The sequence below is a fragment of the Micromonospora chokoriensis genome (assembly GCF_900091505.1).
GTDB lineage: Bacteria > Actinomycetota > Actinomycetes > Mycobacteriales > Micromonosporaceae > Micromonospora > Micromonospora chokoriensis.
The window spans coordinates 4,666,292-4,889,608 of sequence record NZ_LT607409.1; the positions used below are offsets into that span (position 1 = coordinate 4,666,292).

At 71.8% G+C, this 223,317-nt stretch carries 232 protein-coding genes and 2 pseudogenes (2 of these 234 only partly in view); 101 read left to right on the top strand and 133 right to left on the bottom strand.

Going from position 1 to position 223,317, the window contains the following annotated elements; translation table 11 throughout:
- Positions 1 to 1,704 carry the 3' portion of an aminomethyl-transferring glycine dehydrogenase gene (gene gcvP, locus GA0070612_RS21520; protein WP_088989560.1) on the top strand. 1,119 nt of this gene lie to the left of the window's left edge, so the window shows 1,704 of its 2,823 coding nt (coding positions 1,120-2,823); its start codon lies beyond the left edge, outside the window; its stop codon occupies positions 1,702 to 1,704.
- 133 nt (positions 1,705 to 1,837) lie between these two features.
- Here gcvP and GA0070612_RS21525 read toward each other — a convergent pair whose 3' ends face one another.
- Entirely contained in the window at positions 1,838 to 2,038 is a 201-nt protein-coding gene (locus tag GA0070612_RS21525) for a DUF5999 family protein (RefSeq protein ID WP_007460326.1), read from the bottom strand.
- Positions 2,039 to 2,161: 123 nt separating this feature from the next.
- Between GA0070612_RS21525 and GA0070612_RS21530 the strand changes: the two genes are divergently transcribed.
- The 5 genes from GA0070612_RS21530 (at position 2,162) to GA0070612_RS21550 (ending at position 6,453) form a co-directional block, all read left to right on the top strand.
- On the top strand, positions 2,162 to 3,469 hold the full coding sequence (locus tag GA0070612_RS21530; protein WP_408630509.1) for a chorismate-binding protein: 1,308 nt from the start codon (positions 2,162 to 2,164) through the stop codon (positions 3,467 to 3,469).
- 31 nt (positions 3,470 to 3,500) lie between these two features.
- Entirely contained in the window at positions 3,501 to 4,010 is a 510-nt protein-coding gene (locus GA0070612_RS21535; RefSeq protein ID WP_088989562.1) for a peptide deformylase, read from the top strand.
- A 201-nt stretch (positions 4,011 to 4,211) separates the two neighbouring features.
- A complete protein-coding gene (locus tag GA0070612_RS21540; protein ID WP_088989563.1) occupies positions 4,212 to 4,550 on the top strand; it encodes an ArsR/SmtB family transcription factor in 339 nt (112 codons plus the stop codon).
- A 3-nt stretch (positions 4,551 to 4,553) separates the two neighbouring features.
- Positions 4,554 to 4,829 (top strand): hypothetical protein, encoded by a 276-nt coding sequence (locus tag GA0070612_RS21545; protein ID WP_088989564.1) that lies wholly within the window; start codon positions 4,554 to 4,556, stop codon positions 4,827 to 4,829.
- 28 nt (positions 4,830 to 4,857) lie between these two features.
- Positions 4,858 to 6,453: a serine hydrolase domain-containing protein gene (locus tag GA0070612_RS21550; protein WP_088989565.1), complete on the top strand. Its 1,596-nt coding sequence runs from the start codon at positions 4,858 to 4,860 to the stop codon at positions 6,451 to 6,453.
- A 19-nt stretch (positions 6,454 to 6,472) separates the two neighbouring features.
- Here GA0070612_RS21550 and GA0070612_RS21555 read toward each other — a convergent pair whose 3' ends face one another.
- Positions 6,473 to 7,246, bottom strand: coding sequence for a sulfite exporter TauE/SafE family protein (locus GA0070612_RS21555; protein ID WP_088989566.1), 774 nt, complete (start codon positions 7,244 to 7,246; stop codon positions 6,473 to 6,475).
- 183 nt (positions 7,247 to 7,429) lie between these two features.
- On the opposite strand from GA0070612_RS21555, the gene GA0070612_RS21560 reads away from it, so the two are divergent.
- Positions 7,430 to 8,209 (top strand): endonuclease/exonuclease/phosphatase family protein, encoded by a 780-nt coding sequence (locus GA0070612_RS21560; RefSeq protein ID WP_088989567.1) that lies wholly within the window; start codon positions 7,430 to 7,432, stop codon positions 8,207 to 8,209.
- Positions 8,210 to 8,432: 223 nt separating this feature from the next.
- On the top strand, positions 8,433 to 8,693 hold the full coding sequence (locus GA0070612_RS21565; protein ID WP_088989568.1) for a fasciclin domain-containing protein: 261 nt from the start codon (positions 8,433 to 8,435) through the stop codon (positions 8,691 to 8,693).
- A gap of 7 nt (positions 8,694 to 8,700) precedes the next feature.
- On the opposite strand, the gene GA0070612_RS21570 is transcribed toward GA0070612_RS21565, so the two are convergent.
- Entirely contained in the window at positions 8,701 to 9,702 is a 1,002-nt protein-coding gene (locus tag GA0070612_RS21570) for a tyrosine-type recombinase/integrase (protein ID WP_088989569.1), read from the bottom strand.
- 153 nt (positions 9,703 to 9,855) lie between these two features.
- On the opposite strand from GA0070612_RS21570, the gene GA0070612_RS32155 reads away from it, so the two are divergent.
- The 4 genes from GA0070612_RS32155 (at position 9,856) to GA0070612_RS21590 (ending at position 13,679) form a co-directional block, all read left to right on the top strand.
- Complete coding sequence (locus tag GA0070612_RS32155; RefSeq protein ID WP_231924285.1) at positions 9,856 to 10,617, top strand: hypothetical protein; 762 nt, start codon at positions 9,856 to 9,858, stop codon at positions 10,615 to 10,617.
- 411 nt (positions 10,618 to 11,028) lie between these two features.
- On the top strand, positions 11,029 to 12,168 hold the full coding sequence (locus tag GA0070612_RS21580) for a hypothetical protein (RefSeq protein WP_157742561.1): 1,140 nt from the start codon (positions 11,029 to 11,031) through the stop codon (positions 12,166 to 12,168).
- Between the two features lie 199 nt (positions 12,169 to 12,367).
- Complete coding sequence (locus GA0070612_RS21585) at positions 12,368 to 12,973, top strand: response regulator transcription factor (protein ID WP_231924286.1); 606 nt, start codon at positions 12,368 to 12,370, stop codon at positions 12,971 to 12,973.
- A 121-nt stretch (positions 12,974 to 13,094) separates the two neighbouring features.
- Positions 13,095 to 13,679 (top strand): response regulator transcription factor, encoded by a 585-nt coding sequence (locus tag GA0070612_RS21590; protein WP_088991662.1) that lies wholly within the window; start codon positions 13,095 to 13,097, stop codon positions 13,677 to 13,679.
- Positions 13,680 to 13,697: 18 nt separating this feature from the next.
- Here the strand turns inward: GA0070612_RS21590 and GA0070612_RS21595 are convergent, their stop codons facing one another.
- The 4 genes from GA0070612_RS21595 to lanKC form a co-directional block, all read right to left on the bottom strand.
- Positions 13,698 to 15,452: an ATP-binding cassette domain-containing protein gene (locus tag GA0070612_RS21595; protein ID WP_088989572.1), complete on the bottom strand. Its 1,755-nt coding sequence runs from the start codon at positions 15,450 to 15,452 to the stop codon at positions 13,698 to 13,700.
- Positions 15,449 to 17,170, bottom strand: a complete 1,722-nt coding sequence (locus GA0070612_RS21600; RefSeq protein ID WP_088989573.1) for an ATP-binding cassette domain-containing protein — start codon at positions 17,168 to 17,170, stop codon at positions 15,449 to 15,451. Before GA0070612_RS21600 ends, GA0070612_RS21595 begins: the two co-directional genes overlap by 4 nt.
- Before the next feature lie 73 nt (positions 17,171 to 17,243).
- Positions 17,244 to 17,363: a SapB/AmfS family lanthipeptide gene (locus GA0070612_RS21605; RefSeq protein ID WP_013734295.1), complete on the bottom strand. Its 120-nt coding sequence runs from the start codon at positions 17,361 to 17,363 to the stop codon at positions 17,244 to 17,246.
- Positions 17,364 to 17,369: 6 nt separating this feature from the next.
- Positions 17,370 to 19,958 (bottom strand): class III lanthionine synthetase LanKC, encoded by a 2,589-nt coding sequence (lanKC, locus tag GA0070612_RS21610; RefSeq protein WP_088989574.1) that lies wholly within the window; start codon positions 19,956 to 19,958, stop codon positions 17,370 to 17,372.
- Positions 19,959 to 20,287: 329 nt separating this feature from the next.
- Here lanKC and zwf point away from each other — a divergent pair, with 329 nt between their 5' ends.
- From zwf to GA0070612_RS32845, 3 genes are all read left to right on the top strand, one after another.
- Complete coding sequence (zwf, locus tag GA0070612_RS21615) at positions 20,288 to 21,667, top strand: glucose-6-phosphate dehydrogenase (RefSeq protein WP_088989575.1); 1,380 nt, start codon at positions 20,288 to 20,290, stop codon at positions 21,665 to 21,667.
- 448 nt (positions 21,668 to 22,115) lie between these two features.
- Positions 22,116 to 23,522, top strand: a complete 1,407-nt coding sequence (locus GA0070612_RS21620; RefSeq protein WP_088989576.1) for an OFA family MFS transporter — start codon at positions 22,116 to 22,118, stop codon at positions 23,520 to 23,522.
- A complete protein-coding gene (locus GA0070612_RS32845; RefSeq protein WP_269458266.1) occupies positions 23,519 to 23,644 on the top strand; it encodes an MFS transporter small subunit in 126 nt (41 codons plus the stop codon). Before GA0070612_RS21620 ends, GA0070612_RS32845 begins: the two co-directional genes overlap by 4 nt.
- Before the next feature lie 32 nt (positions 23,645 to 23,676).
- Here GA0070612_RS32845 and GA0070612_RS21625 read toward each other — a convergent pair whose 3' ends face one another.
- The gene (locus GA0070612_RS21625) at positions 23,677 to 24,405 is read right to left on the bottom strand and encodes an SDR family NAD(P)-dependent oxidoreductase (RefSeq protein WP_088989577.1); all 729 of its coding nucleotides are present in this window, start codon (positions 24,403 to 24,405) and stop codon (positions 23,677 to 23,679) included.
- Between the two features lie 194 nt (positions 24,406 to 24,599).
- Here GA0070612_RS21625 and GA0070612_RS21630 point away from each other — a divergent pair, with 194 nt between their 5' ends.
- Positions 24,600 to 25,061, top strand: a complete 462-nt coding sequence (locus GA0070612_RS21630; RefSeq protein ID WP_269458267.1) for a peroxiredoxin — start codon at positions 24,600 to 24,602, stop codon at positions 25,059 to 25,061.
- A gap of 83 nt (positions 25,062 to 25,144) precedes the next feature.
- A complete protein-coding gene (locus GA0070612_RS21635) occupies positions 25,145 to 25,828 on the top strand; it encodes a hypothetical protein (RefSeq protein ID WP_088989579.1) in 684 nt (227 codons plus the stop codon).
- Positions 25,829 to 25,834: 6 nt separating this feature from the next.
- Here GA0070612_RS21635 and GA0070612_RS21640 read toward each other — a convergent pair whose 3' ends face one another.
- The gene (locus GA0070612_RS21640) at positions 25,835 to 26,287 is read right to left on the bottom strand and encodes a MarR family winged helix-turn-helix transcriptional regulator (RefSeq protein ID WP_088989580.1); all 453 of its coding nucleotides are present in this window, start codon (positions 26,285 to 26,287) and stop codon (positions 25,835 to 25,837) included.
- Between the two features lie 95 nt (positions 26,288 to 26,382).
- Between GA0070612_RS21640 and GA0070612_RS21645 the strand changes: the two genes are divergently transcribed.
- Positions 26,383 to 26,823 (top strand): helix-turn-helix domain-containing protein, encoded by a 441-nt coding sequence (locus GA0070612_RS21645; RefSeq protein ID WP_088989581.1) that lies wholly within the window; start codon positions 26,383 to 26,385, stop codon positions 26,821 to 26,823.
- Here GA0070612_RS21645 and GA0070612_RS21650 read toward each other — a convergent pair.
- The 3 genes from GA0070612_RS21650 to GA0070612_RS21660 all read right to left on the bottom strand — a co-directional run bounded on the left by GA0070612_RS21650 (position 26,814) and on the right by GA0070612_RS21660 (position 30,590).
- Entirely contained in the window at positions 26,814 to 27,992 is a 1,179-nt protein-coding gene (locus GA0070612_RS21650; RefSeq protein ID WP_088991663.1) for a GNAT family N-acetyltransferase, read from the bottom strand. The two genes, GA0070612_RS21645 and GA0070612_RS21650, sit on opposite strands and share 10 nt — an antisense overlap.
- A gap of 172 nt (positions 27,993 to 28,164) precedes the next feature.
- Positions 28,165 to 29,163, bottom strand: a complete 999-nt coding sequence (cydB, locus tag GA0070612_RS21655) for a cytochrome d ubiquinol oxidase subunit II (RefSeq protein WP_088989582.1) — start codon at positions 29,161 to 29,163, stop codon at positions 28,165 to 28,167.
- Between the two features lie 14 nt (positions 29,164 to 29,177).
- Complete coding sequence (locus GA0070612_RS21660; protein WP_088989583.1) at positions 29,178 to 30,590, bottom strand: cytochrome ubiquinol oxidase subunit I; 1,413 nt, start codon at positions 30,588 to 30,590, stop codon at positions 29,178 to 29,180.
- A 176-nt stretch (positions 30,591 to 30,766) separates the two neighbouring features.
- Here GA0070612_RS21660 and GA0070612_RS21665 point away from each other — a divergent pair, with 176 nt between their 5' ends.
- The 4 genes from GA0070612_RS21665 to GA0070612_RS21685 all read left to right on the top strand — a co-directional run bounded on the left by GA0070612_RS21665 (position 30,767) and on the right by GA0070612_RS21685 (position 35,417).
- Positions 30,767 to 31,540, top strand: coding sequence for a lysophospholipid acyltransferase family protein (locus GA0070612_RS21665; protein ID WP_088989584.1), 774 nt, complete (start codon positions 30,767 to 30,769; stop codon positions 31,538 to 31,540).
- 925 nt (positions 31,541 to 32,465) lie between these two features.
- Positions 32,466 to 33,233, top strand: a complete 768-nt coding sequence (locus tag GA0070612_RS21675) for a glycerophosphodiester phosphodiesterase (RefSeq protein WP_088989586.1) — start codon at positions 32,466 to 32,468, stop codon at positions 33,231 to 33,233.
- Positions 33,234 to 33,252: 19 nt separating this feature from the next.
- Positions 33,253 to 34,644, top strand: a complete 1,392-nt coding sequence (locus GA0070612_RS21680; RefSeq protein ID WP_088989587.1) for an MFS transporter — start codon at positions 33,253 to 33,255, stop codon at positions 34,642 to 34,644.
- 56 nt (positions 34,645 to 34,700) lie between these two features.
- Complete coding sequence (locus tag GA0070612_RS21685; protein WP_088989588.1) at positions 34,701 to 35,417, top strand: thymidine kinase; 717 nt, start codon at positions 34,701 to 34,703, stop codon at positions 35,415 to 35,417.
- On the opposite strand, the gene GA0070612_RS21690 is transcribed toward GA0070612_RS21685, so the two are convergent.
- Complete coding sequence (locus GA0070612_RS21690) at positions 35,384 to 36,616, bottom strand: low temperature requirement protein A (protein ID WP_157742562.1); 1,233 nt, start codon at positions 36,614 to 36,616, stop codon at positions 35,384 to 35,386. The genes GA0070612_RS21685 and GA0070612_RS21690 overlap by 34 nt on opposite strands.
- Entirely contained in the window at positions 36,603 to 37,061 is a 459-nt protein-coding gene (locus GA0070612_RS21695; protein WP_408630510.1) for an Rv0361 family membrane protein, read from the bottom strand. The genes GA0070612_RS21690 and GA0070612_RS21695 overlap by 14 nt, the downstream gene beginning before the upstream one ends.
- Before the next feature lie 137 nt (positions 37,062 to 37,198).
- Between GA0070612_RS21695 and GA0070612_RS21700 the strand changes: the two genes are divergently transcribed.
- Both GA0070612_RS21700 and GA0070612_RS21705 read left to right on the top strand, forming a co-directional pair.
- Entirely contained in the window at positions 37,199 to 38,902 is a 1,704-nt protein-coding gene (locus tag GA0070612_RS21700; RefSeq protein ID WP_167393661.1) for an acyl-CoA dehydrogenase family protein, read from the top strand.
- 31 nt (positions 38,903 to 38,933) lie between these two features.
- Positions 38,934 to 40,106, top strand: coding sequence for an outer membrane protein assembly factor BamB family protein (locus GA0070612_RS21705; RefSeq protein ID WP_088989591.1), 1,173 nt, complete (start codon positions 38,934 to 38,936; stop codon positions 40,104 to 40,106).
- Between the two features lie 125 nt (positions 40,107 to 40,231).
- Here the strand turns inward: GA0070612_RS21705 and GA0070612_RS21710 are convergent, their stop codons facing one another.
- From GA0070612_RS21710 to GA0070612_RS21740, 7 genes are all read right to left on the bottom strand, one after another.
- Positions 40,232 to 41,230 carry a tyrosine-type recombinase/integrase gene (locus GA0070612_RS21710; RefSeq protein WP_088989592.1) on the bottom strand — a complete coding sequence of 333 codons (999 nt, stop codon included), beginning with the start codon at positions 41,228 to 41,230 and terminating at the stop codon, positions 40,232 to 40,234.
- Between the two features lie 67 nt (positions 41,231 to 41,297).
- Entirely contained in the window at positions 41,298 to 41,723 is a 426-nt protein-coding gene (locus GA0070612_RS21715; protein ID WP_088991665.1) for an Hsp20/alpha crystallin family protein, read from the bottom strand.
- Between the two features lie 68 nt (positions 41,724 to 41,791).
- Positions 41,792 to 42,307 carry a GNAT family N-acetyltransferase gene (locus GA0070612_RS21720; RefSeq protein WP_231924287.1) on the bottom strand — a complete coding sequence of 172 codons (516 nt, stop codon included), beginning with the start codon at positions 42,305 to 42,307 and terminating at the stop codon, positions 41,792 to 41,794.
- Positions 42,308 to 42,477: 170 nt separating this feature from the next.
- A complete protein-coding gene (locus GA0070612_RS21725; RefSeq protein ID WP_088989593.1) occupies positions 42,478 to 42,891 on the bottom strand; it encodes a DUF6069 family protein in 414 nt (137 codons plus the stop codon).
- Positions 42,892 to 42,967: 76 nt separating this feature from the next.
- Positions 42,968 to 43,444, bottom strand: coding sequence for a MarR family winged helix-turn-helix transcriptional regulator (locus GA0070612_RS21730; protein WP_088989594.1), 477 nt, complete (start codon positions 43,442 to 43,444; stop codon positions 42,968 to 42,970).
- 52 nt (positions 43,445 to 43,496) lie between these two features.
- A complete protein-coding gene (locus tag GA0070612_RS21735) occupies positions 43,497 to 44,012 on the bottom strand; it encodes a DUF2087 domain-containing protein (RefSeq protein WP_088989595.1) in 516 nt (171 codons plus the stop codon).
- Positions 44,013 to 44,099: 87 nt separating this feature from the next.
- Positions 44,100 to 44,612: a MarR family winged helix-turn-helix transcriptional regulator gene (locus GA0070612_RS21740; RefSeq protein WP_197699210.1), complete on the bottom strand. Its 513-nt coding sequence runs from the start codon at positions 44,610 to 44,612 to the stop codon at positions 44,100 to 44,102.
- 68 nt (positions 44,613 to 44,680) lie between these two features.
- On the opposite strand from GA0070612_RS21740, the gene GA0070612_RS21745 reads away from it, so the two are divergent.
- Complete coding sequence (locus GA0070612_RS21745) at positions 44,681 to 45,913, top strand: MFS transporter (RefSeq protein ID WP_088989596.1); 1,233 nt, start codon at positions 44,681 to 44,683, stop codon at positions 45,911 to 45,913.
- A 5-nt stretch (positions 45,914 to 45,918) separates the two neighbouring features.
- On the opposite strand, the gene GA0070612_RS21750 is transcribed toward GA0070612_RS21745, so the two are convergent.
- Together GA0070612_RS21750 and GA0070612_RS21755 are read right to left on the bottom strand one after the other, a co-directional pair.
- Positions 45,919 to 46,110 carry a DUF397 domain-containing protein gene (locus tag GA0070612_RS21750; protein WP_088989597.1) on the bottom strand — a complete coding sequence of 64 codons (192 nt, stop codon included), beginning with the start codon at positions 46,108 to 46,110 and terminating at the stop codon, positions 45,919 to 45,921.
- Positions 46,101 to 46,871 carry a DUF5753 domain-containing protein gene (locus GA0070612_RS21755; protein WP_088989598.1) on the bottom strand — a complete coding sequence of 257 codons (771 nt, stop codon included), beginning with the start codon at positions 46,869 to 46,871 and terminating at the stop codon, positions 46,101 to 46,103. Before GA0070612_RS21755 ends, GA0070612_RS21750 begins: the two co-directional genes overlap by 10 nt.
- Before the next feature lie 205 nt (positions 46,872 to 47,076).
- Here GA0070612_RS21755 and GA0070612_RS21760 point away from each other — a divergent pair, with 205 nt between their 5' ends.
- Both GA0070612_RS21760 and GA0070612_RS21765 read left to right on the top strand, forming a co-directional pair.
- Positions 47,077 to 47,373 carry a hypothetical protein gene (locus GA0070612_RS21760; RefSeq protein WP_088989599.1) on the top strand — a complete coding sequence of 99 codons (297 nt, stop codon included), beginning with the start codon at positions 47,077 to 47,079 and terminating at the stop codon, positions 47,371 to 47,373.
- Positions 47,373 to 47,618 carry a flavin reductase gene (locus GA0070612_RS21765; RefSeq protein ID WP_088989600.1) on the top strand — a complete coding sequence of 82 codons (246 nt, stop codon included), beginning with the start codon at positions 47,373 to 47,375 and terminating at the stop codon, positions 47,616 to 47,618. The genes GA0070612_RS21760 and GA0070612_RS21765 overlap by 1 nt, the downstream gene beginning before the upstream one ends.
- Before the next feature lie 25 nt (positions 47,619 to 47,643).
- On the opposite strand, the gene GA0070612_RS21770 is transcribed toward GA0070612_RS21765, so the two are convergent.
- From GA0070612_RS21770 to GA0070612_RS21780, 3 genes are all read right to left on the bottom strand, one after another.
- Positions 47,644 to 48,231, bottom strand: a complete 588-nt coding sequence (locus GA0070612_RS21770) for a GNAT family N-acetyltransferase (protein ID WP_088989601.1) — start codon at positions 48,229 to 48,231, stop codon at positions 47,644 to 47,646.
- A gap of 221 nt (positions 48,232 to 48,452) precedes the next feature.
- Entirely contained in the window at positions 48,453 to 48,959 is a 507-nt protein-coding gene (locus GA0070612_RS21775) for a mycothiol transferase (protein ID WP_088989602.1), read from the bottom strand.
- Positions 48,956 to 49,987 (bottom strand): aldo/keto reductase, encoded by a 1,032-nt coding sequence (locus GA0070612_RS21780; protein WP_088989603.1) that lies wholly within the window; start codon positions 49,985 to 49,987, stop codon positions 48,956 to 48,958. Before GA0070612_RS21780 ends, GA0070612_RS21775 begins: the two co-directional genes overlap by 4 nt.
- 121 nt (positions 49,988 to 50,108) lie before the next feature.
- Between GA0070612_RS21780 and GA0070612_RS21785 the strand changes: the two genes are divergently transcribed.
- A complete protein-coding gene (locus GA0070612_RS21785; protein WP_197699211.1) occupies positions 50,109 to 51,662 on the top strand; it encodes an ArnT family glycosyltransferase in 1,554 nt (517 codons plus the stop codon).
- Between the two features lie 60 nt (positions 51,663 to 51,722).
- Here GA0070612_RS21785 and GA0070612_RS21790 read toward each other — a convergent pair whose 3' ends face one another.
- Entirely contained in the window at positions 51,723 to 52,205 is a 483-nt protein-coding gene (locus GA0070612_RS21790) for an RrF2 family transcriptional regulator (protein WP_197699212.1), read from the bottom strand.
- A gap of 123 nt (positions 52,206 to 52,328) precedes the next feature.
- Here GA0070612_RS21790 and GA0070612_RS21795 point away from each other — a divergent pair, with 123 nt between their 5' ends.
- Positions 52,329 to 53,072, top strand: a complete 744-nt coding sequence (locus GA0070612_RS21795; protein WP_231924288.1) for an SDR family oxidoreductase — start codon at positions 52,329 to 52,331, stop codon at positions 53,070 to 53,072.
- Positions 53,073 to 53,141: 69 nt separating this feature from the next.
- On the opposite strand, the gene GA0070612_RS21800 is transcribed toward GA0070612_RS21795, so the two are convergent.
- Positions 53,142 to 54,392: an MFS transporter gene (locus GA0070612_RS21800; protein ID WP_231924289.1), complete on the bottom strand. Its 1,251-nt coding sequence runs from the start codon at positions 54,390 to 54,392 to the stop codon at positions 53,142 to 53,144.
- 124 nt (positions 54,393 to 54,516) lie between these two features.
- Between GA0070612_RS21800 and GA0070612_RS21805 the strand changes: the two genes are divergently transcribed.
- Positions 54,517 to 55,500 (top strand): LysR family transcriptional regulator, encoded by a 984-nt coding sequence (locus GA0070612_RS21805; RefSeq protein ID WP_088989604.1) that lies wholly within the window; start codon positions 54,517 to 54,519, stop codon positions 55,498 to 55,500.
- Position 55,501: 1 nt separating this feature from the next.
- Here the strand turns inward: GA0070612_RS21805 and GA0070612_RS32605 are convergent, their stop codons facing one another.
- Positions 55,502 to 55,747, bottom strand: a complete 246-nt coding sequence (locus tag GA0070612_RS32605; protein ID WP_231924290.1) for a GNAT family N-acetyltransferase — start codon at positions 55,745 to 55,747, stop codon at positions 55,502 to 55,504.
- 378 nt (positions 55,748 to 56,125) lie between these two features.
- Between GA0070612_RS32605 and GA0070612_RS21815 the strand changes: the two genes are divergently transcribed.
- Positions 56,126 to 56,593 carry an HNH endonuclease gene (locus tag GA0070612_RS21815; RefSeq protein WP_088989606.1) on the top strand — a complete coding sequence of 156 codons (468 nt, stop codon included), beginning with the start codon at positions 56,126 to 56,128 and terminating at the stop codon, positions 56,591 to 56,593.
- Between the two features lie 219 nt (positions 56,594 to 56,812).
- Here the strand turns inward: GA0070612_RS21815 and GA0070612_RS21820 are convergent, their stop codons facing one another.
- The 5 genes from GA0070612_RS21820 to GA0070612_RS21840 form a co-directional block, all read right to left on the bottom strand.
- Complete coding sequence (locus tag GA0070612_RS21820; RefSeq protein WP_088989607.1) at positions 56,813 to 57,202, bottom strand: hypothetical protein; 390 nt, start codon at positions 57,200 to 57,202, stop codon at positions 56,813 to 56,815.
- A gap of 311 nt (positions 57,203 to 57,513) precedes the next feature.
- Positions 57,514 to 59,976, bottom strand: coding sequence for an FtsX-like permease family protein (locus tag GA0070612_RS21825; protein WP_231924291.1), 2,463 nt, complete (start codon positions 59,974 to 59,976; stop codon positions 57,514 to 57,516).
- A complete protein-coding gene (locus GA0070612_RS21830; RefSeq protein ID WP_088989608.1) occupies positions 59,973 to 60,695 on the bottom strand; it encodes an ABC transporter ATP-binding protein in 723 nt (240 codons plus the stop codon). The genes GA0070612_RS21825 and GA0070612_RS21830 overlap by 4 nt, the downstream gene beginning before the upstream one ends.
- Positions 60,692 to 61,285 carry a PadR family transcriptional regulator gene (locus GA0070612_RS21835; RefSeq protein WP_088989609.1) on the bottom strand — a complete coding sequence of 198 codons (594 nt, stop codon included), beginning with the start codon at positions 61,283 to 61,285 and terminating at the stop codon, positions 60,692 to 60,694. The genes GA0070612_RS21830 and GA0070612_RS21835 overlap by 4 nt, the downstream gene beginning before the upstream one ends.
- A gap of 61 nt (positions 61,286 to 61,346) precedes the next feature.
- On the bottom strand, positions 61,347 to 61,592 hold the full coding sequence (locus GA0070612_RS21840; protein ID WP_088989610.1) for a hypothetical protein: 246 nt from the start codon (positions 61,590 to 61,592) through the stop codon (positions 61,347 to 61,349).
- A 441-nt stretch (positions 61,593 to 62,033) separates the two neighbouring features.
- On the opposite strand from GA0070612_RS21840, the pseudogene GA0070612_RS21845 reads away from it, so the two are divergent.
- From GA0070612_RS21845 to GA0070612_RS21850, 3 genes and pseudogenes are all read left to right on the top strand, one after another.
- Positions 62,034 to 62,612, top strand: a pseudogene (locus GA0070612_RS21845) (family 43 glycosylhydrolase); the annotation flags it as partial.
- Between the two features lie 127 nt (positions 62,613 to 62,739).
- A complete protein-coding gene (locus GA0070612_RS32850) occupies positions 62,740 to 62,913 on the top strand; it encodes a hypothetical protein (protein WP_269458292.1) in 174 nt (57 codons plus the stop codon).
- 124 nt (positions 62,914 to 63,037) lie between these two features.
- Positions 63,038 to 63,241, top strand: coding sequence for a hypothetical protein (locus GA0070612_RS21850; RefSeq protein ID WP_088989611.1), 204 nt, complete (start codon positions 63,038 to 63,040; stop codon positions 63,239 to 63,241).
- A 159-nt stretch (positions 63,242 to 63,400) separates the two neighbouring features.
- Here GA0070612_RS21850 and GA0070612_RS31560 read toward each other — a convergent pair whose 3' ends face one another.
- Entirely contained in the window at positions 63,401 to 63,778 is a 378-nt protein-coding gene (locus GA0070612_RS31560; protein ID WP_157742563.1) for a hypothetical protein, read from the bottom strand.
- Between the two features lie 42 nt (positions 63,779 to 63,820).
- Here GA0070612_RS31560 and GA0070612_RS31565 point away from each other — a divergent pair, with 42 nt between their 5' ends.
- From GA0070612_RS31565 to GA0070612_RS21870, 4 genes are read left to right on the top strand one after another with little or no spacing between them, the layout of a single operon-like run.
- Positions 63,821 to 64,243, top strand: coding sequence for a hypothetical protein (locus tag GA0070612_RS31565; RefSeq protein ID WP_157742564.1), 423 nt, complete (start codon positions 63,821 to 63,823; stop codon positions 64,241 to 64,243).
- A 1-nt stretch (position 64,244) separates the two neighbouring features.
- The gene (locus GA0070612_RS21860; RefSeq protein WP_088989613.1) at positions 64,245 to 64,817 is read left to right on the top strand and encodes an RNA polymerase sigma factor; all 573 of its coding nucleotides are present in this window, start codon (positions 64,245 to 64,247) and stop codon (positions 64,815 to 64,817) included.
- Positions 64,814 to 65,746: a CU044_5270 family protein gene (locus tag GA0070612_RS21865; protein WP_088989614.1), complete on the top strand. Its 933-nt coding sequence runs from the start codon at positions 64,814 to 64,816 to the stop codon at positions 65,744 to 65,746. Before GA0070612_RS21860 ends, GA0070612_RS21865 begins: the two co-directional genes overlap by 4 nt.
- A gap of 54 nt (positions 65,747 to 65,800) precedes the next feature.
- A complete protein-coding gene (locus GA0070612_RS21870; protein WP_088989615.1) occupies positions 65,801 to 66,307 on the top strand; it encodes a hypothetical protein in 507 nt (168 codons plus the stop codon).
- Positions 66,308 to 66,316: 9 nt separating this feature from the next.
- Here GA0070612_RS21870 and GA0070612_RS21875 read toward each other — a convergent pair whose 3' ends face one another.
- Positions 66,317 to 67,267, bottom strand: coding sequence for a DMT family transporter (locus GA0070612_RS21875; RefSeq protein WP_088989616.1), 951 nt, complete (start codon positions 67,265 to 67,267; stop codon positions 66,317 to 66,319).
- Between the two features lie 72 nt (positions 67,268 to 67,339).
- Between GA0070612_RS21875 and GA0070612_RS21880 the strand changes: the two genes are divergently transcribed.
- A complete protein-coding gene (locus tag GA0070612_RS21880; protein WP_088989617.1) occupies positions 67,340 to 68,257 on the top strand; it encodes a LysR substrate-binding domain-containing protein in 918 nt (305 codons plus the stop codon).
- 131 nt (positions 68,258 to 68,388) lie between these two features.
- On the top strand, positions 68,389 to 68,964 hold the full coding sequence (locus GA0070612_RS21885) for a maleylpyruvate isomerase N-terminal domain-containing protein (protein ID WP_088989618.1): 576 nt from the start codon (positions 68,389 to 68,391) through the stop codon (positions 68,962 to 68,964).
- A 16-nt stretch (positions 68,965 to 68,980) separates the two neighbouring features.
- Here GA0070612_RS21885 and GA0070612_RS21890 read toward each other — a convergent pair whose 3' ends face one another.
- Both GA0070612_RS21890 and GA0070612_RS21895 read right to left on the bottom strand, forming a co-directional pair.
- Complete coding sequence (locus GA0070612_RS21890; protein ID WP_088991673.1) at positions 68,981 to 69,538, bottom strand: GNAT family N-acetyltransferase; 558 nt, start codon at positions 69,536 to 69,538, stop codon at positions 68,981 to 68,983.
- A 41-nt stretch (positions 69,539 to 69,579) separates the two neighbouring features.
- Positions 69,580 to 70,071 carry a DnaJ family domain-containing protein gene (locus GA0070612_RS21895; protein ID WP_088989619.1) on the bottom strand — a complete coding sequence of 164 codons (492 nt, stop codon included), beginning with the start codon at positions 70,069 to 70,071 and terminating at the stop codon, positions 69,580 to 69,582.
- Between the two features lie 197 nt (positions 70,072 to 70,268).
- Here GA0070612_RS21895 and GA0070612_RS21900 point away from each other — a divergent pair, with 197 nt between their 5' ends.
- Positions 70,269 to 70,919 (top strand): LysE family translocator, encoded by a 651-nt coding sequence (locus GA0070612_RS21900; protein WP_088989620.1) that lies wholly within the window; start codon positions 70,269 to 70,271, stop codon positions 70,917 to 70,919.
- A gap of 8 nt (positions 70,920 to 70,927) precedes the next feature.
- Here GA0070612_RS21900 and GA0070612_RS21905 read toward each other — a convergent pair whose 3' ends face one another.
- Genes GA0070612_RS21905 through GA0070612_RS21915 form a run of 3 tightly spaced genes read right to left on the bottom strand, consistent with a single transcriptional unit; the run spans position 70,928 to position 73,776 of the window.
- Positions 70,928 to 71,752 (bottom strand): SDR family NAD(P)-dependent oxidoreductase, encoded by an 825-nt coding sequence (locus tag GA0070612_RS21905; protein ID WP_088989621.1) that lies wholly within the window; start codon positions 71,750 to 71,752, stop codon positions 70,928 to 70,930.
- Entirely contained in the window at positions 71,749 to 73,071 is a 1,323-nt protein-coding gene (locus GA0070612_RS21910) for a flavin-containing monooxygenase (RefSeq protein ID WP_088991674.1), read from the bottom strand. The genes GA0070612_RS21905 and GA0070612_RS21910 overlap by 4 nt, the downstream gene beginning before the upstream one ends.
- 57 nt (positions 73,072 to 73,128) lie before the next feature.
- The gene (locus GA0070612_RS21915) at positions 73,129 to 73,776 is read right to left on the bottom strand and encodes a TetR/AcrR family transcriptional regulator (RefSeq protein ID WP_231924292.1); all 648 of its coding nucleotides are present in this window, start codon (positions 73,774 to 73,776) and stop codon (positions 73,129 to 73,131) included.
- A 57-nt stretch (positions 73,777 to 73,833) separates the two neighbouring features.
- Between GA0070612_RS21915 and GA0070612_RS21920 the strand changes: the two genes are divergently transcribed.
- From GA0070612_RS21920 to GA0070612_RS21930, 3 genes are all read left to right on the top strand, one after another.
- Positions 73,834 to 75,186, top strand: a complete 1,353-nt coding sequence (locus tag GA0070612_RS21920) for an MFS transporter (protein ID WP_088989622.1) — start codon at positions 73,834 to 73,836, stop codon at positions 75,184 to 75,186.
- 26 nt (positions 75,187 to 75,212) lie between these two features.
- The gene (locus GA0070612_RS21925; protein WP_088989623.1) at positions 75,213 to 76,370 is read left to right on the top strand and encodes a coiled-coil domain-containing protein; all 1,158 of its coding nucleotides are present in this window, start codon (positions 75,213 to 75,215) and stop codon (positions 76,368 to 76,370) included.
- 230 nt (positions 76,371 to 76,600) lie between these two features.
- Positions 76,601 to 76,942 carry an RNA polymerase-binding protein RbpA gene (locus tag GA0070612_RS21930; RefSeq protein ID WP_030327608.1) on the top strand — a complete coding sequence of 114 codons (342 nt, stop codon included), beginning with the start codon at positions 76,601 to 76,603 and terminating at the stop codon, positions 76,940 to 76,942.
- A 63-nt stretch (positions 76,943 to 77,005) separates the two neighbouring features.
- On the opposite strand, the gene GA0070612_RS21935 is transcribed toward GA0070612_RS21930, so the two are convergent.
- The 9 genes and pseudogenes from GA0070612_RS21935 to kdd form a co-directional block, all read right to left on the bottom strand.
- Positions 77,006 to 77,524: an FxsA family protein gene (locus GA0070612_RS21935; protein ID WP_088989624.1), complete on the bottom strand. Its 519-nt coding sequence runs from the start codon at positions 77,522 to 77,524 to the stop codon at positions 77,006 to 77,008.
- Between the two features lie 67 nt (positions 77,525 to 77,591).
- Positions 77,592 to 78,401, bottom strand: coding sequence for a polyprenol monophosphomannose synthase (locus GA0070612_RS21940; RefSeq protein ID WP_231924293.1), 810 nt, complete (start codon positions 78,399 to 78,401; stop codon positions 77,592 to 77,594).
- Positions 78,398 to 80,155: pseudogene (gene lnt, locus GA0070612_RS21945) on the bottom strand (apolipoprotein N-acyltransferase). Before lnt ends, GA0070612_RS21940 begins: the two are co-directional and overlap by 4 nt.
- 568 nt (positions 80,156 to 80,723) lie before the next feature.
- The gene (locus tag GA0070612_RS21950) at positions 80,724 to 82,061 is read right to left on the bottom strand and encodes a glutamate mutase L (RefSeq protein ID WP_088989625.1); all 1,338 of its coding nucleotides are present in this window, start codon (positions 82,059 to 82,061) and stop codon (positions 80,724 to 80,726) included.
- Positions 82,058 to 82,459, bottom strand: coding sequence for a 3-aminobutyryl-CoA ammonia lyase (gene kal / locus GA0070612_RS21955; protein ID WP_088989626.1), 402 nt, complete (start codon positions 82,457 to 82,459; stop codon positions 82,058 to 82,060). Before kal ends, GA0070612_RS21950 begins: the two co-directional genes overlap by 4 nt.
- A gap of 13 nt (positions 82,460 to 82,472) precedes the next feature.
- On the bottom strand, positions 82,473 to 83,222 hold the full coding sequence (kamE, locus tag GA0070612_RS21960) for a lysine 5,6-aminomutase subunit beta (protein ID WP_088989627.1): 750 nt from the start codon (positions 83,220 to 83,222) through the stop codon (positions 82,473 to 82,475).
- Positions 83,215 to 84,774, bottom strand: coding sequence for a lysine 5,6-aminomutase subunit alpha (kamD, locus tag GA0070612_RS21965; protein WP_088989628.1), 1,560 nt, complete (start codon positions 84,772 to 84,774; stop codon positions 83,215 to 83,217). Before kamD ends, kamE begins: the two co-directional genes overlap by 8 nt.
- Positions 84,775 to 84,822: 48 nt before the next feature.
- Entirely contained in the window at positions 84,823 to 86,388 is a 1,566-nt protein-coding gene (locus GA0070612_RS21970; RefSeq protein WP_088989629.1) for an amidohydrolase, read from the bottom strand.
- A gap of 4 nt (positions 86,389 to 86,392) precedes the next feature.
- Positions 86,393 to 87,454, bottom strand: coding sequence for an L-erythro-3,5-diaminohexanoate dehydrogenase (gene kdd, locus GA0070612_RS21975; RefSeq protein ID WP_088989630.1), 1,062 nt, complete (start codon positions 87,452 to 87,454; stop codon positions 86,393 to 86,395).
- Positions 87,455 to 87,594: 140 nt separating this feature from the next.
- Here kdd and GA0070612_RS21980 point away from each other — a divergent pair, with 140 nt between their 5' ends.
- On the top strand, positions 87,595 to 88,986 hold the full coding sequence (locus GA0070612_RS21980; RefSeq protein ID WP_088989631.1) for a KamA family radical SAM protein: 1,392 nt from the start codon (positions 87,595 to 87,597) through the stop codon (positions 88,984 to 88,986).
- Positions 88,987 to 89,044: 58 nt separating this feature from the next.
- Here the strand turns inward: GA0070612_RS21980 and GA0070612_RS21985 are convergent, their stop codons facing one another.
- The 3 genes from GA0070612_RS21985 to GA0070612_RS21995 are packed head-to-tail and all read right to left on the bottom strand — an operon-like array spanning position 89,045 to position 91,328.
- The gene (locus GA0070612_RS21985; RefSeq protein ID WP_088989632.1) at positions 89,045 to 90,103 is read right to left on the bottom strand and encodes a hypothetical protein; all 1,059 of its coding nucleotides are present in this window, start codon (positions 90,101 to 90,103) and stop codon (positions 89,045 to 89,047) included.
- The gene (locus tag GA0070612_RS21990) at positions 90,100 to 90,666 is read right to left on the bottom strand and encodes an RNA polymerase sigma factor (protein WP_088991677.1); all 567 of its coding nucleotides are present in this window, start codon (positions 90,664 to 90,666) and stop codon (positions 90,100 to 90,102) included. Before GA0070612_RS21990 ends, GA0070612_RS21985 begins: the two co-directional genes overlap by 4 nt.
- A 59-nt stretch (positions 90,667 to 90,725) precedes the next feature.
- Entirely contained in the window at positions 90,726 to 91,328 is a 603-nt protein-coding gene (locus GA0070612_RS21995) for a polysaccharide deacetylase family protein (protein WP_088991678.1), read from the bottom strand.
- Here GA0070612_RS21995 and GA0070612_RS31570 point away from each other — a divergent pair.
- Positions 91,327 to 91,788, top strand: coding sequence for a hypothetical protein (locus GA0070612_RS31570; RefSeq protein ID WP_157742565.1), 462 nt, complete (start codon positions 91,327 to 91,329; stop codon positions 91,786 to 91,788). The two genes, GA0070612_RS21995 and GA0070612_RS31570, sit on opposite strands and share 2 nt — an antisense overlap.
- A gap of 11 nt (positions 91,789 to 91,799) precedes the next feature.
- Here GA0070612_RS31570 and GA0070612_RS22000 read toward each other — a convergent pair whose 3' ends face one another.
- Positions 91,800 to 92,141 carry a YnfA family protein gene (locus GA0070612_RS22000; protein ID WP_088989633.1) on the bottom strand — a complete coding sequence of 114 codons (342 nt, stop codon included), beginning with the start codon at positions 92,139 to 92,141 and terminating at the stop codon, positions 91,800 to 91,802.
- Between the two features lie 74 nt (positions 92,142 to 92,215).
- Positions 92,216 to 92,410, bottom strand: coding sequence for a CsbD family protein (locus tag GA0070612_RS22005; RefSeq protein ID WP_088989634.1), 195 nt, complete (start codon positions 92,408 to 92,410; stop codon positions 92,216 to 92,218).
- A 156-nt stretch (positions 92,411 to 92,566) separates the two neighbouring features.
- On the opposite strand from GA0070612_RS22005, the gene GA0070612_RS22010 reads away from it, so the two are divergent.
- Positions 92,567 to 93,178, top strand: a complete 612-nt coding sequence (locus GA0070612_RS22010) for a histidine phosphatase family protein (RefSeq protein ID WP_088989635.1) — start codon at positions 92,567 to 92,569, stop codon at positions 93,176 to 93,178.
- Here the strand turns inward: GA0070612_RS22010 and GA0070612_RS22015 are convergent.
- The 3 genes from GA0070612_RS22015 to GA0070612_RS22025 form a co-directional block, all read right to left on the bottom strand.
- A complete protein-coding gene (locus GA0070612_RS22015) occupies positions 93,108 to 93,614 on the bottom strand; it encodes an Lrp/AsnC family transcriptional regulator (protein ID WP_088991679.1) in 507 nt (168 codons plus the stop codon). The two genes, GA0070612_RS22010 and GA0070612_RS22015, sit on opposite strands and share 71 nt — an antisense overlap.
- Before the next feature lie 84 nt (positions 93,615 to 93,698).
- Positions 93,699 to 94,841, bottom strand: a complete 1,143-nt coding sequence (locus tag GA0070612_RS22020; protein WP_088989636.1) for an acyl-CoA dehydrogenase family protein — start codon at positions 94,839 to 94,841, stop codon at positions 93,699 to 93,701.
- The gene (locus tag GA0070612_RS22025; RefSeq protein WP_088989637.1) at positions 94,838 to 95,953 is read right to left on the bottom strand and encodes a M24 family metallopeptidase; all 1,116 of its coding nucleotides are present in this window, start codon (positions 95,951 to 95,953) and stop codon (positions 94,838 to 94,840) included. The genes GA0070612_RS22020 and GA0070612_RS22025 overlap by 4 nt, the downstream gene beginning before the upstream one ends.
- A 204-nt stretch (positions 95,954 to 96,157) precedes the next feature.
- On the opposite strand from GA0070612_RS22025, the gene GA0070612_RS22030 reads away from it, so the two are divergent.
- On the top strand, positions 96,158 to 97,525 hold the full coding sequence (locus GA0070612_RS22030) for a glycosyl hydrolase family 18 protein (RefSeq protein WP_088989638.1): 1,368 nt from the start codon (positions 96,158 to 96,160) through the stop codon (positions 97,523 to 97,525).
- 32 nt (positions 97,526 to 97,557) lie between these two features.
- Here the strand turns inward: GA0070612_RS22030 and GA0070612_RS22035 are convergent, their stop codons facing one another.
- Entirely contained in the window at positions 97,558 to 98,445 is an 888-nt protein-coding gene (locus GA0070612_RS22035) for a winged helix-turn-helix transcriptional regulator (RefSeq protein WP_088989639.1), read from the bottom strand.
- A gap of 301 nt (positions 98,446 to 98,746) precedes the next feature.
- On the opposite strand from GA0070612_RS22035, the gene GA0070612_RS22040 reads away from it, so the two are divergent.
- Together GA0070612_RS22040 and GA0070612_RS22045 are read left to right on the top strand one after the other, a co-directional pair.
- Entirely contained in the window at positions 98,747 to 98,974 is a 228-nt protein-coding gene (locus GA0070612_RS22040) for a hypothetical protein (protein ID WP_088989640.1), read from the top strand.
- Between the two features lie 59 nt (positions 98,975 to 99,033).
- Positions 99,034 to 99,960, top strand: a complete 927-nt coding sequence (locus tag GA0070612_RS22045) for a 5'-3' exonuclease (protein WP_088989641.1) — start codon at positions 99,034 to 99,036, stop codon at positions 99,958 to 99,960.
- Between the two features lie 66 nt (positions 99,961 to 100,026).
- Here the strand turns inward: GA0070612_RS22045 and GA0070612_RS22050 are convergent, their stop codons facing one another.
- Both GA0070612_RS22050 and GA0070612_RS22055 read right to left on the bottom strand, forming a co-directional pair.
- Positions 100,027 to 100,743: an isocitrate lyase/PEP mutase family protein gene (locus GA0070612_RS22050; RefSeq protein ID WP_088989642.1), complete on the bottom strand. Its 717-nt coding sequence runs from the start codon at positions 100,741 to 100,743 to the stop codon at positions 100,027 to 100,029.
- Between the two features lie 48 nt (positions 100,744 to 100,791).
- Positions 100,792 to 101,094, bottom strand: coding sequence for a GNAT family N-acetyltransferase (locus GA0070612_RS22055; RefSeq protein WP_088989643.1), 303 nt, complete (start codon positions 101,092 to 101,094; stop codon positions 100,792 to 100,794).
- Between the two features lie 128 nt (positions 101,095 to 101,222).
- On the opposite strand from GA0070612_RS22055, the gene GA0070612_RS22060 reads away from it, so the two are divergent.
- The 3 genes from GA0070612_RS22060 to GA0070612_RS22070 all read left to right on the top strand — a co-directional run bounded on the left by GA0070612_RS22060 (position 101,223) and on the right by GA0070612_RS22070 (position 105,373).
- Positions 101,223 to 101,918, top strand: a complete 696-nt coding sequence (locus tag GA0070612_RS22060) for a DUF1223 domain-containing protein (RefSeq protein WP_088989644.1) — start codon at positions 101,223 to 101,225, stop codon at positions 101,916 to 101,918.
- A 40-nt stretch (positions 101,919 to 101,958) separates the two neighbouring features.
- A complete protein-coding gene (locus GA0070612_RS22065) occupies positions 101,959 to 102,333 on the top strand; it encodes an MmcQ/YjbR family DNA-binding protein (protein WP_088989645.1) in 375 nt (124 codons plus the stop codon).
- Positions 102,334 to 102,487: 154 nt separating this feature from the next.
- A complete protein-coding gene (locus GA0070612_RS22070) occupies positions 102,488 to 105,373 on the top strand; it encodes a glycosyl hydrolase (RefSeq protein WP_088989646.1) in 2,886 nt (961 codons plus the stop codon).
- Between the two features lie 69 nt (positions 105,374 to 105,442).
- Here GA0070612_RS22070 and GA0070612_RS22075 read toward each other — a convergent pair whose 3' ends face one another.
- Positions 105,443 to 106,813, bottom strand: a complete 1,371-nt coding sequence (locus GA0070612_RS22075; RefSeq protein WP_197699215.1) for an endo-1,4-beta-xylanase — start codon at positions 106,811 to 106,813, stop codon at positions 105,443 to 105,445.
- A 405-nt stretch (positions 106,814 to 107,218) separates the two neighbouring features.
- Positions 107,219 to 108,979, bottom strand: coding sequence for a family 43 glycosylhydrolase (locus GA0070612_RS22080; protein ID WP_197699466.1), 1,761 nt, complete (start codon positions 108,977 to 108,979; stop codon positions 107,219 to 107,221).
- Positions 108,980 to 109,730: 751 nt separating this feature from the next.
- Between GA0070612_RS22080 and GA0070612_RS22085 the strand changes: the two genes are divergently transcribed.
- The 3 genes from GA0070612_RS22085 (at position 109,731) to GA0070612_RS22095 (ending at position 114,135) form a co-directional block, all read left to right on the top strand.
- Positions 109,731 to 112,061 (top strand): beta-L-arabinofuranosidase domain-containing protein, encoded by a 2,331-nt coding sequence (locus GA0070612_RS22085; protein WP_088989647.1) that lies wholly within the window; start codon positions 109,731 to 109,733, stop codon positions 112,059 to 112,061.
- A gap of 163 nt (positions 112,062 to 112,224) precedes the next feature.
- Positions 112,225 to 113,163 carry an SMP-30/gluconolactonase/LRE family protein gene (locus GA0070612_RS22090; RefSeq protein WP_088989648.1) on the top strand — a complete coding sequence of 313 codons (939 nt, stop codon included), beginning with the start codon at positions 112,225 to 112,227 and terminating at the stop codon, positions 113,161 to 113,163.
- A 129-nt stretch (positions 113,164 to 113,292) separates the two neighbouring features.
- A complete protein-coding gene (locus GA0070612_RS22095) occupies positions 113,293 to 114,135 on the top strand; it encodes an endonuclease/exonuclease/phosphatase family protein (RefSeq protein ID WP_157742566.1) in 843 nt (280 codons plus the stop codon).
- 17 nt (positions 114,136 to 114,152) lie between these two features.
- On the opposite strand, the gene GA0070612_RS22100 is transcribed toward GA0070612_RS22095, so the two are convergent.
- Both GA0070612_RS22100 and GA0070612_RS22105 read right to left on the bottom strand, forming a co-directional pair.
- Entirely contained in the window at positions 114,153 to 115,034 is an 882-nt protein-coding gene (locus GA0070612_RS22100) for an MHYT domain-containing protein (RefSeq protein ID WP_088989650.1), read from the bottom strand.
- Positions 115,035 to 115,199: 165 nt separating this feature from the next.
- Positions 115,200 to 117,998: a DEAD/DEAH box helicase gene (locus tag GA0070612_RS22105; RefSeq protein ID WP_088989651.1), complete on the bottom strand. Its 2,799-nt coding sequence runs from the start codon at positions 117,996 to 117,998 to the stop codon at positions 115,200 to 115,202.
- 86 nt (positions 117,999 to 118,084) lie between these two features.
- Between GA0070612_RS22105 and GA0070612_RS22110 the strand changes: the two genes are divergently transcribed.
- Both GA0070612_RS22110 and GA0070612_RS22115 read left to right on the top strand, forming a co-directional pair.
- Positions 118,085 to 118,852 (top strand): HAD family hydrolase, encoded by a 768-nt coding sequence (locus GA0070612_RS22110; protein ID WP_088991682.1) that lies wholly within the window; start codon positions 118,085 to 118,087, stop codon positions 118,850 to 118,852.
- Positions 118,853 to 119,029: 177 nt separating this feature from the next.
- Positions 119,030 to 119,941: an EamA family transporter gene (locus GA0070612_RS22115; RefSeq protein ID WP_088989652.1), complete on the top strand. Its 912-nt coding sequence runs from the start codon at positions 119,030 to 119,032 to the stop codon at positions 119,939 to 119,941.
- On the opposite strand, the gene GA0070612_RS22120 is transcribed toward GA0070612_RS22115, so the two are convergent.
- The 6 genes from GA0070612_RS22120 to GA0070612_RS22145 form a co-directional block, all read right to left on the bottom strand.
- Positions 119,904 to 120,848, bottom strand: coding sequence for a diacylglycerol kinase (locus GA0070612_RS22120; protein WP_408630511.1), 945 nt, complete (start codon positions 120,846 to 120,848; stop codon positions 119,904 to 119,906). The genes GA0070612_RS22115 and GA0070612_RS22120 overlap by 38 nt on opposite strands.
- A 146-nt stretch (positions 120,849 to 120,994) precedes the next feature.
- Complete coding sequence (gene tatC / locus GA0070612_RS22125; protein WP_088989653.1) at positions 120,995 to 121,948, bottom strand: twin-arginine translocase subunit TatC; 954 nt, start codon at positions 121,946 to 121,948, stop codon at positions 120,995 to 120,997.
- 18 nt (positions 121,949 to 121,966) lie between these two features.
- Positions 121,967 to 122,281: a Sec-independent protein translocase subunit TatA gene (gene tatA, locus GA0070612_RS22130; RefSeq protein WP_088989654.1), complete on the bottom strand. Its 315-nt coding sequence runs from the start codon at positions 122,279 to 122,281 to the stop codon at positions 121,967 to 121,969.
- A 160-nt stretch (positions 122,282 to 122,441) separates the two neighbouring features.
- The gene (locus tag GA0070612_RS22135; protein WP_088991684.1) at positions 122,442 to 122,687 is read right to left on the bottom strand and encodes a hypothetical protein; all 246 of its coding nucleotides are present in this window, start codon (positions 122,685 to 122,687) and stop codon (positions 122,442 to 122,444) included.
- Between the two features lie 10 nt (positions 122,688 to 122,697).
- Positions 122,698 to 123,753 (bottom strand): helix-turn-helix transcriptional regulator, encoded by a 1,056-nt coding sequence (locus GA0070612_RS22140; RefSeq protein ID WP_231924294.1) that lies wholly within the window; start codon positions 123,751 to 123,753, stop codon positions 122,698 to 122,700.
- A complete protein-coding gene (locus tag GA0070612_RS22145; protein ID WP_088991685.1) occupies positions 123,750 to 124,748 on the bottom strand; it encodes a helix-turn-helix transcriptional regulator in 999 nt (332 codons plus the stop codon). Before GA0070612_RS22145 ends, GA0070612_RS22140 begins: the two co-directional genes overlap by 4 nt.
- A gap of 117 nt (positions 124,749 to 124,865) precedes the next feature.
- On the opposite strand from GA0070612_RS22145, the gene GA0070612_RS22150 reads away from it, so the two are divergent.
- Positions 124,866 to 125,873 carry a cation diffusion facilitator family transporter gene (locus GA0070612_RS22150; RefSeq protein WP_088989655.1) on the top strand — a complete coding sequence of 336 codons (1,008 nt, stop codon included), beginning with the start codon at positions 124,866 to 124,868 and terminating at the stop codon, positions 125,871 to 125,873.
- Between the two features lie 60 nt (positions 125,874 to 125,933).
- A complete protein-coding gene (locus tag GA0070612_RS22155) occupies positions 125,934 to 127,019 on the top strand; it encodes a DUF3866 family protein (RefSeq protein WP_088989656.1) in 1,086 nt (361 codons plus the stop codon).
- A gap of 115 nt (positions 127,020 to 127,134) precedes the next feature.
- On the opposite strand, the gene GA0070612_RS22160 is transcribed toward GA0070612_RS22155, so the two are convergent.
- From GA0070612_RS22160 to rfbA, 4 genes are all read right to left on the bottom strand, one after another.
- A complete protein-coding gene (locus GA0070612_RS22160) occupies positions 127,135 to 127,326 on the bottom strand; it encodes a hypothetical protein (protein WP_088989657.1) in 192 nt (63 codons plus the stop codon).
- A gap of 80 nt (positions 127,327 to 127,406) precedes the next feature.
- A complete protein-coding gene (pafA, locus tag GA0070612_RS22165) occupies positions 127,407 to 128,765 on the bottom strand; it encodes a Pup--protein ligase (RefSeq protein ID WP_088989658.1) in 1,359 nt (452 codons plus the stop codon).
- A gap of 68 nt (positions 128,766 to 128,833) precedes the next feature.
- On the bottom strand, positions 128,834 to 129,457 hold the full coding sequence (rfbC, locus tag GA0070612_RS22170) for a dTDP-4-dehydrorhamnose 3,5-epimerase (protein WP_088991686.1): 624 nt from the start codon (positions 129,455 to 129,457) through the stop codon (positions 128,834 to 128,836).
- Positions 129,454 to 130,344: a glucose-1-phosphate thymidylyltransferase RfbA gene (gene rfbA / locus GA0070612_RS22175; RefSeq protein ID WP_088989659.1), complete on the bottom strand. Its 891-nt coding sequence runs from the start codon at positions 130,342 to 130,344 to the stop codon at positions 129,454 to 129,456. Before rfbA ends, rfbC begins: the two co-directional genes overlap by 4 nt.
- A gap of 89 nt (positions 130,345 to 130,433) precedes the next feature.
- On the opposite strand from rfbA, the gene rfbB reads away from it, so the two are divergent.
- The 6 genes from rfbB to GA0070612_RS22205 are packed head-to-tail and all read left to right on the top strand — an operon-like array spanning position 130,434 to position 135,728.
- Positions 130,434 to 131,435 carry a dTDP-glucose 4,6-dehydratase gene (gene rfbB, locus GA0070612_RS22180; protein WP_088989660.1) on the top strand — a complete coding sequence of 334 codons (1,002 nt, stop codon included), beginning with the start codon at positions 130,434 to 130,436 and terminating at the stop codon, positions 131,433 to 131,435.
- Positions 131,432 to 132,334, top strand: coding sequence for a dTDP-4-dehydrorhamnose reductase (gene rfbD / locus GA0070612_RS22185; protein WP_088989661.1), 903 nt, complete (start codon positions 131,432 to 131,434; stop codon positions 132,332 to 132,334). Before rfbB ends, rfbD begins: the two co-directional genes overlap by 4 nt.
- Positions 132,331 to 132,702: a DUF2304 domain-containing protein gene (locus GA0070612_RS22190; protein WP_088989662.1), complete on the top strand. Its 372-nt coding sequence runs from the start codon at positions 132,331 to 132,333 to the stop codon at positions 132,700 to 132,702. The genes rfbD and GA0070612_RS22190 overlap by 4 nt, the downstream gene beginning before the upstream one ends.
- The gene (locus tag GA0070612_RS22195; protein ID WP_088989663.1) at positions 132,695 to 133,396 is read left to right on the top strand and encodes a glycosyltransferase family 2 protein; all 702 of its coding nucleotides are present in this window, start codon (positions 132,695 to 132,697) and stop codon (positions 133,394 to 133,396) included. The genes GA0070612_RS22190 and GA0070612_RS22195 overlap by 8 nt, the downstream gene beginning before the upstream one ends.
- Positions 133,393 to 134,700 carry a lipopolysaccharide biosynthesis protein gene (locus tag GA0070612_RS22200; RefSeq protein ID WP_088989664.1) on the top strand — a complete coding sequence of 436 codons (1,308 nt, stop codon included), beginning with the start codon at positions 133,393 to 133,395 and terminating at the stop codon, positions 134,698 to 134,700. Before GA0070612_RS22195 ends, GA0070612_RS22200 begins: the two co-directional genes overlap by 4 nt.
- Before the next feature lie 2 nt (positions 134,701 to 134,702).
- Positions 134,703 to 135,728, top strand: coding sequence for a glycosyltransferase family 2 protein (locus tag GA0070612_RS22205; protein WP_088989665.1), 1,026 nt, complete (start codon positions 134,703 to 134,705; stop codon positions 135,726 to 135,728).
- An 88-nt stretch (positions 135,729 to 135,816) separates the two neighbouring features.
- On the opposite strand, the gene prcA is transcribed toward GA0070612_RS22205, so the two are convergent.
- The 7 genes from prcA to arc form a co-directional block, all read right to left on the bottom strand.
- A complete protein-coding gene (gene prcA, locus GA0070612_RS22210) occupies positions 135,817 to 136,647 on the bottom strand; it encodes a proteasome subunit alpha (protein WP_088989666.1) in 831 nt (276 codons plus the stop codon).
- 61 nt (positions 136,648 to 136,708) lie between these two features.
- Positions 136,709 to 137,548, bottom strand: a complete 840-nt coding sequence (gene prcB, locus GA0070612_RS22215) for a proteasome subunit beta (RefSeq protein ID WP_197699216.1) — start codon at positions 137,546 to 137,548, stop codon at positions 136,709 to 136,711.
- Entirely contained in the window at positions 137,467 to 138,153 is a 687-nt protein-coding gene (locus GA0070612_RS22220; RefSeq protein ID WP_088989668.1) for an endonuclease VII domain-containing protein, read from the bottom strand. The genes prcB and GA0070612_RS22220 overlap by 82 nt, the downstream gene beginning before the upstream one ends.
- Before the next feature lie 20 nt (positions 138,154 to 138,173).
- Positions 138,174 to 138,389 carry a ubiquitin-like protein Pup gene (locus tag GA0070612_RS22225; RefSeq protein ID WP_030332902.1) on the bottom strand — a complete coding sequence of 72 codons (216 nt, stop codon included), beginning with the start codon at positions 138,387 to 138,389 and terminating at the stop codon, positions 138,174 to 138,176.
- Between the two features lie 104 nt (positions 138,390 to 138,493).
- The gene (dop, locus tag GA0070612_RS22230) at positions 138,494 to 140,011 is read right to left on the bottom strand and encodes a depupylase/deamidase Dop (protein WP_088989669.1); all 1,518 of its coding nucleotides are present in this window, start codon (positions 140,009 to 140,011) and stop codon (positions 138,494 to 138,496) included.
- A 110-nt stretch (positions 140,012 to 140,121) separates the two neighbouring features.
- Positions 140,122 to 142,089 (bottom strand): hypothetical protein, encoded by a 1,968-nt coding sequence (locus GA0070612_RS22235; protein ID WP_167393663.1) that lies wholly within the window; start codon positions 142,087 to 142,089, stop codon positions 140,122 to 140,124.
- A gap of 184 nt (positions 142,090 to 142,273) precedes the next feature.
- Positions 142,274 to 144,058, bottom strand: a complete 1,785-nt coding sequence (arc, locus tag GA0070612_RS22240; protein ID WP_088989671.1) for a proteasome ATPase — start codon at positions 144,056 to 144,058, stop codon at positions 142,274 to 142,276.
- Positions 144,059 to 144,236: 178 nt separating this feature from the next.
- On the opposite strand from arc, the gene GA0070612_RS22245 reads away from it, so the two are divergent.
- Positions 144,237 to 144,530, top strand: coding sequence for a ferredoxin (locus GA0070612_RS22245; protein WP_088989672.1), 294 nt, complete (start codon positions 144,237 to 144,239; stop codon positions 144,528 to 144,530).
- 58 nt (positions 144,531 to 144,588) lie between these two features.
- On the opposite strand, the gene GA0070612_RS22250 is transcribed toward GA0070612_RS22245, so the two are convergent.
- Genes GA0070612_RS22250 through GA0070612_RS22260 form a run of 3 tightly spaced genes read right to left on the bottom strand, consistent with a single transcriptional unit; the run spans position 144,589 to position 147,282 of the window.
- On the bottom strand, positions 144,589 to 145,161 hold the full coding sequence (locus GA0070612_RS22250) for a hypothetical protein (protein WP_088989673.1): 573 nt from the start codon (positions 145,159 to 145,161) through the stop codon (positions 144,589 to 144,591).
- 40 nt (positions 145,162 to 145,201) lie between these two features.
- Positions 145,202 to 146,194: a tRNA (adenine-N1)-methyltransferase gene (locus tag GA0070612_RS22255; protein ID WP_088989674.1), complete on the bottom strand. Its 993-nt coding sequence runs from the start codon at positions 146,192 to 146,194 to the stop codon at positions 145,202 to 145,204.
- Positions 146,191 to 147,282 carry a site-2 protease family protein gene (locus tag GA0070612_RS22260; RefSeq protein WP_408630576.1) on the bottom strand — a complete coding sequence of 364 codons (1,092 nt, stop codon included), beginning with the start codon at positions 147,280 to 147,282 and terminating at the stop codon, positions 146,191 to 146,193. The genes GA0070612_RS22255 and GA0070612_RS22260 overlap by 4 nt, the downstream gene beginning before the upstream one ends.
- Before the next feature lie 140 nt (positions 147,283 to 147,422).
- Here GA0070612_RS22260 and GA0070612_RS22265 point away from each other — a divergent pair, with 140 nt between their 5' ends.
- The 4 genes from GA0070612_RS22265 (at position 147,423) to GA0070612_RS22280 (ending at position 152,848) form a co-directional block, all read left to right on the top strand.
- On the top strand, positions 147,423 to 148,337 hold the full coding sequence (locus tag GA0070612_RS22265) for a RecB family exonuclease (RefSeq protein WP_088989676.1): 915 nt from the start codon (positions 147,423 to 147,425) through the stop codon (positions 148,335 to 148,337).
- A gap of 171 nt (positions 148,338 to 148,508) precedes the next feature.
- On the top strand, positions 148,509 to 149,195 hold the full coding sequence (locus GA0070612_RS22270; RefSeq protein ID WP_088989677.1) for a response regulator: 687 nt from the start codon (positions 148,509 to 148,511) through the stop codon (positions 149,193 to 149,195).
- A gap of 330 nt (positions 149,196 to 149,525) precedes the next feature.
- Complete coding sequence (locus GA0070612_RS22275; protein WP_088989678.1) at positions 149,526 to 150,293, top strand: ABC transporter ATP-binding protein; 768 nt, start codon at positions 149,526 to 149,528, stop codon at positions 150,291 to 150,293.
- Entirely contained in the window at positions 150,293 to 152,848 is a 2,556-nt protein-coding gene (locus GA0070612_RS22280; RefSeq protein ID WP_088989679.1) for an ABC transporter permease, read from the top strand. Before GA0070612_RS22275 ends, GA0070612_RS22280 begins: the two co-directional genes overlap by 1 nt.
- 52 nt (positions 152,849 to 152,900) lie before the next feature.
- Here the strand turns inward: GA0070612_RS22280 and GA0070612_RS22285 are convergent, their stop codons facing one another.
- The 3 genes from GA0070612_RS22285 to GA0070612_RS22295 form a co-directional block, all read right to left on the bottom strand.
- On the bottom strand, positions 152,901 to 153,551 hold the full coding sequence (locus GA0070612_RS22285; protein WP_088991687.1) for an HAD family hydrolase: 651 nt from the start codon (positions 153,549 to 153,551) through the stop codon (positions 152,901 to 152,903).
- A gap of 120 nt (positions 153,552 to 153,671) precedes the next feature.
- Positions 153,672 to 154,415, bottom strand: coding sequence for a neutral zinc metallopeptidase (locus tag GA0070612_RS22290; RefSeq protein WP_088989680.1), 744 nt, complete (start codon positions 154,413 to 154,415; stop codon positions 153,672 to 153,674).
- A gap of 114 nt (positions 154,416 to 154,529) precedes the next feature.
- Positions 154,530 to 154,733 carry a hypothetical protein gene (locus tag GA0070612_RS22295; protein ID WP_088989681.1) on the bottom strand — a complete coding sequence of 68 codons (204 nt, stop codon included), beginning with the start codon at positions 154,731 to 154,733 and terminating at the stop codon, positions 154,530 to 154,532.
- A gap of 205 nt (positions 154,734 to 154,938) precedes the next feature.
- Here GA0070612_RS22295 and GA0070612_RS22300 point away from each other — a divergent pair, with 205 nt between their 5' ends.
- Together GA0070612_RS22300 and GA0070612_RS22305 are read left to right on the top strand one after the other, a co-directional pair.
- Complete coding sequence (locus tag GA0070612_RS22300; RefSeq protein WP_231924687.1) at positions 154,939 to 155,331, top strand: YciI family protein; 393 nt, start codon at positions 154,939 to 154,941, stop codon at positions 155,329 to 155,331.
- A 3-nt stretch (positions 155,332 to 155,334) separates the two neighbouring features.
- Positions 155,335 to 156,588, top strand: a complete 1,254-nt coding sequence (locus GA0070612_RS22305) for an RNA polymerase sigma factor (RefSeq protein ID WP_088989683.1) — start codon at positions 155,335 to 155,337, stop codon at positions 156,586 to 156,588.
- A gap of 38 nt (positions 156,589 to 156,626) precedes the next feature.
- On the opposite strand, the gene GA0070612_RS22310 is transcribed toward GA0070612_RS22305, so the two are convergent.
- Entirely contained in the window at positions 156,627 to 157,727 is a 1,101-nt protein-coding gene (locus GA0070612_RS22310; protein WP_088989684.1) for a calcium:proton antiporter, read from the bottom strand.
- A gap of 89 nt (positions 157,728 to 157,816) precedes the next feature.
- Between GA0070612_RS22310 and GA0070612_RS22315 the strand changes: the two genes are divergently transcribed.
- Both GA0070612_RS22315 and GA0070612_RS22320 read left to right on the top strand, forming a co-directional pair.
- Positions 157,817 to 158,179, top strand: coding sequence for a metalloregulator ArsR/SmtB family transcription factor (locus tag GA0070612_RS22315; RefSeq protein ID WP_231924295.1), 363 nt, complete (start codon positions 157,817 to 157,819; stop codon positions 158,177 to 158,179).
- On the top strand, positions 158,176 to 158,682 hold the full coding sequence (locus GA0070612_RS22320; protein WP_088989686.1) for an SRPBCC family protein: 507 nt from the start codon (positions 158,176 to 158,178) through the stop codon (positions 158,680 to 158,682). The genes GA0070612_RS22315 and GA0070612_RS22320 overlap by 4 nt, the downstream gene beginning before the upstream one ends.
- A 31-nt stretch (positions 158,683 to 158,713) precedes the next feature.
- On the opposite strand, the gene GA0070612_RS22325 is transcribed toward GA0070612_RS22320, so the two are convergent.
- Entirely contained in the window at positions 158,714 to 158,965 is a 252-nt protein-coding gene (locus GA0070612_RS22325) for a uracil-DNA glycosylase family protein (protein ID WP_088989687.1), read from the bottom strand.
- Between the two features lie 75 nt (positions 158,966 to 159,040).
- Between GA0070612_RS22325 and GA0070612_RS22330 the strand changes: the two genes are divergently transcribed.
- The 4 genes from GA0070612_RS22330 to GA0070612_RS22345 all read left to right on the top strand — a co-directional run bounded on the left by GA0070612_RS22330 (position 159,041) and on the right by GA0070612_RS22345 (position 165,581).
- On the top strand, positions 159,041 to 159,850 hold the full coding sequence (locus tag GA0070612_RS22330) for a CPBP family intramembrane glutamic endopeptidase (protein WP_088989688.1): 810 nt from the start codon (positions 159,041 to 159,043) through the stop codon (positions 159,848 to 159,850).
- 108 nt (positions 159,851 to 159,958) lie between these two features.
- Positions 159,959 to 160,675 carry an alpha/beta fold hydrolase gene (locus GA0070612_RS22335; RefSeq protein ID WP_088989689.1) on the top strand — a complete coding sequence of 239 codons (717 nt, stop codon included), beginning with the start codon at positions 159,959 to 159,961 and terminating at the stop codon, positions 160,673 to 160,675.
- A 779-nt stretch (positions 160,676 to 161,454) separates the two neighbouring features.
- Positions 161,455 to 162,666 (top strand): ThuA domain-containing protein, encoded by a 1,212-nt coding sequence (locus tag GA0070612_RS32940; protein WP_088989690.1) that lies wholly within the window; start codon positions 161,455 to 161,457, stop codon positions 162,664 to 162,666.
- An 83-nt stretch (positions 162,667 to 162,749) separates the two neighbouring features.
- A complete protein-coding gene (locus tag GA0070612_RS22345; protein WP_088989691.1) occupies positions 162,750 to 165,581 on the top strand; it encodes a PQQ-dependent sugar dehydrogenase in 2,832 nt (943 codons plus the stop codon).
- An 86-nt stretch (positions 165,582 to 165,667) separates the two neighbouring features.
- Here the strand turns inward: GA0070612_RS22345 and GA0070612_RS22350 are convergent, their stop codons facing one another.
- The 3 genes from GA0070612_RS22350 to GA0070612_RS22360 form a co-directional block, all read right to left on the bottom strand.
- Entirely contained in the window at positions 165,668 to 166,612 is a 945-nt protein-coding gene (locus GA0070612_RS22350; protein ID WP_088989692.1) for an acyltransferase domain-containing protein, read from the bottom strand.
- 65 nt (positions 166,613 to 166,677) lie between these two features.
- A complete protein-coding gene (locus GA0070612_RS22355) occupies positions 166,678 to 167,262 on the bottom strand; it encodes a hypothetical protein (protein WP_088989693.1) in 585 nt (194 codons plus the stop codon).
- Positions 167,263 to 167,344: 82 nt separating this feature from the next.
- A complete protein-coding gene (locus GA0070612_RS22360; RefSeq protein ID WP_088989694.1) occupies positions 167,345 to 167,773 on the bottom strand; it encodes a VOC family protein in 429 nt (142 codons plus the stop codon).
- A 201-nt stretch (positions 167,774 to 167,974) separates the two neighbouring features.
- Between GA0070612_RS22360 and GA0070612_RS22365 the strand changes: the two genes are divergently transcribed.
- Together GA0070612_RS22365 and GA0070612_RS22370 are read left to right on the top strand one after the other, a co-directional pair.
- Complete coding sequence (locus GA0070612_RS22365) at positions 167,975 to 169,006, top strand: trypsin-like serine peptidase (protein WP_157742567.1); 1,032 nt, start codon at positions 167,975 to 167,977, stop codon at positions 169,004 to 169,006.
- A gap of 64 nt (positions 169,007 to 169,070) precedes the next feature.
- Complete coding sequence (locus GA0070612_RS22370; protein WP_088989696.1) at positions 169,071 to 170,015, top strand: NAD-dependent epimerase/dehydratase family protein; 945 nt, start codon at positions 169,071 to 169,073, stop codon at positions 170,013 to 170,015.
- On the opposite strand, the gene GA0070612_RS22375 is transcribed toward GA0070612_RS22370, so the two are convergent.
- Together GA0070612_RS22375 and GA0070612_RS22380 are read right to left on the bottom strand one after the other, a co-directional pair.
- Entirely contained in the window at positions 169,972 to 170,421 is a 450-nt protein-coding gene (locus tag GA0070612_RS22375; RefSeq protein ID WP_088989697.1) for a GNAT family N-acetyltransferase, read from the bottom strand. The two genes, GA0070612_RS22370 and GA0070612_RS22375, sit on opposite strands and share 44 nt — an antisense overlap.
- A 57-nt stretch (positions 170,422 to 170,478) precedes the next feature.
- The gene (locus tag GA0070612_RS22380) at positions 170,479 to 171,333 is read right to left on the bottom strand and encodes a LysR family transcriptional regulator (RefSeq protein ID WP_088989698.1); all 855 of its coding nucleotides are present in this window, start codon (positions 171,331 to 171,333) and stop codon (positions 170,479 to 170,481) included.
- A gap of 146 nt (positions 171,334 to 171,479) precedes the next feature.
- On the opposite strand from GA0070612_RS22380, the gene GA0070612_RS22385 reads away from it, so the two are divergent.
- Positions 171,480 to 172,199: an SDR family oxidoreductase gene (locus GA0070612_RS22385; RefSeq protein ID WP_088989699.1), complete on the top strand. Its 720-nt coding sequence runs from the start codon at positions 171,480 to 171,482 to the stop codon at positions 172,197 to 172,199.
- A 548-nt stretch (positions 172,200 to 172,747) separates the two neighbouring features.
- Complete coding sequence (locus GA0070612_RS22390) at positions 172,748 to 173,173, top strand: DUF6924 domain-containing protein (protein WP_088989700.1); 426 nt, start codon at positions 172,748 to 172,750, stop codon at positions 173,171 to 173,173.
- Positions 173,174 to 173,292: 119 nt separating this feature from the next.
- On the opposite strand, the gene GA0070612_RS22395 is transcribed toward GA0070612_RS22390, so the two are convergent.
- From GA0070612_RS22395 to metH, 7 genes are all read right to left on the bottom strand, one after another.
- Positions 173,293 to 173,814: a hypothetical protein gene (locus tag GA0070612_RS22395; RefSeq protein ID WP_088989701.1), complete on the bottom strand. Its 522-nt coding sequence runs from the start codon at positions 173,812 to 173,814 to the stop codon at positions 173,293 to 173,295.
- Positions 173,815 to 174,207: 393 nt separating this feature from the next.
- Positions 174,208 to 174,552, bottom strand: coding sequence for a hypothetical protein (locus GA0070612_RS22400; protein WP_157742568.1), 345 nt, complete (start codon positions 174,550 to 174,552; stop codon positions 174,208 to 174,210).
- 67 nt (positions 174,553 to 174,619) lie between these two features.
- Positions 174,620 to 175,183 carry a dihydrofolate reductase family protein gene (locus tag GA0070612_RS22405; protein WP_088989703.1) on the bottom strand — a complete coding sequence of 188 codons (564 nt, stop codon included), beginning with the start codon at positions 175,181 to 175,183 and terminating at the stop codon, positions 174,620 to 174,622.
- Positions 175,184 to 175,364: 181 nt separating this feature from the next.
- Positions 175,365 to 175,514: a suppressor of fused domain protein gene (locus GA0070612_RS33075; protein WP_088989704.1), complete on the bottom strand. Its 150-nt coding sequence runs from the start codon at positions 175,512 to 175,514 to the stop codon at positions 175,365 to 175,367.
- A complete protein-coding gene (locus GA0070612_RS22415; protein ID WP_088989705.1) occupies positions 175,481 to 175,708 on the bottom strand; it encodes a suppressor of fused domain protein in 228 nt (75 codons plus the stop codon). Before GA0070612_RS22415 ends, GA0070612_RS33075 begins: the two co-directional genes overlap by 34 nt.
- A gap of 72 nt (positions 175,709 to 175,780) precedes the next feature.
- Positions 175,781 to 176,050 (bottom strand): DUF6959 family protein, encoded by a 270-nt coding sequence (locus tag GA0070612_RS22420; RefSeq protein WP_088989706.1) that lies wholly within the window; start codon positions 176,048 to 176,050, stop codon positions 175,781 to 175,783.
- Positions 176,051 to 176,259: 209 nt separating this feature from the next.
- A complete protein-coding gene (gene metH, locus GA0070612_RS22425; RefSeq protein ID WP_408630577.1) occupies positions 176,260 to 179,760 on the bottom strand; it encodes a methionine synthase in 3,501 nt (1,166 codons plus the stop codon).
- Positions 179,761 to 180,037: 277 nt separating this feature from the next.
- Between metH and GA0070612_RS22430 the strand changes: the two genes are divergently transcribed.
- A complete protein-coding gene (locus tag GA0070612_RS22430) occupies positions 180,038 to 180,907 on the top strand; it encodes a PAC2 family protein (protein ID WP_088989707.1) in 870 nt (289 codons plus the stop codon).
- A 112-nt stretch (positions 180,908 to 181,019) separates the two neighbouring features.
- Positions 181,020 to 181,829 carry a GntR family transcriptional regulator gene (locus tag GA0070612_RS22435; protein ID WP_197699218.1) on the top strand — a complete coding sequence of 270 codons (810 nt, stop codon included), beginning with the start codon at positions 181,020 to 181,022 and terminating at the stop codon, positions 181,827 to 181,829.
- Between the two features lie 552 nt (positions 181,830 to 182,381).
- Here GA0070612_RS22435 and mshC read toward each other — a convergent pair.
- The 6 genes from mshC to GA0070612_RS22465 all read right to left on the bottom strand — a co-directional run bounded on the left by mshC (position 182,382) and on the right by GA0070612_RS22465 (position 188,087).
- A complete protein-coding gene (mshC, locus tag GA0070612_RS22440) occupies positions 182,382 to 183,620 on the bottom strand; it encodes a cysteine--1-D-myo-inosityl 2-amino-2-deoxy-alpha-D-glucopyranoside ligase (protein WP_088989708.1) in 1,239 nt (412 codons plus the stop codon).
- Between the two features lie 66 nt (positions 183,621 to 183,686).
- Positions 183,687 to 184,505: an SCO1664 family protein gene (locus GA0070612_RS22445; protein WP_088989709.1), complete on the bottom strand. Its 819-nt coding sequence runs from the start codon at positions 184,503 to 184,505 to the stop codon at positions 183,687 to 183,689.
- Complete coding sequence (locus GA0070612_RS22450) at positions 184,502 to 185,080, bottom strand: DUF3090 domain-containing protein (RefSeq protein WP_088989710.1); 579 nt, start codon at positions 185,078 to 185,080, stop codon at positions 184,502 to 184,504. The genes GA0070612_RS22445 and GA0070612_RS22450 overlap by 4 nt, the downstream gene beginning before the upstream one ends.
- A 157-nt stretch (positions 185,081 to 185,237) precedes the next feature.
- Positions 185,238 to 185,951, bottom strand: coding sequence for an MSMEG_4193 family putative phosphomutase (locus GA0070612_RS22455; protein ID WP_088989711.1), 714 nt, complete (start codon positions 185,949 to 185,951; stop codon positions 185,238 to 185,240).
- A 250-nt stretch (positions 185,952 to 186,201) separates the two neighbouring features.
- Positions 186,202 to 187,038, bottom strand: a complete 837-nt coding sequence (locus tag GA0070612_RS22460; protein WP_088989712.1) for an undecaprenyl-diphosphate phosphatase — start codon at positions 187,036 to 187,038, stop codon at positions 186,202 to 186,204.
- Positions 187,035 to 188,087 carry an LLM class F420-dependent oxidoreductase gene (locus tag GA0070612_RS22465; protein WP_088989713.1) on the bottom strand — a complete coding sequence of 351 codons (1,053 nt, stop codon included), beginning with the start codon at positions 188,085 to 188,087 and terminating at the stop codon, positions 187,035 to 187,037. Before GA0070612_RS22465 ends, GA0070612_RS22460 begins: the two co-directional genes overlap by 4 nt.
- 186 nt (positions 188,088 to 188,273) lie before the next feature.
- On the opposite strand from GA0070612_RS22465, the gene GA0070612_RS22470 reads away from it, so the two are divergent.
- Positions 188,274 to 189,245 carry an aldo/keto reductase gene (locus tag GA0070612_RS22470; RefSeq protein ID WP_088989714.1) on the top strand — a complete coding sequence of 324 codons (972 nt, stop codon included), beginning with the start codon at positions 188,274 to 188,276 and terminating at the stop codon, positions 189,243 to 189,245.
- 60 nt (positions 189,246 to 189,305) lie between these two features.
- Here the strand turns inward: GA0070612_RS22470 and GA0070612_RS22475 are convergent, their stop codons facing one another.
- From GA0070612_RS22475 to GA0070612_RS22485, 3 genes are read right to left on the bottom strand one after another with little or no spacing between them, the layout of a single operon-like run.
- Positions 189,306 to 190,214, bottom strand: coding sequence for a hypothetical protein (locus GA0070612_RS22475; RefSeq protein ID WP_088989715.1), 909 nt, complete (start codon positions 190,212 to 190,214; stop codon positions 189,306 to 189,308).
- A gap of 21 nt (positions 190,215 to 190,235) precedes the next feature.
- Complete coding sequence (locus GA0070612_RS22480) at positions 190,236 to 191,297, bottom strand: WXG100 family type VII secretion target (protein WP_088989716.1); 1,062 nt, start codon at positions 191,295 to 191,297, stop codon at positions 190,236 to 190,238.
- Positions 191,294 to 191,626: a hypothetical protein gene (locus GA0070612_RS22485; protein ID WP_088989717.1), complete on the bottom strand. Its 333-nt coding sequence runs from the start codon at positions 191,624 to 191,626 to the stop codon at positions 191,294 to 191,296. The genes GA0070612_RS22480 and GA0070612_RS22485 overlap by 4 nt, the downstream gene beginning before the upstream one ends.
- Positions 191,627 to 191,719: 93 nt before the next feature.
- Between GA0070612_RS22485 and GA0070612_RS22490 the strand changes: the two genes are divergently transcribed.
- The 3 genes from GA0070612_RS22490 to GA0070612_RS22500 all read left to right on the top strand — a co-directional run bounded on the left by GA0070612_RS22490 (position 191,720) and on the right by GA0070612_RS22500 (position 193,451).
- Complete coding sequence (locus GA0070612_RS22490; protein WP_088989718.1) at positions 191,720 to 192,139, top strand: YbaB/EbfC family nucleoid-associated protein; 420 nt, start codon at positions 191,720 to 191,722, stop codon at positions 192,137 to 192,139.
- Positions 192,136 to 193,026 (top strand): SseB family protein, encoded by an 891-nt coding sequence (locus tag GA0070612_RS22495; RefSeq protein ID WP_088989719.1) that lies wholly within the window; start codon positions 192,136 to 192,138, stop codon positions 193,024 to 193,026. Before GA0070612_RS22490 ends, GA0070612_RS22495 begins: the two co-directional genes overlap by 4 nt.
- Before the next feature lie 233 nt (positions 193,027 to 193,259).
- On the top strand, positions 193,260 to 193,451 hold the full coding sequence (locus GA0070612_RS22500; RefSeq protein ID WP_088989720.1) for a DUF5703 family protein: 192 nt from the start codon (positions 193,260 to 193,262) through the stop codon (positions 193,449 to 193,451).
- Between the two features lie 118 nt (positions 193,452 to 193,569).
- Here GA0070612_RS22500 and GA0070612_RS22505 read toward each other — a convergent pair whose 3' ends face one another.
- A complete protein-coding gene (locus GA0070612_RS22505) occupies positions 193,570 to 194,232 on the bottom strand; it encodes a hypothetical protein (protein ID WP_088989721.1) in 663 nt (220 codons plus the stop codon).
- Positions 194,233 to 194,289: 57 nt separating this feature from the next.
- Positions 194,290 to 195,618, bottom strand: a complete 1,329-nt coding sequence (locus tag GA0070612_RS22510; RefSeq protein WP_088989722.1) for a M20/M25/M40 family metallo-hydrolase — start codon at positions 195,616 to 195,618, stop codon at positions 194,290 to 194,292.
- A gap of 183 nt (positions 195,619 to 195,801) precedes the next feature.
- Here GA0070612_RS22510 and GA0070612_RS22515 point away from each other — a divergent pair, with 183 nt between their 5' ends.
- The 3 genes from GA0070612_RS22515 (at position 195,802) to GA0070612_RS22525 (ending at position 197,770) form a co-directional block, all read left to right on the top strand.
- Positions 195,802 to 196,410, top strand: coding sequence for a hemerythrin domain-containing protein (locus GA0070612_RS22515; protein ID WP_088991690.1), 609 nt, complete (start codon positions 195,802 to 195,804; stop codon positions 196,408 to 196,410).
- An 87-nt stretch (positions 196,411 to 196,497) separates the two neighbouring features.
- A complete protein-coding gene (locus GA0070612_RS22520; protein WP_088989723.1) occupies positions 196,498 to 197,478 on the top strand; it encodes a LysR family transcriptional regulator in 981 nt (326 codons plus the stop codon).
- A 46-nt stretch (positions 197,479 to 197,524) separates the two neighbouring features.
- Positions 197,525 to 197,770, top strand: coding sequence for a hypothetical protein (locus GA0070612_RS22525; protein ID WP_088989724.1), 246 nt, complete (start codon positions 197,525 to 197,527; stop codon positions 197,768 to 197,770).
- A gap of 56 nt (positions 197,771 to 197,826) precedes the next feature.
- On the opposite strand, the gene GA0070612_RS22530 is transcribed toward GA0070612_RS22525, so the two are convergent.
- Genes GA0070612_RS22530 through GA0070612_RS22540 form a run of 3 tightly spaced genes read right to left on the bottom strand, consistent with a single transcriptional unit; the run spans position 197,827 to position 200,938 of the window.
- Positions 197,827 to 198,177: a DUF3140 domain-containing protein gene (locus tag GA0070612_RS22530; protein WP_088989725.1), complete on the bottom strand. Its 351-nt coding sequence runs from the start codon at positions 198,175 to 198,177 to the stop codon at positions 197,827 to 197,829.
- Positions 198,177 to 198,383, bottom strand: a complete 207-nt coding sequence (locus GA0070612_RS22535) for a hypothetical protein (RefSeq protein WP_088989726.1) — start codon at positions 198,381 to 198,383, stop codon at positions 198,177 to 198,179. The genes GA0070612_RS22530 and GA0070612_RS22535 overlap by 1 nt, the downstream gene beginning before the upstream one ends.
- The gene (locus tag GA0070612_RS22540; RefSeq protein WP_088989727.1) at positions 198,380 to 200,938 is read right to left on the bottom strand and encodes an ATP-dependent Clp protease ATP-binding subunit; all 2,559 of its coding nucleotides are present in this window, start codon (positions 200,936 to 200,938) and stop codon (positions 198,380 to 198,382) included. Before GA0070612_RS22540 ends, GA0070612_RS22535 begins: the two co-directional genes overlap by 4 nt.
- Positions 200,939 to 201,079: 141 nt before the next feature.
- Here GA0070612_RS22540 and GA0070612_RS22545 point away from each other — a divergent pair, with 141 nt between their 5' ends.
- The 7 genes from GA0070612_RS22545 (at position 201,080) to GA0070612_RS22575 (ending at position 209,510) form a co-directional block, all read left to right on the top strand.
- Positions 201,080 to 201,472, top strand: a complete 393-nt coding sequence (locus tag GA0070612_RS22545) for a PIN domain-containing protein (protein WP_197699219.1) — start codon at positions 201,080 to 201,082, stop codon at positions 201,470 to 201,472.
- Positions 201,473 to 201,624: 152 nt separating this feature from the next.
- On the top strand, positions 201,625 to 201,885 hold the full coding sequence (locus GA0070612_RS22550; protein ID WP_088989728.1) for a hypothetical protein: 261 nt from the start codon (positions 201,625 to 201,627) through the stop codon (positions 201,883 to 201,885).
- A 6-nt stretch (positions 201,886 to 201,891) separates the two neighbouring features.
- Positions 201,892 to 202,965, top strand: a complete 1,074-nt coding sequence (locus GA0070612_RS22555) for a hypothetical protein (protein WP_088989729.1) — start codon at positions 201,892 to 201,894, stop codon at positions 202,963 to 202,965.
- Positions 202,958 to 205,633, top strand: a complete 2,676-nt coding sequence (locus GA0070612_RS22560; protein ID WP_088989730.1) for an FtsK/SpoIIIE domain-containing protein — start codon at positions 202,958 to 202,960, stop codon at positions 205,631 to 205,633. The genes GA0070612_RS22555 and GA0070612_RS22560 overlap by 8 nt, the downstream gene beginning before the upstream one ends.
- Positions 205,630 to 206,292: a hypothetical protein gene (locus GA0070612_RS22565; RefSeq protein ID WP_088989731.1), complete on the top strand. Its 663-nt coding sequence runs from the start codon at positions 205,630 to 205,632 to the stop codon at positions 206,290 to 206,292. Before GA0070612_RS22560 ends, GA0070612_RS22565 begins: the two co-directional genes overlap by 4 nt.
- An 82-nt stretch (positions 206,293 to 206,374) precedes the next feature.
- Positions 206,375 to 208,954, top strand: a complete 2,580-nt coding sequence (locus GA0070612_RS22570; RefSeq protein ID WP_088989732.1) for a CHAT domain-containing protein — start codon at positions 206,375 to 206,377, stop codon at positions 208,952 to 208,954.
- Between the two features lie 40 nt (positions 208,955 to 208,994).
- Entirely contained in the window at positions 208,995 to 209,510 is a 516-nt protein-coding gene (locus GA0070612_RS22575) for a trypco2 family protein (RefSeq protein ID WP_088989733.1), read from the top strand.
- A gap of 1 nt (position 209,511) precedes the next feature.
- Here the strand turns inward: GA0070612_RS22575 and GA0070612_RS22580 are convergent, their stop codons facing one another.
- The 12 genes from GA0070612_RS22580 to GA0070612_RS22635 form a co-directional block, all read right to left on the bottom strand.
- Positions 209,512 to 210,786, bottom strand: coding sequence for a cupin domain-containing protein (locus GA0070612_RS22580; protein WP_088989734.1), 1,275 nt, complete (start codon positions 210,784 to 210,786; stop codon positions 209,512 to 209,514).
- 9 nt (positions 210,787 to 210,795) lie between these two features.
- On the bottom strand, positions 210,796 to 211,101 hold the full coding sequence (locus GA0070612_RS22585; protein WP_088989735.1) for a hypothetical protein: 306 nt from the start codon (positions 211,099 to 211,101) through the stop codon (positions 210,796 to 210,798).
- Positions 211,102 to 211,311: 210 nt separating this feature from the next.
- A complete protein-coding gene (locus GA0070612_RS22590) occupies positions 211,312 to 211,740 on the bottom strand; it encodes a DUF2267 domain-containing protein (RefSeq protein WP_088989736.1) in 429 nt (142 codons plus the stop codon).
- On the bottom strand, positions 211,733 to 211,918 hold the full coding sequence (locus GA0070612_RS22595; protein ID WP_088989737.1) for a hypothetical protein: 186 nt from the start codon (positions 211,916 to 211,918) through the stop codon (positions 211,733 to 211,735). The genes GA0070612_RS22590 and GA0070612_RS22595 overlap by 8 nt, the downstream gene beginning before the upstream one ends.
- A gap of 113 nt (positions 211,919 to 212,031) precedes the next feature.
- A complete protein-coding gene (locus GA0070612_RS22600; RefSeq protein WP_088989738.1) occupies positions 212,032 to 212,904 on the bottom strand; it encodes a DUF72 domain-containing protein in 873 nt (290 codons plus the stop codon).
- 48 nt (positions 212,905 to 212,952) lie between these two features.
- Entirely contained in the window at positions 212,953 to 213,351 is a 399-nt protein-coding gene (locus GA0070612_RS22605) for a TraR/DksA family transcriptional regulator (protein ID WP_088989739.1), read from the bottom strand.
- Between the two features lie 163 nt (positions 213,352 to 213,514).
- Positions 213,515 to 214,177: a nucleoside/nucleotide kinase family protein gene (locus GA0070612_RS22610; protein ID WP_088989740.1), complete on the bottom strand. Its 663-nt coding sequence runs from the start codon at positions 214,175 to 214,177 to the stop codon at positions 213,515 to 213,517.
- Positions 214,178 to 214,218: 41 nt separating this feature from the next.
- The gene (locus GA0070612_RS22615; RefSeq protein ID WP_088989741.1) at positions 214,219 to 214,824 is read right to left on the bottom strand and encodes a winged helix-turn-helix domain-containing protein; all 606 of its coding nucleotides are present in this window, start codon (positions 214,822 to 214,824) and stop codon (positions 214,219 to 214,221) included.
- 246 nt (positions 214,825 to 215,070) lie between these two features.
- The gene (locus GA0070612_RS22620; RefSeq protein ID WP_088989742.1) at positions 215,071 to 215,622 is read right to left on the bottom strand and encodes a winged helix-turn-helix domain-containing protein; all 552 of its coding nucleotides are present in this window, start codon (positions 215,620 to 215,622) and stop codon (positions 215,071 to 215,073) included.
- A 50-nt stretch (positions 215,623 to 215,672) separates the two neighbouring features.
- Complete coding sequence (locus GA0070612_RS22625) at positions 215,673 to 216,158, bottom strand: rhodanese-like domain-containing protein (protein WP_088989743.1); 486 nt, start codon at positions 216,156 to 216,158, stop codon at positions 215,673 to 215,675.
- A 75-nt stretch (positions 216,159 to 216,233) separates the two neighbouring features.
- Positions 216,234 to 216,689 carry a cysteine dioxygenase gene (locus GA0070612_RS22630; protein WP_088989744.1) on the bottom strand — a complete coding sequence of 152 codons (456 nt, stop codon included), beginning with the start codon at positions 216,687 to 216,689 and terminating at the stop codon, positions 216,234 to 216,236.
- Positions 216,690 to 216,800: 111 nt separating this feature from the next.
- Positions 216,801 to 217,178 (bottom strand): signal peptidase I, encoded by a 378-nt coding sequence (locus GA0070612_RS22635; protein ID WP_088989745.1) that lies wholly within the window; start codon positions 217,176 to 217,178, stop codon positions 216,801 to 216,803.
- 60 nt (positions 217,179 to 217,238) lie between these two features.
- Between GA0070612_RS22635 and GA0070612_RS22640 the strand changes: the two genes are divergently transcribed.
- Together GA0070612_RS22640 and GA0070612_RS22645 are read left to right on the top strand one after the other, a co-directional pair.
- Positions 217,239 to 217,631, top strand: a complete 393-nt coding sequence (locus GA0070612_RS22640) for an ankyrin repeat domain-containing protein (RefSeq protein WP_088989746.1) — start codon at positions 217,239 to 217,241, stop codon at positions 217,629 to 217,631.
- A 32-nt stretch (positions 217,632 to 217,663) separates the two neighbouring features.
- Entirely contained in the window at positions 217,664 to 218,611 is a 948-nt protein-coding gene (locus GA0070612_RS22645; protein ID WP_197699220.1) for a DUF3500 domain-containing protein, read from the top strand.
- Between the two features lie 206 nt (positions 218,612 to 218,817).
- Here the strand turns inward: GA0070612_RS22645 and GA0070612_RS22650 are convergent, their stop codons facing one another.
- From GA0070612_RS22650 to secA2, 5 genes are all read right to left on the bottom strand, one after another.
- Positions 218,818 to 219,576 (bottom strand): class I SAM-dependent methyltransferase, encoded by a 759-nt coding sequence (locus GA0070612_RS22650; RefSeq protein ID WP_088989748.1) that lies wholly within the window; start codon positions 219,574 to 219,576, stop codon positions 218,818 to 218,820.
- A 243-nt stretch (positions 219,577 to 219,819) separates the two neighbouring features.
- On the bottom strand, positions 219,820 to 220,014 hold the full coding sequence (locus GA0070612_RS22655; RefSeq protein WP_088989749.1) for a helix-hairpin-helix domain-containing protein: 195 nt from the start codon (positions 220,012 to 220,014) through the stop codon (positions 219,820 to 219,822).
- Between the two features lie 62 nt (positions 220,015 to 220,076).
- Positions 220,077 to 220,574, bottom strand: coding sequence for a DUF2231 domain-containing protein (locus GA0070612_RS22660; RefSeq protein WP_088989750.1), 498 nt, complete (start codon positions 220,572 to 220,574; stop codon positions 220,077 to 220,079).
- A 277-nt stretch (positions 220,575 to 220,851) separates the two neighbouring features.
- Positions 220,852 to 221,592, bottom strand: a complete 741-nt coding sequence (locus tag GA0070612_RS22665) for a GAF and ANTAR domain-containing protein (protein WP_088989751.1) — start codon at positions 221,590 to 221,592, stop codon at positions 220,852 to 220,854.
- Between the two features lie 179 nt (positions 221,593 to 221,771).
- Positions 221,772 to 223,317, bottom strand: partial view of an accessory Sec system translocase SecA2 gene (secA2, locus tag GA0070612_RS22670; RefSeq protein WP_088989752.1) — the 3' portion only. The gene runs 746 nt beyond the window's last position; 1,546 of the gene's 2,292 nt are visible here — the last part of the coding sequence; its start codon lies off the right edge, out of view; the stop codon is at positions 221,772 to 221,774.

The window sequence follows — 223,317 nt, forward strand, 5'->3', positions numbered from 1 at the left end:
GCGGACGTCGCGTTCTTCGACACCGTCACCGCGATCGTGCCGGGACGGGCGGCGGCGGTCGTCGCGGCGGCGGCGAAGCGGGGTGTGAACCTGCGGCTGGTCGACGCCGACCGGGTGGGGATGTCCTGCGACGAGACGACCACCGACGCGCACCTGCGCGAGGTGTGGGCGGCGTTCGGGGTGCCCGCGTTCGTCGGTGACACCGACGCGGCCCTGCCGGCCGACCTGGCCCGGACGACCGACTTCCTGACCCACCCCGTGTTCCGCAGCCACCACTCGGAGACGGCGATGCTGCGCTACCTGCGGCGGCTGTCGGACTTCGACTACGCCCTGGACCGGGGCATGATCCCGCTCGGGTCGTGCACGATGAAGCTGAACGCGACCACCGAGATGGAGCCGGTCTCCTGGGCGGAGTTCGCGCACATCCACCCGTTCGCTCCCGACGACCAGACCGTCGGGTACCGGGAGATGATCGGCCAGCTGGAGTCGTGGCTGGCCGAGGTGACCGGGTACGACGCGGTCAGCGTGCAGCCCAACGCGGGGTCGCAGGGTGAGCTGGCCGGCCTGTTGGCGATCCGCTCCTACCACGCGTCGCGCGGCGACACGCACCGCGACGTGTGTCTGATCCCGTCGTCGGCGCACGGCACGAACGCCGCCAGCGCGGTGATGGCCGGCATGCGGGTCGTCGTGGTGGCCTGCGACGACGACGGCAACGTCGACCTGGTCGACCTGGACGCGAAGATCGACAAGCACCGGGACGCGCTCGCCGCGATCATGGTGACGTACCCGTCGACGCACGGGGTGTACGAGACGGGCATCGCGTCGCTGTGCGCGAAGGTCCACGACGCCGGCGGTCAGGTGTACGTCGACGGGGCGAACCTCAACGCCCTGGTCGGGTTCGCGAAGCCGGGCAGGTTCGGGGCGGACGTGTCGCACCTCAACCTGCACAAGACGTTCTGCATCCCGCACGGCGGTGGTGGCCCCGGCGTCGGGCCGGTGGCGGTCCGCGCGCACCTGGCGCCGTTTCTGCCCGGTGACCCGTCGGGCGCGCACGCGGACGCGACGCCGGCGATCTCGGCGGCGAAGTACGGGTCGGCGGGGATCCTGCCGATCCCGTGGGCGTACCTGCGGATGATGGGCGCCGAGGGGCTGACCCGGGCGACGGGTGTGGCGGTCCTCGCCGCGAACTACGTGGCGGCGCGCCTGCGCGGGCACTTCCCGGTGCTGTACGCCGGCAACAAGGGCCTGGTCGCGCACGAGTGCATCCTCGACCTGCGGCCGTTGACGAAGGCGACCGGGGTGACGGTGGACGACGTGGCGAAGCGGCTGATCGACTACGGCTTCCACGCGCCGACGATGTCGTTCCCCGTCGCGGGGACGCTGATGGTGGAGCCGACCGAGAGCGAGGACCTGGCCGAGCTGGACCGGTTCTGCGACGCGATGATCGCGATCCGCGCGGAGATCGACAAGGTCGGCTCGGGTGAGTGGCCGGCGGGGGATAACCCCCTGGCGAACGCGCCGCACACCGCGGCGATGGTTAGCGGTGACGAGTGGCCACACGCGTACCCGCGGTCGGCGGGCGCGTACCCGGCCGGGGTGGACCGGGCTGGGAAGTACTGGCCTCCGGTGCGGCGCATCGACGGCGCGTACGGCGACCGGAACCTGGTCTGCTCGTGCCCGTCGCCGGAGGCGTTCGAAGACTGAATCGGCGACGGGCGTGCCGGGGCGGGCGGTTGCGAGCCGCCCCGGCAGCCGCGGCGACCTGGGCGTGGCGTCCCTTACCGGGGGACCCGGGCCTGGGTCGAACGGCGGCTAGTCGGTGACGCTGAGTGGTCGGTCAGGCCACGAGGGCGTGGCGGGCGGGGCCGCGGTGCGGTGCGATGCTGCTGCCGTCGGGGAGCAGCTCGCCGGTGTCCTCGAAGACGATGACACCATTGCAGAGCAGGCTCCAGCCCTGCTCACGGAAGCACGCGAGGACTCGCGCGGCTTCCCGGTCGGTGGCTTCAGCGGAGGGGCAGGTCGGTTGGTGCTGGCACATCGGGTTCTCCGGACTGTGGGGGCACTGTGTCATGGTTCACATGACCAGTGACGCACAGTACCAAGCGAAAGTGTCCGGCATCGAGCAGGTGTCCGCCTGTCGCGCCGGAAATCCACTGAACGGATGAGGAAGGTCGAACCGTACGGCGTGGAAACGCTCCCACAGGTGTATGCGGCAGATCGCGGCCCAGCCGCACTGGCCGCGGATCGCGGCTTAGCTCCGTTGGTCACCGGCAGCGGCCCGGCGGCGTTGGCCGCCCACCGCGGCCCGACGGCGTCGATCGAGGTGCCCGGGGCCCCGGCCGCGTGTCGAGGCGCGCTCACCGAGCGCGCCCGCCTGCAGTGGCACCTGCGCGACGGAGGTGACCCCGCCACCCTCGCCGAGGAGTTCCTGGCCGCACACGGGCTCGCCCTGCACGACCTGAGCCGGCCCGCCACGGCCCACCAGCACGGCACCGGCGTCTGCGGGGCGGCGCTCTACCTGTCCGCCGCCGCCGGCGCGCACCTGGCCGGAGCGCCCACCACCGCGCCGGAGCCCGCGCCGACGCTGCCCGACCTCACCGTCGTCGTCTACGGCCACCACCCGACCCCGGCCGACCCGGCCGGGCCGCCCGCCTCGGCGTGGTGGCTCGGTGAGTGGACCGAGAGCTGGACCCGCCGCCAACACGCCGACGCCGTCACGAGCGTGCGCGCCGCGATCGGCCGCGGGGACGTCTACCAGACCAACCTCGTCGGGCACGCCGCCGCCCGCTACAGCGGCGACCCGCTGCCCGCGCTGCGCCGCCTCGGCGCGCTGCCCGGCGCCCGCTACGGCGGCGTGCTCACCGGCGACGGCTGGGCCATCGGCTGCGCCTCCCCGGAAACCCTCATCGAGGTCACCGACGGGCAGCTGATCACCCGACCCATCAAGGGCACCCGCCCGGCCACCGCCGCCGGCCGCGCCGAGCTGCTCGCCAGCGCGAAGGAACGCGCCGAACACGTCATGATCGTCGACCTGGAACGCAACGACCTCGCCCGCATCGCCCGTACCGGCACCGTGACCGTCGACGAGCTGTTCACCGTCCGCCGCTGGTGCGACCTGTGGCAGGCCGAGTCGACGGTACGGGCGGCCGCCGCCGACGGACTCGGCCTGGCCGACCTGCTGCGCGCCACCTGCCCCGGCGGCTCCGTCACCGGCGCGCCGAAACGCGCCGCCCTCACCCACATCAACGCCCTCGAACCGGTCGGCCGGGGCGCCAGCATGGGGGCGCTGGGCTGGGTCGCCCCCGGCCGCGTCGACCTCGGCCTGACCATCCGCACCGCCGCCGCCGACGGGCAGCGCCTGCACACCTGGGCCGGTGGCGGCATCACCTGGGACAGCGACCCCGCCGCCGAGGTCGCCGAGGCCGCCGCGAAGACCGCCCCGATCCGCGCCACCCTGGCCGGACGCTGAACCCGCCGCGACCGGCGATAAACTGCCGCCCATGACCATGCGGCCCATCCGGATCATCGGCGACCCCGTCCTGCGCACCGAATGTGAGCCGGTCACGACCTTCGACGCCGAGCTGCGTGCCCTCGTCACCGACCTGATGGACACCCTGCTCGGCGAGCCGGGGCGCGCCGGTGTCGCCGCACCGCAGATCGGCGTCAGCGCCCAGGTGTTCGTCTACGACGCCGACGGGCACCGCGGCCACCTGATCAACCCCACCCTCGAACTGTCCGACGACCTTCAGGACGACGAGGAGGGCTGCCTGTCCATTCCCGGGCTGTACTTCCCGACCGTGCGGGCCCTGCACGCCACCGCCCACGGCGTCGACCAGAACGGCGAGCCGTTGACGATCTCCGGCAGCGGGTTCCTCGCCCGCGCCCTGCAACACGAGACCGACCACCTGCTCGGCACCCTCTACGTCGACACGCTGCGCGGCGACGTCCGCCGGCGCGCCCTGCGCGAGATCCGCGCCGGCCGCTTCGACTCACCGAGCCGCCGCCGCTGATCTGCCAGCGCTGATCTGCCCCTGACGCGCCAGCCGGGCTCGGCTGGCGCGTCGTCTGCTGTCTGCGGTGCCGAATCAGCCTGTCGACTGCGCGTTTCCCAGCACCTCGTCGGGCGTTGACACCTCCGACCACCCCTGTCAGACTTTTGTGACGCCCGATGTCAGGGAAATCTGACAGGGGCGTCGAGGAGGGAATCCACGATGAGCGGCACCTTCCCGACAGGTGACGACCTGGTGTCCCTGCTGGCCGCGCTGGCCAGCCCGCACCGGCTGCGGATCCTCGCCGCCCTGGCACAGCAGCGCACGTACGTCAGCGAGCTGGCACGGCAGCTGCACATGAACCGACCACTGCTCTACATGCACCTGCAGAAACTCGAAGCGGCCGGCCTGATCACCGGCGAACTGGTGACAGCACCCGACGGCAGCTCGGTGAAGTACGTCCAGGCCGTGCCGTTCACGGTGCCCCTGGACCTCCACACGATCGTGCGGGCCGCGCAGAGCCTGACCGGCCCCGAGTCGGCCGCACCACAGAAGGAGTGAGCGATGACCCATCAGGTGGCGTTGGACGTGGCGCAGACCTCCACCATCGCCGTCACGGCGATCGTGCTGGCGGTGATCACCGTCGCCGGTCTCATCGGGACCGGCATCTACCGCGCCCGGTACGCCGCGGCCCGAGAGGAGGGCTACCGGGCACTGGCCGAACGCAGCGCCGACAGCGCCCGGAGCACCGCGAGCGAACTCAAGGGCGTCCGCGACGAACTCGGCGAGGTCCGGCAACGACTGGCCGCCCTGGAAAAGCTGCTCAGCCAGATCGGCTGACGAACGCACCCGGGGGAGGACCTTCGACGTGAACACAGTGACCCGACTGCTGACCCGGACCCGTCGCCTCGCCGGCGCAGCCGCCTGCCTGGCCCTGCTCGCCACGACGCCGACCCCGGTCGCCGCCAGCCCCGCGCCCGCCGACGACCTGGCCGCCGCCGAACGCTACCTGCGCGACTACATGCAGCGGACCCGGGCGCCCGGCCTGGCGTACGCGGTGATCCGCGGCGACGAGACCCTACGACACGGCGCCTGGGGCGTCGACGGCGACGGACAGCCGATGACCGTCCACACACCGTTCCTGCTCGGGTCCACGAGCAAGTCGTTCACCGCACTCGCGGTGACCCAACTGGTCGAGTCCGGCCGGGTCCACCTCGACACCCCGGCCTCCACGTACCTTCCGTGGCTGCGCCTGGGCGCCGCGGACACCGCCCGGACCGTCACCGTCCGCCAGTTGTTGACCCACACCAGCGGACTACCGCAGGTCTGGAGCACCGACCTGACCGACCGGTACGACAACCGCCCCGGCGCACTCACCCGGTCCGTGCGGGACCTCGCCACCGTGCGACCCATCGCGCCCGTCGGACAGACCTACGCGTACAGCGACGCCAACTACATGATCCTCGGCGCGCTCGTCGAGAGCGTCACCGGTGACACCTTCGGCGCTCACCTCCGCCGTCACGTGCTCGACCCGCTGCGGATGACACACTCCGCGGCCACCGCCGACGAGGCCCGTGCCATCGGCATCCCCGCCGGGCACCGGTACTACCTCGGCCGGCCGCAACGCTTCACCGCACCCTTCGACACCGCCGGAGTGCCCTACGGGTTCCTCGCCGCCAGCCTCGACGACCTGTCCCACTACGCCGTCGCGCAACTGGGCGGCGGGCGCTTCGGCGACACCCGGATCCTCAGCCCGCAGGGCACGGAACAGATGCACACCGGCACCGCGGACACCGGCCACGGCACCTACGGGTTCGGCTGGAAGAACAGCACCCTCGACGGCGTCGGCACCCGCATCGTATGGCACGCCGGCGCGACCCCCGACTACTTCACCCACCTCGTGCTGGCCCCCGACGCGAACCTCGCCGTGATCGTCATGACCAACATCTACGGCCTGCCGATGGACGCGCCACTGAGCGCCGGCGCGTTCAACGTGGCCCGCATCCTGCACGGTGGCACACCATCCACCGCCACCGAGGACCCGACCCACACCTGGGCGCTGGGCGGGCTGCTCACCGTCGCCGCAGCACTGCTCGTCATGCTCGGCTGGTCGGTGACGCGCGTCCTGCCTACCCGACGAACCCGCACCACCCTGCCGGCCCGTTCCCGTACCCGGACGATCGTCGCCACCGCCTGCTGGATCGCCGGATGCGCCGCCGTCGCCGCCACCGCGACGTGGCTCGTGCCGTCCTTCTGGAAGGGCGCCGACCTGGCCAAGCTCCAACTGTGGGCACCAGACGTCGGGCACGCCATCCGCACCGTGACCGTCCTGTCGACCGCGCTCGCGCTGACCCGACTCGGCATCACCGTGTACGACACGGTCCGCACCCGCCGACCCGGCGCGACCACCCCACCCGGCGCGCCGGCCGGACACACCGCGACCCAGCCGTGCGCGCCCCGGTGACCCCTGGGTCAGCGCACCCTCACCGGGCCACCCACTCGTCGTGGCCGAGCTTCACGACCAACGCCACCACGACCACCAGCAGCACCACCCGCACGAACCCCGACCCACGGCGCAACGCCATCCGCGCCCCCAGCACCGCGCCGGCGATGTTGCACACCGCCATCCCCGCACCCAACAGCCACCACACGTGCCCGGTCACCCCGAACACCACCAGCGCGCCCAGGTTCGTGCCCGCGTTGACGACCTTCGCCATCGCCGAACCGTGCACGAAGTCCGCGCCGACGAGCGCGGTGAACGCCAACACCAGGAACGTCCCCGTCCCCGGACCGATCAACCCGTCGTACAGGGCGATGCCCACCCCGGCCACCGCGACCACCACGCCCACCCGCACCGGGGTCCGCCTCGCCGGCACCGCCACCACCCCCATCCGGGGACGCACCAGCACGAACACCGCCACCGTCACCAGCACCACCAGCACGACCGGCCGGTACGCCGACGCCGGCACCGCCCCGGCCAACGCCGCGCCCACACCCGCGCTGAGCACCGCCAACCCCGCAGCCGGCCCCGCCACCCGCCAGTCCACCTTCGTCCGCCGCGCGTATGTCACCGCCGCCGTGGACGTACCGAAGATCGCCGCCAGCTTGTTCGTGCCCAACGCCGTCGCCACCGGCAACCCCGGGGCGGCCACCAACAACGCCGGCAACAGCAACAACCCACCACCACCGACCACGGCGTCGACCCACCCGGCCATCGCGGCGGCGGCCAGCAGCGTACTGAGCGTCACGGCGTCCATGGGCGGCAATTCTCCCCACCCGACCCGCCCCACCGGCCTGTCGAGTGGGAGAACTCACCGGTCAGCGGCCCCGCGCACGCCGCAACCACACCCCCAACGCGCCCACCGCCACGAACACCACCATCGAACACAGCAACACCTTCACCACCCGGCAACCATGCCACGGGCACGTAAGGTGCAGGAGTGCGCCTGGCCACCTTCAACATGCTGCACGGACGATCCCTCACCGACGGGCTCGTCGACCCCGACCGGCTCACCGCCGCCATCGGCACCCTCGACGCCGACGTGCTCGCCCTGCAGGAGGTCGACCGCGACCAACACCGCAGCGGCAACCTCGACCTCACCGCCATCGCCGCCCGCGCCCTGCACGCACCGCACCACCGCTTCGCCGCCGCCGTCGTCGGCACCCCCGGCGAACAGTTCCGCCCCCTGCGCCACGAGGACGACGGCCACGGTGAACCCTGCTACGGCATCGGGCTCATCAGCCGACACCCCGTCCGCAGCTGGCACGTCACCCGACTCAAACCCGCACCCGTCCGCTCACCGGTCTACGCCCCCGGCCCCCGCGGCGGCCTCATCCTGCTGCACGACGAACCCCGCGTCGTCATCGCCGCCGTCCTGGACACCCCACACGGCCCGCTCACCGTCGCCGCGACCCACCTGTCCTTCGTGCCCGGCTGGAACGCCCGCCAACTCCGACAGACCGTCCGCGCCCTGCGCGCGTTACCCGCCCCCCGCGTCCTGCTCGGCGACCTCAACCTGCCCGCCGGCGCCGCCCGACTCGTCTCCGGCTGGCACCCCCTGGGCCGCCGCCCCACCTACCCCGCCGGGCAACCCCGCGTCCAACTCGACCACATCCTCGCCGACCGGCACGCCCTCCAACAGCTCCCACCGGTACGCGCCGTCACCACCCCACCGTCCACCATCTCCGACCACCGCCCCCTGCTGGTCGACCTCGGCTGACGCCCTCGCCCCACCGGTCGCACCGCGCTCCCGACCCACATCAACTCGGGTTACCGGAAAACGCGCTGTCCACGCGGCGAGGACCCCCCGACCTCCCGCAACCCGAGTCGATCACACCTGACCGGGGCGCTCCAGCCGTGCCCGGGGGAGCACAGCCACCAATCCGCAAGATTCCCTCAAGATCATTGCATCGACGGATCTCGACGATCATGCTGATCGACGCGTGCGCCCACGATCACCTCGTCGGAGGCCACATGAGACGTCAGCGACCCACCCTCATCGCCGTCGCAACCCGCCACCGCACGCCGACACCCCCGACGGCACGGCCATCACCGTCACCCGCACCGGACCCACCGCCCGCCTCGGCGAGCGCGCCGACACCGTCTGCGCCGACTACCAGGCCACCAACGCCCGCATCCACCTCATCAACGCCGTCCTCGGCCCCCTGCCCGTCACCGCCGGCACCGGCCACCGCGCGCACTGACCGCCCCTCACTCCGACCGTGGCGGCAGCAGACCCGCCAACGCGCGGTTGGTCCGGTTGGCCCGCACCGCGTCCCGCTGCTGCCCAGCCGTCACCTCGATGTACGTCTGCGACGACGCCAACGACGCATGACCCAACAACCGCATGATCTCCGCCGCGCTCGCCCCGTCCTCGGCCAACCGCGTCGCGAACGTGTGCCGCAACGCGTGCAACCGCGCGCCCCGCGGCACCCGGTCACCGATGCCCGCCCGCCGATAACACGACTCCACCAGATACTGCAGCCCACCACGGCGCAACGGCTCACCCCGGCGATCCACCAGCAACGCCGAGTCCGGGCGTACCGACCGCGCACCGAACCGCCGCGCCCGACTGTCCAGGTAGTCCCTCAGCACCCGGTCCAGGTCCGCCTCGATCGGCACCACCCGGGGCCGCCCGCCCTTCCCGAGCACCTCGATCCGCCGCTCACCAGGCCGACCACCCAGCGAGCCGACCCGCAACGCCAGCAACTCCGACAGGCGCAACCCGGCGCAGAGCGCCACCGCCACCACGGCGACGTCGCGCTCCGGCCACGGGTCGCGCTGCCTGCCCTCGTCCCGCGCGACGGACGCGAGCAGCACCTCGGGGGTGTCCGCGCCCCGCAACGGCTTCGGCTGGGGGAGTAGCGCCCGGGGTCGACCGACTGCCGGCATCGGGTTACCCGCCACGACCCCATCGGCCACCAGGAACGTGAAGAAACTGTTCCAGGTGGACCACGCCCGGTGCACCGACGCGGGCGCCCGGGGCGCGGCGAACCGGGCGAAGGCCGCCCGCATCACCCTGGGGGAGAGGTCGGTGATCGACACGACGTCCAGGGGGAGGGGAGGGGCGGCGTCCTCGGCGACCAGGGCCGCCACCGCGAGCAGGTCCCGCCGGTACGCCGCCAGGGTGTGGGGGGAGGGCTTGCGGGTGGCGCGGGCGGTCAGGAACTCCTCGATCAACACCACGAGCGATTCGTCCTTTTTGTCATGCATAAGGGATATTATGCAGCATTTTCGGGTTCCCGGAAAGTGCCCTCAAGAGGGCCGACCAGGGGGAGTGGACGCTGCCCCTGCCCGGTGGAACCGCCCTGGCCGTCGTGCGTGACACCGCGCCGAGTGGGCTGAGAGGCACGTAACCTGCGCGGCATGGAACTGCCCGTCACCACCTGCCCACACTGCGGGCGACCCGGCACGGTCTTCGTCCATCAGGGGTTGGGCGAACCGACGGACCTGGTCTGCCCGGAAGGGCACCAGTGGCGGGCCGCCGGCCGTCCGGGCTGGGCTCCCTGCGCGTCGTCGGCCGCCCAGCCCGGACGCTACGGCGCGGACGGCATATCGACCTGGATAGAGCCCATGGACGTCGACAGGGACGGACGGACGTGGCGCATCGGCACCCCCGACGACGTCACCTGGCTCGCCGGGCAGACCACGCAGGGCTTCTCGGTCACCGCCGCGATCCCACCGGTGTTCGACGCCTACGCCACGTTCCATCCGCCGGAAGGTGTCGGGTTCGACGCCCACGAGCGCGCCGTGGTGGACGAGTTGGTGGCGTGCACCCCGGATCAGCCCTGGTGGCTGGGCTATCTCGACACCGGGGCCCACGACGTCGTCTTCCCGCACGCTCCGAGGATCTCCCTCTACTGGGACTACCCGTACGTGTTGGTCGAAGCCGGACCCGAGCAGGCCCTGACCTGGAGAACCGGCCACATGCGTGGTGACGGTCCGCTGCCGGATCTGTTCTTCCCGGCGGATCACTCCTGGCTCGTCTCCGCGTTGTGGGACGACACGTGGACGGACTTCGGCGGCAGCGCGGACATGGTGGCGCGTCTGCGGCGCAATCCGCTGGTCAACGCCCGCCCCGTCGGGCCGGACGAGGACGCCTGCCCGCCCGGACTGACCCGCGAATGACAACGGTGGGGGGACCGTCGGATAACGCTGCTTTACATAATGTGCATTATCGAATCAGTGCCGGGTGGTCCCGAGGTGCAGCGAGTGGGGCGTCCGGGGCGCCCCGTGCCTTGAGCCGGTCGGCCGGGCGGCCCGTCGGGCGCTCCCGACCGGATAGTCGTTGCTGCGGTGAACGCCGGCCGAGGGCCGAAATCGCGCCACCTCGTCAAGGCCCCCCGACGCCACAGGTTCGAGTGCGCGCGGAACCAAGCCGTTCTCCCGGCTCGGCAATGTGGACTGACCGCAGGCGCTTCGCTTGTCTGCGCGCGGACCACTGCGGCAGCGGACGGTGATCAAGAGGTCGCGGCGTGCGTTCCTGCGTTCACGTCGCTACGATGAGTCAGCAGTCCGAGGCGAAGGGATCGTGTCCGCGTGCATTGTCCCGTCAGTGGAACCGCGTCCACGCCCGCGCCGAGGCACAAAGCTCTGCTCTCCCCCGACCAGATCCGCACGCTCGCTCGGCGGTGGGCGTTGATCCTGGCCGCCGTCGGGGCTGGTGTCGTCGTGGCCTTCCTGCTGCAGGACCCGGCTGCCGCGCACGGCCGTCGCGACGGCTCCGGCGGCGAGCGTGGTCAGCAGGCCGGTGTCCTGGTCGAGCGGGTCGTCCGGTTAGGTCTGGGCGAGGCTCCCGAGCGGCGCCGCCAGCAGGTCACGGCCGTGGTCGACGGTCGTCCCGACGCGCCGACCCGCGCCAGCAGGGTCGTCTCCCCCGCCGATGTCCGCCCGCCGGTCGCGTCGCCGCGGCCTGACGCGCGGTCGTTCCGGTCGGCGCCGCTCCCCCGGGTCGACCAGGACGCGGTACGGCAGGCGAAGCGCCCGTCGGAGACCGCTGTTGGCGTGCGTCACCGCCCGGTGGGTACGTCCGGCAAGGCTCCGAACGGCGTTGACGTCGTCGGGGATCCCCGCGTGGCCGTGCTGCCGGTGGTGACCTCCACGGTGGGGCTGGTCGCCGATCGGTCGTCGCGTGTCGTACACGCTGTGCTCGGCCCGACGGTCGGGCCTGTCGTGGTCGTGCTCGACCGGGTCGTTGACGTCGCTCTCGGCGAGGTGGTCGTTGCGGCGTCTCCGCGGATACCCGCTCCGGCGCCGGTCCCGGCACCGGAGCGGCCGGCGCCGGGTGTCGCTCCCGTCGCGGTGTCCGACGCGGCGGGTCAGGCGGTGTCGGCGTCGCCGGTGCGACCGACGGTCGTTCCGGTGCGTGTGTTTGAGCCACCGGCGGCGGAGGTGTTCGCTGGCGGGGCGGTGAGCGCGGCGGCGTCGGCTGGGCGCGGTGCCGGGTGGTCGGGTCTGACGCCTGCCGGTGTGGGCGGTCGGGTGTGGCCGGTGGCGCCGGCCGGCCCGGTGGCGCCGGTCGATCAGGATGCCGTCGGTGCCGGTGACAGGTCGCCGCCGGGGCCGGGGTCGGGGTGTGCGGTGGCTCGGCCGTCGCCCACCTGCTCTGAGCGGGTCTTCGATGTGGTGCCACTCGTGGTGGCGGCGGGCTTCCCGTCGGTGAGTGCGCGGCCTGGGTGACGTGGGCTGGATCGGTCGTGGGGTGGGTCTGCTGCGGCAGGTCGACCTGTGGGCCGATCGGTGCCCGTGCCCGTCGGTAGGTGACGGCGGTGCGGGCCGATGCCTGTCCGTCTGTCGCGCGTGACCGGCCGTTTCCGAACCCTGTGGGTTGTCCGGGGTGGGTGGCTGTCTGACGCGCACCTGAGATCGGAGAGACGTGGTGATCCACGTTGTTGTCGCCGAGGAGATGGGTTTGCTGCGCGGGGCGCTGAGCGCCGCGCTGTCGGGTGAGGAGGACATGGAGGTTGTCGCTGACGTGGAGGGTGTCGGCGATGTGGTGAAGGTGGTGCGGCGGTACCGCCCGCAGGTGGTGGTGCTCGCGTTGACGCCGGATCTGCCTGATCCGGTGGAGGTGGTGACCCGCATTGGTGTGGAGGCGCCGGAGGTGGCGGTGTTGGCGATGAGTCCCCGTTGGAGTCCGGCGCTGGTGGAGGCGGCGTTGGCGGCCGGCGCGCGGGGTCTGGTCGGCAAGGACGGTTCGCTGCCGGAGTTGGTGCGGGCGATCCGTACGGTTGCCGCCGGGGAGCGGGCGCTCGATCCGAGTGCTGCGGCGGCGGTGTTGTGGCCGGCGGAGAGTCCGTTGACGCCGCGGGAGATGGACGTGCTGCGGATGGCTGCTGAGGGTCTTCCGCTGAAGGAGATCGCCGTTCGTCTGCATCTGGCGCATGGGACGGTGCGTAACCATCTGTCGGCGATCCTTGCCAAGACCGGTGCGCGTAACCGGTTGGAGGCGGTGTGGCGCGCGCGGTGTGACGGCTGGTTGTAGCCGTTGGTGGGGCGGGTTCGGTGGTGCGGCCGGGCCCGCTCCCCGCCGTGCGGAGGCGTCGGATGCGTGTTTGAATGCTGACGATGGGTGATCGTTGTGGGGGTGCACGGGAAGGTTCGTGATGATCCGTACCCTGCTCGCGTTGGACAGTGCCCTGGTGTTGGGTGCGTTGTCGTTCGTCCTTGCTGCCGAGGACGACATCCGGGTGGTGGCGGAGGTGGACCGGGGTGACGCGGTTCCCGGGGCGGTGCGGGATGGGCGTCCCGACGTGGTGGTCGCTGATCTGGATTTCGTCGAGGGTGTCGAGGCCGGCCGTCTCGGCGAGTGTCCGGTGCTGGTGTTGGCTCATCCGCGGCGGGCGGGGCGGTTGCGTGGGATGCGGTGTGGGACGCGGATGATCGGCATCCTGCGCAGCGATGTCGCTCCGCAGCGGGTGGTCGAGGGGATTCGTCTGCTGGCGCGGCGGGAGCCGGTGCTCGACGCGGATCTGGTGGTCGCGGCGCTGCACGCGGGTGGTCCGTTGACCGACCGGGAGACGGAGGTGCTGGCGTTGACCGCGGAGGGGGCGCCGGTGGCGGAGGTCGCGGTGTCGTTGGGGTTGAGCAGTGGGACGGTTCGTAACCATCTCGGTCGGATCGCCCGCAAGGTTGGCGCGCGTACGCGGGTGGAGGCGGTGCGGGTGGCGCGTGAGGCGGGTTGGATCTGAGCGGTGTGGGTGCTGGGTTCACCCGGGTCGTGATGGCAGGGGTGGTGTGGTGTGCTCCTGCCAGTGGCCGACGAGCAGCCGGTAGGCCGTGGAGTGTTCCAGCAGGTGTTCGTGGGTGCCGGCCCGGGGTTCGGTGCCGTCGAGGACGAGCACCCGGTGGGCGCGGATCGCTGAGCTGATGCGGTGGGCGATGACGACCAGGGTGCCGGGTCGTCGGGCGAAGGCGTCTTCGACTGTTGCCTCCAGTGCCGGGTCCAGGTGGCAGGTGGCTTCGTCGAGGATCACCAGTGGGGCGGGTGCGAGCCAGGCTCGGATGGCGGCGATGAGTTGTCGTTCGCCGCTGGAGAGCAGGGCTGGTGTGATGGGCGCGGTCAGGCCGCCCAGTCGGGTGGCCAGGGGGCGTGCGCCGAGGGTGTCGATGGCGGTTTCCAGGGTGTGGTCGTCGGCGTCGGGCCGTAGGTAGCGCAGGTTGTCGGCGAGTCGGCCGGTGAAGATGTACGCCTCCTGCGGGACCAGTACCCGTCTGGTGGCGAGGATGGTGGGTGGGGTGTCGGTGACCGGGTGGCCGGCGAGGCGGACCGTGCCGTTCTGTGGTGGTAGGAGGCCGGCGAGGAGGGCGGCGAGGGTGGATTTGCCGGCGCCGCTGGGGCCTACGACGGCGAGGTGGTCTCCGTGGTCGAGGGTCAGTGAGAGGTTGTCCAGGACGGGTCGGGCGTGGGGGCCGTAGCGGAAGGTCAGGTTGCGGATCTCGGCGGCCGGGGTGGGGCTGGTGGTCGACCGGGGTGGGGTGTGGGGTTCGGTGGGGTGGGTGGTGTCGGGTTCCGGGTAGGTGCGCAGGATGTTTTCCAGGGTGACCAGGTAGCGCAGTCCCCCGCCGCCGATGCCCTGGAGCAGGGTGTGCAGGGCTGGTTGCAGGCCGGTGGAGATGTAGATCAGCGCGCCCAGTACCGCGCCGGCGGTCAGGCCCCGTTCGACCAGCCAGGGTGCGGCGATCAGCAGGACGATCAGTGGGAGCCAGCCGCCGATGCCGAGGCTGAGGCTGCGGATGGCGGCCATCCGGGCGAGGGTGCGTTCCGCTGTGGCCTGGGCGGATACGTGGTGGTCGACGTCGGTGGTGACGCGGGTCTGGGCGCCGCAGGCCAGGACGTCGCGGTGCGCGGTCAGGGCGGTGGCGGCGGAGTGGCTGAGGTGTTCGCCGGTGCGGACGTAGGCGCGTTGGTGCGTGATCATGGCTGGTAGTGCGGCGAGGAAGACGGCCAGGCCGGCGGCCAGTGGCGCGGCGGCCAGTGCCGCGACGACGGGTGCCAGGGCGAGGAGTCCGAGGAGGGCCGCGCCGGCGGCGAAGAGGAAGCCTCGGGTGACCATGAGCAGGCCGGCGAAGGTGTCGCGGACGATCTCCAGCTGGTGGGTGAGGCGGGCCAGGGCGGCGTTGTCCGGGTGCGCGCCGGTGCGGGTGGCGTCGTGCAGCGCTCCCTGGACCATGCGGGTGGCGAGTTCGTCGCGGAAGGGTTCGACCACGGCGCCGAGGCATCGGTAGGTGCGGCCGGTGGCCGCTGCCCCGAGCAGGACGGCGGCGGCGAGGGTGCCCAGCCAGGCGAGGCCGGTGGCGGGACGTCCGGTCAGGAAGCCGTCGTCGACGGCGCGGGCGACCAGGTAGCCGGAGAGCAGTGCGGGTATCGCTTCGACGAGTGACCAGCCGGCGAGGCGGGTCAGGTCTCGCCGGCTGGCCCGTGCGGCCTGCCAGGTGACCTGTCGTACGCCGGGGTGGGTCACGGTGTGCTGCTGGTGGGTGTGAAGACGGCGCGGTATTCCGGGTCGGCCCAGAGGTGGTGGTGGGGTGCGAGGCCGCGGAGCCGGCCGGCGTGCAGCCAGGCGACCAGGTCCGCGGCTGCCGCGGTCGCGGCCCGGTGGGTGATCAGGAGTCGGGTGCGGTGGTCGGGTCGTGCGGTGGTCGCCTGGGTGATGCGGTGTTCGGTGGCGGTGTCCAGGTTGGAGGTGGCGTCGTCGAGGATGAGGAGTCGGTCGGCGGTGAAGGCGCGGGCCAGGCCGAGGCGTTGGGTTTCGCCGCCGGACAGTGGTGTGTGGATCAGTGGGGTGCGGTAGCCGTCGGGGAGTCGTTCGACGACGTCGGCCACGGCTGCGGCGCGGGTGGCGGCGAGGACGGCCGGTGTGGCCGGGGTCGGTTCGGGTGGTGGTGTCGCCGTCTCGGCTGGTAGTGCCAGGCCGATGGCGTCGTGGATGGTCGCGCCGATGAGGACGGGTCGGTCGAAGGCGTAGCCCACGGCGCGGCGCAGCGCGGCCGGGTCGAGGTGGCGTAGGGGCACTCCGTCGAGTCGTACGTCGCCGGTGTCGGGGTCGTGTAGTCGTCCGGCGATGGCGGCGAGGGTCGACTTGCCGGCGCCGGACGTGCCGACGACGGCGACGGTGGCGCCGGCTGGGACGTGCAGGTCGATCCGGTCCAGGATGGGGCGGCCGTCGTCGGTGTGCACGCTGACGGCGCGGAGTTGCAGTGTGCCGCCGCCGGGTGGCAGGGGTCGGGTGCCGGTGGGTGTGGCGGGTTGGGCGAGGACGTCGGCGATGCGGTGTGCGCCGGCGCGGCTGCGGACGAGGTGGTTGAGGGTGGCGAGTACGCCGCCGAGTCCGGCGCCGAGGGCGGCGTAGCGGATCGCGGCGACCAGTTGTCCTGGTGTGAGCCAGGTGGCGGTCAGGGCGTATCCGCCGACGGCGATGACGCTGAGGTGCAGCAGGGGTGCGACGGCGGCGGTGCGGGCGCTTGCCGTGGCCAGGAGTGTCCATCCGCGGTGGCCGTACCGGTTCAGTGTGGGGAGGTCGGCGAGGATGCGTTGCTGTTCGCGGTGGGTGGTGGCGGCGGCGGCGATGGTGCGGGCGCCGTTGAGTGACTCCAGGAGTCGGCCGGCGATGCCGCCCAGGACCCGTTGGTAGTTCGCGGTCGCGGTCGAGGCGTCGGTGACGAAGGCTCGCATGAGGACGGTGAGCAGGCCCAGGCCGGCGAGGAGGGTGATCCCGAGTGCCGGGTGGATGATGGTGAGCGCGACGACGCTGCCCAGCGGTGGGAGGACTGCCACCGTGGCGAGGACGATGGCGTTGCCGGCCTGGCCGGCGTCGGCGGCCTGGCTGACCAGCCGGGCGACGAGGTCGCCGACCGGGTGGCGGCGGGTGGCGCGGACGTCGAGGGCGAACAGGTGGCGTAGCAGGTGGCGGCGGAGCCCTGCGGTGGCGCGTGCCGCGCCGAGTCCGGTGGCCAGGTCGCTGAGGGTGTCGACGCAGATGAGGACGAGGACGAGGGCGCAGGCGGTCCACCAGCCGGAGCCGCCGGTGAGGGCGGTGTCGACGGCGTGGCCGAGGGCTGCGGGGAGCAGGAGTTCGGCGGTCGCGCCGAGCAGGGCGACCGCGGCGAGGGTGGCGGTCCAGCCGCCGCCGGCCAGTGCGGTGCGTCGGAGTAACCGGTCGCCCGTGTCGAACGCCGACATCGGTTCCCTCCCGGTGATGCGCGGTCGCCCTGGGTGGGTGTGTACCCGCCCAGGGCAACCGTGTGCGATGGGATCAGTTGCAGGTCGTGACGGAGAGCGAGCTGTCGCCGCAGAGCAGCAGGCTCGCCCGGCTACCGCCACCCGTGCGGTCGGCCGGAGCCATCTCCAGGCCCTGGAGGTCCAGAAGCGCCATGTCGTGTCACCTCCCTTCGCTTTGTCGGTGGTGAAGGTGCCCTCGTTGTGGCGAGGGGGTCGGTGCGCCCGTGAGGGGCGTGAGGAACGGCAGCGTCGGTGGTGTGTCGTGCTGGGCGCAGGCCAGCGCGAGCAGCACGCCGGCGGTGCCGGTGCCGAGGTCCATGGACAGGCGGAGCAGTTGCTCGCCGGGGAAGGCGGTGCCGCCGGCGTACGGCAGCGCGTGCCAGGTCAGCCGGTCCAGTTGCGCGGTGAGGTCGCGGCGGTCGGTGTCGTCGGGTGAGGCGGCGAGGTAGGTGATGATGCCGGCGCGTCCGGCGAAGAGCCCGGACTGGGCGTAGAACGGTGAGCGTGCCGCGCGGCGGATCCCCGCGCTCGCCTCGGTGAACTGGTCGTCGGCGCGGTGGCGTAGGTACTGGTCGATGACCAGTCCGATGCCGACGCTGCCGTTGGCCAGGTAGGGCATGGTCCGCCAGCCTTCGTTGACCTCCAGTGCGCCGTCCGGGCGGAGCACGCAGCGGCGCAGGTCCTGCCGTAGTGCGGTGGCGGCGTGCCGGAGCAGGGTGTCGTCGCCGGTCAGTTCGTGCAGCCGTAGGGCCATCAGCGCCGGGCCGGTGCGGCCGCGCAGCAGCCCGGCGTACGGGTGGCGTCCGCCGCTGATGTCGGGGCCGGGGTCGTCGGCGAGGTGGTCGATGACGCGTTCGGCGGCGTGCCAGGAGGCGTCGCGCAGTGCCGTCTCGCCGGTGCGGGCGGCCAGTTCGGCGAGGTTGAGGGCGATCCCGGACAGTCCGCTGTGCAGGCTGTGGTCGAGCCCGTCGAGGGGTTCGCGGAGGCAGATGTCGAGGACGTCGAGGGCGTCCTGTCGGCGGCCGAGGTGTTCCAGGGCGTAGGCGACGCCGTGCAGGCCGTCGTAGAAGCCGCAGCGGGTGCCGGAGGGGGGTGCCGTTGCTCGCCGTACCAGCCATTGCTCGTGTTCGGGCTGTCGGTCGGCGCCGCTGGCGTGCAGGGCGTACAGGACGCCGGCCGCGCCGTGGGCGAGGTTGAGGCCGCCGGTGCGGAACTGTTCGATGTCGCCGGGGTAGAGGCGGTCGTCGCGTTCGGGGGTGGCGCTGGCGACGATCGCTGTGGTCAGTCGGTCCTGTGCGGTCGGCCGGTCGCCGAGGTGCACGTCGGGGGCGGTGGTGGTCGGTGCGTGCCCGGTGATCTCTTCGACGGCCGGGTCGAGGAACGACCGGGGCACCGGGAGGTTCGCGGCGATGATGTCGGCCAGGTGTGCCGCTTTGGCGGGGGCGAGGCGGACCAGTTGGGTCAGCGGCAGGAACAGGGCCAGTCGCAGGCAGGCCAGGGCGTAGCGGTCCACCGCGGGTCCGGTGCGGTCGCGGGGTGCGGCGAAGCCCTGGTTGCGCAGCCCGGGTCGGCGGTGTCCGGCGATCGGGGCGGCGACCTCGAAGTCGACGAGGGCGACCTGGTTGTCGGGGCGGATCATGATGTTGAACAGGTGCAGGTCGCCGTAGACCAGGCCGCGGTCGTGGATCGCGGTGATGAGCGAGTCGACCTGTTCGTAGACGTGCCGGGCCCAGGTGGTGTAAGCCTCCCGGTCGTCGGGTGTCGCGTCGGCGTCGATGAGGGGGTACCTGTCGACGAGCGCCTTGTTCAGCGGTCGACCCTCGATGAATTCGAGGGCGAGGAAGTGGTGCTCGCCGAGGGTGAACTCGTCGTGGACGCGCGGGACCTGCGGTAGGTCGGCGAGGTGCCGTAGGGCCGTGGCCTCGCGGGCCAGCCGGGCGACGGCGTCGGTGCCGTCGGCGTCCAGGCCGGCGTGTGGTCGGGCTTCCTTGAGGACCACCTGGGTGTCGGTGCGCAGGTCCCGGCCCACGTACAGTCCGCCGCCGTTGGAGAAGTGGATGACCCGCTCGATGCGGTAGGGCACTTCGTTGGTGCTGGTGTCGTTGCGGGCGGACAGGTGGGGGCCGAGGAAGTCGGGCAGGGTGACCCAGGCCGGGAGGTGGAAGACGGGTTCGCGGCGGTCGGGCACGAGCGTGCCGGTGTCGTCCTCGATCGCCGGCACGACCTGCCCGTCCGGGGAGTGGCAGTAGCGGGCGGCGAAGCCCCCGTAGCGCACGTGGACCGGGCCGGTTCCGTAGCGCAGGTCGCTGAGGACGTACGGTCCGGGCTCGCCGGCGAGCAGTTCGTCGAGTTCCTTGCAGGTCAGCTCCAGCTCCGCGTCGTCGCGTGGGTAGACCGTGACGAACTTGCCGCTGGCGGCTCGGGCGGCGTACTTGGAGTTGCGCAGCAGCAGGGTGCGGGGTCCGCGCAGGAATTTGAAGGACAGCCCTCGGGGTACGCAGTAGTCGAAGACGGTGTCGAGGATCCGTTCGGCGTTGGTCAGCGTGGCCGAGATGTGGATCTTCCAGCCCTGTTGGGGCAGTGCGCCGCCGTCCGGGCCGTAGATCAGCCAGTCGTCGAGGGGTTCGCGGCGCCAGCCGTGCGGCACGGGCCGGTCGGCGGCCGGGAAGGCGGGTTGCGCGACGGCGCTGCCGAGCGAGTCGTAGAACAGTCGATCAGCAGCGCAGTAGCTGTCGTAGCGCTCGTCCACCGTCCCGCCTCCCGTCTCGAACCTGGCCGGCTGTCGTGCCGGCGCTCTGGATCGAGTCTCGTGGACGGGACGGGGTGCCCCCCAGTGCAGTTAGTCATGAGCTTCGATGCGTGGTGCACAGGTGGTCGTGACAAAAGTCAGGGCCCGCTGCCGGATCAGGCGCGTTCGAACCACGGGCGGTTCTTCCGTAACCCCCGTCACACCTCTCTGTTCCGGGTGAGCGCCGCCGCTGTGGCTGACCTGACGTGCGTCGTCGGCCGGGAATTCCGCAGGTGGTCGCGCCGTTGTCCGTGCGGAAGATCAGAATCAGATGATCGAATGGAAGTGCCATGCACATGCGCTCAGACGCGGTGGTGCTGTTCGGCGTCACCGGCGACCTCGTCTCGAAGAAGCTGTTCCCGGCGCTGTACGAGTTGACCCGACGCGGCCGCCTGGATGTCCCGGTGATCGGCGTGGCCCGCTCGCCCTGGGATGACCAGCAGCTCGTCACCACGGCCCGCAAGTCGGTGCTGGAGGCCAGTGACGGGATCGACGACGAGGCCTTCGACGGGCTGGCGGCCAACCTTTCGATGATCTCCGGCGACTACGCCGACCCGGCGACGTACCGGCGTCTGGCCGAGCGTCTGCGCGACGCCGAGCGGCCCGTCTTCTACCTGGCGATTCCTCCGGCGGTGTTCTCCTCCGTCGTCGAGGGCCTCGCGGCGGTCGGGTTGGCCGACCGGGGCCGGGTGATCGTGGAGAAGCCGTTCGGGCGTGACCTGGAGTCGTCGCGTGAGCTGGATCGCACCCTGCGGGCGGCGTTCGACAGCGAGCGGGTGTTCCGCATCGACCATTACCTGGGCAAGGAGGCCGTCGAGGGTCTCTACGCCTTCCGGTTCGCCAACCGGTTGTTCGAGCCGTTGTGGAACAACGAGCACATCGACAACGTTCAGGTGACCCTCGCGGAGGCGTTCGGTACGCAGGGTCGGGCCGGGTTCTACGACACGGTGGGTGCCACCCGCGACGTGTTGCAGAACCACATCCTGCAGGTCGTCGCGTTGATCGCGATGGAGGCGCCGGCCAGTGACGACACGACGGCCTTCCGGGAGGCGGAGGCGGCGGTGCTGCGGCAGATCGCGCCGCTGTCGCCGGAGTCCACGGTCCGGGGGCAGTACGCCGGCTACCGCGACGAGCCGGGCGTCGCCGCCGACTCCAACACCGAGACGTTCGTGGCGACCCGGTTGACCGTCGACTCCCCCCGCTGGGCGGGTGTGCCGTTCTACCTGCGCACCGGCAAGTCCCTGCCGGGGACGGCGACGGAGGTCGTGGTCGAGTTCAAGCAGCCGCAGCGTTCGCTGATCCCCGCCGAACGGGGCACGGCGACCGCCGCGAACCTGTTGCGGTTCCGGCTCGGGCGCGGCGACGGCATCACGATGTCGATCCAGGCGAAGAGCCCGGGTGCCGAGGTCGCGAGTCGTCCGGTGGACCTGTCCGTCGACTTCGGGTCGGCGTTCGGCCGCCGCCAGGAGGCGTACGAGCGGTTGCTCGACGACGCGATGGACGGGCAGCACCTGCGGTTCGCCCGCGCGGAGACGATCGAGCAGGAGTGGCGCATCGTGGCACCGGTCCTGGACCTGCCGGCGCCGGTGCGGTCGTACGACAAGGGCACCTGGGGTCCGGCGGACGCCGAGGCCCTCGCCGGTGGCTGGCACGCCCCGGACCTGCGGTAGTGGCGCTGCTCACGGCGCCGGCGTCGGAGCTCGCCGCGCCCTGGCAGGGTGTGCCGGATGGCAACTGATGAGAGGGTGGGCGCGCTCGCCGAGCTGGCCGAGGCCGAGTTCATGTTCCGGTACGAGTCGGGTGTGCCGGCCGACGTGCGGGAGGCGCTCGGGACCGGACGGCCAGGGTGGGCGGCGGGGTGGTGCTGTCGATGCGGCACGACCCGACGGGCTACTGGTCCACGGCGCTCGGGTTCGGCGTCGACGAGCCGGTGACCGCCGAGCTGATCGCCCAGGTGTGACGTCCAACTGGGTGTGGCGGGCGGGCTGACCCGGTGGCGTGGCTGAGTGACCGCTCAGCTCACGGTATCGACCGCCCGGCGCTGCCGAGGTTTGCCGCTGGTGTGTGCGGTGGGCACGTTGTGGGGACGTCTCGTCCTCATCGGAGAGGAAGCAGCGCATGCTTTCCGCACTCGATCGTCGGCACACCGTCGCGCCGCCCGGCTACAGCCGGTGGCTCATCCCCCCGGCGGCGTTGGCCATCCACCTGTGCATCGGCCAGGTCTACGCGACAAGCGTCTACAAGAACTCGCTGATCGCGCACTTCGACACCAGTCAGACCGCGATCGGGGTGATCTTCAGCATCGCGATCGTGATGCTGGGGTTGTCCGCCGCGGTCGCCGGGACCTGGGTGGAGGCGAACGGGCCGCGTAAGGCGATGTTCGTCTCGGCCTGCTTCTGGGCGGCGGGTTTCCTGGTGGGTTCGGTGGGCATCGCCACGAAGCAACTGTGGTTGCTGTATCTGGGCTACGGCCTGCTCGGCGGCATCGGTCTGGGGATCGGCTACATCTCGCCGGTCTCCACGTTGATCAAGTGGTTCCCGGACCGGCCGGGCCTGGCCACCGGTTTGGCGATCATGGGGTTCGGTGGTGGGGCGATGGTCGCCTCTCCCCTGTCCCGGCAACTGTTGTCGTTCTACGACCCCGGCTACGACCCGGCCAACGCCGGGTCGACGGCGTCGGGCAGCGCCCTGGTCTGGTTGTTCGTGACGCTCGGCCTCGGCTACTTCGTGATCATGATGTTCGGGGTGGCGAACGTGCGGGTGCCGGCCGAGGATTGGCGCCCGGCCGGCTTCGACCCGGCGAGCGTCGCGGCGAAACCGCTGGTCACCACGGCGAACGTGTCGGCGGCGAACGCGGTGAAGACCCGCGCGTTCTGGCTGCTGTGGGTGGTGCTGTTCTGCAACGTCACCGCCGGCATCGGCATCCTGGAGCAGGCCAGCCCGATGATCCAGGACTTCTTCCGGGACAACGGCACGTCGGCGGTGACCGTCGCGGCGGCCGGCGGGTTCGTGGGCCTGTTGTCGCTGTTCAACATGGCCGGCCGGTTCGTGTGGTCGTCCACGTCGGACGTCATCGGCCGCAAACCGATCTACCTGGTGTACCTGGGTGTCGGCATGGTGCTCTACGCGGCGCTGGCCCTCGTGGGGCAGACCGCCACGGCGTTGTTCGTGCTGTTGGCCTGCGTGATCCTGTCGTTCTACGGCGGTGGTTTCGCGACCGTGCCGGCGTACCTGCGGGACCTGTTCGGCACGTTCCAGGTCGGCGCGATCCACGGCCGGCTGCTGACCGCGTGGTCGGCGGCGGGGATCGCCGGTCCGCTGATCGTCAACGGGTTCCTCGACGCGCAGGGCGAGCCGGGCACGTTGACGGCGGCGGCGTACCGGCCGGCGCTGTTCACCATGGTGGGGGTCCTCGCGGTGGGTTTCGTGGCGAACCTGTTGGTGCGGCCGGTGCCGCAGCGCTACCACGAGCCGGCGGGGAACGTGGACGGGCCGAAGACCGAGCAGAGGAGTGGTACGCGATGAGCGACGACAGCCGTAACGGGCAGCAGGCCCGGTTGTGGATCTCCTGGCTGGTGGTGGCGGTGCTGCTCGGCTACGGGGTGGCGCAGACGGTCGTCACGGCGGCGAAGCTGTTCACCCACTGAGAGCGGTGAGCCGGGGCGCGCGGCGTCCCGGCTCACAGGCCGCCGGACACCCGCAGGACCGTGCCGGTGGCGTAGGAGGCGTCCGGGCCGAGCAGCCAGGCGATGGCGGCGGCGATCTCGTCGGGTTCGCCGGCACGGCCCAGCGGGATGCGGCCGACGGCCGAGTCGGGGCGGTCGGGCACGCCGGAGTCGGCGTGGATGTCGGTACGTACGATGCCGGGCGCGACGGCGTTGACCCGGATGCCCTTCGGGGCGAGTTCCTTGGCCAGGCCCACGGTGAGGGTGTCGGTGGCGGCCTTCACCGCGGCGTAGTGCACGTACTCCCCCGGGCTGCCGAGGGTCGCGGCGGCCGAGGAGACGTTGACGATCGCCCCGCCCTCGGTGAGGCGGCGGGCGGCCTGCTGCGCGCACAGGACGTAACCGACGAGGTTGACGTCCACGACCCGGCGCAGATCCTCGACGCGCAGCTCGGTGAAGGGTCCGATGAGGCTGGTGACGCCGGCGTTGTTGACCAGGCCGGTGAGCGGGCCGAGCTGTGCTGCGGCGTCGAACAGCTCGGCGACCTGGTCGGGGTCGGTGGTGTCGGCGCGTACCGCGATGGCCTGCGCTCCGGTCGCGCGCAGGTCGGCCAGGACGGTCGCGGCGGCGGCCTCGTCGCGGCGGTAGCACAGGGCGATGTGGTGACCGCCGGTGGCGAGGCGGCGGGCGGTGGCCGCGCCGATGCCGCGACCGCCGCCGGTGATGACGGTGACCGGTGCCATGGCACCTCCAGGGCTGTCGGAGCAGGATGCGCCGACGCTACCGTGACCGGCGCGGTCCGGTCGTCGAGAGGAGGGTCACATGCGGCGCGTGGTGGTGCTCGGTGGCGGCGGGGTGGCCGGGGAGTCGGGGTTGCTCCGAAGGTGATCGCTTACGCTTCCCGCGCGTTCGGTCGATGCGACAACGGAGGTGCGCGGTGGCGGGTGTGGGTGTCGGTGACGTGGTGCAGGATTTCGAGTTGCCGGATGAGACGGGCACGCCGCGGCGGCTGTCGGAGTTTCTGGCAGCCGGGCCGGTGGTGGTGTTCTTCTACCCGGGGGCCATGACGCGGGGCTGCACGGCGGAGAGCTGCCACTTCCGCGACCTCGCGGCGGAGTTCACCGCGCTGGGCGCGACGCGGGTGGGCATCAGCCGCGACCCGGTGGCGAAGCAGGCCGAGTTCTCGAAGCTGCACGGCTTCGACTATCCGCTGCTGTCCGACGAGGACGGCACTGTGGCGCAGCAGTTCGGGGTGAGGCGGCGGATGCCGCTGGGGGCGTTGAGCACGAAGCGGATGACGTTCGTGATCGGGTCCGACGGGCGGATCATCGAGGTGATCCACAGCGAGGTCAGCATGAACGACCACGCGGACCGGGCGCTGCGGGCGTTGGGCGGCTGAGCGGTCGTGGGCCCTGTGCGGCGGGTGTCGCAGCCGGCTGGTATCAAGACAGAAATCAAACAGGTGTACGGAAGAGGGTTGTGATGGATGCCGGCCAGGGTTTGTCCACTGACGAGGTGCAGAGCATCCGGGAGGCGTTGGCGGCCGGGCGTAAGCCGCGGGTGGTGTTCACCGCGTCGGCGGGGCAGATCGCCGGTCAGGTCGGTCAGGTGATCGAGCTGACCGACCCGGAGGTGTCCGACGAGTTCGTGGTGGTGCGTTTCGGTCGCGACGAGTTGCCGTTCTCCCCCGCCGACCTGGCGGTGGCGCCCAAGGGCGCCGGTCGTCGGGTGGCGGAGCCGAAACCGGAGCCCGAGCCGGAGCCCGCGCCCGTGGCGGCGCCGGAGTTCGTGTTGGACACGCCGCGGGTGCCCGCGCAGCGACAGGAGGAGCCGAAGGTGGAGCAGACGGAGAAGCCGCCGGCGCGGCGGGCGGTCAAGGCCGTCAAGCCGAAGGGACCCGCGGGTCTCACCGTGACGTTGGCGTACGCCGACGGTGAGTGGACCGTCGCCGCGCAGCAGGGCAGCAAGGCGCTGGCGAAGCCGTACGTGGTGAAGCCGGCCGAGGCGTTGAAGATGGTGGCGTTGGTCGACGTGCCCGGGGTGCAGGAGGCGGTGGAGCAGATCCTCGGCACCGAGCGGGCCGAGGCGGAGCAGCAGGCCGAGAAGCTGCGCGCCGAGTTGGCCGAGATCGAGGCCCGGCTGGCGGAGTTGCGCGAGGCCCGCTGAGGGTGCTCAGCGCCGGGCGTGGTGCTCCAGCAGCCGGGTGAGCAGGCGGGTCAGTTGGTCGCGTTCGGCGCTGGACAGCGGGGCGAGCAGCTCGTCCTGGACCCGGCCGACGGTGTCGCCCATCCGGTGGGCCTCGTCGGCGCCGGCGTCGGTGAGGCTGATGACGTTGCGGCGGCGGTCGGCCGGGTCGGGGGCGCGTACGACGAGCCCCCGACCGGCCAGGTCGTTGACGGCGGCGACGACGTCGCTGCGGTCGATGCCGCAGCGTCGGCCCAGGTCGGCCTGGCTGGCGGGCCCGTCCTCGGCCAGCGTGGCGAGCAGCCGGTAGTGGTAGCCGCGTAGGCCGTGCGCGGCGAAGCCCTCGCTGACGAGCCGGGCGGCGTGAGCGGCGGTCTGGTTGAGCAACCAGGTCGGGGTGGTGCGGAGCCCGGCGGGTGACTGCGGGGCGGTGGACTGCATGACCGCAGCCTAACAGGAATCGTTGGCGCGACCCACGATCCATGCTACGTTGGCTGCACCAACGTTGGTTCGACCAACGTTTGAAAGGAGGCGTCATGTCCACCGCTCCCACCCTCAACGGCCAGGTCATCGGCCAGGCCCACTACGCCACCCGGGCCCTGCTGGAGCGCGCCGTCGCCCCACTCGGGCTCACCTTCGGCCAGGTGCTCGCGCTCAACGCCCTCGCCGACGGGCCCGTCGAACGCGCACACCTCACGCACCGGATCACCAGCACACTCAAGGTCGACGCGCCGACCGTCCACGAGGTGATCGCCGAACTCCTCGACGCGAACCTCGCCCACGACGACACCGACGCGACGCGGATCCGGCTCACCGACGCCGGTCACGCCACGCAGGCCCGCGTCGCGGACGTCGTCTCCGGCATCACCGCCCGCCTCTACGCGGACATCCCCGCCGACGAGGCGAGCGCCGCCGCCCGGGCGCTCACAGTCATCACCCAACGCGCCGACGCCGAACTGGCGGCCGGTCAGAAGTAGTCGAGCACCTGGGCCGGGCCGCCCGCGCCCAGCAGGTCCAGGGCGTCCGGCGTGACACCGGCGGCGTGCAGCAGACCCGCCTGCGCGACCGACCGGGCGCCGGCCGCCCCGGTGTACAGCAACGCGAAACCCCGCACGTCCAGCCGCAGATCCGCCTCGCCGTCGACGCGGGTCAGCTCAGCCTCGCCGTCGGCCACAGCCAACCGCCAGGTGCCGGTGTTCCACTCGGCGAGCGGATCGGTGAGGCGGAAGTCGACGAAGCCCCGCACGTGGGCGGGCCACCCCCGGGCGCTCACCGCGCGGGCGACGTCGACCGGCCGGTGCATCCACAGGTCCCGCTCGTGCTCGCGGGCCGACTCCAGCGGCAGGCAGGCGCTCACCGCGTCGCCGTCGAGCGGGCACAGTCGCAGGGTCGGCGCGACGCTCGCCCAACTCGCCAGCACCCCGACGAGTTCCCGGGCGGCCTCGGCGGTGACGGCCAGGGCCTCGTCGACGGTGAGCACCGAGTCGGCCCCGTAACCGCGCCCCCGTTTCCAGACGGCGTAGCCGATAAGGTCGCCGCCCTTTTCCACAAGAGTGAGCCCGTCGCCCGGCAGGGCACCGTCGGCGGCGTAGAAGTCGAACAGCTCACCCCGGCGGGTCAGCAGGCCGTTGCGGTGCCGGGTGACCTGCTCGTACAGGGCGTCGACGGCCGGCAGGTCGGCCACTGTGCCCGCACGCACCACGAACCGCGGGTCGGGGTGGTGCCGGGGCAGCGTGGCGGTGGGCAGGTCGACCGTCCGCAGCACACCGGCGGCCTCCCAGCCGCAGGCCCGGTACGGGGCGGCGACGGTCGGGTAGAGCGCGCTGACCGCCGCGCCACGGTCGCGGGCACCGCGCAGCAGGGCGGTGAGCATGGCACGAGCCACACCCCGGCCGCGGGCCTCGGGGGCGACCGCCACACCCGCCACGTCGGCGGCCGACACCGCCCGCCCCGACCACCACTGGTCGTGGTGCAGGTCGACGACCTTTCCGACGATTCGCCCGGCGTCGTCGAACGCGCCGTAGCGTGTCAGCCCAGGCACCTCGGTGGTGGTGCTGGCGGGTTGCCGCGGGCCGGAACCGAACGCGAACCGGCCCAGCTCCCAGGCGGCGTCGAGGTCGTCGGCGGTGAGTTCGCGTACATGCATCGGCACACCGTAGCGACGCGGATCCGAGCCAACAGCCGATATACCGGCCCGCCCCGCGCCGAGACCCCGTCGATCATGGAGTTGTGGTGGGTACAAAAAGCCCTCGACGCCTCGAATCGGGCACCACAACTCCATGATCGACCGGGCTGGCGGGGCTGGCGGGGGCGGGAGGTCAGTGCTGGGGGATGTTGGCCACGCCGATGCGCTTGCGGAACACCCAGTACGTCCACGCCTGGTAGGCCAGCACCACCGGAGTGAAGATCACCGCCACCCAGGTCATGATCTTCAGGGTGTACGGGGTGGACGCGGCGTTGGTGGCCGTCAACGTCCCGGCGGGGTCCAGGGTGGAGGGCAGCACGTTCGGGAACAGCGCCGCGAACAGGGTCGCCACGGCCAGGCCGATCGCCACGGCGGTGCCGGTGAACGCCCAGCCCTCCCGGCGTACCCGGGCGGCGGACAGACCACCGAGCAGCGCGAGGGCCGCGCCGACGGCAAGCACGACGGCGGCCGTGCTGGAACGGATGCTCAACGTCCAGGTCAGGAAACCCACCGCGAGGACGACGGCCCCGACGCCCAGGCGCACCGCGAGCGCGCCCGCACGCTCGCGGATGTCGCCGGTGGTCTTCAGGGCGAGGAACACCGCGCCGTGGGTGAGGAACAACGCGAGGGTGGTCGCGCCACCGAGCAGGGAGTACGGGTTGAGCAGGTCCACGAGGCCACCGACGTACTCGTGCTCGGCGTCCAGTGGCACCCCGCGCAGGATGTTGGCGAAGGCGACACCCCACAGGAACGCCGGCAGCAGCGAGCCGACCACGATCGCGGTGTCCCAGCGGCGCTTCCAGGACGCCTCGGGGCGCTTGTGCCGGTACTCGAACGCGACGCCCCGGGCGATCAGGGCCAGCAGGATCAGCAGCAGCGGCAGGTAGAAGCCGGAGAACAGGGTGGCGTACCACTCGGGGAACGCGGCGAACATCGCGCCACCGGCGGTGATCAACCACACCTCGTTGCCGTCCCAGACCGGCCCGATGGTGTTGATCAGGACGCGGCGTTGCCGGTCGTCGCGGCCCAGGACGGGCAGGAGCATGCCGACGCCGAAGTCGAAGCCCTCCAGGATGAAGTACCCGGTGAACAGCACGGCGACGAGGAGAAACCAGATGGTGGTCAGGTCCACGATGGGCTCCGGGATCAGTAGGCGAAGGCGAGCGGACGCTCGGCGTCGTCGGTGTCGTCGGTCGGGGGTTGTTCGCTGACGTCGGGTACGCCGGCCCTGGCGTAGCGCAGCAGCAACTTGACCTCGATCACGGCGAGGGTGGCGTAGATCAGCGTGAACGCGGTGAACGAGGTGAGCACCTCGGCCAGCGAGACGCTGCGCGACACCCCGTTGCGGGTGAGCATCTCGCCGAAGACGATCCACGGCTGGCGGCCCATCTCGGTGAAGATCCAGCCGAACGAGTTGGCCAGCAACGGCAGCACCGGCATGGCCAGGCCGGCGCGCAGCAGCCACCTACTGCTCGGGGTACGGCCCTTGCGCTGACTCCAGAGCACCAGCAGGGCGATCGCGCCGGCGGCCATCCCGAAGGCGATCATGAAGCGGAAGCTCCAGTAGGTGACCGGGATGATCGGGGTGTAGCTGCCCGCGCCGTACTGGGTGGCGTACTGGGCCTGCAGGTCGTTGATGCCGTGCACGGTGCCGTGCGGGTCGCCGGTGCCCAGGTACGACAGCAGGTAAGGGATCTTGAGGGCGAACACCTCGCGGCTGCCGTCGAGGCTGCCGATGGTGAGCACGGAGAACGAGGCGGGGCTCTCGGTGGTGTAGAGGCCCTCGGCGGCGGCCATCTTCATCGGCTGCACCTCGGTCATGATCTTGCCCTGGATGTCGCCGGTGAACAGCACGGCGGCGGAGGCGACCAGGACCACCCAGGAGCCGAACTTCGTGGCGAAGCGGTACGCGCCGGTGTCGGCGGAGTCGCGGTTGCGGATCACGTGGTACAGGCCGACGGCCACGACCAGCGACCCGGCGACCAGGAACGACCCGGCCAGGGTGTGCGGGAAGGTGATCAGGGCGACCTTGTTGGTCAGCACGGCCGGGAAGTCGGTGAGCTCGGCGCGCCCACTGTCGGGGTTGATGCGGTAGCCGACCGGGTTCTGCATGAACGAGTTCGCGGCGAGGATGAAGTACGCGGAGAGGTTGGTGCCGATCGCGGCGGCCCAGATGCTGGCCAGGTGCGCCCGCTTGGGCAGCCGGTCCCAGCCGAAGATCCACAGGCCGATGAAGGTGGATTCGAGGAAGAACGCGACGAGCGCCTCGATGGCCAGTGGCGCGCCGAAGATGTCGCCGACGAAGCGGGAGTAGTCGCTCCAGTTCATGCCGAACTGGAACTCCTGCACGATCCCGGTGACCACGCCCATGGCAAAGTTGATCAGGAACAGCTTGCCGTAGAACTTCGTGAGCTTGAGGTAGCGCTCGTTGCCGGTGCGGTGCCACAGCGTCTGCAGGATGGCGACCAGCACGGACAGGCCGATGGTCAGCGGCACGAAGAGAAAGTGGTAGACGGTGGTGACACCGAACTGCCAGCGGGCGACGTCCAACGCGTCCACCTGAAACCCCCAACCATCCGTACTACGAGACGTAGTAAATACTACTGCTTGTCGTAGAGGGATGGGCAGGGCCGGGCGGCCCGCAACGCCCCGGGACCAATGACCCTGATCACCCCCGGGGCATCCGGCCGACCCGCCCGCACGTTCGTGCCGCCGCGTGCGACGATGTCGCGCTGATGGACACCACGTACGCGACCTGGCAACCGCCGCTCATCTGGCGCGCCGCCCTACTCCTGGCCCGGGCCCTGGTCGGCCTGCTGGCCCGCCTCGAGGTCACCGGCGACGTCCCCGCGCACCTGCGTCGCGGGCCGCTGGTGCTGGCCGCCAACCACATCAGCCCGTTCGACCCGTTGGTGATGGTCGCCGCCTGTCAGACCCGCCGCGTCGCCCCCCGGATCATGGCGACCGCCGGACTGTTCCGCGCGCCGCTGCTCGGCGCCGCCATGCGTCACGCCGGACACATCCGCGTCGACCGGGGCACCAGCGCCGTCCACCAGGCTCTCGACGACGCCGCCACCGCTGTCGCCCGCGGCTCGGTAATCCTCATCTACCCCGAGGGGCGCATCGGTCTGGACCCCGGCATGTGGCCCGAACGCGGCAAGACCGGTGCTGCCCGCCTCGCCCTGGCCTGCGGCGCCCCGGTCGTCCCGGTCGCCCAGTGGGGCGCGCACGAGGTGCTCCCCTACCGGGCGCCCCGGGGAATGCTGCGTGGCGTCGCCCGCTCACTGTGGCGTCGCCCGGTCATCCGGGTGCACTTCGGCGCCCCCGTCGACCTGGGCGAGTCGACCTCCGCCAGCCCCGGCGCGGCACGCCGGGCCACCGACCGGATCATCGACGCGCTCACCGACGCCCTCGCCCCGCTGCGCCCCGACGAGCCCGACCTGCCCCGGCACGTCGACCCCGGCCGCCCGAGCGACCCCAGCCGCGCCCACCGCCGTCGCTCGGCCTGAGGCCGCGACCGACACGACGCCGGGAGACGCCCCATCCCCGGCCGCCCGACGACGGCCGGAAGGCCGAGTCCAGCACCGGGTGCCGAGGTCGACCTGGCTCGACCTCGGCTAGGGCGCCGTCGCGGGTGGCCCCGGTGGCGCGGATCGACCGGCTGCTGACCAGCAGGCGCCGAGCTGAGCCCAGCGACCCCCAACCTCCACCTCCCGTCCTTTGCTCTGCACCTGCGGGCGCACCAGCTACAGACAGTGACTGTCGCATCCGCAGGTGCAGAGCAAAGGACGCAGGACAGGTGACCGGTGGATGGCGCCGATGGGCCGGTCCGGGCGGAATTGTGCGGCCTACGACCACCGGGATCAACGCCACGGCCGGCAGCGGATAACAAACGGTCGAGCCGGTGCAGCTCGGGTCGCCGTACCGCCTCGTCGCTGGTGTCCCCGGTCTGGGGGATGACGGTGGCTCGCGACCTGGGCCGGCTACGCGGCTGGGGCTTTCTCGCTGCTGTACGGCGCACTGGGTCTGTACTGGACCGCCGGCGGCGACGGATTCCCGTTCGCCCCGGTCGACCCGGCACGCGCGTCCGGATCGATCCTGGAAGGCGGCCGCGCCGAGGTCGTCGCACCGATCATCGCCGTGCTCGGGCTGATCGGCGCGGTCGTCGCCTGGGTGATGACGCGCCGCGCCCGGCCCGGACGCCTGCCGACGGCGCTGGTCGGCTTCGGCTGGGCTGCGCCGTCGCGTCGGCGCTGGGCGGCGTGCTCACCCACGGCCTGGTGGCCGGCTGGGGACAGGGGCGTCGACGCGCGGCCTGCCACCACTGCGGAGAAGGACCCCCGGCGGCCACCCGTGCCGCAGCCCCGGCGTCCCGGGCCTGATCTTCGCCGGTAGGTCACCCGCGCTCCACCGACGGCGGGCATACTGCCTCGCGTGCTGACCCGACCCGGCTACCTCGACGCGCCCGCGCCGCTGGCGTTCGCCCACCGCGGCGGCGCCGCCGACGGCGACGAGAACACCACCGAGGCGTTCGCCCGGGCCGTCGGGCTCGGTTACCGGTACGTGGAGACCGACGTGCACGCCACCGCGGACGGCGTGGCCGTGATCTTCCACGACCCGACGCTCCAGCGGGTCACCGGTGAACCGGGGCGCATCGCCGAGATGAGCTGGGCCGACCTCGCCTCGGTACGCGTCGGCGGCGCCGCCGTCGTACCCCGGCTCGACGAGGTCCTCGGCGCCTGGCCGCAGGTCCGCTTCAACATCGACGTGAAGGCCGACGGCGGCGTCGAGCCGACGGTCGCGACCGTGACCAGCGCCGGCGCCGCCGACCGGGTGCTGCTCGCCTCGTTCAGCGACGCCCGCCTGACCCGGATGCGCGCGCTCACCGAGGGGAGGGTCGCCACCAGTCTCGGCATGCGGGGCGTCGCCCGGCTACGCCTCGCCTCCCTGCACGGGCGACCGCTGCGGCTTCCCCCGTCGGTGGTCGCCGCGCAGGTGCCGCCCCGCTACGGGCGGGTGCCGGTGGTGGACCGTCGGTTCCTCGACTACTGCCACCGGATCGGCCTGCAGGTGCACGTCTGGACGATCGACGAACCCGCCCAGATGCACGACTTACTGGATCGTGGCGTGGATGGCATCATGACCGATCACGTCGGCGTGCTGCGCGACGTCTACCGCAGCCGCGGCCACTGGGCCGCCTGAACCATTCCAAGGACCCCCGATGGCCGAGACCGTGACCCCCGCGGTGGACGACAACCCGCCTCCCGCGAGCACCCGCCGGGAGCGCCGCGGCTGGTACATCTACGACTGGGCGAACTCCGCGTTCCAGACCACCGTCATCACCGTGTTCCTCGGCCCGTTCCTGACCACGGTCGCCGAGGTGGCGGCCGGCTGCGAGCTGGGCGCGGACTCGTGTGACGGCTTCGTGTACCCGCTCGGCATCAAGGTCGCCGCCGGGTCCTACTACCCGTACCTGATCTCGCTGTCGGTGTTCCTCACCGTGTTCGTGCTGCCGGTCATCGGGGCGATCGCGGACCGGTCGGCGCACAAGAAGCGGTTGCTCGGCGGGGCCGCGTTCACCGGCGCCGGCGCCACCATCGCCATGGCGTTCGTCACCGGCGACCGCTACCTGCTCGGCGGGGCGCTCTTCCTGGTTGCCAACATCTCCTTCGGCGCCGCGATCGTGGTCTACAACTCGTTCCTGCCGCAGCTCGGCGGCCCCGACGAACGCGACGGCATCTCCAGCCGGGGCTGGGCGCTGGGCTACCTCGGCGGCGGTCTGCTGCTGGCGCTCAACCTGGTCGCGATCACCATGCTCGACAAGGGCGACGACCCGCAACGCACGCTGGACCTGGCCCGCTGGTCGATCGTGTCCGCCGGAGTCTGGTGGGCGCTGTTCACGCTGGTCCCGCTGCGGTGGCTGCGCGAGCGCCCGTCGGCGGCGGCGCTGACCGGTGGCGGCAACGTCCTCACCGACGGGTTCCGCCAACTCGGCCGCACCGTCCGCGAGATCAAGGCGTACCCGCTGACGCTGTACTTCCTGCTCGCCTTCCTGGTCTACAACGACGGCATCCAGACCGTCATCACCCTGGCCAGCCAGTACGGCACCGAGGAACTACGCCTGGAACAGAGCACCCTGATCATCACGATCCTGCTGGTGCAGTTCCTCGCCTTCGGTGGCGCGCTGAGCCTCGGGGCGCTGGCCCGGCGCATCGGCGCGTGGAAGACCGTGCTGCTCAGCCTGGTGCTCTGGACCGGTGTGATCATCGCCGCGTTCCGGCTGCCCGCCGAGGCGCCGGTGCCGTTCATGGTCCTCGGCGCGGCCATCGGCCTGGTCCTGGGCGGCAGCCAGGCGCTGAGCCGGTCGCTGTTCAGTCAGCTCATCCCCACCGGGAAGGAGGGCGAGTACTACGGCTTCTACGAGATCAGCGACAAGGGCACCAGTTGGCTCGGCCCGCTCGCCTTCGGTCTGGTGTTCCAGCTCACCTCCTCCTACCGGGTGGGCCTGGTCTCACTGCTGATCTTCTTCGTGGTCGGTTTCCTGCTCCTGGCCGCCGTGCCGATGCGCCGTGCCATCGTCGCCGCCGGCAACACGCCACCGCGGGTGCTCTGAGCACGCATCCCGCGTCCGACAGATCAGGAGTGGCCGATCGGCTAGGCTGCCCGACCGTGACTGACGACGCCACCACCGCTCCGACCTGCCTCGCCCACCCGTTCCCCGGCCGACCGCACGCTGCGGCCGGGTGCGCGGCGGCGCGCGGGATGGATGGGCGGCCGGTGCACGCGGCGGCACTGAAGTTCTTCTGGGGGCCGATGGACTGCGGCAAGTCCACGATGGCGCTGCAGATGAACTACAACCACGCCCGGCAGGGCCGTCGGGGGTTGGTCACCACCCGCATCGACAGGTCGTTGGGCCCGCAGGTCACCACCCGCATCGGGCTGGCCCACGAGGCCATCGAGGTCACCGACGACCTGGACCTGCGGGCGCTCGTGCGCGGCCGGTGGGCCGACGGGGTACGCGTGGACTACCTGATCTGCGACGAGGCGTGCTTCTACACCGTGGAACACGTCGAGCAGATGGCCGAACTGGTCGACAGCTACGACGTCGACGTGTTCGCGTTCGGGCTGGCCACCGACTTCCGGTCCAGCCTGTTCCCCGCCGCGCAACGCCTCTTCGAGCTCGCCGACGAGGTGGCCCGCATCCAGGTCGAGGTGCTCTGCTGGTGCGGGCGGGAAGGGCTGCTCAACGCCCGCGTCGTCGACGGGCGGGTCGTCCGCGAGGGCGCACAGGTCGTCATCGGCGACACCGTCGACACCGCCGAGGTGCGCTACCAGGTGCTCTGCCGCCGGCACTACCGCAGCGGCGACCTCGGCCCCCGCGACTGAGTCACCCGCCGTGCGCCGTCGCGGACCGCGACCTGGTCGGTCACGATGACCGCGACGGTCACGACCAGCGCCGCCGTGGCGCACACCGCGACCGGCACGTTCAAGCCCACGGCGACCGGTATCAGCACCGACAGCACCACCACCGCCGTGATCCGGCTGGTCGGCGTGCGTCCCCACAGCAACGCCTTGTAGGCGGCGTGACCGGCCAGGAACAGTGCCGGGCCACCCAGGACCACCAGCGCGGCGACCGTCGTGGTGGGAGCGCCGGGCTCGCGCAGCAGCCGCTCGTCGCCCGCGGAGGTGACGATGACGCCGGCGACGATCACCGGATGCAGGTAGTTGAACGCGACCCGGCTCAACGCGCCGGTGCGCTCACCGGCGCGCGCGACGACCTCCGTGGCGGCGGCGGCCGAGCGGGCGAAGTACACCCACCACAGCGCCACCGAACCGGCGAACGCCAACAGGAAGGCCCCGAACGTCACCAGGTCCACGTGCCGGGTGAGGGTGCCCCCGGTGACCAGGATCGACTCACCCAGTGCGATCAGCACGAACGCCCCGCACCGGTCGGCCAGGTGCCCGCCCTCCACCATCCACCGCTCGGGACGGCTGCGCCCTCGTCTCGGCAACGGGTAGCCGATCCAGAGGCCGACCACCTCGATCACGATCACCGACGCCCACAGCGCCTCCCGCGCCACCGGGCCGACCAGACCGCCGAGCACCATCAGCACCGACGTGCCGGCTATCCACGGCAGTGACTGCTGGAACCCGGAGACCAGCCAGGGGTTGCCCCGCGTCGCCCACAGGGTGAACATCGTCCGGCCCACCTGCACGCTCACGTAGACCACCGCGAAGAGCAACCCGGTCCCGGCGAACGCCTGCGGGATCGCCGCCGACAGCGACAGGCTGCCCAGCGTCACCCCGATCAGCATCGCCCGTACCGGCCCCTGGTCCGGTTGCAGCCAGTTGGTCACCCAGGTGGTGTAGATCCAGACGAACCAGACCAGGGCCAGCAACAACGCGGTACGCAGCGCGCCACGCCAGTCCGGGTGCTCGATCAGGTAGTGCGACAACTGGGTGATGGAGAAGACGAACACCAGGTCGAAGAAGAGTTCCGTCGAGGTGGTCGGCTGCACCCCCTGGCGCGGGCGCAGCAACCAGGGACGCGCCGGGGTGACGTCCGGCGGTTCAGAAGGGGTCACCGCACACCCGCCAGTCGCCGCCCTCGCGGACCACCGGTAGGCGACGTTCCTCGCTGAGTCCACCGTCGCGGGTCACCTTCACCGTCACCGTGCCCTGCGGTCGGCCGCTGCGGGTGGCGACCGACACGTCGGTGATCTCGTAGTCGGTGACCATCGGCGGGGTCCGCACCCAACTGGTGAAGCCGCCCGCGCTCCACCGGCTGCGGGCGTCCTCGCAGAGCCGCTCGTACGCCCGGTCGCTGTCGCCGAGGGTCACCTCGCTGAAGAACCCGTCGGCGGTCTCCCGGATCGGGCCGGCGGCCTGACGGACGGTCTGCAGGTTCCAGGCGGCCACGCCGGCCACCCCGACGCAGCACAGCGCCACACCGAACCCGGCGAACGCCAACCCGGTGCGCATCGGGCGGCTGCGCCGGGCCGGTCGGCTCCACGACTGACCGACACCCACGACTACCGACCGTAGAGAACGTCGTCGCACCGAGGTACGACATGCCGAAAATCGGATCGGGGGGCTCACCCTGTTCGGGGCGGCCACGGATCGTCTACCGTCGGCGCACACCCCCGAGCAGTGCCAGGAGCCGATCGATGAGCCGCTTCGTCCAGCCGGTGCCACCCCCCGTCGACCCGTACGCCGGTGACGGCCTGCTGCGCTCCTGGCTGGAGCGTCACCTCGGGCCGGACGGGCACGCGGCCGCGAAGGGTCGTCTCGCCGACCTGGCCGCCGACGTCGCCGGGCCGCTGCGCGCGGCGCACGCCGACGCGGAAGCGCACCCGCCGACGCTGGTCCGCTACGACGCGTGGGGCGCGCGGGTCGACCGGATCGACACCTCCGCCGGCTGGCAGGCGCAGCGGGCCGCCGCCGCCCGGCACGCGGTGGTGGCGCTGCCCTACCTGCCGGACGCCCGCGGCACCTGGGGCGCCGCCGCTCGGGTGGTGCAGCACGCCCTGCTGCACCTGTACGGGCCGGAGTCGGCGACGTTCTCCTGCCCGGTGGCGATGGCCGACGGGGCTGCCGCGCTGCTCAGCCTGCCCGAGGTGGACAGCGTGATCCGGGACGCGTGGCTGCCCCGGCTGATCTCCACCGACCCGGCCGAGGCGATCACCAGCGGACAGTGGATGACCGAGGCGCAGGGCGGCTCCGACCTGGGCCGTTCCCGCACGATCGGCCGACCTGCGGCGGATGGTTCCTGGCGGCTGACCGGGGAGAAGTGGTTCTGCTCGGCCGCCGACGCGGCGATGGCGGTGGCGCTGGCCCGACCCGAGGGCGCCGGTCGCGGCAGCCGGGTGCTCGCGCCGTTCCTCGTTCCCCGGTATGCGGTCGACTCACCGTTGACCGACGGCACGGCCCCGGGAGCGCCCGCGCCGGGTGTCACGGTGCACCGCCTCAAGGACAAGCTCGGCACGAGGGCGCTGCCCACCGCCGAGATCGGTCTGCACGACGCGTACGCGCTGCCGCTGGGCGACCCGGCGGTCCCCGGTCTGGTGCGGGCGATGACCCTGGTCGTGGTGACCCGGGTGCACAACGCCGCCGCGGCGGCGGGTGGGATGCGACGCGGTCTCGCCTACGCCCGGGCGTACGCCGACGTGCGGCACGTCGCGGGCGGCGCGTTGGTGTCCTCGCCGCTGCACCGGGCCACCCTGGGCACCCTGGCGGTCGACGCGGCGGGCGCGTTCGCTCTGGCCGGGCACGCGTTCGCCCTGCTCGGGCGCGTCGAGGTCGGCGCCGACCCGGTGGCCGCGGCGGAGCTGCGGATCGTGGCGCCGCTGGCGAAACTGGCCACCGGTCGACTGGCCGTCAGTTCCGCCGGCGAGTACGTGGAGAGCTTCGGCGGGGCCGGCTACGTGGAGGACACCGGCGTGCCCCGCCTGCTGCGCGACGCCCAGGTGCTGCCGATCTGGGAGGGCACCACGAACGTGCTGGCCCTGGACGTGCTGCGGGCGCTGACCCGGGAGGACGCCGGCGCGCCACTGCTGGCCCGACTCGCCGCCGCCGTCGACCTGGCCCGACCGTTGTCGCCGGTGCTGGCCGACACGCTGGCCGCCACCGCCGCCCAGGTGGCCGACACCATCACCTCGGTGACCGCGGACCCGGGTTCGTCGACGGTGCTCGCCGGTGCCCGGGGGCTGGCGCTGCGCCTGGCGTACGCGCTGACCACCGCGTTGCTCGTCGAGCACGCCGCCTGGGGTGACGAGCAGGCGGAGGTGGCCGCCCGCCTGTGGGCCCGCCGGTGGCTGCGACACGAGGAGATCGCCGAGGACGCCCACCACCACCTGGACCTGCTCTGCTGAACGGGCGGCGCGAACGGACGGGTGGACGCGCATGTCGGTGCTGATCGAGCTGGGAGACGACTGGGGTTCGCCAGTCGACGACCGCCCACCGCCGCCGCAGGTGTCGCGCCGTTGGCGGGTGGCGATGCTGGTGGCGGCGTGTGCCCTGCTCGGCGGCGCCGCCCCGGCCGCGCGGCTGACATCCCAGGTCGGGCCGGCGGTGCCCGCCCGGGCGACGGTGCTCGGTGCGGGGCCGCTGCTGCTGGTCGTCGACCCCGACCAGAACCCACCCACGCTGAGCGCCTACGACCCGGCCGCGCCGGGCGGCCCGCCCCGGTGGCGGGTCACCGTGCCGCCCGCGGCCGGGTGGTCCGCCGAGGTCGCCGGTGACCTGCTCCTGCTCGTCGAACGCGACCAGGTGCGCGGGGCGCGGGCGACCGCCGCGCGCTCGATGCGGACCGGCCAGCCGGTGTGGCGGCGACCCGAGCGGGTGTACGCGGCCGGGGACGCGGCGGTGGCGGTGAGCGAGGTGCGCAGCGCCGCCGAACCGGGACGGCGGGTCGAGGGGACGGTGCACGGTCTCGACCCGAGCACCGGCGCAACCCGGTGGTCGGTCCCGCTGCCCTCCACGGCGGTGCTGCGGCCGCTTCCCGGTCTTCCCGCGCGGGTGCTGCTGGTGCAGGACGACGGGCTGACCCGGCTGCTCGACGCCCATGACGGCACCGAGCACGGTCGGGGACGGCTCCCGCCGGCCGACTACGGTCCGGACAATCCCCAGGTCGCCGGCGCGCATCTGGTGCTGCGCCACCCGAGCGGCGGCGCGGCGGCGCTGTCCGGGTACGACCTGCCGGGGCTGGCTCTCCGCTGGCAGGTGCCGGTGCCGCCGGGCGAGGTGACCCTTCGGCCCTGCCAGGGGCTGATCTGCGGGCAGGACGAGCGGGAACGCTGGGCGATCGACGCGGGCACCGGGGTACGGCGGTGGGCGTGGCCGGCGGGCGCCCGCTGGCGCACCGTGCCCGGCCCCCGGGGCGCCCCGGAACCCCTGCTGGTGCTGGGCACGGCGGCGGACGGCAGACGTTCCCTGGTCGCGACGGTGGGCCGCGACGGTCACCGGTTGTCCGCGGTGCTCCCGGCGGGTGTGACCGACTGCCGGCGGGCCGGCACCGGGCTGCTCTGCCGCGACGGCGCGGCACGGCAGACGTTCTGGCCCCTCGACGGCCCCTGACCCTGCGCCGCGTCGGCCGCCTATCGGCATGATCAACACGGGTTCACCGAAATCGGGGTGCCGGAGGCGTTGGGATACCCCAACTTTGCCGAATCCGTGTTGATCACCGAGGGGAGCGGGTGGGGTCAGGCGCGCCGACGGGAGCGGGCCGCCCAGACCGCGTAGGCCGGGTCGCGGTCGAGGTTGTGCCGGTCCCGGTCGTAGCGGCGGGTGGTGCGCGGGTCGGCGTGGCCCATCGCGTCCTGCACGTCCTCCAACGGCACTCCCTCGGAGCGGGCGGTGGTGGCGAACGCGTGCCGCAGTGAGTGCGGGGACAGCTTCGCCCACGCCGGGATACCCGCTGCTCGGGCGAGCCGACGCACCAGCCGGAACACCGAGTGCCGGTCCAGCCGGCCGCCGGTCGCGGTGACCAGCAGTGGCCCGGTCAGCTGCGTTACCGGCACACCGGCGGCGGCGGCCCGCTCGGCCAGGTAGGCGTCCACGGCGTACCCGCTGCTGGGGGTGAGGGCGCGGCGGCGTTGCTTGCCGCCCTTGCCGACGAAGCGCACGCTGCGGTGGCCGCGTTCCGTGCCGAGGTCGGTCAGGTCCAGCGAGATCAGTTCCCCGACCCGCAGGCCCAGGTCGGCGAGGAGCGCGATCGCCGCGCGGTTGCGGGCGGCGGTCACTCCGGTGTCCGCGTCCGCGGCCGCGAGCAGCGCGTCGACCTCTTCGGGGGTGAGCCCCAGGGTGGCGGAGTGGTCCCGGTCGACGCGAGGGCGGTCCGCGCCGGAGACCGGGTTGGCCGGGACCGCGCCCAGTTTGACCAGGAAGTCGTACCAACTGGACAGCGCGGAGAGCCGCCGCGCCACGGTCGCCGGTGTCAGCGGCCGGCCGCTGCGGGCGCCGATGGTGGCTTCCAACTCCCGCGCGTACTCGTTGACGTGCAGGAACGTGGCCCGCAGCGGGTCCAGGTCGCGGCCGGCGCACCAGGTGAGCCACCCGGTGACGTCCCGTCGGTACGCCTCGCGGGTGTGCTCGGACAGCCGCCGGTTGCGCAGCCACGCCTCGGTGACCTCGACCGGCCCGCTCGGCAGAGCGGGGGCCGTGGACGGGCGGGCGAGCACCGGAGCGTCGGGGAACACCATGTGAAAAAGGCTCTCAGCCTCGGGTGGGATCGGCGTGCAGGCGCGCCGATCCCACCCGAGGCCGTGATCACGCGTTGATCTGGCGGCGTCCTTCGCCGTTGGCGCTGATGGTGACCCGGCGGGGCTTGGCCCGCTCGGCGACGGGGATGCGCAGCGTCAGCACCCCGTGCTCGTAGCCGGCCTCCAGCTTGTCGGTGTCCAGGGTGTCGCCCAGGAACAGTCGCCGGGTGAAGGTGCCCATCGGACGCTCGGCGGCCACCAGTTCGACGCCGTCGCCGCTGGGCCGGCGCCGCTCGGCCCGGACGGTGAGCACGTTGCGCTCGACGGTGCAGTCGATGGTGTCGGGGTCGACGCCGGGCAGGTCGAACGCCGCGTAGAAGTGGTCTCCGTCGCGATACGCGTCCAAGGGCATCGTCGCGGGACGGGCTGCCGTACCGAAGAACTGCTCGGCGAGCCGGTCGATCTCGCGGAACGGGTCGGTACGCATCAACATGGTCATGCCTCCTCGGTTCTCCTGGCCGAAGGTGATGAGTTGAGCCGGGGCGACTCAACTTCCTCTTCTTATTTAGCGCCTTCGGACGCGTACGTCAACTCCTTCTGGAACCAGTGGTCGGCGTAGGGGCCCGACGAGTACGCCGGGATCTCCACGTAGCCGTGCCGGGTGTACAGGGCACGGGCTTCGACCAGGTCGTTGCGGGTGTCGAGGCGGATCCGGTCCACCCCGGCGGTACAGGCCGCCCGCTCGACGGCGGCCAGCAGCGCGGCACCTCCTCCGGCGCCTCGATGCTCGGGGCGGACGAACACCCGGGTCAGCTCGGCCCAGCCCGACTGCCAGCGCAGTCCGGCACAGCCGGCCAGGTCGGCGCCGTGGTGGGCGAGCAGCAGCAGTCCACTCGGGTGGGTCAGGTCGTCGCTGGGCATCTCGGCCAGCGCCGCGTCGACCTCACCGGGCAGGGCCTGTCGACGGTGGTAGCGGACCACCATCTCGGTCATGTACTCGCGCAGCAGGTGTACCGCATCGGGCTGGTCCGGTCGGGTGGCACTGGTCGACCAGGTTGGTCGGGCGGTGACGGTCACCTGTTGATCATCACCGCCCGGTCAACGGCTTTACGGTTCGTCCGCCAGGGCGCCCGTCTGCCCGCTGATCGACTCGGGTTCCTGAGAACCGGGGCGTCGCGGCAGCTCGCACACCACGGTTTCCAGGAACCCGAGTTGACCAGATCGGGGATCAAGCAGCTGGCCGCCGGTTATCGGCGGGGTCGGGGCAGCAGGGCGATGAGGGCGACCGCCACGGCGACGTGCGTCGCGCCGAGGGCCAGCTTCGCGCCGCCGCTGGCATCGACGCTGAGCAGCGGGGCGAAGGACAGCAGCGTCACCACGACGGCCGACGAGACCCAGATCGGAAGGGCGACGCGTGGGGCGAACCGTTCCAGCAGGGCCAGCGTCGCCCAGCCGAGCAGGGCGGCACCCAGGGAGACCATGACGATCGCGCCAACCCCGATGACCGTGGCGGGCCGCCCCGGGCTCTCGACCGTGTAGTCGACGCCGGCCAGCGCGCCGATCGACCAGATGACCAGGCAGGCCACGACGGCGGCGACGACGCCGAGGGCCCGGCGGCGTAGCGATGAGGTGGTGGGGTTCGTGACGGCGGCAGCACTCATGACGGCTCCTCGTTCAGGGGAAACGAACGAGTACGACCGTAACAGATAGTCTTGTTCGGAACTATCTCCCTCGGGATTAACAGCCGGAGCGGGCACCCGGTGCGTACGGGGAGGTGTTGGCCAATGGGCCGCCGACCAGCGCCAGGAGGGCTCGCAGGAACGCCTCGCGGTCCTGCTCGGGCAGGGCGGCGAGGACGTCGTTCTGGATTCGCTGGACTACCTGCTGCGCCTGCCGCAGGACCTGCTCCCCCGCCGGCGTCACAGCGACCAACCGAGCCCGGCGATCCGTCGGCACCGGACGGCGTTCGGCCAGCCCGGCCCGTTCCAGCTGGTCGAGCGTCACGACCATCGTGGTCTTGTCCACGCCGCACCGTTCACCGATTTCGCGCTGGGTCAGGTCACCCGTGCGGGCCTGTGCGAGCACGTAGTGCGCTCGCGGCGAGATGCCCAACTCGGCCAACCCTGCGGCGTGCTCGGTCTGCAGCGCGTGGCTCGCCCAGGAGAGGAGGAACAGCAGGTCGGGTGGGCCGTCGGCGGGCGTGCAGGAGGTCATGCGCCGAGGCTAGCAAGATGCTCCGTGACCAGACGATTTGTGCGGCCGACGATCAGTGTCGCTGGTAGATGCCGTGCTCGCGGGTGAGCAACTGTTCGTCGATCAGGTAGCGGCGCAGCGTCGCGTGGTCCGACCCGCCGGCGGCGCACCACTTCTTGAGCGCGTCGTCGACGGCCCGCTCCGGATAACGGGTGCCCGGTGCGAACGACTGCTCGGCGATGTGTGCCAGCACCACGCGCCGCCGGCCCCGCTGCGCTGGCAGGCCCACCAGGACGTCCCCTCGCAGGAAGGTCCGCAGCACCGGGTCGACGCCGGGATCGGCGTCGTCGGCCGGACGGCTGTCGCGGGCGGCCTCCCGCAGCGACGTCTGGTCGGCCGCGAATGCGCCGTCCGCGCCGGTGACGAGACCCGCCTCGGTGAGCCGGCGAACCCCGGTGAGCACCACCCGCGCCGGCAGGCCGGTCCGTTCTGCGACGTCGGTCGCGCTGGTCGCGCCCAACACGATCGCCGCGAAAATCCGTCGCCGTCCGTCGTCGGCCAGGGCCCCGGCCAGAGCATGCGCAGTCACGCCTGTCACCCTTGCATCGGCGGTACGCGCACCGCCAGCAATTTCCGGCCTGCTCAGGTCTCCGGCGGGCTCAGGTCTCCGGCGGGCTCAGGTCTCCGGCGGGCCCTGCGGCTGCTCGGCGACGAGCAGCACCCGGCGCAGCAGGTCGGAGAGGCGCCGCCGCTCGGTCGCGGTGAGCGCACCGAACAGCCGGTGCTCCTCGGCGCCCTGGACCTCCATTGCCCCACGCCACGCGGCCTGCCCCGTCTCGGTGAGCTCCACGTCGACCCGTCGACGGTCGACTGTCGACGGAATTCGGCGCACGAAACCCCGCCGCAGCAACGCGTCCACCCGCGCCGTGATCGAGGCGGGGGCCATCGCCAGGTCCGCGGCGAGGTCCGAGGGCGCCGCCCGGCCGAGACGACCGGCCAGGGCGTGCAGTGTTTCGTACTCGTGGGCCGAGAGGTCGAGATCGACCAAGACCCGTTCCTTGACCGCCCGCAGGTGTCGGGTCAGTCGGATCATCCTGGTCACCGCCCCCTCGACGTCCGCGTCGAGGTCCGGGACCACCGGCAGCCAACGCTCGATGTGGCGGTCGGCGGTGTCCGGGGTCGAGGTCACCGCACCAGCTTACCTCAGTGTCGAAATATTCATTGCCAAAATATTCGACGTCGAAGTACCTTCTGGTCATGGCTCATCCTCTGCGCGAACACTCCTTCCGGCTGCTGTTCCTGGGTCGTACCGTCTCCGCGCTCGGCGACGCGGTGGTGCCCGCCGCGCTGGCCCTGGCCATCCTCCGAGCCACCGGTTCCACCGGCGCGCTGGCCGCCGTGCTCGCCGCTGCGATGGTTCCCCGGCTGCTTCTGCTGCCCCTCGGTGGTGTCGTCGCCGACCGCTTCGACGCCCGCCGGGTCGCCCTGCTGGCCGACCTGGTCCGCTGCGCCACCCAACTCGCGGTCGGCGTGGAGTTGCTCGGCGGCGACCCGTCGCTGAGCAGCGTCGTCGTGGCGTCCGCGCTCGGCGGCGTCGCCTCGGCGTTCGCCATTCCGACCGCGTCGCCTCTGGTCGCCGGCACCGTCGAGCCGGCCGACCGGCAGCAGGCCAACGCCTTGATGGGCATCACCGCCAACCCCAGCCGCCTCGCCGGCCCGGCGCTGGCCGGCGCGCTGATCTGGGCAGCCGGGCCCGGCTGGGCGTTCATCCTGGACGGTGCGTCGTTCGCGCTCAGCGCCGCGCTGCTCATGGTGGTGCGGGTCCGTCACGTGCCGGTGCCCCGCCGCTCCGTCCTCGCCGACCTGCGGCACGGCTTCGGTGAGGTCCGCGCCCGCGACTGGTTCTGGACCAGCCTGATCGGGCACGGCGTGTGGAACGGCGCCGCCGCCGTGCTGATGACCCTCGGGCCGGCCGTCGCCATCGACCGCCTCGGCGGTGAGACGACGTGGGTGGTGCTGTTGCAGGCCGGTGCGATCGGGATGCTCACCGGATCGTTGCTGGCCGGGCGGGTCCGGCTACGCCGGCCGGTGCTGCTGGCCAACCTCGGGCTGGCCTGCTACGCCGCGCCGCTGTTCCTGCTGGCCGTCGCCGCGCCCGCCCCCGCGGTGATCGCCGCGTACGCCGTGGCGTTGACAGCCCTCGGCTACCTCAACCCGGTCTGGGAGACCGTCGTGCAGCACCACTTCCCGCCCGAGGTCCTGGCCCGCGTGACCTCGTACGACTGGCTGGTGTCGTTGGGTGCCATGCCGTTGGGTTACGCGCTGGCGCCGTTGGCCGTCGACGCGTTCGGCGCCCCGGTGCCCCTGGCCGTCGCCGGGCTGCTGGTCCTCGCCTCCTGCGCGGGCACGTCACTCGTGCCCGGCGTACGCCGACTCACCTGGCCGGCGACCCCGCAACCGCAACCGGCCGAACCCGTAGGCGCCCGCTGACGAGGTCAGGCGGCGTGGCGTGCCAGCGCGACGAAGCACCGCCACGACGCGGGGCTGAAGGCCAGCGTTCCGCCGTCGCGATCCTTCGTGTCCCGCACCAGGACCACACCCGGCAGGTTGTCGGCGACCTCGACACAGTTACCGCCGTTGCCGCCGCTCTTGGTGCTCTTCCGCCAGCGCGCGCCGGTCATGTCCATGCTGCTGCCGCTTCTCTGAGGAGTGCCAGGGAACGCCCTCGGGGCAGTGCCTCTCCGCGAATCCGCTCCCACCGTCGCTCCAGATTAACAAGGTCCGATGGCTGGTCCAGGATCTGCGCCTGGGCCGCGCTGTCCACGTGCGCGACCCGGGAACCGTCCGGCAGGTCCGCGATGGTGAACGGCCCGTCGAGCCCCGGGTAGCTGGGCGCGTCCGCCGGGACGATGTGCAACTGCACGGTGCCCGCTTCGGCGTGCCCGACCAGGCGCGCGAGTTGGGCGGCCATCAGGGCGCGGTCGTCGCCGACGCGCCGTCGCAGCACGCCCTCGTCCAGCACGGCCACCAGCAGGGGCCCGCCCTCCCCCGGCGCGAGGATCGCCTGTCGGCCGAGGCGCGCCTCGGTGAACTCGTCGATCGCCTCCGCCGCCAGCATCCCGTCGGCCAGGGTCGCGCGCGCGTACGCCTCGGTCTGCAACAACCCGGGCACCCACGCCAACTCGAACGACCGCAGCGTCACCGCCTCGCGTTCCAGGTCGACCCACGGCCGGAACCACACCGGCTCACGGCGACGGTCCGCGTCCGGCCACAACGTGTCGAGGTCCTTGGCGAGGAGGTCGGCGACGGTCGCCCGGTGCCGACTCTGTGGAACGTGCCCCGGGTTCGCCCACCGGGCGACGGTCTTCGGGTGCACCCCGATCCGGTCGGCGAGGCTCTCGGCGGTATGACCCGCTGCGGCGAGCGCTGCGACAAAGGCGTGGTTCATGCCGTCCTCTCCTGGTGCAAAGCGGCTGCGATGAAGACATAACGCAACGCTGTGTGCTTGTCCAGTAACTACCGGCAAAGTGCGGTATCAGGCGGCGCGGCCGGCAGGGATTCGACCCGGCGGGCGCGTTCGCGGGGCCGCTTCCGGTGGGCGAGCACTCCCGGAAGCGGCCCCTTCCCAGACGCCGACCAGAGGGAAAAGACCGGTGCCCGAGAGCAACGAAGACGCTGGCCGGTTCAGGGCCGGCGACGTGGTCCTCCTGACCGACGCCGCGAGCGTGCAGTTCCGGAAACCGATCGTCGTCCGCGTCATCCGCGAGATACCCGACCGGTACACGTACGACGGTTGGCTCTGGCTCGACGCGTACCAGCTCGACACCAAGGGCGACGCGGTGGCGCGGCGGGAACTGTTCGTGATGCGCGCGGGCGTACAGCGGCAGGCACCCGGCGAGGCGCGGCGGCCCGCGCCCGTCCGGCGTCGGACCACCGCGCGGACCGTCTGATGCGCGAGCACCGCAAGCATCTGCCGTCGCGGCCGTCGTGGCGCTGCCCGGTCTGCGGCATCCGGTGGCCGTGCTCGGCCGCGAAGCTGCGCCTGCTCGCCGAGTTCCGCGAGGATCGGCCGGGTCTGCTGACGCACCTGGCGAAGGTTCAGGAGGCGGCCAACGCCGACCTCGCCACGCTCCACCCGGGCGTCGCGCTTCCCGACCTGACCCCGCGCTTCGTCGGCTGGGCGGAGACCCGCTGACCAGGGCGGGCCGTCGGTGCGCTGATCAGACCGGGCCGTCGGTGCGCAGCCGAGCGTGCAGGTGCATGTCGTGCCAACCGTCGGTGTGGCGAACCGACCCTCGGCGCATGCCCTCCACCGGGAAGCCGGTCCGCGCGGCCACCCGGCAGGACGCCGCGTTGCCGGTCGAGTGTTCCAGCGCCAACCGGTGCAGACCAGCCCGCGTGAAGCTCCACCGGACGAGTGCCCCCAGTGCCTGGGTGGCGATGCCCCGACCACGCGCGGCGGGCAACAGCCAGTACGACACCTGCGCCGACGCCTCGGTCAGCAGCACGTCGCGCAACCCCACCTGGCCGACCGGCCGGTCGTCGGCGTCGACGACCGCCCAACTGGCGGCCGTCTCGTCGCGCCAACGGTCGGCCCACTGCACCGTCCACGACCGCGCCTCGTCGTCGCTGTCGAGACGACGCACGTGCCATCGCTGGATCGCCGGACAGTCGAATGCGGCCCGCACGGCCGGGGCGTCGTCGTCACGCCAGGGCCGCAGCGCCAGCCCGGAACGCACCGGAAGGTGGGGTTGCTCCTGGGCGGCGAGGCTACCGACAGGCAGGGCGGGCGCGACGAGCAGCGGCATTCGCCCATTATCGACGCGAGAGACTCAGTTGCCGGTCGGGCCGCCTCCCGACGCGAGAGATCTTGGACAGTTTCCGTTAGGGCGTAACGGAAACTGTCCAAGATCTGGTGGTACCACCGCTGTCCGACAACCCGCTCGACCCTGGCTCGGACGTGACGCACAGCCGTTCACACGAACGAAGCCCCGAGCAGCGACATCAGGCCATCATCGAGCCGAGGTTCTCACTCTCCGGTCGGGCCGCTCGCGAGTTCGGCGACCACGTCGAGGTGACCGAGGTGGCGGGCGTACTCCTGGACCAGGTGGAACAGCACCCGCTCCAGCGACGCCGGGTCCGCGCCGTTCCAACGCGGGCCCGGGGCGCCGATCTCCGCCAGGTCGTGGGCCGTCACGACCGCGCTGGTGTGCGCGCCCTGCGCCCGCAGTGCCGCCACCAGGTCCTCCCGGGTCACGTCCGGGGCGACGTACCAGCGGTCGTCGCGGCGGTCACCCCACGGCTCGGCCACGTCGCGGCCCTGGAAGCCCCACTCGATCCAGCGCAGCTCGACGTGTCGCAGGTGGGTGAGCAACTCCAGCGGGGTCCACCCCGACGGCAGCCGGCTGCTCCGCAGCTCCGACTCGTCCAGCGCCGACACCTTGGCCACCATGGATTCCCGGAAGTAGTCCAGGTAGCGCAGGAAGACCTCGGTGCGGCTGCCGGCCGGGGCGGTGGGCTCGGGGAACGACGTCATGACGCGCTCGGCAGGTCACGGCCGCGCTGCCGCACACCCGCGCCGCCGTACGGGTAGTCGCCCACGAGCGGCGCGCTCGCCTCGTCGAGCCGCCGCATCTGCTCGGCGTCGAGATCCAGGTCGGCGGCGGTCAGGTTGTCGTCGAGCTGCTCGGTGGTACGCGCGCCGAGGATCACCGACGTGACCGCCGGCCGGGCCGCCAGCCAGGCCAGCGCCACCGCCGACATGGACACGCCGCGTTGCCCGGCGATCTCGCGCACCGCGTCGAGCACCCGCCAGGTGCGCTCCTCGGCGTTGCGTCCCGCGTACGCCTCGACGCCCCGCTCCGGGTTCTCGCCGAGCCGGGTCGCGCCGGTCGGGGCGTTGTCGCGTTGGTACTTGCCGGTCAGCCAGCCGCCGCCCAGCGGTGACCACGGCAGGATGCCGATGCCCTCGTTCTCGCAGACCGGCACCACCTCGAACTCGATCTCCCGGGCCAGCAGGTTGTACTGCGGTTGCACCGTCACGATCGGGGTGAGGTTGAGGTGCTGGGTGAGCAGGGCCGCCTTCTGCAACTGCCAACCGGTGAAGTTGCTGACGCCCGCGTAGCGGATCTTGCCGGCGCTGACCGCGTCGTCGAAGAACCGCAGCGTCTCCGGCAGCGGGGTCAGCGGATCCCAGGCGTGCGCCTGGTACAGGTCGACGGCCTCGACGCCGAGTCGGCGCAGGCTGGCGTCCAGGGCGCGGGTGAGGTGCACCCGGGACAGGCCGGCGTCGTTGGCGCCCGGACCCATCGGGAAGCGCCCCTTGGTGGCGATGACGAGACGGTCCCGAACGTCGGGCCGCGCCCGCAGCCAACGGCCGACGATCTCCTCGGAGATACCACGGGAGTAGACGTCGGCGGTGTCGATGAAGGTGCCGCCGACCTCGACGAACCGGTCCAGTTGGGCGAAGCTGCCCGCCTCGTCGGTCTCCGCGCCGAAGGTCATCGTGCCGAGGCACAGTGTCGACACCACGGTGCCGGTGGCGCCCAGATTGCGATAGCGCATATCGTCCTTTCGGTCCGAGTGACAAGCCGATCTTCGCACTGGTCCCGACCAGGCGCACACGGCACAGTCCCGTACGCCGCACGGGCACCCGCACGACATCGCCGCCGGTCATCATGAGCGAGTGAGCGAGCCCGCGATCGATATCGACCGACCGCACCGGCCCACCCAGCCGCCGCCGTCGGCGACGCCACCCGAGCCCGGCGCGCCCACGCGCGGTCCGTGGCTGGTGGCCGCCGCCACCACTGTGACGCTGCTGCTGCTCGCCGGTCGGTACGGCTACCACCGCGACGAGTTGTACTTCCTGCTCGCCGGCCGACACCTCGACTGGGGTTACGTCGACCAGGGGCCGCTGGTCCCGGCGTTGGCCCGGCTGCTCGACACGATCGCGCCGGGCAACCTGGTCGTGCTGCGTACCCCGTCGGCGGTGGTGGCCGGCGCCGCGGTGCTGCTGGTCACCGCGATCGCCCGCGAGGTGGGCGGCGGTCGGGGCGCACAGGTCTTCGCGGCGGTGCTCGCCGCGCTGTCCGGCATCGTGCTCGCCAGCGGTCACCTGCTCAGCACCACCACCGTCGACCTGCTGGTGTGGCTGGTCGCGGCGTGGTGCGCGCTGCGGTTGCTACGCACCGGTGACAGTCGTTGGGCGCTCGGCATCGGGCTGGCGCTCGGGGTGGGCATGCTCAGCAAGGTGCTGCCGGCGTTGCTGGCCGTGGGGCTGGTCGCCGGGGTGCTCATCGCCGGGCCACGTCGGCTGCTGCGGGACCGCTGGGTGCTCGCCGCCGCGGCAGTCGCCGCCCTGCTGGCCGCACCGAACCTGATCTGGCAGGCGGCGCACGGCTTTCCACAGCTCGGGGTGGCGGCCTCCATCGCCGACGGGGACAGCTCCTACAGTGGCCGCCTCGACGCGTTCGTCCTCCAGTTCGTCATCATCAGTCCGTACGCCGTGCCGATCTGGATCGCGGGGTTCGTCGCCCTGCTGCGGCGACCGGCGTGGCGGGCGTACCGCGCGGTGGGTTGGGCCTGGTTGGTGGTGGTCGGCATCGTGCTGATCGCCGGCGGCAAGGGTTACTACGACGCGCCGTTGCTGTTGGTCCTCACCGCGGCCGGCGCGGTGGTTACCGCCGGGTGGGCGTCGCGTGGGTCGGTGCGGCTGCGGCGCGGGCTGCTCGCGCTGGGTGTGGTGCCGTTCCTGCTGCCCAACATCGTGCTGTTGCTGCCGGTGCTGCCGGCCGATCGGTTGCCCGGTTTCGTGGTCGACGTCAACTACGACGCGGGCGAGACGATCGGTTGGCCGGCGTTCGCCGACTCGGTCGCCGCCGTCCATCGTGGTCTGTCTCCCGAGGAGCGTTCCCGGGCGGTCATCCTGACCGGCAACTACGGTGAGGCGGGCGCGTTGGCCCGTTTCGGTCCGGCCCGTGACCTGCCCCGCGCCTACTCCGGGCACAACAGCATGGTCGACTTCGGTCGGCCACCCGCCGACGCGGACGTGGTGATCGCCGTCGGCTGGGCCGGTCCCGGCCGGTTGAACTCCTGGTTCGAGTCGTGCACGCAGGCCGGATGGGTGGACCAGCGGGTCGAGGTCGCGAACGACGAAAACGGCGGTCCGATCCACGTGTGCCGGGGGCTGCGGCGTCCGTGGGCGCAGATCTGGGACACCGAGGTACGCCACACCGGGTGACGGTGCTCAGCCGGCTCCGCCGGTCGGGCAGGCTCAGCCGGCTCCGCCGGTCGGGCAGGCTCAGCCGGCTCCGCTGGTGAGCCAGGTCTGGATGCCGGCCAGCGCCTCGGGGCCGGAGTTGCTGTCGACGTCGCGGGCGAGATCGGCGATCGTGACGGCGGCGAGCGCCTGCCGCCAGGCGTCCTCGGCTGCCCACATGGCGCGGGCGACCGGGCACGGCGTCGTGCAGGCGTCGGCCGGGGTCGCGAACGGGCCCCGCTGGCGGATCTCGGTGCAGACGAAGCTGGGCCCGGGCCCGTCGACGGCGCGCACCACGTCGAGCAGCGTGACGCTCTCCGGGGCGCGGGTGAGGACGTAACCGCCGGACTTGCCCTGCACGGAGTGGATCAGCCCGGCGCGGGCGAGGGACTGGAGCTGCTTGGCGAGGTAGCTGCTGGACACGTCGTGCAGCTCCGCCAGCTTGGCCGCCGGGACGGGCGTGTCGCTGGCCGTGAGGACCACGCAGCAGTGCAGCGCCCACTCGACCCCGCCGGACATCTTCATGACGTCACCCTAGTCACCCCGTTACTCGGACCTCTCCTGTCTGAGTATACTTCTCGGACAGAAGAGGTCCGAGTTTGACGGTTCGTGAGTCGGACGAAGGCCCACACACTCGCAGGAAGGTGCATGACCGTGAAGATCGCCGTACTGGGTGGGACCGGCCTCATCGGGTCGCAGGTCGTCAAGATCTTGCAATCCGCCGGGCACGAGGCGGTGCCGCACTCGCTGTCCACCGGGGTGGACCTGCTCACCGGGCAGGGCCTCACCGAGGCGCTCACCGGCGCCGACGTCGTCGTCAACCTGACGAACTCGCCGACCTTCGACGACGCCTCCCCCGCCTTCTTCCAGACGACCATGGACAACCTCCTGGCCGCCGCCGGCAGCGCGGGCGTCGGACACGCGGTGGTGCTCTCCATCGTCGGCGTCGACCAGGTGCCCGACCTGGCCTACTACCGCGCCAAGGTCCTCCAGGAGGACATCCTCAAGGCCGGCCCCGTGCCGTACTCGATCGTGCGCGCCACCCAGTTCTTCGAGTTCGTCGAGGCGATCCTGTCCTGGACCGCCGACGACACCACCGTCCGCCTGCCCGAGACCCCGGTGCAGCCCATGGCCGCCGCCGACGTGGCACAGGCCGTCGCCGACGTCAGCATGGGCGCGCCCCTGCAGGGCATCCGCAACGTCGCCGGCCCCGACGTCTTCGCCCTCGACGAGTTGGGCCGGATCACCCTCGCCGCCCGCGGCGACCAGCGCACCGTCACCACCGAGAGCGCCGGCATGTTCGCCGCCGTCCCCGGTGACGTCCTCACCGCCCCCGCCGGGTCCGTCATCGCTCCCACCGCCTACCGGGAGTGGCTCGGCCGCCAGGGCTGACCCGCCGATCGGCACGCACGCCGCCGTGGCTTTCGACCACCACGGCGACGTGCGGTACGGGCCCTCAGGTCACGACGACACCGAGGTCACCACCGCACCATCGGACACCGGGTCGACGGCCGGGCGGCGGGGAAGCAACAGCGGGCTGGCGAGGATCAGCAGTCCCGCCACCGCGATGGCCGTGCGAGGACTCGTGGCGTCGGCGAGCAGTCCGCCGAGGGCGCTGAGGACGGCGATGGCGGCGCTGCTGCCGATCGACCAGGCGGTGAGCGTACGGACGGTGCGATCCCGGGGCGTCTGCTCCAGCCGGTACGTGGCGAGAACCGGGTTGTACAGGCTCATGCTGAGGATGATCGCGAACTCGACGGCGATCACCGTCGCGAGTCCGGCGACGCCGGGCTGGACGAACGCCAGGCCGATCAGCCAGACCGCGCGCACCGTCCCGACGGTACGCAGGATCCGGTGCTGCCCGTAGCGCGTCACGACCCGACGGGCCAGGCGTGACCCGACGAGTCCGCCGAGGCAGGGCACGGCGAAGGCGAGACCGTACTGCCAGGGCGGGAATCCGAGGTCACCGAGCAGGAGGACGGCCAGCAGCGGCTCGGTGGCCATGATCAGCCCGTTGACGAGCAGCTGGTTGAGGTAGAGCGCCCGCAGACCTCGGTGGGTGAACAGGTGCCGCCAACCGTCCAGCACCGCACCGGCCCGGCCCTGGCGGCCGCCGCCGCGCTCCGGACGTTCCTCCCGACCCCGGATCGCCGTGATCCCCAGTGCGGACAGCAGATAGCTGAGCGCGTCCGCGCCGATGCTGGTGACCGGCCCGAACACACCGACCGCCGCGCCGCCCAGCGGCGGCCCGAGCGCGATGGCGCTCCACGTCGTCGACTCGAACCGCGCGTTGGCCGAGAGCAGGTCGTCCGGCCGGACGAGGACCTTGAGGTAGGCGCCACTGGCCGCCCCGAAGGCGATCCTGGCGGTGGCGACGACGGCCGAGACGACCACCAACTGGGCGAAGCTGACCCGGCCGAGGGCGTACGCGACGGGGATCGTCAGCAGGGCGGCGAACCGGATGAGGTCCATCGCGATCAGCACCGGCCGCTTGCGGTGGAACTCCACCCACGGCCCGAGCGGCACCGCGACCAGCGCGCCCACCGCCGGGCCCACCGCGGCCAACGCGGACACCTGGGCGGGGCTGGCGTCCACCACCAGCACGGCGATCAACGGCAGAGCGCCGAAACCGAACCCGGAACCGTACGCGCTGACCGCGTACGCCGCCCACAACCAGCCGAACCGCCGCCCGAGGGACCGTCTCGCGACCACGCCCACCCCGCTTCCGGACAACCGTTTGTTGACCGATGCGAGCAAAGCAAAGCACTGACCACGGATCAAACAACCGAAGCGCCGGCCAGCCACAACCAGACGTTGTGCGGGTAAGGTTCGGGCCGTGGATCTCGACGCCGTGCGCACCTTCGTCGCCGCCGCCGACGCCGGCCAGTTCCAGGACGCCGCCGCCGCGCTCGCGATCACCCAGCAGGCCGTGTCCAAGCGCATCGCCGCCCTGGAGAAGGACCTCGGGGTACGCCTGTTCAACCGCACGCCGCGCGGCGTCCACCTCACCATCGACGGTCAGACGTTCCTGCCCCACGCCCGTGAACTGATCCGGGTCGCGGCGCGCGCCGACGCGTCAGTACGCCCCGGCCGGCGTGCCCTACGCGTCGACGTGCACAGCCGACGGATCGCGTCGGCAGTGGTGCTCCAGGACTTCCACCGCGCGCACCCACGCGTCGAGTTGGACGTGGTCACCCTCGACGCCGACGTGCACGCCGCGGCAGCCGCCGTCGAGGCCGGCGCGGTCGACGCGTCCTTCCACGCCGTGCCCGTGCCCGCGCGGCACCTGCCGGACGCGATCAGAGTCGCCCGTGTGATCGACGAGCACCACGAGATCCTCGTCGGGCCGCGCCACGCGCTCGCCAACGCCGGCGTGGTCACGCCCGCCGACCTCGCCGCGCACCGGATCTGGATGCCCGGCATGGCTCCCGGCAGCGAATGGGCCGACTACTACGACGAACTCGCCGCCGCGTTCGGCCTGACCATCGACCTCGTCGGCCCGGTCTTCGGCAACGAGGCCCTGTTGGCCGAGATCGCCGACTCCCCGCACCTGGCGACGTTGGCCGGTGAACGCACGCGGTACCTGTGGCCGGACAGCTACGACCTGCGCCGGATTCCCGTACGCGGGCCGGCGCCGATCTATCCCCTGTCCCTGATCTGGCGCGCCGACAACCGGCATCCCGCGCTCGGCGCGCTTCGCGAGCACCTCGACTCCGGGCAGACGCGGACGCGGTTACCCGACGCCGAGGTCTGGTTGCCGACCTGGGGAGACACGGTGGTCCCGCCGCACCCGTCGAAGGGGCGCGGCGGGACCACGTGACCTACTTCCTGACGACCCACCGGATCCGGCGGGTGTGCCACAGGGCCACCACGCCGATCAGCACCAGCGGGATTCCGGCCGCCGCGACGGTGAAGACGGACGCACCGGTGATCGGCAGGCCGCCACCTCCGCCACCGTCGCCGTTCCCGCCGCCACCCGGGCGCGCGTGGCACCGACCGTAGACACGATGCAGCCCGAACTCGGTGACACCCCAGTCCAGCAACGCCGCGGCGGCCTCGGTGGCCAACCCCCGGCCGCCGTGGTCCGGGTGGACGACGAACCCGATCTCAGCCGTCCGGTGGGCTCTCGCACCTGGCCGTCAACACACGTGCGCATCGGCACCCGCAACTCCCCGATGGCGCTTGCCGCAGTGGTGTGGTGCCCAGAGTGCATGGGTGTTGCCTTTCGGGAGTGGCGAGGCGCTCCCGGCGACACCTACGTCAATCGCCCGACCGCGACGGAAAGGGGAAGGACCCACATCGCTGCACCGTTCATGGGTCTCACCCCCTCGGGCGGGGTCACGTTCGGCAGCAGGCTACAAGCCCCGGCGTCGCCGGATCCAGTGCATTTCGGCGCGTGCCGTCGTCCTGTCGGGCTTGTCAGGGCAGTGGCCTAGCCTGACGAGATGCTGTCGCAGGTGAAGGGCTTGACGCCGCATTTCACTGCGGAGACCCTTCGCGGGTACCTCCTCGATCGTTCGGTCCGTCGGGACCAGGGCTGCCTGATCGTGCGCGGCTACGGCAGCCAGCGGGGCGTCTACCAGAAGGTCGCCGGTCGGGCGTGGGCGCACATCGCGGCCTACGTCGTGTTCGTCGGCGACTTCGATCCGGACCTCGATGTGCAGCACCTCTGCGGGGTGCCCGACTGCATCGAGCCCACCCACCTGCGACAGGTGAGCCGCGCCGACAACTGCCGCACCCGCATGCAGCAACCGTACTGCCGCAACGGGCACGAGCGGGAGATCGATCCCGCGAACGGTCGCTACCGCAAGGTCTGCCGAGTGTGCAACAACGAGGCGCAGAAGAGGTGGCGCGCGCGCCAGGCCGCCGAAGTCGCCGCAGCCCGTGCCACGCACGGCCGCTCGACGGCCTGAGGGTCCACGCCAGGGTTGCCGTCGACGTCTCCGAGCACCCGGCATTCGACGCCGGCCTGGTCCCGACGGAGGGTGAGGGCAGCGGTGCGCCCGCCCGAGCCCTCGCGGGCATCGAGCGGGCGCACCCCCTGGTTCGCCATTCGTCGTGCGAGCAGCTCTCAGATTCGCGCAAGGTTGCCGAGCGCCTGCAGCCGAGGTGGCGCAGGGACTGTGCCGTTCTCAGGCGGTGAACAGGTACGCCGTGATGTCGGTGGCGCCGCTGGTCTTCCAGTCGAAGTTCGTCTTGGTTCCCTTGGGGCATGCCTTGGCGAGCGGAACCCGCGATTCGCCGTTGTTCGCGAAGGCCTTGACCTGAGCACATTTACCGTCAGCCTTGGTGTCCTCCACGAATCCTTCGATCCGCGCGTTCGTGCCGTTGGTGCAGCTGATGTTCCACGAGGCCGCTCCGCCGTCGACCTTCACGTTGTTGAAGACCGCTCCACAGCCTGCGAGGATGCCGAACGAGTCGGGCTGGGACGGTGCCGCCGAGGCCGGCGTTGCGACACCCAGCACCGCCGTCGCCGAGAACGCGACCGCGGCAACCGCTCTGATGGCCTTCTGCTTGAACATTTTCCCGTTCCTCCCGTGAGTTTGCCGAGTCGCACGAGCGGGAGGCCCGCGCTTCATCCAAGCGCGCGAAAGAACGCGCGTCAGCGGCGGAAAGGGCATCGCCACTTTCCCTGGACATCACTCTCGGCTAATGCGGGAAACCATAGCGTGACCAAATCTGCATCGACGACCGTAATCAAGTGATAGACTTCACATTGACATGCGGTAATACATGATGATGACTGCCGCATCGCCACGTCCCGCCGTTCGGCGTGATGACGGGCCGGCACCTCCTGTCGGATCAGCGAAATGCTGTGCGCGGGGGCATGAGTTCAGCTGGCGCGTCGCACGAGCGGGAGCTTCCCGCGCGCCAAGCGGACCGCTACTGCCATCGCCAGCGCGGGCGGCACCAGCACGATGATCAACAACGCGGTCCACGGTACGTGCCAGCGGAGTTCGGTGCTGTAACTGACGTAGGCCGCCGCCGGACCAATGCCTGCTATCAGGCCGAGCACGGCACCCACTCCGGCGATGACCAGCGCCTGCGTCACGGTGATACTCCGCCGGATCCGAGGAGTCGCGCCGACGGCGGCCATGGTGGCCATGTCAGGGCGAAGTTCCACCGCAGCCAAACCGACCGCCACCGTACTGGCCACAATGGTGACCAGAGCGCTCACTGCGGCCAGGACGTAGAACATCGTCGTCACCTGGCGTGAAGACTGACCCGTCGCCGCCGCCGTCTCGATGATGAGTGGCGACGGCGCGGGTTTCGCGGCGGTCAACTGAGCTCGCAGCAGCACCTCGTTCGCCTCTGCCAGCTCAGCCTGCGTCGGCGTACGGGTCGTGTCCACCACGATCAGCCGTGGTTGCGCGTCCACGCCGAGTCGCTGCGCGGTTTCGGGGGAGATCAGCAAGCCTGGAAGCTTGGTGAAGTACTCACCACGGGTAGCCACGACTGCGGGCACCGAGGTGGGTGCCTGGCCGACCGCTGACAGCACGACGTTACCGGTGGCGACGAGAGTGTCGTTGAAAGCCACCGCGTCGCCATGTTCGAGGGCGACCCGTTCGGCGTCGGTCGCGCCGCGGCCGGTCACCACCTGGACGATGTCCGCCGTGCCCACTGCGATGTCCCGTTGCTCCGCGCCGACCATCGCGGAAGGGTCGGTGGGGCTGCCCGGCAGGTTCTGGTAGGCGATGTTGGCGTGGAGGTTCGTCGCAGTTCGCAGCGTGACGGCGGCCCGGGTCGGTAAGGCGGCCGTCATCCGGTTCAGCCCCACCGGCCCGAGCACTTCGGCGGCTTCGACAGGCATCAGCACCTGGCCGGGTCGAGCCTCGACCCGCGTCGGGGCGGCCTCACCGCGCGCCGCGCCTGCCAGCGCCAGCGCGACGCTGCCGGCGACGGCGGCGATCACCGCGCCCATCGCGGCGGACGTGCGAAGCCGATGCCTAACCGCGTGACGCACCGCTAGACGGGCCGGCATGGGAAGCTCGCCGGCGAGTCGTCCGGTTGCCTGCACCAGTGCGGGAGTGCAGGCCACCACACCGAGGAGAAGAGCGATGCCGCCGGCGGCGAGCACCATTGACCGCCCCTGCGGGGTGCCGGACACCACCAGCGCCAGTGTTCCCACGCCAATGAGGCCTACGGCTGCGACCGCACCGGCAGCGTCCAGCCTCGACTGGTCCCGCTGCCCGCCCAATGCGCCGCGGACGAAACGCTGCCGGATCGCGCGGGCCGGCAGCAGCGTCGCCAGCACAGCAATGGCCACGGTAACGCCGACGACCCCCACCAACTGCCAGGCCGGCATCGACACGTCGATCAACGGGTGGTCGGCGATGCGTTCGATGAGCGGTCCAGCGGCGGCGAACGTCGACAGTCCCAGGATCACGCCGGCCGCCGCGGCGAGCGCACCGAGCAGCAACCCTCCGGCCAGGACAACCAGCCTGACCTGCCGGCGCGTCGCGCCGGCAGCGGCTACCACGGCCAACTCCCGACGCTGACGAGCAGCTCCGACGAGAAACGCCGCACCGACCAGAAGCACGAGCTGCGCGCCGGCGAAGCTGACCACTAACACAGCCGTGGCCGCCTCCATCTGGCGCTCGCCGGCTGTCGGCGCCATGTCGGTCCTGGACAGGACCGACATGGTGGCCGAGCCAACGTCGGTGCGCGGGGGCAACCATTCATCGTCGTTCGGTAGCTGCACCATCAACTTGCTGCGCGCCGCGGACAAGGGAAAGTCACGCGGTACGAGTAGCCCTGACGCCCGCAGAGACCGACTCCAGTCGATGACACCGACAACGGTGAGGTCGCGCTGCGGCATGCCCGCGGTGATCCGGCTTCCCGCCCGTACTCCCAGCTCGTCGGCCATGGCCCGGGTTACCGCCACCTCGGAGGGTCCGTCGGGGGCTCGTCCGGCCCGCAGGACGTACCGACCGTGATGGAGGGCATTGTTCGGATCTGCGGCTTCGTACTGCGACGTCCGCAACCCGTCCGGGGTCCGCACCACGGTGCGGGCCTGCGTCAACCCGGTGGTAACGCTGCCCGATGGCAGCGCAGCCTCGATCTCGGGAAGGCTGGCGGCATCGATGATCAGGTCGGCGCTGCCCAGCGTGAAGGTGGTCTCCTGCGCCGAGGTGCCGCTGAGGTTGCTCCAGCTCGCCGTGAGGACCGTTCCGGCGTAGGCGGGGATGAGCAACATCAGCAGGATGAGAGCGCTTCGTCCGCGATGACGCAGCGCGGAACGGCGGGCGATGCGCAGCGCGACGCGCCACGGGCCGACCAGGACTGCGCGACTCACGACGGCTGGCTCAGCAGGTGCTGGGGATCGTCACGCTCCGATGTCGCATCGACCAGGCGACCGTCCCTGAGGAAAATCGTCCGGTCGGCCCAGCCCGCGTACCTCGCCTCGTGGGTGACCAATACACCGGACGCCCCGGCGTCGATCCGCGCCCGCAGAACCGTCAACACGGCCATGCTGGTCTGCGAATCCAGGGCGCCAGTCGGCTCGTCGGCCAGCACCAGCCGCCGCTCCCCCACGAGTGCACGGGCGATGGCAACCCGCTGCTGCTGTCCACCGGAAAGCTGATCGGGGAACCGGTCAGCCGCATCGGCGAGGCCAACCTCATCCAGCGCGACGACCGCCGCCCTGCGCGCCGCCCGCCCTCCGCCGCCCGCCAGCTCCAGGGGCAGGGCTACGTTCTCCGCCGCGGTCAGGTCGGTCACCAGGTTGTAGTCCTGGAACACGTACCCGATCCGGTCTCTGCGCAGATGAGCCACCGCTGTCTCGTCGAGACCACCGAGATCCACGCCCTCGACCTCAATCGACCCGGAGGTAGGCGTATCCAGGCCACCGGCGATGGCGAGCAGTGTCGACTTTCCGGACCCTGACGGTCCCATCACCGCGACGAGTTCGCCGGCCCGCACGTCCAGGTCGACGCCGGCCAACGCGTGGAACGTCACATCACCCGCCTGGTACGTACGCTCCACTGCCCGGAGCCGCAGCACCGGGCCGCTCATCCGTGCACCCGCTCAGACACGAACCGCTGAGGGGTGGCCGAGGCCGGACCGGCCGCAGACCGATGTCGCTGAGGCCGGAGCACCGTCGCCTCCGTGTGATCAAGCCACCGGATCTCACTCTCCAACGCGAAGATCAGGTGATCCAACAGCAGCGGCCAGGTCACATCCTCACCGTCGTCGGCGTGCCGACGAAGGTCGGTGTAGTCACGCATCTGCCGCATCGACTCCGTCCGCTGCTTCTGCACCACGAGGGTGATGTCCACGCTGGGATCCCCGATCGCCATCGCGAGCTTGATCGCCAACTCGCTGCGCGGACGGTCCGAGTCGGCGATCGGCGTCATGTACCAGGCGTCCAGGGACCTTCGCCCCTGCTCGGTGATGGTGAACAACTCTCGCCCGTCCTCGTTGTTGCCGGCCGCGCACACGTGTCCGTCCCGAACAAGACGCTCCAGTGTGGTGTAGATCTGCCCGACGTTCACCGCCCAACTGCCGCCGGTGCGTCCCTCGAGTTCCGTTCGGAGCTGGTATCCGTACTTGGGGCCATCGGCGAAGAGGGCCAACAGTCCCCATCGCACCGCAGTCCGCTGCATGGCCGCACCTTACCCGGTAAGTACTTATTCGGTAAGCATCCTCACTGGCCTTGCCATCGCCTCAGGCAACGGCATCACCGGCGACCAGCTCGTAGCCCGCCTCGGTCCAAGCGACGTGTTGGTTCTGCAGCCACTGCCCACCATCCTCGCCATGAAAGGCAATGCCGTCCTCGGTGACCCGGCCATCGACTGTATGGATCACGCGGATCTCGTCGCCGTCCGGATCCTCGACGCCCAGGTAGGCCATGACGGTCAAGAGTTCGACGCCCGATGCGCCACTGCGGCGGTAAGCCCTACTGAGGTTCATCGCTCGATGATGTCAGCCGCGCCAGGCGCACCCCGCCGTTCATCGTCCGCATCCGCGTCCGCCGCGCCCGTCGACCGTCAGCCACCGTCCGACACCATCCTGCGTCATTACGCACAAGAACTGTCATTATGATGCACGTCCGGTACGCACCTTTTGTGGCGGGTAATTATCGGATTGTTGTTACTGGTAATCCAGTAATTTGGGCGCGGCGATCTCCGGTGGTGTTTTGGAGGACGCCGCGCCAGTGCTCGCGGCCCGGGACTCCTGAAGATGCAGCAAGCCGCGCAGCAGCCGGGATCTGAGCGCCTACCGGACGCTGCTGTCGATCTGCTGCTCCAGCTCGTCGACGAGGTCGACGCCAAGGTGCGTACGGTGCAGTCGGTGTAGAGATGCCTTTCGCGTCGCTGGGGGCCGGTCGGCGCACCGGTAAAGTCAAGTCGCATGCCTCCTGCGACGACATTCCGCAATCCTGTGATTCCCGGCTTCTTCCCGGATCTCAGCGTCTGTCGGGTCGATGAGGACTACTACCTGGTTTGTTCGAGCTTCGAGTACTTCCCCGGCGTACCGATCTTCCACAGCCGCAATTTGATCTCCTGGCGGCAGATCGGCAACGTGTTGGACCGGCCGAGCCAGCTCGACCTGCCGGCCGACACGTACGCGTCGCGGGGCATCTTCGCGCCGACCATCCGCCACCACCACGGCATCTTCTACGAGGTGACCACGAACGTTCGGATCTGGCGGCACCTGATCGTCACCGCGACCGACCCGGCCGGGCCGTGGTCGGAGCCGGTCTATGTCCAGCTCCCGCTCATCGACCCGTCGCTGACCTGGGACGAGGACGACAACTGCTGGCTCACCCTGGCCGGCACCTCGAACTACCGCATCGACCCGGCCACCGGCCAGGTGTTCGAAGGTCCGATCCCCCTGTGGTCCGGTACCGGCGGCCAGTACCCGGAGAGTCCGCACCTCTACCGGATCGGCGACTGGTGGTACCTGCTGCTCTCCGTGGGCGGCAGGCACAGCGGGCACGCGGTGTCGGTGGCCCGGTCCCGCAGCATCCGAGGACCGTTCGAACCGGCTCCGGTTCAACCCGATCCTTACTCACCGCGGCCTGCAGCGACCGATCCAGGCCACCGGTCACGCGGACCTGGTCGACGACCCGAGCGGCAACTGGTGGATGGAGCTGCTGGGCATCCGCCCCAAGGGACAATGGCCGCCGTTCCACGTGCTCGGACGGGAGACCATGCTCGCCCCCGTGCGGTGGGAACACGGTTGGCCGGTCGTCGAGCCGTACGACACGGCCATGCTCGACGTGACGTGAGTGATGATCGAAAAGCCTGCGGCGTTTCGGTGGTCCGTGGACGGCAGGATCTCCGGCAGACGGCTGGCGATGTGTCGTACCAGCGGGTCAGGTGCCGTGCCGTCCTTACCCCTAGACTGGCCGCATGCGGCAGGCGCTGAAAGACCTGACCGTCTCCGAGCACTCTGAGTGGTTCGGCTTGGGCCCGCTGGCGCTCGCCCTTCTGGCCGGTTTCCGCGCATTCGTGGTCGACGCACCCTTCGCCCGCTGGGCGTGGACCGCCGTCGCCGTCCTCATGCTGATTCTCTGCGCCGTCTACGTCATCTGGGCCAGGAAGAACCGCTCCTGAGACGAGGATGCCGGGCAGCTACCGCCATGCGGCTGATCGCGGCGATCTGCACGGTGACTTCGGGGCGGATGGCGAGTGTGCGGCAGTCCTCGGTGGCCAGCGCGTCGAGCTGCAGGTGCGGATCTACGCGAGCCTTCAGGGCGAGAACGACTCCAGCGCCTACTGCTGTACCGCGCGGCTGGGTCCCCGGATGCCGAACCGTTCGGTAAAGGTGCGGATGAACGTCTCGGTCGTGTCTTCCCCGAGAACCTTACGCACTGACGCGACCTTCGCCAGCATGGAGCGGGCCCCGGGCAGGTCACCCGACACCGCCAGGCAGACGGCCAGGGTGGCGTACTCGACCTGCGATTTCGGCTGTCCGAGCAGGGTCTGGATCACCGCCGGCAGCGTCTGGTTGCGGACCAGGAACGGCTCACCATGGGCCGCCTGGTCGGCGACCAACTGGGCGACGACGTCGTCCACTCGTTCTGGCGACGCGACCCACCAGCGGACGAGCGAGACCGTGGACTTTTCCGCGCTGTTCACCAGATCCGCCATGCTCGCACCCACCTGGCACACGGTGCCCGAGCGACCGAAGAGGTGCCGCTGCAACTCGGCGACGGCCGCGAGTTCGACTCCGACGCTGGGGCTGAGCAGGACACCGTCGCGTCCGGCGAGGTTGACGATGAGGTGGAAGACAACCCCGCGGACGGGCTCGCGTACGAAGGCAACCTCGTCGTCGGGCACGAACCGATGCGGCCGCCATCCACCGGGCGCCAACTGGTCGGTCAATCGATCGGCGATCCGCATCGAGATCTGGGCGACAGGTTCCGATCGTGGCGTCACGGAGAAATTGTGGCATCCCACAGTGGCGACGCTTGCCGCGACACCGGCGGTGCGCGGCGCGACCAGTCTGTCAACATCGACAGCGCAACACATGACCGGGCCGGCACACGTCGTCCGTCGGTTCAGGAGTACGGGAACCCAGCGGCGGCTGCGGACAGGTACCGGTGTGACAGCTGAGATGCGGAGCCGAATCCGCGCGGGAGACACCGAGGCGTTCGGGGAGCTCTTCGACGGGCACGCCGACGCGGTCCGTCGGCATGCGGTGTGGAGTGGCAGTGACCCGTCGCTCGCCGACGACGTGGTGTCGCTGACCTTCCTGGAGGCGTGGCGGATCCGTGAGTCGCTGCGCCCGGACGGCGACAGTCTCCGGCCGTGGCTGCTGGGCATCGCCACCAACGTGCTGCGCAACCGGCGGCGGGCGGCGCGGCGGCACCGGGAGGCGCTGCGGCGGCTGCCGGCACGCGACACGGTCCCCGACTTCGCCGACGAGGTGGTCGGTCGGATGCACGACGCCGACCAGGTGGCCGCCGCCGTGGCGGCGCTGCGGGCACTGCGCCGGGCGGACCGGGAGGTGTTCCTGCTGTGCGTGTGGTCGCAACTGGACTACGCGGCGGCCGCCGAGGCGCTGGGCGTACCCGTCGGGACGGTGCGATCACGGCTGTCCCGGGCCCGGACCCGGCTGCGGGCGCTGGCCGAGCAGGAGATGGCACGTACCCGAAAGATCCCCGTCGAGCAGGGAGAGTACCGATGAGCGAGCCCACCGCCCCCCACGTGCCGGCCCTGTCGGCGACCCACCGGCAGACGCTGCGACACCACCTGATGAGCGAGATCGGTCGGCCGCTCCGGCGGCCGAGGCGGATCCTGGTGCTCGCGCCGGCGGCGGGCGTGCTGACCGCCGTGGTCGCGGCCGGCGTGATCACCCAGCCGTGGGCGTCGGACAGCGCGCCGGTGATCGTGGCGGTCGCGCCGGGAGAACAGGCCGGCGCGACACTGCTGCTGAACCGGATGGCCGACGCCGCCGTCGACAAGCCGGGCCCGACGTCCGGCGACGGCGAGTACGTCTACATCCGCAGCCGGGGTGCCTACGCCGAGGTGGGCGACGGGCCGGCCCGACTGCAACCGGTACGCGAACGGGAGCTCTGGATCCCACGGAACGAGCCGGGCGAGGGCCTGCTGCGGGAGCCGCGTTTCGACGTACCCCTCGCGGAGGTGGTCCCCCGACAGTCGCGACTCGACGAGGTGACGCCGAACGCGGCGCTGGTCGATCTGCCCCCCGATCCGGACGCGTTGCTGGCGAAGCTGTACCGGGAGCGGGAGCAACGGGGTAGGGGTAACAGCCGCGACGGCGCGGCGTTCACCGCGATCGGCGACGTCCTGCGTGAGTCGCTGGTGCCGCCTGCGACGAGCGCGGCGCTCTACCGGGCGGCGGCGAAGATCCCGGGGGTCGAGGTGGTCCGTGGGGTCACCGACGCGGCCGGCCGGCGGGGCATCGCTGTCGGGCACACCGAGCTCGACAAACGCGACGAGTGGATTTTCGACGAGCGGACGTTCGAGTACCTCGGCGAACGCAGTTACCTCGTGGCGGACACTGCCGACGGGCCCGCCGGCACGGTGTTGGGAACGACGGCGGTGCTGCAACGGGCCGTCGTGTCCACCCTCGGGGAGCGCCCGCAGCGGTAGCCGGTGTGCGCGTGATTTGACCCTCGACCGGGTCGAGGGCCGAGCATCGGCGGCATGGACGACCAGCCCACACCCGACCCGACCATGACGCGCATCATCGAGGCGGTGCAGCTCGGCCAGGCCGGTGACCCGGCCGAAGCCCGGCACCGCCTCACCGCGTTGTGGGACGAGATCGGCGCGACCGGCGACGCGCTGCACCGTTGCACACTGGCCCATTACCTCGCCGATCTGCAGGAGACCCCCGAGGTCGAGGTGGTGTGGGACGAACGCGCCCTCGCCGCCGCCACCGACCTCACCGACGAACGCGCCCAGCAGCACCACCACGCGCTGCAGGTGCGGGCCTTCCTGCCGTCGCTGCACCTGAACCTCGCCGACGTGCACCGACGACTGCGCGACCCCGACCGGGCCCGGGCACACCTGGACACCGCTCGGAGCCTCGCCGCGCACCTGCCGACCGACCAGTACGGCGATCTGGTTCGCGCGGGCATCCAGCACGTCGACCAGGCTCTCGCCGTGGGCTCGACCCGCCGTCTCGACTCGGACCCCACCGCAGCCGGGTGACAACGCCCCCTACGGCGCGACCGCCGTCGGTTCGGCGACGTCGTTGCGTGCCGGATCCCGTGACGGGCGCGGTGCGCGGACCGACTGGCGCTGGAGGACGACGACGGCGGACAGCACCAGGGCGCCGCCGGCGAGCTGCACCACTGTCAGGTTCTCGCCGAGGACCACCGTGGCGAGGACGGCGGTGACCACCGGTTCGACGGTGGACAGGATGGCGGCGGTCGACGGGCCGGTGCGCCGCAGCCCCGCGAAGAAGGTCAGCATCGCCACGACCGTGGACACCACGGCGATGCAGGTCACCCAGAACCAGCCTCGCCATCCGAAGTCCAGGTGCACGCCGCCGGTGAGCAGGGCGTGGCCGGAGAGGGTCCCGGCCGCGCCGGTCAGCACCAGCGCGGACAGCACCACGGGCGCCAGCCGGTGCACGACGGTGTCGGCGACCAGGATGTAGGTCGTGTAGGTCAGCGCGGCGGCGAAGGCCAGCAGCGCCCCGAGCGGATGGAACCCCACGCCGCCGGCGTCGAGCAGGACCAGCAGCGTTCCGGCCGACGCGGCCACCAGCGCGGCGGCGCGCCTCGGGGAGAGCCGGTCCCGGCCGAGCAGCACCGCCCCCACGGTCACCAGGACCGGGTACGTGTAGAGGATCAGGGCCAGCAGCGAGGCGTCCATCAGTTGCAGGGCGCCGAAGAACAGGCCCGCCTGGGCGGCGTACCCGACGGCACCCAGCCCGACGGCGACGGCCAGCACCTGGCGACCCGTCATCGCCGGGCGCCCGGGAGCAGGCGCAGCGCGGCGTAGACCCGGCCGCACCAGCAGGGCGATCCCGAGCAGGGCGGCGGCCAGGGTGAAGCGCACGAGCAGCAACTCCCCGGTGGGGACGCCCGCGTCGTAGGCGAGCTTGCCGAAGATCGCCATGGCGCCGAAGCACGCCGCGGACAGGAGACACAGTGCTGCACCCATGCAGCCAGGATCGGAGACCCGACCGATCAGGTCCAGCGATGATTCCCGGAGGCCAATCGTTAGGATTTCCGTATGGTCGAGCTGGACCTGCGGCGGTTGCGCTTCCTGCGCGAGCTTGAGGAGCGCGGCACCCTGGCGGCGGTGGCGGCGGCTCTGGGTTACAGCCCGTCCACCGTCTCCCAGCAACTCGCCCTGCTGGAGAGGGAGGTCGGCGTCCGGCTGCTGGACAAGGCCGGGCGCGGCGTACGGCTCACCGACGCCGGGCAACTCCTCGCCCAGCACGCCCGGGTGCTGCTGTCCGCCGCCGAGGCGGCGCAGGCGGACCTCGCCGCTCTCAGCGGCGACGTCCGCGGCACGGTCCGTGCCCGGGGCCTGCAGTCGGCGGCCCGCCGCCTGCTCGTCCCCGCCGTGGCACGGCTGCGGACCGCACACCCGCAGGTCCGCGTGGAGATCTTCGAACTCGAACTCGAGCAGTCCCTGCCGGGTCTTCGCCTCGGCACCGTCGACCTGGTCATCGGCGACGAGTACGACAGCCATCCCCGCCCCCGACCGGCCGGTCTGCGCTTCACGCTCCTGCTGGAGGAGCCCCTGCGGATCGTGCTCCCGGCCGCGCATCCGCTCGCCCGTTGCGGCGGACCCGTCGCCGTTGCCGACCTGCGCTTCGACATCTGGGCCGCCTCCGCCGAGGGCACCGGCCACCACGCCATGGTGGTCGGCACCTGCCGCGCCCTCGGCGGCTACGAACCCGACCTGCGGCACCGCTCCAACGACGCCGACGTCCAACTCGAACTGGTCCGCGCCGCGACAGCCGTCGCCCTCATGCCTGCCCTGACCCTGCCCCGTGACGACCCGGCGCTCGCGATCCGGGACGTCGCCGAGGTCACCGTGGGCCGCCGGCTCGTCGCCGTCACCCGGGACACGCCCGCCGCCCCCGCGCTCATCGCCCTCTTCAAAGCGGTGACGGAGCAGGTAGGCCAACTCGGCGGATAGCGGTCAGCGCAGCATCGCCCGGATCGCGGGCGGCACCGACAGCACCCCCAGTGTCGGCAGTAGGTGTCTCCAGGGGCGGTCGGTTAGTGATCTCGATTGCCATCGCCTAGCGCACCTGCGAGGGTCCACGGATGTCACTGGTGACCGGCGCCGATCTGCTTCGGGCGGCCGACGAGATGCACCGGGCGCTGCTGCCACACCGGGAGCGCGACTGGTCGGTGCCGGCAGGCACGCTGACCTGGAGCTGCTGGACCACGGCAGCGCACGTCGCGCACGACCTGCTCGCGTACGCCGGTCAGGTCATCGGCCGCCCGGACGACGGCTACCTGCCGTACGACCTGCGGGTCTGCCCCGACGCGGGCCCGGCGCAGACCCTCACCGTGGTGCGCGCCTGCGCCGGGTTGCTGGGCGCCGCCGTCGACGCGACCCCGCCCGACGCGCGGGCCTGGCACTACGGCCCCTGCGATCCGGGCGGCTTCGCGGCGATGGGCGTGGCCGAGATCCTGCTGCACACCCACGACATCACCCTCGGCCTCGGCGTGCCGTGGCAGCCACCGCATCAGCTGAGCGCACTGGTGCTGGGGCGACTCTTCCCGGACGCGCCGGACGGACCCGTGCCGGACGTGCTGCTGTGGATGACCGGCCGCGGTGAGCTGCCCGGCCGGGCGCGGCGTACCTCCTGGACCTGGCACGCTGCAGTGGACTGACGGGCTGGACCGCCCGCTACCGCGTCCGCCCCGGGTGAAGCTGACGGTCGGGCACCGGCAACACGTGCCGGTGCCCGTCGAGCGGGAAAGTCGGTGGCTGGGCGGGCAGCGTCTCCTCGTAGGCGAAGCCGCACTTCTGTGCCACCCGACAGGACGCGACGTTGTCCACCTGGTGCAGCAGGTCCAGATGCGTCAGGCCGGGGAACCTGTCGAACGCCCAGCCGCTGAGCGCGGTGACCGCGCGCGGGGCGACGCCACGACCGCGCGCCCACGACGCCGTCCAGTAGCCCACCTCCGGTGCGGGGCGCTGCGGCGTCACGCCCTTGAGCACCACGTTCGCCACCAGCCGTGGACCATCCGCGTGGTCCTCGAGGACGGCGAAGCTGTACCGCCGGCCGTCGGCCCAGTCCTGCCGCGTCCGCGAGAGCCAGTGCCGGCCCTCGTCGACGCTGGTCACCGGCAGCCGCGTCCATCGGCGCAGCACCGGGTCCCGGTACGCCGCCAGCAGCGCGTCCAGGTCGTCGTCCGCCCACTGTCGCAGGGTGAGTTCCGCCGCCCGTACCTCGATCACCATCGGCACAGTCTGCCGATGGTGCGCAACGCCGACGAGGCGGGTCAGCGCGACCGGCGCCGCCACGGCAGCGGCCACCAGGAACGACGGGACCGGCGCGGCGGCGCGACGACGGCGGCCCGCTCGATCGGTGGCGTCGACACGCTCGGCGGGGCGTGCTCGGCGCGCCAGCGGCGGACGACCTCGTCGGCGTTCACCGGACGCACCACCACCCGGGGGCCGTCGGGGTTGCGCAGCCAGGCCACGATCTGCGCGTTCAGCTGCCCCACGACGTCGCGGACGGACTGTTCGGTGGGCATGTCGCGGACCTCGTCGGGGATCTGCTCGATGCGTCGGCGCAGGTGCAGCGGGGTGGGCAGGAGCAGGTCGCTGGGCAGCGCCTCACGCTCCAGGAAACTCTTGATCCACCATGACTCGTCGTACGGCATGCCCCGGCCGGGGATCGGTTTGCCCATGCCGGGCAGGTCGTCGAACTCGCCGCGCTGCGCGGCGCCCAGGATCTGCGCCTCCACGGCCGCTTCCCACGCCTCGGTCACCCTGCGGCACCTCCCCCGGTCACGGTAACGCGCCGCCTGAGGGCGACGACGAGCCTCCGTAGGAGGTCAGCGCACCCGGCCCGGTGACCATTCCCGCCGGGGGCGCAACCGCAGGCCACCGGCCGCGAGGTGGCCCTCGGTCGGGATGTTCGTCCCGATTACGGTCAGTGTGGGGACTGTCGAACGGGGGAACACCGATGGTGAGTTCGGGTGCGTTGCTGGGCATCGCGCTGGTCGCGTTGGGGCTGGTGCTGACACCGGGCCCGAACATGGTCTACCTGGTGTCCCGCTCGGTCGCGCAGGGCCGCCGGGCGGGGCTGGTCTCGCTGCTCGGGGTGGCCGCCGGTTTCGGCGTCTACCTGGCCACGGCGGTCGCCGGCCTGGCCGCCGTGTTCGTCCTGGTGCCGACGCTGTACGCGGTGGTGAAACTGGCCGGCGCCGGCTACCTGCTCTGGTTGGCCTGGCGGACGCTGCGCCCCGGCGGGCACTCACCGTTCACGCCCGCGCCGCTGCCACCGGACCCACCCCGGCGGCTGTTCACCATGGGTCTGGTCACCAACCTGTTGAACCCGAAGATCGCCATCCTCTACGTGTCGCTGCTGCCCCAGTTCGTCGACCCGGCGCGCGGGCACCTGGCCACCCAGAGCCTGCTGCTCGGCCTCACCCAGATCGCTGTCGCGCTGAGTGTGAACGCGCTGATCGTGCTCACCGCCGGCTCCCTCGCGGGCTTCTTCGCCCGCCGACCCGGGTGGCTACGGGTGCAGCGCTGGGTGACCGGGACGGCCCTGGCCGCGTTGGCCGTGCCGATCGCCACCGACCGGTCCCGCGCGGCGGTCGCCGCGCCCTGACCCGACGGTCACCGATCGCGGTGGCGGCGGAGCATCCCGGCGGCCAGCGGCGCGGCGTCCAGGTCACCGGCGGCGAGCCGGGCGGCGAGGGTACGGCGTACCAGCCGGTCGGCCAGCGCCGGGGCGTGCCGGCCGACGGCCATCTCCAGGCGGCCACGGGCGGTGGTGGCCACGTCGCGGGGTGCCCGACGGGCGGTGGCGGTACGCAGGATCGCCGCGACCACCCCCTGCACCGGCTCGGGGCGGGACACCCCGTGCAACGACAGTCCCGCCTCGGCGGTGCTGTCGTGGATCGGTGAGGCGACCATGCTCGGGTAGACGACGCTGACCCCGACGTGGGTGCCCACCTCGTGTCGCAGCGCGTCGGCGTACGCCACCAGGGCCCGCTTGCTCACCCCGTACGCGGCGGCGAGCGGCAGCGGCAGCACCGCCATCCGGCTGGCCACGAAGATGACCCGTCCGTGGGCGGTGACCAGCGGCGGCAGCGCGGCGGCGGTGGTCCGCCACGCGGCCAGCAGGTTGACCTCCAGTTGCCGGCGGACCACCTCGTCGGGGGGCAGCTCGGCCGGGGCGGGGCCACCCACCCCGGCGTTGTTGATCAGCAGGTCGAGCCCGTCGAGCTGGTCGACGGCGGCCCGCACCGCCGGTGCCACGGCGTCCGGGTCGGTCAGGTCGCAGCCGAGCACCGGCACCGCGCCGTCGGGCTGAGGGTGCAGGTCGAGCCCCACCACCCGCGCGCCGGCGGCGGTCAACGCCGTACCGAGGTGTCGGCCGAAGGTGCCGCTCGCCCCGGTCACCAGCACCCGCCGGCCGACCAGCGACCGGGTCGTCACCGCCGGGCCCCGGCTGCGGCCCGCCGGGCTCCGGCCGCCAACTCGCGGGTCAGTTCGGCCAGGTAGACGTCGAAGTCCACGCGCATCGCCGGACGCCGCTGACCCCAACGGGCGGTCGCGGCCCGCAGGTCGGCCCGGCAGGCGGCCCGCTGTCGTTCCGGGTCGGGCAACGCGTACCGGCCGGCGAGGTGCGCGGCGACCAGCTTGGCCTGCGCCTCGACCAGCGGGAACGCCGATCCGGTGGACTGCACCAGCCCGACGAAGGTCAGCCCGGGGGCGTCGGGGTGGAACACGTGTCGGTACAACGGCAGGCTGTCCGGGCCGTCGCCGAGCAGCGCCGGGTCGAGGAACGGGACCACCACCCGGTACCCGGTGCACCAGATGATCAGGTCGACGTTGTCGGTGCGGCCGTCGGTGAACTCGACCCGGTCACCGTCGATCGCGGCGACGCCGGGTCGCGCCTCGACGTCGCCGTGGGTCAGCCGGGACAGCAACCCGTCGGAGAGGGTCGGATGGTCCTGCAGGAAGCCGTGGCGCGGCGCGGGCAGCCCGTAGCGGGTGGGGTTACCGACGGTGGTGCTCAGCATCGTCTGGCTGATGCGTTGCCGCAGCCGCCACGGCAGGCGGCGGGCCAACGCCCCGTTGAGGGTGTCCGACGGGCGGCCCAGCAGGTACTTGGGCACCACCCAGACGCCCCGGCGCAACGACAGCAACGTGCGGGTCGCGGTGTACGAGGCGTCCACGGCGATGTCCATCGCGGAGTTGCCGCCCCCGACGACGAGGACCCGCCGGCCGGTCAACTGCTCCGGACCCCGGTAGTCGTGGCTGTGCATCTGCTCGGCGGTGCAGGTGCCCGGGTACGACGGCTCGGGCAGCTTGGGCACCCGGTTGTGTCCGTTGGCGACGACCACGGCGTCGACGGTGACCTCGACCGGCGCGTCCGGCCCGCTCGCGGCCACCGTCCAGGTGCCATCCGGGTTGCGGGTGACCCGCTCGACGGCGTGACGCAGCCGGATGTGCTCGCCCAACCCGAACCGGTCGACGTAGTCGGCCAGGTAGCCGGCGACCCGGGTGTGGTCGGGGTAGTCGGGCCAGTCGGTGGGCATCGGGTGGTCGGCGAACTGGGTGCGGCCCCGGCTGGTGTTCAGGTGCAACGTCCGGTACGCCGGTGAGTCGGGTGACCCGTACACCCAGAGGCCGCCGACCTGGTCGGTGGCCTCGAAGCAGACCACTGCCGCGCCGACGTCGCGCAGCGCCTTGACCGCGGCGAGCCCGGCCGCGCCGGCGCCGATCACCGCCACCTGAGGTGGTACGCCCATCGCCGCCCCCATCTAAATCCAACGTCCGATGGATAATCGTCGTCGGGCGGCGACCCGTCAAGACCTCGACGGTCCGTACAACCCGTCGAGCAGACGGTGCACGAACGCCCGGAACTCGCGCCGCTCCCGTGCCCCCGGCGCGCCCGCCGCCAACGCCACCACGTGACCGTGGGTCGCCCACACCAGGCTGCGTACGGTGATGTGCGGGGTCGGCTCCGCCAGCGCGCCGGCCGCCGCCGCGGCGCCGAGCAGCTCGGCCACCAGCCGGTACAACGGGTCGGCGTAGCGCTGGTCCAACTCGGCGTGCCGCTGCGGCTCCAACCAGCGGCGCAGCCACAGCGCGGTGGTCTCCGGGCGGTCCTCCAGGAAGTCGACGAAGACGTCGACCAGCTCGTGCAGGGCCCGCCGCGCCGCGTCCGGCCCCGCGTCGAGAGCGGCACGGGCCTGCTCGGCGGCTGCGGTGAGGACCTCCCGCTCGGCGGCGAAGACGCGGGCGAAGCAGGCGTCGTAGAGCGCCGCCTTCGTACCCGTGTGGTGCGCGACGGTGGCGACGTCGACCCCGGCGGCGGCGGCGACCTCCCGCAGCCCGACGGCGTCGAAGCCACGCTCGGCGAACAGCGCGGTCGCGGCGGTGAGCACCACCTCGCGGGTCGGCCGGGTCTCGTCGCGTCGCGGGCGACCCGGACGGCGTCGGGGCATGGTCATGACCGCCATTCTGCCCCTAGAATCCAGCAACCGTTGGATTGCGGAGAGGACGCGGCGATGACCGGGCTCGACGGGCGGCCCGCGGCCGCCACCGACGCGACGCTCCCCCGTGGCCCCCTGGCGGGCTTCGCGGCCGGCTCACTCGGCATGGGTGTCTGGGTGACGGTGCCCGGCCTGCTGCTGCTGTACTTCCTCACCGACGTGCTGGCCGTCGACCCGTGGCTGGCCGGCATCGCGCTGCTGCTGCCGAAGATCGCCGACGTGCTGCTGCACCCGTGGGTGGGTCACCGCGCCGACGTCGAGCAGACCCGCCGCGGCGACCGGCGACGCCTGCTGCTGGTCGGCTGCGCCCTGCCGCTCGCGTTCGCCGCGCTGTTCGCGGTGCCCGGCGGCCTGACCGGCGCGCCGGCGGCCGCGTGGGTGGCGGTGTTCTTCGTCGTCGGCAACCTGCTCTTCGCCGCCTACCAGGTCCCCTACCTGGCCACCCCGGCCGACCTGCGCATCGGCTACGACGAACGCACCCGGCTGATGGCGTTCCGGATGGTCGTGCTGACCCTGGGCATCCTGGTGTCCGGCCTGCTCGCGCCGCTGCTCACCGGCGGCGACGCCGCGACCCGCTCCGGCTACCAGCGGATGGGCCTGGTCCTCGCCGTCGGGATGCTGGTGGCCATGTCCGTCGGCGTCGCCGGCATCGCCCGGCTGCGCGGGTCGGCGGCGGATCCCGCCCCGGCGGGGCACGGCGGGTGGCGGGCGCTGCGCACCGCGCTGCGCGACCGGCAGTTCCGCTGGCTCGTCGCCGCCTACCTGGCGATGTCCACCACCACTCACCTGGTGCTCGCCGGGGTGCCCTACTACGCCGAGTACGAACTGCGGGCCACCGGCCTGACCACGGTGCTGGTGGCCGCGTTCGTCGCACCGGCGCTGCTGGTCACCCCGGCCTGGCTGATGGTGGCCCGCCGCGTCGGCAAGCAACGGGCGTTGCTCGGCGCGCAGGGCGCCTTCGCCCTCGGGTCGCTGGTGCTGGCGGTGGGCAGACCGGCCGGCCTGCCGGTGCTGATCGGCGCGGTGGCGGTGCTCGGCGTGGCCTTCGCCGGCATGCAACTGCTGCCGTTCTCGATGCTGCCCGACGTCATCCGCGCGGCCCCCGCCACCACCGGCGCCGGCACGTACACCGGGGTGTGGACGGCCACCGAGGCCACCGGCGCGGCCCTCGGTCCGTACGCGTACGCCCTGTGCCTGACCGTCGGTGGTTTCGTGGCCTCGACGGCCGGTGAGTCGCCGGTGCAGCCGGACACGGCGCTCGCCGCGGTCCGCTACGGCTTCGGACTGCTGCCGGCGGCAGCGATGCTCGCGGCGGTGCTGCTGCAACGCCGCTACACCCTGGACGCCACCGCCCGGACGACGACCTGAACGGCCGGCACTAGACTTCGCCCTCGATGGACGCCCAGCCCAGCACCACCGAGACCCGTCCGTGTGCCCACTGTGGAGCGCCGGTGGCGCAGCGTGTCGGCGCGGGCCGGCCGTTTCGCTACTGCCGGGACAACGACGGCGCCTGCCAGCGCGCCTCCCGCAACAGCCGGATGCGCCACCGCAACGCCCCCGGCCTGCCCGGGCAGGTGGCCCGCACCTGGGAGGCGGTGGAGCGCCTCGACCAGATCGTCGAGACGTTGACCGAGTCGCTGCACGCCGAGTTGTCGCCGGTGGGTGTGCAGCGGCAACTCGCGCAGGCCCGCGCGGAGGCCGCCGCCGAGGTGGCGGCGGCGCAGACCGAACGTGACGAGGCCCGCGACGACGCCGAGGCCGCGGCGGCCGACGCCGCACGGGCCCGCGAGCAGGCCCGCGTCGCGCGCGCCGAGGCCGACGACGCCCGGCAGGACGCCGAGCAGGCCGGGCGGCGGGCCACCGCGGCCGACGAACGCGCCCGGCACGCCGAGGCCGCCCGCGACCAGGCACGCCACGACGTCAGCGCCGCCGAGGCGTTGCGCGCCCAGGCCGAACGTGACCGGGACCAGGCCCGCGTCGAGGTGCGCGACCTGCGGGCCGAACGGGACACCGAGCGGCAACGGGTGACCGACCTGACCGTGGAACGCGACGCGGCGCGCGCCGACGCCGAACGGGCCACCCGGGCCGCCGCCGAGGCGACCGAGCGGGCCGGGCGGTGGCAGGCCGAGGTGCAGGACGTACGGCGGCAGATCGAGCAGGCCCGCGCCGACGCCGCGCGGACCCGCGCCGAGGCCGCCGACGCCGCCCGCGCCCGCGAGCAGGCCGACCGGGCCCGCGACCGCGCGCAGGTCGCGGCCCAGCAGGCCGACGACGCCCGGCAGGAGGCCGCCGAACTCGCGGCGCGGCTGCGCGCGGAACTGGCCGCGACCGCCGCCCACCGCGACACCCTCACCGCCGAGCTGGCCGCGGCCCGGCAGGCCACGGCCACCGCCGAGGGCCAGGTCACCGCCCTGACGGTACGACTCGACGCCGCCGAGACCGACCGGGACGCGGCCCAGCGGCGGGTGGCGCAGCTCGGTGACCAGGTCAGCGACCTGGCGTTGGCGTTGGCCCGGTTGGGTCCGACGCCGACGGGCGGGGCGGACACCTGAACGGGACGGCGCAACCTTCGCCGCGTCCGGGCGGTTAACATCCCCGGTGGCAGCGGACACACCGCCGTCGCGACCCCGCCCGGGGATCACCTGGCCGGCTGACCGCCCGGGCCGGTTACCCTTGGTCCCGGTCCGACCGTGGACGCCTCACGCCCCCGGGCGGGAATGGCTCGACGGGAACACACAGTTACACCCAGAAGACCAGCACCACGAACGAGGGGAAGTCGATCATGGGCGAGCGTATGCTGCGCGGAAGCCGCCTTGGCGCGGTGAGCTACGAATCCGACCGCAACACGGAGCTCGCGCCGCGTCAGACCCGCGAGTACCTCTGCGCCAAGGGCCACCAGTTCGAGGTGCCGTTCGCCGTCGACGCCGAGGTCCCGACGACCTGGGAATGCAAGTTCGACGGCAGCGTCGCCCGACTCGTCGACGGCAGCGAGCCGGAGCAGAAGAAGGCCAAGCCGCCGCGTACCCACTGGGACATGCTGCTGGAGCGGCGTTCGATCGCCGAGCTCGAGGACATCCTCGAGGAGCGCCTGCAGGAGGTCCGGACCCGTCGCGGCCGCGCCTGAGCTGCACGACGTACGACGACGCCGCCCCCGGGGTTACCCCGGGGGCGGCGTCGTTTCGCGTACTCAGTGGCGGCCGGGCTCCACGATCTCGCCCTCGATCGCCCGACCGCCGTCGACCACCACCGGTTGCTCCGGTCGGGGGGTCGGTTGCGGCGCACCCTGGCGCACCCGCACCGTCCGGGGGCCGAACAGGTCACCGGCGACCATCGACGACACCCGCCGCTCGGTGGCACGGCGCACCCCGGCGCGGGCCAGTCGCCGCACCGGCGGCACCAGCAGCAGCAACCCGGCCAGCCCGCTGACCAGACCGGGCACCGCGAGCAGCAACGCCCCGGCCAACCCGACGAGCCCGTCGGTCACCTGCCCACCCGGTGGTTGCCCGGCCGCCGCGGCGGACCGGAACCCCCGCCAGGCGCGCATGCCCTCCCGGCGCAGCAGCACCAACCCCAGCAGGGACGCCGCGAAGACCAGCAGCACGGCCACCCCGAACCCCAGCGCCCGCCCCACACCGACGAACACCGCCAGTTCCACCACCACCGCCAGCAACAGGGCCAACGGCACGAACCTCAGTCCTCGGCGCATCTCACCTCATCGCCATTCCCGCGACACCATGGGCGTGTCCCGCCCATCCAGCATGACACGACCTCGCTCACGGCCACCGCGCCTGACCGGTGGCCGTGCCGTGCAGGCCACGGCGTACCGCCTGACGGCGGTCGCGCACACCCCAGGCGGTGATCCGCCACAGCGCCTCGGCCACGATCTTCGGACTCATCTTGCTGTCCCCGCGTTCCCGCTCGGCGAACGTGATCGGCACCTCCACGATCCGCACCCCGGCCCGGTGCGCCAGGCGGGACAGCTCCACCTGGAACGAGTACCCCTGCGAGGTCACCGACCCCAGGTCGATGGCGTCCAACGCGCTGATCCGGTACACCCGGTAACCGCCGGTGGCGTCCGAGACCGGCATCCCCAGCGCCAGGCGCGCGTACAGGTTGCCGCCGCGCGACAGCAGCAGCCGCCGCAGCGGCCAGTTGACCACGCGGGCGCCGCTGGTCCACCGTGACCCGATCACCACGTCGGCGTCGCGGGCGGCGTCCAGCAGCGCCGGCAGGTCCTCCGGGGCGTGGGAGCCGTCGGCGTCCATCTCCACGACCGCCTGGTACCCGCGTTCCCGGGCCCACCCGAACCCGGCCAGGTACGCCGCGCCGAGGCCCTCCTTGCCGTGACGGTGCAACACCTGCACGTGGGTGTCGCCGTCGGCGAGGGCGTCGGCGATCGCGCCGGTGCCGTCGGGGCTGTTGTCGTCGGCGATGAGGATCCGCACCGCCGGGGCGGCGCGCCGGACCCGGCCCACGATCGCGGCGATGTTGTCGGCCTCGTTGTAGGTGGGGATCACCACCAGCACCCGGCCCACTCCGGGCACCTCGTCCGGGCGTCGGATCGTATCGGTCGCCTGGATCACGGTTCCTCCGCTCCCGCCGGCGTACCGGCTGTTGCTAACCGGGCATGATCCGTTGCCGCCGGCGCAGCACCGCGGCGCCGACCAGGGCCGCCGCGGCCACCGCGGCGAGCACCACCTCCGGCCACCAACCGAGCCGGGTGGCGAGGGTACGTCCGTCGTCGAGGCGCAGCTGCCGCACCACGATCTCCCGGGTGTTGAACCCGGTGGCATCGCTTACCCGCCCGTCGGGTGCCACGAACCCGGACACGCCGACCGTGGAGGCCATCAACGCCTGACGGCCGTGCTCGACGGCCCGCAACCGGACCATGGCCAACTGCTGGCGGGCCTCCGCCACGTCGAACGTCGCGTTGTTGGTCTGCACGACCAGCAGTTGCGCGCCGCCGGTGACGGTGTCGCGGACCACAGCGTCGTAGGCGACCTCGAAGCAGATCACGTCACCCAGCACGGCCGGGCCGACGCGTACCACGCCCGGGGTGCTCCCCGGCACGAAGTCGTTGCGGATCAGGTCGACCTGCTTGCTGACCATGCGGGCCACGTCGCGCAGCGGCACGTACTCGGCGAACGGCACGGGGTGGCGTTTGGTGTACAGCTGGTCCAGGTCCGCGCCGGTGCCGGGCCGCCACAGGATGCCCGCGTTGCGGACCTGCCCGGCACCGGGCCCGAGCAGCACCGCGCCGACCAGGATCGGCGCGCGGACGGTGTCGGCGGCCTGGGAGATCCGCGCACCGGCGCCGGGGTTGCGCAGCGGGTCGATGTCGCTGGAGTTCTCCGGCCACACCACCAGGTCGGGTTGGTCCTGTTGGCCGGCGGCGACCCGGGCGGCCAGTTCGAGGGTGGCGTCGACGTGGTTGTCGAGCACCGCCTGCCGTTGGGCGTTGAAGTCCAGGCCCAGGCGCGGCACGTTGCCCTGCACGATCGCCACGGTGACCGTGGCGCCGGACCCGGCGGCGGCGACGGGCACGAGCAGCGCCCCGGCGGTCAACGCGACGGCCACGGCGGCCGGCACGAGAACGGGACGCCACCGCCACGCCGCCCTGGCGCCATCCTCGCGGGGGGGCGCCCGGCGGGGCGGTGTGGGGGTCGTCCGTGGCGTCCGGCCGGCTGTGCGGGTGCCCGGTGGTGCCCTCAGGTGCCCGGCGGCGGGCGACGGCCCATCCGCGCCAGGCGGCGGTGACGAGCAGCCCGCCCAGGAGCGACACGGCGAACGTCACCAGCGGCGCCCCGCCCAGCGAGGCCAGGCGCAGCAGCGGGGAGGTGTCCTGGCTGAACGCCAGCCGCCCCCACGGGAAACCACCGAACGGGGTGCGGTCGCGCAGGGCTTCCTGCCCGACCCACAGCAGCCCGGTCAGCACCGGCCACGACCAGCGGACGCGGTCGACCAGCGGGGACACCCAGGCGGTGGCCGCGCCGAGCATCGCCAGGTAGCCGGCCTGCAACAGCGACAGCAGCACCCACGGCAGGTAACCGGTGTGCAGGTTCGTCCAGGCCAGCAGCGGGGCGAAGAGCGCCACGCCGGTGAGGAAGCCCAGGCCGGCGCCGGCGCGCAACCGCCGCCGGTGGGTGGCGGCGGCCAGCAACGCCACGCCGACCGGGGCGAGCGGCCACACCCCGTACGGGGGGAACGCCACCAGCAGAGCCAGCCCGGCGGCCACGGCCAGGGGCGCGGCGACCCGCAACGGCAGCGGCTGACCGGTCACGACCGGTCGGGTCGGCGCTGCCGGGGCGTGGGACTCATCCCGGTCCAGGGTCGTCACCGCTTCACCTCGATCACGGGGCGAAGGCTACCTGGCCGAGGGCCGCAGCAGCCGCATCGGGCAGCCGACAGTGAGCGGTGCGACGCGATGATCAGGTGATAGGAATGAGGTCGAGGAAGGCCGGCCGAACCTGATCACGAACAGCGGCACGGGCGCGGTCCGCGCCTCGGGTGGAGACGAAATCGGGGCGCGGCTCGCGCCGCGCCCCGATGCTCCCAGGCCCTTCCCGGCCGGTGTGGCGAGGATGGGGCACGACGACCTTCGGACCGACCGGACGCGGACTGGCTGCCCCCGCCGGGCCGTTGTCTACTGGCCGTGCACCTCACCCTGCCCATACACCGGTAACCGCGGCCGGTTCGCGCCGCCCCGCCGACCCCCGCCCGCTGGACCTGGCCGCCGCGACGATGATGCTGAGAACATGTCGCTCGGCCAGCGGACGAAGGGACGAAGCGAACAACAGCCGCTTCCCGTGGTAGGACTCAAAGACGGTACGTGCCGACCCCCGTTGGTTGTCAACCCACACCCGGCCTGTCGTGTGTTGCGACACGGCGTGTCGGGTCGGCGCGTCTCAATGTGTCCGCAGATGGTGACGCAGCAGGGCCCCCGCCGCCGCCCGATGCTCCCGCGCGAGGAGCCCTCCGGCGGCCAGCACGTAGTCGACGTCGACCACCGCGGCGGCGGCCCGCGGCAACGCCCACCCGCCGGCGTGGTCGGCGAGGACCGCCGCCAACACCTGCCCGGACACGGACGTCGGGGCGTGCCGCAGCACCCCACCGGAACCCACCAGCAACCGCACGTCACGCAGGTCCCGTCCGGCCCGCTCACCCGTCCCGGCGCCCCGCGCGTGCCGCCGCAGGGCCACCGTCGCCGCGAGGGTGGCGACCTGGGCGTCCACGGCCCGCTGCGTGTCGTCGACGGCCAGGAACGCCGGGTCGGTGGCCCGACGGTCCGCGTCGGCCGCCAGGGCGTCGGCGTCGCCCGCAGTCAACAGCCGCTCCTCGACGGCGGCGCGCAGCACCCCGGGGGCGCTCCACCGCATGCCCAGGTCCCCCTCGACGGTGCGGGCCCGCCAGAGACTGCCGGCGACCTCCCGACCGGGCCCGGTGGCCCGCTCGTCGGGGGTGAGCACCGAGTACACGTCGGTGGTGGCGCCACCCACGTCCACCACGGCCAGGTCACCGCCGATGGTGTCGGCGAGCACCTCCACACCGGTGAGGACCGCGTCGGGGGTGGCCGCACGCACCAGCCGCGCGAACCGGCTGCCCCGCGACAGTCGCTTACCCCCGATGACGTGACGCAGGAACACCTCGCGGATCGCCGCGCGCGCCGACGCCGGCGCCAGGACCCCGATGCGGGGCAGGACGTTCTCCGCACCCGTCACCGGCACCCCGGCGGCCGCCAGCAGGGCGGTGAGGTCCTCGCGCACGTCGGCGTTGCCCGCGTACACCACCGGTCTGCGCCACCGGGCGCGGGCCAGCCGGGTCGCGTTGTGGGTGACCGTGTCGGCGTCACCGCCGTCGGTGCCGCCGACGAGCAGGACCACGTCGGGTCGGGAGGCGCGCAACGCCGCCAGGTCCGCCGCACCGAGCCGACCGGCCGCCACGTGCACCACGTGCGCGCCGGCGGACAACCCGACGCGCCGCCCGGCCTGCGCGGTGACCAACGGCTCGTAGCCGATGACGGCCAGCCGCAACCCACCGCCGGCCGACGAACACACGTACCACGGCACGTCGCGGACACCGAGCCCGGCGGTGGCCGCCGTGACCGCGGCGTCCAGGCCGTGCAGCACGTCGGAGCCGACCGTCGTGGGCGCCGACGCGGCACCCACCAGCACACCGGCGGCCAGGTCCACCACCGCCGCCTTGGTGTACGTCGACCCGACGTCCGCGCAGACCGCCAGGGTCACAGGTCTTCGCTGGCGGCGGGGACGACCACGGTGCCGGTCGCGGTGACCGCCACGATCGGCGGGTCCAGGACCTCCGCGGCGGACCCGGAGCGGTCCGGGCGACCCCGGCACACCACCACGCACGCCAACTCCAGGGTGCGGCTGCGGGAGCCCACCCGCGACACCCGCGCGGTCACCTCCACCACGTCACCGGCGTGGACGGGAGCGCTGAACCGCACGTCGGAGTACCCGGCGAACAACCCCTCGTCGCCGTCGGTGCGGATACACACCTCGGTCGCCACGTCCCCGAACAACCCCAGGGCGTACGCCCCGTCGACCAGGTTGCCCGCGTAGTGCGCGTGCGAGTACGGCACATACCGCCGGTGCGTCACGGTCAACCCGAGCCGTTCGTCGGTCATGCCCCTACCGTCCTCATGCCATCGCCTTCCGCTTCGTGATCAGGGCGTGCACGAGGTAACTGGCCACCTCGCCGGGCGTGGTGCCCCGACCGAAGATCCGGTCCACACCCAACTCGTCGGTCATCGTCTCGTCGAACCGGGGACCACCGACGATCAGCAGCGGCCGCCGGCCCGCGGGCATCGCCTCCCGGAACGCCGCGGACATCTCCCGGGTGTTGTGCAGGTGCGCGTCGCGTTGCGTGACGACCTGCGACACCAGCACCGCGTCGGCCTTCTCCACCCGGGCCATCTCCACCAACTCCGGCACACTGACCTGCGCACCCATGTTGGTGACCTTCAACTCCCGGTAGTACTCCAGGCCCTTCTCCCCCGCGATGCCCTTCACGTTGAGGATCGCGTCGATGCCCACGGTGTGCGCGTCGGTGCCGATGCACGCCCCGACCACCGACAGCTTGCGCCGCAACCGCTGCTTGATGACCGTGTTGACGTCCTTCGCCGACAGCAGCGCGAAGTCCCGTTCCACCACCTGCACCGCGTTCAGGTCGACCAGGTGGTTGACCCGCCCGTACACGACGAAGAACGTGAACCCGTCGCCCATCGGTTTGGCGTGCACCACCATCGCCGGGTCGATGCCCATCTTGTTGGCCAACTGCACCGCCGCGCCCTCGGCCCGCTTGTCGTGCGACACCGGCAGGGTGAACGACACCTGCACCATCCCGTCACCGGTGGTGTCCCCGTACGGGCGCACGATCGTATTACTCACGCCCCGCCTCCAGGATCTCCGTGGCCGGGTTGCAGTAGTCCGCCTCGTGCGCGGCCACCCCGGCCAGGCCCTTGCCCCGGTCCGCGGGCCGCTTCATGATCCCGAACGTGCCCTCGGCGATCGCCGTCAGCAACGTCTGCTCCCCGATGCGCTCCAACAGGTCCAGCGCCTCACCGAGAACCTGGTTGGCGCGGCGGCGGATGAACCCGCCCGGCGCCGGCACGAAGTCCTCGTGCAGCCCACCGGCCGCGCCCAACACGTACCGCACGTTCTGCAGGGCGATGTCCCGGTCCGACAACCACGGCGTCACCACCGCCTCGGTCATCATCCCCACCAGCAGGATGCCCTGACCGGTCAGCGCCCCCGCCAGGTTGAAGAACCCGTCGAGCAGGTTGCCCCGGAACACGTCACCGGTCATGTGCTTCGTCGGCGGCATCCACTTCAACGGCGCGTCGGGGAACAACTCCCGCGCCAACAGGGCGTGCGCCAACTCCAGCCGGAACGACTCCGGCACCTCCGGGTTGATCTCGAACGCGTGCCCCAGGCCCAACTGCCAGTCCGCCAACCCCGCCTCGTGCGCGAAGAATTCGTTGAGCAGCTGCGACACCGTCACCGTGTGCGCCTCGTCGACAGCGTCGGCGGTGGTCAGGTAGTTGTCCTCACCGGTGTTGATGATGATCCCGGCGCGCGCGTGCACCTGCCGGGAGAACCGCTGGTCGACGAACGTGCGCACCGGGTTGATGTCGCGGAACAGGATCCCGTACATCGAGTCGTTGAGCATCATGTCGAGCCGTTCCAGACCGGCGAGCGTCGCCATCTCCGGCATGCACAACCCGGACGCGTAGTTGGTCAACCGCACGTACCGGCCGACCTCCTTCGACGACTCGTCCAACGCCGCGCGCATCAACCGGAAGTTCTCCTGCGTGGCGTACGTGCCGGCGAACCCCTCCCGGGTCGCACCCTCGGGCACGTAGTCCAACAGCGACTGCCCCGTGGAACGGATCACCGCGATCACGTCCGCGCCGGCCCGCGCCGCCGCCTGCGCCTGCGGAATGTCCTCGTAGATGTCGCCCGTGGCCACGATCAGGTAGATCCACGGCCGCTGCGCCGGGTCACCGTGACGCTTCACGAGCCGGTCCCGCTCGGCGCGCCGCCGGTCGATGCGCCGGACGCCCGCCCCGACGGCCTTACGCGCCGCGCGGCGCGCCGCCGTCGCCGCCCGACCGGTGGGCTGGCTGAACCGCACCGACCCGGCCGCCGCCTTCTGCGCCAACAACGTCACATCGGTGAGGCCCTCACGGGCCAGAGCGTCGAAGACCGGCACCGCCACCCCGTGCCCCAGACCGACGTCCGCGGCGACCGCGTCGACGAGCCGGTTCACCCACGGGATGCCGTCCGGGTCGGCGCCGGTCACCCCGGCCAGCCGCAGCACCGCCCGCTCCACCGACACCGTCGTGTGGCTGCGGGCCAGGTCCACCACCGGCTGCCCGGCCCGACGCGCCAACTCCCGCGCCCGCGCCACCAGCACCGGATCAAGATCAAGCTTGCTCATCGACCATCCACTCGTTCCTGTGCCTGATGGTTCGCTCGCTGCGCTCGCTCACGATGACCCTTCCTCGTAGATGACCTCACCGCGCAGCACCAGACGCCGACACACCGGCAACGGCGTCGGATCGTCCGGGCCCCGCAGCTCCGGGTCCTCGGCCAGCACCACCGGCAGACCCCGCTCCACCCCCGCCGGCGTCGACCACACCGCGAACGTCGCCGGCGCACCCAACGCGAGGACCCCCTCCACGTCCAGGTGCACCGCCCGCCACCCACCACGGGTGTGCGCGGCGAACGCCGCCCGCACACTCATCCGCTGCGCCGGGTTGTGGTGCGCCGCCGCCGCCCGCACCGACCCCCACGGATCCAACGGCGTCACCGGCGAATCCGACCCGAACGCCAACGCCACACCCACCGAGTGCAGCGCACCCATCGGATTCGACTCCAACGACCGGTCCAACCCCAACCGCGCCTCATACATCCGACCCGCGCCACCCCACAACCGGTCGAACGCCGGCTGCATGCTCGCCACGACCCCGTACTCCACGAACCGGGCGATCAACCGCCGGTTCATGATCTCCGCGTGCTCGATGCGGTGCCGGGCCGCGCGCAACCGCTCCACACCCACCGTCGCGGCAGCCGCCGCGAACCCGTCCAGCACCGTGCCGATCGCCGCGTCACCGATCGCGTGGAAACCCCCCTGCACGCCGTGCGCCGCGCAGTCCAACAGGTGATCACGCACCTGCTCGACCGTCAGGTACCCGTGCCCGCACCCGTCGCCGTCGTCGTACGCCCGCGACACGTGCGCCGTCCGCGACCCCAACGCCCCGTCGGCGAACAGATCACCCCCGGCGCCCACGGCACCCAACTCCCGGGCCCGCGCCGCGCCACCCAACTCACCCCAGTACCCGTACACCTCCGGCACCCCCGCACCGGAGATGCCCAACAACCCGGTGAAATCCTCCTCGTCGGAGATGTCCGGACCACCGCACTCGTGCACCGCCGCGATCCCCAGCGACGCCGCATGCGACAGGGCCACCCGCTGCGCGGCGACCCGCTGCGCCCGGCTCACCGACCCCTGCGCCGCCGCCCGCACCACGTGGTGCGCGTCGCGCCGCAACCACCCCGACGCGTCGAACCCGGCCGCCTGCGCCGCCTGCGGACACGCCGCCAGCAACGCCGACGACACCAACGCCGAATGGATCGACGCCTGCGACAGGTACACCCGCCGACCACCGGCCGCCCGGTCCAACGCCGCCGCGTCCGGCAACGCCGGATCCGACCAGCCCGACTCGTCCCAGCCGTGCCCCAGCACCACCGCGTCCGCCGGCAGACCCGCCGCGAACCCGGCCACCGCGTCCAACAACTGCGCAGCCGAACGCATCCCGGACAACTCCAGCCCGGACAACGCCAACCCCGTGTCGGTGGCGTGCACGTGCGCGTCGACGAACGCCGGGGTCACCAACGCCCCGTCCAGGTCCACCACCCGATCGGCCGGCGGCGCGTCACCGTCGGTCCCCAACCAGGCAATCCGCCCACCGGACACCAGCAGCGCTGTCGCACTCGGGTCGGCGGGACAGTGCAGCACGCCGCCGCGGTACAACGTCGAGGGGTTCGTCATGACCTCAGTCTGCCGCGATCCGCGCCGCGAACAGCTGACGCACCCCCGGCTCGGCGCGCAGCAACCCCAACGCCAACTCCGCGTGCCCCGGCACGTACCCGTTGCCCACCAGCATCGTCACGTCCGCCGCCAACCCCTCCGCGCCCAACGCCGCCGCCGAGAAGCTCGTCGCCATCGAGAAGAAGATCACCGTGCCGCCGTCCGCGGTGGCCAACACCGCGCCGTGCTCACACCCCGGCACGTCCACGCACACCACTGTCACGTCCGCCGGCGCGCCCAGGGCGGTGGTCACCGCCGTGGACACCCCCACCGGATCCCGGGCGTCGGCCACCGCCACCGCAGACGCCAGCCCGGCGGCCGTCAGCGCGTCGCGCTCCGCCGCCACCGGCACCACCCCGACGGTACGCGCGGCGCCCACCCGCCGCGCCGCCGCGAGCGACAACGACCCGCTCTTACCGGCCCCGCCGATCACCGCCACCCGCACCGGCGTCGGGTCACCGACACGACGACGGTCCTCGACGTAGCGTGACACCACCCGAGCGGTCAACGCGGGCGCCCCACACACGTCCAGCACCGCCAGGGACAACTGCGGGTCCTCGTCGTCGGGCAGCACCGCCGCGATGGACCGGGCGAACAGGATCGCCCACCCGTCACACGGCACCTGCTCACTGCGCCCGTCCCACCGAGCCAGCCCGTCGGTCACGACCAGCGGGGTCAGCGTCAACGACACCAGGGTCGCCACCCGCTCGCCGACCTTCAACCCCAACGGGGAACGCCGCCCGGCCTCCTCGACAGTGCCGATCAACATCCCACCGGACCCGGTCACCGGGTTCTGCATCTTGCCCCGCGTCGAGATGATCTCCAGCACCTCGGCGCGGACCGCGTCGCCGTTCCCGCCGTGCTTCTCCGACAACTGCCGGAAACTCGCCGCGTCCAGGTTCAGCCGCTGCACCCGGATCCGCACCTCGTTCGGCGCTATCGCCGCCGACGCGTCCAGGCGCCAGGCCGCCTGCGGCAGCACCCCCGCCGGTTGCACGACGCGGTGCAGTCCCACCGGTGACGTCACGCCAACCTCCCCTGCCCAGCCGCCCGAAGCCCCGGTCAAGGCTCGCGTAGCGGGAAAACTTACGGCAGACTAGTTTCTGTACCGAATATTTTCCAGTAGCCTTCGGGCCCGTCGATCACCAGCACCACCGAGGAGGGGCCGTGACCCAGACCATCCCGCAACCCCGTCACGCCCCGGTCGCCACACCGACCGCCGGGCAGCCCTACGAATACCACCGCCGCCCCCTGGTCGAACCCGACTGGACCCGCTTCCCCGGCTGGCGCACCGTCACCCGCGACCAGTGGGAATCCGCCCAGTGGCAACGCGTCAACTGCGTCAAGAACATCAAGCAGCTCCGCGCCGTCTTCGGCGACCTCATCGACGAGACCTTCTACGCCGACCTCGAGGCCGACCAGAAGGCCCTGGCAACCATGTCCATGCTGGTGCCACCACAAATGATCAACACGATGGTGCCGTTCGCGCCCCTCACCACCGAGGCGCTGCTCGCCGACCCCATCCGCCGCTACATGATCCCCGTCGCCTCCGACCGCCGCACCGACTGGCCCTCACACCCCTACGCCAGCCGCGACAGCCTCCACGAGCACGACATGTGGGTCGCCGAAGGCCTCACCCACCGCTACCCCACCAAGGTCCTCGCCGAACTGCTCTCCACCTGCCCCCAGTACTGCGGGCACTGCACCCGGATGGACCTCGTCGGCAACTCCACCCCCGCCGTCGACAAACTCAAACTCACCCTCAAGCCCGTCGACCGCTACGACGCCCACATCGCCTACCTCAAGGGCCACCCCGGCGTCCGCGACGTCGTCGTCTCCGGCGGCGACGTCGCCAACGTCCCCTGGCGCAACCTCGAGTCGTACCTCATGCGCCTGCTCGAACTGGAGACGGTCCGCGACATCCGACTCGCCACCAAAGCCCTCATGGGCCTCCCCCAGCACTGGCTGCAACCCGACGTCGTCGAAGGCCTGGAACGCGTCGCCCGCACCGCCGCCCGACGCGGCGTCAACCTCGCCATCCACACCCACGTCAACCACGCCCAGTCGCTCACCCCACTGGTCGCCAAGGCCGCCCAGACCGCCCTCGACGTCGGCGTCCGCGACGTCCGCAACCAGGGCGTCCTCATGCGCGGCGTCAACGCCACCACCCCGGAACTGCTCGACCTCTGCTTCGCCCTCCAAGGCGAAGCCGGGATCCTGCCCTACTACTTCTACATGTGCGACATGATCCCCAACGCCGAACACTGGCGCGTCCCGGTCTGTCACGCCCAACAACTCCAGCACGACATCATGGGCTACCTACCCGGCTACGCCACCCCCCGCATCGTCTGCGACGTCCCCTTCGTCGGCAAACGCTGGGTGCACATGCTCACCGACTACGACCGCGAACGCGGCATCTCCTACTGGACCAAGAACTACCGCACCTCCATCGAGTCCGCCGACCTGGAGGCGCTCAACAAGCGCTACGCCTACTACGACCCGATCGACACCCTGCCCGCCGACGGCCAGCAGTGGTGGAACGACCACCGCGACGACTGACCCACCGACGACGACACCCCCGGGGAGACCACTCCCGGGGGTGTCGCACACTCCGTGGTCAGGCGCAGTCCAGACCCTGCGCATAGCCGGCCCGCAGCGTCCCGCCCGCCACCTCGTCGGCGTACTCCCAGAACACCTCCGGCCAGTCGCCGGCCTTGTCCATGTCCCGCAGCACCCGCCACCCGTGACTGCTCCGCAGCGCGCCGGCGGCCCGCCGCACCCCGGCCTCATCCCCGACTGATCGCGCCCGCTGCCACTCCGCGATCCACCCACAACCCACCCGGGACGTCACAGCGACGCCGAAGTGGTACGAATCGCTCACCCCGATCTCCTCCAGCGCGCCGACATCGAACCCCGGCGGCAGCGGCACGTCGGCGAGCACCTTCGCCGCCCGCTCCCGCACCGGCTCGACCATCTCCGCCGGGAGCACCGCCAACCACGTCCGCGCGTCCACCCGAACGACGTCCGCCAGAACCCGGTCCAGGTCCTTGCGCGACCAGTTCGCGGAGGTCTTCATCTCCACGACCAGACTGTCGCGGGCACGCACCAGCACAGTGAAATCACCGCTGAGGCTCTGGAACGCATCAGCCGGCCAACCGTCCACCCGCACCGACCTCCCCGGCCCCGCATCGCGCTGATTGGCATACCGGTCCGTGTACGCGTACGCCGGATACCAGTTCATCTCCAGTTCCCGCCCACCCCGACGAAACCGGACCACGCCCATGTTCTCCGAGAACTCGGACAGGGCCACGACCGTCCAACCGACCCGATCGATCAGCAACCGCGGGCTCCTCTCCGCCGCCTCCATCGCCGACCGAGAAAAGACGGCCCCCGCACCCGCGCTGACGATCGGAGAGACCCCCTCACCCTCGGCCTGCCCCCGCACCACCATCGACACCGGCACGACACTCACGAGCACGGCAGCCGCCGTCACCACGCCCGCCAAGCGACGCACCCACAACCGCCGCCACGGTGGCCCGACAGCACGCCGGACCAACGACTCGGACATGATGTCCTCCAGCAGCGCCTGCCTCACCCCACCGAGGTCCCCCATCACCCCGAGCCCACCCGGGTCGGCATCCCGAACCAGCCGGTCGACACGCTCCTCCAGGGTCATGAGTCCTCCTTGCGGGCGGAAGTGGTCAGCACGTCGAGTACATGTCCGGGCGGCCCCGGGTCGTCACCGACCAACCCCCGCAACCGCGCCCGCGCCCGCGACAACCGGGTCCGCACCGCCGCGGGAGACACCCCCAGCACCGCCGCCACCTCATGCGGCGGCAACCCCTCCCACACGGTCAGCATCAGCACCTCCCGGTCCACCTCCGGCAGCCCCGCCAACGCCGCCCGAACGGCAAGCCGCTCCGGCACCGCACTGCCCGGATCAGCGACCGAAGCGACAATCTGCTGGCGCAACCGCTCACCGAGACGCTGCCGCCGCACACCCCCACGGTGATGATTGGCCAACACCCGCCGGGCCACCCCGTACAACCACAGCCGGGCCTCACCAGCGACCGGAAGGTCCTCCCGGCGACGCCACGCCACCAGGAAGGTCTCCGCGACCACGTCAGCCGCGTCCTCCGGGTACGCGACACGCCGCAACGCGTACGCCAGCAACGACTCGAAATCCTCGGCGTACGCCCGCCGGAAACGGTCCTCGTCCCGCTCTGTCTCGGAGCTCACGAACACTCCATGTCCGGTGCGGCCTCAACCGTGACGGGCCACCTGCCTCCGACGGCGACTCAGCCGGCCAACACCTCGGACAACGGCGCCGGCGTCAACCCCCGCTCGCGCAACCCGGCCAGGATGTGCGGCAACGCCTCATCGGTCATCGCCGCGTTCGCCTCGGTCACGTGCATGATCACCACCGACCCCGGGCGTACGTGGTCCACCACCGCCCGCACCAACGGCTTCCACGCCTTCGCGAACGGGTCACCGCTGACCACGTCACCGTCGACCACCGTCACGCCCAGCGGGGCCAGAGCGTCCAGCGCCGCCGCGTCGTGACACAGCCCCGGGAACCGGAAGTACCGGGTCTGCCGACCCCCGTACGGCTTGATCACCTCGAACGTCTTCGCCACGTCGCCGCGCAACTCGCTGACCGGCTGCGAGGGCAGGTCGTAACAGTCCCGGGTGAACGCCGCGTGCCCGTAGGTGTGATTGGCCAACTCGAAGCGCGGATTACCGGCGATCCGACGGGTGACGTCCGGATACCGCTGCACCCACTTACCGGTCAGGAAGAACGTCGCCGGGACCTGCTCCCGTTCCAGCAGGTCGAGGATGCGCAGGTTGGCGTACGACGTCACCCGGCCGGCACGCAGACTGGCCAACATCGCGTCGGTCATGTCCGCGTCGAAGGTCAATGCGACCTTGTCACCGGTCCGCGGTCCGTGGTTGACGACCGGCGCCCTGGTCCCGATGGGTGTCGCGCCCGGCACCCTGGCGCCAGCCGCCGTCGGCGACGGGACGCCTGTCGACGGCGGCGGCGCAGCGGCGCTGGACGACGCGCCAACCGGAGACGCACCGACCGACGGCGCGATGGATGGGGTCGACGACGCGGACGAGCCGACGAAGACCGGCTGGTCCGACGGCGGCACCCGCGACGCGTCACACCCGGCACCCGCAAGGACGGCCAACACCACCACCAGAACGCCAACAGACGAACGAATCACGCCGCCGATCATCCCAAACGCGAGCCGCCCTCACTGCCCCGCGCCAGCCCCGTCGATCATGGAGTTGTGGTGGCGGCAAAACGCCTGCCACGTGCCAAACCAGGCACCACAACTCCATGATCGACGGAAGTAGCGGGGGTCGGGTCAGGTTGCGCCTCCTCGGGGGGCGTACATGATGACCGCTACACCGAGCAGGCAGAGCGCCGCGCCGGTCACGTCCCAGCGGTCCGGGCGGAAGCCGTCCACCACCATCGCCCAGCCCAACGAACCGGCCACGAACACCCCGCCGTACGCGGCCAGGATCCGGCCGAAGTTCGCGTCCGGCTGAAACGTCGCGACGAACCCGTAGCAGCCCAGTGCGACCACACCGGCCGCGATCCACCACAGGCCCCGCTGCTCCCGCCAGCCCTGCCACACCAACCACGCGCCGCCGATCTCCGCCAGCGCGGCCAGGGCGAACAACACCAGGGAACGAAGCACCGTCACCCGGCGACACTAACCGCCCGCACGCGACGGGTCCCCGGGCGACGGTGCACCCGGGGACCCGCGAACCGCTCAGGTCACTTCGTGAAGGAGTCCTTCACGTTGCGACCGGCGTCCTTGACGTTCTGACCGGCCTGCTTGGCGCGCGCGTCGCTCTGCTGGCTGGCGCCCTCGCCACGCATCCGCTCGTTGTCGGTCATGTCGCCGACGCGCTCCCGCGCGGCGCCGGCCATCTGCTCGACCTTGTTCTTTGCCTTCTCGGTGAAGCTCATCGCGCCTCCTCGGTCTGGCGGTTGTCCCCGCTCGCTTGCCCCGTCTCCGGGTGCCGAAACCGGCAGTGCCGGCCGGCACACCCGCTAGAGCATCCTAGGAAGATAGGTTGAGGGAGGGTCGTCTTCCGACCCGCGAAGCGGTGGTTAACTGGCCGCATGGGAGAGCTCCTGCTGATCCGGCACGGCGAGACCACCTGGAGCGCCAGCCTGCGGCACACCTCGTACACCGACCTGGAGCTCACCCCCGACGGCGAGCGACAGGCCCGCACCCTGGCCGCGTTCCTGGCCGGCCGGCGGTTCGTGACAGTGCTGGCCAGCCCCCGCTCCCGGGCGCTGCGCACCGCGCAGCTCGCCGGCCTCACCGTCGACGCCGTCGACGAGGACCTCAGCGAGTGGAACTACGGCGAGTACGAGGGCCGCACCACCGTCGACATCCACGCCGACCAGCCGCACTGGAACATCTGGACCGACGGCTGCCCGGGCGGGGAGTCCCCCGCACAGGTCGGCGAACGGGTCGACCGGGTGCTGGAGCGGGTCACCCCGCTGCTCGACCGGGGCACCGTCGCGCTCGTCGGTCACGCGCACAGCCTGCGGGTGCTCGGCGCCCGCTGGATCGGCCTGCCCCCGTCCGCGGGTGGCCGGCTACGCCTGGAGACCGCCACGGTCAGCGCGCTCGGTCACGAGCACGGCCGGCAGGTCATCCTGCGGTGGAACCAGCCGGCTCCTCCGGCGCCCGGGACCGCGACCGACCCGGCGCCGCGGCACTGATCTTCGGCGGCCGGTTCTCGTACGGGGTGGACAGCACCACAGTGGTCCGGGTCGTGACGTTCGCCGAGGTACGGATCTCCTGCAACACCCGCTCCAGGTCGGCGGGGCTCGCCACCCGCACCAGCAGCAGGTAGAAGTCCTCCCCCGCCACCGAGTAGCACGAGTCGATCTCGGGCAGGTGCGACAACCGCTCCGGCGCGTCGTCCGGCTGCGACGGGTCGAATGGGCGGATCGCCACGAACGCGGTCAGCGGCAGGTCCAGCGCCTCGAACGACACCCGGGCGGCGTACCCCTTGATCACCCCGCGTTGCTCCAGCCGGCGCACCCGCTGGTGCACCGCGGACACCGACAGCCCCACCCTCTCGGCCAGGTCGGTGTACGACAGACGGCCGTCGGCGGTCAGCGCGGCGACGATAGCGCGGTCGATCTCCTCCACGGCGTGCAACCTACCGGGAAAACCGCCCGACGGCGACGCGGTACCCGGCGCGGCCACCACGGGCCGCGCCGGCACCCGTCGTCCTCAGCCCCGCGCCAGGGCCCGGGAGATCACCATTCGCTGGATCTGGTTGGTGCCCTCCACGATCTGCAGCACCTTGGCCTCGCGCATGTACCGCTCCACCGGGTGGTCGGCCACGTAACCCGCGCCGCCGAGCACCTGCACCGCGTCGGTGGTCACCCGCATGGCCATGTCGGTGGCGAAGAGCTTCGCCTTGGCCGCCTCGATCGCGTACGGGCGGCCGGCGTCGCGCAGCCGGGCCGCCGCGAGCGTCAACGCGCGGGCCGCGGAGATCTGCGTGGCCGCGTCGGCGAGCAGGAAGCCCAGCCCCTGGAAGTCGATGATGGACCGGCCGAACTGCTGCCGCTCCCGGGCGTACCCGACCGCGTAGTCCAGGGCCGCCTGGGCCAGCCCGACCGCGCAGGCCGCGATGCCGAGCCGGCCGGAGTCCAGGGCGGACATCGCGATGGTGAAGCCCTCACCCTCACCGCCGATCAGCCGGTCGGCCGGCACCCGCGCGTCGTCGAAGGCGATCTGGGCCACCGGGGAGGCGCGCAGACCCATCGTCCGCTCGGCCGCCTGCGGGGTGATGCCGGGAGTGCCGGCGTCGGCGACCAGGCAGGAGATCCCCTTCGGGCCGGGCCCGCCGGTGCGGCAGAAGACGTTGTAGAAGTCGGCGGTCCGGGCGTGCGTGATCCACGCCTTGGTGCCGGAGACCAGGTACGCGTCGCCGTCGCGAACCGCCCGGGTGCTCAGCGACGCCGCGTCGGAGCCGCCCTGCGGCTCGGAGAGGCAGTACGCGCCCAGCAGCTCGCCGCCGATCATGTCCGGCAGCAGCTTGCGCTGCTCGTCGCTGCCGAACGCCGCCACCGGGTAGCAGGACAGGGTGTGCACGCTGACCGCCTCGGCGACCGCGAGCCAACGGCTGGCCAGGATCTCCAGCACCTGCAGGTACACCTCGTACGGCTGGGCGGCGCCGCCGTACTCCTCGGGGTAGGGCAGGCCCAGCAGGCCGGCCCGGCCGAGGGTACGCAGCACCTCGCGGGGGAACTCGGCGCGCTCCTCGAAGGCGGCGGCCTTCGGTGCGAGCTCGCGGTCGGCGAGCTCGGTGGCGAGACCCAGCAGGTCGTGGGCCTCGTCGGTGGGCAGGATCCGGTCGACAGTCATAGCGCGATGAGCTCCGTGGGGGTGGTGTTGAGCTGGTGCACGCCGTCCGTGGTGCAGACGACGATGTCCTCGATGCGGGCGCCGTGCCGGCCCGCCAGGTAGATGCCCGGTTCGATGGAGAACGCCATCCCGGCCTCCAGGGGCCGGTCGTTGCCGGCCACCAGGTAGGGCTCCTCGTGACCGTCGAGGCCGATGCCGTGGCCGGTGCGGTGCAGGAAAGCCTCGCCGTAGCCGGCGGCGGTGATCGGCTCACGGGCCGCGGCGTCGGCCCGCGCGCCGGTGATCCCGGGACGCACCGCCGCGACGGCGGCGCGCTGGGCGTCGCGCAGCACCTCGTAGTACTCCAGGAAGTCGCCCGGCGCGGACCCGCCGGCCAGGTAGGTGCGGGTGCAGTCCGAGCGGTAGCCCGACGGCATCGTGCCGCCGATGTCCACCACCACCGGATCACCGACCCCGATCGGCCGGTCCGAGGTGCCGTGGTGCGGGCTGGCCCCGTTCGGCCCGGACGCCACGATGACGAAGTCGACAGTCACGTGCCCGGTGGCCCGGATCGCCGCCGCGATGTCGGTGGCGACCTCGGCCTCGGTGCGGCCGGGGCGCAGCCACTCGCCCATCCGCAGGTGCACCTCGTCGATGGCCCTGCCGGCCTCGGCGAGCGCCGCCACCTCGGCCGCCGACTTACGGATGCGCAACTCCCGCAGAACCTCGCCGGCGAGCCGCTGGGCGGCGTCGGGAAGCGCGGCGCGCAGCGCGAGAACCTGCTCGGCCCACATTCGGTCGGCCAGCCCGACCGCCGCGACCGGGCCGTCGAGGGCGGCGGCGATCAGGGGGTACGGGTCGGCGCCGTCGACGTGGTCGACGATGCGCACACCGGTGGCGGGCGCGGGGGACGCCTCCGCCGCGGGGCGTTCCAGCCTCGGCACGATCAGGGTCGGCTCCCCCTCGGCGGGCAGCACCAGGCAGGTGAGCCGCTCCCCCGCGTGGGCGTCGTACCCGGTCAGGTAGCGCAGGTCGCTGCCGGGTGTGAGCAGCAGGGCGTCAAGGCCGGCGGCGGCGGTGGCGCGCTGCGCGGCGATCAGCCGATCCGGCGGATACAGCTCGTCGGTTCCCACACCGTCAGCTTAACGGTCGTTTGGGCCAGGGCGGAATCCGGACAACCGGCGCGAAGGAAATCTACCGTCATTGATTGACGCGGACAGTTAACACTCTTTAAGATTTGGCTGCCTCGAGGCCCACCCGTTCCTGCGTCCCCGCACCTCCCGCCCGCGACAACCCTGCGCGGGCGGCGTCGTCCCCCGCCCACGGGAAGGCCCCCGATGTCCTCACCACTGCGCCGCGCCCTCGCCGCCGGTCTACTCGCGCTGGCCACCGCCGCCGCCACCCTCACCGTCACGTCCACCGCCGCGCAGGCCGTGGTGCTGCCGAACAACTTCAAGAGCGTCGGCTACATGCCCTCCTGGGCCGGCAACATCAACACCATCCAGTACAACAAGCTGACCCACATCAACTACGCCTTCATCCTGCCCAACAGCAACGGCAGCCTGCAGGGCGTCGACGGGGCGCGGCTCTCCTCGCTGGTCTCCCAGGCCCACGCCAACAACGTGAAGGTCTCCATCGCGGTCGGCGGCTGGAACGACGGCAACGACTCCGCCTTCGAGGCGCTCGCCGCCAACTCCACCAGCCGCACCGCCTTCGTCAACAACCTGGTCAACTTCGTCAACCAGTACAACCTCGACGGTGTCGACATGGACTGGGAGTACCCCGACCCGGGCGCGTCGGCCAGCAACTACACCGCGCTCATGACGCAGCTCAGCAGCGCGATGCGCAGTCGCGGCAAGCTGCTCACCGCCGCCGTGGTCAGCGAGGGCACCACCGTGCAGGGCGTACAGACGGCCGTCTTCCCCCTGGTCGACTGGCTCAACATCATGGCCTACGACGGCGGTAGCCCGCACGCCAACTACGACTGGTCCATCAACGCCGTCAACGGGTGGAAGGCCCGCGGCCTGCCGGCCAGCAAGGCCGTGCTCGGCATCCCGTTCTACAGCCGCCCGGTCTACTACAACTACTCGTACCTGGTCGGTCTGGACCCGGCGAACGCCAACCGGGACTGCGCCACCATCAACGGCTCGCAGCAGTGCTGGAACGGCATCCCGACCGTCAAGCGCAAGACCCAGTGGGCGATGGCCAACGCCGGCGGCGTGATGAACTGGGAGCTGAGCCAGGACACCAGCGGCTCGACCTCGCTGCTCAGCGCGATGTACGACACCATCATGGGTGGCACCACGCCGCCGCCGACCGGTCGTACCGGCCGGATCACCGGCATCGGCGGCAAGTGCGTCGACGTGGCCGCGGCGAGCACCGCCAACGGCGCCGCCGTCCAGCTCTACACGTGCAACGGCACCAACGCGCAGACCTGGACCGTGGCCGGCGACAGCACGCTGCGGGCCCTCGGCAAGTGCGCCGACATCACCAGCGGCTCGACCGCCAACGGCGCGAAGGTCCAGCTCTGGGACTGCAACGGCAGCGGCGCGCAGGTCTGGCAGGCACAGTCCAACGGGACGCTGCGCAACCCGCAGTCGAACAAGTGCCTGGACGCCACCGACAACAGCTCCGCCGACGGCACCCGGCTGCAGATCTGGGACTGCTTCGCCGGCGCCAACCAGCGCTGGACGCTCCCGGCCTGACGGTTCGCACGGTCCCCGGTCGACGCCCCGCGTCAGCCGGGGACCGTTGCGTGTTCCCGGGCGAGTGTGAGCATCTCGTCCACCGAGCCGGCCGGGTCGGTGACCGGGAACTGCACGGCCCGCACCACCGCCACCGGGTCGACCAGCAGCGTCAGCCGCTTGAACCGGGTCATCCCGCCCGCCCGGAAGACGGGCAGCAGCAGCCCGGCCGCCAACCGGCCGTCCTGGTCGGACAACAACGGGAAGGGCAGCTCGGCGTACGCGGCGAAGTCGGCGAGCTGGTCGGGCCGCTGGGTGCTGACGCCGTACACCCCCACCTCGGCGGCCTGGAACTCCCGGTGCCGCCTGGCGTACGTGGTCGACTCCAGTGTGCAGCCGCGGGCGCCGGGGATCTCCGCCCAGCCGGGCGGATAGTCCGGCCGGATCGGCGCGTACGCCCCGGGGAAGAAGTAGAGGACGCTCCACGTGCCCGTGGCGGCCACCGGGACGGGCCGACCGTCGGGCCCCGGCAGGACGACATCGGGCAACCGCCGCCCGACCAGTTCGTGCGCCCGGCGCGCCTCGACGGACCCGGCGTCCGCCGTCGCGCTCACCTCACCGTCGCCCATCAGATGTCTCGTCCCCCAGTCCTGCAAAGCGATGAGGACCGGCAGCAGCCCTTCGCCCTTCCCGGTGAGCAGGTAGTCGAAGCGCGGTGGGTGTCGTGAGTACGGCCGACGCTCCAGGACCCCGTGCTCGACCAGGGCGCCGAGACGCTCGGTCAGCGCCCGCCGACTGACGCCCAGCTCGCGTTGCAGAGCGTCGAAGCGGGTCGTTCCACCGGCGACGTCGCGCACGATGAGGAACGTCCACCAGTCCCCCAGCACGCCGAGCGCCTGCGCGATGCCGCAGTTCGCGTCGGCAAGATCTTCCCGCCGCACCCACTACCTCCGTTGCTCCACTCCGACTATAGTCCGTTCCAGTTTGGAACGCACGGGCTCGGTGAACGGGGGCCGGCGACACGCGCGTCGACGAACGGGCCGGGGTGTTCTGGCGCTGGTGGACCGCCGGCACGACCAGCATGCTCGGGTCGGCGGTCGGCGGTCGGCGGTCGGCGGTATACCGGCAGTCTGCGCCGCGCGGCGACCAGCCCGCGCCGTCGTTTTCCGGCCCGGCGCGTCCCCCGCGGCCCTAACCTGGGGTCGGGGTCCCGCGCGGGCGGCCCGACCGGGAGGGACCGACGTGGCAGGGAACGAGGCGAACCGGGCGGCGACACGCCGTCGCCGGCAACTGTGGGCGGGAGTCCTCGCGCTCGTCGGCCTCGTTCTGCTGATCCTCGGCCTCACCGTCGCCGACGGTGTCGCCGCCTGGGTCGAGGTGCTGGTCGCGGTCCTGCTGCTGGTGACCAGCTACGTGGTGCAGCACCTGGCGCGGCGGGAGACCGTCTACCGGCAGGACGACAAGGGCTGACCGCGCCGGACGGCCGGGGGTGCCCCGGTTCGTCGGAGGGCTGTGCCAGGCTGTCCGGCGTGGCACAACGACCCCCGATCCTGCTGATCGACGCACCCAGCCTCTACTTCCGGGCCTACTTCGGCATCCCGGAGTCCGCCGCCCGCGCCGAGGACGGCACCCCGGTCAACGCGGTGCGTGGCTTCCTCGACATGCTCGCCACCCTGATCCGTGGGCGCGGCGCGGATCGGATGGTCTGCGCGCTGGACTACGACTGGCGTCCGGCGTGGCGGGTCGACCTGCTGCCGTCGTACAAGGCGCACCGGGTGGCACCGCAGGGCGGCGAGGTCGTTCCGGACACCCTGTCCCCGCAGGTGCCGATGATTTTGGAGGTGTTGGAGGCCGTCGGCATCACCGCCGTCGGCGCGACCGGCTACGAGGCCGACGACGTGCTCGGCACGCTCTCGGTGACCCAGCCCGGCCCGGTCGAGGTGGTCTCCGGTGACCGGGACCTGTTCCAGCTCGTCGACGACGCCCGACCGGTCCGGCTGCTCTACGTGGGGCGTGGTGTCGCCAAGCTCGACGACTGTGACGACGCCGCGGTGCGGGCCCGCTACGGCGTACCGGCCGACCGGTACGCCGACTTCGCCGCGCTGCGCGGCGACCCCAGCGACGGGCTTCCCGGGGTCCCGGGCGTCGGGGAGAAGACCGCCGCCCGGCTCATCGAGCGCTACGGCAGCATCGCCGGCATCCTGGCCGCGCTGGACGACTCCGACTCGTCCTTCGCGCCGGGCCTGCGCACCAAGCTCGCCGCGGCCCGCGACTACCTGGGCGTCGCGCCGACGGTGGTCCGGGTCGCCCTGGACGTGCCGCTGCCGGAGCTGCCCACGGCGCTGCCGTCCGCGCCGGTCGACCCGGACCGGCTGCTCGACCTCGCCGGACGGTGGAACCTGGCCGGCTCCACCCGCCGCCTGGTGGACGCCCTCGCCGCCGGCGGCGACGCCTGACCGACTGCCGACCACCGGGCGATCGGCGGGTGGCGACTGGACCGGCCCGCAGGGTGGTGGACGTGCTCAGGCGCGCAGCCGTGCCGCCAGGTCGGCGACCGCCCCGATCGCGTACCGCTGCATGGCCGGGCCGAAGGTGACGCGCGTCGCGCCCGACCGCGCCACCTCGGCAACCGACGCGCTGTCCGCGCCGGCGACCATGTTGATCGGACCCGTGATGCCGTCGCGCAACTGCGGCAGCAGCTCCGGCGGGGCCAGGATCGGGTACACGCAGTCGGCGCCGGCAGCCGTGTAGAGGCGGGCGCGTGCCACCGCGTCGGCCGGGTCACCGGCGCCGGCCAGGAACGTGTCGACGCGCGCGTTGATGACGAGCGCGTCGCCGGCTTCGGCGCGTACCTCGGCCAACCAGTCCGCGTGCCGTTGCGGATCCTTCAGCGTGGCGCCGGCCTCGGAGTCCTCCAGGTTGCAGCCGACGGCACCCGCCTCCAGCAGCCGCCCGACCAGCTCGCCGGGGGTGAGCCCGTACCCGCCCTCCACGTCGGCGGACACCGGGACGGAGACGGCCCGGACGATCCGCGCCACCGCGGCGAACATCTCGTCGGGCGGGGTCGCGCCGTCCTCGTAGCCGAGCGATGCGGCGACCCCGGCGCTCGGGATGGCGAGGGCGGGATAGCCGGCCTCGGCGAAGGCCCTCGCGCTGGCCGCGTCCCAGGGACCCGGCAGGACGAGCGGGTCGCCGACCGCGCGGCCGTGGTGCATCGCCCGAAAGGTTCGAGCAGTCATCGTGCACGTCTCCCGATGGGATGGCGGGCGAAGATCAGCGTCGCCCGCTTACTTGATCTTGCGGGTCGACCGGACCACGATGCTCTCGTACTCCGGGTGCTTGACCAGCCAGTCGGCCAGGAACGGACAGATCGGCACGACGGTCCGCCGCTTGGCGCGCGCGTCGTCCATCACGGCGCGGGCCAGCGTCGACCCGACGCCCCGGCCCTCGAAGGTCGGGTCGACCTCGGTGTGGGTGTAGGCGATGATCGCGCCGGTCAGCTGGTAGGTGACGAACCCGGCGACCGTGCCGGTCTCGTCGCGCGCCTCGAAACGCTCCCGCGCCGAGGCGTCTGTCACGGTGAACTGCACCTGACCATCCAACCACCCGGGTGGCCGGTGCCCGCCCGGAGGCGGCGGGAAAGTGAGCCCGCGCGCATTGTCGCGGCCGGAACGGGGAACCCAACGCCCCCGGCCGCACGTGGGAGGAGACACCCACCATGACGAACCCATCGACGGACGGCGGCTTCGCCGTCGTGGAGATGTTCACCTCGCAGGGGTGCAACAGCTGCCCCCCGGCGGAGGAGTTGCTGACCGAGATCGAACGCGACGCCCGGGAACACGGCCAGGCCGTCTTCGGCCTCGGTTTCCACGTCGACTACTGGGACGACCTGGGGTGGGCCGACCAGTTCGCCGACGCGGCGTACACCGCGCGGCAGGAGGCGTACGCCCGCGCCCTTCGCACCCGCGGTCTGTACACCCCGCAGATGGTCGTCAACGGCACCGTCGAGTTCGTCGGATCCGATCGTCGACAGGCGTCCGGCGCCATCGCGGCCGCCCTGGCGTCACCGGCCGCCACCCCCCTCACGGTGTCCGTGGCCGCGTTCGACGGGCAGCGGGTGGTGCTCGACTACCAGGCCGAACGGCCGCCGGAGCGCACCGTGGTGAACGTGGCGATCGTGGAGCGGGGCCTGGACAGCGAGATCGCCCGGGGCGAGAACGCCGGGCGGACGCTGCGGCAGGACAACGTCGTGCGCGGCTTCGCGTCGACGAGCCTGGACGCCGCGCCGGGGCGGGTGGAGGTGGTGGCACCGGTCCACCTCGATCCGCGCAGCGCCGCCGTCGTCGCGTACGTGCAGGAGAACGGCAACGGGGCCGTCGTCGGGGCGACCCACGTCGAGCTGTCCACCGCGTAGTCTCGGCGCATGCGGTTGGCGCGCGGCGTGAGGGGGCCCGGTGGTTGACGCGGAGGACGTACGCCGGGTGGCGTTGGCCCTGCCGCACACGGAGGAGAACCCCAGCGACGGGTTCGACTTCCGGGTGGCCGGCAAAGGGTTCGTCTGGTCCTACCCGGAGCGCGTGCCGGGCAAGCCGCGGGTGATCCGACTCGACATCGCGGTGCTCTACGTCGGGGACGAGGCGGAGAAGCAGGCGCTCCTGCTCGGTGAACCGGACATCTTCTTCACCGCTGCGGGGTACGAGGGGCTGCCCCTGGTGCTGCTGCGCCTGACGCAGATCGACCTGGAGCGCCTGGGCGAGCTGGTGACGGACGCGTGGCGGATGCGCGCGCCCGAGGCGCTGGTGAGCGGCGTCCAGGGCGCCGGCGCCTGACGACATCGGCACGCAACCGGACGGACACATTGACGGGGATCTCGGTGCTCCACTACCGTGGCTGTGAGAGCGCTCTCTCGCCTGACCTTCCCCCCAATTCAGACGCACGCGTCGGACCCGGAAACGGCCACACCCGGCGCGCGATGGAGGCACCATGACACCTCCCGTCCCCCACCGCCGATGGGCCCTGGCCGCCGTCACCGCGCTGGCCCTGGTCGTCGGCGGCCTCACGATCCCCGTCACCCGCGCGGCCGAGGCCGCGCCCGTCGGCGCCGGCAGCTACACCACCACCCCGGTCGGCCCGCTCCCGAGCGGATGCGGCGCGATGTCCAGCAACCCCCGTCAGTTCGCCACCGCCAACGCGCCCGCCGGCCCGATACCCACCAACGACTGGTGGTCCTCGCTGCTGTGGAAGCGCACCGACTGCTCCTTCAGCGAGCCCCTGCACGCCCACCCGATCTCGTACGACACCTTCACCGACGGGTTGGGCTTCTCCGCCAACTCCACACCCGCCATCAGCGGCACCGCGACCGGCGTCGGGGAGTTCCACTACCCGTACGTGCAGGACATCCGGGTCGGCGTCGCCGGACTCGCCGCGCCCCAGGTCAAGGTGGACGGCTGGACGGACTGGACGGTCAGCCCGCACTGGAGCGACGGCACCCGCACCCTGCGCGCCACCATCGGCCACGGCCTGCCGTTCGCGTACTTCCAGGCCACCGGCGGCAACGCGTCGATCGGCACCGCCGGCACCCCGGAGGTCTGGTCCAACAGCGGCGCCACCATCGGCTTCCGGGTCAACGGCCACGACTACGTCGGGTACGCCCCGAGCGGCGCGAGCTGGACCGTCGCGTCCGGCCGGATCACCTCCACGCTGGCCGGTCGGGGCTACTTCTCCGTCGCCCTCCTGCCGCCGACGTCGAGCGCGTCGGAGCGCGCCGGCCTGGCCGCGACCTACGGTCAGTACGCGCACGCCCACGTGACCGGCACCCAGGTCTCGTACTCGTACAACCCGGCGACAAGTGGCCTCACCACCACGTACGCGTTCACCACCACTCCCCGGGAGGGCACCGCCACGCAGACGGTGGTCAGCCTCTACCCGCACCAGTGGAAGTCGCTCAGCGGGTCCACCGCGATCACCCCGACCTACCCGTCGGCGCGCGGCCGGATGAAGGTGCTCACCGGCGTCAACCAGTTCCGCACCGCGATGAGGTTCCAGGGCGTCCTGCCGGAGTTGCCGGCCGTCGGCGACGGCAGCGGAAGTGACCTGGCGACGCTCACCAGCCAGCTGGCGGCCGTTCGCGGCAACCCGATGGACCAACGCGGCAACGACACCTACTGGACCGGCAAGGGGCTCGGTCGGGCCGCCCGGATCGCCGAGATCGCCGACCAGGTGAACGACACCGCCACGCGCGACAGCGCGCTGAACGCGATCCGCAGCACCCTCACCGACTGGTTCACCGCGTCCAGCGGCAAGACCAGCCGGGTCTTCTACTACGACAACAACTGGGGCACCCTGATCGGCTACCCCGCGTCGTACGGCTCCGACCAGGAACTCAACGACCACCACTTCCACTACGGCTACTTCATCGCCGCCGCGGCGACCCTCGCGAAGTTCGACCCGGCGTGGGCCGCCACCAGCCGTTACGGCGGCATGGTGGACCTGCTGATCCGCGACGCCAACAACTACCGCCGCGACGACACCCGCTTCCCGTACCTGCGGGACTTCGACATCTACGCGGGCCACGACTGGGCGTCCGGGCACGGCTCGTTCGGCTCGGGCAACAACCAGGAGTCCTCGTCGGAGGGGATGAACTTCGCCAACGCCCTGATCCAGTGGGGGCAGACGACCGGCGACACCGCCGTCCGCGACGCCGGCGTCTTCCTCTACACCACCCAGGCCGCGGCGATCCAGGAGTACTGGTTCGACGTCAGCGACCAGAACTTCCCCGCCGCCTTCGGGCACTCCACCGTCGGCATGGTCTGGGGCAGCGGCGGCGCGTACGCCACCTGGTTCAGCGCCGAACCGGAGATGATCCAGGGCATCAACCTGCTGCCGGTCACCGGCGGACACCTGTACCTGGGCAACAACCCGGCGTACGTGCGGACCAACTACGCCGAACTGGTCCGCAACAACGGCGGACAACCGACGGTGTGGCAGGACATCCTCTGGCAGTTCCAGGCCCTCGGTGACCCCGACGCGGCGCTGGCGAACCTGCGCGCGAACCCCGGCTACACGCCGGAGGAGGGCGAGAGCCGAGCGCACACCTTCCACTGGATCCGCAACCTCGCGGCGCTGGGCACCGTCGACACGACGGTGACCGGCAACCATCCGCTGTCGGCGGTCTTCTCCCGCAACGGCGCCCGCACCTACGTGGCGTCGAACCCGACCGCCAGCCCGGTCACCGTGACGTTCTCCAACGGCACCACCCTGAGCGTGGGCGCCGGCAAGACGGCCACCACCGGGGCGTACACCTGGAGTGGCGGTAACGCGGCCGGCGGCGTACCCCCGACGACGCCGACGAACCCCCCACCGACGACCACCCCGCCGCCGACGACGACCCCGCCGCCGTCCACCGGCGGGCCGACGCGGTACCTGCTGCCCGGCGGCGGGTTGGGCGCCGCCGGTAGCGCGGCCACGACGACCGTCGCGGCGGCCAACGGCAACCACGACGGTACGCCCACCAACGCGCAGGTCTTCACGGCCACCGGCCTCAACCTCGCCTACTCCGGTGGGCAGACGGCGTTCGACCTGTTCGTGGACGCGGGGACGGCGGTCGGCAACGGCGTGCAGGTGCGGGTCTCCTACGACCTCACCGGCAACGGCAGTTGGGACCGGGTGGAGACGTGGCGCTACTTCGCCACCGACCCCGTCCCGGGCTACGAGCACTACACCCAGGGCACCGGCCTCGCCTCGGCCACCGGCACGCTGGGCGCGCTGAGCAACGGCAGGGTGCGGGTGGAGGTGTGGTCGGCGATCGGCAACAACCCCAGCACCATCGGCCTCGGTAACCAGTCGGTGCTGCGGCTGCCCTACTCCTGACCGACCCGGCGTACGACGGCCGGTGTGGAGGTTGGTTCTCCACACCGGCCGTCGTGTGCGATCAGAGGGTCAGGAGGCGGTGCAGGTGGGCGTCATGCCGTTCCCACTGCCGGTGCCCTGGAAGCCGAACTCGGCGACCTGGCCCGCGGTGAGCCGGCCGTTGTAGTCCACGTTGGCGAATCGCACCGTGCCACTGGAGCCGCTGGCCGTGGCGCTCCAGGTGTTGGTGACGCTGGCACCGCTCGGCAGGGTGAGGCTGACGTTCCACCCGTTCGTGCCGGCCGAGCCTGCGGTCACCTTCACGCTGGCCACGAACCCGCCGTTCCACGAGTTCAGCGACACCGACGCCGAGCACCCGCCCGTGGTCGGCGGCGGGGTGGTGGGCGTCGGGTCGGTGGGCGGGGGCGTCGTCGTCGGCGGGTTGGTGGGGATGCCCGGGCCGGCGTTGAGGGCGTTCAGGACGTTCGTGTACGCGGCCTTCTTGTTGCCGTTGCAGTCGAACAGCAGCGCGTTGTCCGAGCCGCGCCACGAGTCACAGTCGCGCACGCCCCACACGGTGATGCCGGTGCAGCGGGAGACGTTCATGCAGGCCCGGGTGACGGCGCCGAAGATGTTCGCCTGGTTGCCGCCGGTCATCACGTCCAGCTCGGTGATCTGCACGTCCACGCCGAGATCGGCGAAGCGCTGCAGGTTCGCCTGGTAGTCGGACGCCAGCGACGTGCCCAGGTGCGACTGGAAACCCACGCAGTCGATCGGCACACCACGGGACTTGAAGTCCCGCACCATGTTGTAGATCCCGGTCGACTTCGCGTTGATCCCGTCGGTGTTGTAGTCGTTGTAACACAACTTCGCACCCGGATCCGCCGCCCGCGCGGCCCGGAACGCCGCCTCGATCCAGTCGTTGCCGGTGCGCTGCAGATTCGAGTCACGCCGTCCACCCGAACCACCGTCGGCGAACGCCTCGTTCACCACGTCCCACGAGTGGATCTTCCCGCGGTAGTGCGTCGCCACCTGGGTGACATGGTTGATCGCCGCGTTGCGCAACGCGCTGCCCGACATGCCCTGCGCCCAGCCCGGCTGCTGCTGGTGCCACAGCAACGCGTGACCGCGCACTCTCATGCCGTTGGCCTGCGCGTGGCTGACCAGCCGGTCCCCGCCGCTGTAGCTGAACCGACCCTGCTGCGGCTCGGTGGCGTCCCACTTCATCTCGTTCTCGGCCACGACATCGTTGAACTCACGGTTCAGAATCGTCGTGTACGTGCTGTTCGACAGCTTGCCCGTCGCGACGGCGGCACCGAAGTAGCGGCCCTTCTCCGCCGCCGACGCCCCGAGTGTCGTGCCGGCGCTGGCCCCGGTGGTCATTGCCATCGTCATACCGGAGGCGAGAGCGCCGGCGACCGCGACGGTCACCGCCGCTCGCAGGACTCTTCTGTGATTCATGCGGATTCCTTGTCTGTGGTGGTTCAGCGATGGGGGCGCAGCACCCGAAGCCGCGCCCACGACGTCGGAGAGCCGCATCGGCGATGCCCGGCGACCGATGCCTGCGTACGACGGTGGTGGTGTCCCCGGTCCGGCGAGAGCGTGACAGCGAGCCCGGTAGCCGTCACGGCACCACTGCTGGGGATCCTGAGGCGACGTCCGGCATGCCCTGGGCGGACGTCGCGCTCCGAGGTGCGGCCGGCCGACTCGCCCGGTGAGCCACCGGTGTGGCCGCCCTCATCCATCGACTGTGAGCGATAACATGCCGTTCGTCAAGTCGTAACAGGGCGCGTCGGTATCGGGTGCTGTCGCCCGCTTTCACGGGCCGGTGCCGGAGCCGTGCGACCACGGCTCCGGCACCGCACGTCACTGGAACGAGGCGTCGTCGACGAGCAGACCGTCGGTGCCCGCCGCCGTCTCGACGTAGAACGTGGCGGTGGTGAGCGTGCCGCTCCACGACGGGGTCGCCGTGCCGGTGAGCAGCGTCCAGCCGTTCGTGTTGACGGCGGTCGCCGGGGTCAGCTGGAGGTAGCTGGTCGTGCCGTTGGCGGTCAGCGCCAGTGTCGCCTTCGCCGACGGCGTGCCGCTCTGCGCACGTACCCAGACGTTGGTGGTGTAGCTCTTGCCGTTGGTGAGCTTCGCTGTGACGTCCTGGCTGGGGCCGTTCCACGCCGAGGTGCGCCCGGTGATCGACAGGGAACCGGCGCCACCCCGGACGACCGAGGTGTTCCGGGAGATCGTTCCGCTGCCGTTCACACCCCACCCGGTCGTGCCGTTCTCCACGTCGCCGTTGGTGAGGACGTTCCCGCCGCCACCACCGGTGCCGCCGGTGAACTGCCACCAGTTGATGTTGAACAGGTTGCCGCTGCCACCGGCGAAGCGCAGGTACAGGTCACGGGTGCCGGTCGCGCCGCTGACCGCGCAGGTGGTGCTGGTCCAGGTCTGCCAACCACCGGTGCCACCGACGGTGCAGGTGCCCACTGTCGGGCCGCTGGCGCTGTCGAGGCGCACCTCGATCCGGCCACCGCTGGTCGCCGACGCCACCCGGGCGGTGAACGAGGTCGCCCCCGCGCCGAACGCGACGCCCTTGACCTTGATGTAGTCGCCGTTCTCGATCCAGCCGACGTTCATCCCGCCCTCGCCGGACACCTCGGTCTCGATGCCCGAGCCCCACGCGATCGTCTCCGCCTCCTGCCGCACGTACGGATTCAGCGTCCCCACCTGCGGCGCGCCGGTGGTGGTCATGGTGATCGTCGGGATCGTGCCGTTGGAGTTGTAGCTGAACTTCTCCACCGCTACCGACCGGGTGTAGCCGCTGCCGCCCGGCAGCGCCCCGTTGTGGTAGAAGAAGTACGACCCGCCCTGGAAATCGATCACGCCGGCGTGGTTGGTGAAACTGGCGCCCTGCCGAGGCATGATCGTCCCGCGATAGGTCCACGGCCCGGTCGGGCCGGTGGCGGTGGAGTACGCGATGAACTCCGAGCAGCACTCCGCCGCGAACACGTTGTAGTACAACCCGTTGCGCTTGAACACCCACGGGCCCTCCTCGTAGAGGGTCGGGCGGCTGGCGTTGCCGTTACGGGTGCCGAAGCCCGCCGTGGTGAGCGGGATCCGGGTCACACCACCCGAGTACGAGATCATGTCGGCGTTCAGCTTCACGTACCACAGCCCCGGGTTGCCCCAGTAGAGGTACGCCTGCCCGTCGTCGTCGACGAAGACCGACGGGTCGATCTCGTTGTTGCCGACCAGGGGCCGACCGAGCGCGTCGCGGAACGGGCCGGTCGGGCTGTCGCCCACCGCGACGCCGATGACCATCTGCCCGTTTGAGCGCTGACGCACCGGCACGTACCAGTAGAACTTGCCGTTGCGCGCGATGACCTGACCGGCCCACGCGTTGGCGTCCGCCCAGGAGAACGTGGCCAGGTTCAACGGCGAGCCGTGGTCGGTCCAGTTCACCATGTCGGCCGACGACCACACCCGCCATTCCTTCATGGTGAAGTACGTCGAGCCGTCCTCGTCGTGCCCCGTGTAGAGGTACACCCGGCCGTTGTACACCAACGGCGCCGGATCGGCGGTGTAGATGTGTTGGACGATCGGATTGTCCGCCCGGGCGGCGCCGGCCGGCAGCAGGGCGAGGACGCAGACGAGGCTGGCCAGCCAGGCGACGGCCCGCCTGACCCGGCCGCCGGCCCGGGTTGTGGTTCTCTCGTTCACCTTCACGATTGGCTCCCACAGAGAGTGCGCGGGTTCTGGGTCGACGAGTCACCGCCGCCGGGCCGCCGGGCGAGCGGGCGTGACCGCGCGCATGCCGAACAGCACGGCCGACAGCCGTGTTAGCGCTAACAGATCTTGGGTGACTCCCCTCCCCCCGATCTGACCTCGATTGTCTGGTGGTGCGAGATGACCGTCGTAACCACATCGCAGCATCGATGTATCGACGCAGACATCCACGATTTACGATGCACCGTACTGAGCGGCGAGCCGGGCGTCAACGGAGAGCGGGCACGTTCTCGTGACGCTGCGTCATGAGCTTCCGATCAAGAACACCGGCGGCGTCGGGTCCGGAGCCGCCCGAGACCCCACCTCGACCGCACCACCGAGGCGTTGGGGCGCGACGCGACCGCACGGACACCCGCCGTGCCACCGAACCGGCGATCCGGGGGGTTGCGGGCATGTTAACGACCAACTATGTTAGCGATCACATTGATGTGCCGCGATGACGTACCGGCTCGGGCACCGGGCGCCCACGGCGACAACGTCCTGCGGCACCCGAGCCGACCCCTGCGCGGCGACACGCTCAGTGGCAGTTCGCGTGCCGCCGACCGGCAGGACGCCACCTTCCGGATCACCACCACGCCGCACACCCTTGGAGGTCCCCATGCCACCCCCGCCGCTCAGCCGCCGCCGCCTGCTGCAGGCCGCCGGAGCCACCGTGGCCCTCTCCGCAGCCGGTGCCGCCGTCGCTCCGCATGGCGCGTCCGCAGCCGTCGTCCCACCGGTCCGACCAGACCTCGGAGTCTCGGCCTACCCGTTCGACCTCGGGCAGGTACGGCTCAACTCCAGCCGCTGGATGGACAACCAGACGCGCACGCTCAACTACCTGCGGTTCGTCGACGTCGACCGGATGCTCTACAACTTCCGCGCCAACCACCGGCTGTCCACCAACGGCGCCGCCACCAACGGAGGCTGGGACGCGCCGAACTTCCCGTTCCGGACCCACATGCAGGGGCACTTCCTGACCGCGTGGTCGTACGCGTACGCGGTGCTCGGCGACACCACCTGCCGGGACAAGGCGAACTACATGGTGGCCGAGCTGGCCAAGTGCCAGGCCAACAACGGAGCCGCCGGCTTCGGCGCCGGATACCTGTCCGGCTTCCCGGAGTCCGACTTCACCGCGCTCGAAGCCCGCACGTTGTCCAACGGCAACGTGCCCTACTACTGCATCCACAAGACCCTCGCCGGGCTGCTCGACGTCTGGCGGTACACCGGCAACACGCAGGCCCGTACGGTGCTGCTGGCGCTGGCCGGCTGGGTCGACACCCGGACGAGCCGGCTGAGCTCCAGTCAGATGCAGTCGATGCTGGGCACCGAGTTCGGTGGGATGAACGACGTCCTCACCGACATCTACCAGCAGACCGGCGACTCCCGTTGGCTCACCACCGCCCAGCGGTTCGACCACGCCGCCGTCTTCAACCCGCTGGCCAACAACCAGGACCAGCTGTCCGGGCTGCACGCCAACACGCAGGTGCCCAAGTGGATCGGCGCGGCCCGGGAGTTCAAGGCCACCGGCACCACCCGCTACCGGGACATCGCCAGCAACGCGTGGAACATGACGGTCAACGCGCACACCTACGTCATCGGCGGCAACAGCCAGGCGGAGCACTTCCGGGCCCCCAACGCGATCGCCGGGTACCTCAGCAACGACACCTGCGAGCAGTGCAACACGTACAACATGCTGAAGTTGACCCGGGAGCTGTGGCTGCTCGACCCGAACCGGACCGACTACTTCGACTTCTACGAGCGGGCCCTGATCAACCACCTGATCGGTGGGCAGAACCCGGCCGACAGCCACGGCCACATCACCTACTTCACCCCGTTGCGGCCGGGCGGGCGTCGCGGTGTGGGACCGGCGTGGGGCGGCGGCACCTGGAGCACCGACTACAACTCGTTCTGGTGCTGCCAGGGCACCGGCCTGGAGATCAACACCAGGTTGATGGAGTCGATCTACTTCTACAACGGGACGACGCTGACCGTGAACCTGTTCACGCCGTCGGTCCTCAACTGGTCGCAGCGGGGCATCACGGTCACCCAGAGCACCACCTACCCGGTCAGCGACACCACCACCCTGACCCTGTCCGGGACGATGAGCGGCTCGTGGAGCATCCGGGTGCGGATCCCGGCCTGGACGACCGGAGCGACGATCGCCGTGAACGGCACGGCGCAGAACGTCACCACCACACCGGGAAGCTACGCGACGGTCACCCGCACCTGGGCTGCCGGGGACACCATCACCGTACGGCTGCCGATGCAGGTCGTCATGCGGGCCGCCAACGACAACAGCTCGGTGGCCGCCGTGACGTACGGGCCGACGGTGCTGGCCGGCAACTACGGCAACACCACGCTGAGCGCCCTGCCGTCGCTCACCGTCTCCTCGATCACGCGCACCAGCACCAGCTCGCTCGCGTTCACCGCCAGCGCCAACGGGTCCACCGTCAACCTGGCACCCTTCCAGGACGCCCACGGCTACAACTACACGGTCTACTGGAGCACCAGCGGCGGCAACACCGGCGGCAGCTACCGCCTGGTCAACGTGGGCACCGGGCTCGTCCTCGGCATCCAGAACATGTCCACCGCCGACGGTGGCCTGGCCGTGCAGTGGGGGGACAGCGGCACCGCGGACCACAACTGGGTGATGGTGACCGACGGCAACGCGGTCCGGTTCCGCAACGTCCACAGCGGCAAGGTCCTGGGCGTGGAGAACATGTCCACCGCCGACAACGCCCGCGTCCTGCAGTGGGCGGACAACGGCACCGCCGACCACCGGTGGATCCTGGTGGACAACGGCGACGGCACCTACAAGATCCGCAACGTCAACAGCAACAAGCTGCTCGGCATCCTGAACGGGTCCACCGCCTGGGGCGCGCAGGCCGTCCAGGATTCGGACAACGGCAGCGCGGACAACAGGTGGAGGCTCGTCCGCAACGCCTGACATCCACCCCGCTCGACGTCTCACCGGCGCGGCCGATCCGGTCGGTCGCGCCGGTGACGCCAAGCGGGAGATCGACGACGGTCGTACAGTGGAGCAGGTCCTGGCCCCAGTGAACCTAGCGGACGTGTCGGCTGCCGCCGCCTCGCCGCCCGGAAGGAGCACAGTGAACCGCCCCCTCCGCACCACGCTCGGCGGCGCGCTCGTCGTGGCCCTGCTGACCTCCGTCGCCGTCACCCCCGCGCAGGCGCACACCGGCGGCCGGCCGCCCACCGTCCTCGCCCTGCCCGACGGCTTCGCGCCCGAAGGCATCGCCACCGCCGGCCGCTACGCCTACTTCGGCTCCCGTGCGACCGGCGCCATCCAGCGCGTCGACCTGGTCACCGGCCGGAGCACCCCGATCGGCGCGGCCACCGGCACCCCGTCGCTGGGCCTCAAGGTCGACACCCGCGGCCGGCTGTTCGTCGCCGGCGGCACGGCCGGCGACGCCCGCGTGCTCGACACCCGCACCGGTGACGTGCTGGCCAGCTACCAGTTCGCCACCACGCCCACGTTCGTCAACGACGTGATCCTGACCCGCGACGCCGCCTACTTCACCGACTCCCACCGCCCGGTGCTCTACCGGCTGCCGCTCGGTCGCGGCGGCGCGCTGCCCCCCGCCGACGGTTTCACCACCATCGCGCTGACCGGGGCGTACGAGCAGGTCGGCACCGGCGTGAACCTCAACGGCATCACCACCACACCGGACGGTCGGGCCCTGATCGTCGCCCAGTCGCCCACCGGCACGCTGTACCGGGTCGACCCGGTGACCGGCGTGAGCACCGCCGTGGACGTGCCGGGCCACACCTTCACCAACGGCGACGGTCTGCTGCTGCTCGGCCGCACCCTCTACGTCGTCCAGAACAGCCTCAACCAGATCGCGGTCGTCACGCTGAACCACCCCGGCACCGCCGGAACGCTCACCGCCGTCATCACCGACCCGAACTTCGACGTGCCCACCACCGTCGCGACGGCGTTGGGCCGGCTCTACCTGCCCAACGGCCGCTTCACCACGCCGCCGACCCCGACCACGCCGTACACGGTCGTCGCGGTCCGCGCGCGCTGACCGACCCCGGGGGTACGCGCGCCGCGCGTACCCCCGGGGTGCCCGCGCCCGGGTCAGCCGTCGGTCCGCCACGAGTACGATCACTGCCACCGTGGCGACGACCGTCGCCGGCACCACCCCGGAGTGCGCGTGGCCGATCGTCCGTCCCGATTCGCGCGTCGAGCCGTGGCCGTCTGCCTGCTGCTCGTCGCCGCCGGGCTGCCCGGCCGGCCGCCGGAGACAACGACCACGGACACCACACGACCCACTGTCCTGCGGATGCTCCAACTGAACCTCTGCAACAGCGGTCGGGCCGGCTGCTACACCGGCCGGTCGATGGCCGTCGCCGCCGAGGTGATCGACACCGAGGCACCCGACCTGGTCACCCTCAACGAGATCTGTCAGGGCGACGTCCCCGCCCTGCGGCGCGTGTTCGAGGCCGTCCACCGCGGTCGGAGCGTGGTGTCCGCGTTCCAGGCCGCCGGGGACCGGCCCAGTGGGGCCGACACCCGGTGCCGCAACGGGCAGCCGTACGGCGTGGGGCTGCTGGCCCGCGTCAGGACGCCGGACACCACGGGCGGCGTGTACCGCGGCATCCACCCGACGCAGGACCTCGCCGACCCCGAGGAGCGCGCGTGGCTCTGCGTCGACGTCGACCGCAGGCTGCTCGCCTGCACCACGCACCTGGCCAACACCAGCTACCGGGTGGCGCTCGCGCAGTGCGGGCACCTGCTCGACACGATCCTGCCGACGATCCGCGGGGGCACCGGGGCGGTGCTCGCCGGCGACCTCAACCTGCGCGCCGGCGTCGATCCGGACGTGCGGTCCTGCACCCCGGCCGGCCACCAGCGGGTCGACGACGGCGCGCTCCAACACATCGTGGCAACGGTCGGCGTGACCATCTGTTGTCACAGGCCGGTGCCCATGCGCGAGGCGACCGATCACCCCGGGCTGCTGGCCACCCTCGTCGTCGAGGACCGGCCACCGACCTGAGGCCCACCGACGCGCTGTCAGCGGGGCGGCGTGTCCCGGCGTGACGGGAACGGGTTGCCCGGCTGTCCGAGGGTGGAGCGGGCGCGCAGCCCGACCGGGTCCGGGGCGGGCGTCGGGGCCACGGGCTCCGCGACCCGCCGTCCGGCCAGATACTCCGAGGCAGCCCGGTCGTCGTCGGTCGGGGCCGCGAGCAGCGCGTAGAGCAGCCCGACCACCCCGAAGATCACCGCCAGCATGATCGGCACCAGCAGGGTGCTCACACCAGCACCGGTCACATCGCGGTTCGCACCTTCGTGGCGGTGCACCGACAGCGCGCTCATCCCGGTGAAGTGCATCCCGTTCACGGCGATGCCCATGACCAACGCGGAGGCGAAGACCGCCACCCCCTTGCGAACCGTCATCGCGAGCCACAGCGCGACGGTGGCCGCCACGACGGCGATGGCCACGGAGAGCGCGACCCGGAGAGTGTCGTACCCGAGAGTGCCGTTGAGCCGCATCGCCGCCATGCCCGTGTAGTGCATGGCCGCCACGCCCGACCCGGTGAAGACGCCACCGGCGATCAGCCGCACGGCGTTCAACCGGCCGGTGCCGACGATGGCCAGACCGATACCGACAGCCACCACCGCGATGACCGTGCTGGCCACGGTCAGCGGAACGTCGTAGCGGATCCGGGTGTTCTCCACCGCGAACCCGAGCATCGCCATGAAGTGCATCGCCCAGATGGCGGTGCCGCCCAGCGCCCACGCCGACAGCAGACCCCACCAGGCCCGCTGGCGGCTCGTCCGTGCCGTACGGATGCGCCCCGCGCAGACCAGACCGAGGACAGAGCCGAGCACGGACAGCGCGTAGCTCAACGCGGGTGTGATCCACCCGTACTCAAAGTGATTGATGTCCCCCACCGCGGCCTTCTTCCCATTCGTTACCAGCGCGTCAACAAAACGCTCGGGCAATGATCAGGGGTGCCGTGATCAGGCGCAATAGCACCCCCGGCCGTATTCAAGGGGTGGCGTCGCGGTAACCGTCCGATGCGTCGATTGGCTACTCCTGTTAACTGAGAGTGACGGTCATGCCGACGTGTGGTACGCCAGGACACCCCGGTTGATGGCCGCGATAGCCTGCCGCGCGGTGGACCGCAACTCCGGCGACGCGCCGCCAGAGTCGGCAAGTTGACCGAGGAGGTCGACCACCTGTCGCGCCCACCGGACGAAGTCACCGGCGGGCATCTCACCGTCGATCTCGTGGCCGCTGCCGAGCACCTTGGCCAGCACCTCACCCCGGGCCCACCGGTAGACGGGCCAGGCGAAACCGAGATCCGGCTCCCGGGTCGCGGCCAACCCGCGAGCAGCCTCGTCGGCCTCGATCTCCCCCCACAGCTTCAGCGTCTCGTCCACCGCGTCGGCCACCGGCCCACGGGGCAGTGACGCCCGCTCGTCGACGTCGCGGCGTGCCTCGAAGACCACCACCGACACCGCAGCGGCCAACTCGGCCGGCGACAGACCGTTCCACACGCCCCGGCGCAGACACTCGGCGACCAGCAGGTCGGCCTCGGTCCAGATCCGGCCGAGCATCCGCCCGGCGTCGGTGACCGCGCCGTCCCGGCCGAGGTAGCCACGGTCGGTCAACAGCGCCACGATCCGGTCGAAGGTCCGGGCCAACGATCCGGTCCGCCCGGACACCCGCTCGCGCAGCTCCTCGGTGTCGCGCTCCAACCGGCGACGCCGCTCCGCCCACCGGGCGTGGTCCTCCCGCTCCGGACAGGCGTGGCAGGGGTGGCGGCGCAGCTCGGTGCGGAGCTGGGTCAGCCGGTGGTCCTCGCCGGTCACCTGTCGGGAACGGCCACCCCGTCGGCCACCGTGCCGGTCCAGGCCGGTGCCGCTCACCTCGGCGGCGAGATCCCGTCGGGCAGCCGGTGAACGGTGGTTGAAGTGCTTGGGCACCCGGATCCGCGCCAGGACCTCGGCGGGGGTGGTGAAGTCGCCGGGGCTGACCCGCCCGGCCCAGCGGTCCTGGGTGAGCACCAGCGGTCGGGGCTCCCCGAACCCGCCGGTCGCCGGGTCCAGCACGACAGCCAACCCGGCCCGCCGGCCCGACGGCACCCGGATCACGTCGCCGACGCGCAGCCGCTCCAACGACGCCACCGCCGCGGCCTTGCGCTGGGTCTGTCCCTGTCGGGCGATGGCCTTCTCCCGGTCGGCGATCGCCACCCGCAACGCGAAGTACTCGTCGAAGTCGCCGTGGTGGCAGGCGGCCTCCGCGCCGTACGCCTCGATCGTCTCGGTGTTGCGCTGCACCTGCCGCGCCAGGCCGACCACTGACCGGTCCGCCTGGAACTGGGCGAACGAGGACTCCAGCAGAGCCCGGGCCGGCTCCGCGCCGACGGTGCCGACCAGGTTCACCGCCATGTTGTACGAGGGTCGGAAGCTGGACCGCAGCGGGTAGGTGCGGGTGGACGCGAGCCCCGCCACGTGCCGGGGGTCGGTCTCCGGGGACCACACCACCACGGCGTGCCCCTCCACGTCGATGCCGCGGCGGCCGGCGCGGCCGGTGAGCTGGGTGTACTCCCCCGGCGTCAGGTCGACGTGCGCCTCGCCGTTGTACTTGACGAGGCGTTCCAGCACCACGCAGCGGGCCGGCATGTTGATGCCCAGCGCCAGGGTCTCCGTGGCGAAGACCGCCTTGACCAGGCCACGGACGAACAACTCCTCGACGACCTCCTTGAACACCGGCAGCATGCCGGCGTGGTGGGCGGCAAGGCCGCGTTCCAGGCCGTCGAGCCACTCCCAGTACCCGAGCACGGTCAGGTCCTCGCCGGGGATGGCGGTGACCCGGGACTCGACGACCCGGCGGATCTCGGCCCGCTCCTCCGGCGACGTCAACCGCAGCCCGGCGGCGAGGCACTGCTGCACCGCGGCGGCGCAACCGGCCCGGCTGAAGATGAACAGGATCGCCGGCAGCAGACCCTCCCGGTCCAACCGGTCCACGATGTCCGGGCGCAACGGGCCCCGCCAGCGCGGGCCACGACGGCCGGCGCCCGGCCCCGCGCTGCGGCCCTCGCCCAGCTCCAGCCGCCGCGCGGTCTCCCGGGTGTAGCGCAGCAGCTCCGGGTGCACGTCGTGCTTGCGGGCGGCGTCGGCGTCGTGGAACAGGTCGAACATCCGCTTGCCGACCAGCATGTGCTGCCACAACGGCACCGGCCGGTGCTCGCTGACCACCACCGCCGTCTCGCCGCGGACGGTGACCAGCCAGTCGGCGAACTCCTCGGCGTTGGAGACGGTCGCCGACAGCGAGACCAGGGTGACCGATTCGGGCAGGTGGATGATCACCTCTTCCCACACCCCGCCCCGGAACCGGTCGGCCAGGTAGTGCACCTCGTCCATCACCACGTACGCCAGGCCCTGCAGGGTGCTGGAGCCCGCGTAGAGCATGTTGCGCAGCACCTCGGTGGTCATCACCACCACCGGCGCGTCACCGTTGATCGCGTTGTCGCCGGTGAGCAGACCGACCTGCTCGGCACCGTACCGGGCGACCAGGTCGTGGTACTTCTGGTTGGACAACGCCTTGATCGGTGTCGTGTAGAAGCACTTGCGCCGGGTCGCCGGGGTCGCCGCGTCCGTACCCGCCGGATCGCCGGGCCGACCGCGCAACGCCAGGTGGACGGCGAACTCACCGACGACGGTCTTGCCGGCGCCGGTCGGGGCGCAGACCAGCACCCCGCTGCCCCGCTCCAGCGACTGGCACGCCTCCCGCTGGAAGTCGTCGAGGTCGAACCCCAGGTCGAGGGCGAACTCGTCCAGCGCTGGAAACTGTGAGGCCTGCGCGGCCCGGCGACGGGCCTCCGCGTACCGCTCGGCGGGACTCGACATGGGACCAAGATTAGTGCGTGCCGGGACAGGACACCCCACAAGGCCGTCCGGAGGTGCCGTCGGGGGCGGTCGGTAGGGTGCACGGCGTGCCGGACCATGCCGAACCGCCCCAGACTCGTCCGCCGGGCAACGCCGAGGCCGCCGCCCCCCGGGCGTCCCGACGGCCCGTGAAGGCGGTGCTCTTCGACTTCCACGGCACCCTGGCCCAGGTGGAGGAACCCCGGCGGTGGGTGCTGGAGGCCGCCACCGCGTGCGGGGTCACCCTGGACCAGGTCCGTGCCACCTCGCTGGCCGACCGGCTGCTGACGGCCGGGCGAGCCGGCGGGCCGCTGCCGGCGCGGGTCCCACCCCGGCTGGCCGAGTTGTGGGCCGACCGGGACCTCTACCAACACGCCCACCGGGGCGCGTACACCGGGCTGGCCGAGACCGTCGACGCCGGCATCGAGGGCTTCGCCGACGCGCTCTACGAGCGGCTGCTGACCGCCGACGGCTGGCTGCCGTACGCGGACACCGCACCCACGCTGACCGCGTTGCGCGACGCCGGGGTGCCGGTCGCCGTGGTCAGCAACATCGGCTTCGACCTGCGGCCGCACTTCGACACGTGGGGCCTGACCGACCTGGTGGACGCCTTCGTGCTCTCCTACGAGGTGGGTCGCTGCAAGCCCGACCCGGCGATCTTCTGGCGCGCCTGCGGGATGCTCGGCGTCGACCCGGAGCAGACCCTGATGGTCGGCGACACGCCCGCGGACGCGGGAGCGGTGGCCGCCGGCTGTTCGGTGCTGGTGCTCCCGGCCGCCGAGCCGGGCCGCGAGAACGGGCTCGGCGCGGTGCTCGACCTGGCCCTGCCCGCCTGACCCACGCCGCACCGACGGTCACCGGAGTGGCCCGTCGCGCCGCGCCGATGCCCCCCACCCCGCCGAGGTGCAGTGGATCGCATCGCGGCCGACGCCGCGACCGGCCAGGTGGCAGCTCGGGGCCGACCGTCGACACCGCCCGCGAGCCCCGGGAGGCGACCGCCTAGCGTCAGGGCCGTGACGGACACCCTGCTGCCCGCGTCGGCACCCACTGACGCGCCACCCCGACGTCGCGGTGGCGTCGTCGCCGTGGGGCTGGTGCTCGGCGGGGCGCTGTCGGTGCAGTTCGGCTCCGCGGTGGCCGCGTTGCTCTTCCCGCGTACCGGGGTGGCCGGCGCGGTCACCCTGCGGCTGACGATCTCGGCGGTACTGCTGCTCGTGGTGTGCCGACCCCGACTGCGCGGACACGACCGGTCGGCCTGGCTGGCGGTGGGTGCGTTCGGGCTGGCGCTGGCCGGCATGAACTCGCTGTTCTACCAGGCCATCGAACGCATCCCGCTGGGCCCGGCGGTGACGCTGGAGGTCCTCGGCCCCCTCGCACTGTCGGTGTTCAGCGCCCGACGACTGGCCAGTTGGGCGTGGGCGGGCCTGGCCCTGGCCGGGGTGGCGCTGCTCGGGCAGGGTGGCTTCGACCGGCTCAACCCGGCCGGGGTGGCCTTCGCGTTCGGCGCGGGCACCATGTGGGCCGCGTACATCGTGCTCAGCGCCCGCGTCGGCGGCCGGTTCCCCGGCGCGGACGGGCTGGCCCTGTCGCTGACCCTCGCCGCGCTGGTCACGCTGCCACTGGGCATTGTCGACGGCGGCGCGGTGCTGCTCGACCCGCCGGTGCTGGCGCTCGGTGCCGCCCTCGCGGTGCTCGCCTCCGGGCTGCCCTACACCCTGGAACTGCTGGCGCTACGGCGGATGCCCACCGCCACCTTCGCGGTGCTCATGAGCCTCGGCCCGGCCGTCGCCACCCTCGCCGGCTGGCTGGTGCTGCGGCAGGAACTGACAGTGCTGGAGTGCGTCGCCATCGCGCTGGTCATCGCCGCCAGCATCGGAGCCGTACGGGTCAACGCAGCAGCCGCACGGCCCCCGGGACGGCGCTGATCGTCACCGGCAGACCCAGGGACCGTTCCCCGTCGGCGTACGTGGTGATGCCCTCGGCGGCCAACTCCACGGTGCGGGCGCGGTAGCTGCGCACGAGTGGGTGGCTGACGTGGGTGCCCTGGTAGATGCGCGGCTTGACCCGGATCAGGGTCCGTCGGTCGACCCGACCCGCCACCACCACGTCGAGCAACCCGTCGGTCGGGTCCGCGTCGGGGCAGATCCGCATCCCGCCGCCGTACGTGGGGCAGTTCCCCACCGCCACCAGCACCGCGTCCACCTCGTGCGGCACGCCGTCCAGGCGCATCGTGTAGCGACGCGGGCGGAGCCGGGCCAGCTCGACGACGATCGCCAGGTCGTACCGGCGCGGGCCGCGTGGCCAGCGCATCCGGTTGGCCCGCTCGTTGACGATCGCGTCGAACCCGGCGGCGAGGACCGCGCCGTACCACCGCTCGGCGCCGTCGGCCCCGCTCATCCGGGCCAGGTCGACGGTGTGGCGGCGGCCGTCGCGCAGCGCTGCCGCGACCACGTCCGCCGCCGCGAGCGGATCTGCCGGAAAACCGGTGTCCAGCGCGAAGTCGTTGCCGGTGCCGGCGGGGATCGGCCCGAACGGCACGTCGGTCCCGGCGACCGCCTGCAACGCCTGGTGGATGGTGCCGTCCCCACCGATCGCCACCAGGGCTCCCACGCCGTCCGTGACGGCGGCGCGACACGCCGCCTCGGCCTCGGCGGGGCTGGCCGCCTGCAGCAGCCGAACGGGTCGCCCGGCGGCGGCCAGGCCGTCCAGCAGTCGGGGCAGCAGCGCCCTGCAGCGCCCACGGCCGGCGGTCGGGTTCGTGAGTACGGCCACCGGGCCATCGGCGAGCGGGGCGCGGTCAACCGGGCCCGACAGGTGATCGTCTGCGGTCACGGGCAGCACCGTACCGGTCCGACACCCGCCGTTCACCAGGGGCGGGCACCGTCACCATCAGTCCCGCCGCCGACGCTCGGGGTGACGCGGCGACGCCGCCCCCGAAGGACGGGGACGGCGTCGGTTGACCGGGCGGCGCGGGGCCGTCAGGTCATGTCGTCATAGCGACGCTCGATGGGCGTCGGCTTGGCGATCGGCTCGGGAACGCCGATCGGCTCCGCCGCGTCGACCCGTTGCCCGGCCACGACCGGATCCGCGTCGAACTCCAACGGCGACACCTCGTCGTCGTCGATGCCGGCGTAGACCTCCTTGCCCCGCCCACGCCGCTTGTCGTTGATGAACGCGACCCCGACCGCCGCGAAGTAGAGCGCGGACAGGCACAGTGCCAACGCGGTCATCCCGAACGGGTCCGGGGTGGGGGTGACCACCGCGGAGAACGCGAAGAACACGAAGATCGCCACCCGCCACCAGCTGAGCAACCGCTTCGCGCTGGCGATGCCGACGAAGTTGAGCATCAGCACCAACAGCGGGAACTCGAACGCCACACCGAACAGCAGGATCAGGTTGGTGATGAACGAGATGTACCGGGTGATGTCCAGCGTGGTGGTGATGTCTCCGCCACCGGAGACGTTGAGCAGGAACTCCAGGCCCTTCGAGGTGACGAAGTATGCCAGCACGGCACCGGCCGCGAAGAGTGGCGCGGCCAGAGCGGTGAAGACGTAGGCGTAGCGCCGCTCGTGCCGGTGCAGGCCGGGCGCGATGAACGCCCAGAGCTGATAGAGCCAGATCGGCGCTGCCACGATCAACCCAACCCAGAGCGCGACCTTGAGCTGCAACAGGAACAGGTCGGCGGGGCCGAGCTGAACGAAGTTGCACGTGCCGTTGGCCAACCGGGCCTTGGGTAGATCACAGTATGGCTGCTGAAGCAGGTGCAGCACCGGCCCGGCCAGCCAGATGCCCAAGCCGAAGCCGACCACAATGCCCAGAGACGCGCGAAACAACCGGTTGCGCAGCTCCCGGACGTGCTCGATGAGCGTCATCGAACCGTCGGCGGCCCGCTCGAAGGTGCTCGGGCCGCGCTTACGCAGGGCGAAGGCCACGACAGTCGTGCCCTTCGGTCAGTTGTCGCGGACGCGGTGCACCGGGTCGACGACCGGCTGCTGCGGCGGCGCCTGCTGGTACGGCGGCTGCTGCGGCTGCCCGGCGTACGGTGCCTGCTGCCCGGCGTGCGGCGGCAGCGGCTGGTAGCCGGCCTGCGCGTCGGCCTTCTCGGCGAGGTCGCGGTCGTCGTCCTGCAGGCTCTTGGTCTCGGCCTTGATGATCCGCAGCGACCGACCCAGCGAACGGGCCGCGTCGGGGAGCCGCTTCGCACCGAAGAGCAGGATCAGCACAACCACGAGAACAGCGATGTGCCACGGCTTGAGGGCACCCATGAGAAGCTCCAGTCGGTCTGTGTCCGAGGGGGTGGTACGCAGCCCATCGTACGTGCGGATCGGCTGCCCGCCACCCGCCGGGTGGTGGTGGTCTGGGCCGGAGGGTGAAGTCTTGACCAACCCGGGATGATCCGTCAACAGCCGCCGGACGAGGGGTCGGTCAGCCGCGCTTCGCCTTGATCAGCGCGAGCCGTCGGGACGCGGTGTCGAGCTGACGCTGGACTCCCTCGGCCCGCTGCTGCAGCGTCTCGGCGGTGTCGCGCAGCGCCTCGGCCTCGGCGGCCCGCCGCTGCAACGCAACAGCCGCACGACGCAGCCGAGGCAACCGGCCCAGCACCGGGCGCACGGCCAGCGCGAGCGCCACGAGAGGGAGCAGCACCAGCGCGAGCACGATCCAGATCAGCACGGCGGTCAGCCTACTGGGTGTGCCCGGCCACCGCCCGGTCACCCGACGGCGCGTCGTCCTGGTCGACCTTCGGTCGCCGAGGTGCCGTGGTGGGCGCGGGCACGGCGTACGCGTCCAGGGCGGCGGCGGCCGTCGCCCGGACCTGTTCGGCCAGCTCGACCGGGGCGACCACGGTGACCTCCGGGCCGAGACCCAGCACGAACCGGCGAGCCCACCGCAGGTCGGTGACCCGCAGGGAGACGAGCCACTGGTCGCCGTCGCCAGCCTCCACCCGCTCGCACGGATAATATTCGGTGATCCACCGCTCGCTGCGACCGATGCGCAGCGTGATCAGCGGCAGGTCGGGCGACGGGCGGAACACCCCTTCGGTGAGGTCGTGCGGCACGGCCTGCGGCGGCACCGTGGCCGGCTCGTCCAGCTCGGTGATGGCGTCGATCCGGTCGGCGCGGAACAGCCGGACCGCCTCCGCGCGCCGACACCACGCCTCCACGTACGCCCGACCACCGACCATCAGCACCCGCAGCGGATCGATGACACGGTCGGTGGTCTCGTCCCGGGCAGCGGTGTAGTAGGTGATCCGCAGCGCCTTCCCGCCCTCCACTGCGGCACGAAGCGCCTCGACCCGCTGGGTGTCCCCGGGCAGCCGGACCGCCACCGGCGCGCCCACCAGGTCCCCCGCGTCCTCGATCTTCGCCAGGGCCCGTTCGACGGCCTCCCGGTTGGCGACGCCGGGCGTCTCGGCGAGCATCCGCAACGCCACCACCAACGCGAGGGCCTCGTCCGGGGTGAGGCGCAGCGGCCGGTCGATGCCGGCGTCGTAGGTGATCGTCACCCGGTCACCGTCGAACGCCATGTCGATCAGGTCACCGGGACCGTAACCGGGCAGCCCGCACACCCAGAGCAACTCCAGGTCCTCCCGGAGCTGCCGCTCGGTCACGCCGAGGTCACCCGCCGCCTCGGCGATCTCGATGCCGGGCCGGGCCAGCAGGTAGGGCACCAGGTTGAGCAGCCGGGCCAGCCGGTCCGCGGAGGCGCGGGAGCCGCCCTTGGCGGCCGGGCGGGTCACCGGACACCTCCGGTGACGGCCAGGTCGTCGTGGCGGACGGCGATCTCCTTGAGTCGTTGGATGACGGCCTCGCGGACCTCCGGCGGGTCGAGCACCCGCACGTCCGGGCCGTAACCGACGAGGTGACCGGCCAGCCCGTCCGGATCCGCGTACGGCAGGACCAACCGGTCGCCGTCCGGGCCGGTGGTCACCTCCACCGCCCAGCGGCGCAGACCGGCGGCCCGACCGGACGCGGCCAGGACGGTGGCCCGGCCGGTGCGCTCCACCGGACCCGACCAGCGGGCCACGTGGCTGATCAGATCGACGTTGGCCGGCGGCTCGTACGCGCCGGGCGCACCGGTCAGCCGGACCGCGCCGACGACCCGGGACAGCCGGAAGCAGCGGGTCGCATCGCGGTCCTGGTCGTGGCCGACCACGTACCACCGGCCGCGCCAGCAGACCACGCCCCACGGTTGCAGCCGCCGCCGGCTCGGCGCGTCCCGGTCGGGCACCCGGTAGTCGAACCCGACCTCGCGGCGGTCCCGGGCGGCGGCGGTCAGCGGCGCGAACGCCGGGTCGACGGTGACCATCGGCTCCAGGCCGAGGGTGGCCTGCGGGTCCACGTCCACCCCGGCGGCGCGCAGCTTGGCCAGCCCGGACGACGCCGCGGCGGCCAGCCCGGCGTGCTGCCACAACCGTGCGGCGATGCCCACGGCGGCGGCCTCGTCGGGTTCCAGGAGGATGTCGGGCAGCGCGTACTCGCGGTGGGCGATCCGGTAACCGGGCTCGGCGTCGAAGGCGCTCGCCGTGCCCGTCTCCAGCGGCACGCCCAGTTCGCGCAGCTCGGCCTTGTCCCGTTCGAACTTGCGTTGGAACGCTTCGTGGTCGCGCGCGTCGTCCGGATCATGCTCGTAACCGGGCACGGTCGCGGCGATCTGCGCGGCGGTCAGGAACCGTCGCGTGGACAGGAGGCAGATCACCAGGTTGACCAGGCGTTCGGTGCGGGTCCGCGACACGCGGTAGACGCTAGCAGCCGCCGCGCCCACGCCGTGCACCCGCGCGGGCGTGCCGCACACTTGTTCGGATCGGTGCTCGCCCGGCGCGTCGCCGTCTCCGGTCATAGGGTGAGCCTCATGTCGCAACCGGAGGCCAGGCCCGAGAGCGAGAGCGTCGGCACCGTGATCGTCGCGGGCGTCGCCAACCTCGCCATCGCGGTCGCCAAGCTGATCGCCGGGGTGATCTCCGGCTCGGCCGCGAAGCTCTCCGAGGCCGCCCACTCGTTCGCCGACACGACCACCGAGGTGCTGCTGTTCCAGGCGCTGCGCCGCGGCTCCCGGCCCGCGGACCAGCGACACCCCTTCGGGTACGGCAAGGAGAGCTACGTCTGGGCGTTCTTCGCGGCGATGTTCACCTTCGTCGCCGGCGCCGGTTTCGCCGTCACCCACGGCGTCACCACGATCCTGGTGCACGAGCACAGCGGCGACTACCTCCTCTCGTACATCGTGCTCGGGGTGTCGTTCGTCATCGAGTCGATCTCCCTGACCCGGGCCGTGCGCCAGGTTCGCCGTGAGTCCCGACGCTGGCAGACCACGCCCCGGCGGTTCCTGCGACTGACCGCCGACACCACCGTCAAGGCCGTCTTCCTGGAGGACAGCGCGGCCCTGATCGGTCTGCTGCTGGCCGGGCTCGGCGTCGGCCTGTCGCACGCCACCGGCGACGAGCTGTGGGACGGCATCGCGTCGATCCTGATCGGGCTGCTGCTGCTGGCGGTCGCCGGGATCCTCGCCGCCAACAACCTGTCGCTGCTGGTCGGCCGGGCGGTTCCGGAGCGACTGCGCCAGGAGATCGAGCAGGAGCTGGCCAGGCTGCCCGAGGTGGAGCGCATCGACACCCTGCTGACCATGCAGCTCGGCCCGGACGACATCCTGGTCGCCGCGAAGGTCGACTTCAGCGACGAGGCGACCGGCGCGGAGATCGAGGCCACCGCCGACGAGGCCGAGCGGCGGCTCACCGGCCGGTACCGGGAGATCCGCTTCGTCTTCCTCGATCCCACCCGCTCACTGCCGGGGGCCACCGGCACCGCCCGGCACACCCAGGCCGGGCCGAGCCCGGACGCCGGCGGCGACCCCGAGTCGACCTGATCCGCGCCACCACCGCACCCGGGCGCGGGCCGTCGGGCCCGCGCGGCTAGCGTGCCCGTCATGGTGCGATGGCGTACGGGAACGGTGGCGACGCTGCGACGGCAGTGGACCGGGGCGGTGGAGCTGGACGTCGACCTGCCCGACGGCACGCGGATGCGGGCGCTGGCCTACCCCGAGCTGGTCGGTACGCCCGAGCCCGGCGACCGGGTGCTGCTCAACGCCGGTGCGCTGCTGATGGGGTTGGGCACCGGCGGGTACGCGCTGGTGGTGGCCCTGCCGGACCGGCTGCCGCCGGACCCTCCGTCGGTCGGCGACACCCGCGACGCCGGGCACCTGGTGAAGGCCCGCTACACGCCGCTGCAACCGATCCTGCTGGGCGTGGACGAGGAGGCGTCACCGTACCGCGACGTGCTGGCCGACGCGGACGACCTGGGCGGCCTGCCGGTGGTCACCGCCGACCTGCACTCGGCGCTGCCGGCGATCCTGGCGGGCATCCGGGCCGATGCCCCGCAGGCGCGGGTGGCGTACCTGCTCACCGACGGCGGGGCGCTGCCCGCCTGGTTCTCCCGCACCCTCGCCGGGCTGCGCGCAGAACTGGCCGGCACCATCACCGTCGGGCAGTCCTTCGGCGGCGACCTGGAGGCCACCACACTGCACGGCGGTCTGCTCGCCGCCCGGCACGTGCTGGGCGCCGATGTGGCCATCGTGGCCCAGGGGCCCGGCAACCTGGGCACCGGCACCCGGTGGGGCTTCTCCGGCGTCGCGGTCGGCGAGGCGGTCAACGCGATCGCCACGCTGGGCGGCCGGGCGGTCGGGTCGTTGCGCATCTCCGACGCCGATCCCCGACCTCGACACCGGGGTGTGTCGCACCACAGCCTGACCGCGTACGGCCGGGTGGCGCTCGCCTCGGCGGACCTGGTGGTGCCCGAGGACCTGGAGCCGGCCCTCGCCGCCGAGGTGGACGCGTCGCTGGTGCCCCTGATGACCCGGCACCGGATCGTGCGGGTGCCCACCGCAGGTCTCGACGCCGCGTTGCGCGCCAGCACCGTGCCGCTGTCCACGATGGGTCGCGGTCTCGACGCCGACCACGCGTACTTCCTGGCCGCAGCCGCCGCCGGTCGCCACGCGGCAACCCAACTCCCCTAACTCCCCCGCCTGGTTCGCGCGTCGATCATGGAGTTGGGGTGACCGGAAGGTAGCTGCCCACACCTTTTGTCCCCACCACAAGTCCATGATCGACAGGAACGGGGTGCGGGTGGGGTCAGGCCAGGAAGATCAGGGCCAGCCAGCCGCCCACGATGAGGGCCAGGGCCAGGGCCAGCACCCACGTCGGCACGGTGTACTCACCGCGCCGGTTACGGTCGATCTCGGCGCGGATCTTCTCCCGCCGGCGTTCGACCCAGTTCTGCCGCTCGCCGCGTTCGGAGCGGTCGGATGGTCCAGAAGTCGTCATGGCGCGCTCAGCTTAACCGCACGGTGCGCCGGGGCGACCGGCCCCGTCGGCTCACGCCGCCGCCGGGGCCGGCGCACCGGTCACATGCTGGCGATCAGCCGCTCCACCCGCTCGTCGTACGCCCGGAACGGGTCCTTGCAGAGCACTGTGCGTTGCGCCTGGTCGTTGAGCTTCAGGTGCACCCAGTCGACGGTGAAGTCGCGGCGCTTCTCCTGCGCGTGCCGGATGAACTCGCCGCGCAGCCGGGCCCGCGTGGTCTGCGGCGGGGTCTCCTTCGCCTCGAAGATCTCCGGGTCGGTGGCCACCCGGTCGACCTCGCCGCGGCGCTCCAACAACCCGTAGAGGCCGCGTCCGCGACGTACGTCGTGGTAGGCCAGATCCATCTGCGCCACCCGGGGGTGCGACAACGGCAGGTCGTGCTTGCGCTGGTAGCGCTCGATCAGCCGCAGCTTGCTGACCCAGTCGATCTCCCGCGAGACCGGTTCGAGGTCGCCGGTCTCCACCGCGTTGAGCACCCGACCCCACAGCTCGACGACCCGCTTGGCGGCCTGGTCGCCACCCCGGCGCTCGACGAACTCGGTCGCCTTGGCCAGGTATTCCTGCTGGATGTCCAGGGCACTGACCTCCTTGCCGTTGGCCAGTCGCACCTTGCGCCGGCCGGTGATGTCGTGCGACACCTCCCGGATCGCCCGGATCGGGTTCTCCAGGGACAGGTCGCGCATCACCACCCCGGCCTCGATCATCCGCAGCACGATGTCGGCGGTGCCGACCTTGAGCAGCGTGGTGACCTCGTTCATGTTGGAGTCACCGACGATCACGTGCAGCCGCCGGTAGCGCTCGGCGTCGGCATGCGGCTCGTCGCGGGTGTTGATGATCGGGCGGCTGCGGGTGGTCGCCGAGGAGACGCCCTCCCAGATGTGCTCGGCCCGCTGCGACAGGCAGTAGACCGCGCCGCGCGGGGTCTGCAGGACCTTGCCGGCCCCGCAGATCAACTGCCTGGTGACGAGGAACGGGATGAGCACGTCGGCGAGCCGGCCGAACTCGCCGTGTCGGGAGACCAGGTAGTTCTCGTGGCAGCCGTACGAGTTGCCGGCCGAGTCGGTGTTGTTCTTGAACAGGTAGATCTCACCCGCGATGCCCTCGTCGTGCAGTCGCTTCTCCGCGTCGACGAGCAGGCCCTCCAGGATCCGCTCGCCGGCCCGGTCGTGGGCGACCAGGTCGGTCACCGAGTCGCACTCCGGTGTCGCGTACTCCGGGTGCGACCCGACGTCCAGGTAGAGACGGGCCCCGTTACGCAGGAAGACGTTGCTCGACCGACCCCAGGACACCACGCGCCGGAACAGATAGCGCGCGACCTCGTCCGGGGACAGCCGCCGCTGCCCGCGATAGGTGCAGGTGACGCCGTACTCGGTCTCGAGGCCGAAGATTCGCCGCTCCATGGTGTGACATTAGCCGCCCGGAGGCCCGGTTCGTCACTGTCACACCACAGGTCGTGCTCCGGGTGCCGTCACATACCGGTTGAGTGCGACATTCCGTCCGGCCCGAGGCTCGCCGTGAACCGCCGGCAGGTGTCGTACTCCGGCAGCAGACCTAGCTCGCGGGCCTGGGCCAGGGTCGGCGCCGCGTCGTCGCGCGCGGACAACAGTGGGACGTCGGCGGGCCACTCGATGCCCAACTCCCCGTCCAGGGGGTGCACCGCGTGCTCACCGGTCGGGTTGTACGTGGCCGAGCAGAGGTAGCTCAGCGTCGCGTCGTCGGTCAGCGCGCAGAAGCCGTGCCCCAGCCCCTCGCTGAGGTAGACCGCCCGGCGGTCGGTGTCGTCCAGCCGGACGCCCTCCCAACGGCCGAAGGTCGGCGAGCCGACCCGCAGGTCCACGATCACGTCGAGGACCGCTCCGCGCACGCAGGTGACGTACTTGGCCTGCCCGGGCGGAACGTCGGCGAAGTGGATGCCGCGCACCACGCCTCGCGCCGAGACCGACATGTTGGCCTGGGCCAGGCGCAGGGGGTGCCCGACCGCCTCGGCGAGCTTGTCGAAGCGGTACCACTCCATGAACATGCCGCGCGGGTCGCCGTGCTGCTGGGGACTGATCTCCCAGGCGCCCTCGATGCTCAGCTCCCGGATCTTCACCACGTACCCCCGTGCTTGCCGTCCGATTCGGCCAGCAGGCCGAGCAGGTAGTCGCCGTAGCCGCTCTTGGTCAACGGCGTCGCGAGCGCCCGCAGCTGGTCGTCGTCGATGAGGCCGGCCCGCCAGGCCACCTCCTCGACGCAGCCGATCTTGAGGCCCTGCCGCTCCTCGACGACCCGGACGAACTCGGCCGCCTGCATCATCGAGGTGAACGTGCCGGTGTCCAGCCAGGCGGTCCCGCGGTCCAGCACGGTCACCGACAGCTCGCCGGTCTCCCGGTACACCTCGTTGACCGCCGTGATCTCCAGCTCGCCGCGGGCGCTCGGGGTGAGCTTGCGGGCGATGTCCACCACCCGGTTGTCGTAGAAGTACAGGCCAGGCACCGCGTAGCGGGACTTCGGCCGGGCCGGCTTCTCCTCGATCGAGAGCACCCGACCGGTGTCGTCGAAGTCGACCACGCCGTACTCCTGCGGGTTGGCCACCTGGTAGGCGAAGACCCGCCCGCCGACCGGGTCACCGTGCGCGGCGAGCTGCCGGCCCAGGCCGACGCCGTGGAAGATGTTGTCGCCGAGGACCAGCGCGACCGACTCGGCGCCGATGAAGTCGGCACCGAGGATGAACGCCTGCGCGATGCCCTCCGGGCGCTCCTGGGCGGTGTACTCCAGCCGCAGCCCCAACTGGCTGCCGTCGCCGAGCAGCCGGCGGAACTGGTCCTGGTCCTCCGGTGTGGTGATCACCAGGATCTCCTGGACACCGGCCATCATCAGGGTGGAGAGCGGGTAGTACACCATCGGCTTGTCGAAGACCGGCATCAGCTGCTTCGAGACCGCCCGGGTGATCGGCCAGAGCCGCGAACCGGTGCCGCCGGCAAGTAGGATTCCACGCACCCGGAGAGCCTAGCCGGACGGCCACCGGACGCGCCGACGGGTCGGGCCTCAGCCGGGCCGCTGCTCAATTCGCGTAGACTTCCCGATCCGTGAGGATTCTCGTCACCGGCGGAGCCGGATTCATCGGGTCGGAGTACGTTCGCCTGTTGCTGGGCAAGCCCCTCGGCACTGCCGACGGCGTGCCGCCGCTCGAGCCGTCGGTCGTGACGGTGCTCGACAAACTGACGTACTCGGGCAACCTGGCCAACCTCGATCCCGTCCGCGACGACTCACGGCTGCGGTTCGTGCAGGGCGACATCTGTGACCCGGTCGTGGTCGACGAGGTCGTCGCCGGTCAGGACGTGATCGTGCACTTCGCCGCCGAGTCGCACGTCGACCGCTCCATCGCCGGTGCCGCGCCGTTCGTCACCACCAACGTGCTGGGCACCCAGACCCTGCTCGACGCCGCGCTGCGCCACCGCACCGGCCGGTTCGTGCACGTCTCGACCGACGAGGTCTACGGCTCCATCGACGAGGGCTCCTGGACCGAGACCTGGCCGCTCGCCCCGAACTCGCCGTACTCGGCGTCCAAGGCGGGCTCCGACCTGCTCGCCCTGGCCTACCACCGCACCCACGGCATGGACGTCGTCGTCACCCGCTGCTCCAACAACTACGGCCCGTACCAGTTCCCCGAGAAGGTCATCCCACTGTTCGTCAGCAACCTGCTCGACGGCGGCACCGTTCCGCTCTACGGCGACGGTGGCAACGTCCGCGACTGGCTGCACGTGCACGACCATTGCCGCGGCATCGCGCTGGTTCAGCAGAAGGGTCGCGCCGGCGAGGTCTACAACATCGGCGGTGGCACCGAGTTGACCAACAAGGAGCTGACCGGCCTGCTCCTGGACGCCTGCGGCGCCGGCTGGGACCGGGTCGTCCCGGTCGCCGACCGCAAGGGCCACGACCGTCGCTACTCGCTCGACATCACCAAGATCAACCAGGAGCTCGGGTACGCCCCCAGCATCACCCTCGACGAGGGGCTGGCCGCCACCGTCGCCTGGTACCGCGACAACCGGGCCTGGTGGGAGCCGCTCAAGCCCACATCCACCACATGACCCGACTGGTCGTCACCGGTCTGCTCGTCACCGGCGCCGGCGGGATGCTCGGCCGTGACCTGGTCACCGTGCTGCACACCCGCTCCGACTTCAAGGTGACGGCGGCCACCCGGGCCGACCTGGACATCACCGACCCGGCCGCCGTCCGCGCCGCGGTAGGAGGTCACGACCTCGTGATCAACGCCGCGGCGTGGACCAACGTCGACGGGGCCGAGGACAACGAGGCGGCGGCGACCGCCGTCAACGGTGACGGGGTGGCCAACCTGGCGTCGGCCTGCGCGGCCAGTGGCGCCCGGCTGGTCCAGGTCTCCACCGACTACGTCCTCGCCGGCGACGCGTGCTCCCCCTACCCGGAGGACGCGCCCACCGCGCCGGTCAACGCCTACGGCCGGAGCAAGCTGGCCGGTGAACAGGCCGTCGGCCGCCTGCTGCCCGACACCGGGTACGTGGTCCGCACCGCCTGGCTGTACGGCGCGCACGGGCCGAACTTCGTGGCCACCATGCTCCGCCTCGCCGAGCAGCGTCAGCACATCGACGTGGTCGACGACCAGCACGGCCAGCCCACCTGGTCCTTCCGGCTGGCCGAACAACTCGTCGCCCTCGCCGACGCCGCCCTGAACGGCCGGGCCGCACCGGGCGTCTACCACAGCACCTGCGCCGGCCAGACGACCTGGTACGGGCTGGCCCGCGCGGTGTTCGCGTTGACCGGTCTCGACCCGGAGCGGATTCGACGGACAACCAGCGACCGGTATCCTCGTCCTGCTCCCCGCCCGGCGTACAGTGTGCTCGCGCACAGCCGTTGGGCGGCTGCGGGCCTGCCGTCGCTTCCGGACTGGCATGCCACCCTCATCGACGCGTTCGACTCCCCCGCTCCACCAGTTCCGTGGAAGGTCGCATGAAACTCACCCTCGTCACCGGCCTGACCGGCCTGATACTGCTGGCCACGATCGTCGAGCTGCTGCGCCGCCGGCAGCTCCGCGAGAAGTACGGCATGCTCTGGCTCGGCGTCCTGGTGATCGTCATTCCGCTGTCGCTCTTCCCCCGCCTGCTGGACAACGTCGCCGAGCTGCTCGGCGTCGCCTCCGGTGTGAGCCTCGTGCTCTTCCTCGGCATCGTCTTCCTGCTGCTGGTCTGTGTGCACCTCAGCTGGGAGGTCAGCCACCTGGAAGAGGAGACCCGCACCCTGGCAGAAGACTTCGCCCTGCTCCGCGCGGAGATCGACGCGGACCGGGCGGCCCGAGACGAACTGGTGTCGCACGATGGTTAACGGCAAGCGCGTCCTCATCATCATTCCGGCGCTCAACGAGTCCGGTTCGATCGCCGACGTGGTCCACGAGGTCCGTGGCGAGCTGCCCGGCGTCGACGTGCTCGTCGTCGACGACGGCTCCACCGACCGCACCGCCGCGGTGGCCGCCGCCGCTGGCGCCCGGGTCGCCAAGCTGCCGTACAACCTCGGTGTCGGCGGGGCCATGCGGTGCGGTTACCGCTACGCCCGCGACCACGACTACGACGTCGCGATCCAGGTCGACGCGGACGGCCAGCACGACCCCCGGTACGTGCCGAAGCTCGTCGACCTGCTCGACGAGACCGACCTGGTGATCGGCGCCCGGTTCGCCGGCGAGGGCGACTACACCGTCCGCGGCCCCCGCCGCTGGGCGATGATCATGCTCTCCGGCGTGCTGTCCCGCGTCGCGCGCACCAAGCTCACCGACACGACCTCCGGGTTCCGGGCCGCCAACCGCCGGGTGATCGACATGTTCGCCACCTGGTACCCGGTGGAGTACCTGGGCGACACGGTGGAGACGCTCGTGCACACCGCCCGACGCGGCTACAAGATCCGCCAGGTGCCGGTGGCCATGCGCAAGCGGATGGCGGGCACGCCCAGCCAGTCCCCCGCCAAGGCCATGATCTACCTCGGCCGGGCCTTCGCCGTCCTCACGTTGGCGCTCATTCGCCGGTGATCCGCAGGCTTCTGAGTCTGGTCCCACCGGGCACCGTCGCCGTCGGCGCCGGCCTGGCCCTGCTGGGGTTGGCCTCCTACGTCCACCTGGCCGTCGCCGGGCACAGCCTCACCGAGGCGGACTACTCGTCCCTCTCGGTGCTCTGGTCGATCGTCTTCACCCTGGGCATCGGCCTGTTCATGCCGGTGGAACAGGAAGTCGCCCGACTCGTCGCCGCCCGGCACAGCCAGGGCCTACCCCCGGGGCCGGTCCTGGCCCGGGGGGCGGTCCTGGCCGCCGGCCTGCTCGCCGCCATGGTCGCGCTGATCATCGCCTTCCGAGGGATGCTCGCCGACCGGCTCTTCGACGGCGACGGCACCATGGTCACCGTCCTGATCGGCTCGCTGGCCGGTCTCGCCGTCGCGCACACCACCCGCGGCGTCCTGTCCGGCCTGCAACTGTTCCCCTGGTACGGCACCCAGCTCGGCATCGACGGCGGCCTGCGCATCGTGCTCGTCGCCGTGCTCGGCCTGACCGGTGTGACCAACCCGGTCTGGTTCGGCGCGGTGCTGGTCGTCGCCCCGGTCGCCGGTGTCATCCTCACCGCGCCGCCGGTGCTGCGCGCCATCGGCGGGGGCACCCCCCTGGCCTGGGCGCCCCTGCTGCGCGGCCTCGGCCTGCTCATCGTCTCCAGCCTGCTCGCCCAGGTCGTGGTCAACATCGGCGTGATCAACGTCAAGGTCCTCGACCCGTCCGACGTGGCGACCGCCGGTGCGCTGCTCTCCGCGTTGGTGCTGGTGCGGATCCCCCTGTTCGTCTTCGCGTCACTGCAGGCGTCACTGCTGCCGGGTCTCGCCACCACCGCCACCACCGGTGACCTCGCCGGATTCCACAGCCTGCTACGCCGGGCGCTCGGCATCGTCACCGCGCTCGGCCTCACCGGCGCCGTGGGTGCCGTGCTGCTCGGCCCATGGCTGGTGCAGACCCTCTTCGACGCCCCCGGCGTCCTCGGCCACGGCGACTTCGCCTGGCTCGCCGTCGCCACCCTCGCCTACCTGTGGGCGATGGTCCTCGGCCAGGCACTGCTCGCCCTCGACCGGCACCGGGCCCAGGCCCTCGCCTGGGCCGTCGGCGTCGCCGCGCTCATCGTCGCGACGCTCGCCCCGGTCACCACCGCGCTGCGGGTGGAACTCGGCTACGCCGTCGGTTCCGTCGTCGTCGCCGCCACCATGGCCGTCCTGCTGCGCAACCGCACCCCCCGCTCCGCGCCCACCCACACCCCTCCCCTCGAGGCTGTCACGCCTGGAGTAACCGGAGGACCCTGATCATGGAGCCACCTCGGATCACCGTGGTCATGCTGGCCTATGGCCCCGAGCCGTACCTGGTCGACGCCGCCCGCGCCGTCCTCGCCAGCACCGACGTCACCGTCGAGCTGATCGTCGTCGACAACGGCTGCACCGGCGACGGCATCGACGCCGTGAAGAACCTCCCCGGGGTACGCGTGCTGTCCCCCGAGCACAACACCGGCTACGCCGGCGGCTGCGACGTCGGTGCCGCCGAGGCGACCGGCGACTGGCTCGCCTTCGTCAACTCCGACGCGATCGTCGCACCCGACGCCCTCGCCAAGACCACCGACGTGGCCGCCGAGGACGGCGTGGGCGCCGCGATGGCGTCCATCCGCCTCGCCGACCGACCCGAGCTGATCAACACCGCCGGCAACCCCCTGCACTTCGCCGGCCTCTCCTGGGCCGGCGGCAACGGCGAACCCGCCACCGCCCACGCCCACCGTCGCTCCGTGGCATCGCTGAGCGGCTGCTGCTTCGTCATCGACCGGCGACTCTGGCGCGACCTCGACGGATTCGCCCCCGAGTACTTCGCCTACCACGAGGACACCGAGCTGAGCGTACGGCTGCGCCACCGCGGCCTGCGCCTGGAGTACGTACCCGACGCCGTGGTACGTCACCACTACGAGTTCTCCCGCAACGCGCTCAAGCTCTACCTGGTCGAACGCAACCGGCTGGTCACCCTGCTCACCACCTACCAGGCCCGTACCCTCGCGGTGCTCGCTCCCGCGCTGCTGCTCACCGAGGCCGCGATGTTCACGAACGCGCTGGCCGCCGGCTGGGCACCGCACAAGGTCCGCGGATGGCGCTGGCTGTGGCAGCACCGCAGCTGGGTACGCAGCCGCCGCCGGCAACTCCAGGCCGAACGCCGGGTGCCCGACGGCGTCATCGCCGAGCTGATGACCGGACGGCTGCCCCCGACCGACGTCAACGCCCCCGGGTTGCGCGCCTTCAACCTGCTGGCCGGGGCCTACTGGGCCCTCGCCAAGCCGCTGCTCCAGCGCCACTGACCCGCCCACGACGCGCCGCCGGCCCCGCCCGGACGCGAAACGGCGGGCGGCCGAGGACCCTCAGCCGCCCACCGTTCTCGACTGTCTGTTAATTGCCGTCGGCCGGCTTGTCCTCCAGGTCGGCCGAACCCGCGGACGTCGTCGGCTTGTGCGCCTCCGTGGTCGGCTGCGCCGGCGTGTCGGGGCCACCGGCCTCCGCCGGCTGCTCCGCGGCGGCGACATCGCCGTCCAGCAACGCGGTCAGCGCGGCACCGGTGATCCGACGGAACGTACGCCCCACCCGCTGGCGGTCCAACACCGCCACCTCCAGCTGGTTGGCGGCGATCGTCCGAGCCGCGCCGCCCTCACCACCGGCCGTGCTCAACGCCTGCACCGCCACCCGGGCCGCCTCGGCGAGGGACATGTCAGCCCGGTGCTGCGACTTCAGCACCGCGGTGATCGCCTCGGCCTGGCCACCCATCGCCATCCGCCCCGGCTCGTCGTTGACCGAGCCGTCGTACGTCAACCGGTACAGCTCGTCGTCGTCGGCGGTGGCCCCGACCTCCGCCACGCAGATCTCCACCTCGAACGGCTTCGACTGCTCGGTGAAGATCGCGCCCAGCGTCTGGGCGAACGCGTTGGCCAGGGCCCGGCCGGTGACGTCCCGCCGGTCGTAGCTGAGCCCGTTCAGGTCGGCCATCCGCACACCGGCCCGGCGCAGATTCTCGAACTCGTTGTACCGACCGACCGCCGCGAAGCCGATCCGGTCGTAGATCTCGCTGACCTTGTGCAGGGCGCTGGAGAGGTTCTCCGCGACGAAGAGCACCCCGCCGGAGTAACTGAGGACCACCGCGCTGCGGCCCCGAGCGATGCCCTTGCGGGCCAACTCGGAGCGATCGCGCATGATCTGTTCGGGCGAGGCGTAGAACTGCATGGCCACGGCGGCGGTTCTCCTTACGGCGCTGTGCTGACGACTGCTGACTGGTGGGGGTGGACGGGGCTCAACCGCCCGGGTTCTCCATCCGACCGGCGACCACGCCCTCGGCGATCGCCGCCGTCTCGGCGTCGGTCAGCCTCCGGGTGCCCTCCGCGGTAGCGGTCATCACCACCGGGTAGATGCGACGGGTCAGGTCCGGCCCACCGGTCGCGGTGTCGTCGTCGGCCGCGTCGTAGAGCGCCTCGACCGCGAGCCGGGTGGCGTCGTCGACAGACAGGCCGACCCGGAACCGCTTCTTCAGCGCCGACTTCGCGAAGAGCGAGCCGGAACCGATCGCGTCGTAGCCGGTCTCCTCGTACGGGCCGCCGGTCACGTCGAAGCTGAAGATGCGGCCGGCCCTCGTCGGGTCGGCGGCGGCCAGGTCGAAGCCGGCGAAGAGCGGCACCACGGCCAGGCCCTGCATGGCCGCGCCCAGGTTGCCACGGATCATGGACGCCAACCGGTTGGCCTTGCCGTCCAGCGAGAGCATCGCGCCCTCGATCTTCTCGTAGTGCTCCAACTCCACCTGGAACAGTCGCATCAACTCGATGCCGATGCCCGCGGTGCCCGCGATGCCGACCAGCGAGTACGCGTCGGCCGGGTGCACCTTCTCGATGTCGCGCTGGGCGATCAGGTTGCCCATGGTGGCCCGTCGGTCGCCGGCCATCACGACGCCATCGGCGGCCGAGATGGCCACGATGGTGGTCGCGTGCGGCGCCAGGTCGGCTGCCATGCCCGGCGGCAACGGCCGCCGACCGGGCAGCATCTCGGGGGCCACCCGACTCAGGAACGTCGTGAAGGAGGACGTCCCCGCGTTGGTGAACACATCTGGTAGACGCCCGGATGGATCAAAGCCCGCTGCCACGTGGTTCCTCTCAGGTACGTGATCGCCCTGGCCAGCCTCATGGGACTGTCACGGAACTGGCCAAGACCACCGTTGCAGTTGAAGCAGAGTATCCCGCGCACCCATCCGGTGCGATGATCGTGGTCCAGATGTTGCGGGTCCGCGCCACCACAGATCGCGCAGACCCCGCCCTGCTCGGCCAGGAGCTCCTGAAACTCCTTCTCCCCCACGCCGTACCTCCGCCGCAGGTGGTACTCGCGGTTACCGCCGTACAGCCGGTCCTTCGTCTCTTTGGTCTTGGCGTTATGGCAGGGCTTGCAATAGGTCGCGTAACCGGAGGCATCCGCACGGTTGCGGGGAAAGGCTTCGAACGGCTTGACCGCATCGCAAGCCGGACAGAATCTGTGTCCGTCCGGCACGACCCGGCCAAGGCGCACCTCACGGTCGAACTTCGCCTTCACTCGACGCGCGTAGCTTGCCTTGGACCGCTCGTTGAAGCAGGGCTTGCAATAGCTGCCCCGCCCATCCGGCCGCTTCGAACTCGCACAGAACTGATCGAGCGGCTTCCACTCGCCGCAGTCTCGGCAGCGGCGAAGCCCATCGCGATCGTCATTGATCCGAACCATGTCCGAATTACCCTATATGTTCACTGACCTCCTTTCTGTACGTAACCTCTCACGAATTCTTCTGCATTTTCTTCGAGGACGGAGTCGATCTCGTCGAGCAGGTCGTCGACGTCCTCGGTGATCTCGGCGTGCCGCTCGGCCACCTCGGGGTTGGCCTCGGTGGTGACGTCCTCGATTTCCTCGCCCTGACGGGACTTGCCGGACTGCGACTGGCCGCCGCTGTCATGAGTGGCCATTGCTGCCTCCTCCACGATCGTCTGCGATGAACTTACCTCGCTCGGGCGACGAAAAGCCCGCCGCGCGCCGGCTTACGGCACACGACGGGCATCCGGGCACGTGGTCAGCCCCCGGTCAACGTCTCCAGCAGGTCCTTGGCGCTCGCACAGCGGTCGAACAGCGCCCCGACGTGCGCCCGGGTGCCCCGCTCCGGTTCCATCATCGGCACCCGCACCAGCGACTCCCGACCCACGTCGAAGATCACCGAATCCCAGCTCGCGGCGACGACCTCCGACGCGTACTGGGCGAGGCAGCGACCACGGAAGTAGGCCCGGGTGTCCTCCGGCGGCTCGGTCATCGCGGTACGCGTCTCGTCGTCGGTGAGCAGCGTCTTCATCGCGCCCCGGGAGACCAGCCGGTGGTAGAGGCCCTTCTCCGGCCGGACGTCGGAATACTGGAGGTCGACCAGTTGGAGCTTGTGCGAGCCCCAGCCGAGCTTCTCCCGCTCCCGGTAACCCTCGAGCAGCCGCAACTTGGCCACCCAGTCGAGCTCGTCGACGCAGAGCATCGGGTCACGCCCCAGCCGGTCCAGGACGCTCTCCCAGCGGTCGAGCACGTCGACGGTCTGCTCGTCGGCGTCGGCGCCGTACCGGTCGTCGACAAAGGACCGGACCCGCTCCAGGTACGCCCATTGCAGGTCGAGCGCGGTGAGCCGGCGACCGTCGCGCAGTCGCATGAGGTGCGCCAGGCTGGGGTCGTGACTGACCGCGCGCAGCTCGCTGACCGGGTCGGCGATGCCGAGGTCCCCGCCGAGCGCCTTCTCCTCGATCATGGTGAGGATCAGCGCGGTGGTGCCGACCTTGAGGTAGGTGGAGATCTCGGACAGGTTGGCGTCGCCGATGATGACGTGCAGCCGGCGGTACTTGTCGGCGTCGGCGTGCGGCTCGTCGCGGGTGTTGATGATCGGCCGCTTGAGGGTGGTCTCCAGGCCCACCTCGACCTCGAAGAAGTCGGCGCGCTGGGAGATCTGGAAGCCGCTCTGCCCGCCGTCCTGCCCGATGCCGACCCGACCCGCGCCGCAGACGATCTGGCGGGTCACGAAGAACGGCGTCAGGTACGCCACGATGTCGGCGAACGGGGTCTGCCGGCGCATCAGGTAGTTTTCGTGGGCCCCGTAGCTGGCGCCCTTGTTGTCGGTGTTGTTCTTGTAGAGGTGGATGGGCTGGCTGCCCGGGATGGTGGCGGCGCGGCGGGACGCCTCGGCCATCACCCGCTCGCCGGCCTTGTCCCAGCGCACCACGTCCCGGGGGGTGGTGACCTCCGGAGTGGAGTATTCGGGGTGGGCGTGGTCGACGTAGAGCCGTGCGCCGTTGGTGAGTATCACGTTGGCGAGGCCGAGGTCCTCGTCCGCGAGGGCCTCGGCCGGGTCGTAGGCCGCCCCCGAGTAGGTGAAGCCCCGGGCGTCGCGCAGGGGCGACTCCTCTTCGTAGTCCCACCGTGCTCGCCCGCCCCGGTTGAGCTCTGGACGGGCCCCGTAGGCATTGACCACCTGTGACGAGGTGACCATCGGGTTGGCTCCGGCCTGTCCGGGCACCGAGATGCCGTACTCGACCTCGGTGCCCATGATTCGACGTACCGTCATGCGACCACTCGCTTCGCTCGCCCCTGGAGCCGGCGTGCCCGCCGCTCACACCATCGAGACTAGTCTGCGCGGTGGCCTATCGCGTGGCCCTGCCGGTCGGCGCGGCGCGGCTACCGCGCCTTGGCGGGTTTGAGCGGCACGACGGTCAGGCCCTCCCGGAGGGACGGGTCGGCCGCGAGGACCCCGTCGACGGCCTGCTGGGCGGCTGGGCCGGCCACGATGAGCCGCAGCGGCCGCGGGGTACGGCGCAGGACCTCGGCGGTCCGCACGGGCTCCTCGAAGACGGAGAAGTAGATGCCGGGTTCGGTCTGGGCGGTGGTGCCCTGGATGGCGGAGAGGAAGACCGACTCCCGGTAGCTCTGCTCGCCGTTTCCGTCCACGACGAGGGTGACGGTGCCGGCGATCGCCGGGTACGCACGGGCGGCGGCGGCGGTCACCGCCGCCGAGCGGGTGATGGCGGTCCGGTCGCGGTGGACCCATGCCTTCGTCCAGGTGGCGTTGCTGGCGCTGCGGTGGAAGTAGCCCCCGGTCCAGCTGAATAGGCCGGTGCCGATGACCACCGCGATGGTCACCAGGACGGCGATGGCGACCGTGGGAAGAGCGGCGGTGATCGGGCGACGTCGTGGTTCGGCGTCGGCGCGAGGGGCGGGCACCGGCAGCAGTCGGGCGAGCGCGGCCGTGCCCACGATGAGCACGAGGATGAGCAGGTGGGCGCTCTTGCCGAAGTAGTACGCGGGTGGGCTGCCCTTGATGAGGTTGACGCCGGCCATGGTGGCGGAGAAGAGCACGGCGACGGAGAGGACGCCGAGGTAGCGTCGCCAGGTGGACTCGCCCCGGTTGGCGTTGGCGAGGATGGCGGCGAGGACGAGCGCGCCGAGCCCGACGACGGTGTTGTAGATCTCGCCCAGTGGTGCGCCACCGGGGGCGGCGAGCGCTTCGGACTGCCCGGCGAAGAGCACGCCGATGACGGCGATCAGCGGTGCCAGTACGGCGGTGGGCCCGCCGATGATCGCGACGGTGCCGGGGCGGGCGCGCAGCCGGCGGCGGTCGGCGAACAGCCAGCAGAGCACCATGGCGCCGGTCGGTAGGAGGAACAGGTAGTAGCTGAAGCCGATGCCGATCAGCAGCGCCCCGATGAGGAGCAGTTGTTCGCGGAGCCGGTGCAGGGGGCGGGCGACGAGGGCGACGACGAACGCGGCGAGGCTGAGCCCGAAGGTCTCGCTGGGGTATCCGGCGACGAGCAGTCGGGGTAGCTCGGTGCCGAGGACGAGCGCGGTCACCGCGACGGTGAGGACCAGTCGGCGCAGTGGGTGCAGCGGACCGGCGATGTGGTGGGCCGCCCAGATCAGCGTCAGCACCAGCATCGCGAAGGTGGCCAGGGACCAGAAGAGGTAGTGGTTCATGAGGGCCGGCCCGCTGGGCAGCTCACCGGGGCTCTGGAAGCCGTCGAGCAGGGCGGTGACGACGTGCCAGCCCTGCGGGTAGTGGATCAGGCCGGAGAAGATGTGCTCCCGGGAGGCGTCGGGGTCGACGAAGAGGTAGCCGCCGAGGCGTCCGATCTCGTCGAACAGCGCGGGGTGCCGAGCGTTGTCCTCGCCGATCATGGCGAGGTTGAGGCGTTGACCGAAGCCGTCGGCCCGCAGGTAGGGGGTGGCGAGGTAGCCGGCGGCGAGGGCCGCGGCGGCGACCGACACCAGGTCGGACCATCGGGGTCGGGGCAGCCGGGGCGCGCGCTGGGACAGCACGGCGGCCAGGGCCAAGGCGGTGAGCGTCAGGCCGGTGACCGGGACCGGGTGCAGCCCCCACGGCCAGACGGTGAAGACCAGCCCGGCGGCGCAGGTGAGGCCGGCGAGCAGAGCCAGGGCGAGGACGAGGCGGTCGAGCAGGCTGCGGCCGGAGCGCAGCAGGCTGGCCGTGCCGAGCAGGATCAGCGGGGGCAGCAGCCAGGTCGCCTGGATGGCGTACGCGGCGAGCGGGACGAGCCAGCAGGCGAGGAACACGGCGATCAGCACGCGCGCGCTGGGGCGGCGGTGCGCGGGTGCGACGGCCCGGTCCCGGCTCGATGTGCCATCCGGCACTCTTGGCGTTTCCATCGTGGCCTGGGCGTGCACGGATGTCCTCGTTCGGTAGGTCGGTGAAATCGCCGCAGTCTAGCCGCTGTGAGCAGGGCCGATTGCCCAGTTCGGCGAGCTGGCGGTGAACGAGGGGTGAACGAGACACGCCGCGGCGGCACCGGAGGAGTCCGGTGCCGCCGCGGAGCGGTCAGAGGTATTGACCGGTGTTGCTGGCGGTCTCGATGGACCGACCGGCCTCGGTGCCCTTGCCGCCGGAGACGAGCGTGCGGATGTAGACGATCCGCTCGCCCTTCTTGCCGGAGATGCGGGCCCAGTCGTCGGGGTTGGTGGTGTTGGGGAGGTCCTCGTTCTCGCGGAACTCGTCGACGCAGGCGTCGAGCAGGTGCTGCAGTCGCAACCCCTTGCGTCCGGAGGTGAGGAACTCCTTGATGGCCATCTTCTTGCTCCGGTCGACGATGTTCTGGATCATCGCGCCGGAGTTGAAGTCCTTGAAGTAGAGGACTTCCTTGTCACCGTTGGCGTAGGTGACCTCGAGGAAGCGGTTCTCCTCGGTTTCGGAGTACATCCGCAGCACCACGGCGTCGATCATCGCCGCGACGGTGGCCTGGGGGTCGGCCCCGTGCTCGGTCAGGTCGTCCGGGTGCAGGGGCAACCCGGAGAGGATGTACTTCGAGAAGATGTCCTTTGCCGCTTCGGCGTCCGGTCGCTCGATCTTGATCTTCACGTCGAGCCGACCGGGGCGCAGGATCGCCGGGTCGATCATGTCTTCCCGGTTGGAGGCGCCGATGACGATGACGTTCTCCAGCCCCTCCACCCCGTCGATCTCGCTGAGCAGCTGCGGGACGATGGTGTTCTCCACGTCGGAGGAGACACCGGAGCCGCGGGTCCGGAAGATCGAGTCCATCTCGTCGAAGAACACGATCACCGGCGTGCCCTCGCCGGCCTTTTCCCGCGCCCGCTGGAAGATCAGCCGGATGTGCCGCTCGGTCTCGCCGACGTACTTGTTGAGCAGCTCGGGGCCCTTGATGTTGAGGAAGAAGCTGGTGTGCTTCTCCTTGCCCTGCCGCTCGGCGATCTTCTTGGCCAGCGAGTTGGCCACCGCCTTGGCGATGAGCGTCTTGCCACAGCCGGGCGGGCCGTAGAGCAGGATGCCCTTGGGCGGGCGGAGCTGGTGCTCACGGAACAGGTCCGCGTGCAGGAAGGGCAACTCCACCGCGTCGCGGATCTGCTCGATCTGCGACTGGAGGCCACCGATGTCGCCGTAGTCGACGTCGGGCACCTCCTCCAGGACCAGCTCCTCGACCTCGCTCTTCGGGATCCGCTCGTACGCGTACGCCGAGCGGGGCTCGATCATGAGCGAGTCGCCGGCTCGGATCGCCGAGCCGATCAGTGTCTCGGCGAGGTGCACGATGCGTTCCTCGTCGGAGTGGGAGACCACCAGCGCCCGATCACCCGGCCCGCCACCTGGCCCCTCCAGGATCTCCTTGAGCATCACGACCTCACCGACCCGCTCATAGCCGAACGCGTCGACGATGTTGAGCGCGTCGTTGAGCAGGACCTCCTGGCCACGGCGCAGGTCGCCCACCTCGAGTGAGGGCGAGACCGCGACCCGTAGCTTGCGGCCGCCGGTGAAGACGTCCACCGTGCCGTCGTCGTGCTTGGCGAGGAAGACGCCGTAACCACTCGGCGGTTGCGCGAGGCGGTCGATCTCCTCCTTGAGCGTGACGATCTGCGTGCGAGCCTCCTTGAGGGTGCTCACCAGCCGGTCGTTGTTCTCGGTCAGCCGCGCCAACTGTGCCTGGGTGGCCGCCAGCCGCTCTTCGAGCTGCCGGACGTGTCGGGGGCTTTCGGTCAACTTACGCCGCACCAGAGCGAGTTCCTCCTGAAGGAACGCGACCTGCGTGGAGAGATCGTGGGCTTCCTTCTCCCACCGTGCGGCGCGCGAGTCCGCGTCGTCGCTGCGTGCTGCCACGTCCCACCTCCCCGGGGGGCTTGAACGTTCTGCCCTAACACTAGCCGCTATGAGGCCGATTCGGTCCCACGCAACACCCTCGTCACCGAACCTTGATCGCCAAGGGTGGCCTGACGGGCGGTTACCGGCGTTCGGGTACCGTCGGAGCGTAGGACGGGAGAACATGGGGGGTGCACCGGTGGCCGAGGTCGCGACCGATCAGCTGCAGGTCTGGGTGGACCAGGATCTCTGCACAGGCGACGGTCTCTGCGTGCAGTACGCGCCGGAGGTCTTCGAGTTCGACATCGACGGCCTGGCGTACGTCAAGCGCGCCGACGGTGAACTGCTGTTGGCGCCGGGCAGCCGGGTCGACGTGCCCGCCCACCTGCGGCTCGAAGTGATCGACTCCGCGAAGGAATGCCCGGGCGACTGCATCCACGTGGTGCGCGGCGACGGTGTCGAGGTCGCCGGCCCGGACGCCGAGGACGACTGACCGACCGCACCGGCCGGGCCGCGCGGGCCCGGCCGGAGCCCCGAAGAAGGGGTACGCCTCAGAGCATCGGACGGCCGACCACCGAGGCGACCAGCCGCGCGAATTCCTCCAACCGGGCGATCTGCCCGGCCCCGCCGTCGTCGAGGGTCTTGCCGAAGCGCAGCGCGTCGTGTCGTGGCGTGCCGGCCATCTCCTCGCTCGGCGGCGCCTCGTCGAGTGAGGTCAGCAGCAGGTAGACGTCGATGCTGTCGACCCGGATCTCACCGCTGTCGGACCGGTTGAGCCGCCGTCGGCAGCCGACCTCGGTGATGGTGGAGACCGGCACCACCCGCAGCGACGACGTCATCGAGCCCGGCGGACCCTCCTCCGGCGGCACGTCCTCGCCGTGCCAGAGGATCAGGCGGCTGCCGTCACAGACGACGACCTCCTGCCACACGCCGTTGACCTCGTTGACGAAGCGTTCCAGCGTGAAGCCGAGCACCGACGCGCCGCGCAGCACACCGCCGAGCGCCTCCAGGGCGACGTCCGGGTCGCGCAGGTAGGCGCGCGCCGCGGATTCGAGGTCCTGGTAGGGCGACCAGTCGGGAAAGACCGCGGGCAGGTCACCGCCGCCGTAGCCCGGTCGGCTCATGCCGGCGCCTCCCCCTGCTCGCCGACGCCCAGCTCTCTGGTCACGGCCTGTCCATCTCCCCCGTACCGTCGGGAAGCGCGCCGGCCGCCTGGGCGGCGGCGGCCTGCCGGGCCGCCTCCGCCGCGCGCAGGTCCTGGCGGCGTTGGGCGTACGCCTCGGTGCCCTTGCTGGGCTTGCGGCGGCGCGGTGGCGCGGTCACTCCCGGGGCCAGCTTGCGCGCGGACACCAGGAACGCGGTGTGCGCGATCATCCGGTGGTCCGGGCGGACGGCGAGGCCCTCGGCGTGCCAGTCACGCACCAGCGACTCCCAGGCCCGTGGCTCGGTCCAGCCGCCGCGCTCGCGCAACGCCTCGACCAGCTCGGACAGCTGCGGTGTGGTGGCGACGTAGCCGATGAACACCCCGCCGGGCACCAGCGCCCGCTCCACCATGTCGAGGGTCTCCCAGGGGGTCAGCATGTCCAGGATGATCCGGTCGAAGCCGGTCTCCTGGCACTGCGCGACGTCACCGACGTGCAGGTGCCACGACGGGTGCGGTCCGTTGAAGAAGGCCTCGACGTTGCGCTTGGCGATCTGGGCGAAGTCGTCACGTACCTCGAACGAGTGCAGTTCGCCCTCGGTGCCGACGGCCCGCAGCAGGGAGCAGCTCAGCGCGCCGGAGCCGGCGCCGGCTTCGAGGACCTTCGCACCGGGGAAGATGTCACCCATCGCGACGATCTGCGCCGAGTCCTTCGGGTAGATGACCTGGGCGCCGCGCGGCATGGACAGCACATAGTCCGACAGCAGTGGCCGCAGGGCCAGGAACGCGGTGCCGCCGCCGGAGGTGGTCACCACGCTGCCGTCGGGGAGCCCGATCAGCGTGTCGTGCGCCAGGATGCCGCGGTGGGTGTGGAACTCCTTGCCCGGCTCCAGCGTCACGGTGTGCATCCGCCCCTTGGGGTCGGTCAACTGGACCCGGTCGCCGGGCCGGAAGGGCCCTCGGTGCACGGGTGTCAGCGCCGGGGTGGCCGGGACGGTGGAGGGAGTTGCGGTCACTGTGTCATCTTCCGGTTGGGTTCGAGGAGCTGTGCGAGGTCCGCGATGTGCAGAATGCCGACGACATCTTCGCCTGACGTCACCACGTACTGCGCGCCCGGGTGGGTCTGTACGGCCTCCATCACCCGCTCGCCGTCCCAGCCGAGCGTCAGGGTGGGGAGCGTGCCCAGTGATCGGGCGACGGCGTCCACCGCCAGCCACGGTCGGCGCTCGACCGGCACCGCGTCGGCGGCGACCGGGTCGACCAGGGCCGCCGGCCGTCCCGCCGAGTCGGTGACCAGCAGGGCGGAGTGGGGTTGCCCCCCGTCGGCGCGTCGGCGCTGCGCCTCGGCCAGCGGCGTGCCGGTGGTCACCGGACAGACCGGACGGGCCAGCCGGGACAGGTCGATGAGGGGGAACCGGCGACTGACCCGGGCGGCCCGGATCGACTGCCCGGCGCCGCGCCAGAGGGTGACGGCGACCAGCAACATCAGCGGCAACGCCAGGGGCGCCAGGTAGTCGGCGACGGTGAGCACCACGACCACGACCGTGGTGCCGACGGCGACGACGCGCCCCGCCCAGCCGGCGACCTCGGTGCCGAGGTGCCGGTCGCGGGTCAGCCCCCACACCGCGGCGCGCAGCGCCCGGCCACCGTCGAGCGGCAGCCCGGGCAGGCTGTTGAACAGCGCGACGATGACGTTGCTGACCGCGAGCTGGAAGGCGAGCTGGTGGACCACGGTCCCCGGTGGCAGGGCGAGGGTGGCCGCGACCGCGAGGACGCCGAGCACCGCGGAGACCGCCGGTCCGGCCAGTGACACCAGCAGGTCGACGCGCGGTGACGGGGCGTCCCGGTCCATCTCGGTGTAGCCGCCGAGCAGTTCCAGGGTGATCCCGCGCACACCGATGCCGTAGCGGCGGGCGGTCAGGGCGTGCCCCAGCTCGTGCAGCAGCACCGAGCCGAGCAGGGACACCACGAAGCCGAAGCCGATCAGGTAGCCGCTGATCTGCGGCAGGTCCAGCTGACGGGCGGCGAACTCGGCGTACAGCACGGCGATGATCACCGCGAGCAGGACCATGGAGCCGTTGAGGTGCAGCGGCACCCCGAACACCCGGCCGACGTTGAGGCCGAGGCGGCGGTCGGGTCGGCGCGGTGGTCGGGTTCGTCGCTCCATCGGCACGATGCTACGGACCGTCGCTGTGTGGGGCGGGCGGCGGTGGGTGTCACACCGGTGCCCTAACCTTTGCGGACATGACGGCGGAACCGGTCACCACCACCCAGCCCTCCTCCCCGGCGCAGGCGCCGCCGACGGTGCGGGCCTCGCTGTCGCCGTCGCGGGCGGCGGATTTCAAGACCTGCCCGTTGCTCTACCGGTTCCGCAGCATCGACCGGCTGCCCGAGCGCACCACGATGGAGCAGGCCCGCGGCACGTTGGTGCACGCGGTGCTGGAGCGGCTGTTCGACCTGCCCGCGCAGGGGCGCACGCCGGCTGCCGCCGGCGATCTGGTGGCACCCCAGTGGGACCGGCTGGTCACCGAGCAGCCGGAGCTGGCCGAGTTGTTCGAGGGGGCGGAGCCGACCGACCCGGCGGAGTTCCTCCGCTCGGCCGCCGGGCTGCTGGAGGGTTACTTCGCGGTGGAGGACCCGACCCGGCTGGAGCCGGCCGAGCGGGAGAGCCTGATCTCGGCGGTGGTCGACGAGGAGCTGCTCATCCGGGGCTACCTGGACCGGCTCGACGTCGCGCCGGACGGCGCGCTGCGCGTGGTCGACTACAAGACCGGCGGCGCGCCGCGGGAGGCGTTCGAGGCGCGGGCGCTGTTCCAGCTGAAGTTCTACGCCCTCGTGCTGTGGCGCACCCGGGGGGTGGTGCCCCGGGTGCTGCGGTTGCTCTACCTGCGCGACGCCGAGGTGCTGGACTACACGCCCGACGCCGACGAGCTGGTCCGCTTCGAGCGCACCGTCGTCGCCCTGTGGCGGGCGATCGAGCAGGCGACCGCCCGGCAGGATTTCCGGCCCCGGCCGAGCCGGCTCTGCGACTGGTGCAGCCACCAGGCCCTGTGTCCCACCTTCGGCGGCACCCCACCGCCGTTCCCGGTGGCGGCGGCGACCGCCGACCCGCTGCGCGACTCCCGGTCCGCTCCGGTGGCGCCGGGCGCCGACGAGTGACGGCCCGCTCCGCGGGGCACTGACGCCGCCGACCCGCGACCCGACATCGGCGGTGCCGCTGCGATCGGGACACCGCGACGGGCCGCGCTCTACGGTGATCCGCGACGCACCGGCCGGCGTACGCGAGGATGGCCGGTGCGGCAGCACGATGTCGGCGGGACAGGAGATGTGATGACCGATCGGATGGCCCCGGCGCGGCCGGTACGCATCCTGCTCGCCGACGACCAGCCGCTGCTGCGTACCGGGTTCCGGATGGTGCTGGGCGCCGAGGGCGACCTGGACGTGGTGGCGGAGGCCGGGGACGGCGTGGAGGCGGTGGAGCTGTCCCGCCGGCTGCTACCCGACGTGGTCCTGATGGACATCCGGATGCCACGGATGGACGGGGTGGCCGCGACCCGGGCGATCGTCGACGCCCGCCTGCCGGTGCGGGTGCTGGTGTTGACCACCTTCGACCTGGACGAGTACGTGGTGGGCGCGCTGCGCGCGGGCGCCAGCGGGTTCCTGGCCAAGGACGTGCCGGCCGCAGAGTTGATCTCGGCGATCCGCACCATCGCGGGTGGCGACGCGGTGGTGGCGCCCCGGATCCTGCGGCGGCTGCTGGACCGGTTCGCCGCCCTGCTGCCCGACCCGGCGGCGACGCCCGCGACAGCCCTCGACGCGCTCACCGACCGGGAACGTGAGGTGCTGGTGCAGGTCGCGCGCGGGCTGTCCAACGCCGAGATCGCCGCGGTGCTGTCGGTCAGCGAGACCACCATCAAGACCCACGTCGGGCACGTGCTGACCAAGCTGCGCCTGCGCGACCGGGTGCAGGCGGTGGTGCTGGCGTACGAGTCGGGTCTGGTCCGCCCCCGGGCGTAGCTTCACCGGCCCGGGTACCTCACCCGGCGTACACGAAGATCCCTCCATGGGGGGACGGCTGGCGTTGCCGTCGTCACCTACCGTGACCGGAGACGGTCTGACGAGGTTGACCCTCCTGTGACGTGAGGGGGCAGGGTCGGAAACACGCACGACCGACCATCGGGTCAGGGGCAACCCTGATGCGGCATCGGGGTGCACCCGCAGCGGGAAATCCGCGCCGGGTCAACCCGTGGGCGGACGGTAGGGGCGTGAGCAGCGCCGATGATGGAACAGTCGCGCCGGACCATCGGGGGGCGGCGTGGATTCGGACAGACGGAAGAGGTAGATGACGTGACCGCGACGGTAGGCCAGCAGGCGCAGGCCGCGGCCCGGGCGAGCGACGTGTGGAAGGTGTACGGCAGCGGCGAGGCGCAGGTCGTCGCGCTGCGGGGGGTCAGCGCGGAGTTCGAACGCGGCCAGTTCACCGCGATCATGGGGCCGTCGGGTTCCGGCAAGTCGACGCTGATGCACTGCCTGGCGGGCCTGGACGCGGTGACCCGGGGCACGGTGTCGATCGGCGAGACGACGGTCACCGGGCTCGGCGACGCGGGGTTGACGAAGCTGCGCCGCGACAAGGTGGGTTTCATCTTCCAGCAGTTCAACCTGCTGCCCACCCTGACCGCGAAGGAGAACATCCTGCTGCCGCTGTCGATCGCCGGGCGTAAGCCGGACCAGGCCTGGTACGACACGGTGATCGAGACGGTCGGCCTGCGGGACCGCTTGGACCACCGGCCGGCGCAGCTCTCCGGCGGCCAGCAGCAGCGGGTGGCGTGCGCGCGGGCGCTGGTCTCCCGCCCCGAGGTGATCTTCGCGGACGAGCCGACCGGCAACCTGGACTCGCGCTCCGGCGCGGAGGTGCTCAACTTCCTGCGCAACTCCGTCCGGGAGCACGGTCAGACGATCGTGATGGTCACCCACGACCCGACCGCCGCCGCGTACGCCGACCGGGTGGTCTTCCTCGCCGACGGCGAGATCGTCTCGGAGCTGATCGAGCCGACCGCCGAGACGGTGCTGGACACGATGAAGAAGCTGGACACCCCGGCCGAGGTGGGCAACTGATGTTCCGCGCGACACTGAAGAGTCTGCTGGCCCGCAAGGTCCGGTTGATCCTGTCCGGGCTGGCGGTGGTGCTCGGGGTCATGTTCGTCTCCGGCGCCTTCGTGCTCACCGACACGCTGGGCCGTTCGTTCGACTCGGTCTTCGCCGACGGCTTCTCCGAGATCGACGTGAACGTCGCGGCGAAGCCGAAGGTCGAGCTCAGCGAGTTGGAGGGCGAGCAGACCGCCGCGCCGCTGCCGGCCGCCGTGGTGGACCGGGTGAAGCAGGTTCCGGGGGCCGCCTCGGCGACGGGCGTCGTCAACGCCGACGGCGCCCGGGTGATCGGCAGCAACGGCAAGGTGGTCACCTCGTTCGGTCCGCCGCAGCTGGGCGAGAACTGGACCGGGGAGAGTGACCTGCTGCGGCTGCGTGAGGGGCGCGCGCCGCAGGCCGAGGACGAGATCGTCATCAACAAGGCCCTGGCCACCACGGCGAAGGTGCAGGTCGGCCAGAAGGTCGGCGTGCTCACCGCGTTCGAGTCGAAGAAGCGGGACTTCACGCTGGTCGGCATCGCCGGCTACAGCGGTGACCGGGACTCGATCGGCGGGGTGAACGAGGTCTTCTTCACCACGCCGGTGGCGCAGCGGCTGATGCTGGGCGAGCCGGACGTGTTCAGCAGCATCACCGTGACCGCCGCCGACGGGGTCACCGACGAGAAGCTGCGCGACGACGTGGCCCGCACCCTCGGCGCGGACTTCGAGGTGAAGACGGGCGAGCAGGTCGCCTCGGACGCTGCGGCGAGCCTGAAGGAGGGCCTGTCCTTCTTCAACAAGATCCTGCTCGGCTTCGCGGCGGTGGCCCTGCTGGTGGGCACCTTCCTGATCCTCAACACCTTCTCGATCATCGTGGCCCAGCGCACCCGCGAGTTGGCGCTGATGCGCGCCATCGGGGCCAGCGGCCGGCAGATCATCGGGTCGGTGGTGCTGGAGGCCATCGCGGTCGGGTTGATCGCCTCGGTGCTGGGCCTGGCCGCCGGCATCGGCGTGGGCGCGTTGCTGGCGTACCTGTTCGGCAGCCTGGCCGGTGGGCTCACCCTCGCCGGGATCGGCGTGCCGGCGGCGGCGGTGATCGGGGCGTTCTCCGTCGGGCTGGTCATCACGGTGGTGGCGGCGCTGTTGCCGGCGCTGCGGGCGGCGCGGATTCCGCCGATCGCGGCGATGCAGGACGTGGCCACCCCGGACCGGCCGTTGACCAAGGTCACCGTGGCCGGGTCGCTGGTCACCGCCGTCGGCGCGGTGCTGCTGTTCCTCGGGCTCAGCGGCAACGCCGGTGGTCAGACGCTGTCCACGATCCTCGGTGGGGTGCTGTTCGCGTTCATCGGTGTGGCGCTGCTGACCCCGCTGATCAGCCGGCCGGTGGTGAGCCTGCTCGGCGCGATCTTCTCCTGGTCGCTGCCGGGCAAGCTGGGCCGGCTCAACTCGGGGCGCAACCCGCGCCGGACCGCGATCACCGCGGCGGCCCTGATGGTCGGCATCGCGCTGGTCACCGGTATCACAGTGATCCTCGACTCGGCCAAGGGCAGCATCAGCGCCCTGGCCCAGGACAGCGTCAAGGCCGAGCTGGTGATCGCCGGGGCGCAGGGCGGACCGCGCCCGCCGAGCTTCGACCCGGGGGTGCTGGACCAGGCCAAGACCCTGCCCGGTGTGCAGATGGTCGACGGCGAGTACGGCGACATGAGCCAGATCGACGGCAAGACCACCTGGGTCGGGGCGAGCAGCGACATCGCGTCGCTGCGGCAGATCTTCAGCGCCAAGCCCGTCGCCGGTGACATCGACCGGCTCGGACCGACGCAGATGCTCGCCAGTTCGGACACCGCCGAGTCGCGTGGCTGGTCGGTGGGCTCGACGGTGAACGTGCAGTTGACCCGCGGCGAGACGCGGACGTACACGATCAGCGGCATCTACGAGTCCGGGCAGCTGTTGAACCCGGTGATGCTGCCGGTGACGGCGGCGAAGGACTTCGCGATCCCGCAGCCCTTCCAGGGGTTCATCCAGTTGGCCCCGGGCGCGCGGGTGAACGACGTGCTGCCGCAGGTGGAGACGCTGCTCGCGGACAGCCCTGAGGTGTCGGTGGCCGACCGGGACGCGTTCATCAAGCAGCAGACCGGTCAGCTCGACGGGCTGCTCACGATGATCCAGATCCTGTTGGCGCTGGCGATCGTGATCGCCGTGCTGGGCATCATCAACACCCTGGCGCTGTCGATCCTGGAACGGACCCGCGAGTTGGGGCTGCTGCGCGCCATCGGTCTACGCCGGTCGCAGACCATGGCCATGATCACCGTGGAGGCGGTGGTGATCTCGGTGTTCGGCGCGTTGCTGGGCGTGGCGGTCGGCACCGGCCTCGGCGCCGCGGTGGTCGAGGCGCTCAAGGACGAGGGCATCACCGACCTGATCCTGCCCTGGGGGCAGATGGGTGTCTTCCTCGGTCTCGCCGCGATCATCGGTGTGGTGGCCGCGGTGCTCCCGGCCATCCGGGCGGCACGGATCAACGTCCTGGGCGCCATCGCCCACGACTGACGCACCGACGCCGATGGGGGTCCCGCACCGCGGGACCCCCATCTCGCGTCCGTCAGGCTGCCGCCCGGTCGGCGAGCAGCGCCGCGAGCAGGTCCAGGTCCACGCCGGTGAGGCTCTGCACCTGGTGTACGCCGACAGTGCTGGCCAGCGCCACCTCCGCCGGTACGGCCAGCACCGCCGCGCCCGAGGCGAGCGCGCTGGCCACCCCGGTCGGTGAGTCCTCGATGGCCACACACCGCTCGATCGGCACACCCAGTCGCCGGGCCGCGGTCAGGTACGGCTCGGGGTGTGGCTTCGCCGCGACCACCTCGTCACCGGCGACCACCGTGTCGAAGGAGTCCCGGCCGAGGGTGTCCAGGGCGATCTCGACGAGCGCCCGGGGGCTGGAGGTGACCAGCGCGGTCGGGATCTGTGCCGCGCGGACCGCACGCAGCAGCTCGAACGCTCCGGGCCGCCAGGGCAGACCGGTGCGGAACAACTCCAGGATCCGGGCGTTGATCCACGCCGCGCTGATCGCCGGATCCCGTTCGGGCTGCCCCAGGTCGTCGTGCAGGATACGCATCGACTCGGCCATGGCGGTGCCGATGATCGACTGGCGGGCCTCGACGGAGAGGTCCCCGCCGTACTCCCGGGCGAGTTCCTGCAACGCGATGTCCCACAGCTTCTCGCTGTCGACCAACGTGCCGTCCATGTCGAAGAGCACAGCGGCGGGGTGATGGCTGTTCAGCGGATCCTCCAGGGTCGTGGCCGACACCGGCGATCCTGCCAGGGCCCGCCACCGCCCACGGCCGCGATGGTCACCGACGTGACCCGGGCAACCCGGTCAACCCAGGTCGCAGGCCTCCAGCGACCGCTCGTACCCGCGGAAGAACGATTCGGTGCGCTGCTCGGCGGTGCCGTGCGAACCCTCGGCGAACCACGGCTGGTCGGGGTCGTCGCCGACCGCCGCCAACCCCTCCCGGAACTCGTCCAGGTCGCCGTCGGCCAGGGTCAGGGCACGAGAGCGCACCGAGTCGCCGAGGTACGCCCCGGCCATGCAGTCGGCCTGCAACTCCTGCTGGATGGTGAAGCTGTAGTTGATGCCGAGCCGCACCTGGATGGCGTGCGCGTACTCGTGCCCGAGCAGGTAGAACACGAACGCGTCACCGACCTGGCGGAACGCCGCGACCGACCAGCGCACGTCGTACGCGATGAAGTCGCCCCGCGAGCAGTAGACCGCGTTGTTGCGGGGCAGCGGCTGACCGCCGCAGGACACCTCGCCCTCCCGCTGGTAGGGGGTGATCCGCCGGACCGGTTGGAACCGCTGCCCGGACGCCTTGAACTGGGCTGCCCAGTAGCGCTCGGCGATCGCCTGGGCGTCGGCGACGTCCTGCTCGAACTCCGCGACGCTGGTGGTGCTGTCGGCCCGTGTGGTGGCCGACCCGGGTGACGCCTGCGACTGCTGCGGTGCCGGCCCCTCCCCCTCCGGTTCGGCCAACCCGCCGCCCGCGCAGGCCAGTGACACCAGGGCGGCGGCCAGCAGGGCCGCCACGGTGCCCCGGGCGCCGCGTCCTGACCGTGCCCCCACTGTGCCTCCCCAGACATCGCTGCTCTCGCCGAGCAGTACCCCGACGACACGACCGTCACGCCCGTCACCGGATTCACGTGCGCGCCGGCCGAACGGTTCACCCTCGGCCGGGTGTCAGCCGCTGGACTCCCGACCGCGCTGCCACGTGTCGCCCTGGTCGCCGTGCCGCTCGGCCTCGTACCGCTGCTGCCGGGCGCGGGCGTCCCGCCCGGCCGCCCGGTCGCCGTCGACCGCCGGCCGTCCTCGCCGCAGCACGACCCCGATCGCCGCGACCGCCACCAGGACGAAGACCCCCACCACCACCCACGCCGTCGTCATGCCGCCAACCTAACGCCCACCCACCACCCCGCCCCTCCCGCTGATCATGAAGTTGTCGTCACGCCGCTCGGCGTGTCGCGCCGACAACTTCGTGATCGACCGATCAGGTGGGGTGGGTGTGTCCGGGGTGGGGGTGCTGCTTCGACGTTTCCTTCGAGGGCGTCGGAGGGCGCCCACGGACAGGAGGAGCAGCGACGTGAAATACATGATTTTGCTCTACGGCTCACAGCAGGACTACGACGTGCTGTCCGGGCGCGCGACCGACCGTCCCGCCATGTCGGCCGAGCAGATCGCGGCGATGCACAGGCACATGGAGACCTTCCACCAGGCGCTGGCCGAGTCCGGGGAACTGGTCGACGCCCAGGGCCTGAGCGAGCCGGTGCACGCCCGCCGGGTGCAGGTGCGCGAGGGCGCACCGGTGGTCACCGACGGCCCGTACCCGGAGACGCAGGAGGTCCTGGCCGGTTACACGATCGTGGAGTGCGCGAGCTTCGACCGGGCCACCGAGATCGCCGCCGGCCTGGTCGACCCGGACGCCCCGGGCGGTTACGTGGACGTGCGGCCGGTGCTGGACGGCATTGAGGACCTGGGCGGCTGACGGGTGCCCAAGACACGGGTCGAGGACCTGCTGCGCGAGTTCGCGCCGCGGGTCCTCGGCGCGCTGGTCCGCCGCTACGGGCACTTCGACACCGCCGAGGACGCGGTGCAGGAGGCGCTGATCGCCGCAGCCGAGGCCTGGCCGCGCGACGGCGTACCGGAGAACCCACGCGGCTGGTTGATCACCGTCGCGTCCCGCCGGCTGACCGACCTGCTGCGCCGGGAGCAGGCCCGGATGCGCCGCGAGGACACGGTGGCGCGGTGGGTGTTGCCGGAGCAGTGGCGCGCTCCGGCGGCTGACCGGCCGCCGGCGGACGCGGACGACACGCTCATCCTGCTCTTTCTGTGCTGCCACCCGGCGCTGTCGCCGGCGTCGCAGATCGCGCTCACGCTGCGCGCGGTGGGCGGGTTGACCACCGCCGAGGTGGCCCGCGCGTTCCTGGTGCCGGAGGCGACGATGACCCGGCGGATCAGTCGGGGCAAGCAGCGGATCCGCGACAGCGGGCTGCGGTTCGCCCTACCCACCGAGGCCGAACGCGCCGACCGGCTCGCCGCCGTGCTGCACGTGCTCTACCTGGTCTTCACCGAGGGCTACGCGCGCACCGCCGGCCCGGGGTTGCTGCGCGCCGACCTGACCGCCGAGGCGATCCGGTTGACCCGCCTGGTGCACCGCCTGCTACCGGATGATCCCGAGGTCACCGGGCTGCTGGCGTTGATGCTGCTCACCGATGCCCGCGCTCCGGCGCGGATCGGCCCGCACGGCGAGTTGGTGCCGATGGCCGAGCAGGACCGTTCCCGGTGGCGGGCCGACCAGATCGCCGAGGGGACCGAGCTGATCACCAGGGCGCTGCCGCGCGGGGCGGTCGGGGCGTACCAGGTGCAGGCCGCCATCGCCGCCGTGCACGACGAGGCAGCCGATGCGCGGGACACCGACTGGGCGCAGATCACCGCCCTGTACGAGGTGCTGCTGGGCATCTCGGACAACCCGGTGGTGGCGCTCAACCACGCGGTGGCGGTGGCGATGAGTCGGGGCCCGTCGGACGGGTTGGCGCGGCTGGCCGAACTGGCCGGCGACGCGCGGTTGGCCGGCGATCCCCGACTCCCGGCCGCTCGTGCCCACCTGTGGGAGATGGTCGGTGAGCGGGTCGCGGCACGGGAGGCGTACCGGGAGGCGGCGGCCCGGTCGACGAACCTGGCGCAGCAGCGTTACCTGTACGCCCGCGCGGAGCGTCTCGGCGACCCGCCGCCCGCCGGCTGACCCGGCGGGCGGCGGGGGTCACGGGTTGGCTGCGGGGGTCACGGACTGGCGGCCAGGAAGACGAAGGCGGCCAACAGCACCAGGTGCACACCGCCCTGCAGCACGTTGGCCCGGCCGGGCACGACGGTCAGCACGCCGGTCACCGCGGTCAGCGCGAGCAGGACGAGCTGGGTGCCGCCGAGGCCGAGCAGCAGCGGGCCTTCCAGCCAGATCGAGGCGATCGCGATGACGGGGATGGTCAGGCCGATGCTGGCCATCGCCGAGCCGAGAGCCAGGTTCAGGCTGATCTGCACGCGGTCGCGGCGGGCGGCGCGGGCGGCGGCCAACGTCTCCGGCAGCAGCACCAGCAGGGCGATGATCACACCGACGAACGCGTGCGGCAGGTTCGCCGCCGCGACGCCGGCCTCGATGGTCGGCGAGACGGTCTTGGCGTCGCCGACCACGGCGACCAGTGCCACCAGCAGCAGAACGAGGCTGGCCAGCGCCGCACTGTTGCTCGGCGGCTTGGCGTGCTCCTCCGTCTCGATGACCTGACCCCGGCTGTCCACCGGGAGGAAGTAGTCGCGGTGCCGGCCGGTCTGCACGAGCACGAACAACCCGTACAGCGCCAGCGACGCGACGGCGGCGAAGGTGAGCTGGGCGGGGCTGAACTCCGGGCCCGGACGGGCCGTGGTGAAGGTCGGCAGGACGAGGCTCAGGGCAGCCAGGGTGATCACGGTCGCGAGGGCTCCGCCGGTGCCCTCGGGGTTGAACACCGCGACCCGGCGACGCAGGGCGCCGAGCAGCAGGGACAGGCCGAGTATCCCGTTACAGGTGATCATGACGGCGGCGAAGACGGTGTCCCGGGCGAGCGACTGGGTCTTCTCCGGCCCGCTGATCATCAGCGTGACGATGAGGGCGACCTCGATCACAGTGACCGCGACGGCGAGCACCAGTGACCCGTACGGCTCCCCCACCCGGTGGGCGACCACCTCCGCGTGGTGCACGGCGGCGAGTACCGCGCCACCGAGCAGCAGCGCGACCACCACGATGACCGGCCCAGGCAGGCTCCGCCCCCACGTGACGATCAAGACAAGGACGGCGAGCACGGGTACGACAAAGGTCCAGTCGGTCATGCGGGAGCGAAGGAAGGCGGCCATGCCGTACAGAGTGCCAGGTCAAGTGATCATGTGCCCACCATCGACGCACCGATATCCCGAACCCGTAACCCATGAGTTACGCTTTACCCGTGAACGAGGTGGCTGTCGCGATCGCGGACCCGGTGCGGCGGCACATCCTGACCATGCTGCGCGACGAGCCCCTGTCCGCCGGCGACATCGCCCAACGGTTCACGATCAGTCGACCCGCCATCAGCCGCCACCTGCGGGTGCTGCGCGAGAGCGGGCTGGTCCGCGACGAGCTGGTCGGCCGGCAACGGATCTACCGCCTGGACCCGGCCCCACTCGCGCCGCTGGTCGGCTGGCTCGCCGGGCTCGCCGGCACCGACCGGTGGGAACAGCATCTCGACGCGTTGGAGACCGAGGTCTACCGCACCCGCCGAGAGCGCCGCAGCCGCGGCCCGGCGGGACACCGAAGGGAGCACACGGCATGACCCGCACACCCGCCGGACGCCTGTTCCGCACCGCCACCGGTCACGACCTCGTCCTGACCCGCACGTTCCGCGCCCCGGCGGCGGACGTCTGGGCCAGCCTGACCGAGCCGGAACGCACGGCCCGCTGGTTCGGCCCCTGGGAGGGCGACGCGGCCCCCGGGCGGACCATCCGGGTCCAGATGGCGTACGAGGAGGAGCAGCCCTGGTGCGACGTCCGGATCGACGCCTGTGAACCGCAGCGGCAGCTCGCCGTGTCGATGGTCGACAGCTACGGCACCTGGCTGTTGGAGCTGACGCTGACCGAGGCCGACGGCAGCACCGAGCTGCGGTTCGTGCAGCACCTCACGAGCGTGGAGGGCATCGCCGAGACGGGCGCCGGTTGGGAGTACTACCTGGACATGCTCGTCGCCTCCCGGGACGGCTCCCCCCGCCCCGACTTCGACGACTACCACCCGGCGATGCAGCCGTACTACCAGGACCTCGTCGCCACCGAAGGTGCCTAGAGCTCCTTGCGCCGCTTGGCGAACTCGGCCGTCAAGGCCGGCAACCGTGCTCCCACGGGTGCAGTTGCCGGTCGGTGAAGCCGGCACCGTGCAGAGCCGGCCAGAACCGGCTGCCTCTCCGCGCGAAGGGCAGGCCCACGGCGGCGGAGTAGAGGCCCGGGTTGAAGCCGCAGAACAGCACCCGCAGGCCGGGCCCGATCACGTCCGGCAGGCCCCGACCGGCGGCCGCCGCCACCTCCTGCGGTGTCGGCCGCCGAAACGGCCCCGACTGCTGCGCCCCCACCTGACCGATCCTGCCCTACGACCGGAGTGTCGGGCCGCACACTGGCCGTTGACGCCGCTGGCTACGCTGCGCGAGGTGAGCGCCGGACCTCGTCTCGCCCTGCCCTGGCGGATCCTCGTCGTGTCCGCCGGCGCCGTGCTGGTGTGGCTGTCAGTGAGGGCCCTGCTCGGCGGCGACTACGATCGCGGCGCCCACGCCGTCGGCGCCGTCCTCACCACGGTGCTCGCCGTACCCCTGGTGGTTGTCGCCCGTCGCCTCCTGGACCGACGCCCGTGGGCCGGCCTCGGACTGCCGTCGCTGCGCGAGGGCTGGCGGCGTCTGCTGCTCGGCATGGTCTGCTGGCTGGTCCCCGCCGGGGTGGGGTTCGTGCTCTGCCTCGGCCTCGGTTGGGTCGAGATCAGCGTGCGGACGTCCGTCGGCGACGTGTGGCGCGTGGCGGCGTTGCTGGTGGTGCTCGTGTTCCTCAAGGAGGCGCTGCCGGAGGAGCTGATCTTCCGGGGCTACCTGCAGCGCAACCTCGCCACCCGGCTGCCGGCGTGGCAGGCCGCCGTCGGGCAGGCCGTGCTGTTCACACTGTTCGGGTTCCTCGTCGGGGCCGCCCGGTCCGTCGACCGGCTCGCGCTCTTCTTCGTCTTCGCGCTCCTGCTGGGCGCCTTCCGGACCGCGACCGGCGACATCTGGGCGGGCATCGGCTTCCACGTCGCCTTCCAGACCGTCGCGCAACTGTTCGGCGACGTGGGGGCGGTCTTCGACGTGGTCGGCTCCGACATCCTGGGAGTCGTGGCGATGGGGGCCATCCCGTTCTCGGTCAGCTGGATCGTCGTACGACACCTCTACCGGCACCACCTGGACTGGCGGGCGGTCGCACCAGAGCCGGCCCGGTGACCGGCTGAACCTCCGCGTTCGGCCCTCCGACCCGGTCGGCCTGCGGAAGAGTGTCAGGCGAGAGTTGTCAGCGGTGGCACCGCGTCGTCTCCTGCGGAGGAGGTCCGAATGAGCCCCGAGCCTGCCAGCAACGTCGTCCTGGTGCACGGCGCCTACGCCGACGGCTCGTCCTGGTCCGACGTGATCCCCATCCTCCAGCGGGCCGGCCTGACCGTCACCGCGGTGCAGAACCCGCTGACCACCCTGGCCGACGACGTCGCCGCCACCAACCGCGCCCTCGACCGCCAGGACGGGCCGACGGTGCTGGTGGGCCACTCCTGGGCCGGCACGGTCATCAGCGAGGCCGGCAACCACCCGAACGTCACCGCCCTGGTGTACGTCGCCGCCCGCGCCCCGGACGCCGGCGAGGACTACGCCGCCCTCGCGGCCCAGTATCCGACGCCCCCGGCGAACGCCGGTCTCGTCCACCGCGACGGTTACGCACAGCTCAGCGAGGCGGCGTTCCTCGACGACTTCGCCGGCGGTGTCGACGAGGTCCGCGCCCGCTCGCTCTACGCGGCGCAGGGGCCGATCGCCGACGGCCTCTTCACGGGCCGTACGACCGTCGCCGCCTGGCGCGACAAGCCCTGCTACTACTCCGTCTCCACCCAGGACCGCACCACGGCACCCGAGCTGGAACGGTTCCTGGCCGAGCGGATGAACGCGACCACGATCGAGGTCGAGTCCTCCCACCTCGCCATGGTCACCCACCCGGAGACGATCGCCGACCTCATCATCATGGCCACCAGAGGGACGGACAGTCCCGCACCGTCCGGCCAGGGATGACCGGGCCGGAAGGGCATTACCACCGACCGCCGCTATGGAGCTGATGTCGTAAACGATTCAGCCGCCAGCGGGGCCAGCCCTACCCAGGAACAATCGAGGTACGACCCATCGCCCCGCCGAGAGACCACTGCCTGGCGTCACCGATACGTGGCCGTGATGCCACAAACGATTCAGCTCCAAAGGCTCCCACCGATACACCTGCGGGCCGCCGGGACACTCGTCGCGACGGGATCGCACACGTCCACGCACCCGCGGCCACTTCCGACAGCACCGACTCGTGCTGTGCAGTTGCACGCCTTCGTCGACACCACCTGGCTCCGCGTCGGTCTGTCGGACCTGCGGTGACCGGAAAGGCGGCGGGAATACCCGCCTCGGGCGGTCGACGCCGACCGGGGTGGGCTTGACGGCGCGGAGACATCGGAGGTTTACTGCGTCAGCGATAGAAGTCGATGGGCTTCGTCCGTCCACTGTGGGCGGGCAGGCTCCTCGGCGGTGCGATCGCGATCGGTCGACGCCGGTGCGCCAGCCGTCTCCTGGCACTGTCGGTAGCGACGCGATGCTCCCCCCTCGGCGGGCGGGGAGCACCGGCACGGCAACCCGCACGGCGCAGCGTCGCGCACACCCCCTGCGGGACGATTCCACCGGCACGGCACCACCCCGCAGCACCTCAGCCGAGCATCGGCGGCCCGGCTCCGTACCACCGCCATCGCGGCCTCGGCGAGCTCGCACGCCCACGTGACGCGCGCGCCAGGGTCGACGCTCAGCAGAGGAGCACCCCCATGCGTTCCCGTTCCCGCCTGTTGGCACTCGTCACCGGCATGGCCGTGATGCTGGCCAGCTTGGCAATCCTCACCACACCGGCCTCGGCGGCACCACTGACCAAGGTCCTGGTGTTCAGCAAGACCGCCGGCTTCCGCCACTCGTCCATCCCGAACGGCATCGCCGCGATCCAGCAACTCGGCTCGGCCAACGGCTTCACCGTGACCGCCACCGAGGACTCCAACCAGTTCACCACCTCCAACCTGGCCCAATACCAGGCGGTGGTCTTCCTGTCCACGACCGGTGACGTCCTCAACTCCACCCAGCAGACGGCCTTCGAGTCGTACATCGCCGCCGGCGGTGGATACGTCGGCGTGCACGCCGCCGCCGACACCGAGTACAACTGGCCGTTCTACGGCCAGCTCGTCGGCGCGTACTTCGACTCGCACCCGGCGATCCAGAACGCGACGGTACGCATCGAGGACAACACCAACCCGTCGACCGCCCACCTCCCGGCGACGTGGGTGCGCTCCGACGAGTGGTACAACTACCGCACCAACCCCCGGTCGAGCGCGCGGGTCCTGGCCAACCTCGACGAGTCGTCCTACAGCGGCGGCAACATGAGGGGCGACCACCCGATCACCTGGTGCAAGGCGTACGGCGGCGGTCGGGCCTGGTACACGGGTCTGGGCCACACCGAGGCGTCGTACACCGACCCGAACTTCACCCGGATGCTGCTGGGCGGCCTCCAGGTCGCCGCGGGTGCGGTGACCGCCGACTGCTCGCCGCGGACGACCACGCCGCCCACCACCCCGCCGCCCACCACCCCGCCGCCGACCGCCAGCGGCTCCACCCTGAAGGCCCGGGCCAACAACCAGTTCGTCAGCGCGCCCAACTCCACCACCGCGCTGATCGCCAACAAGGCCTCCGCCGGCACCAGCGAGCGGTTCGACGTGGTCAACCTCGCCAACGGCAACGTGGCGCTGCGCGCCAAGAGCAACGGGCAGTACGTCGCGGCCGAGAACGCCGGTGCCGCCGCGCTGATCGCCAACCGCGCCACCGCCGGCGCCTGGGAGACGTTCCAGCTCGTGCGTAACTCCGACGGCACGGTCAGCCTGCGGGCCACGGTGAACAGCCGGTACGTCGCCGCCGACAACGGTGGCTCCTCCCCGCTGATCGCCAACCGGACCTCCATCGGGCAGTGGGAGAAGTTCGACCTCGTCACCAACTGACCGCGCCGCGGCTCACTCACCACCCCCTCCGGCCGTGGTGCGCCCCCGCACGCCCGGCCCCCGATCGTCGAGAAAGGACGATCATGTTCGTGAAACCCCGGCGCTGGTCCCGGGCCCTCATGGCGGCGCTCACCGCCGCCACGAGCGTGGCCCTGGCCGTTGCCGCACCGTCCACCGCGCAGGCTGCGGTGATCCCCGCCTCCGACTACCAGCAGATCAAGCTCGCCACCGGCTCCGCCGAGCTGGGTGAGGCCATGTCCCTGGCCGTCCTGCCCAACCGCTCGGTCCTGCACACCGCCCGCAACGGCGTCCTGCGGGTCACCGACGTGGCCGGCAACACCAAGACCTCCGGCACCCTGTCGGTCTACACCCACGACGAGGAGGGGTTGCAGGGCGTCGCGGTCGACCCCGGCTTCGCCACCAACCGGTGGATCTACCTGTACTACTCGCCCTCGTTGAGCACCCCGTCCGGGGACGCGCCGACCACCGGCTCGCAGTCCGACTGGGACCGGTGGAAGGGACACCTGCGGCTGTCCCGGTTCACCCTCAACTCCGACGACACGCTCAACCTGGACAGCGAGAAGATCGTGCTCCAGGTCGCCAACGACCGTGGTCAGTGCTGCCACGTCGGCGGTGACCTGGACTTCGACGCCGCCGGCAACCTGTACCTGACCACCGGCGACGACACCAACCCGTTCGAGTCGTCGGGCTACGCGCCGCTGGACGAGCGGACCAACCGCAACCCGCAGTTCGACGCCCAGCGCACCTCGGCGAACACGAACGACCTGCGGGGCAAGGTGCTGCGGATCAAGCCGCAGGCCGACGGCACGTACACCATCCCGTCGGGCAACCTGTTCGCGCCCGGCACGGCCAACACCCGCCCGGAAATCTACGCGATGGGGTTGCGCAACCCGTTCCGGATGAGCGTCGACAAGGCCACCGGCGTCGTCTACCTCGGCGACTACGGCCCGGACGCCGGGTCCACGAACTCCAACCGCGGCCCGCAGGGTCAGGTCGAGTTCAACCGCATCGCCTCGCCGGGCAACTACGGCTGGCCGTACTGCACCGGCGCCAACACCAGCTCCGAAACATACAATGAATACACGTTCCCGTCCGGGCCGTCGCAGTCGAAGTACAACTGCACGGGCGGGCCGACCAACAACTCGTTCCGCAACACCGGTCTCGGCACGCTCCCCGCGGCGAGGCCGGCCTGGATCAAGTACGCCGGTGACTCCGGTTCGCCGTCGGAGTTCGGCAGCGGATCCGAGTCGCCGATGGGCGGCCCGGTCTACCGGTACGACGCGTCGCTGAACTCCAGCGTCAAGTTCCCGCAGTCGCTCAACGGCCAGTTCTTCGCCGGTGAGTACGGCCGCCGCTGGATCAAGGCGATCGCCGTCAACGCCGACGGCTCGCGCGGAGAGATCTCCAACTTCCCGTGGTCCGGCACGCAGGTCATGGACATGGCCTTCGGCCCGGACGGGGCGCTGTACGTGCTGGACTACGGCACCGGGTCGAACAACCAGGCGCTGTTCCGGATCGAGTACATCGGCGGCGGTAACCGCAACCCCATCGCGGTCGCCTCGGCGAACCCCACGTCGGGGGCCAACCCGTTGACCGTCAACTTCTCGTCGGCGGGCAGCTCCGACCCCGAGGGTGGGGCGCTGAGCTACCTGTGGACGTTCGGCGACGGCACCACGTCGACGGCGGCGAACCCCACCAAGACGTACACCACGAACGGCACCTACTCCCCCACCCTGAGGGTCACCGACCCGACCGGCCTGACCGGCACGGCGAGCCTCGTCATCACCGTGGGGAACACGGCCCCCACGGTGACGCTCACCTCGCCCGCCGACGGGCAACTGTTCAGCTTCGGTGACACCGTGTCGTACCAGATCAGTGTGAGCGACCCGCAGGACGGCACGATCGACTGTTCCCGGGTGAGCCTGACCTACGCGCTGGGTCACGACAGTCACGCCCACCAGATCACCTCGAAGAACGGGTGCAGCGGCTCGATCACCGTGCCGACCGACGGCGAGCACGACTCGGCGGCGAACATCTACGGGGTCTTCGACGCCGCCTACACCGACAACGGCGGGCTGACCACGCACAGCATCAAGACGCTGCAGCCGAAGCACCGCCAGGGTGAGCACTTCGGTGCCCAGTCCGGCGTCCAGGCCACCGACCACACCAACGCCGAGGGTGGCCGCACCGCCGGGTTCATCGAGAACAACGACTGGATCTCGTACCAGCCGTACAACCTGGCCAACGCCAACCGCATCACCGTGCGGGCGTCGTCGGCCGGCGCGGGCGGCACCATCGAGGTCCGGGCCGGGTCGGCGACCGGCACCCTGCTGGGCACCGTGACGGTGCCGGTGACCGGCAACTGGGAGACCTTCACCGAGGTGTCCGGCACGATCAGCAACCCGCCGAGCGCGTCGACCACGCTGTACCTGGTCTTCAAGGGTGGCTCCGGCTACCTGTTCGACGTCGACGCGTTCACCTTCGCCACCGGCACCGGTAACAGCACCCCGGTGACGACCCTCCGGGCGCAGGTCAACAACCAGTACGTGTCGGCGGTCGGCTCCACCGCGCTGATCGCCAACAAGGCCAGTGTCGGCACGACCGAGCAGTTCGACCGGGTGGACGCCGGCAGCGGTGCCATCGCGCTGCGGTCGCGCGCCAACGGGCTCTACGTGTCGGCCACGAACTCGGGCGCCGGGGCGTTGGTCGCCAACGCCTCGTCGATCGGGACGTCGGAGAGGTTCCAGCTCGTCACCAACTCGGACGGGACGGTGAGCCTGCGGGCCACTGTCAACAGCCAGCTGGTGTGCGCGGAGAACGCCGGGGCCGGATCACTGATCGCCAACCGTACGTCGGTCGGAGCCTGGGAGAAGTTCATCCTGACCACCGGCTGACCGGCGGTGGGCCCGGCCCGGTCGGTGACGGGCCGGGCCCACCGATCCACTCCTTCCGAAGTAGGGCCTGTCCTAGCGGACAGGCCCTACTTCGCGAAGTGCCCGTGCCGCCAGTGCCAGTGTCGACCGGCCCTGAGGTGGTCGACGATCGCGCGTTGGAGCGCGGTGCGGCGGGGCAACCGGTCCAGTGGGGTGCTCAGCGTGCGGAACACGAACCGCAGCACCTCGACGTCGGCGTCCGGGCCGTCCTTCGCCTCGTAGGGAACCAGCTCGAACATCTGCTGGAACCGGACGATGTTGGACCCCTCGGGGAGGTATTCCCGCAACTGCGGGTCGAGCAGCCACGAGCCGCAGGAGAACGCGGTGTAGGTCTCGTCGGGAAAGTGGCGCGCGAAGAACACCCGCGCCTCGTCCAGCGACGCCGCGACCGCCTCCGGGGTCAACGGCCCCGCGTCGGGAACGTGCAGGCCGATGGCCGTGTCGCCGGGGTGGTGTTGCAGCCGGCCCAGCTCGTAGATGCTGCCGCGCACGTGCAGCGTCAGCCAACTCTGCATGACGGGCCAGCCCTCACCGCGCATCCGCCGGTCGATCGCGAGGTTGCGGCCGAGGTCCGCGAGGCTGCGCCACGACACGTCGTCGGGGACGCCGTGGTCCCGGTGGTAGGCCCGGGCGACGTCGACCAGGGCGAGGTACGCGTACACGTAGAGATGCCGCCAGGCGGGACCCCGCTCGCGGGGCAACTCCGGACCGGGCGACAGCCAACCGTGGCCGCCGAGGTCGGCGTGGACCAGGGCGATCGACCGGTCGAGCAACCAGCGCAGCTCGGGCGTCCAGAGGGGCGAGGACGGGTCCGGCCAGCCCTGCATGATCTCGGCGGCGTCGTCCGGCCGGACCGCGAGCCGATCGAGCAGTTCAGGAGCGTCGGCCCTGGCGGGCAGCGGAACCGACGGTCGATCGCCGGCGAGCTGCGCGACGCGGTCGACCTCCTCGACGGGCACTGCGAGCCGGGCGGCGATGTCGTGCGGATCCACGGCGACGACCCTACCGGCGTTCGGTCCTCCGATGGTGCCCGCGATGTCGGCCCGGGCCCGGTACGTCAGGAGTCGGCGGGCACTTCGGTGTCGAGTTGCCCGATCATCGGTGCCAGCAGTTCGTTGAGCTCCCGGGTCAGCACCACGACCGCCCGACGCGCCGCGGTGGTGACGTCGTCGTCCGGCCCGGTGGGTGTCGGCGGCAGACCGTCGAGCGGCAGCGGCGCCTCCACCTGGAGCAGCGCCCGCAGATGCGGACTGCGCGTCTGGTCCTGCTCGGTGGGGGTGGTGAACTGACCGAACAGCTGCGGCCAGTCCCGCCAGCCCCGGTCGCGCTGCCACTGCCTGGTCCAGGTCAGCTCCGCGGGCCAGCGGGAGGCCACCGTGACCGCGCAGACCATGCTGCCGTCCCACGGGCTGCGGGCGCAGGTCGCCGAGATGATCCGCCGGTGCCAGCGGACGAAGCCCGGCGACAGGTCGGTGGCCACCCGCCAGGCCGTCGCCGCGAAGGCCACGGGCGCGAAGTCACCCCAGATCTCGTCGAACTCGCCGATCCGACGGAGCACCTCCGCCTCGTACCGGCCGCGTCCGTCGCTGCCGTGTTCGCGGTCGAACTGCTCGTCCAGCCAGAAGGCGCGCGGTTCGGGCATCCTCGTCCCCGTTTCCCGACGATGGTGTTCGGCATGTCGAACCTATGCCATCTGCCGGCCACGGACGGTGCCCTCGCCGCCACTACCCCACCAGAATGCAGAACGGGTGACCGGCCGGGTCGGCGTACACCCGTAGTGGCTCGACGGGATCCTCGATGCGGTCGTAGCGCAGCCGGCCACCGAGGCGCAGGACACGCTCGTGCTGCACCAGCAGGTCCTCGACGGACTCCACGGTGAGGTCCAGGTGCAGCTGCTGAGGCACGTCGTTCTTCGGCCAGGTCGCCTCCGGCAGGTGATCCACCTGCTGGAACGCGAGCTGGGTGCTGCCGTCGGGGGACCTCAGGACCAGCCAGTCACGACCACGCTCGTCGTCCTGACCGGCCGCCGGTGGCTCGTCGCCGGGCCGGTAGACGTAGCCGAGCAGGTGTCGGTAGAACTCGGCCAACACCCGCGCGTCGGTGCCGTCCAGCACCACCGAACCCAACCGGGGGACGCTCTCCTGATCGCTCATCACCGATCACCTCCGGGCGCCCATTGTCGTCGCACCTCGCGGCGGTCGCACCTCGCGGCGCTGGCGTACCGGCGCGTTGCGCAGTCAGGCACCCGTCACTGAACGCATCAGACACGACCACTGTGGATCGCGCACGGACACCTAGCGTGGACGGCGCGACGTCGGAGCGACCGTCTCCGGCCGCCATCCCCGGGAGGTCACGTGCGCAGGAAACTCGGATTCGCCTCGGTGGGCATCATGCTGCTGGCCAGCGTCACCGTCGCGCAGGCCCCCGCGCAGGCCGGCACCGCCGCGCCGAACGGATCCGCGACGGTCGCCGAAGGGCGCGCCACCATCAACGGACGGCCGTCGACCGACGCGGACACCGCGGCGGCCGTGGGCGACGCCTACTGGACGCCCGAACGGATGCGAGCGGCACGGCCCGCTCCCCTGCCGGACGGGGTCGACGCCCCCGACGGGGAGGCTGCCGACCGCCCCGGCCGCGTCGGTGCGCCGCGCGACGTCGCGGAGCCCGCGGCCCCACGGTCGCCGGCTGCCGCCGGTCTGCGCGTCGCCGCCAGCGGCACCAGCCGGACAACCCAGGCGGTGAACGCCTCACCCGGCGTTGGGCGGGTCTTCTTCACGCACCACAACGAGGACTTCTTCTGCTCCGGCGCGACCATCAACAACCCGCAGGCGAATCTGGTCTCCACCGCCGGTCACTGCGTGCACCCCGGCGACGGCGGGTCCGTCTGGTACGACAACTGGGCGTACGCGCCGGAGTTCACCGACGGCGTCGCGGTGCACGGCCTCTGGTTCGCCAAGGAGTTCACCTCGGTCGAGGGGTGGGTCGACTACGGTTTCCTCTGGTGGGACTTCGCCTTCGTCACCATGCACCCGCGGAACGGCAAGCGGCTCGTGCACGTGACCGGCGGGCAGGGGCTCAGCGTCAACCAGTCCAAGAAGCTCTCGGTGTTGCTGCTCGGTTACCCGGGGAAGCCGCCGTACGACGGCGAGTCGCAGTACTACGACCAGGGCACCACCAAGGCCGCCGGCGCGCAGCGGATCAAGCTGAAGGACTGCCCGCTCAACGAGGGCGCGAGCGGCGGCCCGTTCCTGCGTGCCTGGGACAACGATCTGCGGTTCGGGTTCGTCAACTCGGTGATGTCGTACACGTTCTCCGGCAACATGTACGGCCCCTACTTCGACGACGACGTGCTGGACATCTACAACGTGGCGAAGAACAAGCAGTGACCGACGCTGCGCCGGCGACGGTCGTGGGTTGACAAGGACACACCTCCAGAGTGGACGATGGTGCGTGCGGATACTCGTGGTGGGTGGCAGCGGCCTGATCGGTGCTCATGTGGTGGAGGTGCTGCGTCAGCGCGGTCACGCCACGACCGCTGTGGCGCGTACCTCGCATCCTGGTGTCGACCACCTGCTGGACGTCGGGTCCGCCTCCCCGGAGGACCTGAGGTCGTTGCTCGCCGGTCACGACGGCGTCGTGTACGCCACCCGGACCGACGAGCAGCGGCCGCTGCCCAAGCCGATCTACCCGCAGTTCCGCCGGGACAACGTCGACCCGGTGGTACGCCTGTTCACCGCCGCCCGCGAGCAGGGCCTCACCCGTGGGGTGGTGATGGGTTCGTACTACACCTACTTCGACAGGTTGCATCCGCAGTGGCGGCTGCCCGAGCGGCACACGTACATCCGGTGCCGTGTCGAGCAGGCCCGGGAGGGACGGGCGGCGGCCGGTCCGGATCTGCCGGTCGCCGTCCTCGAGCTGCCCTTCGTCTTCGGTCGGGCCGGCGACCGGCTGCCGAACTGGGCCGGTCCGCTGGACCGGTGGGCGCGCTCGCGTACACCTCTGGTCGCACCGACCGGCGGAAGCGCCGCGGCCTCGGCGCGCAGCGTGGCCGAGGTCGCGGCCGACGCTCTTGAGCAGGCCAGCGGGGCGGACATCCCGGTCGCCGACGAGAACCTCACCTGGCCCGACATGCTCGCGCGCATCGCCGAGGCGGTCGGTCGACGCCGCCGGGTCGCCCGGCTACCGGCCGGCGCGGCACGAGCCGCCCTGCGCCTCGGCGGCGCGTTGCAGGGCCTCGGGGGCAAGGAGTCGGGGGTCAACCCCACCTACGTCGCCGACCTGCTGCTCACCGACCTGTTCATCGAGCCGACGACCGGCCGGTCGCTGGACGTCGCGCTCCGCGAGACCTTCGCTAGCCGTCCGACGCCGGCGGTCGAGCGAGGTACGCCGTCTTGACGTCGGGTGCGAACCCGCAGGCGCGGTAGAACGCGTGGGTCGCGGGAGTGCGCGAGCCGGTCATCAGCATCGCCTTGTAGCAGCCCGCGTCCCACGCGGCCTGGAGCGTGCCGGCCATGATCTGCCGACCCAAACCGGTGCCCCGCCGGGATTCCTCGACGACCACGTTCTCGATGACGGCGTACGGCGACGCCGACCGACTCAGGTTGGGGATCACGTTGAGGTAGGTCGTGGCGACGACGACACCGTCCAGGTCGAGGACGAACAGACTCAGCCCGGGGGTGTCGAGGATCCGCTGGTAGGCCGCCCGGTCGGAGCCGTCGTCCAGCACCGGATCGTCCGGGTTCAGCTGCCGGTAGAGGTGGATGATCTGCGTGAGGTCGTCAGGTCCTGCCGCACGGAACACGCCCGGAGCCTAACCAGAACCCCCATCGGGGCCGGTGCGCGGGCTCGCGGTGCGGCGTCAGCGCGCGGCGATCTCGACGAACTCCCGCACCAGCGGTGACCGGTTGTCCTCGGCCCAGGCCAGACACACCTGGTTGGGCCCGAGGTCGTCGACCGGCACGTGGACGACGCCCGGCCTGGTGTAGAACGTCGCGGTCGACAGCGGCAGGATCACCACACCGGCGTACGCGGCGACGTGTTCCAGCTTCTCCTCGACGGAGTTCAGCTCGGGCCGGGGGCGGGGATCGGAGTCGACCGGCCGGTTCGGCAGGTCCCGCCACTCGGGCACCGCGTCCGGGTCCTGAAGCAGGCGCTCCTCGACCAGCTCGGCGAGGTCGACCGACTCCTTACCCGCCAGCCGGTGTTCGTCGGGCAGGACCACGACCCGGGGTTCGGTGAACAGCGGGCGTAGGCGCAGACCACGGTGGTCGACCGGAAGCCGTACGTAGCTGACGTCGGCGCGCCCCTCGCGGACCACCTCGGCCTGGTCGTCCCAGGAGGTGCGGAGGACACCGACGGCCAGATCGGGGTGCAGCTGGGCGATGGCGCGGGCCTCGGCGGTGACGATGATGCCCGGCATGAACGCGATGGTGAACGTCTGCCGGCCGTGCGCCGCGCGCTGCACCCGCCGGCGCAGCGCGTCGGCCGAGGCGAGCAGCGGACCGGCGTCGGCCAACAGTTGCCGGCCGGCCTCGGTCAGCACCGTGGAGCGGCGATCCCGGACGAAGAGCTCGGCGCGTAGTTCGTGCTCGAACGCCCGGATCTGGCGCGACAGGACCGGCTGGGCGATGTGCAACCGGGCGGCGGCACGGCCGAAGTGCAACTCCTCCGCGACCGCCACGAAGTAGCGGAGCTTGCGCAGATCGACGTCCACCGGCCCTCCGTCCGCCTCGTACGCACCTGACCCACCACACGATACCCGTCGGGTATCACAGCAGGTGAAAGAGGTCTTGGACACGAATGCCCGCACCGACGCACGGTGGTAACCGTCAGCGAAACACCATCCGGAAGGACCCGAGCATGACCCTCACCGACCAGCGCGTCGTCGTCCTCGGCGGAACCTCGGGAATCGGGCTCGCCACCGCCACCCGGGCCGCCCACGAGGGCGCCCAGGTCGTGGTCGCCTCCCGCAACCAGCGCAGCGTGGACCGCGCCCTCGCCAGCCTGCCGGGCGGCACCCAGGGGTACGTCGCGGACCTCACCAACCCCGCCGACGTGTCCCGCCTGTTCCAGGGGCTCGGCCCGTTCGACCACCTCGTCTTCACCGCCGGCGAACCGCTCGCGCTGATGTCCGTCGACGCCCTCGACCTCGCCACCGCCCGTACCGCCTTCGACCTGCGCTACTTCGGTTGCCTGGCGGCGGTCAACGCGGCACTGCCCCACCTGCGACCCGGCGGGTCGATCACCCTCACCACCGGCACCGCCAACCACCGGCCCACCGCGGGCTGGTCGGTGGCGTCCAGCATCACCGGGGCGATCGACGCGCTGGTCCGCTCGCTCGCCGTCGAACTCGCCCCGATCCGGGTCAACGCCGTCTCCGCCGGCGTCATCCGCTCACCGCTGTGGGACTCGCTGCCCGAGGAAACCCGAGAGCAGATGTACGCCCAGCTCAGCGCATCACTACCGCTCGGCCGGGTGGGCGAACCCGAGGAGGTCGCCGAGGCGTTCACGTACCTCCTCCGGTCGACCTACGCCACCGGCACGATCGTGACCGTGGACGGCGGCACGCTCCTCGCCTGACCCGCGACACCCGTCGCACGGATCTCGACGTCGGCACCGGCGCCGAGATCCTCGCAACGTCGGGGATGTGGTGGTGTCCGCCGCTCGTGAGGCCCCTACATCCCTGACGTTCCGGGTCGGAGCCGCCCGGCCGTTCTCGACACCCGCAGCAGCCGGTCCGTCGCGTGGGCCACCCCGCCCACCGTCAGCGCACCCAGGGCGATCGGCGTGCCGCTCGCGTCGTCGACCCGCAGCGATCAGGCCCCGATGCGGGAGCTACAGTCCGGCCATGGACACCGGAGCCTTCGCTGGCATGGCCGCGCTGATCTGCTCGGGGCTCGGATGTGTGGTCCTGGTGGGTGCCCTGGTGACGATAGCGCTCTGGTGGGGCGGAAAGTGGTGAGCCGGAGTTCAACGGCTGTCCGGCAGCGGCAGCATCTTCCCGAGGACCTTCGCGCCGACGCGGTGGTCGTCCACTCAGGCGCCGACGTGGAGCGCGCCCTGCGGACGCCCGTCTCGATCGTCAGCCGGCTGGCCACCCAGCGGAGGGACGGAGAAGGATTCGCATCGTGATCTCCCTGCCTCAACCTGAGGACCTCACGTCGCTGGTGCTCCGTACGGACTTCACCAACGATGCTGCCTGGGCCTCCGTGAAGGCGGCCTTACGCACCTGGGAGGGGGCAGACTCCGCCACCTTCGCCAGCGACCCGACGTACGCGGGCGTGAGCCTTCAAGAGCTGGTCGACGCGGACAACGCGGCGAGCAGCGACGACAAGCTCACGTACCTCTTCCTCGCCGACGCGACCACGATGGCCGACGTGGAACGCCCACTTCTCGCACTCGACCTGTCGGACGAGCCCGGCCGCACCTTCCGGGTGCCACCCCGCTGGTACGCGGATGTCTCGACGAACCTCACCATGGCGAACATGGACTTCTCCGAGTTCGCCGACGCCGTCGACGAGTCTGTCACGTACCGGGGCTTCGACGGAGACTGACGTCCTGGTCTGGGACCTCTTTACGGAGCGGAGATTGAAGCCCGGCGTGGCGTCCCCTCGGCAATCGACTTGATCTGCGGCACGAGCAGCCACACCGGATGGTTGATGGTCGGCAGCGCCTATGCCGAACACCGGGAGGTGTCGTTCCCAAGGTCGGCACCCTCGTTGCCGGCCGGGTCGGTCTCCCCCAGAGACTCATGGAGCCCTCCGATCTCGCGACCCGTCGGGTTGCACTCCGCGTCCGTCTCCATCAGGTGCCAGCCGGGGTCGGTCTCGTGCGCGTCCGGATCCCCACCCTCGTCGAGGACGCACACCGCCGCGACGATCGCCTCGTACGCCCCAGCTCGCGCGACCAGCAGCACGTCGTGAGGATTTGCGCCGGCCTCAATCAGCCGCTGCGCGGCTGCCACGTCGCTCAGAGAGCTGGCATCCACCCAAGGGGATATTGCCTCCCGCCACAAAGCGCGCAGAACCATGAACCGAGCGAGCTGCGGAATGTTCTCGCCGATCTCCGACCTGGCCCATTCCTCCGGATCCTGGGCCCCAAGCTCTGTGAACCTCTCTGCGAGCGATACGGCAGAAGCGCGGACATCCGGCGGGAGGGTCGCCAACCACTCACCCCACGTCGGCCAGGAAAACATCACGTGATCATGCCGTTGCCTCGGCACTGTTGCCACCCCCGCAAGCAAGCCGGCACGATCGATTCGTGACTCCCGAAGAAGCCCACCTCCGCTGCGAAGCAATCTCGTGGGTCAGTCGGGACTTCCCGGGCTGGGTGCGGGTACGCCTTGTCGACGCCAACAACACGTCGTGGTACTTCATCGACAAGGTTCCGGTCTTCACGGCTGACACGTCGCGCCTCGACTCTCGCCTGCCTGCACCTGTTCACATGTTGTGCACCGTCGTCGGCCGAGACGCCGGTGCGCTCGTCGTCTCAACGGCACCGCACGGGGTCGAAGCCGAGAACGGGCAATGCCTGTTCCGGGTGCATGCGGACCAGCTCGACCGACACACGATTCAGAGAAGCCCAGCGCTCAGCTCGATCTGTCCTCCACCTTGCTGAGCATCACGTCGATGTCGCCGGTCCGGATCATTTCCTCCAGGGCCGCCACCATTGCCTCGACCCCGGGTCTCGGAATGATGACCAGGTCGGAGCACCAGAAGTACTGACCGCCGCCCGCCTCCCCGGTCTCAGCCCACCTTCGCAGGAGCCGGCCGATCTCAACCGTCGTCATGAAGGTGGCGTAGCGATGGGTGCCGTCGGCGAGGTGGACGTGCGCATCGATGTTGTCCGCCGTCTCCGGGTCGTCGCCCTGGCCGAACATGAAGCTGACACGAGCGCTTTCGATCATATGGTCCCATCCCACCGTCTGACTCACGGCAGCCATCATCGCAGCCCCGGACGCTCGGCTTTGGGGTCAGGCACAGGCTCGTGGACGGGGTTGCTCAGCGCCTGGTCTCATACCTGGTCAACACCACGCCGCCAGGGAACGTCCGGGTCTCCAGCAGGGTCAGGTTCACCCAGTTGTCCACTGTCGCGAAGAACGGCGTGCCCCCACCCACCAGGACCGGATGGGTCACGACCGCGTACTCGTCGATCAGCCCGGCCCGCATGGCCGCCGCGGCGAGGGTGGCGCTGGCGATATCCAGAGGGCCGCCGTCCTCGGCCTTGAGGCGGCTGATCTCGGCAACCGCGTTGCCGGTGACCACGTGGGCGTTCCAGTCGACCGCGCTGGTCGTCGAGGAGAACACCACCTTCGGCATGTCCCGCCAGCGACGGGCGTACTCGACCTCCGCCGGTGTGGCACCCGGCCGCTGGTCGGCGGTCGGCCAGTGGGAGCTCATCGCCTCCCACACTTTGCGCCCGTACAGTGCCGTGCCCGTCGCCTCCACCCGGTCGGACCACCACTGGAACAGCTCGTCGCTCGGCACACACCAGCCCAGGTCGCCATCCGAAGCGTTGATGTAGCCGTCCAGACTCAGATTCATACCGAAGGTCAGTCTCCGCATGGTGATGAGCCTCCCGTACGCGGCTCCTCGCCGTACAGGCCACCACGCCGTGAGAGCTGTTGGCAGGCCCGGAGGCAGCACGACCACGGCTCAGAGGCTCGGCGTCCGTTCCGCCACGGGACATGCTTGACGCTCGCGGCCCACACCACGTGCTCGACTGCTGCTGTGCTGCGGGTGAGGGCTATCGCGTCGGATCGGTAACGAGCATGGGCGAGCGGTCGCCATGCTCGCTCAGTATCTCGGCCGTCGTGGTGGCCTTCATGCGGTCCAGTTCGTCTGCGGTGATCCCGACGACGGTCAGGAACCGCGCCGAGCCGTACGGGGAGTCGATGAGCGCAGTTCAGGGTCGGCAGCGAAGGCCAGTGCGCGAAGCCGGGTGGTCGCCAGGCCCGTGATCGGGCCGGCCGGGTCCATGCGATGGCCTTCGGTGAAGGGCCTGCCGCTGGTGAACACGTAATCGACCAGTCGTTCGAGCAGACGCAGGGACCACGCGGGAGGTTCGTCGGCGCCCAGGGGTACGCGCATCGTCAGCTCGTATCCCCAGCCGGTCCGACCGACGGTGGTCTTCGAGGTGCGCTTCCGCCGGTGACCGCCGTATCAGTACGGCCGCCGGATCCCTCGCTCCGAGAGCGTCGCTTCGTAGAAGCCGAGGAAGCGCTCCAACTCTCCGACTGCGTCGTCCAGCTCGTCGAGAGGTGCGCGGTTGCCAGGGTCAAGGCGTAGTAGGCGCGCCGCGTCGGCCAGCTGTACCAAAAGGGCAGCGAACGTATCGCCCTGGAGGTGGATGCCGGGGAATGCCCTACCCGAAAGCTGCACGACGGCAGAGTTCGTACCACGGGACAGCACCTGCGCTTGGTCCTGGCTCATCTGAGCAGGATTCCAGCACCACTCGACCATCGTCCAAGGGAGGTCTCCCCACCCCGGTCGACTGTCTCCTTAAGACGGCGGTCAGGGCGCTTGGGTGGGTGCCCGGGCCGGCAACGGGCTCTCGGGCCCGTCGCGCTCCACCTGTCCTCGAACAGAGAGAGGCGATCTCCGTTGCCGCAGGACAGCGGCCCCTTTGATCGCCTCTGACGCTACTTGGCGTTGAAGTAGCTGGCCTCCGGGTGGTGGACCACGATCGCGTCGGTGGCCTGCTCCGGCATGAGCTGGAACTCCTCGGACAGCTCGACACCGATCCGGTCCGCGCCGAGCAGGTCCACGATCTTCGCCCGGTCCTCCAGGTCGGGGCAGGCCGGGTAGCCGAACGCGTACCGGCAGCCCCGGTAGTCGTTGCGCAGCAGACCGGCCAGGTCGGTCGGGTCGTCGTGGCCCAGCGGACGGCCGTCGGGCAGGGTCATCTCGGCGCGGACGCGCCGGTGCCAGTATTCGGCGAGGGCCTCGGTGAGCTGCACCGACAGCCCGTGCACCTCCAGGTAGTCGCGGTACTCGTTGCGGGCGAACAGCTTCGCCGCGTACTCGCTGACGGGTTGCCCGACGGTGACCAGTTGCAACGCGACCACATCGAGCTGGTCGCCCTTGGGTTTGAAGAAGTCCGCCAGGCAGAGCCGCCGCTCCTGCCGCTGCCGGGGGAAGGAGAACCGGGCGCGCTCCGCGTGCCCGTTCTCGTCGAGCACCACCAGGTCGTTGCCTTCGGAGTACGCGGGGAAGTAGCCGTACACCACGGCTGCCTCAAGCACCTGGTCGGCGATCAGCCGGTCCAGCCAGTACCGCAGACGCGGCCGGCCCTCGGTCTCGACCAGCTCGTCGTACGAGGGCCCCTTGCCGCCCCGGGCCCCGTTGAGGCCCCACTGCCCGCGGAACGTGGCCCGCTCGTCGAGCAGCGCCGCATAATCCGCCATCGGCACGCCCTTGACCACCCGGGTGCCGAAGAACGGCGGCGTCGGCACCTCCACGTCCACTGCCACATTGGAGCGGACGGAGGAGTCGTGCAGCTCGGGCAGCGACTCGGTCACCATGGTGCGCTGCCGTTCCCGACGGGCACGCCGGGCCGCGAGGGCGGCCTCCCGCTCCGGGTCGATCACCGGGGCGCCGCCGCGCTTGGCGGTCATCACCTTGTCCATCAGGGACAGGCCCTCGAACGCGTCCCGGGCGTAGTGCACCTGGCCGGGGAACATCGACCGCAGGTCGTCCTCGACGTACGCGCGGGTCAGCGCCGCCCCACCGAGCAGGACGGGCCAGCGCTCCGCGACCCCGCGCGTGGCCATCTCGGCCAGGTTTTCCTTCATGATGACGGTGCTCTTGACCAACAGCCCGGACATGCCGATCGCGTCGGCGCGGTGCTGCTCGGCCGCGTCGAGGATGGCGTTGATCGGCTGCTTGATGCCGATGTTCACCACCTCGTAGCCGTTGTTCGACAGGATGATGTCGACCAGGTTCTTGCCGATGTCGTGCACGTCGCCGCGCACCGTGGCGAGCACGATACGGCCCTTGCCGCCGTCCTCGGTGGTCTCCATGTGCGGCTCCAGATAGGCCACCGCGGTCTTCATCACCTCGGCCGACTGGAGCACGAACGGCAACTGCATCTGGCCGGAGCCGAACAGCTCACCGACCACCTTCATGCCGTCCAACAGGATGTCGTTGATGATCGACAATGGGGACCGGCCGCCGGCCATCGCGTCGTCCAGGTCGGCCTCCAGGCCGTTGCGCTCACCGTCGATGATCCGCCGCTTGAGCCGCTCGTCCAGCGGCAGCGCCGCCAGCTCCTGCGCCCGGCTGGCCCGGGCGCTGGTCACGTCCACGCCCTCGAAGAGTTCGAGGAAACGCTGCACCGGGTCGTACCCCTCGCGACGCCGGTCGTAGACCAGGTCCAGGGCGACCTCGCGCTGCTCCTCGGGGATCTTCGACATCGGCAGGATCTTGCTGGCGTGCACGATGGCCGAGGTCAGACCGGCCTGCACGCACTCGTGCAGGAACACCGAGTTGAGCACCTGCCGGGCCGCCGGGTTCAGACCGAAGGAGATGTTCGAGATACCCAGGGTGAAGTTGACCCCCGGGTACCGCTGGGCGATCTCCCGGATCGCCTCGATCGTCTCGAGGCCGTCGCGGCGGGTCTCCTCCTGACCGGTGGCGATCGGGAAGGTCAGCGCGTCGATCAGGATGTCCGCGCGGTCCATCCCCCACCGGCCGGTCAGGTCGTCGATCAGTCGGGTGGCGACCCGGACCTTCCACTCCTTCGTCCGGGCCTGCCCCTCCTCGTCGATGAGCAGCGCCACCACCGCCGCGCCGTGCTCACGCACGATGGGCATCACCCGCGCGTACCGGGAGTCGGGGCCGTCACCGTCCTCGAAGTTCACCGAGTTGACCACGCACCGGCCACCGAGCATCTCCAGCCCGGCCTCGACCACGGCCGGCTCGGTGGAGTCCAACATGATCGGCAGGGTGGACGCGGTGGCGAACCGGCCGGCCAGCTCCCGCATGTCCTGCGTGCCGTCGCGGCCCACGTAGTCGACGCACAGGTCCAGCAGGTGCGAGCCGTCCCGGGCCTGACTGCGGGCGATCTCCACACAGGCCCGCCAGTCGCCGGCGAGCATCGCCTCCCGGAACGCCTTCGACCCGTTGGCGTTGGTCCGCTCCCCCACCATCAGCACCGACGCGTCCTGGGCGAACGGCACCGGGTGGTACACCGAGGAGACACCCGCCTCGTGGTGGGCCTCACGGGCCGGGGCGACGCGGCCGTGCAGCCGCTCGGACAACACCCGGATGTGCTCCGGCGTGGTGCCGCAGCAACCGCCGACCAGCCCCACGCTGTAGTCGGTGACGAACCGCTCCAGGGCCTCGGCCAGCTCCACCGGGGTCAGCGGGAAGTACGCGCCGTCGGCGGTCAGCACCGGCAGGCCGGCGTTCGGCATCACCGACAGCGGGACGCGGGAGTGCTGCGACAGGTACCGCAGGTGCTCGCTCATCTCCGCCGGGCCGGTCGAGCAGTTGAGCCCGATCAGGTCCACCCCGAGCGGCTCGATCGCCGCCAGGGCGGCACCGATCTCGCTGCCCACCAGCATCGTCCCGGTGGTCTCCATGGCCACGTGACAGATGATCGGCACCGACTGGCCCAGCTCGACCATCGCCCGCTTCGCGCCGACCACCGCCGCCTTGACCTGGAGCAGGTCCTGGCTCGTCTCGATGATCAGGGCGTCCACGCCACCCTCGATCAGACCGGCGGCGTTCTCCTGGTACGCGTCGCGCAGGGTCGCGTAGCCCGCGTGCCCGAGGGTGGGCAGCTTGGTGCCCGGCCCGATCGAGCCGAGCACGAACCGGGGTCGCTGCGGGGTGCTGGCCGCGTCGGCGGCCTCCCGGGCGATCCGGGCACCCGCCTCGGACAGCTCCCGGATGCGCTGCGGGATGTCGTACTCGGCGAGGTTGGCGAGGTTGGCGCCGAACGTGTTGGTCTCCACGCAGTCCGCGCCGGCGGCCAGGTAGGCGTCGTGCACGCCGCGCACCACGTCCGGCCGGGTGACGTTGAGGATCTCGTTGCACCCCTCAAGACCCTCGAAGTCGTCGAGTGTGAGGTCCGCGGCATGCAACATCGTGCCCATCGCCCCGTCGGCGATGAGAATCCGGTCGGCCAGCACATCCATCAACGAAGTCCGCACCAGTTCAGGTTAGTGCGGTCCTCATCGCACTCGACGCCCCTCGGCGCGCGATCCCATATTGTGTCAGCGGGATCACCATGTCTGGTTCGTTCGTGTATGACCGGTCGCCGGACCGGTGGACCGGCGCGGCCGACGGGCCGCATCCCTGCCCGGCACGTAGGCTGGCGGACGTGAAGGACAACAGGGACGCCACTGTGCCACACGGTACGACGACCGGGCGCGATCCCGGCGCCGACCGCGACGAGCAGGGTGAGGTGACGGCGTGACCGAGTTCGACGGACTGCCGGTGCTGCGGTCCCCGGTGGCGATCGCCGCCTTCGAGGGCTGGAACGACGCCGCCGACGCGTCCACCGCCGCGGTCGAGCACCTGGAACAGGTCTGGAGCGCCCGGCAGATCACCGAGCTGGACCCGGAGGACTTCTACGACTTCCAGGTCAGCCGGCCCACCATCACGATGGCCGACGGCGAGACCCGCCGGGTGGAGTGGCCGACGACCCGGTTCATGGTGGCCAGCCCGGAGGGCACCGACCGGGACGTGGTGCTGATCCGCGGCATCGAGCCGAGCATGCGCTGGCGCACGTTCTGCGAGCAGGTGCTGGAGATCTGCCACAGCCTCGAGGTGGAACGGGTCGTGCTGCTCGGCGCGCTGCTCGCCGATGTTCCGTACACGCGACCGCTGCCGATCAGCGGCAGCGCGTCCGACGCGCAGGCCGCCGAGCGTTACCAACTCACCCCCACCCGCTACGACGGGCCGACCGGCATCGTGGGTGTGCTGCACGACGCCTGCGCCCGCGCCGAGGTGGACGCCGTGTCGTTCTGGGTGCACGTCCCGCACTACGCCAACAACCCGCCGTGCCCGAAGGCCACCCTCGCCCTGCTGCACCGGGTGGAGGAGGTCGTCGACCTTCCGGTGCCGATGGCGGACCTGGCCGAGGAGTCGGCCGAGTGGGAGCAGCGGGTGCGCAGCGCCGCCGAGCAGGACGCCGAGCTGGGCGAATACGTGCGCGAGCTGGAGGAACGGGTCGGCGACGAGGGCATCACCCCGTTGACCGGTGACGAGATCGCCCAGGAGTTCGAGAAGTACCTGCGCCGACGGGGCGGTTCAGCCGGCCCCACCGCCGGTTCCTGGTAGCACGTCCCCCGCTGCGGGCCTTCGGACCTTTTGTGGTCCGGGGGCCCGTTTTGGCGTGTCCGGGGTAGCGCCGTCACACCCTCTAAGGCATCCTAGGAACCTAGATGTGATCATGATCAAGGAGGTGGGTGTGCAGATCAATCCCGGGGCCGCCGAGTTCCCGCACCGACAGATCGCCGCGCAGCTCAAAGCCCAGGTCCGCCGCGGCGACTGGGGGCCGGGCGAGCGCCTGCCGTCCATCCCGGCCATCGCCGAGATGTTCGGCGTCGCCAAGCAGACCGTGCAACGCGCCGTCGACCAGCTGCGGGTCGAGGGCATCCTGATCACCAAACCCGGCTCCGGTACGTACGTCCGGGGCACCCGCCGCCGACTCAACCGGCTCTCCCGAGGGCGGTACGGCGGCTTCCGCGGCTACCACACCGACCTGGCCGCCCGATACCGGCAACAGCTCGTCTCCGTCGGCCTCTCCCCCGCGCCCGCCGAGGTCGCCGACGCGTTCGGCGTCTCCGACGGCACCAACCTGCTCTGCCGCCGGCACCTCGTCCGCACCGACGACTCCCCCGTCGAGGTGGGCGCCTCCTGGTTCCTGCCCCGCGACACCACTGGCACCTCATTGGAGCGCGCCGAGGCGTTCGGCCGACCCCTCTACCAGGAGGCCGAAGAGGTCACCGGCCGACGGTACGTCTCGGCCACCGACACGATCAGCGCCCGCCAGCCCAGCCGGGAGGAGGCCGAGACCCTCCAGATCCGGCCGGACACCCCGGTGCTGCACCTGCTGCACATCGCGTACGACGCACACCGCAAACCGATCGAGGTGGCCCAGGCGACCTGGCCCGGCCCGATGACCACCCTCACCGAGGAGTACAAGATCCCCGGCCCCACCCCCGACCCCGAACCCGACCCCGGCCTGGTCCTCGGCTGACCCCCACGCACGCCCCGCGCTACACCCCGTCCCTGGCGCCCGCCCGGGTAGTGTGCGTCGACGGCGCTGTCCGGGCGCACGGTCGAGCGCGACAGCCCACGTGGACCGTCGGTCGGCGCCGGCTAGCCTTGATCGTCTCCGAGTCGCCGAGGTGGCGGCGTGCCGACGCGCCCATCCCGTCGATCATGAGACCGGCGGGTCCGACGGAGATCGAACCGCCCGTCAACCTCACGATCGACGAGGGATGCCGGCGTGATCGACTCGGATTTCTGGAAATCGGGGGGTTGTATCGTGCTGGATACCCCGACTTCCTGAAACCTGAGTCGATCAGCCCGGCGACACCGGGCGCGCAGGGCATGGCACGCACGGACAGCGCGGCAGGGCACGCGCGGCACGCATGCCCTGCAGGACAGGCGCGACGCAGGACAGGCGCGACCCAGGACAGGCGCGACGCAAGACAGGCGCGACCCAGGACAGGCGCGACCCAGGACAGGCGCGACCCAGGACAGGCGCGACGCAGGACACCGCGTGGCGCGGGGCGAGGGGTGAGGACTAGAGGCGGATGCCGAGGAGGGCGTCGACCGTGTTCGCGAAGAGGGCTGGGGCCTCGGGGTCGTCCGCCGCGCCGGCGAGGGTCGCCTCGGCCCAGCGGTCCGCCACGGCCAGGGCGCCGGGGGTGTCGAGGTCGTCGGCCAGGCGTGCGCGTACCCCGGCGAGCAGCTCGGCGCCGGACGGCCCGGCGGGCGCGGCGGCGGCCTGCCGCCAGCGGGCCAGGCGCTCCTGAGCCGCGGTGAGGAGCTCGTCGGTCCAGGTGCGGTCGCTGCGGTAATGCCCGGAGATCAACGCCAGCCGGATCGCCATCGGGTCGACCTTGTCGGCGCGCAGCCGGGACACGAAGACCAGGTTGCCGCGGGACTTGGACATCTTCTCGCCGTCCAGGCCGATCATGCCGGCGTGCACGTAGTGCTCGGCGAACGGCGCCTGACCGGTGAGCCGCTCGGCGTGCGCGGCGGACGCCTCGTGGTGCGGGAACAGCAGGTCGTTGCCGCCGCCCTGCACGTCGATCCGGTCGCCGAGCAGGTTCAGGGCGATCACGGCGCACTCGATGTGCCAGCCGGGGCGGCCCGGACCCAGGTCGCCGCCCGGCCAGGACGGCTCACCCTCGCGGGCCCCGCGCCACAGCAGCGGGTCCAGTGGGTCGCGCTTTCCGGCGCGGTCGGGGTCACCGCCGCGCTCGGGGAAGATCTCCAGCATCTGCTCACGGGTCAGGTTCGACTCGTAGCCGAACCGGCCGGTGGCGGAGATGTCGAAGTAGACGTCGCCGGTGCCGTCGTCGAGTCGGTACGCGGCACCGTCCTTGACCAGCACCTCGACCTTGTCGGCGATGTCCGGGATCGACTCGACGGCGCCCACGTAGTGCGCCGGCGGGATGATCCGCAGCGCCTCCATGTCCTCCCGGAACAGCGCGGTCTCCCGCATCGCGAGGACCACCCAGTCCTCGCCGTCGCGGGCAGCCCGCTCCAGCAGCGGATCGTCGATGTCGGTGACGTTCTGCACGTAGCGCACCGGACGGCCGGCGTCGCGCCACATCCGCTGCACCAGGTCGAACGTGATCATGGTGGCGGCGTGGCCGAGGTGGGTCGCGTCGTACGGGGTGATGCCGCAGACGTACATGCTCGCCGCGTCGGCCGGGTCACTCGGATGGACGCCCTGCCGCGCCGAGTCGTACAACGCCAACGGCTCGCCCGTGCCCGGCAGCCGTGGCACCTCGTGTCCCGCCCAAGACTCCATGGGATCAGCCTAACCAGCCCGGCGGCGCCGCCGGAGCACCCCACGGGTGATCAAGATGACAGCGGCTCACATGGGCGGCCAGGGCATCGCCGGCCAGTCCTCCGGTGGCTGTGGGAAACGGCCGGTCTCGCGCAACCGGTCGATCCGGGAGGCCAGCTCGGCCACCTCGCTGATCGTCAGGTGGTCGGCCAACTCCTCGCCGAGCGCCCCGGTGACCTGCCCGGCGAGCCCGTCGAGCATCTCCACGGCGTCCGGGGGGAGCTGCCGACCGGCCCACCCCCAGAGGACCGTGCGCAGCTTGTCCTCCACGTGGAAGCTCACCCCGTGGTCCACGCCGTAGATCCGGTCGTCGGCGCCGACGAGAACGTGACCACCCTTACGGTCGGCGTTGTTGATCACCGCGTCCAGGACGGCGAGTCGGGCCAGCCGGGGATCCTCGGCGTGCGCCAACACGTACGCCGCGCCGTCGTCGTCCCGGGCCGCGGCGATCGGGAACCAGCGGGGCGGCAACTCGTCGGCCGGCAGGAACCCGACCAGCGCCTCGACGTCCTCCGGCTCGTCGATCCACAGCTGGCAGGAGCCGGGGCCGAACGGGCCGTCGCGCAGCACCGTGGGCGGCACCAGACCCCAACCGGTCGCCTCGGAGACCAGGTACGCCGAGACCTCCCGGCCGGCCAGGGTGCCGTCGGGGAAGTCCCAGAGCGGTCGTTCGCCACGCACCGGCTTGTAGACGCAGCGGGCGGTGATCCCGTCCAGGGTCAGGATGCCGCGCAGCGTCGTGTTCGACGCGTCGACCAGCCGACCTTCCAGGTCGAGCACGCCGTCGCGCAGCAGCCGAAGCGCGGCGTCACCGTCCTGGCGAGGCTGGAGGCCGGACGAGGTCACCGGTGATAACCGTTGTGCCGCGGGCAGAGGTGCCCGGCGGGGTCCAACGGTTGGCCGCAGAGCGGGCACGGCGGCCGGCCCGCGTTGACCACTCGCCGGGCCCGCTCGATGAACTGGCGGGTCGCCTGCGGGGTGAGCCGGACCCGGAGCCGATCCAGGTCCTCGTCCGGCTCGTCGTCCTCGTCGTCGTCCTCGTCGTCCTCGTCGCCCAGCTCGACCTCGGGCTCCACCTCGCCGGCGGCGATCGCCTCGATCACCACTGTCGCGGTGTCCACGTCGAAGGCCAGGCCGAGGGTGCCGACCCGGAACTCCTCGTCGACCGGAGTGTCCAGCGGGTCGTTGTCACCGATCACCGGCGCCAGCTCGGGCAGGTCCACCCCGAAGCGACGTTGCGCCTCGGTGAGCAGCTCCTCCAGCTTCTCGGCGAGCAGTGACACCTGGACCTTCTCCAGCGCGACGCTGACCAGCCGGCCGCCGCCGCGGGCCTGCAGGAAGAAGGCGCGCTCCCCCGGCGGGCCGACAGTCCCGGCGACGAACCGCTCCGGCGGTTCGAAGGCGTGCACCTGGTGGGTCATACCCACGACCCTATCCGGCCCGCCAGGGCACCGCGCACCCCACCGACCTGAATCGCCGCGGCGCCGGCACGCCCGGCGTACCAGCTGCTGCACCCGGGCGTGGCGGCCGGCGCGCCGGTCCGGGGTGGTGCGGCCCGGCGGCCACCGATCGGGGTCGTCACGAGGCCGCACCGGCCCCGCCGCCGACCGCGGCGTCCGAATCAGCCGCCCGGGACGCCCGCCGACGTCGCTTGCGGGGCGGCGGCACCAGGCCCGACAGGTCACCGCCGGTGTCGTTGAGCCGGACCAGGAACGGCCGCAGCGGCGTGAACCGGATCACCGTCACCGACGCCGGGTCGGCCACGACCCGCTGGAAGAGATCCAGGTGTACGCCGAGCGCGTCCGCCACGATGGCCTTGATCACATCACCGTGGCTGCACGCCAGCCACACCGCCTCGGGACCGTGCTCGGCGCTCACCCGGGCGTCCCACGAGCGAACCGCTGCCACCGCGCGGGCGGACATCGCCGCCATCGCCTCCCCGTCGGGGAAGACCGCCGCGCTGGGGCGCTGCTGCACCACCGGCCAGAGCGGCTCCTTGGCGAGCTTCTTCAGCGGCTGCCCCTCCCAGCTGCCGTAGTCACACTCGATCAGCCCGTCCTCGACGACCGGCGTGGCCTGCGGCAGCGCCAGCTCCAGGGTCTGTCGGCAACGGATCAGCGGGCTCGTCACGACGGCGGCCAACGGCACCGCCCGCAACCGCTCGCCCACCGCGACGGCCTGGGCGCGCCCGGTGTCGTCCAGCTCGACCGGTTGCCGGCCGGCCAGGCCGCCGTCGGCGTTCGCCGTGGTCCGGCCGTGTCGCAGAAGCAGAAGGGTCGCCACGGTGACCACCCTATGACCTGCGCTCCCGGTCGGGCCGTCGCGGGCTCCGGAGGCACCACCCGGGGTCGTCGCCGTCGGGGCGCGCCGAATGCCCGATCTTCGTGATCGACTCGGTTGTCAGGAAGTCGGGGTGTCGGGCCGCCCCGGACAGCGCGATTTCAAGGAAACCGAGTGGATCATGGGCGGGCGGCGGGCGGGGATGACGACCGCGGCCCCCGGCTCCGCCCGCAGGCGCAGCCGGGGGCCGTCGACGGGTGGGTCAGGTGGCGCTGATCGTGCCGGTCAGCAGCAGGGCCAGGACCAGGGTGCCCAGCGCGACCCGGTACAGCACGAAGACGTACAGGGTGTGGTGGGCGACATAGCGCAGCAGCCAGGCGATGGCCGCGTACCCGATGCCGAAGGCGATGACCGTGGCCACGATCATCTGCGCCACCGACGGCGTGGACGTGCCCGGGGCGGACGGTTCGAAGACGTCACCGAGGCTGAACACGCCGGACATCACCACCGCCGGGATGGCCAGCAGGAACGAGTACCGTGCCGCCGCCTCCCGGGTCAGGTTGAGCAGCAGGCCGGCGGTGAGCGTGCCGCCCGAACGGGACACCCCGGGGACCAGCGCCATGGCCTGGGCGAAGCCCATCACGATGCCGTCCTTCATCCGGAAGTTCTCCAGGGTGCGGGTCTGCCGACCCCAGTACTCGGCGAACGCCAGCACGAACGCGAACACGATCAGCGTGGTCGCCACCAGCCACAGGTTGCGCCCGGCCGTCTTGATCTGGTCCTTGAACAGGAAACCGAACAACCCGATCGGGATGGACCCGACGATCACGTACCAGCCCATCCGGTAGTCGAGGCTGGACCGCACCGACCTGTCCCGGATGCCGACCAGCCAGGTCCGGGTGATCCGCCAGATGTCCTTGGCGAAGTAGATCAACACGGCCGCTTCGGTGCCGAGCTGGGTGACCGCGGTGAACGACGCGCCGGCGTCGCGGTCGAAGAAGATCGCCGAGGTGATCCGCAGATGCCCCGACGAGCTGACCGGAAGGAACTCGGTCAGTCCCTGGACGATGCCCAGGACGATGGCCTCGACCCAGGTCACTCGCCAACTCCCGAAAGATCAAGTGCCTCGGCGACGGTACGCAGGGTCTGCACACCGCTCTCCCGGTCGGCCACGAACAGGGTCACCGACAGCGTGGTGACGCCGGCGGCGGCGTACTCCCGCATCCGCTCGGCGACGCGCTCCTTCGGGCCGAGCAGCGACGTCCGGTCGATGAACTCCATCGGCACGGCGGCGGCGGCGTCACGCTGCCGCTTGGCCAGGTACAGGTCCTGCACCTCGCGGGCGGCGTCGCCGTACCCCATCCGGGTGGCGAGCTGGTTGTAGAAGTTCTGCTGGCGGCTGCCCATGCCACCCACGTACAGCGCCGCGTACCAGCGCACCAGTTCCGCGCAGGACGCCACGTCGTCACCGATCACCACGGGCACCGACGGCACCACGTCGAACCCGGCCAGCTCCTTGCCGACCTTCGCCCGCCCGGCGCGCACCGAGGCGAGCTGCTCCTCGGCGAACTCCGGGGCGTAGAAGACGGCCAGCCAGCCGTCGGCGATCTCGCCGGCCAGCTCCAGGTTCTTCGGACCGACCGCGGCCAGGTAGATCGGTATGTGTTCGCGGGGTGGGTGGAAGCCCAGCCGCAGGGCCTTACCGGGGCCGTCCGGCAGCGGCAGCGTGTAGTGCTCGCCGTCGTACGCCACCTCCTTGCGGGCCACGGCCAGCTTCACGATGTCGACGAACTCGCGGGTCCGGGCGAGGGGCTTGGCGAACCGCACACCGTGCCAGCCCTCGGAGACCTGCGGGCCGGAGACGCCCAGGCCGAGGCGGAACCGGCCACCGGAGAGCGCGTCGATGGTGGCGGCGGTCATCGCGGTGGCCGCCGGCGTACGGGCGGGGATCTGCATCACCGCGGCGCCGACGTCGATGCGTTCGGTCTGACCGGCCATCCAGGCCAGCATGCTGGGCGAGTCGGAGCCGTAGGCCTCCGCCGCCCACACCACCGCGTAGCCCAGCCGGTCCGCCTCCTGCGCCAGGGCCAGGTGGTCGGCCGGTGTGCTCCACGCCGTCTGATATCCAAGACTGAGCCCGAGTCGCACTGGTCCTCCCCCATCCGTGGCACAGGTCGCACCAGGTTACGCAATGCCGATAACGGAGTCGATCACCGGCTCGACCCCTTTGGTCCCCCCTCCATCGGGACAGGACCGGGCGGCGGAACCGGCAGAACCGGCAGAGATACGGGAGCGAGGATATCCGTGGCGGCAGGTTCGAAATAAGGTTCACCCATGCAACAGCGACCGCTCGGCCGAAGCGGGCTGGCGGTTTCCCGGCTCGCGCTCGGCACCATGACCTGGGGCCGGGACACCGACGCCGACGATGCGGCCGCCCAGCTGAAGAGTTACCTGGACGCGGGCGGCAACCTGATCGACACCGCCGACGTGTACGGCGACGGCGACGCCGAGTCGGTGATCGGCTCGCTGCTGGGCTCCCTCGTGCCCCGCGAGGAGCTGCTGATCGCCACGAAGGCCGGGTTGCGGCCGGGCAGCGGCCGACGCCGGGACGGCTCCCGGGGTCACCTGCTGCGGACGTTGGACGCGTCGCTGCGCCGGCTCGGCACCGACCACGTCGACCTGTTCCAGGTGCACGGGTACGACCCGGACACCCCCCTGGAGGAGACCCTGGCGGCGCTGGACCACGCGGTGGCCAGCGGCAAGGTCCGCTACGTCGGTGTGTCGAACTTCTCCGGTTGGCAGACCGCGCGGGCCGCCGCCTGGCAGACCGCCTGGCCGGGCCGGGCGCCGGTGGTCGCCGCCCAGGTGGAGTACTCGCTGCTGGAACGGGGCGTGGAGCGGGAGGTGCTGCCCGCGTGCGACGCGCTCGGCCTGGGCGTGCTGCCGTGGTCCCCCCTGGGCCGGGGGGTGCTGACCGGCAAGTACCGGCACGGTCGTCCGGCGGACTCCCGGGCCGCGTCGCCGCACTTCGAACGGTTCGTCGCGACATACCTGGAGCCGCGCTGCTCCAGCATCGTGGAGGCGGTGGCGACCGCGGCCGGCGGGCTGGGTGTGTCGCCGCTGGAGGTGGCGTTGGCCTGGATCCGGGACCGGCCGGGGGTGACCGCGCCGATCCTGGGCGCCCGGACGGTGGGGCAGCTGCTCGGCGCTCTCCAGGTGGAACGCATCACACTGCCCGAGGAGATCACCACCGCGCTGGACGACGTGTCGGCGGTGCCGGTGGGCTACCCCGAGCGCGACGGCTGACCGGCCCGCCGGGTCGAGGCTGACCCGCCGGCCGCGTCAGGGCGACGGACGCCGGCCATCTCAGGGCGACGGACGCCGACCGGGAAGGTCGCCGAGCGCCGTGAAGAAGCGCGACTGGTCGTCACGCAGTGCGGGCTGGGTGAGCCGGAGCCACGAGCCGTCGTCGAAGGCGATCGTGGACGTGAGCTGCACGAGACCGGTCGCACTGCGCTCGGAGTCGAACCGGGCCACCCGACTGAGCGGCACACTCCAGAGCACCCGTGGTCGGCGCCGGTCCGGACGGTCGGCGTCCGGGCGGGAGCCCATCCGGAGCAGGTGCAGGTGGGTGTCGGTCACCGCGAACGGGGTGCCCGTGTAGCGATCCAGGAACAGCAGGAGGCTGCCGGCGAGGGTGGCGAGGTCGCCGCTGAAGACGTACCGGCGTCGGTAGGCGATCTCGGCGAGCTGGTCGGCCAGGGGCCGGTACAGGCTGAGTCGGAACAGCGCCCGGAACGCCTCCTGTTCCTCGGTGAGCGGGATCGGCTCCCGCTGGACGGGCTGGTGCGGCAGGTCCGGCTCCGGGGCGACCGCCTCCGGCAGGCCGGCGGCAACGGCACCCGCCTTGCCCGGCAGCAGCAGCACACCCGCCGCCATCCGCACCGGGGTGAGCACCGCATCGACCCAGACCACCGGGTTGACGATGTTGAGCAGGCCGAACAGCACCTTCGGGTCGAGGGAGTCGACGAACTTGTCGGCCATCACGTCGGCGAGCTGCCGGCCCGCCTTGTGCGTGTCCGGGCAGCGGACCGGGGCGAGGCCGACGTAGCGCAGCTCCTGCTCGGGCAGGAGCGGCGCCACCAGGGCACGTTCGGGTGCGTCGCTGGTGCGGAACTCCTCACGCAGCTCACGGGCCTTGTCCCGGGCCGCCCGCGCACCGCCGAGCACCGCGTCGGTGAACCGACCCAGCCGACCTCGCTGCTCTGCCGTCACGCCGTACCTCCTCGACCGGGGCTACCGGCCCGCGGGTTGACCCGCGGGCGGCTGCCCGAAGACATTCTGGTCGATCCAGTCGGCGCCACCCTGCACCGCCTGGTCGATCTGGTCACCGACCTGCTCGCCGCCGGGAATGGACAGCCCGCTGGTGAACGCGACGGTCCCCCAGGTGACGCCGTGGACGACCGAGTTCGGCACGTTCCACGGAAGGTTGGTCGCCCAGTCCCGCGCGATCACCCGAGCGCCGTCGGCGACGCCGTGCGTCCGCAGCGCGGAGGCCCGGTCGAAAACACCCATGTCGAACGGCGAACCGGACTTGCCCAGCTTGTAGGTGCCCTTGGTGGGGTCGAAGATCTTGTGGAACCACTTGTCGGCCTTGCCCGCGGCGTGGCGCTTCTCGACGTACTTCCTGCCGGTACGCAGCTTGTCCTGCATGGCGACCAGCTTGTCGAGGTGCGCCTGGAGCTTCCGCAGGGACAGCATGACCCGTTGGAGCAGGCGGATGACCTTCTGCAGGTGCGCCGCCAACGGGCGCAGGACCTTCAGCGCCCGGGTGACCACGATCAAGGCCCTGGTCACCGTCACGCCCACGCCGGCGACCCAGGACGCCCCCATGGTCACCGGCGCCATCAGCAGCGCCGTCACCAGCGTCACGAGCATCCAGTTCACGAACTCGACGCAGAGGTCCACGAGGACGTCGTGGACGGTCTGCAGACCGTCGGCGACGCTGCGCAGGTACTCCGCTGTCGCGGCGAACTGCTCGGCGACGTCGAGCATCTGCTGTTCGACCTCGGCCAGCCGCTTCCCGTACGCCACGCCGGAGGGTGAGGCCCACCCGGCCTGCGCGGACTCCCGGGTGCCGCGGTGCCCCTGCGCCAGGTCGCGGACCTGCGTGGCCAACGCGTCCCACTCGGCGGCCTTGGCGCGCAGGACGGCGGGCTCACCGTCGACCAGCTCGACGAGCTGGATCAGCGGCCAGGCCAGCGTGCGGCAGACGCTGTCGACGGCGTCCTCCACTCCGGAGAGCGCGTTGTCGAGGCCGTTCCACAGCTCGACGGCGCTGCCGGCCGGCCCGCTCATCCGGGCAGCCCCGACTGGATGGCCTTGAACCCGGCGTCGAGGTCCCGCTCGTTGCGCTCGTACGCCTCGACCGTGTCGCCCAACGCCGCGCCGACCCGACCGAACGCGGCGTGCGCGGCGGCGAACAACTCCTTGCCACCGGTGACCTGCTCGGCGTACTTCGCGCGCAGCAGGTCACTGGCGAACGGCAGGTGGCCGAAGGCGTCCGACGGCACGTCACCGGCCGAGACGATCTGCGCCTCCAGCGCGGCGAGCGAACTGGCGACGTGTTTCGCGGCTGTCTCCAGTCGACGGACCGCCTGCACGTCGACATCGATGTCCGGTGGCATGCCGTTCCTCCCCCATGAGCCGAGCGAACCGACGATACGATCTCCCGGCCACCGGGCACCACCCGGTCGCACGATCCACGGGGGAGGGATCTCATGACGGACCCGACGTCCGCGTTCGACGCGCTGGCCGGGCGGATCGCCGATATCGAGCGCCGGTTCGCCGGGCTGGGCGACGAGCTGGCCGCGCTGTCGGGCACCGCTACCGACGAGAGTGGCCTGGTCTCGGCGACCGTCGACGCCACCGGGGCGCTGACCGGCCTCACTCTCGCGCCCGCCGCGCTGCGCGCCGGCACCGAGGGCGTGGCGGAGCTGGTGCTCGACGCGTACCGGCGGGCCCGCGCGGCCGCCGGCGACCACGTCGACGAGCACACCGAGGGGTTGGACGGCGCGCTCGGCGCGAGCCTGGGCGACCTGTTCGGCACGCCGGGCGACTTCTCGGCCCTGGGCCGCCTGGAGGAGACCGTGGCCCGGCTCGGCCGGCTGGACGCCCGCCTGCCCGGCCCACCGGCGTGACGTCGCCGACCTGGCCGGAGATCGTCACGCGGCTGCGGGACACGATCGCCCGCTGCGACCGGGACACCGACCTGGAACTCTCCGCCGGTCCGCGCGGCATCCGCCTGCTGGTGCGCCGCGAGGTCGTGCGGGTGGTCAGCCCCGGCCACGACGAGGCACGCCTGGCCGCACTGGGGTGGCACCGTCCGACCGGCGACGAGGCCTGGTGGTACGAGGTTCCGCGCACCCCGCAGCAGGTGGAGCGACTCAGTGCGCTCGTGGCCCGTACCGCCGCCGAGGTGTTGACCGACCGGCCGGGTGCGCTCTCCTGCCGGGCGGTGCCGCCGGCCGCGCGCCCCGGCTCGCCGCAGCGACCGGCCCCGACCCGGCCGACTGCGGCTGCGGCCGAGGCGGCTGCGGCCGAGGCGGCTGCGGCCGAGGCGGCTGCGGCCGAGGCGGCTCGGACCGGGCCGAGTCCGACCGGGGCGGCTCCGACCGGGGCGGCTCCGACCGGGGCGGCTCCGACCGGGGCGGCGGAGCCGGCGGTGGTGGCACTCCTCGGCGCGGCCGTCGACCGGCGTGACCTGCCCGGCTACCTCGCAGTGCTGGCCGGCGCGACGGTGTGCGTGCCGCTGGCCGGGGAACCGATGCCGGATGCCGAGTTCCCGTGGACGGTGATCGGCGACGCGACCGGCGCGCCGCTGCTGCCGGTCTTCACCTCGCCGAAGGCGCTCGCCGCGTTCGCCGGGGACGGGGTGTCGTTCGTCGCGCTGCCCTGCGCCGACCTGTTCGAGGACTGGCCGGCCCCCTCCTGGGGGCTGGCGGTCGACCCGGGCAGCGCCCAGGCGGTCGCGCTGTCCGCGCCGGCGCTGGCGACCCTGCTGACGGCGAACGCCCCCACCCGCTGAGTTCCAGGGCGGCCGTCACCGCACTGCCCCGTCGATCATGGAGTTGTGGTGGGTGACAAAGATGCGCACATGGGGCGAATTCGGACACCACAACTCCATGATCGGCGCGGACCTGTGGGGGCTCATCCACCGGGGCGGGGGGTTGGCGCGACGGGAGGGCTCATCAGCGGCGTCGGTCACCCCCGAGGGGGTTGGGGTGGCAAATGGCCGCTGGGCTGGGCAGCATGGATAGCATGGACTACGAATACGCGCCGCTGCGGTTGCCGCCGAACGTCGACCGGTTGACCGCCGCGGCGCAGTTGGCGATCCAGGCGGAGTTCTCCGGATGGGAGCTGGCCCGGGTGCGGCTCTACCGCGACGGCACGCGGCAGGTGGTGCTCCGCCGTCGACTGGTCAACCAGCCGCAGCCGGGCCTGTCGTACTGAGCGGGCCGTGCCGCCGGTGAACGATATACCCCAGAATCATATTCATACCTCTGAGGTATATCGCTCACCGGCACCTCGACACGGCGAGCGCACACCGGCCCGGGTGCGGGCGTACCGTCTAGTGCTGGTGCCCCGCGTGGTCGTGATCGTCGTCGAGCTCCATGAACGGGTGCTCGTCGAGCCGGCCGACGAGCCGGTCGTCGGCCGCCGGTTGGAACGGGCCGACCGCGTCGTCGTCGTCGAACGACTCCAGGTCGACGGGGGTGCCCACCTCGCTGACCATCACCACCCCGTCGAGTGGCTCCAACTCCGGGACGTCCAGCGCGCCGAGCGAGCCGTCGCCGCTCTGCAGCAACTCCAGCACCGCCTCGCCGACGCCCTCCACCGGTGCCGGCTCGTCGTCCTCCGGGGTCCCCTCCCGCCGGGCGGCCTCGGCCACGCGCAGCAGCGCGGCCACGCTCGGCACCCGGTAGTCACGGCGCTGGCGCACCGAGATCACCCTCGGGTGCGGGTCACTGGCCTCGGCACCGTCGACGCCGCCGAAACGCTCGTCGGCCTCGTCCGGGTCGATCGAGTCGACATCCCACGGCGTCACCTCGCCGAAGGCGTCGAGCAGCCGCTCGTCGTACGCGAAGGAGGCGTTGTTCAACGCCACGTACGCCTGCCAGACGTCGTCGTCGTCGACGCGGCCCTGGGCGGCGCGTACAGCGGCCAGGTGGTGGCGGGCCGCTTCGATCACGCGCTCGAGAGCGGCGTCCAGCTCACCGTGCTGGTCGGTCATGTGGGGCAGTCCCTTCGGATAAGCAGGTTGCGCGCCGACGGCAAGTGCCGGACACGACTAGCAGGTGCGCAGGAACCGGTCGAGCACCCGCACGCCGAACTGTAGTCCGTCGACCGGAACGCGCTCGTCGATGCCGTGGAACAACGCCGAGAAGTTCAGGTCGGCGGGCAGCTTGAGGGGGGCGAACCCGAAGCAGCGGATGCCGAGCTGGGAGAACGCCTTGGCGTCGGTGCCGCCGGAGAGCATGTACGGGACCGGGCGCGCCCCCGGGTCCTCGGCGCGCAGGGCGGCAGACATGGCCTCGACCAGGTCACCGTCGAAGGTGGTTTCCAGCGCCGGCTGCCGCTGGATGTACTCGATCGCGATGTCCGGGCCGACCAGCTCGCGCAGCTGTCGCTCCAGCAGCTCGGACTGGCCGGGCAGGCTGCGGCAGTCGATGGTGGCGGTGGCGCGGCCGGGGATGACGTTGTCCTTGTAGCCGGCGCTCAACCGGGTCGGGTTGGCGGTGTTGCGGATCGTCGCGCCGATCAGGTTGGCGATCGGGCCGAGCTTGGCGATGGCCGTCTCCGGGTCGTCCGGGTCCAACTCGACGCCGAGCAGGTCGGAGACCTCGGTCAGGAACGCCCGTACGGTGTCGGTGACCACCACCGGGAAGCGGTGCCGGCCGATCCGGGCGACCGCCTCGGCGAGCGCGGTGACCGCGTTGTCGTCGTGCACCATCGAGCCGTGCCCGGGGCGACCCTTGGCGTGCAGCCGCAGCCAGTCGATGCCCTTCTCGGCGGTCTCGATCAGGTAGAGCCGCTGGCTGTCGTTGACCGAGTAGGAGAAGCCGCCGACCTCGCCGATCGCCTCGGTGCAGCCGTCGAAGAGGCCCCGGTGGTTGTCCACCAGGAAGCGGGCGCCGTAGTCGCTGCCCGCCTCCTCGTCGGCGGTGTACGCGAGCACGATGTCGCGCGGCGGTCGTACGCCGGTGCGCTGCCAGTGCCGCACGACGGCCAGGACCATCGCGTCGAAGTCCTTCATGTCGATGGCGCCGCGACCCCACAGGTAGCCGTCGCGCAGCTCACCGGAGAGCGGGTGCACCGACCACTCGTCGGCGTCGGCGGGCACCACGTCCAGGTGGCCGTGCACCAGCAGCGCGCCCCGGCTCGGGTCGGTGCCCGGGATGCGGGCGACCACGTTCGCCCGGCCCGGCGCGGACTCGTGCAGGACGGACTCCACGCCCACCTCGGCGAGCTTCTCCGCCACGTACTCGGCCGCGCGGCGCTCACCGACGCTGGTGTCGTTGTCACCGGTGTTGGTGGTGTCGATGCGCAGCAGGTCGCGGCAGAGGTCGACGACCTCTGCGGTCGGGTCGATGCGGGGGGAGGCGGCGTCGCTCGTCATCGCCTCTTCATACCAGCCCGAGGTGGCCGACGGGCCGGCGCACCGGCGTGGTCGGGCCGGCGCGCCGACGCGCGCGGGTCGACGCATCGACGGGTCGGTTTCGCGGTGACCGCGTTCGGGTACCGCCGCCCACGACCGAACGTCCCCTGCCGGAGCTTCCGCCCGCCAGTCGAGGAGGGCACCATGTCCGCCGTTCCCCTACCACCGCTGCCGCCCGCGCCCGCACCCGAGGAGGGCTACCGCCCCGCCGGTCGCAGCATCGCCGACATCGTCGACCGGGAGCATCAGCAACTGCTGTCGCTGGTGGAGCAGTTGACCGGCCCGGAGTCCACACCGCAGGAGGCGCTGGCGGTGCTCACCGCCGCGTTGTCGCGGCACCTGTCCGCCGAGGAGCAGTACCTGTTGCCGGCGGTACGCGCGGCGCTGCCGGCCGCCGGCGAGCGGGTGGACGCCGAGATCACCGCCGACGCCGGCCTGCTGAACGCCCTGAAGGGCCTCACCGACGAGGCGCTGACCGACGTCGCCGGGCGGGTTCGTCACCACGTGGACGGTGTCGGCGCGCTCGTCACCGAGCTGCGGGCGGCCGCGACCGAGGAGGAGCTGATCCGCCTGGGCAACCGGTTGGAGATCGCCGAGGAGGCGGCGCCGACCCGCCCCCACCCGGGCACGCCGGCCACCCCTCCGTGGAACCGGATCGTGGAGCCGGCGGTCGGTGTGGTGGACAAGGTCCTCGACGCGGTGACCCGGCGACCGACCTACCTGGCGGACCTGCCGGAGCCACCCCGCGACTGAGCGCGGACCCCGCCCGGCAATGCATTCATTATCACCGATCCGCTCGGGCTATTCCGCCGGGTGACGCTGTAGTCCTACCGTCACCCTATGAACCTGGAGCTGCGTCACCTGCGGGTGGTCTGCGCGATCGCGGAGACGGGGAGTGTGACGAAGGCGGCGTCGGCGCTCGGCCTGGCCCAGCCGGCCCTCACCGCCCAGCTCCAACGCATCGAGCGGACGCTGGGCGGCCCGCTGTTCGACCGGGACCGGCGTGGTGCCCGGCCCACCGCGCTCGGCGAGCTGGTGCTGGCCCGCGCCCGGGTGCTGCTGCCGGCGATGAAGGGGCTGCAGGACGAGGCTGCGCGGTTGGCCGGGGCCGGCGGTGCCCCCACCTGCTACCGGTTCGGTGGGGTGAACAGCCCGATCCTGGGTCGGTTGGTGCACCGGTTGGCGGCCGCGCAGCCGCCGGCCCAGATCACCACATTCGCCTCCTGGTCGGTGGACGAGTTGGCGCAGTTGGTGTCCGGCGGTCGGCTGGACTTCGCGCTGACCGGTGTGTGCGGCGACGCCAGCCCGTCCGCCGGTTTCGGGTTGAGCTGGCAGGAGGTGGCCATCGACCCGGTGCTGGTGCTGCTGCCGGAGACGCACCCCCTCGCCGCCCACGACGAGGTGCGCCTGGCGGACCTGCGCCACGAGCAGTGGGTGGCCGCGCCGGGTGACGGCTGCTTCGGCGACTGCTTCGCCGCCGCGTGCGCCCGTGCCGGTTTCACCCCCCGCAAGGTGTACGAGACCGACATCCGCGGCTGCATCGACCTGGTGGACGCCGGTGTGGCGGTGGCGCTGTGCCAGGCGACGTTCCGCCCGGTGGCCGGGTTGGTGACCCGTCGGCTCGCCGGGACACCGCTGCGCTGGCGGCTCCTGCTCGGCTGGCACCCGGACTCCCCCGCCGCCCAGGGCGCCGAGATGGTGGTGGAGACGGCCAAGGCGGCGTACGTCGACTCGTTGGCCCCGCATCCCGCGTACCTGGCCTGGCTGATGAGCAACCCCGGGTTCGGGGTGCGGCAGCCCAGCGGGATCCGGCCGGTCTGAGCGCAGGGTGGGGTGCGAACCGCCGTTGGCCGGGTATCTGGCGGACATGACGGACCTCTACCCGCCCGCCGACGACCGCGAACTGCTGCGCCAGGCGGCCGCCGCGCACACCGCCGCCACCCGCGACGTGGAGGCGTTCCTGCGCCGCCTGCCGACGGTGCCCGACCCGGCCGACGTCACCGAGTACGCGAACCTGCTCACCCGGGAGGACCAGACCCGTGGTGACCGGGACGCGGCGGCGGACGCCGCCGGACTGACCATCGCCAGCCTGGAATCCGACCAGGGCCAGTAGCGGCACATGTCGACGGTGCCGTCCCGGAGGCGGGGCGGCACCGTCGAATGGCACGGTCAGCGTTCGACGAGCGGGTCGTGTCCCAGGTCGAGCAGGGAGTGTCGCCAGTCGTCGTCGGCGTTGCCGCGCGACGGCTTGGCGTCCATCAGCTCGCGGATGCGCTCGACCGCCTCCCGCATCACCTCGATGTCCTCCGGGGTGAGGTCGACCTTGCGCTTGTTCAACACCTTGAGGATCTCCCGGCCCGGCTGGGGCAGGTCGAGGTTCGGGTTCGGGCTGAACGACTCCTCCCCGGAGCCCCGCGTCAGCAGCCACGTGCGTAGCTGCTCCGACGGGACGTTCACCTCGGCGTGGAAGTCCTCCCAGAGCACTTCCACCTCGGGGTCGAGCCGCGCTTCGCGTACCATCAGGTCTCCTCTCGCCGGCGGTGCCCGGACGTCTCCGGGTCGTCCTCCTGGTCGGTCTTCGGATGCAGGCCCTCGGCGGGCACCCGCGTGCGGCGGGGGTTCGCGGTGGGCGGCGCCAGGATCGGGTCGGGATGGTCGTCCTCGTCCCGGGGTTTCGCGGGCTCGCGTGGGTGCTCGTTCTCGTCTCGTCGTGCCGGCCCGCTCATCGTGGGTGTGTGGTCGTGGCGGGGGTGTACCCGCGCTCGCCGGCGCTCACGTCGAAGGTGAGCGCGCCGTCGCGGACGTCCACCGTGACCTTCTGCCCCGGCGAGATCGCCGATTCCAGCAGCATCCGGGACAGGTGGTTGTCCACCTCCCGCTGGATCACGCGGCGCAGTGGGCGGGCGCCGAACTCCGGCTGGTAGCCGTGTTCGGCGAGCCAGTCGATGCCGGCGGTGGTGAACTCCACCTGGAGGTCCTGGGCGTGCATGCGGCGGCGGGTCTCCTCCAGCAGCAGCGCGGTGATGTCGCGCAACTGCTCGGCCTCCAGCCGGCGGAAGATGATGACCTCGTCGATGCGGTTGAGGAACTCCGGGCGGAAGTTCTCCTGCAGGCGACGCATCAGCCGCTCGCGCAGTTCGTCGTTCTCCTGCTCGCTGCCGACGTCGCCGGCGCCGAAGCCGACGGCCCGCTGGGCGCCGGTGATCAGCTCGGAACCGAGGTTGCTCGTCATGATCAGCACGGTGTTCTTGAAGTTCACCGTCCGACCCTGGCTGTCGGTGAGCCGCCCGTCGTCGAGCACCTGGAGCAGGATGTTGAACACGTCGGGGTGGGCCTTCTCGATCTCGTCGAGCAGCACCACCGCGTACGGGCGGCGGCGGACCGCCTCGGTGAGCTGGCCGGCCTCCTCGTAGCCGACGTATCCGGGCGGCGCGCCGACCAACCGGCTGACGGTGTGCCGTTCCTGGAACTCGCTCATGTCCACCCGGACCATCCGGTCCGCCTCGCCGAACAGCGCCTCGGCCAGGGCGCGGGCCAACTCGGTCTTGCCCACGCCGGTGGGGCCGAGGAACAGGAAACTACCCATCGGCCGGTCCGGGTCGGCCAGCCCGGCCCGGGAGCGGCGCACGGCCTCGGCGACCGCGGTGACGGCGTCGTCCTGGCCGACCACCTTCTGGTGCAGGTGCCCCTCCAGGCGCAGCAACCGGTCGCGTTCCTCCTCGGTGAGCTGGCTGATCGGGATGCCGGTGGCCCGGGAGACCACCTCGGCGATCTCCTGCGGGCCAACCTCGGGCACCTGCGACGAGGACATCCCGTCCTCGCCGTTGGCCCGGCGGATCTCCTGTTCCAGTTCGGAGATCCGGTCGCGCAGGGCGGAGGCCCGCTCGTACTGCTCGTCGGTGACGGCCTGCTCCTTGTCCCGGCGTACCTCGTCGAGCTCCTGCTCCAGCTCCCGCACGTCGGAGGCGGGGGTGCGGGTGCGCAGCCGCACCCGCGCGCCGGCCTGGTCGATGAGGTCGATGGCCTTGTCCGGCAGGAACCGGTCGGTCACGTAGCGGTCGGACAGCTCGGCGGCGGCGACCAGCGCCTCGTCGGTGAAGCGCACCTGGTGGTGGGCCTCGTAGCGGTCACGCAGCCCGCGCAGGATCGCGATCGTGTCGTCGATGCTGGGCTCGGGCACCAACACCGGTTGGAAGCGCCGGGCCAGCGCGGCGTCCTTCTCGATGCTCTTGCGGTACTCGTCCAGCGTCGTCGCGCCGATCACCCGCAGCTCGCCACGCGCGAGGGCGGGTTTGAGCATGTTGGACGCGTCCATCCCGCCCTCGCTGCCGGCACCACCCGCGCCGACCAGGGTGTGGATCTCGTCCAGGAAGATGATCAGCTCGTCCCGGTGCGCGCGGATCTCGTCGATGACCTTCTTCAGCCGCTCCTCGAAGTCGCCCCGGTAGCGGGTGCCGGCGACCAGGCCGGCGAGGTCCAGTTGGACGACCCGCTTGCCGAGCAGGGTCTGCGGGACGTCGCCGTCGCAGATCCGTTCGGCCAGGCCCTCGACGATGGCGGTCTTGCCGACACCGGCCTCGCCGATCAGCACCGGGTTGTTCTTGGTGCGCCGGGACAGGATCTCGACGGCCTGCTCGATCTCGTCGGCCCGTCCGATCACCGGGTCGATCTGGTCGTTGCGGGCCAGGTCGGTGAGGTCCTGCCCGTACTGGTCCAGGGTGGGGGTGCCGCGGTCCGGCTTCGGCCCGGTCATCGGCCCGCGTTCGGCGTTGGCGGCCTGCAACGACTCGGGTTGGATCCGTCCGGCGGCCAGCATCCGCCCGGCCGGCGACTCCGGGTTGAGCGGCAACGCCATCAGGATGTGTTCCGGGCCGATGTAGTTGGCGCCCATCGCCCGGGACAGCTGGTGGGCGTCGAGCAGCGCCCGCTTGGCGGCCGGCGTCAACGACAGGTTGGGCGGCACCTCCCCGCGCGGCGCGCCGTCACCCTTGCCACCCAGGGCGTTGAGCAGGGTGTCCGGGTCGGCGCCGGCCCGACGTACCAGGTCACGCAGGGGTTCGCGTTGCAGTGCCGCCCAGAGCAGGTGGTCGGTGTCCAGGTCGCTGCTCTGGCGTTGGGCGGCCCGCCGGGCCGCGTCGGCCAGCATCTCCCGGGCGTCGGCCGTCATCAGTCGGGTGATGTCGACCCGGTGCGGTGGCCGGCGTCCCCCCTCGCCCCGGCCGAAGTACCGGGCCAGGAATTCGTCCCACGGGTCGGAGCCGATGTCACCGGGTCCCATCATGTCTCTCCTCCGCAGTCGGGCGCGGCACGGTCGGCAGGGGCTACCCGGCGCGCGCCCCGACAAACGCCGCAGGCGGTGGCCGTGGTGGCGTCCCGGGTGTGGCAGCCGGCCAGGGCCGGCCGGTGGTGGCAGGCTGGTGGGATGAACGAGACACCGCTGTTGATCGTGGATGGCGCCAACGTGGTGGGCTCCCGCCCGAACGGGTGGTGGCGTGACCGCGCCGGCGCGGCGGCACGGTTGCGCGACTCGCTCGCCCCGGTGGCGACCGTCGGGTTGCCGGCTCGTCTGCCCGCCCCGGTGGAGGTGGTGCTGGTGGTCGAGGGGGCCGCGCGGGACGTGCCGGGCACGGAGGGCGTCCGGGTGGTCTCCGCCGCCGGGTCCGGCGACGACACGGTCGTCGAGCTGGTGGCCGACGCGCCGCAGCGCCGCCGGCTGGTGGTCACCGCCGACCGGGAGTTGCGCGGACGGGTGACGGCGCTGGGTGCCGAGGTATACGGCCCGCGCTGGCTCCGGGAGAACCCGACCAACAACTGAGAAGTTCTCGCACTGGGACTCCCACAGAACGGACTCCCGGCACTTCCGGGTGTCTTCCGGACAGCCGGGCAGGAACACCGACAGGGCGGATGTTCTTTCGGAACCGCCGATAGGCTCTAATGGAGATCTCCCCGCCCCCAGGAGGTTCCGCCGTGGCGAGCGTCGCCGAGTTGAAGGCTGCCATCGATGTCGCCCTCCAACAGATCGGGGACGGGCAGACAGCCGTGCAGGCGGCCGGCGAGAAACTGACCGAGGCGCAGCAGACCCTCGCCGGCGCCCTGGAGGGCAGCGGGCACGAGACTGTGGAAGCGGCCCAGGCGTCGCTGACACAGGCCAGCCAGGAGCTGGAGGAGTGTCTCGCCGCGACACTTGTCGCGGTGGAGCAGGCGCAGCTCTACGTCGCCACCCTGTAGGCCGTCGTGTCCATCATCGAGGACGTCGGTGGGCAGGTCCGTGCCGCCGCCGAGGAGTTCCCGCTGGCCCTGCTCGGGCAGGCGCTGGAGAAGTTCGGCCTGGCCGCGGAGCGGCTGCGCTGGGTCCGTCAGGAGTCCGCCAACCCGATGGGAGTGCCGGAGCTGAGCGCCGCCACCGAGCACGCCGAGAGCGCCGGCTACGCGCTGCGGGTGGCCCAGGAGCAGCTGTCGGCGTACCTGGCCGCGATCGGTCTCGCCGGGGACGGCGGCCCGGCGCCCCGCCCCGAGCAACGCGCGCCTCGGCACGACACACCGCCGGAGGCCGGGCCCACCGCCGTGCCGCCGGAGCCGGCCGAGCAGGTCCGGATGCGCCGCTGGTGGTCGGTGCGGGTGGCCGAGCTGACCGGCGGTCGGGCCGGCGCCGACAACGAGCCCGACGACCAGCTGGGCGACTCCCAGGAGTTGCTGCGCCGGGTGGTGGGCGGCGTCCGCTCCGGCGACCGGGACCGGCTGCGCAAGGAGCTGCGCCGGGCCCCGGCCGACGTCGGCCTGGGCATGGCGGCGCTGGCCCCACCGCTGCTGCGCGAGCTGGCCGGTGAGCTGCTCGGGCACCCGCCCCGCGCCGCCGACCTCGGGCGGCTGCGCGGCGAACTGGACGGGCGCGTCCGCGACCTGCTGCCCGGGCTGCCGCCCCCGGTGCTGGAGACCCTGCTCACCCGGGTCTGCCGGATGCCACCACCGCGTGCCTCCGGGGAGCCGCCGCACGCCGCCGACTCCGCGGTCACCGCCGGTGTGGCGACCGGGCTGCTGCTCGCCCGGCTCGGTCGGGACCTCCCGTCGGGCGGCGCGGGCCGACCGGCGGATACGGGTCAGTCGACCGGTACGGGCCGACCGGCGGATGCACGCCAGCCGACGGGGTCCGGCCGACCGGCGGCGGGGCGCTCCGGTGGTGTGGGCGCACGCCCCGCCGGTGTCGCCGCACAGCCGGGCGCCACCGGTGGGCAGCCCTCCGGTGGGCTGCCGCCCCGCTCGGGAAGCCCGTGGCGGGACGCGCCGCTCCGACGGGACTCCGATGGCTGACCGGCGCGGTCAGTTGGCCAGCCGGGTCCGGGACACCCTCGCCGATGCGTTGGGCGCCACCCGTACCCGCCTGTCCGCCGCCCAGGCCGAGCTGACCGCCGGACGGGAACGGCTCACCCGGATCCAGCGGGCGGCGGCGGCCGTGCCGGCGCGGGTGGGCGCCGAACGGGACCGTCGGGTCACCGAGATCGACGCCCGCTACGCCACCCGGATCGCCGAGCTGGCCCGACGCGCTGCCGACGCCGCCCGCCGGGAGGCCCCGGGCTGCGCGGGGGCCGACTGGGCGGGGTGGACGCCGACGCCGACCCGGCGGGCGGAACCGCCCGGCGCGCTGCGGGTCGGCACGGTCCACCTCGACGGCGTCGAGCCGGTGCCCGCGCTGGTGCCGCTGCTCGACGCCGGGCACGTCCACCTCTCCGGTGACGACCGCGCCGGCTGCGACGCGGTGGTGTCCGCGTTGCTGCTGCGGGCCGCCGGCCGCGCCGACCCGGGGGCGGTACGACTGATCGGGTACGACCCGGAGCAGCTCGGCGGCGGCCTGGCCGGGTTCTCCCCGCTCGGCACGGCAGGGCTGCTCACCTTCGTCGGGCCCGGCGGGTTGGGCCCGCTGCTGGACGACCTGGTGGAGCAGATCCGCCGGATCAACGAGACGGTGCTCGCCGGCGAGTACGCCTCCCTTCGCGAACTGGCCGCGGCGACCGGCCGCCGACCCGAGCCGTGGCGGGTGGCGGTGCTGCTCGGTGGGGACGACCTCAACCGGCACGAGCGCGGCCAGTTGGACCGGGTGGTACGCGCCGGCGCCGCCTGCGGGGTGCACCTCGTGGTGCACGGTGTGCCGTTGCCGGAGGATCCGACGGTGACCCGGGTGGTGGCCGAGGTTTCCGGCGCACGGATCGGCGGGTCGGCCGGGTTGCCGGTGCGCCTCGATCCGCCGCCGCCGGCGTCGCTGGTCACCGAGACCTGCCGGGAGATCGCCGCCCGGGTGAACGCCGGCCCACCACCGACCCCGTTCACGGACCTGCTGCCCCCGCCGGATCTGATGTGGCGGGAGAGTTCCGCCGACGGGCTGACCGCGCCGATCGGCGAGGGCACACAGGGCCGGCCGGTCCGCCTCACCCTGGGCGACTATCCACCGCACGCGCTGATCGGCGGACCGTCCGGCACCGGCAAGACCAACCTGATCTTCGCGTGGATCGGCGCGCTCGCCGCCCGCTACTCCCCCGCCGAGCTGGAGTTCTACCTGTTGGACTTCAAGGAGGGGGTGTCCTTCGCGCGGTTCGCGCAGGGCCGGCGTGACCCGAGCTGGTTGCCGCACATGCGGCTGGTCGGCATCAACGTCAACACCGACCGGGAGTTCGGGTTGGCGCTGCTGCGGTTCCTCACCGAGGAGCTGCGCCGACGCGCCGACGCGGCCAAGAAGCACGAGGTGACCAAGCTGGCCGAGCTGCGGGCCGTCGACCCGACCGGGCACTGGCCGCGGATCGTGGCGGTGGTCGACGAGTTCCAGATGCTGCTGGCCGGCCGGGACGTGGTGGCCCGGGAGGCGGCCGACCTGCTGGAGGACCTGGCCCGGCGGGGCCGGTCACAGGGCATCCACCTGGTGCTCGCCTCGCAGGACGTCCGGGGCATCGAGGCGCTGTGGGGCCGCCCGGCGCTGGTCGCCCAGTTCACCCTGCGCATCGCGCTGCCCAAGGCGCTGCGGATCCTCGCCGAACGCAACGACGCGGCACAGTCGCTGCCCCGCTGGCACGCGGTGGTCAACGCCGAGTCGGGCATGGTGGAGGGCAACGAGGTCGCCCGGATCCCGTCGGCCAGCGACTGGGAGACGTGGAGCGGGTTGCAGCACCGGCTGTGGCGGATGCGCCCGGCCGACGCCGCGCCGGCCCGGCTCTTCGACGGCGACGCGATCCCCCGACTGGCGGACGCCCCGGACTTCCGGGCGCTTACCGCACCCCCGGACGGGACAGCGCCCCGCAACCCGGTCGCCCTGCTCGGCGAGATCATCGACGTGCAGTCCCGCTCGGCGGCCCTGCGGCTGCCGCGCGCACCGGGGCGTAACCTCGCGGTTCTCGGCACCCGGGTGGACGAGGCGTGCGCCGTGCTGGACGCCGCGGCCCGGTCGCTGGCCCGCCAACACCCGCCGGGCACCGCCCGGTTCTCCATCGCCTGCCTCGACCCGGACGCCGACCCGATCGCCCGGGCGCTCTACGACGACCTGGCCGACGACGCCGCCTGGTACGACGAGGAGACCGTCGGCGAGCTGACGGCCGAGACGGCCGACGGGTTGACCGCTTCGGGGAGCCCGCACTACCTGCTGCTGTTCGCCGTCGACGCGGCAGCCGGCGCGCTGGCCGCCCGGGCGGGTGGGCGCACGGGGCTGGAGCAGCTCCGCCGGATCCTGCACGACGGGCCGGAACGACGCACGCATGTGCTGGCCTGGTGGCGGGGAGTGGCCCGAATGCGCGCCGACCTCGGCGGGCCCGCCGCGCGTACCGACCAGATCGGCGCCTGGGTGGCTCTGGACACCCACGGCGGGGAGCTGGGGGCCTCGCTCTACCCGGGCACCGGCGGCCCGGACTGGTATCCCCGCCCCTGGCGGGGCCTCTTCTTCGACCGGGCGGTCCACCGCACCGGACAGGTGATCATCCCGTATGGACCGTCGCGGTGAACCAACCAGTGACCAGTGAGACGTACACGGCGCAGCTGCGGCGGTTGGCCGAGCTGACCGCGCGGGTGGCCGAGCAGCGCGCCGAGGCGCACACCTGGTACGAGCGGCAGTGCGAGGCCGCCGACCGGGCCGTCGCCGAGGCCGCCGAGCAACTCCAGGACGCCGAGGTGGAGTTGGTCGCCGCGCGCGAGCAGCAGGAACGGGTCGACGCCGAGGTGGCCCACCTGTGGCAGCAGGCCCGCTCGCGCCTCGGCGTCCGCCGCCTCGGAGGCCCGCCCGCACCCGCGAACGGCGTCGCGGCCACCGACCCCGTACCGATGCTCGCGAAGGTCCGGGACCTGCTCGACCGGGCCGGTCAGCCGGGCGAGTTGCCGGGCTCGGTCAATCCGCTGCTGGCGCTCTGCGGGGTGGCCGGCGCCGTACTGGCGTACGCGCTGGGGGCCGGCGCGCGGGCGCTGGGCGTCGGGTACGGCGGCGACCTCGCGGTCGGAATGCCGGTGCTGGCCCTGGTGGTGACCCTGCTCGGCCCGTTGATCGGTCTCGCGCCAGCCCGGATGCTGGCCGACCGCCGGCACGCGATGCTCGGCCCACGACCGATCATCGTGGTCCTCGGCGCGGGCCTGCTGACCACCGCGCTGCTGCTGGCGCTGGGCCGCTGAGTGATCGGTCCACTATGGCTGTCGAGAAGCTGACCCCCGGCACGGCCACGAGCAACGCGCGATCTTCGCTACGGTACGTCCGATGGTCAGTGTCTTCCTGAGTTACCACGCCGGCGACGACACCGGTGTCGGGCGCCTGCTCGACGACATGCTGACCGCTCGGTTCGGCACCGAGGGCGTCGTGCGCGACGAACAGAGCGCGACCCTGTCCACCACCGAGCTGCGGCGTCGCCTGGCAGCCTCGGCGGCGTTGATCGACGTGCTCGATCCGGCCGCGCCGAAGGTGCTCCGACAGACCTTCACCATCGCCCTCACCACGTCGGTTCCGGTCGTCGTGGTGCTGGTGGACGATGCTCACCTGGCACCGAACGTCAGCGCGCAGCCCACGCTCAGCACACTGGCGGTGCGGCGCTCCGAGGTCCGTACGGCCACCCTCCGTCGGACCATCCGCCGGCTGTGCGACCAACTCGCCACACGTCAGGGCTCCGAGGAGGCGACAGTCGGGCCCACGATCCCGCTGATCCTCCGCACGCAACCGGTGCGACAGGTCATGTCGCCGGCCAGCCGCCATCCGTCGGTGACGATCGTCTACTCGACGCACCAGGGTGGTCTGGAGGTCGCCGACGTGGGCCGGCACCATTCGGGGCTCGCGTCCCGGTACGAGACGCGCTACGAGGTGGACACCAGCGTCCACCAACGGGTGTTCGGCCTTCGGCTACCCGCGAGCGGCGGCGCGGGCCATGTCGAGTCGTCCATCGCCGTTGACGTCTGGGTGACCGACGCGGTCCAGGTCGTCCAGGGCGCGGTCACGGATGCCGCGGTAGTGGTCCGCGAAATCCTGCTGGGCGTCTGCCGACCGATCCTGTCGCGGTGCACCGTCGACGAGCTGTCCCTGGCCGAGACAGCCCTCAACCGACAGCTCGCCACCGACACGTTCACCCTGGACGGCGTCACCGTCCGGGTGAGACACGTACTGCTGTTCGTCGACGACCGCGCCCGCGTGGGCGAACGAGCCGAGCAGCGGCGACGGGAGAGGCTCCGCCGGGCCGGTGTCCTCTGGGACGACGCGGACACACCCGATGCCCTGGTCCACTACCGGTCCAGGCGTGTGACGCTCTCCGACGAGTACGCCGGCGGATGGGCCGGTGCGACACCGCCGATCCCCGGACCGAAGGCCTCGCCACCGCCGATCACCGCACCGCAGACCTCGCCGCCGCCGACCGTCACCCAGGTGCCGACGCGACTGCTGGTGGCGCGTGCGCCCACCCGGGTTCCGGCGGGGCAGGACCTGAGCGTCGAGGTTCGGCTCGTCACCGAGGGACGATCGGTTCACCCGGGCGGGAGGGTGGCACCGATGCCGGGGCTTATCGTCGCCGACGGCGGCACGCCGGTCACGGTGACCGTGCACGGGCCCGCCGGTCTGCACGCTGACGGCCCACTGCAGCAGACCGTCCTGGTCCTGCCGGACGACGATCCGGATCCGATCCGGTTCGGCTTCGCAGCGCGTACCACTGGTCTACATCGCGTCGACGTGACCGCCTGGGCCGGCGGCACGTTCCTCGCCGAGGTCTCGGTCGAGGTCTCCGTCGCGGACGGTGGGCCGTTCCGCGACGGTCAACCGAGGGTGGCTGCGCTGGGTGCCCCGCAGGCACGACCGGGCGAGGTCACGTTGGAGGTCCGCTTCGACGGCAGCCGCCACACCTTCCAACTGCGCTCCGACGTCGCATTGTTCGCACCGGTCGTCGAGTCGGTCACGAACGCGCCGAACGCCGCGGTGGAGCACACCATCCGGGAGTTGCAGCAACTGGCCGGCGGCGGTTCGCGCTACAGCCCCGCGATGACCCGCGAGGTCATCCGGTCGGCGGGCATCCAACTGTGGTCGGAGCTGGTGCCGGCCGATGTGCGGGACCAGTTCTGGGAGGTCCGCGCCGACATGAGCGCCTTCACGATCGCCACCGACCACGACGTGGTCCCGTGGGAGCTGCTCCACCCGCTCAGCGCCCAACAGGACGAGGGTTTCCTCGTCGAGCAGGTCCCGGTGGTGCGCCGCACCTACGGTCAGCACCGGAACGCGAAAATCGGCCTGCGCAACCCGCGTTTCGTGGTGCCGCCGAAGGCTCCCACCGGCGCGTACGAGGAGGTCACCACCATCCGCGCGATCCTCGGCGCGGCCGACAGCGAGCCCATCACCAGGGCGGACGAACTCCTCGCACTGATCAACTCCGGGGAGTTGGGAGCGACCCACTTCGCCTGCCACAACACGTTCTCGTCGGACGGCTCGTTCATCGATTTGGACGGTGGCCGGTTCAAGCCGGCCCTGCTCGCCGAGGCCAGCATCCGCAAAGCGCTGACGGAGACCGGTCCCCTCGTGTTCATCAACGCGTGCCGGAGCGCGGGCGTGGCACCGACGTACACCAGGATGCTCGGCTGGGCGCAGCAGTTCATGTCGTCGGGCGCCGGTGCGTTCGTCGGCACGCTCTGGGCAGTGCGCTCGGACAGCTCGGCGCGCTTCGCGACGGCGTTCTACGAGTCCCTGGCGGGCGGCGCCACGCTCGGTGCGGCGGCCCTCGCCGCCCGGGTCGGGCAGCAGGATGATCCACTCGACCCGACCTGGCTGGCCTACACGGTCTACGGCGACCCGTTCGCCACCGCCGCGGTCTGAGCGGTCGGCAACTCAACTCGCACGGAAGGGGAGGTGCGGCATGGACGTGATCGACGACAGCGTGCCGGTGGAGGAACTCGTGTCGGCGGTGAAGGACGCGGTGCGGCAGGCCGGCATCTCCGCTGTCGACGAGGGCCGGGACCTGCGCATCGGCTCCGTTCAGCTGATCTTGAGCGCGGTCGTCACGACGAAGCTCGGAGGTGGCCTGGACTTCCGGGTCCCGGTCATCGGCTGGAAGGTCAAGGTTGGTGGTAGCCGCTCCCGGCAGAAGACCCACACGATCGACATCACGCTCGTCGCCGAGGATCTTCAGGATCGGCACGAGCTACGCCACGGCCCTGTCGAGGCGACCCTCGTGGACGCGATCACCACGATCCGCGCGGTGGTCGCCGCGGCCAGCGGGGGCGATGACCCGCTGGTGCTGAAGACAGGCACCGTGGAACTCGTCTTCGGCATCACCGACCAGGGCACGATCTCGGTCGGCGCGGAAGGTGAGTTGACCGACGAGGTCACCAACACCCTCCGGATCGAGCTGCTCGGGGCATCCGCCGGGTAGCTCAGGCCGGCACCAGGACGGCCTCGCGCAGCAGTCGACGGGTGAGCGTGACCCGGTCGGCGTCGTCGGGCAGGCCGGGCAGGTCACCGACCCGGACGGCCACTCCGCCGAGCAGGGCGCGGGCCGCCGGCTCACACGCGGCGGGCAGGGTGATCGTCCGGTCGAACAGCCGCAACGCCACGGTGTCCGACCCGTGCGGCACCACCTGCCACCGCAGGCCCGGCCGCACGGTGACCCGGGTGTCGGCGTCCAGAGTGGCGAGCGCGTCGGCCTGGGCGAGCGGGCGGATCGGCGCCGGGCGGGAGGCCGGCCAGGCGCGCTGCCGCAGCCGTGCGGCGACCGCGCCGGGGTCGGCGCGCAGCAGCCAGTCCCGCAGCGCCTCCACCGTCTCGGTCAGCTCCGGCTCGATGGCGTCCGGGTCGGCGACGTCGGTGCCGAACGGCAGGCTGGCCCGCAGCCGCTGGTCCTCGGAGGCCAGCGCGAGCAGCTCCTCGACCAGCGCGTAGCGGGTGAGCGCGCGGATGCCCACGGTCAGGTGCAGCGAGCTGGACTCCTGGGCCTGCGCGCTGTGCAGCCACCCACGGGGCAGGTAGAGGGCGTCGCCGGGGGCGAGCACCACGTCGAGCGCGGCGGGGCCCTGCGCGGTGGCGCCGACCTCGTCGGCGCGCCCACCCCAGGGCTGCTTCTCCAACGGGTCGGGCAGCACCGGCGGGTGGATCCGCCAGTGTTTGCGGCCGTCGACCTGGAGGACGAACACGTCGTGGGTGTCGTAGTGGGTGGCGAACCCCTGACTGCCCGCCGGAGTCAGGTAGGCGTTGACCTGCAGCGGCTGGTTGAGCGCGAGGCCCAGGTCGCGGGCGAAGTCGACCAGCGGCGGCCAGATCCGGTGCAGACCCTGCAACACCAGGGTGGCGCCGGAGGCGTACTGCTCCAGGATCCGCTCGTCGAGCACCTGGTCGCCGATCTCGGCGCCCGCGCCGCCGCCTCCGGTCCAGCGCGCGGCCGCGACCAGCTGGCCGTCCTTGGCGACGCGCAGGAAGGGGGTACGCAGACCACGCCGGCTCAGCAACTCGTCGGCGTCGGCGGGGCTGAGCAGGTCGGTGAAGCCGGCCGGGTCGGGCAACTCGGCGGCGCGGGACAGCAGCGGGGTGTGTCCCCAGTGCGCGGCGGCGAACTTGGCCGGTTCGACCGACACGCAGCGGGCCAGCGCCGCGGCGGCCCCGGCAGACGGAACCGCCGGACGGCCGTGGCCGTCCGGCGGGTCGAGGTGCGTCATGGGGTACGCCTACCGGGCGCTGCCGTCAGCGCCGCCGTCCTGCTGGCCCGGGGTCGCGCCGCCGTCGGCGGGGCCCTCCGCGCCACCGTCGGCGCCACCGTCCTGCTGACCCGGGGTGGCACCACCGTCGGCGGGGCCCTCCGCGCCACCGTCGGCGCCACCGTCGTGCTGACCCGGGGTGGCACCACCGTCGGCGGGGCCCTCCGCGCTGCCGTCGGCGCCACCGTCGTGCTGACCCGGGGTCGCACCGCCGTCGGCCGGGCCCTCCGCGCCGCCGCCGCCCATGGTCTGCATGTCGTCATCGTTGAGTGCCATCGGTGCTCCCTCGGGTGTGCCGCCCCGCCATCCGCCGGGGTCCGTCGTACTGCGGGTGGTACCCCACGCGCGATCTTCTCTAACCCTCACCGTAGACGCCGAACCGGGGCGACACGGGCAGTTCGCGGGCGGCGGCGGAGAGTGCCACGGCTCCTCCGACGGCTGAGCCCGCCCGACGGGTCGTCGGGCGGGCTCCGGTCACTGCGGCCGTCACGGCAGCATGACGGCGAGATCCTTCGGCATGGTGTCCTTCACGTCCTGCCATTCGCCCTGGGTCACGTGTCGGCGCAGGGTGTCCAGCACCACCTGCGTCACCCGCTCCGGGCCGCCCTCCACGTCGTACGGGAAGCCCTGCCGGACCTCGTAGAGGAAGTCGTCCCGGTTGAGCTTGATCGGCACGTCGGACGGCACCCACCCGTCGAAGTAGATGCCCCGCACCAGGACCGGCAACTGCTGGGCGAACTCGACGCTCTCGTCCACCGGCAACCGGTCGCGCAACAGGTGCAGCACCGTGCGCAGGGCAGCGTACGACTGGTTGCGCCGATCCTTCGGCCAGCCGTAGGCGTCCTCGATGTCCTTCAGGATGAGGGTCGTCTTGTCCAGCGAGGACTCGAACGCGGAGAGCATCCGGTCAGCCATCGGTCGACCCCCGTTCCGAGGTGTCCCACCGTCGGTCGTCGGCGCGCCGTGGCGGTCCCACCGGCCCGCGGCGGGCCCGCACCGGGCTGCCCTGCGGTGCGCGCCGGGTGTTGTCGGCCGTGCCGACCACGTGCAGGACGGCACCGCGCCGCCGATCCGTCACCACTCGAACCGTCATCCCCGTCACCTCCGTGTCGTCTGCGGCGTCGGACCGCCCCCCGGGCGGCCGAGCCCACCGCGTCCACACTGCCGGCGTGCCGGGTGACGCGGCCTCACCCCGTTCGGGTGAGGTCAGGTCGCGTCGAGGAGCCCGGCGAGGGTCGTGGCGTTGGTCTGCGCGTAGTCGCGATAGCAATTGTTCATGAGGACGTGGGTCTGACCGGCCTCGTCGGCCAGCTCGCGCAGCTTCGGCGCCCAGTCGGCCAGCTCCCGCTTGGAGTAGTGGTAGCCGAACTTCTCGTGGATGTCCTTGCTGGTCCACTTGTCGCTGTGCCCGTGGAAGCGCATGACCGCGAGGTCCGCGGTGGCGGCCAGCACCGGCGGCAGCGACGAGCGGTGACCCTGCGGCATGTCCACGCAGACGTACGGCAGTCGGTGCTCGCGCAGGAAGGTCAGGGTCTCGTCGGCGTTGTCGCCGTCGAACCAGGAGGCGTGCCGGAACTCGAAGACCGGTCGCAGCGGCGCGCACCGCTTCGCCACCTCCAGCAGGTACTGCTTGTTGGCCCGCTTGATGGTGAACCAGGGCGGGAACTGGAACAGCAACGCGCCCAGCTTGCCCGCCTCGACGAGGGGGTCCAACGCGGACAGGAAGCGCGTCCAGACCTCCTCGTACGACTGCGCGGGCAGGTCGTCGGGGTAGACGTTCTTCTTGTCGGTCTCCGGGCGCAGGTCCTTGTAGAGGGCGCTGACCTTGGTGGGGTGCCCGGTCAGCAGGCTGAACGCCTTGACGTTGAAGGTGAAGCCGGCCGGGGTGCGGTCGGCCCACAGCCGCGCGGTCGCCTCGGCGGGCGGCGAGTAGTAGGTGGCGTCCACTTCGACCAGCGGGAACTGCCGCGCGTAGTAGGCCAGCCGCTTCTCCGGGTTGTCAGCGGTCTGCGGATACCAGCCCGAGTCCAGCAGCGTGCGGTCGGTCCAGGACGCGGTGCCCACCAGGATCTCACCCATGGTGCAAGTCCATCGCGTCGCGGACCGACCGGCAACCGCTGGCGTCGCTCAGGCCGCCCGCCGTTCGCGGGTCTGCTTGCAGGTCACACAGGTGGTGGCGGACGGGAAGATCTCCAGCCGCTCGACCGGGATGGCCGCGGAGCAGCCCTCGCACCAGCCGTAGGTGCCCTCGGCGAGCCGGCCGAGCGCGTGCTCGTACTGGGCGCGGCGGTCCAGGATGGTGCGCAACAGGGACTGCGCGGTGTCCCGCTCGGCCGTCTTGGTGCCGCTGTCGGCCTGGTCGTCGCCGGCGGTGTCGCCGACCTCCACCAGCCGCAGCACCTGGCTCTGGAGCACGGCCTGGTCGTACTCGGCGGTCAGCTCGTCGTACCGCGCCTGGAGTGAGTTTCGGATCTGGTCGATTTCCTTCTGGGAACGGTTCGTGTCGACCGTGTCGTGGACGAGCATCGCTGCCTGCCTTTCCTAAGCCTGTGGCTCACGGTGAACCGGGTGCCGGCGGCGTGGAGCCCCGGTCACGGTCGCATTCGGTACGCGGGCGATCACCCGCGCTCTGTGAGCCGGGCGAGTACCCGCCGGACCGGCGGGACAAACCGACGAGTTCTCGCGATTGTCAGGCGTCGCCGGCGGGCTCCACGAGCGCGGGGTGGCGGGGGTCGTCGACGCGTACCACCACGTCGGCGAAGCTCGCCGGGACGACCTCCTCGGCGTACCTGTCGAACGCCGGCAGCACCCACGCCTGGGCCGGTTCGGTCCGTCGACGCAGCGCCGCCGGGGACATCTCCAGGTGGACGGTGACGTCGAACGGCAACCCGCCACCGAGCAGCAGGGGACCGCTGACCAGGACGACGCCGCCGGGCGGCAGGTCGACGTAGCGGGCCCGGCTGGCCCGGTCGGTGTCGGCGTCCCAGAGCGACGGGAGCACCCGGCCGGTGCCACCGGGGCCGGCGGGGTCGAGGACCTCCCGACGCAGTCCGGCCTCGTCGACCCATGCCTCGTAGAAGGAGTCCGGGTTGGTGCGGCCCAGTTCGAAGCGCAGCGACGCGGGGCGGAGGAAGTCGCCGGCCCGTACGTGCAGCACCGGGATGCCCTGGGCGCGCAGCGGGTCGACGAGGGCGGCGGCCAGCTCGTCCGGGCCGGCGGCGGAGGGGCCGTCGATCGCCACCCGCAGCCGGGCGGGTGCGGGGTCGGCGGTCGCGGCGCCTGTCGCGGCGTCGACCAGCCGGGCGGTCAGCGCGGTGACGAGCAGGTCGGGCGAGATCGGACGGATGCGCACCGGACCATCCTGCCCCGCGTCGGGCAGGTCGGTGCGGCGGGTCAGCCGGTGCGGTCGATGGTCACCCGGGCGTCGTCGGCCAGCCGGTAGCCGACGCCGTAGACGGTGGTGACCAGGGGCACGTCCACACCGACCTTGCCGCGCAGTCGACGCACGTGCACGTCGACGGTACGCACGCCGGCGTGCTCGTAGCCCCAGACGGCGTTGAGCAGTTGCAGTCGGGTGAACACCCGGCGCGGATGGGCGACCAGGTGCAGCAGCAGGTCGAACTCCAGCCGGGTCAGCGGTAGCGGCTCGTCGTCGCGCAGCACCGAGCGGGACGAGGCGAGAATGTGCAGGGCGGGAATGGTCGGGCTGATCGCCCGGGTCGACGACCGGTTGGCGGGAGTCTGCTCGGGGCGACGTTCGGCCGGCACGGACCCGACGATCACGCCCTCGCCGCGTTCGAGCATCTCGCGGGCGGCCTCCAACAGCCGACGTGCCGCCGGGGTCAGCGACTCCTCAGAGGCCAGCGGGATGGACAGCGTCACGGTGAGCACTGGCGTCGCGGTGTTGGCCGGGCGACGCTGACCGCCGGGCGGTCGACCGGGCACCGCGGGTTGCGACGTATGCCATCCGGCGCGCGACGAGGCGGGGCTGACCGACATGGTCCTCCTTGGGCTGGTCCGGGTATCTCCCCACGGCCCGGGACGCCGCTTCATCGATGCTTCCCGGCACCCGGGCGAGGGTCAAGAGGCGGCTACGTTGCAGAAATTTGACAATTGGCGAACGCATCGGAGCCGACTGCTCGCTCTGCGTACGAGCCTGATGATTACAGCAGAGTCGCCGAGATGCCCCGATACGGGGGTCCCCGCCCGGTTCACCGAGGCGGTCGCAGGCCGCCTGACCAGGGCTTACCGGGTGTGGTCCACGCTGATCCGAGCCTCGTCGGCCAGGCGGTAACCGACCCCGTAGACGGTGGTCACCACCTCGGACCCGGCCAGCTTGGCGCGCAGCCGTCGGACGTGCACGTCGACGGTCCGGGCCACGGCGTGCTCGTACCCCCAGACGCTGGACAGCAGTTGCAGGCGGGTGAAGACCCGGCGCGGGTGCTCGGCCAGGAACACCAGCAGCTCGTACTCGATGCGGGTCAGCGGGATGACCCGGTCGCCCTGGCGGACCATCCGCGAGCCGGCCAGGATGCGGACGTGGGGCGCGTCGGCGGGCGGCTCGCCGCCGCCGACGGGGATCGGCGCCGGGCGCGACCCGGGCGCGAGGTCCTCGACGGTACGCAGCCGACCCTCCCCCGACTCGGCCAGCTCGCCGAGGAGCTGGACCAACCGGGCCAGCCGTGGGCTCAGCGGCCCGGGGACGAGGTCGAGGGTGATGGTGAGGGTCGGGGCGCTGCGCGGACGGTTCGGACGCGTCCCCGGGTGGCGGCGCGTGGGGATGGCGACGACGGACATGATGCCTCCTCAAGTGGCGGTACGCCCGCCACGCCGGTGCGGCGTGACGGTCAGCGGCGCGCCCACCCGGTGTGCACGGGCGACGCGAGTGCAGAGGTGTGCAGCGGGGTGGGGCCCAGAGCCGGCAGACCGGCGATCCGCCACGCGGCGAACCCACCGATCACGTCGGTGGCCCGGTGCAGGCCGACGTCCTGGAGGGCGGCGGCGGCCAGCGACGACGTGTAGCCCTCCTGGCAGAGGATCATCACCGGTACGTCGTAGTCGACGGCCTGGGGCAGTCGGGCCGCACAGCGTGGGTCGAAGCGCCACTCCAGCACGTTGCGCTCGACGGTGAGCGAGCCGGGCACCACGCCGTGCGCGGCCCGCTGCGCGGCGGGTCGGATGTCGACCAGCAGCGCGCCGGCCCGGTACGCCAGGTGCGCCCGTTCCGGGTCGAGCCGGTCCAGCCGGGCCCGCGCGGCGGCCAGGATCTCGTCGATGCCGCGGGAGCCCTCGGGCGGCACGGGTGCCGGACAGTGCTCGGCCGTTACCTGCATTATCGGTTCCTTCCGGTGACAGGGGGGTGGTCGTGACTCGCCGGGCTCACCAGGACGTGCCGGCCTCGCGCGGGCTCACCAGGACGTGCCGGCCTCGGCGACCTCGGCGATCCGCAGCCGGCCGTCCACGAGGTCGTAGCGGGTCATCCGGAGCAACGCGGGCCGGTAGACGTGCACGCTGACCGCCGGATCGGGGCCATGGTTGGTCACCCGGTGCACGTGTCGGGGTCCGAAACGGCGACCGCCGCCTGACGGCAGCAGCCGCGGGCGCAGCCGACCGGCGCCGACGGTCTCCTCGGTGAGCACGCCGCTGACGACCCGGAACGCCCCGGAGGAGCCGCCGTGGTCGTGCAGGTCGGTGCCCTGCCCGGGCAGCCAGCTCAGCGCCCACACCTCGTGCTCGGCGCTGACGGCGAGGCGGGCGTACCAGCGGTCGGCGGGGTCGAAGCGCAGCGCGACCGGCCAGCCGGCCGGGTCGGCCCACCGGGCGGCGACGGTGAGCAGGGCGGACTCCGGACGGTGGTGCGTCATGGCGGTTCCTCGCGGGTCGTTCGGCGGGGTGCCCCCGTACTCTAGACGGCAAAGCCTATAGGTTTAGTAGGTAATTCCACCTACTGGGACACCGATCGACTCCGCTGTCGGTCAGCGCACCACCGGCGGATCCACCCGATAGCCGGGCAGCGAGGGCCACCGCACCGTCAACACCACCGAGGCACGCTCGGCGAACCAGGAGTGGTCCACCCCTCGGGCCCACACCACGTAGTCGCCGGGCACCGCCAGTCGCACCGTGCGGTCGGGCAACTCCACCCGGAAACAACCCTCGACGAGGACGAGCAGAGTGGTACGCCGCTCCCCCGTCGCCCACCGCGACCGCGCCTGCCCGGGTGGGTGCACGCCCCACTTCACCTCGACGTCGGTGCTGTGCCGGATCTCCCCCGGCGGAGCGAAGTGCCCGAGCAGCCAGCCGGCGTTGGTGGCACCGTCGACACCCGCGTTGCCCACGTACACCGTCTCGGCCATCGGACCCTCCCCCAGCTCACCGGCCGAGCAACCTACCAGGGCACGTCGTAGCCTGGAGGGGTGACCGACGACCTCGACGCCGAGACGCTGGCGTTCGCCCACCGGATGTTCGACCTGGCCCGCGCCGGCGCCACCGAGGAGCTGGCCGCGCAGCTCGACGCCGGCCTGCCGGTCAACCTCACCAACGACAAGGGCGACACGCTGCTGATCCTGGCCGCGTACCACTCTCACCCGGACACCGTGGCCGCCCTGCTCACCCGCGGCGCCGACCACACCCGGGCCAACGACCGGGGCCAGACGGCGCTGGCCGCGGCGGTCTTCCGCAGCAGCACGGACGCGGTCCGCGCGCTCCTCGCCGCCGGGGCCGACCCCACCCACGGCAACCCGTCCGCGATGGAGACCGCGCAGTTCTTCGACCTGCCGGAGATGACGGAGCTGCTGCGCGCCGGCTGACACCGACCCCGACCGGCCGGTATACAGGGTCGGTGGAAGATCCTCTGCCCGAGCAGATGCGGGCCGCCGGCACCGCGCTGCTGGCCGCGCTCGACCCCGCCGCCCGCGACGCCGCCGTGCACCCGTTCGACGACGAGTCCGCCCGACGCTGGCTGGAATACCGCCCCCGCCCCCGACCCGGCGCCAGCCTCGCCGCGATGGACGTCGCCGGCCGCAAGGCCGCCCATCGGCTGCTGGCCACCGCGCTCAGCCCTCCCGCGTACGCGCAGGCGATGGCGATCATCGCGCTGGAGGAGGTGCTGGACCGGGCCGAGGACTGGCAGCGCGGCCGGCACAGCGCCGACTACTGGGTGGCCGTCTTCGGCGACCCGGCGCACGACGACCGCTGGGCGTGGCGGTTCGAAGGACACCACCTGTCGGTGACCATGACGGTGGTCGACGGCCAGGTCTCCCCCGCCCCGATCTTCTTCGGCGCCAACCCGGCGGCGGTCCGCTACGCCGGCCGTCCGGTCTCCCGCCCCCTCGGCGTCGAGGAGGACCTCGCCCTCGCGCTGCTCGACGCGCTGGGCCCCGCCGAACGGGCCGCCGCGATCATCGCCGACGACGCGCCGGCGGACATCATCAGCGCCACCCGGGGGCAGGTCGACGCACCGTTGGAGCCGCTCGGCGTACCGGCGGACCGGATGGGCCCGACCGGGCGGGCGCTGCTGCACCAGGTGGTCGCGCTCTACCTGGACCGGCTGCCGCCCGAGCTGGCCACCCGGGAGGCGGCCCGACTGGACGCCGGCCCGCTGCACTTCGCCTGGGCCGGCCCCACCCGCGCCGGGCAGCGGCACTACTACCGGGTGCAGGGCGACGACCTGCTGATCGAGTACGACAACACCAGCCCGGACGGCAACCACGCCCACACCGTGCTCCGCCGCCCCGCCAGCGACTTCGGCGCCGACATCCTGGCCGGACACCACCGAACCCACCACTAGGCACCGCTCGCCGACGCCCCGGCAGGCCCCGCGTTGACGCCCCGGCCGTTCCCCGCGCCGCCGCCCCGATGGGCCCTGCGCTCGGGCGGCCCCGGCGCGCCCCGCGCTCAGACGGCCCCGGCGCGCCCCGCGCTCAGATGGCCCGCCCTGAGCGGCCCCGAGCCGGTGATGATCGACTCCACCTCGGCGGCGGGGCCGGCAGCGGGTCAGGGACGGGTGGCCTCGATGAGGAAGCGCTGGGCGTGGGCCACGAAGGGCCCTTCGTCGACGATGCGGCGGTGCAGGTCACGCAGCCGATCACGGTAGCGGTCGACAGTGAACCCGGGCACCGTCCAGACCACCTTGCGCAGGAACCAGACCACCGCCCCGATGTCGAAGAACTCCGCCCGCAGGGAAGCCCGGCGCAGGTCGACCACCCGCAGCCCGGCCGCCTCAGCGGAGGCGACCGCGTGCTCGGGGTGCCGCGTGTCCGGCGGCGGCAGCGGACCGAGAACCGCCTCGCTCAACTCGCGCATCGTGCCCGCGCCGATCTGCTGGGACAGGAACGTCCCGCCCGGTCGCAGCACCCGGGCCGTCTGCGCCCAGTCGGTACGCACCGGATGCCGGCTGACCACCAGGTCGAACGAGGCGTCGCGGAAGGGCAACGGCCCGTCCGGGTCGACCGCCACCACCGTCGCGCCCACCCGTCGCAGGGTCCGCCGGGCAACCTCCATGTTGGGCGGCCAGCCCTCGGTGGCCGTCAACAGCTTCGGTGGCCGTGGCACCTCGGCGAGCACCTCCCCGCCGCCGGTGTCCACGTCCAGGGCGGAGGTCGCGCGCGCCATCCGATCGGCGACCAGGCGGGCGTACCCCCAGGGCGGGCGCTCCTCGGTGGCCCGTCCGGCGAGCCAGCCGAAGCCCCATCCGTCGACCGGGGCGGCAGCGGCCTCAGCGATCAGTTCTTCGGCGTCACGCGCGGCGTCCATGGCGGCCAGCCTCGCGGCCGGTCGCCCCCGCCGGCAACCTCATTACGCCCGGAGCCCCGGGCGAGCTGTCGCGGCGGAACGGTCGTGGCGCGGCGCCCGCGCAGCATGGACGACCGGCGCAGCGTCCGTACAGCCCGGACGGTCGACGCGGCGTCTCCGCAGCCCGGACGAACGGCGCGGCGTCTCCGCAGCCTGCACGACCTGCGTGCGCCCGCGCTGCCGGGCGCTGAGCAGTGGCGGCGGTCAGCCGAGGCTGAGCTGGTGCTCCTCGAGAGCGGCCTGGAGGATGCCGAGCGCCCGCGGTCCCATGCCGTGCAGTCTGGCCAGGTCGGCCCGCGGAACGTCCGCGAGCTGACGCAGTGTCGTGTAGCCGGCGCCGTTGAGGGCGCGGGTGGCGGGTGTACCGATCTTCGGAAGCGTGTCCAGAGAGGAGGTCATCCGTGATGGTAGAACGGTCAGCGGCACAGTCGCTGACTCCGACATGCGGCCCGGAGACCGGGTCAGCGGCTGGCCCAGGGACGACGGATCTCGCCGGTGGAGCCGGCGAGGGCCTCCAGGCCGCCAGTCTCGGCCCGACCGCCGTCGAACTGGCGCATCAACCGGGCGCCCAGGTGCACACCGACCCCGCCGATCGCGAGCGCGACCAGCTCGGTGACCAGGATCGCGGCTGACGCCCCTCGGTCCGGAGACTGCGACCGGACCAGGCAGGTGAGCAGGAACATGCCGGCCATCGCGGCGTTCACCAGGTTGAAGGCGACGGCGGTACGGCGGGTGCGGTCCCCCGGTGCGTCCCACAGGTCGACCATGCCCGCCATTGCGGTCAGCGCGGCGGCGACGAGGGCGGCGACACCCGTCCAGTAGCCCACCTCGCCCAGGAACGCCGGCCCACCGACGACGTCGGTGAGGTCGAAGACGGTGGCGCTGACGAACAGCCCGAGCGGGAACGTCACCAGCATCGGTTGGATCGGATGCCCCTGCACTCGCAGTCGGCTCTGCATCGGTCCTCCCCCGGGTCGGCGCAGCTCACCTGACCAGAGTGCTACCCGAGCCCGCTCGGGGCGAAACGATTCCGCCCGACTCGCCGGTGACCGGACGAACGGACACCACCAGCCGTGATCGACTCGCGTTGCCGGAAACCGGGCCATCGCAACGCCTCGGACACCGCGCCTTCAAGAAACGCGAGTCGATCATGGAGCGCGCAGCGCGAGCAGGCACGCAGCGCCAGCAGGCACGCAACGCCAGCAGGCACGCGGCGCCAGCAGGCACGCAGCGCGGTCAGGCGTCGCGGGGGCGGGAGACCGTGTGGACCAGTCGCTCGGCCACCTCGCGCAGGGGGATGTCCAGCGACGTCGCGGCGGTACGCAGTACGTCGAGGGCCTCGGCCGGTGGGCACCCGCGCTGGGTCATGATCACGCCGACGGCCTGGCCCACCACCCCTTCGTGGAGCAGCGCGGCGTCGCGTTCGCCGTTGGCGGTGAGTTGCCGGTTGCGGTCGCGTACGGCGGCCAGCAGCAGGCCGGCGTGTTCGGCGAGCAGCATCGCGGTCAACTGGTGTTGCGGGGTCAGCAGGTCGGGCGAGGCGGCGTAGAGGTTGATCGCGCCGATCACCTGGTCGTCGATGTCCACCGGTGCGGAGATCACCCCGCGTACGCCGAGGTCGCGGGCGCGCGCCGTCCAGACCGGCCAGCGGGGCTCGGCGGTCAGGTCGGCGGCGAGGATCATCTCGCGGCGGTGGATGGCGCTCATCGCCGGCGAGTCCGGGCCGTGTCGCAGGTCGTCCAGCCCGGCCAGCCGCTCGTCGGAGGCGGCCACGCCGGCCGGTTCGCCGGCGCGCAGGGCGGTGAAGCCGCACCAGCGCACCCCGGCCACGGCGTCCCGGGTGACCCGGACCAGCGCCAGGAGCGCCTCGTCGAAATCGGTCAGGGCGATCAGGCCTGCGGTCAGTTCCCGTAACAGCGCGGCGGTCTCCAGGACGCCGAGGGTCTGCACCACCGGCTCCCGCGTGTCGATGTTCACCGCTTCGCAGCCTCCGTGCACGTCCGTGCCTGCCCGCCGGGCATCGTCACCTGTGTCATCGTCTGCTCTCTCCCGACTCGACCGACCAGCCCTACTACCCTCGCCAACCCTGGTCGAAACGACGTAAATCGGGGCCTCTCGCCGCGTGCGCACGCGGTGAGAGGCCCCGGATGCCTCCGTCAGCGGGAGGTGCCGCTGAGCCGCCGCCCGATCGACGCGATCAGCCGGTCCAGCTCGGAGCCGAACGGGTTGTCGTGCACCAGGTACGTCCAGGTGGCGGTGGGCCGGACCAGGGTGCCGTCGTCGGCCTGCCAGTCCTCGTCGAATTCGGTCTCGTTGAAGGTGGCGATGGTGCGGGCCTCGATCTCCGGGATCAGGTCGTTGAACGCCGGCACGGCGGCCCGGTGGAACTCGTCCAACGGGTCGAGCCGGCCCAGCGCGCGCAGGTGCACGCCCTCGCGGACCTCCGACAGCTCGGCCAGGTGCTCGGCCCAGAGCCGGTCCAGGTGGTAGAGCGCAATCGACCGGGCGGCACGGGCGAGCAGGTCCTCGTCCATCTCGCCGGCCTTCTCGGGCTCCTTCTCCAGGAGCATCACCGCGGCCACGTCGCTGGTCAGCAGCCGTTCGCGGCGGGCGGCGAGGGCCTTGCGCTGCTGCTCGATGACCACGCTGTAGCGCCAGGTGTTGCGGTGGATCTCGTGGTTGACGCCCTCGGCGACCCGCTGGGCGTGCTCGACCGCGTAGTCCACCTGCTCGTCGGTCACCAGGCCGTCGGCGTTCATCCGCGGCGACGCCGGCACCGAATCGGCGGCGTGCCGGACGACCAGGTCGTCCTCCAGGCTGACGAAGAAGACCGAGCCACCCGGGTCGCCCTGTCGGCCGGCCCGACCGCGCAGCTGGTCGTCGACCCGCCGGCTGTCGTGCCGGCCGCTGCCGATCACGTAGAGCCCGCCCAGCTCGGCGACCCGTTCCTGGTCGCTCTGGTCGCTGCCGCCGAGCCGGATGTCGACACCCCGGCCGGCCATCTGGGTGGAGACGGTCACCGCGCCGTACGCGCCGGCCTCGGCGATGATCGCGGCCTCTTCGTCGTCGTTCTTGGCGTTCAGCACGACGCAGGGCACGCCGGCGGCGTTGAGGCCGGCGGCGAGCCCCTCGGACTCCTTGACGTCGAGGGTGCCGACCAGCACCGGCCGCCCCTTGGCGTGCGCACGCTGGATCTCGTCGACGAGCGCCTCGTCCTTCTCGGCCCGGGTGGCGTAGATGCGGTCCGGCTCGTCCTCGCGGATGCACGGGGTGTTCGGCGGGATCACCGCCACCTCGAGGTTGAAGAACTCCCGCAGCTGGTCGCCGACGTGCACCGCCGTGGCGGTCATCCCGCAGACCTTCGGGTAGAGCGCGATGTACGCCTGCATGGCGATGGTGCCCAGCACCTCGCCCTCGGCGGTGGCGTCCAGGCCCTCCTTGGCCTCGACCGCGGCCTGGAGGCCGTCCGGCCAGCGGCGGCGCTGGGCCACCCGGCCGCGCATCTCGTCGACCAGCTCGACCGAGCCGTCCCGGACGATGTAGTCCACGTCGCGGTGCAGCAGGGCGTGCGCGTGCAGCGCCACGTTGACCGCGGAGAGCTGCGCGACGTGCTCCTCGTCGTACAGGTCGATGCCGAGCTTGGCCTCGATGGCGGCCAGGCCGGCGGAGGTGAACGCCACGCTCCGCCCGTCCTCGGCGACC

Coding starts and splice junctions, on each gene's coding strand:
- GA0070612_RS21525 (WP_007460326.1), bottom strand. CDS start 2,038: ATGTGCCAGCACCAACCGACCTGCCCCTCCGCTGAAGCCACCGACCGG.
- GA0070612_RS21530 (WP_408630509.1), top strand. CDS start 2,162: ATGAGGAAGGTCGAACCGTACGGCGTGGAAACGCTCCCACAGGTGTAT.
- GA0070612_RS21535 (WP_088989562.1), top strand. CDS start 3,501: ATGACCATGCGGCCCATCCGGATCATCGGCGACCCCGTCCTGCGCACC.
- GA0070612_RS21540 (WP_088989563.1), top strand. CDS start 4,212: ATGAGCGGCACCTTCCCGACAGGTGACGACCTGGTGTCCCTGCTGGCC.
- GA0070612_RS21545 (WP_088989564.1), top strand. CDS start 4,554: ATGACCCATCAGGTGGCGTTGGACGTGGCGCAGACCTCCACCATCGCC.
- GA0070612_RS21555 (WP_088989566.1), bottom strand. CDS start 7,246: ATGGACGCCGTGACGCTCAGTACGCTGCTGGCCGCCGCCGCGATGGCC.
- GA0070612_RS21570 (WP_088989569.1), bottom strand. CDS start 9,702: ATGCATGACAAAAAGGACGAATCGCTCGTGGTGTTGATCGAGGAGTTC.
- GA0070612_RS32155 (WP_231924285.1), top strand. CDS start 9,856: ATGGAACTGCCCGTCACCACCTGCCCACACTGCGGGCGACCCGGCACG.
- GA0070612_RS21590 (WP_088991662.1), top strand. CDS start 13,095: ATGATCCGTACCCTGCTCGCGTTGGACAGTGCCCTGGTGTTGGGTGCG.
- GA0070612_RS21600 (WP_088989573.1), bottom strand. CDS start 17,170: ATGTCGGCGTTCGACACGGGCGACCGGTTACTCCGACGCACCGCACTG.
- GA0070612_RS21605 (WP_013734295.1), bottom strand. CDS start 17,363: ATGGCGCTTCTGGACCTCCAGGGCCTGGAGATGGCTCCGGCCGACCGC.
- zwf (WP_088989575.1), top strand. CDS start 20,288: ATGCACATGCGCTCAGACGCGGTGGTGCTGTTCGGCGTCACCGGCGAC.
- GA0070612_RS21620 (WP_088989576.1), top strand. CDS start 22,116: ATGCTTTCCGCACTCGATCGTCGGCACACCGTCGCGCCGCCCGGCTAC.
- GA0070612_RS32845 (WP_269458266.1), top strand. CDS start 23,519: ATGAGCGACGACAGCCGTAACGGGCAGCAGGCCCGGTTGTGGATCTCC.
- GA0070612_RS21625 (WP_088989577.1), bottom strand. CDS start 24,405: ATGGCACCGGTCACCGTCATCACCGGCGGCGGTCGCGGCATCGGCGCG.
- GA0070612_RS21635 (WP_088989579.1), top strand. CDS start 25,145: ATGGATGCCGGCCAGGGTTTGTCCACTGACGAGGTGCAGAGCATCCGG.
- GA0070612_RS21640 (WP_088989580.1), bottom strand. CDS start 26,287: ATGCAGTCCACCGCCCCGCAGTCACCCGCCGGGCTCCGCACCACCCCG.
- GA0070612_RS21645 (WP_088989581.1), top strand. CDS start 26,383: ATGTCCACCGCTCCCACCCTCAACGGCCAGGTCATCGGCCAGGCCCAC.
- GA0070612_RS21650 (WP_088991663.1), bottom strand. CDS start 27,992: ATGCATGTACGCGAACTCACCGCCGACGACCTCGACGCCGCCTGGGAG.
- GA0070612_RS21665 (WP_088989584.1), top strand. CDS start 30,767: ATGGACACCACGTACGCGACCTGGCAACCGCCGCTCATCTGGCGCGCC.
- GA0070612_RS21680 (WP_088989587.1), top strand. CDS start 33,253: ATGGCCGAGACCGTGACCCCCGCGGTGGACGACAACCCGCCTCCCGCG.
- GA0070612_RS21700 (WP_167393661.1), top strand. CDS start 37,199: ATGAGCCGCTTCGTCCAGCCGGTGCCACCCCCCGTCGACCCGTACGCC.
- GA0070612_RS21705 (WP_088989591.1), top strand. CDS start 38,934: ATGTCGGTGCTGATCGAGCTGGGAGACGACTGGGGTTCGCCAGTCGAC.
- GA0070612_RS21710 (WP_088989592.1), bottom strand. CDS start 41,230: ATGGTGTTCCCCGACGCTCCGGTGCTCGCCCGCCCGTCCACGGCCCCC.
- GA0070612_RS21715 (WP_088991665.1), bottom strand. CDS start 41,723: ATGTTGATGCGTACCGACCCGTTCCGCGAGATCGACCGGCTCGCCGAG.
- GA0070612_RS21725 (WP_088989593.1), bottom strand. CDS start 42,891: ATGAGTGCTGCCGCCGTCACGAACCCCACCACCTCATCGCTACGCCGC.
- GA0070612_RS21730 (WP_088989594.1), bottom strand. CDS start 43,444: ATGACCTCCTGCACGCCCGCCGACGGCCCACCCGACCTGCTGTTCCTC.
- GA0070612_RS21745 (WP_088989596.1), top strand. CDS start 44,681: ATGGCTCATCCTCTGCGCGAACACTCCTTCCGGCTGCTGTTCCTGGGT.
- GA0070612_RS21750 (WP_088989597.1), bottom strand. CDS start 46,110: ATGGACATGACCGGCGCGCGCTGGCGGAAGAGCACCAAGAGCGGCGGC.
- GA0070612_RS21755 (WP_088989598.1), bottom strand. CDS start 46,871: ATGAACCACGCCTTTGTCGCAGCGCTCGCCGCAGCGGGTCATACCGCC.
- GA0070612_RS21765 (WP_088989600.1), top strand. CDS start 47,373: ATGCGCGAGCACCGCAAGCATCTGCCGTCGCGGCCGTCGTGGCGCTGC.
- GA0070612_RS21770 (WP_088989601.1), bottom strand. CDS start 48,231: ATGCCGCTGCTCGTCGCGCCCGCCCTGCCTGTCGGTAGCCTCGCCGCC.
- GA0070612_RS21775 (WP_088989602.1), bottom strand. CDS start 48,959: ATGACGTCGTTCCCCGAGCCCACCGCCCCGGCCGGCAGCCGCACCGAG.
- GA0070612_RS21780 (WP_088989603.1), bottom strand. CDS start 49,987: ATGCGCTATCGCAATCTGGGCGCCACCGGCACCGTGGTGTCGACACTG.
- GA0070612_RS21790 (WP_197699212.1), bottom strand. CDS start 52,205: ATGAAGATGTCCGGCGGGGTCGAGTGGGCGCTGCACTGCTGCGTGGTC.
- GA0070612_RS21795 (WP_231924288.1), top strand. CDS start 52,329: ATGACCGTGAAGATCGCCGTACTGGGTGGGACCGGCCTCATCGGGTCG.
- GA0070612_RS21815 (WP_088989606.1), top strand. CDS start 56,126: ATGCTGTCGCAGGTGAAGGGCTTGACGCCGCATTTCACTGCGGAGACC.
- GA0070612_RS21820 (WP_088989607.1), bottom strand. CDS start 57,202: ATGTTCAAGCAGAAGGCCATCAGAGCGGTTGCCGCGGTCGCGTTCTCG.
- GA0070612_RS21830 (WP_088989608.1), bottom strand. CDS start 60,695: ATGAGCGGCCCGGTGCTGCGGCTCCGGGCAGTGGAGCGTACGTACCAG.
- GA0070612_RS21835 (WP_088989609.1), bottom strand. CDS start 61,285: ATGCAGCGGACTGCGGTGCGATGGGGACTGTTGGCCCTCTTCGCCGAT.
- GA0070612_RS21840 (WP_088989610.1), bottom strand. CDS start 61,592: ATGAACCTCAGTAGGGCTTACCGCCGCAGTGGCGCATCGGGCGTCGAA.
- GA0070612_RS21850 (WP_088989611.1), top strand. CDS start 63,038: ATGCGGCAGGCGCTGAAAGACCTGACCGTCTCCGAGCACTCTGAGTGG.
- GA0070612_RS31560 (WP_157742563.1), bottom strand. CDS start 63,778: ATGGCGGATCTGGTGAACAGCGCGGAAAAGTCCACGGTCTCGCTCGTC.
- GA0070612_RS21860 (WP_088989613.1), top strand. CDS start 64,245: ATGCGGAGCCGAATCCGCGCGGGAGACACCGAGGCGTTCGGGGAGCTC.
- GA0070612_RS21865 (WP_088989614.1), top strand. CDS start 64,814: ATGAGCGAGCCCACCGCCCCCCACGTGCCGGCCCTGTCGGCGACCCAC.
- GA0070612_RS21870 (WP_088989615.1), top strand. CDS start 65,801: ATGGACGACCAGCCCACACCCGACCCGACCATGACGCGCATCATCGAG.
- GA0070612_RS21875 (WP_088989616.1), bottom strand. CDS start 67,267: ATGGGTGCAGCACTGTGTCTCCTGTCCGCGGCGTGCTTCGGCGCCATG.
- GA0070612_RS21880 (WP_088989617.1), top strand. CDS start 67,340: ATGGTCGAGCTGGACCTGCGGCGGTTGCGCTTCCTGCGCGAGCTTGAG.
- GA0070612_RS21885 (WP_088989618.1), top strand. CDS start 68,389: ATGTCACTGGTGACCGGCGCCGATCTGCTTCGGGCGGCCGACGAGATG.
- GA0070612_RS21890 (WP_088991673.1), bottom strand. CDS start 69,538: ATGGTGATCGAGGTACGGGCGGCGGAACTCACCCTGCGACAGTGGGCG.
- GA0070612_RS21900 (WP_088989620.1), top strand. CDS start 70,269: ATGGTGAGTTCGGGTGCGTTGCTGGGCATCGCGCTGGTCGCGTTGGGG.
- GA0070612_RS21910 (WP_088991674.1), bottom strand. CDS start 73,071: ATGGGCGTACCACCTCAGGTGGCGGTGATCGGCGCCGGCGCGGCCGGG.
- GA0070612_RS21915 (WP_231924292.1), bottom strand. CDS start 73,776: ATGACCATGCCCCGACGCCGTCCGGGTCGCCCGCGACGCGACGAGACC.
- GA0070612_RS21920 (WP_088989622.1), top strand. CDS start 73,834: ATGACCGGGCTCGACGGGCGGCCCGCGGCCGCCACCGACGCGACGCTC.
- GA0070612_RS21925 (WP_088989623.1), top strand. CDS start 75,213: ATGGACGCCCAGCCCAGCACCACCGAGACCCGTCCGTGTGCCCACTGT.
- GA0070612_RS21930 (WP_030327608.1), top strand. CDS start 76,601: ATGGGCGAGCGTATGCTGCGCGGAAGCCGCCTTGGCGCGGTGAGCTAC.
- GA0070612_RS21935 (WP_088989624.1), bottom strand. CDS start 77,524: ATGCGCCGAGGACTGAGGTTCGTGCCGTTGGCCCTGTTGCTGGCGGTG.
- kal (WP_088989626.1), bottom strand. CDS start 82,459: ATGACCGACGAACGGCTCGGGTTGACCGTGACGCACCGGCGGTATGTG.
- kamD (WP_088989628.1), bottom strand. CDS start 84,774: ATGAGCAAGCTTGATCTTGATCCGGTGCTGGTGGCGCGGGCGCGGGAG.
- GA0070612_RS21970 (WP_088989629.1), bottom strand. CDS start 86,388: ATGACGAACCCCTCGACGTTGTACCGCGGCGGCGTGCTGCACTGTCCC.
- GA0070612_RS21985 (WP_088989632.1), bottom strand. CDS start 90,103: ATGACCCTGGAGGAGCGTGTCGACCGGCTGGTTCGGGATGCCGACCCG.
- GA0070612_RS31570 (WP_157742565.1), top strand. CDS start 91,327: ATGTCCGCGTCGAAGGTCAATGCGACCTTGTCACCGGTCCGCGGTCCG.
- GA0070612_RS21995 (WP_088991678.1), bottom strand. CDS start 91,328: ATGACCGACGCGATGTTGGCCAGTCTGCGTGCCGGCCGGGTGACGTCG.
- GA0070612_RS22005 (WP_088989634.1), bottom strand. CDS start 92,410: ATGAGCTTCACCGAGAAGGCAAAGAACAAGGTCGAGCAGATGGCCGGC.
- GA0070612_RS22010 (WP_088989635.1), top strand. CDS start 92,567: ATGGGAGAGCTCCTGCTGATCCGGCACGGCGAGACCACCTGGAGCGCC.
- GA0070612_RS22020 (WP_088989636.1), bottom strand. CDS start 94,841: ATGACTGTCGACCGGATCCTGCCCACCGACGAGGCCCACGACCTGCTG.
- GA0070612_RS22030 (WP_088989638.1), top strand. CDS start 96,158: ATGTCCTCACCACTGCGCCGCGCCCTCGCCGCCGGTCTACTCGCGCTG.
- GA0070612_RS22050 (WP_088989642.1), bottom strand. CDS start 100,743: ATGACTGCTCGAACCTTTCGGGCGATGCACCACGGCCGCGCGGTCGGC.
- GA0070612_RS22060 (WP_088989644.1), top strand. CDS start 101,223: ATGACGAACCCATCGACGGACGGCGGCTTCGCCGTCGTGGAGATGTTC.
- GA0070612_RS22070 (WP_088989646.1), top strand. CDS start 102,488: ATGACACCTCCCGTCCCCCACCGCCGATGGGCCCTGGCCGCCGTCACC.
- GA0070612_RS22075 (WP_197699215.1), bottom strand. CDS start 106,813: ATGAATCACAGAAGAGTCCTGCGAGCGGCGGTGACCGTCGCGGTCGCC.
- GA0070612_RS22085 (WP_088989647.1), top strand. CDS start 109,731: ATGCCACCCCCGCCGCTCAGCCGCCGCCGCCTGCTGCAGGCCGCCGGA.
- GA0070612_RS22105 (WP_088989651.1), bottom strand. CDS start 117,998: ATGTCGAGTCCCGCCGAGCGGTACGCGGAGGCCCGTCGCCGGGCCGCG.
- tatA (WP_088989654.1), bottom strand. CDS start 122,281: ATGGGTGCCCTCAAGCCGTGGCACATCGCTGTTCTCGTGGTTGTGCTG.
- GA0070612_RS22150 (WP_088989655.1), top strand. CDS start 124,866: ATGTCGCAACCGGAGGCCAGGCCCGAGAGCGAGAGCGTCGGCACCGTG.
- GA0070612_RS22155 (WP_088989656.1), top strand. CDS start 125,934: ATGGTGCGATGGCGTACGGGAACGGTGGCGACGCTGCGACGGCAGTGG.
- GA0070612_RS22160 (WP_088989657.1), bottom strand. CDS start 127,326: ATGACGACTTCTGGACCATCCGACCGCTCCGAACGCGGCGAGCGGCAG.
- pafA (WP_088989658.1), bottom strand. CDS start 128,765: ATGGAGCGGCGAATCTTCGGCCTCGAGACCGAGTACGGCGTCACCTGC.
- rfbD (WP_088989661.1), top strand. CDS start 131,432: ATGACCCGACTGGTCGTCACCGGTCTGCTCGTCACCGGCGCCGGCGGG.
- GA0070612_RS22190 (WP_088989662.1), top strand. CDS start 132,331: ATGAAACTCACCCTCGTCACCGGCCTGACCGGCCTGATACTGCTGGCC.
- GA0070612_RS22195 (WP_088989663.1), top strand. CDS start 132,695: ATGGTTAACGGCAAGCGCGTCCTCATCATCATTCCGGCGCTCAACGAG.
- GA0070612_RS22205 (WP_088989665.1), top strand. CDS start 134,703: ATGGAGCCACCTCGGATCACCGTGGTCATGCTGGCCTATGGCCCCGAG.
- GA0070612_RS22220 (WP_088989668.1), bottom strand. CDS start 138,153: ATGGTTCGGATCAATGACGATCGCGATGGGCTTCGCCGCTGCCGAGAC.
- GA0070612_RS22225 (WP_030332902.1), bottom strand. CDS start 138,389: ATGGCCACTCATGACAGCGGCGGCCAGTCGCAGTCCGGCAAGTCCCGT.
- dop (WP_088989669.1), bottom strand. CDS start 140,011: ATGACGGTACGTCGAATCATGGGCACCGAGGTCGAGTACGGCATCTCG.
- GA0070612_RS22250 (WP_088989673.1), bottom strand. CDS start 145,161: ATGAGCCGACCGGGCTACGGCGGCGGTGACCTGCCCGCGGTCTTTCCC.
- GA0070612_RS22265 (WP_088989676.1), top strand. CDS start 147,423: ATGACGGCGGAACCGGTCACCACCACCCAGCCCTCCTCCCCGGCGCAG.
- GA0070612_RS22270 (WP_088989677.1), top strand. CDS start 148,509: ATGACCGATCGGATGGCCCCGGCGCGGCCGGTACGCATCCTGCTCGCC.
- GA0070612_RS22280 (WP_088989679.1), top strand. CDS start 150,293: ATGTTCCGCGCGACACTGAAGAGTCTGCTGGCCCGCAAGGTCCGGTTG.
- GA0070612_RS22295 (WP_088989681.1), bottom strand. CDS start 154,733: ATGACGACGGCGTGGGTGGTGGTGGGGGTCTTCGTCCTGGTGGCGGTC.
- GA0070612_RS22300 (WP_231924687.1), top strand. CDS start 154,939: ATGATTTTGCTCTACGGCTCACAGCAGGACTACGACGTGCTGTCCGGG.
- GA0070612_RS22310 (WP_088989684.1), bottom strand. CDS start 157,727: ATGGCCGCCTTCCTTCGCTCCCGCATGACCGACTGGACCTTTGTCGTA.
- GA0070612_RS22320 (WP_088989686.1), top strand. CDS start 158,176: ATGACCCGCACACCCGCCGGACGCCTGTTCCGCACCGCCACCGGTCAC.
- GA0070612_RS22335 (WP_088989689.1), top strand. CDS start 159,959: ATGAGCCCCGAGCCTGCCAGCAACGTCGTCCTGGTGCACGGCGCCTAC.
- GA0070612_RS32940 (WP_088989690.1), top strand. CDS start 161,455: ATGCGTTCCCGTTCCCGCCTGTTGGCACTCGTCACCGGCATGGCCGTG.
- GA0070612_RS22345 (WP_088989691.1), top strand. CDS start 162,750: ATGTTCGTGAAACCCCGGCGCTGGTCCCGGGCCCTCATGGCGGCGCTC.
- GA0070612_RS22355 (WP_088989693.1), bottom strand. CDS start 167,262: ATGCCCGAACCGCGCGCCTTCTGGCTGGACGAGCAGTTCGACCGCGAA.
- GA0070612_RS22360 (WP_088989694.1), bottom strand. CDS start 167,773: ATGAGCGATCAGGAGAGCGTCCCCCGGTTGGGTTCGGTGGTGCTGGAC.
- GA0070612_RS22385 (WP_088989699.1), top strand. CDS start 171,480: ATGACCCTCACCGACCAGCGCGTCGTCGTCCTCGGCGGAACCTCGGGA.
- GA0070612_RS22395 (WP_088989701.1), bottom strand. CDS start 173,814: ATGTTTTCCTGGCCGACGTGGGGTGAGTGGTTGGCGACCCTCCCGCCG.
- GA0070612_RS22405 (WP_088989703.1), bottom strand. CDS start 175,183: ATGCGGAGACTGACCTTCGGTATGAATCTGAGTCTGGACGGCTACATC.
- GA0070612_RS22415 (WP_088989705.1), bottom strand. CDS start 175,708: ATGCGCGTACCCCTGGGCGCCGACGAACCTCCCGCGTGGTCCCTGCGT.
- GA0070612_RS22420 (WP_088989706.1), bottom strand. CDS start 176,050: ATGAGCCAGGACCAAGCGCAGGTGCTGTCCCGTGGTACGAACTCTGCC.
- metH (WP_408630577.1), bottom strand. CDS start 179,760: ATGGATGTGCTGGCCGACCGGATTCTCATCGCCGACGGGGCGATGGGC.
- GA0070612_RS22435 (WP_197699218.1), top strand. CDS start 181,020: ATGATCAAGGAGGTGGGTGTGCAGATCAATCCCGGGGCCGCCGAGTTC.
- mshC (WP_088989708.1), bottom strand. CDS start 183,620: ATGGAGTCTTGGGCGGGACACGAGGTGCCACGGCTGCCGGGCACGGGC.
- GA0070612_RS22450 (WP_088989710.1), bottom strand. CDS start 185,080: ATGACCCACCAGGTGCACGCCTTCGAACCGCCGGAGCGGTTCGTCGCC.
- GA0070612_RS22470 (WP_088989714.1), top strand. CDS start 188,274: ATGCAACAGCGACCGCTCGGCCGAAGCGGGCTGGCGGTTTCCCGGCTC.
- GA0070612_RS22480 (WP_088989716.1), bottom strand. CDS start 191,297: ATGAGCGGGCCGGCCGGCAGCGCCGTCGAGCTGTGGAACGGCCTCGAC.
- GA0070612_RS22485 (WP_088989717.1), bottom strand. CDS start 191,626: ATGCCACCGGACATCGATGTCGACGTGCAGGCGGTCCGTCGACTGGAG.
- GA0070612_RS22490 (WP_088989718.1), top strand. CDS start 191,720: ATGACGGACCCGACGTCCGCGTTCGACGCGCTGGCCGGGCGGATCGCC.
- GA0070612_RS22500 (WP_088989720.1), top strand. CDS start 193,260: ATGGACTACGAATACGCGCCGCTGCGGTTGCCGCCGAACGTCGACCGG.
- GA0070612_RS22505 (WP_088989721.1), bottom strand. CDS start 194,232: ATGACCGACCAGCACGGTGAGCTGGACGCCGCTCTCGAGCGCGTGATC.
- GA0070612_RS22510 (WP_088989722.1), bottom strand. CDS start 195,618: ATGACGAGCGACGCCGCCTCCCCCCGCATCGACCCGACCGCAGAGGTC.
- GA0070612_RS22515 (WP_088991690.1), top strand. CDS start 195,802: ATGTCCGCCGTTCCCCTACCACCGCTGCCGCCCGCGCCCGCACCCGAG.
- GA0070612_RS22520 (WP_088989723.1), top strand. CDS start 196,498: ATGAACCTGGAGCTGCGTCACCTGCGGGTGGTCTGCGCGATCGCGGAG.
- GA0070612_RS22525 (WP_088989724.1), top strand. CDS start 197,525: ATGACGGACCTCTACCCGCCCGCCGACGACCGCGAACTGCTGCGCCAG.
- GA0070612_RS22530 (WP_088989725.1), bottom strand. CDS start 198,177: ATGGTACGCGAAGCGCGGCTCGACCCCGAGGTGGAAGTGCTCTGGGAG.
- GA0070612_RS22535 (WP_088989726.1), bottom strand. CDS start 198,383: ATGAGCGGGCCGGCACGACGAGACGAGAACGAGCACCCACGCGAGCCC.
- GA0070612_RS22540 (WP_088989727.1), bottom strand. CDS start 200,938: ATGATGGGACCCGGTGACATCGGCTCCGACCCGTGGGACGAATTCCTG.
- GA0070612_RS22545 (WP_197699219.1), top strand. CDS start 201,080: ATGAACGAGACACCGCTGTTGATCGTGGATGGCGCCAACGTGGTGGGC.
- GA0070612_RS22560 (WP_088989730.1), top strand. CDS start 202,958: ATGGCTGACCGGCGCGGTCAGTTGGCCAGCCGGGTCCGGGACACCCTC.
- GA0070612_RS22570 (WP_088989732.1), top strand. CDS start 206,375: ATGGTCAGTGTCTTCCTGAGTTACCACGCCGGCGACGACACCGGTGTC.
- GA0070612_RS22575 (WP_088989733.1), top strand. CDS start 208,995: ATGGACGTGATCGACGACAGCGTGCCGGTGGAGGAACTCGTGTCGGCG.
- GA0070612_RS22580 (WP_088989734.1), bottom strand. CDS start 210,786: ATGACGCACCTCGACCCGCCGGACGGCCACGGCCGTCCGGCGGTTCCG.
- GA0070612_RS22585 (WP_088989735.1), bottom strand. CDS start 211,101: ATGGCACTCAACGATGACGACATGCAGACCATGGGCGGCGGCGGCGCG.
- GA0070612_RS22590 (WP_088989736.1), bottom strand. CDS start 211,740: ATGGCTGACCGGATGCTCTCCGCGTTCGAGTCCTCGCTGGACAAGACG.
- GA0070612_RS22595 (WP_088989737.1), bottom strand. CDS start 211,918: ATGACGGTTCGAGTGGTGACGGATCGGCGGCGCGGTGCCGTCCTGCAC.
- GA0070612_RS22600 (WP_088989738.1), bottom strand. CDS start 212,904: ATGGGTGAGATCCTGGTGGGCACCGCGTCCTGGACCGACCGCACGCTG.
- GA0070612_RS22605 (WP_088989739.1), bottom strand. CDS start 213,351: ATGCTCGTCCACGACACGGTCGACACGAACCGTTCCCAGAAGGAAATC.
- GA0070612_RS22615 (WP_088989741.1), bottom strand. CDS start 214,824: ATGTCGGTCAGCCCCGCCTCGTCGCGCGCCGGATGGCATACGTCGCAA.
- GA0070612_RS22620 (WP_088989742.1), bottom strand. CDS start 215,622: ATGTCCGTCGTCGCCATCCCCACGCGCCGCCACCCGGGGACGCGTCCG.
- GA0070612_RS22625 (WP_088989743.1), bottom strand. CDS start 216,158: ATGCAGGTAACGGCCGAGCACTGTCCGGCACCCGTGCCGCCCGAGGGC.
- GA0070612_RS22630 (WP_088989744.1), bottom strand. CDS start 216,689: ATGACGCACCACCGTCCGGAGTCCGCCCTGCTCACCGTCGCCGCCCGG.
- GA0070612_RS22635 (WP_088989745.1), bottom strand. CDS start 217,178: ATGGCCGAGACGGTGTACGTGGGCAACGCGGGTGTCGACGGTGCCACC.
- GA0070612_RS22650 (WP_088989748.1), bottom strand. CDS start 219,576: ATGGACGCCGCGCGTGACGCCGAAGAACTGATCGCTGAGGCCGCTGCC.
- GA0070612_RS22655 (WP_088989749.1), bottom strand. CDS start 220,014: ATGACCTCCTCTCTGGACACGCTTCCGAAGATCGGTACACCCGCCACC.
- GA0070612_RS22660 (WP_088989750.1), bottom strand. CDS start 220,574: ATGCAGAGCCGACTGCGAGTGCAGGGGCATCCGATCCAACCGATGCTG.